The 230,686-nt window shown below is 39.6% G+C and carries 203 protein-coding genes, 1 tRNA gene and 9 pseudogenes (1 of these 213 running past the window's edge); 98 read left to right on the top strand and 115 right to left on the bottom strand.

The genetic code is table 11. The features are described 5' to 3' along the window. Positions 1-241: 241 nt before the first annotated feature. On the bottom strand, positions 242-2,065 hold the full coding sequence (locus ACQ86H_RS09815; protein ID WP_431294693.1) for a glycoside hydrolase family 2 protein: 1,824 nt from the start codon (positions 2,063-2,065) through the stop codon (positions 242-244). Between the two features lie 249 nt (positions 2,066-2,314). Beyond that, positions 2,315-3,202, bottom strand: coding sequence for a LysR family transcriptional regulator (locus tag ACQ86H_RS09810; protein WP_431294692.1), 888 nt, complete (start codon positions 3,200-3,202; stop codon positions 2,315-2,317). Positions 3,203-3,293: 91 nt separating this feature from the next. On the opposite strand from ACQ86H_RS09810, the gene ACQ86H_RS09805 reads away from it, so the two are divergent. After that, positions 3,294-3,920, top strand: coding sequence for a class I SAM-dependent methyltransferase (locus ACQ86H_RS09805; RefSeq protein ID WP_431294691.1), 627 nt, complete (start codon positions 3,294-3,296; stop codon positions 3,918-3,920). A gap of 236 nt (positions 3,921-4,156) precedes the next feature. Here the strand turns inward: ACQ86H_RS09805 and ACQ86H_RS09800 are convergent, their stop codons facing one another. Next, positions 4,157-4,393, bottom strand: coding sequence for a hypothetical protein (locus tag ACQ86H_RS09800; protein ID WP_431294690.1), 237 nt, complete (start codon positions 4,391-4,393; stop codon positions 4,157-4,159). Between the two features lie 178 nt (positions 4,394-4,571). Here ACQ86H_RS09800 and ACQ86H_RS09795 point away from each other — a divergent pair, with 178 nt between their 5' ends. The 12 genes from ACQ86H_RS09795 (at position 4,572) to ACQ86H_RS09740 (ending at position 17,354) form a co-directional block, all read left to right on the top strand. Continuing rightward, positions 4,572-5,972, top strand: coding sequence for a S41 family peptidase (locus tag ACQ86H_RS09795; protein WP_431294689.1), 1,401 nt, complete (start codon positions 4,572-4,574; stop codon positions 5,970-5,972). Between the two features lie 78 nt (positions 5,973-6,050). Beyond that, on the top strand, positions 6,051-6,260 hold the full coding sequence (locus ACQ86H_RS09790) for an RNA polymerase sigma factor (protein ID WP_431294688.1): 210 nt from the start codon (positions 6,051-6,053) through the stop codon (positions 6,258-6,260). A gap of 213 nt (positions 6,261-6,473) precedes the next feature. Next, entirely contained in the window at positions 6,474-6,641 is a 168-nt protein-coding gene (locus ACQ86H_RS09785; protein WP_431294687.1) for a sigma factor-like helix-turn-helix DNA-binding protein, read from the top strand. 567 nt (positions 6,642-7,208) lie between these two features. Beyond that, positions 7,209-8,174, top strand: a complete 966-nt coding sequence (locus tag ACQ86H_RS09780) for a FecR family protein (RefSeq protein ID WP_431294686.1) — start codon at positions 7,209-7,211, stop codon at positions 8,172-8,174. After that, on the top strand, positions 8,171-8,317 hold the full coding sequence (locus ACQ86H_RS09775; RefSeq protein WP_431294685.1) for a hypothetical protein: 147 nt from the start codon (positions 8,171-8,173) through the stop codon (positions 8,315-8,317). The genes ACQ86H_RS09780 and ACQ86H_RS09775 overlap by 4 nt, the downstream gene beginning before the upstream one ends. Before the next feature lie 82 nt (positions 8,318-8,399). Continuing rightward, positions 8,400-9,500, top strand: coding sequence for a carboxypeptidase regulatory-like domain-containing protein (locus ACQ86H_RS09770; RefSeq protein ID WP_431294684.1), 1,101 nt, complete (start codon positions 8,400-8,402; stop codon positions 9,498-9,500). An 89-nt stretch (positions 9,501-9,589) separates the two neighbouring features. Next, on the top strand, positions 9,590-10,351 hold the full coding sequence (locus ACQ86H_RS09765) for a hypothetical protein (RefSeq protein WP_431294683.1): 762 nt from the start codon (positions 9,590-9,592) through the stop codon (positions 10,349-10,351). Continuing rightward, positions 10,327-11,646: a TonB-dependent receptor domain-containing protein gene (locus ACQ86H_RS09760; protein ID WP_431294682.1), complete on the top strand. Its 1,320-nt coding sequence runs from the start codon at positions 10,327-10,329 to the stop codon at positions 11,644-11,646. The genes ACQ86H_RS09765 and ACQ86H_RS09760 overlap by 25 nt, the downstream gene beginning before the upstream one ends. A gap of 386 nt (positions 11,647-12,032) precedes the next feature. Then, on the top strand, positions 12,033-13,334 hold the full coding sequence (locus ACQ86H_RS09755) for a hypothetical protein (protein WP_138822049.1): 1,302 nt from the start codon (positions 12,033-12,035) through the stop codon (positions 13,332-13,334). Positions 13,335-13,431: 97 nt separating this feature from the next. Further along, positions 13,432-14,532: a hypothetical protein gene (locus tag ACQ86H_RS09750; protein WP_431294681.1), complete on the top strand. Its 1,101-nt coding sequence runs from the start codon at positions 13,432-13,434 to the stop codon at positions 14,530-14,532. A 533-nt stretch (positions 14,533-15,065) separates the two neighbouring features. Continuing rightward, the gene (locus ACQ86H_RS09745) at positions 15,066-16,505 is read left to right on the top strand and encodes an inorganic phosphate transporter (protein WP_431294680.1); all 1,440 of its coding nucleotides are present in this window, start codon (positions 15,066-15,068) and stop codon (positions 16,503-16,505) included. A gap of 27 nt (positions 16,506-16,532) precedes the next feature. Beyond that, complete coding sequence (locus ACQ86H_RS09740) at positions 16,533-17,354, top strand: universal stress protein (RefSeq protein ID WP_431294679.1); 822 nt, start codon at positions 16,533-16,535, stop codon at positions 17,352-17,354. A 368-nt stretch (positions 17,355-17,722) separates the two neighbouring features. On the opposite strand, the gene ACQ86H_RS09735 is transcribed toward ACQ86H_RS09740, so the two are convergent. After that, positions 17,723-18,064 (bottom strand): hypothetical protein, encoded by a 342-nt coding sequence (locus tag ACQ86H_RS09735; RefSeq protein ID WP_431294678.1) that lies wholly within the window; start codon positions 18,062-18,064, stop codon positions 17,723-17,725. Between the two features lie 80 nt (positions 18,065-18,144). Between ACQ86H_RS09735 and ACQ86H_RS09730 the strand changes: the two genes are divergently transcribed. Then, complete coding sequence (locus tag ACQ86H_RS09730) at positions 18,145-18,402, top strand: CBU_0592 family membrane protein (protein ID WP_431294677.1); 258 nt, start codon at positions 18,145-18,147, stop codon at positions 18,400-18,402. Here ACQ86H_RS09730 and ACQ86H_RS09725 read toward each other — a convergent pair. Continuing rightward, positions 18,374-18,995: pseudogene (locus ACQ86H_RS09725) on the bottom strand (TetR family transcriptional regulator). The gene ACQ86H_RS09730 and the pseudogene ACQ86H_RS09725 overlap by 29 nt on opposite strands. Positions 18,996-19,209: 214 nt before the next feature. On the opposite strand from ACQ86H_RS09725, the gene ACQ86H_RS09720 reads away from it, so the two are divergent. From ACQ86H_RS09720 to ACQ86H_RS09700, 5 genes are all read left to right on the top strand, one after another. Continuing rightward, positions 19,210-22,416 (top strand): SusC/RagA family TonB-linked outer membrane protein, encoded by a 3,207-nt coding sequence (locus ACQ86H_RS09720; protein WP_431294676.1) that lies wholly within the window; start codon positions 19,210-19,212, stop codon positions 22,414-22,416. A 182-nt stretch (positions 22,417-22,598) separates the two neighbouring features. Further along, on the top strand, positions 22,599-24,239 hold the full coding sequence (locus ACQ86H_RS09715; protein WP_431294675.1) for a RagB/SusD family nutrient uptake outer membrane protein: 1,641 nt from the start codon (positions 22,599-22,601) through the stop codon (positions 24,237-24,239). Next, complete coding sequence (locus tag ACQ86H_RS09710; protein ID WP_431294674.1) at positions 24,239-25,165, top strand: metallophosphoesterase family protein; 927 nt, start codon at positions 24,239-24,241, stop codon at positions 25,163-25,165. The genes ACQ86H_RS09715 and ACQ86H_RS09710 overlap by 1 nt, the downstream gene beginning before the upstream one ends. A gap of 36 nt (positions 25,166-25,201) precedes the next feature. Then, complete coding sequence (locus tag ACQ86H_RS09705) at positions 25,202-26,410, top strand: alkaline phosphatase family protein (protein WP_431294673.1); 1,209 nt, start codon at positions 25,202-25,204, stop codon at positions 26,408-26,410. Positions 26,411-26,689: 279 nt separating this feature from the next. Further along, a complete protein-coding gene (locus tag ACQ86H_RS09700) occupies positions 26,690-27,379 on the top strand; it encodes a hypothetical protein (protein WP_431294672.1) in 690 nt (229 codons plus the stop codon). A 43-nt stretch (positions 27,380-27,422) separates the two neighbouring features. Here the strand turns inward: ACQ86H_RS09700 and ACQ86H_RS09695 are convergent, their stop codons facing one another. The 11 genes and pseudogenes from ACQ86H_RS09695 to spt all read right to left on the bottom strand — a co-directional run bounded on the left by ACQ86H_RS09695 (position 27,423) and on the right by spt (position 38,840). Further along, positions 27,423-28,364 (bottom strand): phosphatase PAP2 family protein, encoded by a 942-nt coding sequence (locus ACQ86H_RS09695; RefSeq protein ID WP_431294671.1) that lies wholly within the window; start codon positions 28,362-28,364, stop codon positions 27,423-27,425. Position 28,365: 1 nt separating this feature from the next. Beyond that, the gene (locus tag ACQ86H_RS09690; protein ID WP_138822077.1) at positions 28,366-28,986 is read right to left on the bottom strand and encodes a sterol desaturase family protein; all 621 of its coding nucleotides are present in this window, start codon (positions 28,984-28,986) and stop codon (positions 28,366-28,368) included. Positions 28,987-29,512: 526 nt separating this feature from the next. Beyond that, positions 29,513-30,802: a DUF4833 domain-containing protein gene (locus tag ACQ86H_RS09685; protein ID WP_431294670.1), complete on the bottom strand. Its 1,290-nt coding sequence runs from the start codon at positions 30,800-30,802 to the stop codon at positions 29,513-29,515. Between the two features lie 10 nt (positions 30,803-30,812). After that, a complete protein-coding gene (locus ACQ86H_RS09680; protein ID WP_431294669.1) occupies positions 30,813-31,661 on the bottom strand; it encodes a DUF5686 family protein in 849 nt (282 codons plus the stop codon). A 5-nt stretch (positions 31,662-31,666) separates the two neighbouring features. Further along, entirely contained in the window at positions 31,667-33,307 is a 1,641-nt protein-coding gene (locus ACQ86H_RS09675) for a DUF5686 family protein (protein ID WP_431294668.1), read from the bottom strand. Between the two features lie 47 nt (positions 33,308-33,354). Beyond that, positions 33,355-33,729, bottom strand: a complete 375-nt coding sequence (locus ACQ86H_RS09670; protein ID WP_138822083.1) for a GtrA family protein — start codon at positions 33,727-33,729, stop codon at positions 33,355-33,357. Beyond that, positions 33,714-34,187, bottom strand: a complete 474-nt coding sequence (locus ACQ86H_RS09665) for a phosphatidylglycerophosphatase A family protein (protein ID WP_431294667.1) — start codon at positions 34,185-34,187, stop codon at positions 33,714-33,716. The genes ACQ86H_RS09670 and ACQ86H_RS09665 overlap by 16 nt, the downstream gene beginning before the upstream one ends. Beyond that, a pseudogene (locus ACQ86H_RS09660) lies at positions 34,187-35,435 on the bottom strand (inositol-3-phosphate synthase). Before ACQ86H_RS09660 ends, ACQ86H_RS09665 begins: the two are co-directional and overlap by 1 nt. Before the next feature lie 95 nt (positions 35,436-35,530). Next, positions 35,531-36,520 (bottom strand): NAD-dependent epimerase/dehydratase family protein, encoded by a 990-nt coding sequence (locus ACQ86H_RS09655; RefSeq protein ID WP_431294666.1) that lies wholly within the window; start codon positions 36,518-36,520, stop codon positions 35,531-35,533. Beyond that, positions 36,517-37,638 carry a hypothetical protein gene (locus tag ACQ86H_RS09650; RefSeq protein ID WP_431294665.1) on the bottom strand — a complete coding sequence of 374 codons (1,122 nt, stop codon included), beginning with the start codon at positions 37,636-37,638 and terminating at the stop codon, positions 36,517-36,519. Before ACQ86H_RS09650 ends, ACQ86H_RS09655 begins: the two co-directional genes overlap by 4 nt. Next, a complete protein-coding gene (gene spt / locus ACQ86H_RS09645) occupies positions 37,635-38,840 on the bottom strand; it encodes a serine palmitoyltransferase (RefSeq protein WP_138822091.1) in 1,206 nt (401 codons plus the stop codon). The genes ACQ86H_RS09650 and spt overlap by 4 nt, the downstream gene beginning before the upstream one ends. A 539-nt stretch (positions 38,841-39,379) precedes the next feature. Here spt and ACQ86H_RS09640 point away from each other — a divergent pair. Continuing rightward, entirely contained in the window at positions 39,380-40,276 is an 897-nt protein-coding gene (locus ACQ86H_RS09640; protein WP_431294664.1) for an AraC family transcriptional regulator, read from the top strand. Positions 40,277-40,973: 697 nt separating this feature from the next. Here ACQ86H_RS09640 and ACQ86H_RS09635 read toward each other — a convergent pair. The 6 genes from ACQ86H_RS09635 to ACQ86H_RS09610 all read right to left on the bottom strand — a co-directional run bounded on the left by ACQ86H_RS09635 (position 40,974) and on the right by ACQ86H_RS09610 (position 49,232). Then, positions 40,974-42,053 (bottom strand): phytase, encoded by a 1,080-nt coding sequence (locus ACQ86H_RS09635; protein WP_138822095.1) that lies wholly within the window; start codon positions 42,051-42,053, stop codon positions 40,974-40,976. A 1-nt stretch (position 42,054) separates the two neighbouring features. Then, complete coding sequence (locus ACQ86H_RS09630) at positions 42,055-43,107, bottom strand: right-handed parallel beta-helix repeat-containing protein (protein ID WP_431294663.1); 1,053 nt, start codon at positions 43,105-43,107, stop codon at positions 42,055-42,057. Continuing rightward, positions 43,104-43,313, bottom strand: coding sequence for a hypothetical protein (locus ACQ86H_RS09625; protein ID WP_431294662.1), 210 nt, complete (start codon positions 43,311-43,313; stop codon positions 43,104-43,106). The genes ACQ86H_RS09630 and ACQ86H_RS09625 overlap by 4 nt, the downstream gene beginning before the upstream one ends. 22 nt (positions 43,314-43,335) lie before the next feature. Next, entirely contained in the window at positions 43,336-46,113 is a 2,778-nt protein-coding gene (locus ACQ86H_RS09620) for a TonB-dependent receptor domain-containing protein (protein WP_431294661.1), read from the bottom strand. Positions 46,114-46,375: 262 nt separating this feature from the next. Further along, the gene (locus tag ACQ86H_RS09615) at positions 46,376-47,980 is read right to left on the bottom strand and encodes a tetratricopeptide repeat protein (protein WP_138822101.1); all 1,605 of its coding nucleotides are present in this window, start codon (positions 47,978-47,980) and stop codon (positions 46,376-46,378) included. A gap of 784 nt (positions 47,981-48,764) precedes the next feature. Next, entirely contained in the window at positions 48,765-49,232 is a 468-nt protein-coding gene (locus tag ACQ86H_RS09610; protein WP_121286955.1) for an Lrp/AsnC family transcriptional regulator, read from the bottom strand. A 197-nt stretch (positions 49,233-49,429) separates the two neighbouring features. Between ACQ86H_RS09610 and ACQ86H_RS09605 the strand changes: the two genes are divergently transcribed. The 5 genes from ACQ86H_RS09605 to ACQ86H_RS09585 all read left to right on the top strand — a co-directional run bounded on the left by ACQ86H_RS09605 (position 49,430) and on the right by ACQ86H_RS09585 (position 58,322). Beyond that, positions 49,430-50,476: a PLP-dependent cysteine synthase family protein gene (locus ACQ86H_RS09605; RefSeq protein WP_431294660.1), complete on the top strand. Its 1,047-nt coding sequence runs from the start codon at positions 49,430-49,432 to the stop codon at positions 50,474-50,476. Between the two features lie 151 nt (positions 50,477-50,627). Continuing rightward, complete coding sequence (locus ACQ86H_RS09600; protein WP_431295370.1) at positions 50,628-50,948, top strand: protein-disulfide reductase DsbD domain-containing protein; 321 nt, start codon at positions 50,628-50,630, stop codon at positions 50,946-50,948. Positions 50,949-50,964: 16 nt separating this feature from the next. Next, the gene (locus ACQ86H_RS09595; RefSeq protein WP_431294659.1) at positions 50,965-52,614 is read left to right on the top strand and encodes a protein-disulfide reductase DsbD family protein; all 1,650 of its coding nucleotides are present in this window, start codon (positions 50,965-50,967) and stop codon (positions 52,612-52,614) included. A 483-nt stretch (positions 52,615-53,097) separates the two neighbouring features. Further along, positions 53,098-56,304: a SusC/RagA family TonB-linked outer membrane protein gene (locus ACQ86H_RS09590; protein WP_431294658.1), complete on the top strand. Its 3,207-nt coding sequence runs from the start codon at positions 53,098-53,100 to the stop codon at positions 56,302-56,304. A gap of 116 nt (positions 56,305-56,420) precedes the next feature. Then, the gene (locus ACQ86H_RS09585; RefSeq protein ID WP_431294657.1) at positions 56,421-58,322 is read left to right on the top strand and encodes a RagB/SusD family nutrient uptake outer membrane protein; all 1,902 of its coding nucleotides are present in this window, start codon (positions 56,421-56,423) and stop codon (positions 58,320-58,322) included. Between the two features lie 66 nt (positions 58,323-58,388). Here ACQ86H_RS09585 and ACQ86H_RS09580 read toward each other — a convergent pair whose 3' ends face one another. Continuing rightward, entirely contained in the window at positions 58,389-58,664 is a 276-nt protein-coding gene (locus ACQ86H_RS09580; protein WP_431294656.1) for a Txe/YoeB family addiction module toxin, read from the bottom strand. 3 nt (positions 58,665-58,667) lie between these two features. Beyond that, the gene (locus ACQ86H_RS09575) at positions 58,668-58,943 is read right to left on the bottom strand and encodes a type II toxin-antitoxin system Phd/YefM family antitoxin (RefSeq protein WP_431294655.1); all 276 of its coding nucleotides are present in this window, start codon (positions 58,941-58,943) and stop codon (positions 58,668-58,670) included. A 388-nt stretch (positions 58,944-59,331) separates the two neighbouring features. Here ACQ86H_RS09575 and ACQ86H_RS09570 point away from each other — a divergent pair, with 388 nt between their 5' ends. Next, positions 59,332-60,999 carry a GH39 family glycosyl hydrolase gene (locus ACQ86H_RS09570; RefSeq protein ID WP_431294654.1) on the top strand — a complete coding sequence of 556 codons (1,668 nt, stop codon included), beginning with the start codon at positions 59,332-59,334 and terminating at the stop codon, positions 60,997-60,999. A gap of 239 nt (positions 61,000-61,238) precedes the next feature. On the opposite strand, the gene ACQ86H_RS09565 is transcribed toward ACQ86H_RS09570, so the two are convergent. The 11 genes and pseudogenes from ACQ86H_RS09565 to ACQ86H_RS09515 all read right to left on the bottom strand — a co-directional run bounded on the left by ACQ86H_RS09565 (position 61,239) and on the right by ACQ86H_RS09515 (position 73,600). Beyond that, positions 61,239-62,264, bottom strand: coding sequence for a glycoside hydrolase family 28 protein (locus tag ACQ86H_RS09565; protein ID WP_431294653.1), 1,026 nt, complete (start codon positions 62,262-62,264; stop codon positions 61,239-61,241). Further along, complete coding sequence (locus tag ACQ86H_RS09560) at positions 62,240-62,491, bottom strand: hypothetical protein (protein WP_431294652.1); 252 nt, start codon at positions 62,489-62,491, stop codon at positions 62,240-62,242. Before ACQ86H_RS09560 ends, ACQ86H_RS09565 begins: the two co-directional genes overlap by 25 nt. Positions 62,492-62,554: 63 nt before the next feature. Continuing rightward, a complete protein-coding gene (locus ACQ86H_RS09555; protein WP_431294651.1) occupies positions 62,555-65,326 on the bottom strand; it encodes a glycosyl hydrolase in 2,772 nt (923 codons plus the stop codon). 4 nt (positions 65,327-65,330) lie between these two features. Beyond that, positions 65,331-65,620 (bottom strand): annotated as a pseudogene (gene rhaM, locus ACQ86H_RS09550) (L-rhamnose mutarotase). Between the two features lie 166 nt (positions 65,621-65,786). Next, positions 65,787-66,914, bottom strand: a complete 1,128-nt coding sequence (locus ACQ86H_RS09545) for a glycoside hydrolase family 88/105 protein (protein ID WP_431294650.1) — start codon at positions 66,912-66,914, stop codon at positions 65,787-65,789. Between the two features lie 22 nt (positions 66,915-66,936). Next, positions 66,937-68,874 (bottom strand): glycoside hydrolase family 2 TIM barrel-domain containing protein, encoded by a 1,938-nt coding sequence (locus ACQ86H_RS09540; RefSeq protein WP_431294649.1) that lies wholly within the window; start codon positions 68,872-68,874, stop codon positions 66,937-66,939. Continuing rightward, complete coding sequence (locus ACQ86H_RS09535) at positions 68,828-69,838, bottom strand: sugar-binding domain-containing protein (RefSeq protein WP_431294648.1); 1,011 nt, start codon at positions 69,836-69,838, stop codon at positions 68,828-68,830. The genes ACQ86H_RS09540 and ACQ86H_RS09535 overlap by 47 nt, the downstream gene beginning before the upstream one ends. A gap of 95 nt (positions 69,839-69,933) precedes the next feature. Then, positions 69,934-70,464, bottom strand: coding sequence for a GDSL-type esterase/lipase family protein (locus ACQ86H_RS09530; RefSeq protein WP_431294647.1), 531 nt, complete (start codon positions 70,462-70,464; stop codon positions 69,934-69,936). After that, on the bottom strand, positions 70,422-70,727 hold the full coding sequence (locus ACQ86H_RS09525; protein WP_431294646.1) for a hypothetical protein: 306 nt from the start codon (positions 70,725-70,727) through the stop codon (positions 70,422-70,424). The genes ACQ86H_RS09530 and ACQ86H_RS09525 overlap by 43 nt, the downstream gene beginning before the upstream one ends. A gap of 226 nt (positions 70,728-70,953) precedes the next feature. Then, a complete protein-coding gene (locus ACQ86H_RS09520) occupies positions 70,954-71,718 on the bottom strand; it encodes a rhamnogalacturonan acetylesterase (RefSeq protein ID WP_138822129.1) in 765 nt (254 codons plus the stop codon). A 28-nt stretch (positions 71,719-71,746) separates the two neighbouring features. Then, complete coding sequence (locus ACQ86H_RS09515; protein ID WP_431294645.1) at positions 71,747-73,600, bottom strand: rhamnogalacturonan lyase; 1,854 nt, start codon at positions 73,598-73,600, stop codon at positions 71,747-71,749. 653 nt (positions 73,601-74,253) lie between these two features. On the opposite strand from ACQ86H_RS09515, the gene ACQ86H_RS09510 reads away from it, so the two are divergent. The 5 genes from ACQ86H_RS09510 (at position 74,254) to ACQ86H_RS09490 (ending at position 78,698) form a co-directional block, all read left to right on the top strand. Next, the gene (locus ACQ86H_RS09510) at positions 74,254-74,535 is read left to right on the top strand and encodes a hypothetical protein (protein ID WP_431294644.1); all 282 of its coding nucleotides are present in this window, start codon (positions 74,254-74,256) and stop codon (positions 74,533-74,535) included. After that, positions 74,535-75,587 (top strand): hypothetical protein, encoded by a 1,053-nt coding sequence (locus ACQ86H_RS09505; RefSeq protein ID WP_431294643.1) that lies wholly within the window; start codon positions 74,535-74,537, stop codon positions 75,585-75,587. The genes ACQ86H_RS09510 and ACQ86H_RS09505 overlap by 1 nt, the downstream gene beginning before the upstream one ends. Next, the gene (locus ACQ86H_RS09500) at positions 75,515-75,853 is read left to right on the top strand and encodes an alpha-L-arabinofuranosidase C-terminal domain-containing protein (protein WP_431294642.1); all 339 of its coding nucleotides are present in this window, start codon (positions 75,515-75,517) and stop codon (positions 75,851-75,853) included. Before ACQ86H_RS09505 ends, ACQ86H_RS09500 begins: the two co-directional genes overlap by 73 nt. A gap of 260 nt (positions 75,854-76,113) precedes the next feature. Continuing rightward, on the top strand, positions 76,114-77,655 hold the full coding sequence (locus ACQ86H_RS09495; RefSeq protein ID WP_431294641.1) for an alpha-N-arabinofuranosidase: 1,542 nt from the start codon (positions 76,114-76,116) through the stop codon (positions 77,653-77,655). A 116-nt stretch (positions 77,656-77,771) separates the two neighbouring features. Next, positions 77,772-78,698: a glycoside hydrolase family 43 protein gene (locus ACQ86H_RS09490; RefSeq protein WP_431294640.1), complete on the top strand. Its 927-nt coding sequence runs from the start codon at positions 77,772-77,774 to the stop codon at positions 78,696-78,698. A 284-nt stretch (positions 78,699-78,982) separates the two neighbouring features. Here ACQ86H_RS09490 and ACQ86H_RS09485 read toward each other — a convergent pair whose 3' ends face one another. The 6 genes and pseudogenes from ACQ86H_RS09485 to ACQ86H_RS09460 form a co-directional block, all read right to left on the bottom strand. Continuing rightward, on the bottom strand, positions 78,983-79,705 hold the full coding sequence (locus tag ACQ86H_RS09485; protein WP_431295369.1) for a DUF6805 domain-containing protein: 723 nt from the start codon (positions 79,703-79,705) through the stop codon (positions 78,983-78,985). A gap of 138 nt (positions 79,706-79,843) precedes the next feature. Further along, positions 79,844-81,183, bottom strand: a pseudogene (locus ACQ86H_RS09480) (beta-L-arabinofuranosidase domain-containing protein); the annotation flags it as partial. Between the two features lie 163 nt (positions 81,184-81,346). Then, positions 81,347-81,649, bottom strand: coding sequence for a hypothetical protein (locus ACQ86H_RS09475; RefSeq protein WP_431294639.1), 303 nt, complete (start codon positions 81,647-81,649; stop codon positions 81,347-81,349). Positions 81,650-81,659: 10 nt separating this feature from the next. Next, complete coding sequence (locus ACQ86H_RS09470) at positions 81,660-82,721, bottom strand: rhamnogalacturonan acetylesterase (protein ID WP_431294638.1); 1,062 nt, start codon at positions 82,719-82,721, stop codon at positions 81,660-81,662. Positions 82,722-83,168: 447 nt separating this feature from the next. Beyond that, a complete protein-coding gene (locus tag ACQ86H_RS09465) occupies positions 83,169-84,404 on the bottom strand; it encodes a hypothetical protein (RefSeq protein WP_431294637.1) in 1,236 nt (411 codons plus the stop codon). Then, positions 84,395-85,054, bottom strand: a complete 660-nt coding sequence (locus ACQ86H_RS09460; protein ID WP_431294636.1) for a hypothetical protein — start codon at positions 85,052-85,054, stop codon at positions 84,395-84,397. The genes ACQ86H_RS09465 and ACQ86H_RS09460 overlap by 10 nt, the downstream gene beginning before the upstream one ends. A gap of 307 nt (positions 85,055-85,361) precedes the next feature. Between ACQ86H_RS09460 and ACQ86H_RS09455 the strand changes: the two genes are divergently transcribed. The 10 genes from ACQ86H_RS09455 (at position 85,362) to ACQ86H_RS09410 (ending at position 93,359) form a co-directional block, all read left to right on the top strand. Then, complete coding sequence (locus ACQ86H_RS09455; protein ID WP_431294635.1) at positions 85,362-86,216, top strand: alpha/beta fold hydrolase; 855 nt, start codon at positions 85,362-85,364, stop codon at positions 86,214-86,216. 537 nt (positions 86,217-86,753) lie between these two features. After that, complete coding sequence (locus ACQ86H_RS09450) at positions 86,754-87,374, top strand: hypothetical protein (RefSeq protein ID WP_431294634.1); 621 nt, start codon at positions 86,754-86,756, stop codon at positions 87,372-87,374. Between the two features lie 240 nt (positions 87,375-87,614). After that, on the top strand, positions 87,615-88,142 hold the full coding sequence (locus tag ACQ86H_RS09445) for a M20/M25/M40 family metallo-hydrolase (RefSeq protein ID WP_431294633.1): 528 nt from the start codon (positions 87,615-87,617) through the stop codon (positions 88,140-88,142). 20 nt (positions 88,143-88,162) lie between these two features. Beyond that, complete coding sequence (locus ACQ86H_RS09440; protein ID WP_431294632.1) at positions 88,163-88,693, top strand: hypothetical protein; 531 nt, start codon at positions 88,163-88,165, stop codon at positions 88,691-88,693. Positions 88,694-88,710: 17 nt separating this feature from the next. Next, on the top strand, positions 88,711-88,869 hold the full coding sequence (locus ACQ86H_RS09435; protein WP_431294631.1) for a hypothetical protein: 159 nt from the start codon (positions 88,711-88,713) through the stop codon (positions 88,867-88,869). A 45-nt stretch (positions 88,870-88,914) separates the two neighbouring features. Then, the gene (locus ACQ86H_RS09430) at positions 88,915-89,388 is read left to right on the top strand and encodes a TspO/MBR family protein (protein ID WP_431294630.1); all 474 of its coding nucleotides are present in this window, start codon (positions 88,915-88,917) and stop codon (positions 89,386-89,388) included. Between the two features lie 82 nt (positions 89,389-89,470). Continuing rightward, positions 89,471-91,147: a patatin-like phospholipase family protein gene (locus ACQ86H_RS09425; protein ID WP_431294629.1), complete on the top strand. Its 1,677-nt coding sequence runs from the start codon at positions 89,471-89,473 to the stop codon at positions 91,145-91,147. Positions 91,148-91,239: 92 nt separating this feature from the next. After that, a complete protein-coding gene (locus ACQ86H_RS09420; protein ID WP_431294628.1) occupies positions 91,240-91,734 on the top strand; it encodes a hypothetical protein in 495 nt (164 codons plus the stop codon). Then, complete coding sequence (locus ACQ86H_RS09415; protein ID WP_138822147.1) at positions 91,731-92,261, top strand: hypothetical protein; 531 nt, start codon at positions 91,731-91,733, stop codon at positions 92,259-92,261. The genes ACQ86H_RS09420 and ACQ86H_RS09415 overlap by 4 nt, the downstream gene beginning before the upstream one ends. Positions 92,262-92,792: 531 nt before the next feature. Then, complete coding sequence (locus ACQ86H_RS09410; RefSeq protein ID WP_431294627.1) at positions 92,793-93,359, top strand: 2'-5' RNA ligase family protein; 567 nt, start codon at positions 92,793-92,795, stop codon at positions 93,357-93,359. On the opposite strand, the gene ACQ86H_RS09405 is transcribed toward ACQ86H_RS09410, so the two are convergent. The 3 genes from ACQ86H_RS09405 to ACQ86H_RS09395 are packed head-to-tail and all read right to left on the bottom strand — an operon-like array spanning position 93,360 to position 95,783. Further along, positions 93,360-94,040 carry a BamA/TamA family outer membrane protein gene (locus ACQ86H_RS09405; RefSeq protein ID WP_431294626.1) on the bottom strand — a complete coding sequence of 227 codons (681 nt, stop codon included), beginning with the start codon at positions 94,038-94,040 and terminating at the stop codon, positions 93,360-93,362. After that, entirely contained in the window at positions 94,019-95,062 is a 1,044-nt protein-coding gene (locus tag ACQ86H_RS09400) for a hypothetical protein (RefSeq protein WP_431294625.1), read from the bottom strand. Before ACQ86H_RS09400 ends, ACQ86H_RS09405 begins: the two co-directional genes overlap by 22 nt. After that, positions 95,004-95,783, bottom strand: a complete 780-nt coding sequence (locus ACQ86H_RS09395) for a hypothetical protein (protein WP_431294624.1) — start codon at positions 95,781-95,783, stop codon at positions 95,004-95,006. The genes ACQ86H_RS09400 and ACQ86H_RS09395 overlap by 59 nt, the downstream gene beginning before the upstream one ends. Between ACQ86H_RS09395 and ACQ86H_RS09390 the strand changes: the two genes are divergently transcribed. The 4 genes from ACQ86H_RS09390 (at position 95,774) to ACQ86H_RS09375 (ending at position 97,819) form a co-directional block, all read left to right on the top strand. Next, entirely contained in the window at positions 95,774-96,520 is a 747-nt protein-coding gene (locus ACQ86H_RS09390; RefSeq protein WP_431294623.1) for a TrmH family RNA methyltransferase, read from the top strand. The two genes, ACQ86H_RS09395 and ACQ86H_RS09390, sit on opposite strands and share 10 nt — an antisense overlap. A 59-nt stretch (positions 96,521-96,579) precedes the next feature. Then, positions 96,580-96,653: transfer RNA gene (locus ACQ86H_RS09385), tRNA-Cys, on the top strand. Between the two features lie 34 nt (positions 96,654-96,687). Next, on the top strand, positions 96,688-96,888 hold the full coding sequence (locus tag ACQ86H_RS09380) for a spore protein (protein ID WP_431294622.1): 201 nt from the start codon (positions 96,688-96,690) through the stop codon (positions 96,886-96,888). 265 nt (positions 96,889-97,153) lie between these two features. Continuing rightward, on the top strand, positions 97,154-97,819 hold the full coding sequence (locus ACQ86H_RS09375) for a DNA alkylation repair protein (RefSeq protein ID WP_431294621.1): 666 nt from the start codon (positions 97,154-97,156) through the stop codon (positions 97,817-97,819). A 297-nt stretch (positions 97,820-98,116) separates the two neighbouring features. Here ACQ86H_RS09375 and ACQ86H_RS09370 read toward each other — a convergent pair whose 3' ends face one another. From ACQ86H_RS09370 to ACQ86H_RS09360, 3 genes are all read right to left on the bottom strand, one after another. Next, on the bottom strand, positions 98,117-99,145 hold the full coding sequence (locus tag ACQ86H_RS09370) for a quinone-dependent dihydroorotate dehydrogenase (protein ID WP_431294620.1): 1,029 nt from the start codon (positions 99,143-99,145) through the stop codon (positions 98,117-98,119). Positions 99,146-99,279: 134 nt separating this feature from the next. Further along, the gene (locus ACQ86H_RS09365; protein ID WP_431294619.1) at positions 99,280-99,930 is read right to left on the bottom strand and encodes an NAD(P)-dependent oxidoreductase; all 651 of its coding nucleotides are present in this window, start codon (positions 99,928-99,930) and stop codon (positions 99,280-99,282) included. A 70-nt stretch (positions 99,931-100,000) separates the two neighbouring features. Further along, complete coding sequence (locus ACQ86H_RS09360; protein WP_431294618.1) at positions 100,001-100,411, bottom strand: Rrf2 family transcriptional regulator; 411 nt, start codon at positions 100,409-100,411, stop codon at positions 100,001-100,003. A 167-nt stretch (positions 100,412-100,578) separates the two neighbouring features. On the opposite strand from ACQ86H_RS09360, the gene ACQ86H_RS09355 reads away from it, so the two are divergent. The 8 genes and pseudogenes from ACQ86H_RS09355 (at position 100,579) to ACQ86H_RS09320 (ending at position 109,466) form a co-directional block, all read left to right on the top strand. After that, entirely contained in the window at positions 100,579-102,486 is a 1,908-nt protein-coding gene (locus ACQ86H_RS09355; protein ID WP_431294617.1) for an ABC-F family ATP-binding cassette domain-containing protein, read from the top strand. A gap of 553 nt (positions 102,487-103,039) precedes the next feature. Continuing rightward, complete coding sequence (locus tag ACQ86H_RS09350) at positions 103,040-103,972, top strand: DUF5103 domain-containing protein (protein ID WP_431294616.1); 933 nt, start codon at positions 103,040-103,042, stop codon at positions 103,970-103,972. Further along, entirely contained in the window at positions 103,969-104,316 is a 348-nt protein-coding gene (locus tag ACQ86H_RS09345) for a hypothetical protein (protein ID WP_431294615.1), read from the top strand. The genes ACQ86H_RS09350 and ACQ86H_RS09345 overlap by 4 nt, the downstream gene beginning before the upstream one ends. 880 nt (positions 104,317-105,196) lie before the next feature. Further along, positions 105,197-106,161: pseudogene (locus ACQ86H_RS09340) on the top strand (formylglycine-generating enzyme family protein). 34 nt (positions 106,162-106,195) lie between these two features. Continuing rightward, complete coding sequence (locus tag ACQ86H_RS09335; RefSeq protein ID WP_431294614.1) at positions 106,196-107,515, top strand: Gfo/Idh/MocA family oxidoreductase; 1,320 nt, start codon at positions 106,196-106,198, stop codon at positions 107,513-107,515. 10 nt (positions 107,516-107,525) lie between these two features. Beyond that, the gene (locus ACQ86H_RS09330; RefSeq protein ID WP_431294613.1) at positions 107,526-108,284 is read left to right on the top strand and encodes an FAD:protein FMN transferase; all 759 of its coding nucleotides are present in this window, start codon (positions 107,526-107,528) and stop codon (positions 108,282-108,284) included. 35 nt (positions 108,285-108,319) lie between these two features. After that, the gene (locus ACQ86H_RS09325) at positions 108,320-108,487 is read left to right on the top strand and encodes an FAD:protein FMN transferase (RefSeq protein WP_431294612.1); all 168 of its coding nucleotides are present in this window, start codon (positions 108,320-108,322) and stop codon (positions 108,485-108,487) included. A 52-nt stretch (positions 108,488-108,539) separates the two neighbouring features. Next, entirely contained in the window at positions 108,540-109,466 is a 927-nt protein-coding gene (locus ACQ86H_RS09320; protein WP_431294611.1) for a hydroxypyruvate isomerase family protein, read from the top strand. A gap of 473 nt (positions 109,467-109,939) precedes the next feature. Here ACQ86H_RS09320 and ACQ86H_RS09315 read toward each other — a convergent pair whose 3' ends face one another. Further along, the gene (locus ACQ86H_RS09315) at positions 109,940-111,427 is read right to left on the bottom strand and encodes an alpha-amylase (RefSeq protein ID WP_431294610.1); all 1,488 of its coding nucleotides are present in this window, start codon (positions 111,425-111,427) and stop codon (positions 109,940-109,942) included. A 446-nt stretch (positions 111,428-111,873) separates the two neighbouring features. Between ACQ86H_RS09315 and ACQ86H_RS09310 the strand changes: the two genes are divergently transcribed. The 3 genes from ACQ86H_RS09310 (at position 111,874) to ACQ86H_RS09300 (ending at position 113,646) form a co-directional block, all read left to right on the top strand. Then, positions 111,874-112,395: an acyl-CoA thioesterase gene (locus ACQ86H_RS09310; protein ID WP_431294609.1), complete on the top strand. Its 522-nt coding sequence runs from the start codon at positions 111,874-111,876 to the stop codon at positions 112,393-112,395. Positions 112,396-112,465: 70 nt separating this feature from the next. Next, positions 112,466-112,756: a hypothetical protein gene (locus tag ACQ86H_RS09305; RefSeq protein ID WP_431294608.1), complete on the top strand. Its 291-nt coding sequence runs from the start codon at positions 112,466-112,468 to the stop codon at positions 112,754-112,756. 161 nt (positions 112,757-112,917) lie between these two features. Further along, positions 112,918-113,646 carry a hypothetical protein gene (locus ACQ86H_RS09300; protein WP_431294607.1) on the top strand — a complete coding sequence of 243 codons (729 nt, stop codon included), beginning with the start codon at positions 112,918-112,920 and terminating at the stop codon, positions 113,644-113,646. A 293-nt stretch (positions 113,647-113,939) separates the two neighbouring features. Here ACQ86H_RS09300 and ACQ86H_RS09295 read toward each other — a convergent pair whose 3' ends face one another. Beyond that, positions 113,940-114,503, bottom strand: coding sequence for a hypothetical protein (locus ACQ86H_RS09295; RefSeq protein ID WP_431294606.1), 564 nt, complete (start codon positions 114,501-114,503; stop codon positions 113,940-113,942). A 562-nt stretch (positions 114,504-115,065) separates the two neighbouring features. After that, positions 115,066-115,470 carry an EVE domain-containing protein gene (locus ACQ86H_RS09290; protein WP_431294605.1) on the bottom strand — a complete coding sequence of 135 codons (405 nt, stop codon included), beginning with the start codon at positions 115,468-115,470 and terminating at the stop codon, positions 115,066-115,068. Positions 115,471-115,769: 299 nt separating this feature from the next. On the opposite strand from ACQ86H_RS09290, the gene ACQ86H_RS09285 reads away from it, so the two are divergent. The 4 genes from ACQ86H_RS09285 to ACQ86H_RS09270 all read left to right on the top strand — a co-directional run bounded on the left by ACQ86H_RS09285 (position 115,770) and on the right by ACQ86H_RS09270 (position 119,377). Further along, positions 115,770-116,336, top strand: coding sequence for a hypothetical protein (locus tag ACQ86H_RS09285; RefSeq protein ID WP_431294604.1), 567 nt, complete (start codon positions 115,770-115,772; stop codon positions 116,334-116,336). Continuing rightward, a complete protein-coding gene (locus ACQ86H_RS09280) occupies positions 116,333-116,752 on the top strand; it encodes a hypothetical protein (protein ID WP_431294603.1) in 420 nt (139 codons plus the stop codon). Before ACQ86H_RS09285 ends, ACQ86H_RS09280 begins: the two co-directional genes overlap by 4 nt. A gap of 472 nt (positions 116,753-117,224) precedes the next feature. Continuing rightward, a complete protein-coding gene (locus tag ACQ86H_RS09275) occupies positions 117,225-118,544 on the top strand; it encodes an AAA family ATPase (RefSeq protein ID WP_431294602.1) in 1,320 nt (439 codons plus the stop codon). Further along, positions 118,544-119,377 (top strand): hypothetical protein, encoded by an 834-nt coding sequence (locus tag ACQ86H_RS09270; RefSeq protein ID WP_431294601.1) that lies wholly within the window; start codon positions 118,544-118,546, stop codon positions 119,375-119,377. Before ACQ86H_RS09275 ends, ACQ86H_RS09270 begins: the two co-directional genes overlap by 1 nt. A gap of 123 nt (positions 119,378-119,500) precedes the next feature. On the opposite strand, the gene ACQ86H_RS09265 is transcribed toward ACQ86H_RS09270, so the two are convergent. Next, entirely contained in the window at positions 119,501-119,719 is a 219-nt protein-coding gene (locus ACQ86H_RS09265) for a hypothetical protein (RefSeq protein ID WP_431294600.1), read from the bottom strand. Next, on the bottom strand, positions 119,709-120,116 hold the full coding sequence (locus tag ACQ86H_RS09260; protein WP_431294599.1) for a helix-turn-helix domain-containing protein: 408 nt from the start codon (positions 120,114-120,116) through the stop codon (positions 119,709-119,711). The genes ACQ86H_RS09265 and ACQ86H_RS09260 overlap by 11 nt, the downstream gene beginning before the upstream one ends. A gap of 863 nt (positions 120,117-120,979) precedes the next feature. On the opposite strand from ACQ86H_RS09260, the gene ACQ86H_RS09255 reads away from it, so the two are divergent. Then, positions 120,980-121,516: a hypothetical protein gene (locus tag ACQ86H_RS09255; RefSeq protein ID WP_431294598.1), complete on the top strand. Its 537-nt coding sequence runs from the start codon at positions 120,980-120,982 to the stop codon at positions 121,514-121,516. A 1,316-nt stretch (positions 121,517-122,832) separates the two neighbouring features. Here the strand turns inward: ACQ86H_RS09255 and ACQ86H_RS09250 are convergent. Both ACQ86H_RS09250 and ACQ86H_RS09245 read right to left on the bottom strand, forming a co-directional pair. Continuing rightward, positions 122,833-123,393 carry a S41 family peptidase gene (locus tag ACQ86H_RS09250; protein ID WP_431294597.1) on the bottom strand — a complete coding sequence of 187 codons (561 nt, stop codon included), beginning with the start codon at positions 123,391-123,393 and terminating at the stop codon, positions 122,833-122,835. Positions 123,394-123,548: 155 nt separating this feature from the next. Further along, positions 123,549-125,009 (bottom strand): hypothetical protein, encoded by a 1,461-nt coding sequence (locus ACQ86H_RS09245; RefSeq protein ID WP_431294596.1) that lies wholly within the window; start codon positions 125,007-125,009, stop codon positions 123,549-123,551. Between the two features lie 861 nt (positions 125,010-125,870). Between ACQ86H_RS09245 and ACQ86H_RS09240 the strand changes: the two genes are divergently transcribed. Further along, positions 125,871-126,506 (top strand): hypothetical protein, encoded by a 636-nt coding sequence (locus ACQ86H_RS09240; RefSeq protein ID WP_431294595.1) that lies wholly within the window; start codon positions 125,871-125,873, stop codon positions 126,504-126,506. A 17-nt stretch (positions 126,507-126,523) separates the two neighbouring features. Further along, on the top strand, positions 126,524-126,991 hold the full coding sequence (locus ACQ86H_RS09235) for a DUF4262 domain-containing protein (RefSeq protein WP_431294594.1): 468 nt from the start codon (positions 126,524-126,526) through the stop codon (positions 126,989-126,991). 221 nt (positions 126,992-127,212) lie between these two features. On the opposite strand, the pseudogene ACQ86H_RS09230 reads toward ACQ86H_RS09235, so the two are convergent. The 4 genes and pseudogenes from ACQ86H_RS09230 to ACQ86H_RS09215 all read right to left on the bottom strand — a co-directional run bounded on the left by ACQ86H_RS09230 (position 127,213) and on the right by ACQ86H_RS09215 (position 130,489). Next, positions 127,213-127,901, bottom strand: a pseudogene (locus ACQ86H_RS09230) (ATP-dependent Clp protease proteolytic subunit). A 76-nt stretch (positions 127,902-127,977) separates the two neighbouring features. Further along, complete coding sequence (locus ACQ86H_RS09225; protein ID WP_431294593.1) at positions 127,978-128,247, bottom strand: hypothetical protein; 270 nt, start codon at positions 128,245-128,247, stop codon at positions 127,978-127,980. Beyond that, positions 128,228-128,788, bottom strand: coding sequence for an RNA polymerase sigma factor (locus ACQ86H_RS09220; RefSeq protein ID WP_431294592.1), 561 nt, complete (start codon positions 128,786-128,788; stop codon positions 128,228-128,230). The genes ACQ86H_RS09225 and ACQ86H_RS09220 overlap by 20 nt, the downstream gene beginning before the upstream one ends. Before the next feature lie 693 nt (positions 128,789-129,481). After that, positions 129,482-130,489: a helix-turn-helix domain-containing protein gene (locus ACQ86H_RS09215; RefSeq protein WP_431294591.1), complete on the bottom strand. Its 1,008-nt coding sequence runs from the start codon at positions 130,487-130,489 to the stop codon at positions 129,482-129,484. Between the two features lie 144 nt (positions 130,490-130,633). Here ACQ86H_RS09215 and ACQ86H_RS09210 point away from each other — a divergent pair, with 144 nt between their 5' ends. Then, positions 130,634-131,236: a class I SAM-dependent methyltransferase gene (locus ACQ86H_RS09210; protein WP_431294590.1), complete on the top strand. Its 603-nt coding sequence runs from the start codon at positions 130,634-130,636 to the stop codon at positions 131,234-131,236. 368 nt (positions 131,237-131,604) lie between these two features. Here the strand turns inward: ACQ86H_RS09210 and ACQ86H_RS09205 are convergent, their stop codons facing one another. From ACQ86H_RS09205 to holA, 3 genes and pseudogenes are all read right to left on the bottom strand, one after another. After that, positions 131,605-133,632 carry a plastocyanin/azurin family copper-binding protein gene (locus ACQ86H_RS09205; RefSeq protein WP_431294589.1) on the bottom strand — a complete coding sequence of 676 codons (2,028 nt, stop codon included), beginning with the start codon at positions 133,630-133,632 and terminating at the stop codon, positions 131,605-131,607. A 7-nt stretch (positions 133,633-133,639) separates the two neighbouring features. Then, positions 133,640-134,218, bottom strand: a complete 579-nt coding sequence (locus ACQ86H_RS09200) for a hypothetical protein (RefSeq protein WP_431294588.1) — start codon at positions 134,216-134,218, stop codon at positions 133,640-133,642. 500 nt (positions 134,219-134,718) lie between these two features. Then, positions 134,719-135,737, bottom strand: a pseudogene (holA, locus tag ACQ86H_RS09195) (DNA polymerase III subunit delta). A 220-nt stretch (positions 135,738-135,957) separates the two neighbouring features. On the opposite strand from holA, the gene ACQ86H_RS09190 reads away from it, so the two are divergent. Beyond that, positions 135,958-136,416 carry a type I restriction enzyme HsdR N-terminal domain-containing protein gene (locus ACQ86H_RS09190; RefSeq protein ID WP_431294587.1) on the top strand — a complete coding sequence of 153 codons (459 nt, stop codon included), beginning with the start codon at positions 135,958-135,960 and terminating at the stop codon, positions 136,414-136,416. A 602-nt stretch (positions 136,417-137,018) separates the two neighbouring features. Here ACQ86H_RS09190 and ACQ86H_RS09185 read toward each other — a convergent pair. The 7 genes and pseudogenes from ACQ86H_RS09185 to ACQ86H_RS09155 all read right to left on the bottom strand — a co-directional run bounded on the left by ACQ86H_RS09185 (position 137,019) and on the right by ACQ86H_RS09155 (position 148,311). Next, a complete protein-coding gene (locus ACQ86H_RS09185; RefSeq protein ID WP_431294586.1) occupies positions 137,019-138,212 on the bottom strand; it encodes a Gfo/Idh/MocA family protein in 1,194 nt (397 codons plus the stop codon). Between the two features lie 139 nt (positions 138,213-138,351). Continuing rightward, positions 138,352-139,716, bottom strand: coding sequence for a 3-keto-disaccharide hydrolase (locus ACQ86H_RS09180; RefSeq protein WP_431294585.1), 1,365 nt, complete (start codon positions 139,714-139,716; stop codon positions 138,352-138,354). A gap of 96 nt (positions 139,717-139,812) precedes the next feature. Next, positions 139,813-141,168, bottom strand: coding sequence for a Gfo/Idh/MocA family protein (locus ACQ86H_RS09175; protein ID WP_431294584.1), 1,356 nt, complete (start codon positions 141,166-141,168; stop codon positions 139,813-139,815). A gap of 773 nt (positions 141,169-141,941) precedes the next feature. Further along, positions 141,942-144,607 (bottom strand): annotated as a pseudogene (locus tag ACQ86H_RS09170) (valine--tRNA ligase). A 398-nt stretch (positions 144,608-145,005) separates the two neighbouring features. Continuing rightward, positions 145,006-145,512 carry a Uma2 family endonuclease gene (locus ACQ86H_RS09165; protein ID WP_431294583.1) on the bottom strand — a complete coding sequence of 169 codons (507 nt, stop codon included), beginning with the start codon at positions 145,510-145,512 and terminating at the stop codon, positions 145,006-145,008. A gap of 44 nt (positions 145,513-145,556) precedes the next feature. Next, positions 145,557-146,189, bottom strand: a complete 633-nt coding sequence (locus ACQ86H_RS09160; RefSeq protein ID WP_431294582.1) for a Uma2 family endonuclease — start codon at positions 146,187-146,189, stop codon at positions 145,557-145,559. Positions 146,190-146,328: 139 nt separating this feature from the next. Further along, on the bottom strand, positions 146,329-148,311 hold the full coding sequence (locus tag ACQ86H_RS09155; RefSeq protein ID WP_138822235.1) for a heavy metal translocating P-type ATPase: 1,983 nt from the start codon (positions 148,309-148,311) through the stop codon (positions 146,329-146,331). Between the two features lie 346 nt (positions 148,312-148,657). Between ACQ86H_RS09155 and ACQ86H_RS09150 the strand changes: the two genes are divergently transcribed. The 3 genes from ACQ86H_RS09150 to ACQ86H_RS09140 all read left to right on the top strand — a co-directional run bounded on the left by ACQ86H_RS09150 (position 148,658) and on the right by ACQ86H_RS09140 (position 152,494). Next, the gene (locus ACQ86H_RS09150) at positions 148,658-150,691 is read left to right on the top strand and encodes a M13 family metallopeptidase (RefSeq protein ID WP_431294581.1); all 2,034 of its coding nucleotides are present in this window, start codon (positions 148,658-148,660) and stop codon (positions 150,689-150,691) included. A gap of 514 nt (positions 150,692-151,205) precedes the next feature. Continuing rightward, positions 151,206-152,006: a DUF2625 domain-containing protein gene (locus ACQ86H_RS09145; RefSeq protein ID WP_210419374.1), complete on the top strand. Its 801-nt coding sequence runs from the start codon at positions 151,206-151,208 to the stop codon at positions 152,004-152,006. A 23-nt stretch (positions 152,007-152,029) separates the two neighbouring features. Next, complete coding sequence (locus tag ACQ86H_RS09140) at positions 152,030-152,494, top strand: DinB family protein (protein WP_431294580.1); 465 nt, start codon at positions 152,030-152,032, stop codon at positions 152,492-152,494. Between the two features lie 41 nt (positions 152,495-152,535). Here the strand turns inward: ACQ86H_RS09140 and ACQ86H_RS09135 are convergent, their stop codons facing one another. Then, positions 152,536-152,874 carry an MmcQ/YjbR family DNA-binding protein gene (locus tag ACQ86H_RS09135; RefSeq protein WP_138822241.1) on the bottom strand — a complete coding sequence of 113 codons (339 nt, stop codon included), beginning with the start codon at positions 152,872-152,874 and terminating at the stop codon, positions 152,536-152,538. A 219-nt stretch (positions 152,875-153,093) separates the two neighbouring features. On the opposite strand from ACQ86H_RS09135, the gene mnmD reads away from it, so the two are divergent. The 7 genes from mnmD to ACQ86H_RS09100 all read left to right on the top strand — a co-directional run bounded on the left by mnmD (position 153,094) and on the right by ACQ86H_RS09100 (position 158,606). After that, complete coding sequence (gene mnmD / locus ACQ86H_RS09130) at positions 153,094-153,768, top strand: tRNA (5-methylaminomethyl-2-thiouridine)(34)-methyltransferase MnmD (RefSeq protein WP_431294579.1); 675 nt, start codon at positions 153,094-153,096, stop codon at positions 153,766-153,768. Positions 153,769-154,073: 305 nt separating this feature from the next. After that, complete coding sequence (locus ACQ86H_RS09125; RefSeq protein ID WP_431295368.1) at positions 154,074-154,919, top strand: aldo/keto reductase; 846 nt, start codon at positions 154,074-154,076, stop codon at positions 154,917-154,919. A gap of 198 nt (positions 154,920-155,117) precedes the next feature. Beyond that, on the top strand, positions 155,118-156,107 hold the full coding sequence (locus ACQ86H_RS09120) for an AI-2E family transporter (RefSeq protein WP_431294578.1): 990 nt from the start codon (positions 155,118-155,120) through the stop codon (positions 156,105-156,107). Between the two features lies 1 nt (position 156,108). Then, positions 156,109-156,405: a hypothetical protein gene (locus tag ACQ86H_RS09115; protein ID WP_138822248.1), complete on the top strand. Its 297-nt coding sequence runs from the start codon at positions 156,109-156,111 to the stop codon at positions 156,403-156,405. A 169-nt stretch (positions 156,406-156,574) separates the two neighbouring features. Continuing rightward, positions 156,575-156,868 (top strand): DoxX family protein, encoded by a 294-nt coding sequence (locus tag ACQ86H_RS09110; protein WP_431294577.1) that lies wholly within the window; start codon positions 156,575-156,577, stop codon positions 156,866-156,868. A gap of 20 nt (positions 156,869-156,888) precedes the next feature. After that, the gene (gene mazG, locus ACQ86H_RS09105) at positions 156,889-157,695 is read left to right on the top strand and encodes a nucleoside triphosphate pyrophosphohydrolase (protein WP_138822252.1); all 807 of its coding nucleotides are present in this window, start codon (positions 156,889-156,891) and stop codon (positions 157,693-157,695) included. Between the two features lie 32 nt (positions 157,696-157,727). Then, positions 157,728-158,606: a restriction endonuclease gene (locus tag ACQ86H_RS09100; RefSeq protein ID WP_431294576.1), complete on the top strand. Its 879-nt coding sequence runs from the start codon at positions 157,728-157,730 to the stop codon at positions 158,604-158,606. A gap of 72 nt (positions 158,607-158,678) precedes the next feature. Here the strand turns inward: ACQ86H_RS09100 and ACQ86H_RS09095 are convergent, their stop codons facing one another. Beyond that, a complete protein-coding gene (locus tag ACQ86H_RS09095; RefSeq protein ID WP_431294575.1) occupies positions 158,679-159,062 on the bottom strand; it encodes a YchJ family protein in 384 nt (127 codons plus the stop codon). Positions 159,063-159,269: 207 nt separating this feature from the next. Between ACQ86H_RS09095 and ACQ86H_RS09090 the strand changes: the two genes are divergently transcribed. The 3 genes from ACQ86H_RS09090 to ACQ86H_RS09080 are packed head-to-tail and all read left to right on the top strand — an operon-like array spanning position 159,270 to position 160,834. After that, positions 159,270-159,935: a tRNA pseudouridine(38-40) synthase TruA gene (locus ACQ86H_RS09090; RefSeq protein ID WP_431294574.1), complete on the top strand. Its 666-nt coding sequence runs from the start codon at positions 159,270-159,272 to the stop codon at positions 159,933-159,935. A 36-nt stretch (positions 159,936-159,971) separates the two neighbouring features. Beyond that, positions 159,972-160,418, top strand: coding sequence for a hypothetical protein (locus ACQ86H_RS09085; RefSeq protein ID WP_138817899.1), 447 nt, complete (start codon positions 159,972-159,974; stop codon positions 160,416-160,418). Between the two features lie 11 nt (positions 160,419-160,429). Then, positions 160,430-160,834 carry a hypothetical protein gene (locus ACQ86H_RS09080; protein ID WP_431294573.1) on the top strand — a complete coding sequence of 135 codons (405 nt, stop codon included), beginning with the start codon at positions 160,430-160,432 and terminating at the stop codon, positions 160,832-160,834. Positions 160,835-160,890: 56 nt separating this feature from the next. On the opposite strand, the gene ACQ86H_RS09075 is transcribed toward ACQ86H_RS09080, so the two are convergent. Continuing rightward, positions 160,891-162,111 carry an ABC transporter permease gene (locus ACQ86H_RS09075; protein WP_138817901.1) on the bottom strand — a complete coding sequence of 407 codons (1,221 nt, stop codon included), beginning with the start codon at positions 162,109-162,111 and terminating at the stop codon, positions 160,891-160,893. Positions 162,112-162,289: 178 nt separating this feature from the next. Between ACQ86H_RS09075 and ACQ86H_RS09070 the strand changes: the two genes are divergently transcribed. Together ACQ86H_RS09070 and ACQ86H_RS09065 are read left to right on the top strand one after the other, a co-directional pair. Continuing rightward, positions 162,290-163,558 carry an exo-beta-N-acetylmuramidase NamZ family protein gene (locus ACQ86H_RS09070; RefSeq protein ID WP_138817902.1) on the top strand — a complete coding sequence of 423 codons (1,269 nt, stop codon included), beginning with the start codon at positions 162,290-162,292 and terminating at the stop codon, positions 163,556-163,558. A gap of 128 nt (positions 163,559-163,686) precedes the next feature. After that, positions 163,687-163,893 carry a hypothetical protein gene (locus ACQ86H_RS09065; protein ID WP_431294572.1) on the top strand — a complete coding sequence of 69 codons (207 nt, stop codon included), beginning with the start codon at positions 163,687-163,689 and terminating at the stop codon, positions 163,891-163,893. Positions 163,894-163,936: 43 nt separating this feature from the next. Here ACQ86H_RS09065 and ACQ86H_RS09060 read toward each other — a convergent pair whose 3' ends face one another. Continuing rightward, positions 163,937-165,784 carry a PAS domain-containing sensor histidine kinase gene (locus ACQ86H_RS09060; protein ID WP_431294571.1) on the bottom strand — a complete coding sequence of 616 codons (1,848 nt, stop codon included), beginning with the start codon at positions 165,782-165,784 and terminating at the stop codon, positions 163,937-163,939. Positions 165,785-165,816: 32 nt separating this feature from the next. Then, positions 165,817-166,860, bottom strand: coding sequence for a DNA topoisomerase IB (locus tag ACQ86H_RS09055; protein ID WP_138817905.1), 1,044 nt, complete (start codon positions 166,858-166,860; stop codon positions 165,817-165,819). A gap of 92 nt (positions 166,861-166,952) precedes the next feature. Here ACQ86H_RS09055 and fmt point away from each other — a divergent pair, with 92 nt between their 5' ends. After that, positions 166,953-167,861, top strand: a complete 909-nt coding sequence (gene fmt, locus ACQ86H_RS09050; RefSeq protein ID WP_138817906.1) for a methionyl-tRNA formyltransferase — start codon at positions 166,953-166,955, stop codon at positions 167,859-167,861. A gap of 826 nt (positions 167,862-168,687) precedes the next feature. Here fmt and ACQ86H_RS09045 read toward each other — a convergent pair. The 3 genes from ACQ86H_RS09045 to ACQ86H_RS09035 all read right to left on the bottom strand — a co-directional run bounded on the left by ACQ86H_RS09045 (position 168,688) and on the right by ACQ86H_RS09035 (position 171,436). Continuing rightward, entirely contained in the window at positions 168,688-169,434 is a 747-nt protein-coding gene (locus ACQ86H_RS09045; protein ID WP_431294570.1) for a hypothetical protein, read from the bottom strand. Between the two features lie 130 nt (positions 169,435-169,564). Beyond that, positions 169,565-170,404, bottom strand: a complete 840-nt coding sequence (locus tag ACQ86H_RS09040; RefSeq protein ID WP_431294569.1) for an aminotransferase class IV — start codon at positions 170,402-170,404, stop codon at positions 169,565-169,567. A gap of 3 nt (positions 170,405-170,407) precedes the next feature. Beyond that, a complete protein-coding gene (locus tag ACQ86H_RS09035; RefSeq protein ID WP_138817909.1) occupies positions 170,408-171,436 on the bottom strand; it encodes an RluA family pseudouridine synthase in 1,029 nt (342 codons plus the stop codon). Between the two features lie 102 nt (positions 171,437-171,538). On the opposite strand from ACQ86H_RS09035, the pseudogene ACQ86H_RS09030 reads away from it, so the two are divergent. Further along, positions 171,539-172,569 (top strand): annotated as a pseudogene (locus tag ACQ86H_RS09030) (DUF6588 family protein). A gap of 65 nt (positions 172,570-172,634) precedes the next feature. Further along, positions 172,635-173,501 carry a 1-aminocyclopropane-1-carboxylate deaminase/D-cysteine desulfhydrase gene (locus ACQ86H_RS09025; RefSeq protein WP_431294568.1) on the top strand — a complete coding sequence of 289 codons (867 nt, stop codon included), beginning with the start codon at positions 172,635-172,637 and terminating at the stop codon, positions 173,499-173,501. Positions 173,502-174,146: 645 nt separating this feature from the next. On the opposite strand, the gene ACQ86H_RS09020 is transcribed toward ACQ86H_RS09025, so the two are convergent. The 7 genes from ACQ86H_RS09020 to ACQ86H_RS08990 all read right to left on the bottom strand — a co-directional run bounded on the left by ACQ86H_RS09020 (position 174,147) and on the right by ACQ86H_RS08990 (position 184,355). Continuing rightward, positions 174,147-174,644: a hypothetical protein gene (locus ACQ86H_RS09020; RefSeq protein ID WP_431294567.1), complete on the bottom strand. Its 498-nt coding sequence runs from the start codon at positions 174,642-174,644 to the stop codon at positions 174,147-174,149. Between the two features lie 35 nt (positions 174,645-174,679). Beyond that, complete coding sequence (locus tag ACQ86H_RS09015; RefSeq protein ID WP_431294566.1) at positions 174,680-175,087, bottom strand: hypothetical protein; 408 nt, start codon at positions 175,085-175,087, stop codon at positions 174,680-174,682. A gap of 35 nt (positions 175,088-175,122) precedes the next feature. Beyond that, complete coding sequence (locus ACQ86H_RS09010) at positions 175,123-176,331, bottom strand: DUF4998 domain-containing protein (protein ID WP_431294565.1); 1,209 nt, start codon at positions 176,329-176,331, stop codon at positions 175,123-175,125. Between the two features lie 11 nt (positions 176,332-176,342). After that, a complete protein-coding gene (locus ACQ86H_RS09005) occupies positions 176,343-177,614 on the bottom strand; it encodes a DUF5000 domain-containing lipoprotein (protein ID WP_431294564.1) in 1,272 nt (423 codons plus the stop codon). Positions 177,615-177,624: 10 nt separating this feature from the next. Further along, positions 177,625-179,550 carry a RagB/SusD family nutrient uptake outer membrane protein gene (locus ACQ86H_RS09000; protein ID WP_431294563.1) on the bottom strand — a complete coding sequence of 642 codons (1,926 nt, stop codon included), beginning with the start codon at positions 179,548-179,550 and terminating at the stop codon, positions 177,625-177,627. 11 nt (positions 179,551-179,561) lie between these two features. Next, positions 179,562-182,804 carry a SusC/RagA family TonB-linked outer membrane protein gene (locus ACQ86H_RS08995; protein ID WP_431294562.1) on the bottom strand — a complete coding sequence of 1,081 codons (3,243 nt, stop codon included), beginning with the start codon at positions 182,802-182,804 and terminating at the stop codon, positions 179,562-179,564. Between the two features lie 141 nt (positions 182,805-182,945). Further along, entirely contained in the window at positions 182,946-184,355 is a 1,410-nt protein-coding gene (locus tag ACQ86H_RS08990) for an alpha-L-fucosidase (protein ID WP_431294561.1), read from the bottom strand. Positions 184,356-184,590: 235 nt separating this feature from the next. Between ACQ86H_RS08990 and ACQ86H_RS08985 the strand changes: the two genes are divergently transcribed. The 3 genes from ACQ86H_RS08985 to ACQ86H_RS08975 all read left to right on the top strand — a co-directional run bounded on the left by ACQ86H_RS08985 (position 184,591) and on the right by ACQ86H_RS08975 (position 186,740). Next, positions 184,591-186,024 carry a sensor histidine kinase gene (locus ACQ86H_RS08985; protein ID WP_431294560.1) on the top strand — a complete coding sequence of 478 codons (1,434 nt, stop codon included), beginning with the start codon at positions 184,591-184,593 and terminating at the stop codon, positions 186,022-186,024. A gap of 12 nt (positions 186,025-186,036) precedes the next feature. Then, positions 186,037-186,336: a response regulator gene (locus tag ACQ86H_RS08980; RefSeq protein ID WP_431294559.1), complete on the top strand. Its 300-nt coding sequence runs from the start codon at positions 186,037-186,039 to the stop codon at positions 186,334-186,336. A gap of 158 nt (positions 186,337-186,494) precedes the next feature. Then, the gene (locus tag ACQ86H_RS08975) at positions 186,495-186,740 is read left to right on the top strand and encodes a helix-turn-helix domain-containing protein (RefSeq protein WP_431294558.1); all 246 of its coding nucleotides are present in this window, start codon (positions 186,495-186,497) and stop codon (positions 186,738-186,740) included. A 241-nt stretch (positions 186,741-186,981) separates the two neighbouring features. Here ACQ86H_RS08975 and ACQ86H_RS08970 read toward each other — a convergent pair whose 3' ends face one another. From ACQ86H_RS08970 to ACQ86H_RS08910, 13 genes are all read right to left on the bottom strand, one after another. Beyond that, a complete protein-coding gene (locus tag ACQ86H_RS08970) occupies positions 186,982-189,678 on the bottom strand; it encodes a M16 family metallopeptidase (protein WP_431294557.1) in 2,697 nt (898 codons plus the stop codon). Positions 189,679-189,875: 197 nt separating this feature from the next. Beyond that, complete coding sequence (locus tag ACQ86H_RS08965; RefSeq protein WP_431294556.1) at positions 189,876-191,273, bottom strand: RagB/SusD family nutrient uptake outer membrane protein; 1,398 nt, start codon at positions 191,271-191,273, stop codon at positions 189,876-189,878. A gap of 11 nt (positions 191,274-191,284) precedes the next feature. Next, positions 191,285-192,070, bottom strand: a complete 786-nt coding sequence (locus tag ACQ86H_RS08960) for a hypothetical protein (protein WP_431294555.1) — start codon at positions 192,068-192,070, stop codon at positions 191,285-191,287. Then, the gene (locus ACQ86H_RS08955; RefSeq protein ID WP_431294554.1) at positions 192,034-193,821 is read right to left on the bottom strand and encodes a hypothetical protein; all 1,788 of its coding nucleotides are present in this window, start codon (positions 193,819-193,821) and stop codon (positions 192,034-192,036) included. Before ACQ86H_RS08955 ends, ACQ86H_RS08960 begins: the two co-directional genes overlap by 37 nt. 38 nt (positions 193,822-193,859) lie before the next feature. Continuing rightward, a complete protein-coding gene (locus tag ACQ86H_RS08950) occupies positions 193,860-194,984 on the bottom strand; it encodes a carboxypeptidase-like regulatory domain-containing protein (protein WP_431294553.1) in 1,125 nt (374 codons plus the stop codon). A gap of 114 nt (positions 194,985-195,098) precedes the next feature. Continuing rightward, positions 195,099-196,232, bottom strand: coding sequence for a FecR family protein (locus ACQ86H_RS08945; RefSeq protein ID WP_138817923.1), 1,134 nt, complete (start codon positions 196,230-196,232; stop codon positions 195,099-195,101). A 56-nt stretch (positions 196,233-196,288) separates the two neighbouring features. Next, positions 196,289-197,776: a Gldg family protein gene (locus ACQ86H_RS08940; RefSeq protein ID WP_431294552.1), complete on the bottom strand. Its 1,488-nt coding sequence runs from the start codon at positions 197,774-197,776 to the stop codon at positions 196,289-196,291. Between the two features lie 41 nt (positions 197,777-197,817). After that, a complete protein-coding gene (locus ACQ86H_RS08935; RefSeq protein WP_431294551.1) occupies positions 197,818-198,540 on the bottom strand; it encodes an ABC transporter permease subunit in 723 nt (240 codons plus the stop codon). A 1-nt stretch (position 198,541) separates the two neighbouring features. Beyond that, a complete protein-coding gene (locus tag ACQ86H_RS08930; protein WP_431294550.1) occupies positions 198,542-199,477 on the bottom strand; it encodes an ABC transporter ATP-binding protein in 936 nt (311 codons plus the stop codon). Positions 199,478-199,568: 91 nt separating this feature from the next. Beyond that, on the bottom strand, positions 199,569-200,156 hold the full coding sequence (locus tag ACQ86H_RS08925) for an RNA polymerase sigma factor (protein WP_138817926.1): 588 nt from the start codon (positions 200,154-200,156) through the stop codon (positions 199,569-199,571). 107 nt (positions 200,157-200,263) lie between these two features. Further along, a complete protein-coding gene (locus ACQ86H_RS08920; RefSeq protein ID WP_138817927.1) occupies positions 200,264-200,536 on the bottom strand; it encodes a UBP-type zinc finger domain-containing protein in 273 nt (90 codons plus the stop codon). Positions 200,537-200,538: 2 nt separating this feature from the next. Beyond that, a complete protein-coding gene (locus tag ACQ86H_RS08915; protein ID WP_138817928.1) occupies positions 200,539-201,783 on the bottom strand; it encodes an NAD(P)/FAD-dependent oxidoreductase in 1,245 nt (414 codons plus the stop codon). A gap of 10 nt (positions 201,784-201,793) precedes the next feature. Next, positions 201,794-202,126 (bottom strand): phosphoribosylpyrophosphate synthetase, encoded by a 333-nt coding sequence (locus ACQ86H_RS08910; RefSeq protein WP_246862621.1) that lies wholly within the window; start codon positions 202,124-202,126, stop codon positions 201,794-201,796. Between the two features lie 249 nt (positions 202,127-202,375). Here ACQ86H_RS08910 and ACQ86H_RS08905 point away from each other — a divergent pair, with 249 nt between their 5' ends. Next, positions 202,376-202,555: a hypothetical protein gene (locus ACQ86H_RS08905; RefSeq protein WP_138817929.1), complete on the top strand. Its 180-nt coding sequence runs from the start codon at positions 202,376-202,378 to the stop codon at positions 202,553-202,555. A 110-nt stretch (positions 202,556-202,665) separates the two neighbouring features. Here the strand turns inward: ACQ86H_RS08905 and ACQ86H_RS08900 are convergent, their stop codons facing one another. The 17 genes from ACQ86H_RS08900 to ACQ86H_RS08820 form a co-directional block, all read right to left on the bottom strand. After that, positions 202,666-204,348 carry a sigma-54-dependent Fis family transcriptional regulator gene (locus ACQ86H_RS08900; RefSeq protein ID WP_138817930.1) on the bottom strand — a complete coding sequence of 561 codons (1,683 nt, stop codon included), beginning with the start codon at positions 204,346-204,348 and terminating at the stop codon, positions 202,666-202,668. A 342-nt stretch (positions 204,349-204,690) separates the two neighbouring features. Further along, complete coding sequence (locus ACQ86H_RS08895) at positions 204,691-204,942, bottom strand: hypothetical protein (protein ID WP_431294549.1); 252 nt, start codon at positions 204,940-204,942, stop codon at positions 204,691-204,693. Then, a complete protein-coding gene (locus ACQ86H_RS08890; RefSeq protein WP_431294548.1) occupies positions 204,939-205,316 on the bottom strand; it encodes a TMEM175 family protein in 378 nt (125 codons plus the stop codon). Before ACQ86H_RS08890 ends, ACQ86H_RS08895 begins: the two co-directional genes overlap by 4 nt. Before the next feature lie 7 nt (positions 205,317-205,323). Beyond that, entirely contained in the window at positions 205,324-205,938 is a 615-nt protein-coding gene (locus tag ACQ86H_RS08885; RefSeq protein ID WP_431294547.1) for an alpha/beta hydrolase, read from the bottom strand. A gap of 2 nt (positions 205,939-205,940) precedes the next feature. Further along, positions 205,941-206,246, bottom strand: a complete 306-nt coding sequence (locus ACQ86H_RS08880; protein WP_138817933.1) for a GNAT family N-acetyltransferase — start codon at positions 206,244-206,246, stop codon at positions 205,941-205,943. Positions 206,247-206,376: 130 nt separating this feature from the next. Further along, a complete protein-coding gene (locus ACQ86H_RS08875; RefSeq protein WP_431294546.1) occupies positions 206,377-206,955 on the bottom strand; it encodes a VOC family protein in 579 nt (192 codons plus the stop codon). Positions 206,956-206,957: 2 nt separating this feature from the next. Beyond that, a complete protein-coding gene (locus ACQ86H_RS08870; RefSeq protein ID WP_431294545.1) occupies positions 206,958-207,185 on the bottom strand; it encodes a VOC family protein in 228 nt (75 codons plus the stop codon). Positions 207,186-207,190: 5 nt separating this feature from the next. Beyond that, complete coding sequence (locus ACQ86H_RS08865) at positions 207,191-208,879, bottom strand: histidine kinase dimerization/phosphoacceptor domain -containing protein (protein WP_431294544.1); 1,689 nt, start codon at positions 208,877-208,879, stop codon at positions 207,191-207,193. A 74-nt stretch (positions 208,880-208,953) separates the two neighbouring features. Then, positions 208,954-209,496: a hypothetical protein gene (locus ACQ86H_RS08860; RefSeq protein WP_431294543.1), complete on the bottom strand. Its 543-nt coding sequence runs from the start codon at positions 209,494-209,496 to the stop codon at positions 208,954-208,956. Between the two features lie 149 nt (positions 209,497-209,645). After that, complete coding sequence (locus ACQ86H_RS08855; protein WP_431295367.1) at positions 209,646-209,807, bottom strand: hypothetical protein; 162 nt, start codon at positions 209,805-209,807, stop codon at positions 209,646-209,648. Positions 209,808-209,821: 14 nt separating this feature from the next. Further along, entirely contained in the window at positions 209,822-210,187 is a 366-nt protein-coding gene (locus ACQ86H_RS08850; protein WP_431294542.1) for a DUF1275 family protein, read from the bottom strand. Positions 210,188-210,199: 12 nt separating this feature from the next. Beyond that, the gene (locus tag ACQ86H_RS08845; protein WP_431294541.1) at positions 210,200-210,601 is read right to left on the bottom strand and encodes a Dps family protein; all 402 of its coding nucleotides are present in this window, start codon (positions 210,599-210,601) and stop codon (positions 210,200-210,202) included. A gap of 97 nt (positions 210,602-210,698) precedes the next feature. Beyond that, the gene (locus ACQ86H_RS08840) at positions 210,699-211,133 is read right to left on the bottom strand and encodes a DoxX family protein (RefSeq protein WP_138817938.1); all 435 of its coding nucleotides are present in this window, start codon (positions 211,131-211,133) and stop codon (positions 210,699-210,701) included. A 3-nt stretch (positions 211,134-211,136) separates the two neighbouring features. Next, positions 211,137-213,029, bottom strand: coding sequence for an amidohydrolase (locus ACQ86H_RS08835; RefSeq protein ID WP_431294540.1), 1,893 nt, complete (start codon positions 213,027-213,029; stop codon positions 211,137-211,139). Positions 213,030-213,048: 19 nt separating this feature from the next. Further along, on the bottom strand, positions 213,049-213,798 hold the full coding sequence (locus ACQ86H_RS08830; RefSeq protein ID WP_431294539.1) for a M17 family peptidase N-terminal domain-containing protein: 750 nt from the start codon (positions 213,796-213,798) through the stop codon (positions 213,049-213,051). A gap of 10 nt (positions 213,799-213,808) precedes the next feature. Continuing rightward, positions 213,809-215,188 (bottom strand): alginate export family protein, encoded by a 1,380-nt coding sequence (locus ACQ86H_RS08825; protein ID WP_431294538.1) that lies wholly within the window; start codon positions 215,186-215,188, stop codon positions 213,809-213,811. A 17-nt stretch (positions 215,189-215,205) separates the two neighbouring features. Next, positions 215,206-215,838 (bottom strand): hydrolase, encoded by a 633-nt coding sequence (locus tag ACQ86H_RS08820; protein ID WP_138817942.1) that lies wholly within the window; start codon positions 215,836-215,838, stop codon positions 215,206-215,208. Between the two features lie 753 nt (positions 215,839-216,591). Here ACQ86H_RS08820 and ACQ86H_RS08815 point away from each other — a divergent pair. The 7 genes from ACQ86H_RS08815 to ACQ86H_RS08785 all read left to right on the top strand — a co-directional run bounded on the left by ACQ86H_RS08815 (position 216,592) and on the right by ACQ86H_RS08785 (position 224,694). Continuing rightward, positions 216,592-218,283, top strand: coding sequence for a sigma-54 interaction domain-containing protein (locus ACQ86H_RS08815; protein ID WP_431294537.1), 1,692 nt, complete (start codon positions 216,592-216,594; stop codon positions 218,281-218,283). A gap of 21 nt (positions 218,284-218,304) precedes the next feature. Then, a complete protein-coding gene (locus tag ACQ86H_RS08810) occupies positions 218,305-220,641 on the top strand; it encodes a tetratricopeptide repeat-containing sensor histidine kinase (protein ID WP_431294536.1) in 2,337 nt (778 codons plus the stop codon). Between the two features lie 9 nt (positions 220,642-220,650). Next, a complete protein-coding gene (locus tag ACQ86H_RS08805) occupies positions 220,651-222,567 on the top strand; it encodes a sigma 54-interacting transcriptional regulator (protein ID WP_431294535.1) in 1,917 nt (638 codons plus the stop codon). A 175-nt stretch (positions 222,568-222,742) separates the two neighbouring features. Continuing rightward, a complete protein-coding gene (locus ACQ86H_RS08800) occupies positions 222,743-223,798 on the top strand; it encodes a response regulator (RefSeq protein WP_431294534.1) in 1,056 nt (351 codons plus the stop codon). Positions 223,799-223,833: 35 nt separating this feature from the next. After that, on the top strand, positions 223,834-224,205 hold the full coding sequence (locus tag ACQ86H_RS08795) for a sigma-54 factor interaction domain-containing protein (protein WP_431294533.1): 372 nt from the start codon (positions 223,834-223,836) through the stop codon (positions 224,203-224,205). Further along, positions 224,153-224,425, top strand: coding sequence for a sigma 54-interacting transcriptional regulator (locus ACQ86H_RS08790; RefSeq protein WP_431294532.1), 273 nt, complete (start codon positions 224,153-224,155; stop codon positions 224,423-224,425). Before ACQ86H_RS08795 ends, ACQ86H_RS08790 begins: the two co-directional genes overlap by 53 nt. Beyond that, complete coding sequence (locus tag ACQ86H_RS08785; protein ID WP_431294531.1) at positions 224,413-224,694, top strand: hypothetical protein; 282 nt, start codon at positions 224,413-224,415, stop codon at positions 224,692-224,694. Before ACQ86H_RS08790 ends, ACQ86H_RS08785 begins: the two co-directional genes overlap by 13 nt. Positions 224,695-224,920: 226 nt before the next feature. Here ACQ86H_RS08785 and ACQ86H_RS08780 read toward each other — a convergent pair whose 3' ends face one another. Both ACQ86H_RS08780 and ACQ86H_RS08775 read right to left on the bottom strand, forming a co-directional pair. Continuing rightward, positions 224,921-225,493 carry a hypothetical protein gene (locus tag ACQ86H_RS08780; RefSeq protein WP_431294530.1) on the bottom strand — a complete coding sequence of 191 codons (573 nt, stop codon included), beginning with the start codon at positions 225,491-225,493 and terminating at the stop codon, positions 224,921-224,923. Then, positions 225,472-226,548: a cation:proton antiporter gene (locus tag ACQ86H_RS08775; RefSeq protein ID WP_431294529.1), complete on the bottom strand. Its 1,077-nt coding sequence runs from the start codon at positions 226,546-226,548 to the stop codon at positions 225,472-225,474. The genes ACQ86H_RS08780 and ACQ86H_RS08775 overlap by 22 nt, the downstream gene beginning before the upstream one ends. Before the next feature lie 482 nt (positions 226,549-227,030). On the opposite strand from ACQ86H_RS08775, the gene ACQ86H_RS08770 reads away from it, so the two are divergent. From ACQ86H_RS08770 to ACQ86H_RS08755, 4 genes are all read left to right on the top strand, one after another. Beyond that, complete coding sequence (locus ACQ86H_RS08770) at positions 227,031-227,162, top strand: alpha/beta fold hydrolase (RefSeq protein WP_431294528.1); 132 nt, start codon at positions 227,031-227,033, stop codon at positions 227,160-227,162. Then, positions 227,135-227,848 (top strand): alpha/beta fold hydrolase, encoded by a 714-nt coding sequence (locus tag ACQ86H_RS08765; RefSeq protein ID WP_431294527.1) that lies wholly within the window; start codon positions 227,135-227,137, stop codon positions 227,846-227,848. The genes ACQ86H_RS08770 and ACQ86H_RS08765 overlap by 28 nt, the downstream gene beginning before the upstream one ends. Before the next feature lie 2,041 nt (positions 227,849-229,889). Next, positions 229,890-230,591, top strand: coding sequence for a carboxylesterase family protein (locus ACQ86H_RS08760; protein ID WP_431294526.1), 702 nt, complete (start codon positions 229,890-229,892; stop codon positions 230,589-230,591). Positions 230,592-230,599: 8 nt separating this feature from the next. Further along, a protein-coding gene (locus tag ACQ86H_RS08755) for a carboxylesterase family protein (protein ID WP_431294525.1) crosses the window boundary here: on the top strand, positions 230,600-230,686 show its 5' portion. Its footprint extends 747 nt past the window's final position; only the first 87 of its 834 coding nucleotides appear in the window; the start codon lies at positions 230,600-230,602; its stop codon lies off the right edge, out of view.

Here is a 230,686-nt window from a genome sequence, read left to right as displayed (position 1 = left end):
GCGTTGTAGATTCCTACTCTGTCGCGTCAATGCAACTTACAGGATCATTAAATGCCACTTGACGTTGGCAAAATTATTAGTAAAACATTGATTATAAAAGATTTTGAAGAGAAACTTACAGAAATGATTGGTCAGCCAGCCAAAAAAGATTAAGCGTATTTTGATAACTTAACAACCTTTTCTCTTAGAAGAGTGTAAATAAACTCCGTCAAAAGTTAACATTACTAACCTTAGATACAGTTTATTTTACACTCTTTTCATTTAACTTTTTTCCCTCAGCGATCACCGCCCTGTTTATTTCATTTATCCTCTTTGTATCCATTTTTTCAACCGCACGGTCATAGGTCAGCAAGCCGTTAACCTCATGCTCCACATCGGTTGTCTGGGTATAAACTGCCACACTAAGACCTTTGTATTTCATCAGCTGTTCAACCTGGCTCATCAGCAGTACATACCTATCCGTCAACGCAGCACTTGTAGGTTCATAGGCATAAGCATTGTTTTCTACAGGCCACATGTGGTCCCTTACAAATAGTCCCACACCACCGAACTCCCCCAAAGATGCGGCTCTTTTATCGTCAGGTGCAGACGCATCATAGGGGCCAATATAGATGTGCGTATCTACAAAGTCTCCATTACCCGGATCACCAGCCGCCTTCTGGTAGCTGGGATTGTTGTTAAACCCCGAATTGCCATTTACCAGCCTTGAGGAATCGTATTTTTTTACCCAATCGGTTATTGCCGGTACATCGAAAGCACCCCAATTCTCATTGAAGGGAACCCAGGCAATAATCGAGGGCGAGTTGTAATGTTCGTCCATTACCGCCTTAAGTTCTTTGCGAAAAGCGGAGCGTACTTTTGCCGTGTCCTCATTCTGGTACCAGATTGCCGGCATGTCCTGCCAAAGCAGAATGCCCAGTTTATCTGCCCAATAGTAAAAACGCTTTGGTTCGGTTTTCATATGTTTGCGGATGAGGTTAAAGCCCGCCTTTTTTGTAAATTCTATATCAGATTTCAGCGCCTGTTCAGTAGGAGCAGTCAGAATTCCATCCGGCCAATAGCCCTGATCAAGTAGACCAACCTGCATGATAAACTTTCCGTTCAGCAAAGGACGCATAACACCTGACACCTTTCCCAGCCTAATATCCCGCATACCGAAATAGCTCTTCACTTCATCAACTGTTTCACCCTTGTGATCTTTAACCGTAATTTTGAGATCATAAAGAAAAGGCTCATCAGGCGACCATAACTTTGGATTTTCGATTGGCAGATAAAAAGCCTTTTCGTTAGTCCCCTGCGCCTCGGAGACGATCTTATTGCCATCAAGTACCACTGCAGATATGACAGAGGAACTTGCATCAACCGTTACCTTTAGTCTGCTGTTTTCCAGATCGGGCAATAGCTTGATATTTCTAATATGAACTGCGCTCACCGGTTCAAGCCATACCCCCTGCCAGATGCCAGAGCTGAAGGTATAATCTCCCCGTGGTCCGTTCTTGCCCGAAGGCATTCTACCGTCATTGGAATCATAAGCGGCAACAATCAATTCATTACTTCCTGATTTTAGCAATGGGGTAATATCCAGCGAAAAGGCATCATAGCCACCCGAGTGAAATCCGGCCTTTTTTCCGTTAACGAAAATGGTCGCATCATGATCAACGGCTTCAAAATTGACTAAAATATTTTTTCCCTTCCAGTTTTGGGGTATTTCGAAACGCCTGCGGTACCACATGTTAACCTCCTGCTTGCGCTCAATGCCCGAGATCACTGATTCGGGACAATATGGAACAAGTATTTGTTCAGATTTTCCGGCAAATGTAATCGGCATTTTTGGGTTGAATGCATTTAGCTTATCTTTTCCGCCGATATAATCCCATTTACCGTTTAATGACTTCCATTCTCCACGTACCATCTGGGGGCGCGGATAATCAGGAAAAGGATTTTGGGCCGCCATCGCCTCTTTAGTCCATTTGGTGGGTAGCTTTGCAGTCTGGGCGCAAACATTTCCACAATATGCCTGCAATATTACTGAAAGGAATAGGATAGATAAAACTGTTTTTTTCATATTATCCGGAAGATTAAGGTTCTATGGTTCTGGAATACTAATATATCATTTTTAACCTAATAAATCGATTTATCACATACCAAAACTATTTTGTAGCGCTTATAATTTCATCTGGGAAAGTTTACTCCATCTGGTCCACATCTAGCAATATGCTGAACAGTTTTTATGAACGGGCTGCATAGCGTTACTTCAGCCTCAGGGATATCAGAAAAAAAGCTTTATAATAGCATATCCTTTTGAGTGAATTTGTCAATTCATTTTTAACTGGGTATAGTGTTTAATAAACCAGGTTAACGCAGGGCTTTTATTAGATTCTTTATAAGCCAATAACACCTCTGTATGAACAGGAATGGCATCAAACTCTACAAAGGATACTTTCAAATGTGCATATTGCTTTTTTAACGATAATGGCAAAATAGATACACCCAGGCCCGCTTCTACCAATTGTAATATGGAGTGTACATTATTAGCCTCGTGGGTAATGTCCGGACTAAAACCCATCCGCTGGCAAATCTCGATGAGTTTCTGATTATACTGGGGTGCAAAATCTTTATTAAAGAATATAAACGGACTTTTTTTCAAAAAATCTGCAAGTTTTTGCTGGCGATCATTTTTTTGGTCTGTTAAAGGAATAACCACCACAAAGGGATCAAAAAACAAAGATTCTACTTTCAATTTTTCGGATAAAACCGGGGCTCTTAAAATCCCCACATCCAGGTTGCCCTGCTCCAGCGCTTTAATTTGGGTGAGTGTAGGTACTTCGAACAAACTCGTTTTCAGATAAGGAAATTCCTGATGCATTAATTTTAAAATTTCTGCAAGGTGTGATTGGTAAACCGAACTGATATAACCAATCTTTAATTCGCCGCTAACCCCTCCATTAATTTTACGAACTACTTCCTTACTTTCTTCCAGCTTATCAAACATGGCATCAACCTCACTCTTAAAATACTTTCCGGCATTTGTTAATGCAACACGCTTATTATTCCGAACAAACAGCTGTACACCAAGCTCTTCTTCCAGTTGTTTAATCTGCCTGCTTAAAGGCGGTTGCGAGATAAAAAGTTTGGTTGCTGCTTTGGTAAAATGAAGTTCTTCTGCAACAGTTTTAAAATACAACAGGTGTCTGAGTTCCATATTTATAATACTTAAAAGGTATTGATATATGCTAAAATTGATATTTTACAAATATGATTAACAGCACTAACTTTACAAAAAAATTAAAGCAATGAATAAAGATTATTCGCATAAAGCAACAAATGAAGAAATCAAAACAAGGTTTGACAATGATGTAGAACGTTTCTCGAACTTAGAAAGCGGTCAGCAAACCACCATCGATGCGCCACTTACCATGGAGCTTTGCACCGGAGCGGCCAAATATATTAATCCAAACGCGAAAGAACTGTTGGATATTGGATGTGGTGCGGGTAATTACACATTAAAAATGCTCAGCAAAATCCCAAACCTTAACTGTACCCTTAACGACTTGAGTTTACCGATGCTGGAACGCGCAAGTGGTAGGGTATCGGCACAAACTACCGGAGTAGTAACCGTTATACAGGACGATATGCGCAACCTTAATTTACCAGATAACCATTTTGATATTGTACTGGCCGCAGCAACATTTCATCATTTGCGTACTGATGCCGATTGGGAACTTGTTTTTACTAAAGTTTACCAGGCCTTAAAACCCGGCGGCAGTATCTGGATTTCAGACCTCATTGCCCACGATTCTGTATTGATCGATAATCTTTTTCAGGATCAATATGGAGCCTATCTTGAAACACTTGGTGGTGAAGCATATAAACAGAAGGTATTTGACTATATTGAATATGAAGATACCCCCGTTCTTTAAACTATCAGCTGGCATTACTGCAAAAAGTTGGGTTTAACGTTACTGAGATACTACATAAAAACTCTTATTTTGCAGCATTTGGAGCGATAAAATAAAAAATTTTGCCTGGTGGTATGGCAACTACTACCAGGCAAAATCTCCACTAAGATTAATGAATAGCAAGAATAATTCTATTTTAGCAAAAAAAGAATCCAGGGTTTATTTTTAAAAATGATTTAATTGACCCACCTACCACATTATGGGTAGCCAGGTTTAAAACCTTTACTTAATACAGTTAATTCATCTTGATTGATCAGATTAGGATCTTCGAACTGTCGCTTTAAAAAGTTAACCGGAACTTTTAAAGTACCATTTGTAGTACGCAATATGCAAACTTCTTCATTGGCGGTTGAAGATACATAATAACCGATTTCGGATTCAATTTCAGATAAACGGATCAGCAATTCGTAATAGATGTAGAGCGGGATATTCACACACAAAGTAACACAATAAAAAGCGATCCTTTAATTATTGTTACGTTAACGTTAATTCATCTGCTAACCATAAATTAACAGTAAACATTTTTTCATTTAAGCTCACTAGCCTGGCTTAAAACTTAATCCCCGCTTAACAATAGTAGTTTTAAGTTTGCTCTTAAAATCCAGAAAGGTTATGAAAAAACGCTCAACTCAGTTAAAAAGAATTGTTTATTACTGCCCTTACCTTATTATTCTGATCATTTCCCTTCATTCCTGCAAAAAAGACAAAAAACGACCCGATTATCCCGCCGGAAGTAATGAAAACATCAATACCTGGATACTCGACAGCCTGAAACGCTATTATTATTGGAATGAGCAATTACCTTCCGATCCAAATATCGGTTTATCACCCAAAGATTTTTTTAATACCGTCCGCAATGCTTCTGACCGCTTTTCCTATATCAATATCCCCAACGATGCCACAACCTTTGCACCGAACAACCGGAACTTTGGTTTTGATTATGTAACCGTTAGCGACCAGAACAGTACAAAAGTAATTGGAATTATTAAACTGGTTCTAAAAGATTCTCCTGCATCACGGGCAGGTTTAAAACGTGGAGATTATATCAGCCAGATAAACGGAAAAGCACTAACAACTGCCAATGCACATGCCCTGCAGGACGAAATTTTAAGCGGCAATCACTTTTCGTTAACGCTGGCAGAACAGAATAACAGTATATGGACGGAGACACGTACCGTAGAACTGACTAAAGGGGTAATCCTCGATCAAAAAGAAATCAGTAAAGTGATAGAAAGTGATGGAAAAAAAATCGGCTACCTCAATTTTCTTGATTTTAATGGCGGGTTGGCCAGTTCATTACTTCCGGTTTTCAATAATTTCAAAGCGGAAGGCATTACCGACCTTATCCTTGATCTACGTTATAACGCTGGTGGTCAGGTAGCAGAAGCGGCAGCAATATGTACCATGATTGCACAGAATGTAACTTTCGATAAAGCATTTATTATGTACAAGGGCAATAAAAATGGTGGAACCAGAACAGAATCCATCGGTACCGCAGCAACTTTCGATAAAACTGTAAATTTCAATGTTCTTCTTCAGCAAAACCTAGGCTTAAGCAGGGTTTATATTTTATCATCTGCCGCCACGGCATCAGCTTCGGAAGTGATGATCAACAATTTAAAACCCTTTATCCAGGTCATACAGATCGGTGAAAAAACCAGGGGGAAAGATGAAGCATCGTTCAGGATATTTGATGCACGGAGTACAAAACAGGTCAACTGGGAAATGCACCCGATTGTATACAAACTATTTAACGCACAAGGAACCGGTAATTACAGTGCAGGTATCCAGCCTGATGTAAATGTAAATGAAATCAATACCTTACCCCTGCTCCCATTTGGCGATCAGGCCGATCCGCTGGTAAAAGCAGCAATGGGCAGGATAAGTGGTAAAGTAGCCAAAATAGGTATTAGTCTTAACACCATGCTTTCAGGGGCTTTCCAACCCGGAAATATTTTAATGGATTCAAGGACACAATCTGCGAAACAGGGCATGGTTATCACCCACCGGTAGCAGAGATAGAAAAGGTTCTCATTAGCTTAACATTAACTTTAAACGCAAGCCCTAACTTGCATCCGTTAACCGCTACTCATGGAAAAGTTGGAAGATTTTAAAAATATAAAACTCCTGAATGCATTGAAAGCTGGCGATTCTGCTGCTTTTAATGAAATTTACCACAAGTACCGCCAAAAGATATTTGGTTATGCCTACCATTTTACCCGCTGCCGCGAAGAAGCCGAAGAACTTACACAAGATAGCTTTGTCAGACTTTTGGGAAAACAGGGCAAAAGTAGACCCTGAAAAAAATTTCGATGCTTTTCTTTATACCCTGATCCGCAATAATTTTTTAGGTACACTCCGTAAAAAAGCGAGGAAAAAGCCTATAGCAGCGAAAGTTTAGCACGGGAACAAGCTTTTAATACCATTGAAGATGAACTCGATGCGAAAGAATCGAAACAATTGGCACAGGAAGCGATCGAAAGCCTTTCTCCTCAGGTAAAACGGATATACCTTATGAGCCGTAACGACCACCACACACATGAAGAAATATCGCAGCTAATGGGGATTTCTAAAAACACGGTGAACAACCACCTGAAAAAATCGCTGAACATTATGCGTAAATACTTTAAGACTTATTCGCCGGAAACGATAATATCATTGGTAGTAGTACTGTTTTGCTGAGCGTTTGGCGTAGAGCGTTTGGCATTTGTTACCGCAATCGTCATCTCGACTGTAGCGCAGCGAAATGGAGAGATCTATCTCAATAGATTTCTCGGCTTCGTTACACTCCGCTCAGAAATGACGGAAACTAGAAGGGAATTTCCACGCAGAGATTAATAGGAGGAAAAGTTGATTAATAGGGATGCGCCACGCTCGCTAATTCGTCAATACAAATTGATTATTGGTGATTCGTTTCCATCTTAAATTTTTCATCGTAAAAAGATCCTTCGACTACGCTCAGGATGACAAAACGAGTAAAATCTTCCGCGTTTCTGAGTCTACGTGGCTAAAATCCGTATAAATTTTATTCCATATTCTATCATTTGACCATTAAGGAGTTAAGAACATTAAGATTTAAAGTTAACTCCCAAAACACGCGCTAATTGGTCCTTGTAAATTGATTATTGGTGATTAATTATCCATTAAATCTTTTTTTAAAAAAATCTTCTCCCCTTATAGCTGTATGCCAACTCTCGTGCATATATACAGTAACGCGCAGCATAAAAGCGTAAAGAATCAGCATAAAAAGTGAAAAAAGATTACATTAAAATATTATTTGAACAATACCTAGAGGGCAAAACCAATCAGGATGAGGAAAAAATTCTGTTGGATTACCTCGCCGATCAGGCGAATGGCGACAGCGAATTTCATGCAGTGATGGAAAAAGCATGGAAAAAGCAAAACAGTAAAGCAGACTACTCTTTTGAAGCCAGACAAGGCCTTAACCAGATCTGGAACAAAATTGAAGAGCGGAAACCAAAAAGCAAACTGCTATATCCATTATTAAAATATGCTGCCGCAGTTGTAGTGGTTATTTCTGCAGCATTTGGTTGGTACGCCTACAAAAAAACACAAGTACCTGTACAAACAGCTATTGCTTTTTTAAGTAAAACGACTCAAAAAGGCGAAAAAGTGAAGTTGATACTGCCTGATAGTTCGGTTGTATATCTTGGCGCCGGCAGTAAACTTACCTGGCCATCACATTTTGTTAAAGGCAAACTGAGAAATATCCAACTGGAAGGTGAAGCCTTTTTTGAAGTAAAACATGATACCACCAGTCCTTTTATAGTACATAGCGGACAAATGCAGACCCGGGTTTTGGGTACTTCCTTTAACATATATGCTTATCCGAAAGACGGAACCTTCAGCGTGGCAGTGCGTACAGGTAAAGTAAAAGTTTCGGAAAACAGTAAGGGAAAATTAAAACAACTTTCGCTGCTTACCCCAGGAATGAAATTATTATACCATTTAAAAGCACACGATTACATTGTCCGTAACGAGCGCATTACCGAAGTTAATGCATGGATTAAAAACAGCTTTGCTTTTAAAGATGTAGCCCTTCCCAATATGTTTAAGTCATTAGAAAGGTATTACAATGTGCATTTTGAATTGAAGACCAATAAACTCAGCCAGTGCAGGTTTAATGCAACTTTTACAAACAAAAGCATTGGTAATATAATGGAAGAAATCCGCGTGATGAGCGGTAAAAGATGAAATATAAAATAGATACTGCGAACAAAACAATTACCGTATGGGGGAGGGCTGTCAATGATGAGTTAGCGATATGCTATGGCGCTGCAAAAGGCGCAATAAACCGGATTTATACCTACGAAAAACAATTAAACCTCTTAACATGAACAAGGAGCCGGATTGCTCGAACAATCCAGCTCCTAAAACAAAAGTTTTTAACCCGTGAGAATTAAAAAACATCTTGAACCTATGAAAATAGGGTTTTACGACTATATAAAAGAATATTTTATCAATTTGGATTACCGACCTATGGTAGCCTTAATGGTACTGTTTACTTTCTTATTTAAACAGGGCATGGCAAGCAGCTTTGCACAGACACCAAAAGAAAGCAGTTTGAGCATTAAAATAGCCGAAATGAGCATTCCAGATGCACTTTCGTTGCTCGAAGAAAAAGCAGGATTTTCAATTAATTACAATAAATCGATTTTTAGTCAAAATGGAAAAGTAAGCCTTGAAGTAAAAAACACGGCCCTTGAGCTTATCCTCAAAAAAATATTGTCAGGTACCAGGGTAACGTATAGGTTTGCCGACGCCAATACGATATTGCTTTATAAATTACCCGATCCGGTGAAACCGGGCCGGATATCGGGAAAAATATTCGACGAAAAAGGTGAAACACTACCTGGTGCATCCATCAAAATTATAGAAACGGGCAAAGCCACCCAAACCGCCAGCGACGGAAGTTATAGCATCAACGTAGAACCCGGCAACTACACGGTAGAAATCAGTTATATTTCTTATGCAACACAACGCATCAGTGATGTAACGGTAAAGGCCGACAAAGCCACGCCTTTAGATATTTCTTTAAAACCCGATGCAAAGGGGCTTAAGGATGTTATAGTAACCGCAACATACAAAAAAGCATCAGTTGATGGCTTATTGGCCCGTCAGAAAAACGCCTCTGAAATCAGTAACGGGATTAGTGCCGAACAGATTTCGAGAACACCGGATAAAAACATCGGCGAAAGTTTAAAACGTATAAGCGGTGTAAGCTCGATAGACAATAAACTGGTATTGGTACGTGGCATCGGCGAACGTTATAATACCGCACAGTTAGATGGTATTACTTTGCCAAGCACCGAAGCCCAAACCCGCAATTTTTCTTTTGATCTGATTCCTTCGAGCCTTGTTGATAATGTAGTGGTAAGCAAAACCGTTACCCCCGATATGATCAGCAGTTTTGGAGGTGGTTTGATCCAGATTAACACTAAAGATATACCCAATGAAAATTTTATGAGCTTTACTGCAGGTACTGCTTACAACGACCAAAGTACAGGTAAGGATTTTTAAGCCACAAACGTGGCAAATATGATTATTTCGGTTTTGATGATGGAAGAAGAAAATTTCCAACCGATTTACAGCATACCGAACCTACTGTGATGCCAAATAATAACCTTACACCTGAACAGTATGCACAAAAATTAATGGCCCAGAGCCAGAAGTTTACGAATGATAATTTTACGATGTACAAATATAAAACCGCACCATCGCAAAACTATCAGTTTACCATGGGCAGGTTAATCGGTATTGATACCACAAATAACAAAAAACTTGGTTATACAGCATCTTTAAACTACCGCAACAACCAGAACATTAATATTGTTGAACAACAAACCAGAAGCGAATGGAATGCTAACACTCCAAATACGGGTGCCAAATACATGTTTAACACCACTTTAGCAGCCATGTTAAATGTAGGCTTACAACTGGACAAAAATAGGTTTAGTTTCCGCAACACCTACACACATATTTACAATAACGACCTGCTAAGAACGGTTGGCTACGATGCAAACGATGGTTTTACTTTTTATACCAATGGACTAAAACCGAATGCCATCATCGAAACCGACGACCCTACCTATACAGATCTTTTACAAAATAAACTCAACGGGCAGCATCAGGTTGGCAAGGTTAAATTAGAATGGAACCTATCCAGAACATCAATAGACCGTAAAGAGAAGGATATGGGTATTACTACACAGAACTTACAAAACGTAGGTAACGATTACGAGTATTTTTACCAGGCAAGTGGGCAAAGGGAGGGAAATATCAAACCCACATCGCGCCATAACTACAGCAACAATGAGCACCATTTTTCATGGGGGGAGATGCAAGCATGCCTTTTAAAACAGGGCCTTTAAATAACACCTTAAAAACCGGCTATTTTGGCATACAGAAGCAAGGATCGTTAAACTGGGAAATCGTTTCGCTGGTTCAAAACGCTACAATTCCTGATAGTTTAAGACATATCCCAATTGGACAGATGATTGATCCGGCAAAAATTGGCAACAATGGCTACAATTACTTTATAAGCCCATATTATCTAAATGGCTATAAAGGAAAAAGTATTACCAATGCAGCTTATGTGATGCTCGATAACCGCCTTGCTGAAAAGTTACGGTTAGTTTGGGGTGTTAGGGCCGAATATTATAAATATACCGAGCAACGCAATGATCTTAATATTAAGGGAACAAGCCTATTTTCGCTTCCTCCAGAAAATAAATGGCGATGGTTGCCATCGGCCAATCTTACCTACAGTCCTACCAAACAGATTAACCTGAGGGCAGCATTTTCAAATGCAGTAATCAGACCAGAGTTAATGGATAACAGTAAGTTTTTTAGATACGACCCAATGTTTGATGGATTGTTTGGCAATGAAGGTTTAGCCAGTACCCAAATTAAAAATTATGATTTTAAAGCAGAGTGGTTTCCGGGCCTTGGCGAAATTATTTCGGCAAGCGCATTCTATAAAAAATTCGATAAGCCCGTTGAAATTACTTACAGCCTATCAAACGGCATTGGTTTTTATTATATCAAAAATTCTGATGAAGCCAAAGTCTATGGCTTAGAATTCGAACTGAGGAAAAATCTCGGCTTTATTTCCAGCTATGCCCTGTTATCGCGCCTTACCCTTTACGGAAACCTTACCCTGCAAACAGCAGATGTTGTGGGCACCTACAAAACCAAAGGACCAGATGGAAATGATATAATGGTAAGCTCTAAAGCAAAAAGGAACATGTACGGACAAGCACCCTATCTTCTTAATGCCGGTTTGCAATATTTGGACGAACATTTTGGATTTAACATTGCCTACAATAAATCAGGGCGTAAAACAACACTTGTTAGTCCGGAGCTTAACAATATTGAGTACGAAAACCCACGTGCACAGATTGATGCACAGGTGAGTTATAAATTTTACAAAAACAAATTCGAAGTTAAAGTAAATGCAGGCAACCTGCTCAATAAAGCATCTGTTATTTTCAAAAACACAGCCAGCTACGAAGCTAACCCTGATCATATCGCCGGCACTTCCGATTACAGTACCAGATTCCGCCTGAAGCCCGGTTTTACAAACAATTTAGATGATGGAGACCAGATTATGTTTTCGCAAAAATTTGGCCGCACTTACAGCACTTCCATTACCTATAATTTTTAAAAGCTACCATGAAAAACAATTTAAATAAGCTTACAACATTTAATCAGAAAGGAGGAACAGTGTTTCCTGCATAGCCATAAAAAAAACGAAAGGTTGTATCAGAACCCTCCGTTTTAAACCGATCATTTCTAGTGGAACGGCCAATCCAGGATAAACCTGAAATATTTATAAAAACCTGCTGTTAAAAGCCAAGGGCAGCCAACAGATCTGCTTAGTTATCGATAAGAAATACTAAAGATATAAAAAACATCCTATTTAGTGATATGCAGGCTTTTATTTCCATAAAAAACAAGGAATTATCTGTCCCTACCTCTAAATAACAAAAAAAATCAACCTAAAAAACATGGATCGTACCTATCAGATCCTATGAAAACAAAAAAACGAAAATGAAAAATTTCAAAAACTTAATCGGTCTTTTATCAATTGTTGCTGTGTCTTTTACAGCTTGTAAGAAAAATGAAGGTGCTTCATCTGCATTTGGCAACCGCAGCACTTCAGCAGCAGATTATTCACAATCATCATTGCCAGTTGTGGCAGTTAGCGGAGACATTACCAGCTCTGTTACCTGGACAGCAGGAAACGTTTACGAATTAAGTGGCGTAGTAACCGTAAGAAGTGGCGCTACATTAACCATCCAGCCAGGTACTTACATCAAAGCATCAGTTAATACTACCGGTGTACAAAACGGTGTATTGGTTATCGCAAAAGACGGTACCATCAACGCTGTTGGTACAGCTAATGCTCCAATAGTATTTACCAGCCGTTACCTTTTAGATGGTAATGCCAGCACAACAGGTAAACCTGGTGATTTTGGTGGTGTAATTATTTTAGGTAATGCAAAAATCAACGTTACGGATAAATTAATTGAAGGTTTAGCAGATGAAGGTAAATTCCACTACGGAGGTTCTAACGATGCGGATAACCGTGGTACTTTCCAATATGTACGCATTGAGTACGCTGGTTTCCAATTGGCTCCAAATGTTGAGGTTAACGGTTTAACTTTAGGTGGTGTAGGTAGCGGTACTACTATCGATCACGTACAGGTTTCTTACGGTCTTGATGATGGATTTGAGTTCTTCGGTGGTACAGTTAGTCCGAGCAATTTAATTGCATTAGCTTCTGATGATGATCAGTTTGATTTCGATAATGGTTTCACTGGTGCCCTAACCGATTGTATCGCTATTGCCGATAAAAATTCTACACACAGTACAAGCAGCGGCGCCAGCGATTCAAACGGTATCGAATCTGATAACAATGCACCTGGAGAAGATGCTACTTTTAGCTTATTACCTAAAACTCACCCAACTTTAACTAACGTAAGTGTTTTCGGAACTGAAAATACTGCTGGTATTGCTGGTTTAGGTTACCGTAATGGTATCCGCGAGCGTAGAGGTTCGGAAGTTACTTTGATCGACGTAATTGTTTCTGGTTATCCAAGAGGTATCGTTTTTGATGCTGACGCCAATGCAAGTCTTTCAGATCTTAATTCTACATCTGTTCACGGTTTTACAAGCGCTGTTACAGCAGCAGTTGGTACTTATGTTGACGGTGGTGGTAACACTTTAGTAGTTAACGGTAGCAATGCAAGTGCATTTGGTGTAAGCCAACCTTGGTACAATACTCCAGGTTCTCCATCTACAGTTACTTTACCAAGCTGGGCAGCTACATGGTCAAAACTTGTATTTTAATTTTTTCTCTCTTATCAAAAGAGACCGTACCCTTTGGGTATGGTCTCTTGATTATAAAAACAGGATTGTTCTGTTTTAAATGATAATTACCCTTTTTATGAAACTAAAAATCTTTACCCTTTTCCTTTTTTCGGCCATTATAGCCTTAGGTTTATCCTGTCGCAAAGCAGAACTTCTCCAACCAGAACCACCAAAAGTTATCCAGTTAAGTATTAGCGGAAATACAGAGGTAGATCTAGAATACCTGTATAAAGATAGTGTAATAGCTGATACCAAAACTGGTACTACAAATAGTATCAATATTAAAACCCTGCTTACGGTAAAAGACCAGAACGCTACTCTAAAGGTAAGAAAGAAAGGTACAGCAGAAATATTACTGACCAAAAACATTACTGCAACACCATTCGATCAAAGTATCAGTATTTTTTACGATGGCACTAAAGTATACAACAATTCCATTTCATTGGCAATTAAAAGTTATGCGCTATCCGGAGAGCTCGAATTTTTATTGGATGGAAATCTGTTCACTTCAGGAACCGGCGCTATCAATAAAGTATCCTCAATACTAATTGATAAGGGCACAACAAGAGAAATTACCATCCGCAAAAAGGGGGAAACAGCCATTCTACTTAAAAAAATAATCGAATCAACAAATGCACAGCAGAACATCGGTTTCTTTTTTGATGGAAACAAGATAGTTGATAATGTAAAACTCGATCCTCCTGCTAATCCGGCCAATATGATGATCAGTGCCAAATTTGAAACCACATTTCCGATTCAATTTAAAGGTGTTGATGTAGATCTCGTATTTTATACCAGGCCTTCATCTGCTGCAAACACGGTAGTTGGTACAAAAGTTATACCCGAAATTAGGTTTACCTTACCAAAAGATGGCTCTTTAAATTCCATTGAGCTACCAGCACTGCCTGGGCCGGATTATATTTACAGTTTCGATATTGTTGAAAAAGGTACCAACAGCTATCCTTATAACTCTGGCACCCCTTTGGTTATTAATGGTTATACACTTAAACCTAACGAAGGTAGAGTTACCTCGGCTTTTGCCACAGATGGATTCAATTTTCAGGCAGGAAAATCTAAATTGTTTGTAATTACAGATGCCAGAACATCGGTAGCTGCTACGAAAACTATTTATGTGTCAGGTGGCAGATTAACAGACCTTTCACAATATTTTCAATAGAGAAATCAAAAGTGTTAAAACCATTTATCATATCAAACTAAAACTAAAGGCAGGAATTTCCTGCCTTTCTGCTATCAAAAAACTGATAACCCCGGGTTATTTTCACTTATCTACAGTTACTTTCCCTGGCTGATCAACAGGCTGGACTAAACTATTCACTAACTTTCTCTCTTGCTTAAAGATGAGGCTGCATCAAAAGTAAAATCTAGCAGTTAAAGGCCTGAATTTTATTTCGTTCTGCGTCATTCTCGCGCAGGCGGGAACGACGGAAGCGCTCAGCGAAGCTAATCTTAAAGCACTCTGCAACAGTATTAGGATTACCAATTAAATTGGGAATGACGACGTATCAAAATATAATTTGCTTAGTGAGCCAGCGTAAATCTTTTTTACACAGCCTCCTATTTTATTTTACTAGTACTGTGTTAAAAAAACAACCACCCACTTTAACTTATTGATAACAATCATTTAACATTCAAAACGATTTAAATCAGTTACTTATTCATTTATTTACATCGCAGATATTAATCTGCACCTTGAATATCCAAACTGATTTTATGCCGTCGTTCTGCACCATCTTACCCTTTATCGGAAACACCGATTTAAGTATCCCTCTTGCCATCGTATTTATCGTTTGCCTGCTTGCCGTAGTCGGATTTGAGTTTGTAAACGGTTTCCATGATACGGCCAATGCTGTAGCGACTGTAATTTATACCAAAGCATTAAAACCTGTTATTGCCATCCCCTGGTCGGGATTTTGGAATTTCATGGGCGTGTTTACCGGAGGGATAGCCGTAGCGATGGGTATTTTAAAACTCGTACCATTAGATGCTTTGATGAACCTCCCAATTGGTGTTGGCGCCGCAATGGTTTTAGCAGTTTTACTGGCCTCCATTGCCTGGAACCTCGGCACCTGGTACCTGGGCATCCCCTGCTCAAGTTCGCATACTATGATTGGCGCCATGATCGGTGCCGGTTTAGCTTTTACCTGGTACTATGGCGGCACAGGCGTAAACTGGGGCAAGGCCGAAGAAATTGGTTTATCGCTCATTTTATCACCCATTATCGGCTTTGGTTTGGCCATGTTGCTGATGTATTTTTTAAAACATGTAGTTAAATACCATGCCCTTTTCCATATCCCGCATGGCGAAAATGACAGGCCCCCGTTATTAATCAGGGGATTACTGATTACCACCTGTACTTTGGTGAGCTTTTTCCACGGCAGTAACGATGGACAGAAAGGTGTGGGCTTATTAATGCTGATCCTCATTGCTTTTCTCCCTGCAAAATTTGCCGTCAACCACCATATCCCCAATGATAAAGTATTATTCCAGCTTAACCAAACGGAACAACTGCTGCAAAAAACAGCTAAACTTAATCAGGATAAAATACTCGATATTACCGCTCTTGTAAAGAAAATAGATCAAGCAAAATTCCACCTTTCCCTTAAAAATGAAACCGACAAGAAAAACACTTATCTTTTCCGTAAGCAGATTGAAGGCGTTATTGCTTCGGTAAAAACAGTCAGGGAAGATAAAACATTGGTGATTAACGCAACCGACGATCAGTTGCTTCATGATAATGCTTCTGAGTTATCGAAACTGGTAGAATTTGCACCACTTTGGGTAATTCTTTTAATTTCGATTTCACTCGGACTGGGTACCATGATCGGTTGGAAACGCATAGCGGTTACCATTGGCGAAAAAATCGGCAACGAGCATTTAAATTATGCGCAGGGCGCTACTTCAGAAATTGTAGCGGCTTCTACCATTGGCCTGAGTACCGCTTTTGGCTTGCCGGTAAGTACTACACACGTGTTATCGAGTGGGATAGCCGGTGCAATGGTGGCTTCTGGCGGACGAAAAAACCTGAACAGTAATACGCTTAAAAACATTGGATTGGCCTGGGTGCTTACCTTGCCAGTATCGATTGTATTGGCTATTTTGTTATTCATGCTTTTTCACCTGTTTATTTAACAGTTTTAAAATATTATTCTCCAAAAAATGAAACAGATACTTGTAGCAACGGATTTTTCAAGAAGTGCCGGAAATGCCCTCTCCTACGCACTCGCCATGGCAAAAACGCTGAAAATGGAAGTTGTGGCTATTCATGCCATCCATCCTACCGAAGGTATAAATAACAGTACCTACAATGCCATTTTTATCGAATCTTATTACGGAAATAAAAGAGCTGCTTTAAAGGAATGGGCCGAAAACATCCGCGAAAGGGAAAACCTTAAAGATGTAAAGCTCGAAACAATATGTGATGTTGGTTTTTTAAAAACAGTAATTACCAAACATACTGAAAACAATCCGGTAGAGCTATTGGTAATGGGCATAACAGGTGCCACCGGGATTAGCGGAATTGTAGGCAGCAACGCCAGCATGGCCGTTACCAAAATGCGGATTCCAACATTAATTGTTCCTTTAGAGAGCAGTTTTACCAACTTCCCCATTATTACGCTGGCCACTGATTACGAAACAGTATTATCGCCAAAAGACATTACTGCCCTTAGCGAACTGTTAAAATCCTCCGGAACGAGGAAAATGCAGGTGCTTTATGTGGCTGAAAAATCGGATGAAGTACACATCCAGACGGGTGAAAAACGGATCAGGGATCTTTTACCAGATACGGAGATCGAATTTAACTACATTATGGACAGCAGTGCCCCAAATGGTATTATGGATTTCATCAAAAGTAACCATACCGATATCCTTTGCCTGGTTAAACACCATCACAATATTATTTACCGCTTATTTACCAGCAGCACGGTTAATCAGGTAATGAACAAAACGGTGAAAGCTATTTTGGTATTGCACGAATAATAGGGGTAAATGACCAAAAATCAATTTTCAATGATCAGTTAGCGAGCGCCGATAAAATATTACTATCCTTTCCTCGGCGTATCCCTATCGATCAATTTGTCATCCTGAATGCAATGAAGGATCTTTATAATGAAAATGATTAAATAGATTTCTCCATTCCGCTGCGCTACAGTCGAAATGACGATTTTTCTAATTAATATAAACGGCAAAATCTTAGTGTCCTTAATTTCTTAATGGTCAAAACGAGTAAGAACCAATAATCAAATTACAATGACTGAACGGTAACTGCCACTTCAACGATCAAATAATTTAACAATGAAATAAATAGGCAATTGCCAGTACTAATAAACCAATGACAAATGAATCAACTACTTTCTCACCTTCTTATAAAGCCTCTCGATTTTTTTAGCATCCTTTTTAAAGGTTTCAATATAATCTTCTATTTCCTTTTTAGATAAGGTTTCTACCTTGGCTTTAACATCATCCTTAAATCGGCCAACCGCAAGCAACTGGTTTTCATTATCCCGAAATTTCACATTAGGAAAAAGTTCGGTGATGTGTCGCTTATTCCTTTCCCTGATCTCGCTCAGTTTAGTAAAGGATTTTGGATGTTTGTCGGTGTTGATGTCTGTAAGTGAATCATAATAGTCGTAATCGCCGATATAATTGATAAGATTTAGGGTAACAATGTTCGGATCCATATTGTACATTTGTTTCAGTTAAATATAGGATTTTGTGTTCAGAATACAAGAAGTAACAGCATTTTTAGAAGATAATTGGAGTTAATAATATGAAATTAGCCATGTCTATTGTTGGGTGGTCTGGAGTGGTATTTTGCACGCTCGGATACCTTTTATTAAGTATGAAATTAATCCGCGCAGATTCCATCTCCTTCCAGGCACTTAATATTATGGGTGGATTATGCCTGGCAGTTACTGCCGTTGATACCCAGGACCTTCCCAATGCAGCAGCAAATGTACTCTGGATGTCTATCGGTTTATTCGCTTTAAGCCGTCAGTTTAGCAAACGGGAGCAGAAACAACCTTAATTGGAGATATGCATAGTGTATCGTAGGCTTTTTGCTTATAATAGGCTAAACGTTCCGAATAAGCTTTTTTATCACTTTCCATCGAAAGATAAAAATAAGCCCCATCAACCATTACAAAAATAAAATCTGCAGCAACCTGTGGGTTATCTACATTTGTAATGCACTGTGCATTGCACTGTTCGATCAACAGGGCAAGTCTATTGCGCAACGAATCCAGAATCATCTTATATTTAAGCTTGATTTTTTTCCCTGAATGCCAAAGCATAAAAAGTATAAAATAAACCGTCATCAAAAAGCAGGTTCCATTTTTTAGAAAACAACATTTCTATAGTTTTCTGTAAGTCATCCAGACTTGCTTGTTCTTTATGTTTGAGGGTATAAATCAATAAATACCGGTCTAGTATATGGTCAATCAATTCGTAAGTAAGTCCTTCCTTGGTTTCAAAATAATGAATAATAAGGCTTGGGTTAATATCCATCACCTTGGCAATCTTGGCAATAGATGTATTTTCATAACCTTCTTTTTTGGCTACCTGATAAAATACTTTAATAATCTCCAGTCGTCTGGTCTCTTTTAGGCTTTTGCGTCCCATTATGCGGTTAATTTAATTGAGCAAACTACTCAAAAGTAGCTGTATTCTGCAAATTTATTTTAATTAATAAATTGAATGAACGTTCAATTAATATATTAATTAAATCTTAACTTAACCTTAATATGATATACTCAATTTAGCAGCGCTGAAAAGCACCTGTCATTCCAAAAACAAACAACTAAATATTAAGTAAAATGAAAAAAAGCTACTATGGATGTTCACCCTGTTGATCCTATCCGCTAGCGGCTTTGCTCAGGGAATCGCCATTAAAGGTGTTGTTTCCGATGCAAAGACCGGGGAAACAATCCCAGCGGTTAACATCATTGTAAAGGGAACAAACCTGCACATCGCAACCAACAGCAATGGTTTTTACACGATTAATAGTGTAAAACCAGATGCAACGTTGATTTTTTCTTATATCGGCTATAAGCAACAGGAGATTGCTATAGGCGGAAGAGCGAAAATTGATGTCTCATTAGCTCCTGATTATGCCAACCTTGATGAGGTAATGGTAGTTGGATTTGGAACCAAGAAAAAAATCAATGTAGCCGGTGCAATTGACCAGATTTCGGGCAAACAGCTCGAATCAAGACCGGTAACCAACGTATTACAGGGTCTACAGGGAATTAGTCCAGGCCTGAACATTACTTATGCAGGAGGTGCGCCAGGCAGTGTACCTAATATCAACATCAGGGGTTATACTTCTATCAATGGAGGATCTCCATTAGTTGTAATTGATGGTATTCCGGCAACAAGTAATGATGATATGCTGCGATTAACACCGTCCGACATTACCTCTTTCACTGTATTGAGAGATGCAGCATCTGCAGCCATTTATGGTGCCCGTGCAGCATTTGGTGTAATCTTAATTACAACTAAACAAGGTGTTGCCGGTAATAATGTAATTAGTTACAATACCTTCCAATCATGGGCAAAACCAACTTTACTGCCTAAGCCGGTAACCGATCCATACATTTTTTCGAGGGTTCTCGAAACTTCTACTGATAATACCCCATGGGATTATGTAAATTATTCTGATGAGTATTACCGTTGGGCAAAAGAAAGGTCGGATAATCCTTCTGTACCCGATACACGGTTAAATCCAACCGATCCGACCAAGTGGGCCTATATGGGAAGTAATGATTGGTATAACTATTTTTTCAATAATTCGAGTTTATCCAAAAGCCATACCCTAACCTTTTCTGGCGGTGCTACGGTAAACGAAAAACCATTAACCTATTACCTTTCAGCAGATTACACCAGAGATAATGGATTAAACAAACTTACTGCCGATTATTGGGACCGTTATGGACTCAGATCAAAAGTGGGTTTCTCTCCACTTTCATGGCTTAAAATCGATAATAACCTGAATATTTATCAAACCAAACGTGCACTTCCAAACGGAAACATTACCGACCTGTATTATCTTATGCCTACCGATGTGGCTAAAAACCCTGATGGTACCTGGGCTAATACCGCTGCTGGTAAACTGGCTGCAAAACTGGTTGATGGTGGAAACAACCTTCAGAATATGTTCGGTTTCCAGAATATTACCAGTGCTACTGCTTTATTTTTAAAAGGCGATCTGCAGGTAAATGCGGATGCATCTTTTAAACGCGAACTCTGGAAAAACCAGAGCAACAGCAAAAAATACAAAATCGGTTATGGCCCAAATGATATCCGTGAAGAGGGAGGAAACGGTTCGGTTGCCGAAAATAATGGTTACTTATACAACAATACCTTTAACTTGTACTCGACGTACAAAAAGACTATCGGCGATCATTTTTTTAGTGCAATGGTTGGTTTTAATAGCGAAGATTACAGCTATCCTACAACATACGCAGGCAGAGATATGTTAATTTCTTCGTCTTTGCCATATATATACCTTACCAGTGGTGCAGCATCGGTTGATGCGAACTATTCAGCCTATGCTACCAATAGTGCCTTTTCACGATTAAATTACACCTACAAGAACAGGTACATCCTGGAAGCCACCGGAAGGTACGATGGCTCATCACGGTTTCCTGTAAACAGACGCTGGGGATTCTTTCCTTCTGCTTCTTTTGCCTGGATAGCAAGTGGCGAAGATTTCTTTAAAGCACTATCGCCTGTAGTATCTACCTTTAAACTTCGTACCTCATACGGAGATCTTGGAAATCAGGGCGCTCTTGGAAACGATAATATAGCCAACTTTGGTTATATTCAATCGCTTAAACCAGGTACTTCAGGTTATCTGATTGGAGGAAATGGTCAGAACCAAATCATTACCGGTGCCCCAGGATTAAACGTAGACCCACGAACCTATACGTGGGAAAGGGTATCAACCTTAAATATGGGTACCGATATTGGTCTGTTGAACGATAAACTTTCTTTCACTTTCGATTATTATATCCGTGATACCAAAGGAATGCTTACCGGCGGACAAGAATTGCCAGGTGTATTGGGTACTGCTGTACCACGCCAAAACTCGGCCGACCTGCGTACCAAAGGATGGGAACTTTCGGTAACCTACAGAGACAGGCTTGAATTGGGTTCGAAACCTTTCAGTTTTGATGCCAAAGTATTCCTGGCCGATTCTAAAGCCAAAATCACCAAATTTAAAAATGACCAGAATTTGTTTTCGAGTTTCCGCGAAGGACAGGATATCGGCGAAATATGGGGCTTGCAAAACGATGGCGTTTTCCGCAACAAGGCAGAAATTGCTGCTTTAGATGAATCTGCAATTATTCCTTGGGGCGCCCTATCAATTGTTGAAGGGTGGCCTAAATATGTGGACTTGGATGGAAATAAAAAAATTGAGAGGGGCCTAAGTTCAAGCGATCCAAAAGATTTAAAAATCATTGGCAATAGTTCCGATCGTTATACCATTGGTGCCAACCTGAATATGGATTGGAGGGGCTTTGATCTCTCTGTGTTTTTACAGGGTGTATTAAAAAGAGATTTTTACCCACATCACTATCTTTTCTGGGGGCCTTACCAGCAGCCTTATGCTAACGTTTACCCATGGAACCTCGATTTTTACCGGGGTGCAGCAGATTCTCCTGAGCAAAGGGCAAAACATTCCGCATCTTATCTAGCAGCTGGTTTAGCCGATGCCAATACAGATTCGCAATATCCAGTATTACAATCTTGGCTTGCTGATGCCAATTATGGATCTGGCCTGGATATTCCTCAAACCAAATACCTGCTAAATGGTGCTTACCTGAGGATCAAAAACGTATCATTGGGCTATACCTTACCAGGCAAGTGGACCAAAAAGTTTAATATAACCCGTTTACGTTTTTTTGTTACGGGAGAGAACCTGTATGAGTTTTCTTCAATCAAGAAATTCATCGATCCAGAAGCGGTTAACCAAGGGCCGAGTGCCTGGGCATATCCTTATCAGCGCAGATATGCTATTGGTTTAAACCTCGATTTTTAACCTTCGGATCTATCACAGTTAAATCATTTGAAAATGAAAAAGTATATATATATCTTATTTATTGCAGCTGTGGGTATACTTGCAGCCTGCAAAAAAGTGGACTGGACCGTTTCCCGCAAACATCTATCTCCCCTAACCTCTTTTTTAATACAGAAAGTGATCTTTCACTCTATGTAAACGGCTTGCTCTCTCAACCAGACCGTAATACCTATCTAAATGATCAGAGTACGGATAATGTAGCCACTACAGCGGCAGTCGAGGTAAAAAACATTATGGCCGGCAACACGAACGCCCAGAATATTAACACGGGATGGAGCTGGAGCAGGTTACGAAATATTAATTATTTTCTGGAAAACTGTGGAAAAGCACAGGTTTCTGCAGCAGTTAAAAATCATTATGCAGGCTTAGCCCGTTATTACCGTGCCGAATTTTATTTGGATAAAGTAAAACGTTTCTCTGATGTACCCTGGTATTCAGGCACACTGGAACCAGGCGATGAACAACTTTACAAACCGCGTGATCCACGGGCATTGATAGCGGACAGTATCATGGCCGATTTAGATTTTGCCTATAAAAATGTGAGGGAAAGTGTTCCGGTAGGTACTCCGGGTAAATGGGCAGTAGCAACCTTATATGCCCGGACTGCACTTTATGAGGGCACCTATCGTAAATACCATAATGAACTGAATTTAGCCGCTTCCGCAAATACTTTTTTAGAAACCGCAGCAAGAGTTTCAGGAGAGATTATAGCTGCTAAAAAATTTACTATTTACAAAACTGGAAAACCAGAGCAGGATTATGGAACACTATTCTCCAGTCAAGATTTAACAGGCAATAGTGAAGTGATTTTGGTAAACATCTTTGACATGAGCAAGAGCAAAAGTCAAAATGTTAATTCAACTGTTTTTGGAGATTATGAACAGGCACCTGCTAAAGACCTATTACAAACTTATTTGATGAGAGATGGTAGCCGCTTCACCAATGTATCAGGTTACGCACAATTGGGTTTTGTAGAAGAATTTAAAAACCGCGACCCAAGGATGTCGCAAACGATGGTTTACCCGGGTTGGATCAGAGTACCAGATCCAACACCATATATCCAGCGTTTAAACAAAAATTTCACAGGTTACCACCAGCTCAAGGGTTATGTAAACAGTACCGATAATGCGATTTTAAATGGTGTAGATTTTCCAGTTTACCGCTATGCAGAAGTACTGTTAACCTATGCTGAAGCGCTTGCCGAATTAGGCACATTAACGCAGGGTCAGCTCGACCAATCCGTAAATTTAATTCGTAAAAGAGCGGGCTTGCCTGATCTTAATCTGACAACCGCTAATACCAATCCTGACCCGGCGTTGCAATTGCAATATCCAAATGTTACCACCAATGCGGGCATTATACTCGAAATCAGAAGGGAACGTAGGATAGAATACGCTTTCGAAAACATGCGGTTTGACGATTTAATGCGCTGGAAAGCAGGAAAACTGCTTACTAAAAGTCCCGAAGGTATGTATTTTGCCGGATTGGGCAAATATGACCTCACTGGTGATGGTGTTGACGACATTATCCTGATCGACAGAACGGCAACTATCCCTGGTGAAGATCAGAAAGAAAAGAACTCGCTCGGTGTAAAACTTAATTATTACCGCGCAGGATTAATTGGTACCGATGCTACAGTTTACTTAAAGAATGGCAATTCAGGGGGCAATATTGTAACAGAAAATGTGACCAGAAATTTCGAAGAACCAAAATTCTATTATCGCCCTATTCCACAGCAAGAGGTGGTGTTAAATCCTAAGCTAAAACAAATTTTTGGTTGGTGATGAAAACAGAAATAAAAAGAAGGTATTTATTAAAGGCAATTGGACTTTCTGCCGGCGCTGCATTTTCGGGTACATTGCCAGCACTGGCATCGGAAGCTTTCATCGAAAAAGCAAAAGATAAAAAACTCGTACTCACTGTACCACATATTACCGATGTACATATACGCGCAGGAGAAAATGCCCCTGAACGTTTTAAAGCATGTTTAAAACAGATTATCAGCAAGTATAAAGTTGATTTTTTCTTAAACGGAGGTGATTCGATAAACGATGCTTCTTACGACAATGTCTTGCGTAATCAAGTAACAGAACAGTGGGCTATTTGGGATGAATGCATTCAAACAATTGATAAATACGAAATACACAGTTGTATTGGCAATCATGATACCTGGTGGAAAGCACCTACAAAAGATGATGAAATGTATGGGAAGAACTATGTGGTAAAAAGGCTGAAAATCCCTAACCGTTATTATAGTTTCTCTAAAAAGAACTGGCATTTTATTATTCTGGATGGAAATAACAGTAAAATATCGCTTGATGATGAGCAATATAATTGGCTTGACCAGGAATTAAAAAATCTAACTGCTGGTACACCTACCCTGCTCATGTCGCATTATCCAATCCTGGGCACTACCCAGGTTTTGGTTGGTGGCGGACATTCGGACTGTAAAAAACTGAAAGATCTTTTCTACAAACACCGCGATAAAGTAAAAATCTGCTTAAGCGGCCACAACCATCTTTCCGATCAAACCGTTTATAATGGTGTTCGATACTGCTGCAACGGGGCCATGAGTGGTTTTTGGTGGGGCAAGGGCGATGCCGAATCAGCTGGACCTGGCTATTACCTGGAAACGCCACCTGGCTATGCAATACTTAAAATGTACGATGACGGAACAGTTGAAAATGAATATTTCCCACACACTTTCTAATCATAAAACGATGTTACTAAGGACAATTATTTTCGCGTGCTTTTTTCTTTATCACTATCGGCACTTGCCCAAAATAAGCCACGAAAAGTGGTGTATGTTATCGCCGACGGCATTCCTGCCGATGTAATAGAACGTTTGGCGTTACCTAATTTCAAAAAGATCATCTCAGCAGGATCCTATTCGCGGATGTATGTAGGTGGCGATAAAGCAAGTTACAATGAAACACCAACTATATCTGCTGTTGGTTACAATAGCCTGCTTACCGGCACCTGGGTAAACAAGCATAACGTACCCGATAATGATATCAAGGCACCGAATTATAACTACCAGCACATTTTCAGGCTTTTTAAAAGCCAATATCCTGATAAAAAAACAGCTATTTTCTCCAGCTGGACCGACAACCGAACCAAACTACTTGGCGATGGCCTTCCCGAAACCGGAAACTTTAAACCCGATTTTGTTGCAGATGGTTTTGAGTTAGATACTGTTCGCTTTAAACATGATAAAAAGGCTGACTATATGCATCTTATTGATGAGGAAGTAGTTAAACAGGCTGCAAAGACTATTCATGACAAAGCGCCTGATCTTTCGTGGGTATACCTGGAATATACGGATGATATGGGCCACCGTTATGGTGATAGTCCGGAGTTTTACAAAGCTGTTGAGATGCTGGATAAACAAATGGGCCAGATCTGGGATGCCATTACGTATCGTCAACAGCAATTTAAAGAAGATTGGCTGATTGTTATTACAACCGATCATGGACGTGATGAAAAAACCGGCCGCGGACATGGCGGACAATCTGAGCGTCAACGTTCTACCTGGATGGTGAGTAGTTATAAAAACCCGAATACCTATGCCCAATATTTCGATCTTGGTATAGTAGATATTATGCCTTCCATTGCCCGTTACCTTAATGTGAAACTGCCAAAAAGTGTCGAACAGGAAATTGACGGCACATCATTTATTGGCCCGGTATCCATATCCGCATTAAAAGCAAATTATGTACAAAATCACCTCGACATTAGCTGGAAAGCAGTGGAAAAGAAAGGGAAAGTAAAAATTTGGCTGGCAACCACCAACGCGTTTAAAACAGGAGGAAAAGATGACTATCATTTATTGGGCGAGGTTGATGTTAATCAGCAACATTATTTGGCAGACCTTAAAAACTACCCATCCTCTTTCTATAAACTCTTAGTTGAAGCACCAGATAACATGCTCAACAAATGGATAAGCGTTAAATAATTAGCTTTATTCTTATAATTTTTACGTCCAAGCCCAATAGCTGATCATTTAGGATTGGATATTGGGCTTTTTTAATTACTGATGGCACTTATCTTAATTGAATAACATAAGCAAAAAACTATATTTTTAAATTTTGAAATATTCATACGTTTTAACCAATTTTTAGGACTTATAGACCTTTTTTAATAATGGTTCTTGAGCGAAATTTGTAGTCTAATCATCGGCAGAATCACGTTTATTGATTTTTCTAGCTGATGACAAATCCAAATTCAATAAAAAATGGTCAGTCCCACAAACTCATCAAGCCCCAGCGGTTTAAAAACTGCTATTATCCGATTCCTTATTTATGGTTCAATAATGGCTTTATTGTCTGAATTTTTAAAGTGGAATGTGCAACACGAAGCAGGAAGTAATAAATTCAATGAAGAATCAGTCGTAGAATATGTGCAGAGCTTGCTACTACTGCTAAGTGCCCTTACTTACCTTTATATTTCATTCAAACATAAATCATCATTCCCACTTGCTTTTGCGTTATTTAGCTTCACTATGGCTTCTCTTATCAGAGAGCAAGACGCTTTTCTTGATGAGCATGTTTATGATGGAGCGTGGCAAACCGGAGCTTTTGGTCTGCTTCTTCTTGCAACTATTATTGTATACAGAAATAAAAGACTCTTTTTTGCTAACCTAAACGGTTTCGTAAATAAATTTTCCTTTGGGATACTTCTATCAGGAATTTTAACTACTTATATTTTCGCGCGTTTGTATGGTAGAAAAGTGTTTTGGATGGCCGTTATGGAAAATCAATATACCCGTGATGTGAAGAATGTGTCAGAAGAATCGCTTGAACTTTTTGGTTATACACTTATTCTTATCGCTACTGTGGAATTTTACCTGCTTACGAAAGCAAAAAGCAATTACTTAGCTTTAACAATGAGCAACAGACAAACAACATTTAACCTTTCAGCATAACATCATACGTTGAAGTATTATTTAACCGATCAATGCTGCTTGTCTAATCACTAATAGCCTTGGTTAGGTTTTTCTCAAAGCGCTTCAAAGCTGTCTTACGCATTAAATAATTGAAAGAAATAATACCCAAAAATGCGCAGCTTAATCCTGCTAATACATCAAGCGTATAATGATGACTGGTATAAACGGCCGAAAACCAGATGCCAAGCATTACTGTAAAAAAGAAAATATTAATTTTCCCCAAACGGTTTTTTAAACCATAATAAACAACAATAACGGGATATGATGAGTGCAACGATGGCATGGCCGCAAACACGTTAGAACCTTTACTGTATATTCCCTTAAAGAGTGTAATATTAAAATAGTGATCGAACCGGGCTAAACCCGCAGTATTCCCAGCTGTTTTGGCGATAAAGTCAAAACCATGTTCCTGCACATACCAGGGTGGTGCAGCCGGAAAAGCGTAATAAACTACAAAGCCCAACAGGTTTACCCAAACAAAGGTGAGCGAGAACCGAACAAATTGTTCTTTGTTTTTAAAGAACAGGTAAGTAGCAAAAGCCAGTGGAACCGGTACCCACATGAGGTAGAATAGCCCGGTAAGTACATCTAAAAACGAGGTGCTGTTCAGTTTCCAATATTCGTTTGGTGTAAGTTTTAAACCGCTATGGTTAATACCAAAAATACTTTTCTCCAGATCGTATAAATCTTTAATATGGACGGTATTGAACAGGTAATTCGGAAAGGCCTTCATGTAATCAAAAAGGATCCAATAAACAATGAAGATCGAAAAACCGAGAATGAAACGCCTTGTCCCTACAGAAATATAAAACAGGCTGTTAAAAATAAAAATCAGCACCAGCTGATCGGTTTTAAAGCCGACCAGTAGTACTGATAACAATAGATATCCAACAGATACAGCAACTGTCAGATAAATATTCCGAAGATTATAAAAACTGTTTTTAAGCAAAACTTCTTGCTGCATATTATTTTTTATCAAAATTAGACCTAAAAATATGGTCCCAAAAAGTCCAGCTTACCCCGTAACCTTTTGTCGAATCGGAATAATGGTGAAGCATGTGGTGTTGCTTTAGCTGTTTCCAGAAGCCGCTTTTAAAATTGGCATGGTGAAGTGCGTAATGCACCATATCGTAAAAGAGATAACCGATCATAAACCCTGAGAAAAACGGATAAACGGTGGTTGCGGGTAATATCCAATCGAAGAGAAAGTAAAAACCTAAGGCCATCGGGATACTGGCTGAAGGTGGCATCACCAATCTTTTGGCATCATTGGGGTAATCGTGGTGTACTCCATGAAAAATAAAATGGATTTTCTTGCCCCATTCTACATCTGGTTCGAAATGAAAAACATAGCGGTGCAGAATGTATTCAGTGATGGTCCAGATGGCTAAGCCCAACAAAAACCAGCCTGCAAAATTTAAAACAGGCATCTGTATTTCTGCCAATGCTTTCCAAAAAAGAAAACCGATAACGGGTACATATACCACCAAAGGCACGTAAAATTGTACTTTTGAGAGGCTTTCTAAAAAGTCGTTTTTAAACATCCTGATGGATGATTTCGAATTTGAAACAAAATTCTTTTTCATTGTAATTATTTAATTGGCCTTAAACTCCGCTCATTTGATCGTCATCCTGAACTTGTTCCAGGATCTTCTTCCCAAATAATCTGTCATTCTGAACTTAGTAAAGAATCTTTTATATCCAATGCTTTATCCTTAAAGATTCTTCGTTTCACTCAGAATGACAATCAATATTCACCTGGTCCGTCATCTCGATCCGATAGCTATCGGATGAAGCAAAGCGGAATGGAGAGATCTTTAAACTGTGCTAAAGGGTCTTTGACTCCGCTCAGACTGACAAATCATATAATCAATCGTCATTCCCGCGCAGGCGGGAATCTTAAAGCTTAGGGCATTACGATTCCCAATCAAGTTGGGAATAACGACGCAATAAAGGTATCCGACTCCTTACTTGATCCGTAATCTCGACTGAAGCAAAGCGAAATGGAGAGACCTATTGAGTTAGATTTCTCGGCTCCGTTGCACCCGATAGCTATCGGGTCCCCTCGAAATGACGAACTTTGTGGGAACGCCACCCGCAAAACGCCCGACGCTACACCTTAATCCTTTCAACTAATACTTTTGAAGGCTCTGAAGCATCAAAACCTTTTATCTCTACATATTTCACATTTGGAAACCAGAATGTACCACCTTCAATCCGAAGGAATATCCGTTCTAACTGCATTTTTTTATTGTTAATTGTCGCAAAAACATGGTATTTTTTGTCTGCACCCGATTTATTCAGATACATTGGCATTTTTTTGTGCGAGGTAAAACGCAGTTCGAACTGTCCGTTACCCAGATTTTTGCTGATAATGCCATAGGCAAATTTCCGCTGGATATAACTCAGTTCCTTCTTCTCTCCTTTGTCTCCGTAACGCATCCAAAACACGTTTACAGGTTGATCTTTATTCACTACTCCATGTTTGTCTACATTTAACTGGCAAATAATGGTATTGGTATTCGGATCGCGCTGTAGATAAAAAAGTTGGTTACTGATGTCTTTAGGCGTTGGAAAAGTAATCGGCGAAGGGTCGCTTCCCTGTGCATTTGCATTAAAAGAAAGCATACCACCTAAACTCGTCATCAAAACCAGTCCCGCAATTAATGCCGCCTTTTTATTTCCTTTTCTTTCATTAAATTCTTGTGCCTCAAGGCCTTTTTTGGCTTCCTGCAACCGTTTAATAGCGGTGATATTGGTCAATAAAGCCATTATGGTAATTGGCATGGTAAAAATCGACATCGTTTCAAAAACATGGAAGGATATGCCCGGCACATAAATTTTATAATCGCCACCGATAAAGTGACCAGCAATACCACAGGCAATGGCAAAAACACCGATGGTGACCACGCGTTCTGGCCGCTGCATTAAACCACCTTTACATTCCACACCTAACCCCTCGGCCCTTGCACGGGTATAACTCACCATCATTGAACCGATGAGCGCAATAAAAGCAAATAGCGAACTTAAAAAATAATGATGCGCCACCAGGTAATAACAGATACCCAAAAACATGATCATTTCACTGTAGCGGTCGAGTACCGAATCGTACAAGGCGCCAAATTTGGAACTCATGTTCCCTAAACGGGCCACCTGCCCATCAAGCATATCGAATAAACCTGCAAAAAGTACCAATGCACCTCCCCAACCAATGTACGACATGTCGCCACGGTTTGATTTTTCGGCACCAAGTACAAAAATGACGGCCACACCGATATTCAGGATCAAACCAATTGTGGTGACGGCATTAGGTGTTAAGCCAATTTTAATCAAGCCCTTAACAAAAGGATTGATCACTTTATAAATGCCCTGTTGAAGGCTGTCCCTTAATTTCTTTTCCATTGCATTTTTATTAAAAATCAAATTTTACCCTTGCCCTTATTCCCCATTCCGAAACTTCCGGATTGTTGAGGTAATTGAAGCGTTTTACCAGATCGACCCTTAACAGCTTGAAGATATTGCCCACCCCAACACTACCTTCCATATAAGGATCATTACCCAATGCATAAGTCCGCTGTGCACCATTTTCGTAAACAGGAAGTTGATATAAACCAGATTGAAAATTTGGATTGTTCTCGTTCCTCAATCCGCCATATAAAGCCTTAAACGATACCACCTCCCTTAATTTCAAGCGTTTAAGCAAAGGCACTTTATTAAAAAAGAAACCGTTAAAATTATGATCGATATTGATACTTACGTAATGATCGCTCACAAACTCAAGAAAGTTCATCAGGTTGTATGAGTTGAGCTGATAGGCATAAGTTTGGTTGGCACGATGTATATCCAATAAAGGGAAAGGCACTTTTCCGGCAATGTAACTGCCCTCTACCGTTACATCACTATAACCCAGCTGTGATAAATAAAAACGTTTATCAATGCTTCCCAACAGGTTATGATAATTGTATTCGCCACCCAAAATACCTTTTAAACCAGCAGTATAACGTAAATGAAATACCGGGTAGCGGTCGGCAATGGGTACACGGTATATTTTTCCCTGGTAAAACTTCTCGTTCGGGGCGTATCTTAACTGTAGCGAGACTTCGCTTGTGGTTAACCTGTTTATCAACTGATTATTTGAATTTAAATAATTCAATCCGCCGGCTGGTGTCTGGCTCCATTTTTTAAAACCCAGGTTATAAGAAAAGTGATTTTCGAACTCTTTTACATAATCCAGGCGGTAAAAATCGTTATACAGCAACATATCATTTACCCCCTTTTAAAGGAAAGTAAAAAATTATCTTCCTGCACAAACTGAAGCTCTTGTCCGGGGATTTTAGTATCGCGCTGAAAACTGGCCCTGATGTAGTTTTGAGGAAACTCGTAGATCGATTTATTATTCAGTGAATAAGTTCCGGAAAGAAAAAACTTCCATTTCTCATCTTTAATACCATATGCTAAGTAATTTTCGAAATAATAACGTTTACTGAGCTCGGGTGTTGTTCGGCCTCCAAACCGCAGCCTTAAACCCTCTACATTGTTAAAACTGTAAAAAGTATTTACCGGACCAATTTCGTAAGGACCTAGATTCTGATAACCTGCAAATAAAAGGGTTACGATTTTCATCGTGCGTTTAAAAGATGGCAGATTCTGCAGGGTATCAATATTGCCATAAATCTTCAACTGATTTTTTGAAATGGTATCCAGTCTGTTTTTCTCCCAAAACTTATCATCTTTTTTCCCTGCATCTGCCAGCACAACCGTACTTTTTCCTTGAAGAACGGAATCAGGCAATGCGGTATCGAACTGGTAATTTTTGAAAGTAACCGTACGTTCGCCGGTAAAGCCTATTCCTTTGGTTTTGCCGATACCGAAATCGGCCAATAGATTACTTTTGCTTAAGCTGTATTTGCCTTTATTGTTGGCTTCAAAATCAAGATCGACTTTGAGTGCACGTACAAAGTTGAGGTTAATGTTTTTGTTGACGCCAAATGAAGCGCCGGTAACAGCATAATGACTATCATTGGTGACATAAATTTTCCCCTCGAATAACATATCATTTGTATTGCGGGGGGTAAAAGACAGCTCAATAACCTGTGGTTTTTGATTTTTTAACGTATCGGTGATAAAAAACTTATAAAAAGCAGGTGCACCATCTGCAATCGGGCTTAAAAACTCGTTACTGATCACTGAAATATTGTTTTTATAGATATCGATATCCTGATACATCCTGTCGAAATAAGTTTTCATTCCTTTATTATCGATGTACCTGCTATCGAAGTTTACCTGCTTTTCGGCAATAACAATAGTTTTATTCTTTTCAGGATCTTTACTGAGGTAATGATCGGCCAGTTTTTCCTGAATATATACCGGTAACAGGTTTTTTCCGCCAATTAAGGTAGAATCCTGTTCCTGAAACAGAAACTGATAATTCCTGAACATTCTTTTGCTCTTAAACTTATCCGAAACATTGCTTAAGGAAAACAGCATCTTCTCATACTCCCTGAAAGAAGCAGTATTATAACTCTTAATGCGGTTTTCTTCTTTATGGGCAATTACCTGGCGGATCAATTCTACAGCCGGATTATCTTTGTTGCGGTACCTCACCTTTTTCCCGCCCACAATAACCACTTCGTCCAAAGCCCTTGCATCGGGTACTAAGGCTACGTCAAATTCCTGCGTAGCAGAGGGCACAATATTTTTGAAAACGGTTCGGTAACCTACGTAGTTGAAACTGATTTCACCTTGTGGGTTAGGCGAAAAGAGTGTATATTTTCCATTTACATCGGTCTGTGTACCAATTTGGGTATCTTTAAAGAAAACGGAAACATTGGGCAGCGTTTCTTTGGTTACAGCATCGCGCACGGTTCCAGACACCACGGTTCTTTGGGCAAAAACATTTACCTGCAAAATAAAACCTGGGATCAGGAATAAAAAAATGAATAAATCGCTTTCATTTAACTTGTAAAAATAAACTGCCTTTGCATGATATAATTGTAACTGATGCCGGTTAAAACCGAGCTTAGCACTTTAGCGAGTACGTAATTGAGATTAAAAAAATGGGTAAAAATAAATACCCCGGCAGTAACGATGGCCAGATTGCCGGCCCACACCAAAATATACCTGAACGCCTGCCACTTCACCTCCTTCGACCGGCTTTGAAAAACCCATTTGCGGTTAACGTAAAAATTAACCACACCGCCCGAAATGGTGCCGATGATGCTTGCTGCCAGGTACCACAGTCCAAAAAGATTTACCGCAACGATAGTGATACCAAAATCGGTTGCAGAAGCCATTAAGGATGATGCCTGTGCTTTTAGGTAGGTAAGCATGTCTTAAAAAAATCGAAAACCACTACCAGTTGGAGGAGCATATTTGCGTAAATGCCTGCCAGTATATCGTCGGCCATTACGCCCCAACCGCCTGGCAGTTCTTCCAGTTTGCGGATATAAAAGGGTTTCAGAATATCAAAGAACCTAAAAAGAACAAGCCCAATAAGGGTATACTGCCATTGTAAAGGCACAAATAACAGGGTAATGCACATGCCCGCCACTTCATCAATCACTACCCTGTTATGGTCTTTACCCCAAATTTCTTCTACCCGGTCGGCACTCATGATCCCGATCATCACAATGAACATGGTAGACAGTATTGGCCATAAATATGGGTTGGTATAAGGGCTCTGGAAAAGGTGCCAGCAGATACAGGTTGCTATAGCAGCATAAGTACCGGCACCCTTGCCAATGTAGCCAATGCCCAGGGCCGTTGAAAGAAATTTGTGGATAAACACTATACGGTTTCTATCAGTTCTTCTTCGTAATCCTGACCTAAATGGGTAATCAACTCTTCGCCCATGATGTAGCGTAAGGTATTCTGAAGTTTCATTAACTGTTTGAAAATGTCGTTTTCTGCAGGTACACCTGGGATCGTTTGTGGCGATTTTAAGTAGAATGATAACCACTCCTGGATACCCGATAGATTTGAGCGTTTAGCCAGATCGATAAACAAAGCAAGATCCAATACAATCGGTGCAGCTAAAATTGAGTCGCGGCAAAGGAAATTGATTTTGATCTGCATTTTGTAACCCAACCAACCGAAAATATCGATGTTATCCCAGCTTTCTTTGTTATCACCGTGAGGCGGATAATAGTTGATCCTGATTTTGTGGTACATATCGCCATACAAATCCGGGTTAACTTCTGGTTTGAAAATATCTTCCAGTACACCCAGTTTAGATACTTCTTTGGTTTTAAAGTTATCCGGATCGTCTAATACCAAACCATCCCGGTTGCCTAAAATATTATCTGAGAACCAACCATTTACACCTAATGAACGTGCAGCTAAACCTGGTGCCAAAATGGTTTTCATTAAGGTTTGACCGGTTTTGAAATCTTTACCTGCAATTGGGGTATCGGTTTCTTTAGCCAGTTCGATCAATGCAGGAATATCAACCGTTAAGTTTGGTGCACCATTAGCGAATGGAATGCCCAATTTTAATGCAGCATAGGCGTAAATCATACTTGGCGCAATACGCAAATCGTTATCTCTTAAACCTTGCTCAAATGCAGCAAGCGATTCGTGCACTTCTGATGGTTCGAAATAAATTTCGGTAGAACCACACCAAACCAATACAATACGGTCGCAGTTGTTTTCGGCCTTGAAGTTTTTAATATCTTCCATTACGGCTAAAGCCAGTTCGTAACGGTTATCGATGTCTTTTACATATTTACCATCCAGGTTTTTTACGTAGTTTCTGTCGAAAGCAGCACGCATTGGTTTAATGGCCTGCAACTCTTCACGCACATCGCGCAAAAGGTTGGCATCCAGTACACGGGCGTTTAACGCAGCTTCGTAAACATTATCTTCGTACACATCCCAGCCACCGAAAACTAAATCTTTCAGATTGGCTAAAGGCACAAAATCTTTAATTTTTGGCTCTTTTTTCTGTTCTTTTACCCAAACGGATCGTCCCCATCTGCGTCAACGAACCGATCGGTTTTGAGATGCCTTTTTTAATTGCAGCAACTCCGGCGATCATGGTTGTAGCTACAGCGCCAAGTCCTGGCATTAATATTCCCAGCTTACCTTCAGCTGCTTTTACTTGTTGTTTCATTCTGTTTTTTATTTAAAATCTTATAACCAATTGTTTTTACGGTACCAGTTGATGGTTTCGTTTAGTCCCTGCTCCAGTCCGAACCGGGGAACAAAACCAAAATCTTTCTGAATATTATTAATATCGCAGCCCCAGTTAAGGGCCGTGAGCTCTTTTATCTTATCTACATTTAAGGCGGGTATTTTATTAAATACGCCATACAGATATTCCATCGACCAGGCCAAACCTTTAATCAACGGTACAGGTACATTTACCTTTATTGTTTTTTTGCCTAAGGCCTTACTTACATAATGAGCAAGTGATGAGCGCTTGTAAACTGCCCCATCAGAAATGTTATAACTTTTACCCACCACAGCAGAAGCAAGCGCTTTAATAATGATATCGGCCAGATCGGTAGCATATACAAAACTGAGTTCCTGTTCCTGCTTGCCGATGTAAAGCTCGAGCCCGGCTTTAATGGTTTTGATCAGTATGAAAATGTCTTTCTCCCGTGGGCCATAAACCGCAGTGGGTCTGAAAATGATCAGGGGCAGATTGGAAACCTGCGCCAGATAAGTCTCAGCAAGCGCCTTACTGATGCCATAATGGGTTACCGGATTGGATGCACTTCTTTCCGTCAGTTTATCGTTTTTCTGCTTTAAAGGACCCAAAGCCGCCAGACTACTGATAAATATAAATTTCTCTATCGCATGTGTTGATTTCGAAGCAGCTACTGCTAAATTCCTGGTATATGTTGCATTGATCTTATTGTAATCGACTAAATTCTTTGCCTTGGTTACTGCAGCGGCATGTACGATATAATCGTATTTTTTCTCTTCGATATTTTCTTTTAACAAGTAAATCGATTCAAAATCGAGATCCACATAATTGATCTCAAAATCTTTAAGATGATCTGCAGCAGCCGATCGACGTACATTTGCATATACTTCCAGCCCATTGGCCAGAGCAGATTTAATCAGGTGGTACCCTACAAATCCTGTCGCCCCGGTAATCAACACCCGCTTTTTCATATCGCTTTCTCTAAAATCCTGTATTTGCGGTATAGTTTTCCGCCAATGTCTTCAATCGGTTTATTGATCAGGTCGTTATGATCCAAAGTCCAGCTCGCCTCTGCATATTTCATTTTTTTAGCTTCGAAATGTTTGATGATCCGGCCATATAAACAGGCTTCGATTCCCATTTTGCGGTAACCATCTACAACGCCAAGCAATAAAATACGGATGCCATCAATCTTCTTTTTATTAGCTAAAAGCTTGATCAGCCCAGTTGGGAACAACCTACCACGTTTAATTTTGATCAAAATCTGGTTGATATCTGGAATGGCCAGTGCAAAACCCACAATTTTACCATGTTGTTCGGCCAGGATACAAAATTCAGGATCGAGGATCATTTTTAGGTCTTTTGCCGTATAATCGAATTCTTTGTCGGTCATCGGTACAAAGCCCAGGTTTTTGTCCCATGCTTTGTTGTATACGTCTCTTACCGCATTACATTCTTCCTTGAATTTCTTCATGTTGATTTTACGCAGAATGACATCGTTCCGTTTCAAACGGTCCTCTATCCTATCCATCAGCTTTACCGATCGGTCGCTGTAAGTACCAGCGGTATACCGGTAAGCCCTTAAATCCACATTTTTCTGAAAACCCATTTGCTCCAAAAGCGGGAGGTAATATTGGGCGTTATATGGCATCATGGCTACAGGCGGACCGTCAAAACCCTCAATCAGCAAGCCACATACTTCGTTAGTAGAAAAATTAACCGGTCCTAAAACTTTGGTCAATCCCTTTTCTTTTAACCATTCCTGCGCTGCTTCAAAAAGCTGTTTAGCTGCCGAAACATCATTGATACAATCGAAAAAGCCAAAAAATCCGTCTTTCGATTCGTAGACTTTATTGTGGTTGGTATTGTTGATTGCTGCAATCCGTCCAATTACCTTGGCTCCATCATATAGCAAAAAAAGCTGAATTTCAGAATGTTCGTAAAAAGGATGTTTACCTGGAGTTAGCAGATCGCGCTGCGCAATAAAAAGTTCAGGAACGTAGTTTACATCACCTGCATAAAGTTCGTGCGGAAAATCTACAAATGCCGCCAATGCTTTTTTACCAGAAACCTTTACCAGTTCTCTCATGATTGGCTTCCTACTAGTTCTACGTTAACGGCCTTAAAAGCGGCACTTAATTGCTCAATTGCCGACTCAATCTGTTCGAAACTATGTGTGGCCATCAAAGAAAACCTGATCAAAGACGAATCGGAAGGCACAGCTGGCGAAACCACCGGATTAACGAAAACCCCGTTCTGCTGAAGGATATTAGTGATCATAAAGGTTTTGGTATTATCGCGGATGTAGATGGGTATAATCGGACTGTTGCTGTGCCCGATATCGAAACCTGCATTGAGCAAAAGTTTCTTCGCATATTCTGTATTGGCCCAAAGTTTATCAATCCGTTCAGGTTCCGATTCGATGATATCCAATGCAGAAATCACACTTGCCACGGCTGATGGCGGCATACTGGCACTAAACATCAACGAGCGTGCACGGTGTTTGATATATTCGATAGTCTCGGTACTGCCCGCAATAAAACCACCAAGAGAGGCAAGCGATTTGCTAAAAGTGCCCATAATCAGGTCTACATCTTCCGTAAGATTGAAATGTGATGCCGTGCCCGAGCCATTAAAGCCAATTACCCCGAGGCTATGTGCATCATCCATCATGATGTTGGCACCAAATTCATTGGCAATTTCTACCATTTCAGGAAGATTAACTAAATCGCCCTCCATGCTGAAAATACCATCTGAAACAATCAGTTTAGCGGCATCTTCAGGTAATCTACTTAATTTACGGCGAAGATCCTGCATATCATTATGCGCGTACTTAATGGTACGGGCAAAAGCCAAACGGCTACCATCAATGATCGAAGCATGATCGTACTCATCAAGCAAGAGGTAGTCGTTACGATCTAGTAAACAGGATATTACCCCTAAGTTGACCTGAAAACCAGTACTAAAGAGCACCGCAGCCTCCTTGCCAACATAGTCGGCTAAACGGTTTTCCAGTTCCAGGTGAATATCGAGCGAACCATTTAAAAACCGCGAACCAGCACAACCTGTACCATATTTTTCGATGGCAGCTTTGGCGGCTTCTTTTATTTTGGGATGATTGGTGAGGCCTAAATAGGAATTTGAACCAAACATCAATACCTTTTTTCCATTGATCACCACCTCGGTATCCTGGGCAGATTCTATCGACCTGAAATAAGGATACAATCCTTTTTCCTTTATCATAGCTGCATCCTTAAAAGAGGCAATTCTATCTTGTAATTTTTTACGCATACTGAACGCTATTGTTCTTCAGTTTTTAAAACCCTGTTCTGAAAGTCTGGCCTGCGCTTCGATATTGCTATTGAAATCAGAATCGACTCCATAGATTAAAGCCGCATTAACCAAACGATTTGATAACACAATTTTAACGCGGAAATGAAGCCAAAAAAAGGTTCAAATGTGGGATATATTGGTCAAAAAGTTGGATCGGCAAATTGTGACATTCAGATGAATTGACCAATTGACATTCTGACTTTTATTATAAAATAGTAAAAAAGTTAAAAACCATCTAAAACACCCTATAAATCACATAAATAGCTGTTTTTTAGGAAAATACAAACAAAAAATTTATTAATCAAAAACATAAAAATCAATCAGAAATTAGTCATTTTAAAAAATTATACTTGCAAAAACGATCTTGAACATTACATTTGCGGGTACAAAATCCGGCAGATAAAGGGCGAAATCCATCCGAAAAAAGATGGCTGAAATTGGTGTGTAAAAGATGATCGTATCTGTTAAGAAATTATTAAAAAATACTGAACGATTTTATGCAGCAACCGTTACTCAATAAAACTTTTTCAGAAAAAAACCACGAGGAAGCGCTTTCATTAAATGATGGCCTGATGGCGAAAATCCACAATAGCAATGATCCTCACTATTGCGGTTCGGAACCTTTCCGCGTTTCGAGTTATGCCCTCATACTCATTACTAAAGGCAAGCTCAATATCAAGATCAATTTTGAAGATTACGTACTTAACCAAAGGGATATTTTACTGGTTTTGCCACATTCTGTTTATGAAATTACAGATAACAGCAGCGTTTCGTTTATCAGTATCCATTTTAATAAGAGCTACCTTAAAAATAAGGGGATATTTTTTAACAGCGGCGAAACATACCGGATGTCGAAAGATGTTCAATCACATAAATTTTCATTATCAAAAGAGGAATATACTTTTATCTATTACGATATGCTGGCACTCCACAAGAAGCTTAATGTTTCAAAAGATACGCCACAGATTAAAAACATTGTGCACAACAGCTTTTTGGAACTTCTTTACGATATTTTCCTCCTTAAAAACAAACAGAAAGATCCTAAACCTTTTGTACATAACAGCCGCACGGAATTAACCAACCGGTTTTTAGCATTGGTGTCAGAGAATTTTAAAAAGGAAAAAAGGGTGATATATTATGCCAACTGCCTGCGGATTACGCCGAGGCATTTATCGCAGGTGGTGAAACAAGTTACAGACAGGACGGCCGGAGAAATTATTGATGAAATGGTAATCAGGGAAGCCAAATTACTATTAACCAGCCACGTAATGAATATCTCGGAAGTTGCGATAGAATTGTGTTTTAGTAATTCTTCATTTTTCGGCAAATATTTTAAAAAACAGACAGGGGTTACCCCTTCTGAGTATAAAATGTCGAATAATATTGCGGTATAGATCAGTTGAACCGTCATTTCGATTGAAGCAAACCTATTTAAGGATTTGTTTTTATTTACTTTATGGTTTGCCGCTTGTTTCACAGGTTTCATCGGTAGCGAAATGGAGAAATCTTTCGATATAGCTTTCTATACTCCTCGGCGCCAATATCAATGACATTATTCTAAAAAATCGGCGTCATCTCGACCGGAGCAACGCGTAGTGGAGAGATCTTTGGCTATATTAAAAGAATTCTCCACTACGGTCGAGATGATGACTTAAATGAAATTGGACAGGAAGACGGAAGTCTTAATCTATTCCTTTTTTGGAAAGCAGGGATAGTGATGCTTCGGCTGCCCTGGTCCCGCCCTTTGCTTTATCCCGATAGAAGGAATCGGGGATAACGCTGCCGGTCGGGTTTATTTCACCCATAATAGCAGTACTATTTATGCCCCTTAAACCCGATCAAAGCGGGATGCCGAATTCCTTCAAATTGGCAGAAGCGGAAGCGGGACTGACCCCATCCAAATGCTCCTGCAATTGCTTTTCAGAAAATAAATGTTAGCTCCTGTTAAATTTTACAACAAATATTACATAGTCTTTTGCTGCCAAGTTGAGTTTAATGGATCGCTTTTACTAATGCGTTGAAATGGTCTTCGACTACGCTCAGACTGACATAGGAAATAATTTTATTTAATTTTTAAATAGTCTCTTAATCTTAAGGATTTATACTAGTCATTTTTTTACCTGCTATATCCTCCCATCTATAAAAGTGAAAGGTTTTATCATCACTCATCGCTACGAGCAAACCGTGTTTAAAATCTTTATTTAATGGGACGGAAACCACATCGATGCCATCTGTTTGATTAGCTGAATACTTTATGGTGGTTAACAGCGGGTGTGGCTGAGCAGTATTGGCTTTAGCCACCCTATCGTACACTTTTAACTGCCTGGCACCCTGATCAGATACCAGAATATACCCTCTATTTCCTGAAGTTTTATAAATAGCGATGCCTTCATTGTCAACAGCAAAATCACCCTGTCCGAATAGTGCCAATTCTTTATTTCCTTTGGCGGGGTCTGCATAATACTTGCGCACACCTACCTGCTCATCACAATAATAAACAAAACCCAGTTCGTTATCAACGGCAATGGCCTCGATTTCTTTTTTGCCACTATACAGGCCGAATTTCCGCACTAAATCTGCTTTAATATTGCCTTTTCCATCATCAGCCAATAAATATTGCCAAAGATAACCTCCGTTTTTAGGCCCTGTTTTACGACCAACGATTGCATAAATTTTTCCAGCAGGGTCGGTATACATCGAAATCCCCATCAAATCGCGGTACTCTGCCGCTGTTTCACCTACAAAAACCGGAATTCCGCCATTGTCGATTGCTTTCATATCGGGAAGAGAAAATATCCGCAGTTTATGCGTGTAACGTTCTGTTGTAACCGCAATATCTGTCTTTTTCCCAGCCAACTGTAAACCATAGGCGATATCAACGTTATTTGGTCGCTTTAAGCCTTTTATGGTTTTTGATTTGATGATTTTACCTTTCAGATCGAAAACATACAAGCCACCACTACTATCTTTATCGGTACCGATTACCAATGACTGTGCCGGATCTTTCTGGTTTACCCAGATCGCAGGATCGTCGGTATCAAAATCAACAGGATCGGATACGTATAAGGGTTTTATTACTGCACTACTTCCGTTTTGTATGCCTCCATTACAAGAAATGGTCAGGCTTAAAACCGCAAAAGCGGCAAATTTTAATATACTATTATGTTTCATTTTATATTTTAGTTCCGTATGCACCAACAAATGTTGATGGTGAAGGTGAGCTATAGGTGATACCATTTTTCATTGTAATTCCGGCCTGGTGATGGCGGATAAAATTAGTGATGCCTTTACCCAAAGCCGGTGAGTTGCCTTGCAGGTGAAAATCCCATGCCGTATTGAAATCCGCATTGGTAACTGCTGTGTTTAGAGGATAGTTCACAAATTTAGGATCATTAGCCCCTGCAACATTGCTGATCACATCGTTTTTACCACCCACAATATCGCCGGTTGGCTGAAACTGATTTACAGTCGCCTGATCGAAGCCATAATACCAGTTATTGCTATAAGCAGAACGGCTATCTTCAGGCTTTTTTGGATCTCTTTTCACACCAAAACGGGTATTGGCGAAAAGATTATTATACAGATCGGCACGTACTGTGCTCTCCAGCCAGATCGATCCGCCTTTTGCAGTTGGTCTTCTCCAGCCCGTATTCACCATGGTATTGTTATAGGCAATAATATAAGCTTGTGGTGTTTTATCACCGGTGTTAGATAATTTTAAGGCATTGGTATTGGTGCTATAAACCAAATTATAGGCTATATCCGCCAAACAGCCCGATTTAAAGTTCATAGCTTCTCCTCCTGTTACGCCTGTAGTATAAAACACATTATTGGCAAAAATAATCTTTCCACCTTCAATGTAAGTACAATCTTCCTGGAGGTTTCTGAATATACTATTTTGAACCACTAATTTGCCATTAGCATTGGCAAACCAGAGTGCAGGTAAGTTTTCTCCGGCTTTTGCTTTATAAAGTCCCATTTTAACCGATGTTGAAGCATCTGAAGTAGTTGATCCGGCATATTCAAGAATTACATGATCAAGCACCAGTTCCTCGCATGTTGGGCCAGCCAAAATACCGCCCCAAAGCTTTCCGAATTTTTTTGATGAGGTTTTATAAAATTCATTTACCGTAAACTTAATCGGATTTTCTGCAGTTCCAAGTGCATACAGATTGCCTTTTATAACAATTTCTGGTTTCGCAACCGTATCCATCAGCACCGTCACCCCTCTTCAATTGTTAGCGTTTTACCTTCGGGGATTATAATATCGCCTTTGATTACCTGCGTACTGCCTTTTGCCCAAACCCCGAAAACCTCACCAATTGCCGAGCCATCAACGGCAGTGGTATCAACATCTATATTGGCTTTTTCACATCCTGCCAAGGCCAGCACAACAAGGATTAATAATTTAAAAATCTGTTTTGATTTCATGTCTTTGTTTCTTTAAATGCTATTAATTAAATTTATACCTAAAGCCAATAAGATAATTCTGGCCATAATAATCGCTTCTGATCAAGGTGTTTCCATTTTTAACCAAATCTTCTTTGATATCGTTATTTGCCGGGTTTGTACCTTTTATAAATAGTTTTGTTGGTGTATTTAAAATGTTGTTGGCTTTTACAAAAACACTAATCCCACCTTTAAAACGCTTCTCTGCAGATGCATCCACCTGTACAAATCCTTCCTGCCACAAATCGTTATTTAAGAATTGTGAAACGGTATTGATGCGCGGTCCCGTATAGGCACCGGCAACCTGAGCATCCCAGCCTTTTTTGGTGTCTTTAAACAATATGGAAAGGTTAGCAATATGCGCAGACTGACCATAAAGCGGACGTTCCTGGTTTACATTGGCAGGCTCGGTATCTCCGGTAGCGCTATTAATAACCCTGGTGGTTTTGGTGGTGTTGATGCGAGAATGGGTATAGGTATAATTGGCCTTTACACCTATTTTACTGAAATATTTGATGTAATCTACCTCTGCTCCATAGTTATTGGCCGTACCAAAGTTTCCCGAACTATAATAAATATCCTGACCGCGAACGGCATCGGCCTGAAAGGTATATTCAATTGGATTTTTTATCCTTTTGTAGAACGCACCAACCAATAGTTGCTCGGAAGCGCCAGGAAAAAGCTCGTACCTTAAATCGAAATTATCAGCCAGTGCACGTTGAAGATTAGGATTACCACGTTCCTGGAATTCTTCATTTACAACTTTTCCGGGAACAATTTCGTAAAAACCCGGACGGTTAAGTGCTTTGTAATAAGAAGCATGTAACTGCGCTTTTTCTGTTAAAAAGTATTTTGCAGTTAAACTCGGTAATACATCGGTATAAATCTGGTTTCCTTTTGGAAAAGATTCTCCTGCCGGAAAAAGAAGATTATAACCCTGGTTGGTATGTTCTACTCTTGCACCACCAATGACTTCTAACTTAGCTGAAGTATATTTAAACATGCCATAACCAGAAGTGGTTTGCTCAGTTGCATCGTAGGTAAGGGAATTGGCTACTGCACCTGTTGGATTGCTTACTACCAGATTCAGGTCGGTATAATTTTGGAAATTTACACCATAAATATCATTTGCATGATCTGCTCCCTGAGCCATATTGTAATTATTAAAGAAGCTGCTTCTTTGTTTATCGCGGTATAAACCTCCTGCCATAATATCCAGCTTATGGTCTCCTAATAAAACATGATAAGTCAGATCAAGATAACCAGCTAAGTCTTCGTCGGTATTGCGTTCCCATCTGCGCGTAACCGGATTGGTATTGACCAAACTGGTACGTTTGCGTTGAAAATTCTGCTCCAACCCATTCAAACTGATACTGGTATTTTCGGGTACATCGTTTTTCGCCGAAGAATAAACAGCCGACCATTGCACCTTAAATTTATGATCAAAAAATTTATGGTCGCCATGCAGCGTAGAATTGTAAATCTGCTGCTTCGTTAAACGGCTACGGGTATCAAAAACCAACTGTGCATTTCCTACTACAGGATCATAATCCTTGTTATAAGTTGTGGTTACGGCATCTCTAACCTGTTGATTTTTCAAATTAACGTATACATTATAAAAACTGATCTGATGGTCTTTGTTAAAAACATAATCAATTTTCCCGTGCAAACCGGTACGCTGCTGTTGTTCAGAAAACTCACGGTAACTTTTACTGGTAATTGTAGCATAAGCATCTGTACCAACAACCGAATTATTGTAGAAAGTACTATTGCTTCCGCGGTAGGTATTCTGATAACTACCTGCCAGTACTACACCGAGTTTATTATCCAAAAAGCGTTTACTTAAAGATAAACTTCCGATTAAATTAGGTGCAGGATTTTTATATTTATAATCGAGTGTTCCCTTGCTAAAATCGTTTTGTGTAGCATTGTAATTTTTTCCGTTTACTTCATACGGTGATTTATAATTAATATCTGAAGCGTTGTAACTGGTAAACTTACGATCGAAAAACAACTGACTGTAACCAGTAGAAATGTTGGCATTCACCTGTAACTGACCAGGTGCATTTTTCATCACCATATTAATCGCGCCGCCAATCGCATCACCCTCTAAATTTGGCGTAAGGGTTTTGTACACCTCTAAACGATCGAGTAAATCAGCAGGGAAAAGATCCAGCGGAACATAACGGTATTTATTATCCGGACTCGGGATTTTAACGCCATTTACCAAAGTATAATTATAGCGTTTATCCATTCCCCTTAATATGGCGTACTGTCCATCCCCATTACTATTGCGCTCTATAGATACCCCCGAAATGCGTTGCATCACATTTGCCACCGTTAAATCTGGTGAAATTTCAATGGCCTTCCCTGATACGATATTCATTAACTGCGGGGCATTTTTTTCTAAACGTCTGGCCCCCTGATCGGTAGAACTCACGGCATTTGACTTAATGGTGATATCGTCAAGGCTTTTCGAATCGCTCTCCATGTAGAACTTTAAGTGATCGTTATCTTCTTTCAATATCACTAAAGTTTTTTCGATGGTTCTGTAGGTAATGTAGCTTACACTAATTTTGGCAGCACCCACTTTTACATCCTTAAATTCGAAGGTACCGTCCAATCCGGTATTCGTTACACGCCTTGGGTTTTCTAAAACCACTGTTGCACCTACAATGGCTTCTCCAGTTTGCTTATCGTAAACGTGGCCTTTCAGTTTTGTGGCATGAGCAGTGCCTGCACAAAAAAGAAGTAAAAACAGAATTTGTAATAATTTATTCATTGTGTTTGGTCATGTCTTTTTTATAATCGACGAAACAAAGGTGTATACACCGGATTACACAAAGAAATTATCGAGGTTACATAAAGGCAACAGCGTTACAATATGCATAGATCAAAAGGCAACATAAAAACACAAAATATTGATTATAAACAAATTAAACACATCTCAATACGCCGTTATGTTTGTATTACCGTTACATTAACAAATTGTTAAGCTGCAAAAATCGCTAAGAACAGGCCGTAGATTACAGCAGATGTAACGGTTATAATGCCTGGATAAATGCTGATAAGTTATCGCCTTGTGCCAGATTCAGCTTTTTCCTTAGCCTATATCTCGATACCCTTAAGCTATCGGTAGATATACCGAGTAAAGTTGCAATATCAGCTGAATCGAGATTCATTTTCAATAATGCAATCAGGCGCATATCGGCCGAGGTAAGCTCATGGCTATATTTTTTTAGGCTTTCGAGAAATTGATGGTGAACTTGTTCGAAAGCCAGCGTAAATTCCTTCCAGTTGCGTTCATGGTTAAAACTCTGATTAATCTCGGCCAGAATCTGGTTCATCTGCTTTTTCTGATCCCGTTTATCCTCTTTCACCATCGCTTGTAAGGTACTTCTTAGATTTTCTAAAAATTGGTTATGCTTAATCAGATTTAAAGTATGGGTAGATAGCTCCCTGCTTTTAACCTCCAGCAATTGTTTCAGATTTTGTTCTTCAAGTTGAAGATTTTTGAGCTCGAGACTGGTCATGCCGTGCTCTATGGCCTTCTGCCTCGCCAGCATCTGTTGATCTCTTAATTTTAAACGTTGCCTGCTGAAAATAACAAAACCCAAAACAACCAATAATATCACCACAATGGTGGCAGAAAAAGCAATAATCCTGTTCATCTTCCGGTCGTTTTTCAGTTTATTAATCTCCTCAGATTTTTTATTAATATCGTAAAGCACCTGTAAAAAGGCCACCTGCCGGGCCCCATCTTCCGAATACAGATCAATAGTGTACTTATACCCAAGTTTTACATAGTGGTAGGCGCTGTCCATATTGTTTAACAGTTCATAAGCTTTGCCCAAATCTCTGCAGCAGGAACTCAACTGATAAATATTACCCATCTTTTGGGCCAGTTTCAAGGCAGTTTCAGTTTGCTCAATACTTTCTTTATACCGGCCGGTTTTACGCAGGATATCACCTAGATTATTAATTACCTCAATACTTCCCAAATTATTATGATCTTCCTGATAGAGATTTAACGACTGTTTAAAATGCACATAAGCAGAATCGTAATGTTCCAGGTCTTCATATATGCTGCCCAGGTTTTCGTGTATTTTTGCAGCTTCACTTTTATCGTTAACTTTTTCACTAATTTTTAAGGCCAGTTTTTGATAGTAAAATGCACTGTCGTAAAGTTGTCTTTTCTCGTACAACTGCCCGATGTTACCCAGAACGGTTACCTGTCCGGTTAAGTTATTCGATTTTTTATAAATGCCAAGAGCATTACTATAGCTATGCATGGCCTTGTCTTTCTGCTTCATATAATAGTAGAGCACCCCGGCATCGTTAAGATTAGCGGCCAATAAAAGCGATTGACTGGCATTACCGAATATTTTATCTGCTTTTAAGAAGAATTCTAAAGATTGACTAAAATGGCCTTGTGTATAACAAATCTTGCCCATCTGCTGCAAACATTTGCCCTCTAAAAGTTCATCGTTATCGTCGATGGCTTTAGCATATATTTTTTTTAATTGAGCCAGGGCTGCAGTCGGATCTTTTTGATTTAGCGTAATAATCGATTCGAATCTGTCGCCCCGGGCGTAAGTATTCGTAATGAAGAATAGAAAAAATATAAGAACACAAATGGGTTTGGTCATGTTAAAATCAATTATATCAGACAATTCCGGACAAAGAAAGAGCACCCATGTTAACTTAAGGTTAAGTTGAAGAATTAAGTGATGAATGTTAAATCCAATTTCAAATCGGATTTTAAGCGATATTTTTGTAATTCAGAATAAAAATCAATGTTAATGAATCTCCTCAAGAAGCTGTATCATAAATGTAATTCAATCCAATTTGTCACGTTGAGCCTGTAGAAATGCCTTGTAAGACATTTAAAACAGGTCCTTCGACAAGCTCAGGATGACAATTCTATATTTTTGAGAAAGCTTCATCCGCTTAAGGGATAAGAATAAAACATGGAGGGATTCGGCGAAATAAAGTACCGGTGTTCAATAAACCCGACCGACAGCGTTATTCCGATTTTAGGATGATTTGTATTTTGAGCGTATTTTTATCGGGATTAAGCAAAGGGCGGGGCTGATGTAACCGAAGCACTACAGGTACTGCTTTTCTAAAAGATAGAATTATTGAAATTATATTCATGAAAATCCCTTTTTATAGAGTTTTACCCTCCATTAACTGTTTTCGTGTCAGATGGGAACATCAGAAACCACAGGTAACCATCGTATGGATGATACGGCCTCTTTTTAAAAACATCTCCGATTCATTTAATTCTGCCTTATCTCACTGCAAAGCTCATTAATCAGTTATGCAGCAAACAACTTCACTTGCCAATAACCAGTTAAACAATTAACCTGTTAACCCCTAACAAATGAACTAATGACTAATGACTAATGACTAATGACTAATGAACCAACACTACAGCGGATAAGCGGTTTCACTTTTTGGCTCTGAAAGTACAAAGTAGCTCTGAACGGTTGTAATATTGGGGAGTGTAGCCAGTTTATTCCGTAAAAATTCATGATAGGCATCCATATCTTTAGTTGCAATACGGAGAATAAAATCATGAGCCCCGGTCATTTGAAGGCATTCCATTACTTCCCCGAATTTAGAAACTTCGGTTTCGAATTCGATCAGGGTTTTAGCAGTATGCTCTTTCAGTAATACATGTGAAAAAGCAATCAGGTTTCTATTTATTTTTTTCCGATCAAGAATCGCCACAATTCTTTTGATATAACCTTGTTCTTTTAATCTCCTGATGCGTTCGTGTATGGTTGCTATAGACTTGTGCAGCTTTAAAGATATCTCTTTATGGGTCAATGCGGCATCATGCTGCAGCAATTTTAATATTTCGATGTCAACCTGATCTAAATCTCCGTGTATCATGTTCGCTGATGAATGAAAAAAAATATAATGGACATTAAAAAATTCAGCTTAAACTGAAATAAAAACTAATAATAGACCAAAAAAACAGAAAATTTATGTAAAAAACAACTTGTATTGACACAAATAAGAATAATACGGAGTTTTACCGAAATTTTAATAATCAAAGTTGCTTTATCTGATTGATTTAAAAAATAGCCATGAATACCTTAACAGCAAATGAAATGATTTCTACAAAACAAGGGAAATTCGAACATTTATCGCTTCTGGTTGGTAATACACCAATGCTGGAGCTTACTTATACTTACCAGGGAAGTACAGGTAAAATTTATGTTAAATGTGAGCATTATAACCTAACAGGCAGTATTAAGGACAGGATGGCGCTTTACACCTTGAAAAAAGCTTATGCTGAAGGCAAAATCAAAGCCGGAGATCGTATTGTTGAGGCTACCAGCGGTAACACCGGCATTGCATTTGCAGCAATAGGCAAAGCCTTAGGTCATCCGGTAACCATAATTATGCCCAACTGGTTGAGCAAAGAGCGCATGGATATTATTAAAAGTTTAGGTGCTGAAATTATTCTGGTGAGCAAAGAAGAAGGTGGATTTATCGGTAGCATTAAACTTGCAGAAGAGATGGCTGCAAACAATCCGGATATCTTTTTACCAAAACAGTTCGAAAATATTGCCAATCCAGAAGCACACGAACATACCACAGGTAAGGAAATCTGGGGGCAATTGCAATTGAAAAATCTATCGCCCGATGCTTTTGTTGCCGGAGTAGGCACTGGAGGAACCATCATGGGCGTAGGTAATTTTTTAAGAAAGCAAAACGCTGAGATTAAAATACACCCACTTGAACCTGCAGAATCACCTACTTTAACTACGGGTTATAAAGTAGGCAGCCACAGAATCCAGGGCATTTCTGATGAGTTCATTCCAGAAATTGTTAAACTGAGCGAACTGGATGAGGTGGTACAGGTAAATGATGGCGATGCCATACTAATGGCACAAAAACTAGCTGAGAAACTTGGTTTAGCGGTAGGCATATCATCAGGAGCCAATGTGATAGGTGCCATAAAACAACAGCAAAAAATGGGAATTGACAGCTGTGTAGTGACCATCTTTTCTGATAGCAACAAGAAATATTTAAGTACCGATCTCATGAAATTGGAACCAGTTAAAACAGGATACATTACCCCTGAAGTAGATTTTCTGGACTACCAGGCCTTTAGCAGATTACATTAATCAACATAACCAATAAACCACAACATGAAAAAAATCACCTTTTTGTTCTGTACTGTATGCCTGATTAGCCTTAGTGCATATAGCCAAATTTTAAAACCCGTAACCTGGAGTTACGCCGCAAAAAACCGGCCCAAATACAGCCACTGTTTTCATCAAAGCTTCTGTAGATCAGGGCTGGCACCTCTATTCGCAATTTGTTAAAGATGGAGGTCCTGTTAAAACAACCTTTACTTTTCCTGCATCTGGCGCTTACACCCTGGTTGGAAAAACTACAGAACCAAAAGCGATAACCAAATTCGAATCTACTTTTAAAATGGATGTAAGCTACTTCGAAAAGTCGGTAGTTTTTCAACAAAAAGTGAAGCTAAAAGGCAAAACCGCAACCGTTAAAGGCAATGTAGAGTTTATGGTATGCGACGATAAACAATGTTTACCGCCAGAGCAGGTCGAATTTAGTATTCCTGTAAAATAATAGCGTTACCAAGAATATGATATCCTTAAAAAAAATATGTCTCGGTTTGCTGTTCGTTTGTGCCATATCCTTAAATGGATATGCACAGGATAGCTCCGGAACCGACGACCTCACTTTTACAGAGATAAAGCCAGAAGCGCCTGATAGTACAATCAAAGCAACTGATACTGTTGCCAAAATAGCAGCTGCAGTACCCGCCACTGTTAAGCAAACTGTTGCACCATCAAAAGAAGAACACAAAACTTTGTGGGGGATTTTTATTGCTGGCTTTGTTGGCGGTTTAGCAGCCCTGTTGATGCCCTGCATCTTTCCCATGTTGCCCCTTACAGTAAGTTTTTTCACTAAAGGATCAGAAAAAGGGAAAGCCTTTCGGCGGGCAGCATTGTATGGTTTTTTCATTATCCTCATTTATGTGGTGCTTGGGCTTTTGGTTACCGTAATTTTTGGTGCCGATGCCTTAAACAGTCTATCAACCAACGGGATATTCAATTTCTTTTTCTTCTTATTACTTGTTGTTTTTGCAGCATCGTTTTTGGGCGCTTTTGAAATTACCCTACCCTCTTCATGGGTAAATAAAATGGATGCCAATTCAGACAAAGGCGGCATTGCAGGATTATTTTTCATGGCAGGAACACTGGCTTTAGTATCCTTCTCCTGCACCGGGCCCATTATAGGTACTTTATTGGTACAGGCAGCTACAACCGGCGCTTTGTTAGGGCCTGCAATTGGCATGTTTGGCTTTTCTTTGGCACTGGCCATTCCTTTTGCCTTATTTGCGCTATTTCCGTCTGCAATGAACAAACTACCAAAATCTGGTGGCTGGCTAAACAGTGTTAAGGTTGTACTTGGTTTTCTTGAACTTGCCTTTGCCCTAAAATTCCTAAGTAATGTAGACCTGGCCTACCATTGGGAATGGTTTGACCGCGAAATATTCTTAAGCCTTTGGATTGTTATTTTCGGGATGATGGGTATTTATCTTCTTGGTAAACTAAAGTTTTCACATGATAGTCCTTTGTCATTTATCTCAGTACCCAGGCTTTTTTTAGCTACTGTTGTATTGGCCTTTACTATTTACCTGATCCCGGGTATGTGGGGAGCGCCATTAAGGAGCATTTCAGCCTTTCTTCCACCACAGGAAACGCAGGATTTCGATCTGTACACAGCCAATTTATTAGCAGGAAAACAGACCGCAACAAATGATGGTCCGCACAAATATGCAGATAAATTTCATGCACCATTAAAGCTCAATGCCTATTTCGATTATGATGAAGGTTTAGCTGCAGCTAAGAAACTGAATAAACCGGTACTAATTGATTTTACCGGCCATGCCTGCGTAAACTGCAGGAAAATGGAAGCCAATGTTTGGCCGGATAAAGACGTATATAAAATGATCAGTAATGATTATGTATTGATCCAGTTATATGTGGATGATAAAACAGCACTTGCTCCGGCTGATGTAACGGTTACACCTGAAGGAAAAAAACTCAGCACCATTGGTAAAAAATGGAGCGACCTGCAAGCAAGGAAATTCCAGTCCAATTCGCAGCCTTTTTATGTACTGCTCGATCCAAAAACAGAAGCACTATTGGCACCACCACAAGGTGCCGATTACGAAATAGCCAATTATAAAAAATTCTTAACAAGTGGTTTAAACGCTTTCCACTAAGAGATAGGATTCAAAAAGCGTTGATTTTAATTTTAGTTAATGATGTAAGGACAGTACCGGATGGTCTGTCCTTTTTTTACCTTTTTTTAAAAGGTAAATCTACTCATTTACACCCCTCAGCTTTAATCTCTTGCAAATACATATAGCTTACAGGATGGAACAGGACGGATTACCCGAATTAAAGTTCTAATCTCGTATAACCAAGTATAATCAATACCTATATGAGCAAGAAAAACTACAACATCATGCAATCGTTTGCAATAAGTTATACCATTTTTGCCATTTTAAAACCCTGAAGCAAATAAGAAGAAACAGCCGGGTGTAGCCAAAACACTAAAACTAACTCATTTTTTATCATGCAACAGGTAATTCTTCCATGAGTATGGATTGATTGCTTAATTATATACACCTAAAACAAATAGCACACTCCATCTAATATGCTATTTGGCCAAATAACCAAATATTTACAAAACCAATAAAATTATGGCTCTTAATTTTCATCCAGAAAACCTAAATCGACGAAAAGGCTCTTCGCACAAAAAAATCCTGGTAACAGGCATATCTGTGCTATGCCTTATAGGTGCTGCAGGCAAGGCAAATGCTGATACCAGCTATCGAAAAACAGCACTTTCAACTATAGTGAAAAACACCCCGATGAGCAAACGGGACGTTACCTTGAAAGGCAAGATTGTTGATGAAAAAGGTGAAACCTTAGTTGGTGTGAGCATCAGACTGAAGGGTAGTACCGTTGTAGCCTCTACCGATGCCAAGGGTGCTTTTTCCATTACTATTCCATCAACGGTGAGCAACCCGGTTTTGGTGGTTTCGTACATTGGCTATACCACACAGGAAGTACCTGTTGATGGAAAAACTACAATCAGCATTCAATTAAAAAGTTCGACCAATGATCTGGAAGAAGTTGTAGTAGTGGGATACAATACTGTTAAAAAGAGTGATTTAACAGGAGCAGTTGTAAGTGTTGGCGCTAAAGAAATCAGATCAAGACCGGTAACCAATGCCTTACAGGCCATACAAGGCAAAGCGGCAGGTGTAGATATCACCTCAAATGAGCGTCCTGGTCAGGTTGGAGATATTAAAATCCGTGGTCTTAGATCTTTAAAAGCCAGTAACTCGCCTTTGTTCGTGGTAGATGGTATTCCACTGCAAGCTGGCGGGATCGATGCCATTAATCCCAACGACATCGAAAATATCGATGTTTTAAAGGATGCCTCTGCAACAGCCATTTATGGTTCGAGAGGTGCCAATGGAGTGGTACTCGTAACGACCAAAAAAGGTAAAACCGGAAGATTAACCATGGATTATGTAGGTACGGCAACCATCGAAACCCTAAACGACAGGATGGAAATGATGAATTCAGCACAATATATCGAGTTTCGCCGCGATGCGTTTAGGGCATTGCCAGCAACCGATACCCGGAAATATCCAACCGTAGCTACGCTGGCTAAGGACAGAGAAATTTTTGCGGGAGACCCTTATGTACTAGAAAACATAGAAAAGGGCTGGGCAAATGGTGTTTACGATGGCAGCCTGGTTCCTACTACCGATTGGGGCGATTTAGTTACCAGAACCGGAATTACCCAGGATCATGTGTTAAGTGTGAGTGGTGGTACTGAAAAGATGAAGGCGTATGGATCATTCGGCTACCTGAATCAAACCGGTACACAGCTGGGGCAGGATTTTGAAAGATACAGCGGTAAATTAAGTGTAGAGATTAATCCTGTTAAATGGTTTAAAATGGGACTTAACATCACAACAACCTATAGCCTGCAAAACTATGGTTTCGTTGCGGCCAGTGCTTCAGGCGCTGGTAATATTTATGCTGCTGCGCGAGGCATGCTTCCTATGGCTATTCCTTATGATCCGAGTGGCAATAGAATTAACCTGCCTGGTGGTGATATCAATATTCAGAATCCAATTCTCGAGGCCGATTACAACATCAATCTTCGTAAAACCCTAAGAGCCTTAGGTTCGGCTTTTGCTGAAGTTAATATTTTAAAAGGATTAAAATACCGCATTAATTTCGGCCCTGATTTCTCTAATTTCTATAATGGAAAGTACCAGGATGCAAAATCGGTAAACCGCGATGCCGGTATTCCGGGTTCGGTTAACAATTATGCACAGTTAAACCAAAGCAATAAGTTTGCCTATACCCTTGATCATTTGTTGTATTACGACAAAACCATTAACAAGCACAGTTTTGGCGTAACCTTATTGCAGAGTTCTTCGCTGTTTCAGGATGAGTCTTCATCATTAACGGGTAGTAAAATCAATTTAATTGCTCCGCTTTGGTATGGATTAAGGGCAGGAAGCATTACCGCTCTGGATGGATTTGACACCGATTTCAGAAAATCTACACTCGAATCGTACATGGCAAGGGTAAACTACAGTTTTGACAGTAAGTACCTGTTAACCGCATCGTTACGTTCGGATGGAGCATCGCAGCTGGCCGAAGGCAACAAGTGGGATTTTTTCCCATCCGCAGCCCTGGCATGGCGTATGGATCAGGAAAATTTCATGAAAAACATCAAATGGGTAAGTCAATTGAAGTTGAGGCTTGGTGTGGGTAGTACCGGTAATTCATCAGTAGATATTGGTAGTACACTGGGCCTTTTGCAACCACTTACCTATACCTTTGGCAGTGCTGCCCAGATAGGTTATGTAGCATCAGATGCTTCTCTGGCCAACCCAATTTCATTTCCCAACAAATTGTTAAGCTGGGAAAAAACCCAACAGTATAATTTAGGCCTAGATTTCGACCTGCTAAAAGGAAGAATAAACGGTTCACTAGATCTCTATAAGTCTAAAACAACAGATCTGATCTTACTTAAAAAAATCAATATCATCAACGGTTATCCCACCTCTTATGATAACATTGGTTCGACCAAAAACAAAGGACTCGATTTAACTTTAAATACGGTTAATGTAAGAACAAAAGATTTTAGCTGGGAATCTACCCTGAATTTTTCGACCAGCAGAGACGAGATTGTGAAACTGAACGGTGGCGACATGGTTGCTGATCTTTTCTTTATCGGAAACGGGATTAGTGTAGCTTACGATTATGTTAAAGATGGCATTTGGCAAGATACACCGGAAGATAAGATCGAAATGGATAAGTTCAAGGCAAACGGACAAACATTTTTACCTGGAAGCATTAGGATCAGGGATTTAAATGGAGACCATAAAATTGATGCCAATAGCGACCGTCAGATACTGGGCCGCTATACACCAAGCTGGAGCGGTGGTATCACAAATACTTTTAACTACAAAGGTTTCGATTTATCTGTTTTTATTATTGCAAGGTATAATTTTCTTATCGCAACGGGTGCCGAATCATTGCAAGGCCGTTTTGCCCAACGGGTATTAGATTACTGGACGCCAACTAACCCTACCAACGATTATCCTGCACCTAATTATGGTAGTGCAGCAGGCGATCAGTTTAAAAGTGCTATGAACTACCAGGATGGTTCTTTTATTAAGGTTAGAAACATATCGTTGGGTTACAATTTTGCTGACAACATGACTAAAAAACTAACACTATCCAGATTAAGGGTTTATGCCCAGATAATCAATCCCGGTTTAATCTATTCGAAGATAAAATGGATAGATCCGGATTTAGGTGGATCCACCTTTAACAGAGGTGTTGTATTTGGCATTAATGCAAGTTTCTAACAGAGTGAAAAAATATTGATTATGAAAAAGATTGTAAATATTATATCAGGAGTGGCTTTGTTAGGAAGCTTTATGGTGCTTCCCACTTCCTGTAAAAAAGTTTCCTGGATGAGGAAGTGATCAACTCACGCAATACATCCGATTTTCAAAAAACAGAAGGATTAGATGGCCTGGTTATTGGTATGTACCAAAGTTTAAAATTCCATTTTAATTACACCTGGGCTTACACCAGCACCAATTATGGGGTAGATGAGTTTACTGTAGGTGGTGATAGAACCGAGCAAATGTGGAACTCCTATGATGGAACCTTAAATTCGTTAAATGCGGATGTGCAAGCTGTTTTTGATAACATGTACACCAATATTAATTCGGCCAATATTGTGATTAAAAATGTACCGGTTTATTATACTGGTGTCAACAAAAATACCCGCCTGGGAGAAGGTTATTTTATGCGTGCCTTTGATTATTTTAAACTGGTTAAACAATATGGAGGAGTACCTTTGCAGCTTGAATCGTTAGAAACGATTAAAGATGAGTTTACAAGGAATTCAGCCAAAGAAGTATACGAACAGGTAATTCAGGATTTTACGCAAGCCTATAACCTGCTTCCAACAGCAGCAGCAGAAAGAGGAAGAATTACCAAATGGGCAGCAGCCCACTTTCTGGCCAAAGCCTATCTGTTCCGTGCGAGCGAAATGAATAATGAATGGAATGGCGATACCAAAACAGCCGATCTGCAAAATGCTATTAAATATGCAGATTTAGTAATTGGCAGCGGCCAGCATAGCTTAGCAACCAACTACAGCGATCTTTGGAACTTTACAGCTGTAGATGGCGCCAACGAAACCAACCGGGAAATTATCCTGGCTGCCCAATTTTCGAACAATACTGCAACCCAGGGAAGGTATGGTAACCAGGTACACCTTTATTATCCATCTGTTTATCAAACCCTTCCTGGAATAATACGCGATATAGCAGGCGGACGCGAATTTCAGCGGATGAGGTCGACAGATTATACTTTAGATGTTTTTGACCGGGTAAATGATTCAAGATTCTGGAAAAGTTTCAAAACGCGTTATATAGCCAATAATGCAGCCAGTATCCCTAAATGGGTTAAAGGCAGCGCCCCTACTCCAGCACAAGAAGGACAACCAAAATTTACCGTTGGGGAAGAGGCTGTTTTGTACATCGTAAATGATGCCGGCGATACCCGATATACCCCAATAGTTCCCAATGCCGATCCGGCTTTACCAACAGATCTTGCCCGCCGCAAACCAACTATGTTTGTAAGGTACTTTGCTGGTCAGCCCCAAAGCTACTTAAATGCCCACGGCAATTACAGTGTAAACCAATATGTGGCTTTATCTAAATTTATGGATGGTTCCAGAAATCTCGTAGCCTCACAGTTCGGACAGCGTGATGGAATTCTGGCCCGCCTTGCCGAAACCTATTTAATTGCTGCTGAAGCTTACGGACGATTAGGACAATATGCACAAGCTATCCCGTATTTAAATAGTGTTCGCGATCGCGCAGCCTATAAAGATGGAGAAGACCGTTCTTCTTATGTTGATGGCGGAATTTCTTATAAAACCAATCCTGCAGTAACTTCAGCAATTGTTTCCTATTCAGACAAAAACACGTATTTCGAATCGAACAATATCCCGGTAACTACAACCAATACATTATCTTCGATGCATTTAAATAGTGAAGCCGATATTTTTAACTCGGGCAAAGATTTTTACGATAAAGTTGGCGCAAGTTCCAATGCAGATAAATTCACTGCATTTATTTTGGATGAACGCTCCAGGGAATTAATGGGCGAACTGATGAGATGGGAAGACCTGGCCCGCACCAAAACATTAGTAGCACGTACCGCTGCATTTAACCTCGAAGCTAAACCGATTGCAAGTAAACATTATCTGCGTCCTATTCCTCAAAGTTTCCTGGATGTACTTAAAATTGGTGGCGAACCATTAACTGCTGAGCAAAAACAAGCCATGCAAAATCCAGGCTGGTAATCAGATTGATCCTTAAAAAAAGAGCAATTTACCATTGGTTAATTGCTCTTTTTGTTTGGACATCTACTATTTATTGTAGTGGAACCGGCATTGAATAATGGCGCATTGTTGATCTTTACCTTTTATACCTGATATCTGATAAACCAGACGATGCTCACCAGTAATCCGCCGTGACCAAAAGCCCTTTAAATTATGCTTTAAAGCTTCAGGTTTTCCTAAACCATGAAATGGTGTTCTTGTTATATCTTTAAGGAGTGTCCTTATTTTTCTTTCCACCTCATCATCATTATCCATCCAATATTCAAAATCCTCCCAGGCTTCTTCAGTAAATAATATATTCATTGCTTAAAGCTCAACAGACTTTTCATTTTCTAAAGAAAATTGCTTTATTCTGCCATTTTTTAAACTTTCTATAGATTTCTCTAATCTTTTACGGTTTGCTTCTGTCGACATTAAATGTGCAGTTTCGGTAAGCGCATTATATTCTTTAATAGAAATAACCACAATAGCATCATCTTCATTATTATTTCTTGGAACAATCAAAACATCCTCCGTAGCACTTATCTCATCAAAATAGTTTTTCATATTTGTTCTGAGAGAAGAAATGGTTACTGCTTTCATACTTTATTTATTTTGTACAATCAAATGTACATCATAATGTACATAAAAGCAAATAATGTAATCCCTGTTCTTTATTTTCATCATATAAATATTAATTTTATTGCATTTGTTACTAACTCTTTTTCGAAGGCAATTCTAACCAGGTTTAGGTTATTTTACAGCGAATTACAAAGTACCGAAAGGAAAACCAGTCACCACCCCATTGGTACGATAAGGAAAAGAAAATAAAACTCATATATTGGCCTGGAGGTAAATGGTAAAAAACCTGATGATGGTGTTAACCGGGCTTAAACCACATCAGAAGGTAATTTAAGCATTATTGAAGCAGAAATTTATGAGCAGCCTTATAGCAGACTTCCGAAGTCTTGATCAAAATAAAAAACACTATATGAAAACATTAAAAGCTTACCTCCTGTTATTTAGCTTAACCGCTATCATCTTTACATCAAACGCTCAATCAAAAGCTAACATTGAGGTTAATTTCGATAAGAATATAGCGCCGATGAAACCAATATGGGCCTGGTTTGGTTATGATGAACCGAATTATACCTATATGAAAGATGGCCAGAAACTGCTGACTGAAATTTCAAAATTGAGTCCGGTTCCAGTATATGTACGTGCGCATAACTTGCTAACCTCCGGAGATGGCACGCCTGCTTTAAAATGGGGATCGACGAATGCCTACACGGAAGACGCCAAAGGTAATCCGGTTTACAACTGGAAAATTGTTGATCAGATTTTTGATACTTATGTAAAAAGAGGCATGAAACCTCTGGCTCAAATAGGCTTTATGCCTGAGGCACTTTCAACCAAACCTCAACCCTATCAACACAAATGGAAACCTGGCGCCCGATATGATGAAATTTTAACCGGCTGGGCCTATCCGCCAAAAGATTACAAAAAGTGGGGGAATTTGGTTTACGAATGGGTAAAACATTGTGTAACACGGTATGGCAAGGCTGAGGTAGAAAGCTGGTACTGGGAAGTATGGAATGAGCCGGATGGCGCTTATTGGAAAGGTACACAGGCCGAATTCTTTAAACTTTACGATTACGCTGCCGATGGACTTAAAAGAGCCTTACCAACTGCTAAAATTGGTGGTGCGAATGTAACCGGTGGTGGGACCAAGTATTTAGATGCCTTTATTAAACATTGTTTAACAGATACCAATTATGTAACAGGCAAAATCGGTTCACCTTTAGATGCTGTTCTTTTTCATGCTAAAGGCTCACCAAAAGTATCAAACGCAACTGTAGTAATGAATGTAAGGACTCAGCTCCGCAATATTGATGGCAATTATAAGATCATCAGTAAATACCCTCAACTTAAAAATATCCCTGTAATTATCGGCGAATCTGATCCCGAAGGTTGTGCTGCTTGCGGTATGAGTACTAATCCCGAGAATGCTTATCGCAACGGCACCATGTATTCGAGTTATACTGCAGCATCTTTTGCCCGGCTTTACGAACTTACAGATCAATATAAAATCAACCTGTTAGGCGCTGTTACCTGGTCCTTCGAATTTGAAAACCAACCTTGGTTTGCAGGTTTTCGCGATTTAGCAACCAATGGTGTTGATAAACCTGTTTTAAATGTATTCAGGATGTTTGGCAAGATGAAAGGGAACCGTGTTGAAGCCACAAGCAACCGCATGTACAATTTAAATGCTATTTTGGATTCGAGCATCAGAAAACCGCAAACTGATCTAGGTGTTTTGGCCACTAAAGCAGAGAGAACGGCTGCTGTCATGCTGTGGAACTATCACGATGAGGATAAAACGGATTCGAAAGATCTTGTTTCCATCTTGTTAAATAAACTGCCTGCAAAAACGATAACCATCACAGCATATCGTATTGATACTGAAAACAGCAATTCTTATACTGTATGGAAAAAAATGGGCTCGCCACAAAATCCAGATACAAAACAGATTGCAACATTAGAAAAAGCAGGGCAACTTAAAATGATTGGCAAACCCAGGAAATTTGATACCACAACCGGTGCTTTTGAAATGGAATTAGCCAGACAAGGGGTAGCTTTGTTAAGGTTGGATTGGTAGCTTTTTGCTTTTTTGCCACGGAAAGCACGGAAATAAATAATCGTTTATGACGATTAATCATAATGTTCTTTACGCACTCATTTTGAAAAGAGCGCGAGCAATAAATGTGAAATTTCCTTCTCCGGTCGTCCCCCTGAATTCATTTCAGGATCTTAACATCATGATAGATACTGACCTATAGCGAAACGGAGAGCTATGCGAGTAAAACAAAGTTCAGTATGATGCAATTAATTATTTGATTAAGGCTTAACCATCAATGGCGCTCCGTTTACCATTACGTTCTCCATTTTAACATCCTGATACCTGTTTTTCAAAAAAGGTGTTTTTGTTGTTACTTCCAGATCTTTAAAAAGAAAACCAGATACCTTATCTTCAGGATTCCCATCCATTTCGCCAAATTTTGTTGCCTCAACTTTAATGTTGGCTATCTTAATGTTCCTGATCGTACCAAATGGCTTTGCGGTGCTGCCTGCCAAATCGAAAAACTGTTTCCAGGGATTTAGATCGATAATTGCGCCGCATTTTCCTGTAATGTTCTCTACCGTAATATTTTCATAGAGCTGAAATGTATCTCCACGCATTTTCATTTTTAAAATCGGGCAGTTATTCTCTACCTTACAGTTTCGCATGGTAATATTACGCGCATGAATACACTCGCTTCCCATGGTTAAAGTAGCATGCGCTTCGCCAATGGTGCAGTTTTCAATTAAAATATCTTCAACAATACCATTTTGTGGCAGTTTTTGTGCGTCGGGTCCTTTACCACCTTTAATGCAAATGGCATCATCATTTACAGAGATATAGCAATTCCTGATGGTTACTTTTTTACAAAAATCAATGTCTATACCATCAGTGCTTGGTGCTTTTACCGGCCGAAACGGCGAGCGGATATCGCAATTCTCAATTAATACATGATTGGACTGATACAAATGAGTGGTCCAGAATCCAGCATTGCGCAATTTTACCCCTTTAATATTCACGTTATTGCATCCCCAGATAAAAAGTAACCGCGGACGGCTCACCTCCAGGTTTGTAGATTCTCTTCCTAATTTCTTAAGCGAATCTCGATGTGCCCAAAATGTCTTCCAGAATTTGAGTCCGTTTCCATCAATCGTACCTGGACCGGAAATACTAAAACCATCTACTTTTGTTGCATTAATTAATGCTGCAAAGTATTTAAGGCTCCTCCCTTCCATACGGGATGGGATAAAAGGGTAATCTTTTATTTGATCAGATCCTTTTAGTACCGCACCTTCTTGTAACAACAGTTTCGTTTTAGGCTTAAAAAAAGTGCTCCGCTAAGATAAACACCTTTAGGAATTACAATCGTTCCTCCTCCTTTTTGATAAGCCTGATCGATTACACTTTGAATGGCTTTGGTATTAAGTTTGGTGCTATCGGTACCCACGCCGAACTTGGTGATGACATAATCTTGAGCCATGGCATTTAAACCAATGGCTGTAAACAAAACGATTATTAGGAGTTTTTTCATGATACAATATTGATTTGTACAAAGCTTTAAGATTCCCGCCTGCGCGGGAATGACGATATATAATTAATTAAAAGCTGTAATACTTACAGGACCGATTAATCCTGAGGGCATTACATTCCAGCCCGAAGCATCAAAATCCTTATAGTTAATATTTACGAAATTGATTTCGTGGTAATTCCGCCACTGGATTTTTTTAATATCCATATCATGGATCCGGTTCGCCATCAAATTAACCACTTCAATATTTATGGTATTATGTCCTGCTTTTAAATATTTACCCACACGTGCCTGAAAAGGAATGCTCCATAAAATGCCTACTTCTTGTCCATTGATCCATACACGCGCACTCTCATCTACCTGGTTCAGGTTTAAAACATACGCTTTAGCCGTTTTCGAACTCAGATTAAAACTCGAGGTATAAACACCCGTACCAGAAAAGGCCTGTAATTTAGGATCTTTTAAAGTAGTCCAGCTTACCAGTTTGGCTAACTGCTGATCTGCAGGAAGCTCAGGTCTACCTTCGGTAAAATGTAAATTCCATGGTTGGTTAAGATTAATCGAATGCGCAGCTTTGTTTAAATAAACCCAGGGCATTTTGGCTGTTCCATTCTGACCGACCTTTAAAAACAGACTCTCTCCCGATTTAAGCTGTACACGAACCTTTTTATCTCTTACTGCCGCCAAACCTACATTCGAACTTTGCGGATCCATGATTAAAACCTTTCCACTTTCATTTAAAGAAAGTTCGGTATCGATATCTTTAGCGGTGTGGTTAACCAGATAATAATATTTGCCAGTTGTTGTCTTTCTCCTGATAAACTTAAGGCCTGAATCGGTTAAAGTTTCTCTGTTAATCCCGATTGCACTTAATGCTTTTTGCACATCGTTAGCCAATAAAATTATTCCAGCGCCAACTTTAACCTGTTTAATACCATCTGCGACATCCGTAAAAATCAATTTAGCCAGGCTGGTCTTCAGCTGTGTGCGTTTTGCTTCCAGATTATTTAAACCCGGAATATCTTTAGGTAATGCCTGAAAAATGACTTTCGCACCATTACTGGCCAGTTTTATCATCTGATCCAGCGTTTCCGGCCTCATCATTTCGCATTGCGGAACAATTAACACCTGATATGGCGCAGCGGCCGCGTTAGTACTGATCAATGCTTTGTTAACCGTTGATTGCTTTAACAAGCGATCGGATGCAAAATCGAACGAATAGCCAGATTTATAAAGATCTTTTGATAATTTATAAAATGCCGTTGGATGTAACCACTCGTCAACATCATGTACTTTTAAAGCCATATCCAAACCTTTAGCCTTGTTCCAAACATCATAAATTGGCCAATAAATTAATAGTTCGTTATCTGGCTTTCCTGATTGAAGAATAGATTGACAACGGGTTATATAATTATTCAATCCTTGTACATGTGGCCATAAACTGTTGTTCGGGTTCATTTCTACAGAAGCGTAAAACAGCCATCCCGGCCAGGGCACATTTGTAGGTGAATTGGTGGTTCCGTGATAAAAGATATGGTTTATCCCCGCCAAAAACAATTGTTCAGCTTCTGGTTTACATTGCGAAAATGATGTTTTAAAATGCTCTGTCAACCAGGTAAACGTTTCAGAAGAGGCCAGTTTTTTACCGCCTGTATGGGCCGCAGAAGAGGCGAACTTACACATCATTGGATCAGGATCTACATTGCGGATATCTCCGGCATCGCGCCTAAGCCCCGGGATCGGGAAGTAACTAGAACCAAAGGTTTCCGTTTCTGGAATATCAACCGCTCCATAAAGATCTAGCAGATTGCCTGGCGAACCATGCGACTGGTTTTTCGTAACCGATTTAAGCTGATGTGCCCAATTGGTCCAGTTTTGTGTAAAATTATGGAGTAAAAGTTCATCCATGGTTTCCCGGTAATCAGATTTTAAACGCGCAATATCTGCACTTGCAGAATCTTTACCGGTTAATTCTTTTATATGAGCCGCAAGATCATAACCCCTGTTTTTCTTAAATTCCTGAAAGAAAGTTGACGTCCATGTTGCGCCATAAACTTCATAGCTATCGTTAAAAAACGACCGGATACCTTGTGGTTTGCCTCCAAAAGCATCCGAAAATCTTTTCAGGTAAACATCAACTGCATTTTTATCAAGGTGATCTAAAGTAAAACCTTCCCCTCCAGGTGCAGCACGTTTAACCATCTGCCTGGTTTTACCTGCAAATACAGCATAAATATCCCAGCTGCCACTCGTTGGCGACCAATTTAAAGATCCATCGGCCTGAACTTTAGCAAGCAGATTGAGCACCTCATCATTTGGCCCATAAGCGGTTAAAGCCTGCAACTGTGCGAAATCCTGTTTGGCTTCTTTAATCTTAATGGTTTCAGTTAACTTCTCTCCCGCTTTGAGTGTATATTGCTGGGTAATCAGTTTGGTGGCGGCATTTTCAGGCTTAATCTGCGGACCGCCAAATGGCCAGCCTGTACCTGTATTCATATCTACTCCTAAACCCAAAGTATTGGCTTTATTTACCGTATAGTGCAATATATCTATCCACTTTGGCGATAAAAACTGGAGGTATTGTTTTTCAAAACCTTTAGCACCATAAATTGGTGTAATTTCTACTCCACCGAGACCAGCATCTGCGTATTTCTTTAAAACCAGGTTTAAATTCTTTTCGTCTACAGCATTTCCCATCCACCACCAGCGGGTCCAGGGCTTCATCTGCTTTTCGATAACAGGCCAACTGCTTTTGTTTTTAACAGGCTTTTGTGATTTAGCCAAACTAAAAGTTAATGTGAAGAGCAGCAGAACAGAAAAGAATCTATATAATTGCATATTTTTAATCTAAATGGAAAACCATTTCTAAAGGAAATGTTTTTGGAGAATTATCAGCATTGGTTTCCATAATATCCGCCATGTAGGCCCACCATTTCTGCACAATCTGGGTACTGCCTAAATCCTGCGAGGAACTGCCATTTTGTTGTTGCACGGCAAAAAGTATATTGGTTTCTTCATCTAAAAAATAGAATAATCGCTGATCCCATTTTCCTTTAATAAAGCAGATAACTCTGGCCAGATCTCATCATGGCGCTTTTTATATTCTGCTTTAAAACCGGGCTTAAGCTTCATTTTGAATGCAATTTTCATGTTTTTAATTTTATTTTTAATGAGTTTTAGTAACCAGTCCTGTCATTCTGAACGCAGTGAAGAATCCCGAATATATAAGTATTTAAATTAAGTCCTTCACCTATATTCTTGTCCGGTGTTTTCCATAAATTTCTGAAATTCATTTTAATTACTTTTTAACCTTGTAAACCTCGGTTCCTGCCAATAAGAAACAACCCAGGCCATAATCTTCAAAATCAGGTACACTGGTATAACTTACAGGCTGTCCGTCTTTTGGTTCTTTCCCAGTTCCTTGCATATAGCCTATAAATCCATTTTTTTGAACAGCATCTTTCGTCATGGCGTTCCAGGCTTTGGTAATGATGGGCAGATATGTAGCCTTATCTAAAACACCCTGATTTACGCCCCAGGCCATACCATATACAAACAATGCCGTACCTGAAGTTTCCTTACCACCAAAATGCGTCGCATCGTGTAAACTTACATTCCAGAAGCCATCGGCACGCTGAATGGGAACCAATGCTTTGATCATTTCGTGATAGGTTTTTAAATATTCGTTGCGATGAGTTTCATTTTCAGGGATAATTTCTAAAACACGCACTAATGCAGCCACAACCCATCCATTTCCCCTGGCCCAGTAACAGTCTTCGCCATTTGGTTCTTTATAAGGAGGCACAAAATCTTTATCGCGCCACCAAAGACCATCTTTAGCATTGTACAAACCACCACCCTCAGTATTTTTGGAATGCACATACATTTTGTACATGTAATTGTAGTAGGTGGTATCGTTGTATAATTTACCAAGTTTAGCAAAAACCGGCATCCCCATTTGTATGGCATCAATCCAGGTCCAATCGTTTACCTTGCCCGATTTAATTACCAGATCGATAGAAGCTTTAATATCTTTAATGCGTTCGGGCCGTTTATCAATCAGATAAAGATCGATATAAGTTTGTCCACAGGCCTGGTCATCAGCATTTTTTGTAGTAATACCATTTCTTAAACCCCAGTTGTGTTTTTCGCCCCATTGAACGGCATAATCGTAATATGCTTTTTCAGGGTTAATTTTATAAAGATTCATCAATCCTTCGTAATACACAGCCCTCGTCCAGATATTGCTTGGCCGCTCCCTGTTGGTCATGATCGACTTCCCTGCATCTGGCCACTTATTCATGAAATAAGCATTTGTTAATTTTAACACTTTTAAAACCTCCTTTTTATTGGGGATTTTTTGTGCAAAAAGCAACTGTGTAAATATGATGAGAATTAGAGCGGAGCTGAATATAAATTTCTTCATGGTAGTATTTCGCTTATCTTGATTAATTGGATTTAGGTTTTGGTTTTAACTCGTCAGGGCTATCTTTCGTAAAGGTATCGAACTGAATTTTCGACGGACTTTCGAAGATATCTTTCACGGTATTAAAAGCCACTTCATATTTTGGGTTAAACTGATCAGACATCATATATTGTTGTAAGCTGAAATAAAGTTGTTGCGCAGCAGGTGCATCTTTTACATCAGGTGATAGATTGGCACTTGAAACCACTAATTTCCCCTTACCTACTTTTGCTTCGAAAATCAATGCCAAACGGCGGTTCAAAAACCAGGTATCTATCGGTTGAATAATTGGCTTAAATCCAGAGGGAAAATCTTCGAGGTTCATTACCTGCGATTTGTTTACAATTTCCCACCACTGCATATCGCTGTGATAATCGGTAGGAAAGTTGTTAAAGGCTCCATGTTTTGGATCGCATAAAATGCCCAAAGTATGTGGCGGACGCATTTTAAACCACGAGGTATTCCAAAAAACAGGTAAAAAAGTTTGCACCACTTCTTTCCCTTTCACCACTTTGCCAGCTGCATTAAGGAAAACATTGCCTCCCCCGGTCAAAACAGCCTTCGCTTTGTCATCTAAACTGGTACAGTAATACACATTACTTTTAACTTGTGGCAACTTCTCAGGATAAACCCAGAAATCCCAATCGTTGGCGAATTCAGTTCCATCGATGGTAACTTCCAGTTTTAGTTTTGTTGCTTTTGTAATACCACTTAATGGAAATTTAATTTCTCCGATCGCAATACAATTGGTAATATTGAGAGTTTTAGGGCTGAAATTGCCTTTGGCTACATTCGTGCCACTTTCATCCTTGAGTGTCCACAAGAGTTTTGCATTTTCAATTGGTGCTTTTCCAAAATGTGCCACTTCTACCGCAGCTTCTAAGGTTTCGTTATTGGTAAATACAAACTTTGAAACTTTTAACAAAGGCACCGTGCTATTAGAAAAGCGCTTAAATTCCTTAGCGGTAATATAACCTTTCTCATCCCAGAAGGCATCCAGAACACCAACAAGTGCTGTTCCCTGTCCCGGATAATCATTTAGCGATAATAGCTGGTAGCCATTGTAATTTGGTGTGCGTAATGCTTTTTCGATTTCGTTTTTATAACAAAGTGCTTGTAATTTACCCGAAGCCATTAAAAAATCATGCCCCTGATCGGCCATATCATGGTCTTTAAGATCTTCCTGAAACATCTCGAAGTTTTTTGCACGATAAACACCCGTGTATTTTTTTATTTCATCGAAATTAGGAAAGGCACAATATTGCCCCATTTCGTGTGCTACAAAAGGCACTGTAAACTGCTCGATCTGTTTGGCATAGGTTGAAATACTTTCTGGCTTTCTGCCCCAGTCTAAACCTCTTGCACCAGCCCGAACCATATATTCGTTGTTTGGAATAACCGGCCAGCTACCACCAACTGACGCGCCTGTGTATAATCTCCTCGAATCTTTTGCCTTCCAATAATTATTAAACTTAGTCAGGTATTCAACCTGTCTGCCGCGCGGTTCGTTACCATAGGCCATCATACAAAAGGATGCATAATTGCCATAGTTTTTAGTCATGCGGTTGGTTTCATCATAAATAAACTGGTCAATTGGTTTTCCATCTCCGATAGAAGTGCCGTGATTCGCCCAGCTTGGTCCTTCAGGTTGAAGGTAAAAGCCGACCTGATCTGCAGCGATAAAAGCAGCTTCAGGCGGACAAAACGAATGGAAACGCATGTGATTTAACCCATGAGCCTTCGAAATTTTAAAAATGCGTACCCATGCCGCAACATCCATTGATGGATAACCTGTTAACGGAAATTCGCAATTGTTGACCGTACCACGTAAAAAAACCGGACGGCCGTTAATTTCAAAAGTTCTGCCTACAGCTTTAAACTCGCGCATGCCGAATTGCACTTTTTTCGTCTCTTTTGCCATCCTTCGATAGTAAAGTAGCTGTTAAACGGTACAATGCCGGATCGAACTCATCCCAGGTGGCGATTTTATCGCCCATTGGCAAATTGATTTCTAAGCTGCCTTCGCCATTGGTGATCTGATAAACAGCTGTTACAGGTTTTACCTGCAGGATATTTTTGGTATTGAAACTGCCTGCAGAAAGTATAATTTTTCCTGCAGAAGATTGATTGGTATTGGCTTTCAACTGAATTTTAACCCTGGCTGACTTATTTTTCAAATCAGGGTAAACCTGGATATCTTCAAAATACACGGGCGAACTGGCCACCAGCTCCATTTTACCTACCACGCCATTCCAGTTTCCTTGGGTATGGTCGGTTAAACTATGTGAATCCTGCCCCACATTTATCGCTTTGATGCGGTTATCGATTAATAAAGTGATGGTATGTTTTCCCGCTTTTAAATTTGCGGGGAGTTCGAAATTTTGCGCAACCACAAAGGTATACTGTGTTCCGGTTTCGATATCATCTATCCAAACCCTCGTTTCTGAATGGGGATATTCTAAAGATAGTACCAGCCTTTTATTCTTCCAATTGGCAGGAATTTCGATATCTTTCTGGTACCATGCTGCACCTGTATAATGTTTGGCAGGGGTTAGCCAAAAAGGGATTTTCAGGTTACCGGGTTGACGATATTTTTCTAATCGGGGATGAAAAAAGTACGAGCTATCGTAAATACTTCCTGTCCATTTTGTTTTAAGGGTAATATCATCGCCCTTTAAGTTTTCGGCCATTGAGCCTGGCAAATTAACGGATTCCGGAAGAACGGTTGAATACCATTTTCCTTTTATGCCTTCATCTTTAGGATCAATTCTGAAACGCCATTTGCCGGCAAGTGAAATGCTTTGGGCATGTGTTTGCGTGATGCTTAAAAATATAAAAGCAATGCCTATCAGCACTTTGAAAACTCGGTTAACCTGTTTCTGCATAAAATTGGACGGTTTATCACCGCTCGTATTTGGTTAGGCGGTTAAAATAAGACAATATTGTCAGGAAAGCATCCTGTAGTATCCTGCCCTATGACTTATTTCAGGTAGCTGTTCAGTTTATTATTTTTTAATTTCTTTAGGCCTTTTACAACAGCAGCTGCATTTAACTTCGCTCCTGCCTCGTTGGTGTGTGTATGATCTTTCTCGGTAAAAAATGTCTTTACTTCAGTCGCGCTTAAAGCAGCATATTTATCTTTAATGATCTGGTTCAATGGAATGAAATCGACTTTTTCGGCTTTTGCCACTTCTTCGGCCCAGCTGGCATAACTATCGTTGACTAAAACAACGGCATCATCTTTAACCGGATTGCGTGGAATCGGTGAACATACAACCGCTGTTGCGCCTTTAGCTTTAATATCGCCGATGAATTTGCGCAGGTACCAGCCATAAGTATAAACCACTTCCTGCTTTTTCTTAATCGGGTTATAAATTTCTTCACTTTCCGTTCCAATGCCTTTTATGGTACCACGGGCGCGGGCAGTATCATCTAATGGGCTGCTATCGTTATGGCCGAACTGCATCATCACGAAATCGCCTTTTTTACTTTTGCCAAAACAGCATCCCACAAACCATTGGTTTGGAAAGTACGACTGCTGGTGCCGCCAAGTGCATCGTTTTCAACATTGATTTTTTCACTGTTGAATAAATCTCCGATAAAACTTCCCCAGCCCCATAAAGTGCCGTCGCCTTTTCCTTTCCCGTTTTTAACAGTCGAATCGCCAATGAGGAATAAAGTGGGCTTTGCCTGCTGTTTTAAGATAATGCAGGAAGAAAAAATAATGAATGCTACTATGAGAACAATGCTTAAATATGTTGTTATTGGTTTCATGCTTAGTTTATTAAATTTACCGTTAGCGGTTTGATTAAACAGATTATTTTGGAATCGTCATTTCGAGCGGAGTGCAACGAAGTCGAGAACCCGAAGGCTCAGCGAAGCTAAATCTATCTAGATAGATCTCTCCATTCCGCTATGCTACATCCGATAGCTATCGGATCGAGATGACGCATCTTTCGGTCATTGCCTTTGGCCTTTCAGCTTTAGCCTTTCTCCCTTATTAAAGCAGATAGTTTTTCAAATTACAGTCTTTTAATTCCCTGATTCCTTCTACAACAGAAGCCGCGTTAATTTTTGCGCCTTCTAAATTGGTGTGGGTATGATCGCCCGGGAAATAGAGTTTTACTTTATCCGGACCGAGCGCATCATATTTATCGGCCGTTATTTTATTCAGGTCAACGAAACAGGCATTTTCTTCTTTGGCTACATCAGCGGTCCATTTTCCGAAATCGTTATTGGCCCGAACCACTTTACCATCTTTAAAAATATTTCTGGGGATCATGGAAAGTACAATAGGCGTAGCACCCTTTGCTTTGGTTTCGCGTACAAATTTGCGGATATACCAGCCATAGGTATGCACGGTTTCTACTTTTCCATCTGGCCAGGTTAATACTTTGGTTTCTTCACCGGTTCCTCTTAGCACACCTCTTCTTCCGGCTTTTGTAGTATCAGGTACGCTTCCGTCGTTATGTCCAAACTGCATCGTAACAAAATCGCCTGGCTTTAATGTTTCCAAAACCTTATCCCACCTGCCTTCCGATAAAAAAGTTCGCGTACTCCTTCCGGCCATGGCGTTATTTTCTACATGAATTTTTGTGGTATCAAATAGTGAAGCAATGGGCGTTCCCCAGCCCCAGGTTTCTTTGTTCAAATTGCGAACAGTAGAATCACCAATGGTATGCAGGGCGGGTTTATGTTGAGCGATAAAGGCAGCAGAACAAATAATGATGATCATTCCTGCCAGGATAAAGCTGTATTTTTTCATTTTTATTTATGATTATTATGGTACATAATTAATATTTTTGGGGTTCTACAAGTGTGATATTGGGTTTTGGTGCTTTCTTCATTCCGAAGCCGAAATAGAAACCCGTATGTGGCGGTTGGTTGTAGCCATCGTTTTGCCAGGCTATACTTAAACGGTACTGCGGATCGTGCATTAAAGTATAATTGCGGTGTGCTGTCGGTATCGTGGTGGTATAAATGCGTAAACTTTGGTTGTCATAAGATCTTAAGATCAACTCTTCACGCCAATCGCCAAAAATATCGGCGCTTAATGCTGGTGTAGATTTGGTTCCGTTGTTAGCAACAGCTCCATCAGCCGTAAAAAGCCTGCCACCATTGTATTTATCAATGTGGTTTGCATCTAAAAGTTCTCTCGATAAATCATCGTCCCAATAAATCAGAAAATTAGTTGACCTTGGCTGATCCTCAATTCTATTGCCTTTTATATCATATAATCCATTCGATCCCGACCACCACATCTGTGCACCGAAACGGCTATTGTCAATATTATCAGCCACTCCCCGGCCTACATCCTCATCGGGTGATCCTTTCCACAATATTTCGCCAGTTTTCGCATCGTAAACGGCCACACCAGGCCCTTTTGTACCTTCTTCTATTTCATGGACACCAAAAACTTCTAAACCAGGGTGTTCCGGATCAAGATCTGAAACATGAATGGTGTCACCGTGCCTCAATCCTGTGGTATATAATCCTTTTCCATTATCATCCACACACATCGAACCGTAAATGATCTCATCCTTTCCATCGCCATCTACATCTGCAACCGTAAGATTGTGGTTCCCTTGACCTGAAAATGGATTTTTAGTATCTTTAGTATCAAATATCCATCTTGAAGTTAGTTTACCATTGCGCCAGTCCCAGGCTGCCAAAACCGTTCTGCCGTAATAACCTCTGCACATCACTACACTTGGATGCATGCCATCTAAATAGGCCACGCAGGCATTAAACCGATCTACCCGATTACCCGTATTATCGTTTTTTCCATTCCCACCTCTGCCACCCCAGGCACCGATACTGCCACGGGCCGGAATATAATCGGTAGTAGCCAAAGCTTCACCTGTTCTACCGCTAAATACAGTTAAAAATTCAGGACCATCCAATATTTTACCATTCGCGTTGCGCCAGTCTTTAGTCGCATCGCCAATTACTTTTCCTTTGCCATCTATTGTTCCGTCGGCAGTTTTACATACCATTTCGGCAATGCCATCGCCATCCAGATCATACACCATAAACTGGGTGTAATGGGCACCTTCGCGGATGTTTCTCCCTAAATTAATCTCCCACAAAAAAATTCCGTCTAATTTATAAGCCTGAAAAATTGGCGGATCGGTAATACCGTTTGATGAGTTATCCCTACTCCGGCCAGTTTGGTGCAATACAATTTCGTATTCACCATCTCCATCCAGATCGCCTGCCGAAGCATCGTTAGGCGTATAACCTGCTGGTGTTTTTAATGGAATAGTTAAATATTGCTGAATAGGTGGTTTGGCTGGCAACCTGAAAGGTTTACTCGCTTCTAATTCAGTGCCTTTTAAAATGGGTTTTACAAAATAGCTGTTCGGAAGATCGAATTTAACCCCTGCATCTACAAAATTGGTGCTATTGGTAATGGGATCGTGATTGAGTTTTATGGCTTCATTATTTCCGGATTTGCGGTATAAGTTAAAAGCAATTTCACCGGTATCAGTACCCAGCATCCGCCAACCAACATAAATAGAATCGTTATTTTGCCGCACTGCAATTACACCGCGGCCCAGTTTTTCCATTTGGCGCTGGCCGAAAAGCTTAGTCGCAAAGAACAAGCTGATTATGAAACAGGAAACGGTAATGGTTTTGGTCATCATGGCTTGTGTACAAGCTTAATTAAAAAATAGAATCGATTCATGGTTTATTAAACTTTATAGGCAGTCTTGGCCGATATAGCTACTCCTTTACCGGTAATTACAATGGGCTTGATCAATACCAGAATATCGAGGAAACGAAGGCTCATCAATGCATGATTTGGCTAGTAAATTTAACAACTGCCGGGTAACCGCTATTAAAGATTCATGTCCAATGTAAATAGTATATTTTTAAGGCGCATCCTGTAGTATCCTGCTTTTCGAAAATGACAATAAGCTATAATAAAGATTTCTGCAGCTAAATTTTAAACATTAAGCAAAATTCACTTTACTGAAGCCTTTTACACTTTCCATTTATATTTCTTTGCTTATCTCAATTTCGCTAATGCAAAGATTGTAGAATTTAAAAACAAAATAGCTGAAAAAGAAAAAAATAAATGTTTAGTTAACGTTTATTATTTTAAATATTTTACTTTTACCTTTAGGATCTTCCAAATATTAAACCGTATGAAATTAAATTACCCTGTAAAAAGTGTGTTTTCGGCATGCATAGCGTATGCAATTGGAATTGGCTATACTACAGAAGTGCATGCACAAACTGTAAAAGTGATCAAAGTTAAAACAGACCGTTCTATTGCCAAAGTGCAACCGAATATGTGGGGTGTTTTTTTGAGGATATTAACTTTGGCGCCGATGGCGGTATTTATGCCGAACTCATCAAAAACCGCTCTTTCGAATTTGCAAAACCGCTAATGGGCTGGACGATCCAGCGCAAAAAACAGCAAGAAGGCGAAATATTGGTAGTAAACCGCAAAGAGGTAAACACTGCAAATCCCAGATATTTACAGGTAAAAAAACAAACCGACGATTTTGAGCTGGTAAATGAAGGATTTAAAGGTATTGGTGTAAAAAAGGATTACGCTACGATTTTTCATTGATGTACCGTCAATCAACTCCGGGGGTTAAACTTGTACTCCAGTTAAAAGATGCGAATAATAAAATTATTGGACAGGGAAGTTTAACACCTGATCAAACAGGTAGTGACTGGAAAAAACAATCAGCAAGTTTTACCGCTACTGAAACCGATCCAAAAGCTAAGTTCTCCATTCTGTTTCAGGGAAATGGAAACATCGACCTGGACATGATCAGCCTTTTCCCTGGCGATACCTGGAAAAACCGTCCACGAGGGTTAAGGGCAGATATGGTGCAGTTATTGGCAGATATGAAACCTGGTTTTATCCGTTTCCCAGGCGGCTGTATTGTAGAAGGAACCGATCTGGCGAACCGCTACCAGTGGAAAAAAACCATTGGCCCGATTGAAAACAGACAACTGATTATCAACCGTTGGAACACCGAATTTGCAAACCGCTCTGCACCAGATTATTACCAGAGTTTTGGTTTAGGCTTCTTTGAGTATTTCCAACTGGCAGAAGATATAGGCTCAGATGCCTTGCCAATATTAAATTGTGGTATGGCCTGCCAGTTCAACTCTGCTGAAGTAGCTTCACTTGAAGAACTTGATCCTTATGTACAGGATGCACTAGACCTGATTGAATTTGCCAATGGCGATGTAACCACCAAATGGGGAAAAATGAGGGCAAATCTTGGTCATCCAAAACCTTTCAATTTAAAAATGATGGGCGTTGGCAACGAAAACTGGGGGCCACAATACCTGGAAAGGTTAGCCATTTTTACTAAAGCCATAAAAGCTAAATATCCCGATTTTAAACTGATCAACAGCTCGGGAACCGATCCTGAAGGCGATCGCTTTAACTTGCTAAACACCACCTTAAGAAGCAATAATGCCGATTTTATCGATGAACACTATTACCGCTCTGCCGATTGGTTTTTAAAAATGCCGGCCGTTACGATAACTATCCAAGAAACGGATCCAAGGTTTTTGTTGGCGAATATGCAGTGCATGCAGACAATAGTATCGTTGGAAGTAACCGCAACAACTGGCAAAGTGCATTGGCTTCGGCTTCGTTAATGACAGGTTTGGAGCGTAATGCCGATGTGGTACAAATGGCCTCTTATGCTCCGCTTTTCGCTAATATCGATGCCTGGCAATGGGCGCCCGATATGATCTGGGTAGATAACCTGAAATCGTACGGAACACCTGATTATTATGTACAAAAACAGTTTTCTACCAATAAGGGAACGGATGTAGTTTCGATTACACTTGATGAGAAGAACATTATCGGTCAGGATGGACTTTACGCGTCTGCGGTAACCGATCAGGCAAAAAAGAACTGATCATTAAAATCGCCAACAACTCCGGTCAATCGCAGAACATTGATTTTGACCTTGAAGGAAAAATAAAATTAAAAAATAAGGCCACTAATGAGGAGATAGCGAACAGCAACCTGACTCAGGTTAATTCTTTCGAAAATCCTGAAGCAGTAAGCCCGAAAAAAGCACGATTAACCTAAAAGGCAAAAAATTAAACATCGCGTTAAAGCCTTACTCTTTTAACGTGATCAAAATCCCATTTAACCAATAGATTTAACGAGATCATGATGAAAAAATTTCTCTTATCTGCAGCCCTATTCTGCAGTTCGATTTTAGTGCACGCACAAAATGAAACCCAATTAACCATCAAACCTGCGGGCGATCAAGTGGTGAGCAAGCACATTTACGGTCATTTTTCGGAACATTTGGGCCGCTGTATTTATGATGGCTTTTGGGTAGACGAACATTCGACAATCCCTAATAAAGGAAGAATAAGATTAGATATTGTTGAGGCATTAAAAAAGATAAAAGTTCCGAACCTGCGTTGGCCGGGAGGTTGTTTTGCTGATGAATACCATTGGAGAGATGGCATTGGACCAAGAAACCAACGTCCGAAAATGGTTAACACCAACTGGGGCGGCGTAACTGAAGACAATAGTTTTGGTACACACGAATTTCTAGACCTCTGCCAGATGATTGATTGCGAACCTTACATTGCAGGAAATGTAGGTAGCGGAACTGTTGAAGAAATGGCCAAATGGGTAGAATACCTGAATTTTGATGGCGTAAGCCCGATGACGGCCATCCGCAGCCAAAATGGAAGAGAAAAACCATGGAAAGTTTCTTTCTGGGGTGTAGGTAACGAAAGCTGGGGTTGCGGTGGCAACATGACACCAGCTTATTATTCTGATTTATACCGCAGGTATGCTACTTATGCACGCAACTATCCTGGTGCTCCGCTAAAAAGAATTGCCAGTGGAGCTAATTCAGGTGATTACAACTGGACTGAAACCTGTATGAAAAATATTGGCGACCAAATGTGGGGATTAACTTTACACTATTATACCATCCCAACAGGAAACTGGAGCAAAAAAGGATCGGCTACCAAATTTGATGAAGCACAATACTTTTCGACCATGAAAAACTGCTTACACATGGAAGAACTGGTAAGCAAACACTCCGCAATAATGGATAAATACGATCCTGAAAAGAAAGTTGCTTTAGTGGTTGATGAATGGGGAATCTGGACAGATGTGGAGCCTGGAACTAACCCTGGTTTCCTGTATCAGCAGAACAGTTTAAGAGATGCTTTAATTGCAGGAACGACCTTAAACATCTTCAATAACCACTCCGATCGGGTTAAAATGGCCAACCTGGCACAAACTGTAAATGTGCTGCAGGCTTTAATCCTGACTGAAAAAGACAAGATGATTCTTACCCCTACTTATCATGTTTTTGATCTCTACAAAGTGCATCAGGATGCCAAATATCTACCGATTGCCTTTACCAGTCCTGATTATGTTGTAGGTGATCAAAAAATCCCTGCTTTAAACGTTTCTGCTTCGCAGGATGCCAGCGGTGCCATCCATATTTCTTTGGTTAATTTAGATCCTAACAAAAAAATTGCACTGAGTACAGTTTTAGATGGCTTGAAATGGAGCACAGTTACAGGACAGATTTTAACCTCTGCTAAACTAACTGATGTAAACACATTTAACGATTTGAACAAAGTGCACAATGCAAAATTTACGGGTGCAAAAAAATCAGGCAGTTCATTAAAAGTAGAATTACCGGCTCAATCTGTTGTTGTACTGGAATTAAAATAATTTAATCAGGACAAAAAAGTTTCAAATTACTAATCCTGATAAGAACTGAATGTTTCCGTTTTTAATATGGAAGGTTTTGGCAGATTTGTAATCAATGTAGCTTTATATTAAAAATCATGAAAAAATTAATATGCCTTTTTGTATGGTTGTTATCAGTATTTCTTAATGCTGAAGCACAATCTACAAAAAGGCCTTATCTCTTTGCCTATTTTAAAGATAATGGCGAAGATGGTTTGCATCTTGCTTATAGTAACGATGCTTACAAATGGACAGCACTTAAGAATGATCAATCATTTCTTACGCCTACTGTAAGCAAAGATAAACTGATGAGAGATCCTTGTATTATACGCGGGGCGGATGGCATATTTCATATAGTTTGGACAGTAAGCTGGAAAGATAAAGGCATTGGTTATGCCAGCTCGAAAGATCTGATTAACTGGAGCGAACAACAGTTTTTACCTGTTATGAGTAAAGAAGATGGTGCCAGGAATACCTGGGCTCCCGAAATCACTTACGATAGCCATACCAAAACCTATATGATTTATTGGGCCACAACCATTAAAGATAAGTTTAATGAAACGGCATCAACTGAAGAAAGTGGCTACAACCACAGGATTTATTACGTTACGACAAAAGATTTTAAAACTTATTCGGAAACCAAATTGCTTTACGATCCGGGGTTTAACGTAATCGATGCCACAATTGTAAAAGAAGGTAAACAGTTTATCATGTTTTTAAAAGATGAGACCCGTCAGCCGGCTCAAAAGAGCATCAAAATAGCTTATGCCGATCAGTTAATTGGTCCTTACAGCAAAGCTGGAAACCCGATTACCGGCAACTATTGGGCTGAAGGACCAACAACCTTCAAAACTGGAAATAACTGGATGGTGTATTTCGATAAGTACCGTGATCATAAGTATGGGGCAATTCAATCTGAAGATTTAAAAAACTGGACTGATGTTTCCGATAAAATTTCCCTGCCAAAAGGCTTAAGACACGGCACCATACTAACAATTAAGAAAAAGAATTGGAAATCCTATTAAAGCAATAAAAAATGCTAAAGAAGAATAAAACTTTCTAATCCCCCAAATCCCCGTGGTCTGTGTCCCACAGACCACTAAGATAAATTTCCATCACAGGTCATACTGACCTTATTTTACTGCGTAACTTTCCGCTTCGCTGCAGGTCAGCATCTTTATAGTCTGTACATATCCACTTCAAAACTTTCCTCATGGATCCTGAAACAAGTTCAGGATGACGATCGATTTGTAATGCTAGTGGTCTGTGAGGACACAGACCAAGGAATAAGATCACGAAAATCAGTCCTCTATCTAACCAGCCTCACCTCATATATATTGGCAATAGCTGATCCCTGATCGGCAATAAATTTTACTTCTACATCTGCTTTTAACAGCGCTTTTGGAATCTGATATTCCTGAGTATAAAAAACATCACCCTTGCTACCATCTAGCTTTACATTTTCAATGGTAACACCATTGACCAGAATAGAAAAACTTTTGTTCTTTTCTTTCCCAAAATATGTTAAACTGAGCTTATTTGCGGACAGGTCTTTATTTTTAAGCACATAACTAAACCATGCTTTCCCATTTCTAAAATGCCTTTCCTGGTAGGTTCCGTTATCGGTTTGTTCACCTTTAAAATTGTGATCAGATTCTGGCTGCTGCTCTCCGGTATTAATCAGATCAACCGTTTTCTGTTCAATCTTCATCTTTTCTTCTTCAGCCAACTTAATCGCATTTGCACGTTCTGGCAATGTCGCAGCGCTACTGTAAGGAAAATAAACAACATACCGTTTTATGGCCAGGGTGTAAAAAGGAACTAATTTTAAGGATTTGTATTTTGGTTGATAGATTGCATTCCGGGCATTGAAAGTTAAACTGCTTTTATCTGTCAGCGTAATTTCATTTGCCAGCATATTTTTAGCTCCGGTAACCAATGGTGCATCGCTGATCGGAAATAAAGCACCCGAAGCGATATGCCCCATCCTGCTGCCATCAGCGGTTAAATTCGGCTGTTTTAAAGTATCCATTGCCGCAGCAAGTACAATCGGTCCGTGGAGAAAGGCTACCCAATCAGAACCATCGGGCATAAACTCTGTAGTAGTATGCATCGGCAGAGCAATATGAACAACGTCACCTGTACTCCAGATACGATCGATACTGGCATAACCATTTGCTTCGCTTTTAGCAGTTACTTTTTTTCCGTTTACCAGCACAGTCATTTTCTCATGTTCTACCCAGGCAGGCTGACGGAAATGTAAGGCAAAACGTTGTTTGTTTTTTAACTGAAGTTTAATTGTCGTGTTCTCAGCATCTGGAAAAAGTGTTTGCTGTACAAGTTGAATACCTTTTTCTTTCCAATTTAAGGTTGAAGGAATAAAAAGATTCACATATATATCATTCGCATGGTGTGCATAAATCAGTTCTCCATATTTACAATGGTTCTCCAATCCTGAACCTACACAGCACCAGAAACTTTCCTGCGGATTAGAATAGGTACGGTAATGCCCTGGCCGCATTGGAGTAAAATATACAAAACCACCTTCCGGCCTTTGCGAAGAAAGGATATGATTGTAAAGTGTACGTTCGTAATAATCAAGATAAGTGTTTGAAGGAGCGGCTAAAAACAACTGTTTAGTAAGCTTCAGCATGTTGTAAGAATTGCAGGTTTCGGGTCCTTCTCGCGATTCTGTCATTGAAGAAAAGTCATTGGCGGGATGAAAATGTTCTCTTACGCTATTTCCGCCGATGACTACTGTTCTATGTTCTACTACCGTTTTCCAAAAAAAGCAGCTGCATTTGCCCAGGCAGCATCTTTATCCAATAAAGCAATCTGCTCAAAACCAATCACTTTCGGAATCTGCGTATTTGCATGTAAACCGTTCAGGGCATCCGTATTTTTTAATAGTGGATTTAGGATTGATTGATCTGAAAACCGTTTTGCCAGTTGAAGATACTTCTGCTTGCCAGTTATCGCGTAAACATGAGCAAAAGTTTCATTTAATCCACCATGTTCACTTTTTAATAATTCCTGTATTTGCTGATCGGATAAATTGGAGACCATGTCTACACACCAATCAGTTAGTTTGATCAGCATCTGCTTTGCTTTCGCATTACCCGCAACTGCATAAGCATCGTACAGCCCCGCATAAATTTTATGGATATTATACAGCGGTACCCATTTTCCATTTAACGAAAAACTGGATGATTTAATGTTTCCGGCTTTAATCTCTTTCCAGATTTCCTTGCCGCCCGGGATTCCTGCCAGGTATCCATCTCCATTTTGGCGCTGACATTTATCCAATTCGGCGATCATATATTCCATCCGCTCCTTCACCTTGGCATCGCCGGTGGAAGCATACATCAAAGCCAGGGCCGACAAATAATGTCCGCCGATATGCCCGTCTAAACCGGTGTTTTCCCAGTTACCATAAGATGCTGCTTTGGGTTTTAGTCCTGCCTCCCTTAAATATGGCGCCAGAAGCCTGTTTGCATCCAGCGATAACATGTATTTTTTATCGGTTTCCTGGGCCTGTTTAAAAGGTCCCCCAAGCAAACGGACTTCTGCTAAACTAAATGGCTGTAATGCAGTTTGCCCGAAAACAGTTCCGCACAGGGCGGTAATCAAAACGGCAGTTATTATTTTTTTCATCTTTTATTAATATTTTGTTCTAATTTCCATCTGGCTTAACCACACTACTTTTAGGGCTCTCCGGCCAGTGCCAGTCTGCAGGATCGTCTGGTTTTGCAGGATCGAATTTTGGTAAATCATCTACCAGATATTTTGCAATACCCAATTGCTGTTCTTTAATGCCTAAGATCACACACTGTGCAATTTCATAAGCACCATAAGGATTAAAATGCGTGTTATCAGCCAATGCTTTATCCTGGCCAGGATAACTGTTGGCCGGATAATGGACAAACGCCTTTTTTGAGGGCCCTTCCCCTAATGCATTAAACAAAGCTGATGTCATAGCATTCAGGTCAATTAAAGCCACTTTCTCTTCGGAAGCGACCTTCCGTGCGGCGTCGAGGAAAATCGCCAAGAGAATTTACAATTTTTCCGGCTGCCCCAAAAGATCTTCTGCTCGTTGAGGTAACCACAACCAGAATTCCACCTTTTTTCTTTACTTCCGAAATAAATGTTTTTAATCTTTCAGTATACGATTGATACGCACCATCGCCTGGTCCTTTATCTTTTTGATCATTATGTCCAAATTCAATAAAAAGGTAATCGCCAGGTTTCATTATACTTAAAATCTTCGCTAAACGCTTGCTCCCCAAAAACGAACCTAATGTTAAGCCCGATTCAGCATGATTGGCAATGGCAACCCCTGGTTTAAAAAACCGCGGGATCATTTGCCCCCACGATGCCCAAGGTTCATCATCCTGGTCCACAACTGTTGAATTCCCTGCCAGGAAAACCGTAATCTGATCCTCAACTCTCTTAATTTCGAGTGCCTGTAAGGCGGTTTGATGGTCAAATTCCAAAGTCAGTTTATCATCCCAATCAAGCTTGGTAAGTTCGCGTGGTTTTAGTGAGACCGCTTGCTCTCCAGCAATATGTCTATCTTTAACATTTACAATAAATGTTTTGGTTAGCGATTGTCCTGCCGTGGTTTTTACATTTTCGAGCATCAACCTTCTCGATTCTGCTTTTACCGTAGTTAACATTTCCGCGTTTGGATCGCCAAGTGTCACCTTGATTTTGTAATTCCCTTCAGGCACCGAAACCGAAAAATAAAATGGTTTACTGCTCTTAACCAGATCTGAAGTTAAAAGATTCTTCCCGTCATAATTTATACCTTCAACTTTCGAATCAAAATCAAAACCAAAGCCTTTTTCTTTACTGTAAGCATCATTAGGTAAAACTTGTGTATAACCTTTAACAACCTTTCCAGGTCCGAAATCTAATTTGTAACTGTTTTTTTCCTGCGCCTGTGATAGATTGACCATTAAACCAAGGAAAATAAATGGTTTAATAAACTTTTGAATGCTCATATCGTTTGGTTTTGCTGCACGATCAGGCGCAATGGTTTTATACATTCAGACCGTTTTCTCATAAAATTGAAATCTGGCTAATTAAACGTCGTAAAGACGATTATCTTACGAAGATATAAAAACAATTTCCATTTCAAACGATAATGAACAGATGATTTTAGAATCCGGGTACTCTTTATTTAAAAAATATCTTCTCGCTAAGGTCAAAAAACAAGTCTATCGGTTGATCTGGTGGCTAACTATAAAAGCTTGATCAATTAGTTTTCCGTATAAAGGATGCCATTTATGGTCATTAAAAACTTTATTCCAACCAAATCATTTGTGTAAAAGCACCATTTGTTGCTATGTCCCAGGCCTCTACCCTTACCCACTTACGGTCTTTTAAATTAGTTGCCCAATTGTAATCTTTTTTCCCAAAAGCCTAGGTAGTGTTTAAATTAATACGGTTACGATAGACCTTTGACCCGTCACCCGATACAATTTCAACAAAACTTAAGGGAATGTCCAGTTGAGTTGCATATTTATCTTTGCTTTACCATTATTATCAATTTTTAGTGTTTCCCCTGCACCTTTTCCATTAATGTTAAATTTCGGAATCAATACCTCTCCCGTAGAAACAAAAAATTTGCCTTCGCGGATTACATCTAAAACAGGCTTCCAGCCATCTGCATAGTTTGGTAACTTATCCATCTGTAAATAATTCACGTTTAAATGTGCATACATTTCATTTTGCCTGGTTATGGTAAAGATGTCTGCCTCAGAAATGATATGTTTTTTCAGCCCCCAATTGGCCATATCGTCCATTAAGTTCAATACTCTTTTACTTAAAGTTGGCAAAGAAAGATCGCCGGGAATCGCTTTCCAGGCGGCCCCCATAAAAGTCTCTGATTTAAAAAAGTCTTCTTCTTTATATTTATCAGGATAACCGGTTGAGGCCTTTGTTCGGGCATGGGCTGTCCACGCCAGGCCTTGCTCCTTTTCCAATAATTTTAACATTTCAGCCTTGTCGTTAACGCGATAAACCTTCCCGTATTTTGGATCGTCGGTTTCGAAAGGCAGATCGCTTTTTCTCGACATCATCCAATAAACTGGTTTAGGAAAAAATGCCAGCCAATGCCCGCCATAAAAATTATTGGCTTCTTCTCCCGGTAACAGTAAAAAATTAGAATCAGATAACCTTTTGGTTTGTTTAAATAAGGCATCTAATTCTTTTAAACGAATAGAATCCGGTCCTTTTGGATGTCCTGGCCCATGAAATTCAGCAAGCTTAACAATATTTAAACCTGCTTTTTTTAATACGTCAACAAATTCCGGTTTTTCAGGAATGGCTTTTCCGCTCAGCACCACATCCGAAATAAACTCGTTGTGGAAGTGGCTGGCCATTGTTTTATAGCCCGCCAAGGGCACATAAGTATCGTTATGCGTAAACTTTTTAACTTCTGCCAAAGCTGCGTCTGCTTTCCCTGTGCTTAACAAACAGAAAAAGTTAAGGCGCTGCCGGGTATTGGGAGGTGCATTAAACCATGGTACATAACGTTTATCTCCTAAAGGATCCTGACGGATGCCAATACCAAAATCGGGAATCAGATTTAGGTAGTTGCTCCCTTTCCAGGTAAATTTAAGGTTAAAAGCTTCATCCAGGGGATAAAAGTATTGATGTGGGGCAGGAAAAACAGCCAAACTTCCACTTTTACTTTCGCCGATAACGGTACGGTATTTTACTTCCAAATTTTTACCTGGATCTGCTTTAGCTGCCTTTTCCCGCTGAAGATTTCCTTTACATCAGACCAGGCTACACTAGACCAGTTATCTTTTTTGCTTATCAATCCAGCATCGTACAAAATAGCTGTTGAATCTTTTGGAGTAGATACTACAGCTGCTACATTAAACAAAGGGCTTCCATTATAGCACGTTATTTCCAAAGCGCCGCTAAATGTTTCGCATTGCACTCCATTTATTCGCACTACAGTTTGTGCACCCTTTGTAAAAACACTCGTAGCTCCCTTAGCAAACTTTACTACATTTGTGGTATATGGCCTGGTTGGAACACGATCGAAAAAAACATCCCAGCCTCCACTGTTTGGACTTAAGGTACGTTTACCTATTCTCAACACAAACGCAGGATCGAGATGAGCAGCTACTTCTTTTAAGTCGCCTGGTTTACCCATCTGCAAACTGCTGAACAGTGGTCTCCCATTTTCCAGATCAAGAACCATTTTACCAATGGCGCTATTGCCAACAGGCCAGCTAACAACCAGTTCCTTTTGCCTGGCGGAAACAGTTGCTCCATTAGGTTTAACACCCTTTAAATTAACCTGAGCAGATGCATTCAGAAAGAACACACAGATAATAAAAAAAACTGGAACTGACTTTTTCATCGGGGATATTGGCTTTTTCGGTTAGCAGATAACATGCAAGATAATGATTATGAGTAAAGTATATAATTTTACAGTGCAGTTTCATTATCATAAACATTTTAATTTTCCATTTCCAAAACCTTAGCCCCCTAAACTTCGTAATAATAAAAATCCAACAAACATTTGACCATTAAGAAATTAAGAACATTAAAATGGAAGTCGAATGTCTGTTCACGGGTTACAATGGAGCGTTTTGTTCATTTTTTATTTTTTTATAAAAAAACCGTTACATTGTTTAACTTAATTATAAATTTTAAAACCAAACATTTTGCATCCTATACTGCTCAGAAATAATGTAAATATCCTTGGCGAAGGTAGCCAGGTTATTGTATTTGCACATGGCTTTGGCTGTGCGCAAAGTTCCTGGAAATTTATTACAGATGCTTTTCTGAAAGACTATAAAGTAATCTTATTTGATTATGTAGGATCGGGCGATTCAGACCTAAGCCAATACGAGCAACGGAAATATGCCACTCTTGAAGGATATGCCTGCGATGTAATTGAAATTATAGAAGCGCTTGATCTGAAGAACATTATATTTGTTGGACACTCGGTTAGCAGTATGATTGGCATGATTGCCGCATTACAGATGCCGGAAGTATTTAAAAAACTTGTTTTTATTGGTCCTTCGCCAAGGTATTTAAACGATCATCACTATATCGGAGGATTTAATACAGGAGATATTGAAACCATTTTTGAACATATCGCCAGTGATTATGTAGCCTGGAGCAAACAATTGGTACCAGTGGTGATAGACAGCCCTTCTAAACCCGAACTGTCTGATTTTTTACAGGAATGTTTTGAGGCGACAGAGCCAAGTGTGGCCCTTGCCTTTGCAATGGCCACCTTTAAAGCCGATTACAGAGACAAATTAAAAAACCTCGAAGTACCAAGTCTTACCTTGCAATGTACTAACGATGCCATGGTTCCATTATCGGTTGGAGAATTTATTCATGATAATACGCCAGACAATTTTCTGGTTGTGATGAAAGCCACCGGTCACTTTCCGCACATTAGCGAACCAGAAGAAACAATAAGGGAAATAAAAAACTTTATAGAAGACGTGAGTTCAAAATCAGCATCAGATCATCTGTATGCGCCAGAAAATTTCACCCATCATTAGTTAAAACATAGTAACAAAGAAAAATACAGGTTATTGATCAAAAACGCCTGTGCTTCTTTTCTAACTTTTCGCAGGATCATCGCAATCAATTCTTTCAGATACCTGGTATTGATCTGGGGTCAGCCAATCATCCTCAATCGATTGCAGACGTACATTTGGTCATTCAATCATTAAATGGTAGCGGCATTTTTCACCTAAACCTTCGCTGGAATCCAATATCAACATTAATCTGGATCAATCTACAAAAATGTGCCGGACAATATCTTTTTCAAAGATTAAATCATTCTTATTATCAGATTAACGTCACAAATAAAATTTTGCATAGCCATCAGGAATATCCAAGCTGGACAAATAATGAACAAAATGAATAAAATATATATTTGCCGAAATCCGATCCCGTTTTCGTCACGTATAAGCCCGTTCATATCTGATCTTCTGTTCTTTAGTACCTATGCATCAGGCCAAAAAACAATTCAGACTTATATTTATTCAACATTATTCAATAGAATTTAATCCTTATTATCCATAAAAAATAAAATGAACAAATTTAAAACAATTGCATTATCAGCCATTGCCATCCTATTGGTTTACACCGCTAAAGCACAAACCTTGAAGGAGCCGGTTGGCTACAAACTTAAAAATGGTATGAACATTATCATTTCTGAAAACGACAGGTCGCCGAAGGCTTATTCCAGCTTTACCTTGGATGCTAAAGCATTTAATACTAAAAAAGATGGTGTAGTTGAGCTTTTAAATGCTGTATTAAATGAAAATGTGAGCAAAAACGCGAACATCAGCTTTAAAGATAACAGTGGTAAATTAGCTACAGCCAGCACCAATCTCGAAAAAGATTTAACTGAAATGGCTTCTTTGATCCGGAACGCCACAATCGATCAAAAAATTTTTGATACCGCAAAAGCTAAATTAATCGCCAGCATAAGACTACAGGATTACGATTATGACCAAACGGTGAATGAAAATTCGATTAATGCATTAAGCCTGGATGATGTTAAAAACTTTTACAGCCAGATTTCTCCGGAAAAAACGTTTTTAACCATTGCAGGTGATGTTGAATTAAATACAGCCAAAGCTTCAGCAAAAAAAGCTTTTGGCAACTGGAACCGAACACAAGAACATGCACCAACTGTGGCAAGGTAATATTAAAATTAAATCTAAGCCCTTTGATCTGTTCGGAGGGCTTTTTTATGCCCAAAATGTTACATGCAATTGGGTTTTGGCTATGCGTATTCCAATAATCATTAATATATTCGTTTAAATAAAATCATCATTTTCGCAAAACCGACAGATGAAAAAAATCTACCCACTCCTACTTTTTTTACAATAAGTTTATCTATTCAGGCTCAGATTGTAGTTAACCGAAATCAGGATATTGATAAAATGGTTAGGAATGTAAACCAGGATTCGCTAAAATCATATATCAGTAAAATGGTCTCTTTCGGAACCAGAAATACGCTTAGCGATATTAAAAGCAAAACAAAAGGAATTGGCGCCGCCAGAAATTGGGTAGTAAAAAAATTTAATCAATTTGCAAAGCAAAGTGATGGCAGGCTTACCGCATATCTGGATACCATTACATTTAAACCTGACGGCAAAAGAGTAGACCAGCCTACACTTTTAGGCAATGCCGTAGCCATACTAAAAGGGACTGATGCAAACGACAAACGTGTGTATATGGTGAGCGGGCACCTCGATAGCCGCGTTACCGATGTCATGAACAGAACCAGTGATGCACCTGGCGCCAACGATGATGGTAGTGGTGTTGCAGGCGTAATTGAGGCTGCAAGGATTATGAGTCAATATAAATTTCCTGCAACCATCATTTTTGTAGCCGTAAGTGGTGAAGAACAATCTTTACTGGGTTCTGGGTTTATGGCCGCAAAAGCAAAAAAGAAAACTGGAATGTAGATGCCATGTTAAACAATGATATGATTGGCAGCAACAACAGTAGCGAAACACAAATCATAGACAATACCAGGCTCCGTGTATTTAGCGAGGGTTTACCAGGTTTCGAGCTGGATAAAAATGCAAAATCTATCCGCCAGTTTGGTTTAGAGAACGATGGTAAAAGCCGTCAGTTAGCACGATATGTTAAAGAAACAGGCGAGCGTTATGTAGATCAGTTGGAAGTTAAATTAATTTACAGAAATGACAGGTTTCTGCGCGGCGGAGATCATACTCCGTTTGTAGAAAATGGATATACAGCGGTACGCATCACCGAAATGAACGAAAATTTCGATCATCAGCACCAGAACCTTAGAACAGAGAAAGGCATTAGGTATGGCGACCTTCAGGAATTTATGGATTTCGAATATTTACGTAAAAATACAGGCGTAAATATTGCAGTTTTGGCCAATCTGGCTAAAGCACCTTCCAGCCCAACTGAAGTAAAGGTTGATGTTAAAAACCTGAGCAACTCTACTTTTTATATTGGAAAGCACCCCTTAATGGCACAGTAAAAGGTTATTATATATTGATGCGTGAAACCAGTAGCCCGGTTTGGGAAAAGAAATTTTTCACTTCAGCTACTGAATTGAGATTGCCTTATAGCAAAGACAATTATTTATTTGCAGTTCAAAGTATCGGGAATGACGACACTGAAAGCCTGCCGGTAGTACCGGGCATTGGCAGGTAATAAAACATTTGGGATTTACCATTGTTTAACCTCAAATTTGGCGCAATGAAATTTAGACCACTAGCTTTTATTATTAATATAGCCATTACACTGGGTGTTGGTGCTTTAGGAGGATGGGCTACCGCTCAATCAGTTAAAACCTGGTATCCGACATTAAATAAACCATCCTTTAATCCACCAAACTGGCTTTTTGCACCTGTTTGGACAACACTTTATATACTTATTGGTATTGCAGCCTACCTGGTATGGATAAAGCGTGATAAAATCGTCCATTTCCCCAGAACAGTTGCCATTTACCTTATCCAGTTAATTTTAAATTTAGGCTGGTCATTTATTTTCTTTTATCTGCACGAGATCGGTTTTGCCCTGGCTGAAATTATTTTACTGTTAATTATCATTATCATCAATGCAGCTATCTTCTATAAAATAAACAAATGGGCGGGTTTAATATTCATCCCCTACATTTTTTGGGTAACTTTTGCATCATTTTTAACGTACAATATTTTCATGTTGAACTAATTTTAAAAGAAAACCCTATTTTTAGAAAGTGGTAACTTTTAAAAGATTTTTGCTGATCCTCTTCGTTCTGTGCTGTAACCAATTGCAGGCGCAAAAGGTAGGTCTTGTATTTAGCGGAGGTGGTGCAAAAGGATTGTCGCACATTGGCACGTTAAAAGCTTTAGAAGAAAACCACATCCCTATTGATTACATTACAGGCACATCAATGGGCGGTATTGTCGGCGCCATGTATGCCGCAGGTTATAGCCCCGCACAGATAGAAAAAATTGCATTAAGCAACGACTTCCAGAATTGGGTAAATGGACGATACACCAGCGATTACACCTATTATTTCCAGAAAAATGCGCCAAACGCCTCCATGCTTACTGCAAAAGTGGCTATTGATACCGGTTTTCATTTTAGTTTCCGCTCTAACCTGATTAATGATATTCCATTAAATTTTGCTTTTCTTGAGCTTTTTTCGCAGGCTTCTGCCGTTTCTAAAGATAATTTCGACAATCTTTTTGTTCCCTATCGCTGTATGGTGGCCGATGTGCTTTCGCAAAAAAGCATAACAGTAAGCAAAGGAAGTTTAGCAGAAGCGGTAAGGGCAACCATGACCGTGCCTATTATCTACCGGCCTATTAAACTGGATGGAAAATATGTTTTTGACGGTGGACTCTATAATAATTTCCCTGCCGATGTAATGGAAAGAGATTTTAAGCCCGATTATGTAATTGGTGCCAATGTTTCTTCTAAAACTTATAATGAATACCCTAAAAACATCGACGATCGTTTAATGAACCGCTTTCTGGTATACATGTTTCTATCCAAATCAGACTCTACCATGATCGGTAAAAATGGTGTATACATTCAACCCGATTTAGCTACTTATAGCGTTACCAATTTTGCCCCTGTAGAAGAGCTGATTAAAAAAGGATATGATGCAACCATGGCCGATATGCCAAGAATTAAAGCGTTAATCAGCAAAAGAGTAAGCGATGAAGAACTGGCACAAAGAAGGAAAAAATTTAATGCGAAAAAGCCAGATCTTAAGTTCAGCAATATCATCGTAACAGGTGTAAACAGCCAGCAGAAAAAATATGTAGAAAGGCTTTTTAAGAGTGATAAGGTAACTTTTAACCTGCAAGATATTAAACGTGGGTACTATAAGCTGGTTGCCGACCAGACTTTTGAAACGGTATATCCTAAAATTTCTTATCAGGCTGCTACAGACAGTTATACTTTTGAGGTGGTTGCACAACCCAAAAAAAGCTTCAAACTCGATTTGGGCGGGAATATCTCCACCAGGCCAATCAGCAATGTTTTCCTCGGGGCACAATACAATTACCTCAACAGGAAATCGTACACCTTTGGAACCAGCTTTTATTCAGGCCGTTTTTACGAATCAGTTCAGGTAAACGGACGTGTAGATTATCCAACTAAGCTGCCCTTATTTCTCGCTGCCGAACTAACCTATAACCACTGGAATTATTATAATACCAGTCAGATTTTTATCGAAAATCCACGCCCTATCTACATCGAGCAATCCGACCGGAAAATTGATCTGATGATGGGCATGCCTTTAAATTACAATACGAAAATTGTCCTTCACTCTACCTTTATCAATAATAGTGATCATTACAGCCCCAACAATACCTTTGGTGTTGGAGATGTGTTGGATGAAACCGTTTTTAATGGATTTAGAGGTTCGTTAAACCTCGAAAAAATTCGCTTAACAGAAAACAATATGCCACAAACGGACAGAGTTTTTCTTTAAGTTTTAATTATACCACTGGTCGCGAAAATTATGATCCCGGTAATATTTTCCGCAATACCCCGGGTTTTATCAAAACCCCGGAGCTTAGCCGTTTGCACCATTGGGGCAGCATTAAACTCACCCAGGAAAACTATTTTTTACACCTTAAAAAATATACTTTGGGTTATATTATTGAAGGCGTTATTTCGAACCAGCCCTTATTTAGCAACTACTACGCAACACTTTTAACCGCTCCGGCCTTCTACCCCCTGCAAGATAGCCGCTCGCTATTTCTGGATAAGTTTAGGGCAACCACCTACGCAGCCGGCGGAATAAAAAATATTTATAATGTTAAAAAAAATCTAGACTTTAGATTGGAAGGTTATTTATTTTTGCCTCACAAAGAGTTTGAGCTGAACAGTTTCCAGGATGTAGATTACGCAAAGGCGATTACAAAAATACGCTATGCGGCTACTGCAGGTTTAGTTTATCACTCGCCTTTAGGTCCGGTTAGTCTAAGTTATAATTTATATAATGATGCTATTAAAAGAAATGGTGTATTATTGCATATCGGTTATTTAATTTACAATAAACGTTCTATCGAATGAAACGAATCTTATTCTTGTTATCACTGTGTTTAATCGGCTTTTGCGGCTTTGCCCAAAATGCAGCAATCAACAATTTTCTGGTAAAAGAAAACCTGCTTAAAAACAATAAACTAGCCATTATTGCAGCCGATTCGTTAAATAACCCCAACGAGAATATAAACGGAACTTACACCTTCAGCGTAAGCGGTTTCACCCAGATTTTAAAATTTAATGATGGTATTGCCGTGCTGCCACTGCCAATCGATAAATCTACATTCGTTTACATCAAACACCAGAACGATACCGGTACGCACAGCAAACTCGTGTATGTGTATAAAAAAGATACCGATTTAAGTCCTTACGCCATCAATAGTTTGTGGCTGTTTATCATTCCCATAGTACTCATTATCATTGCCTTCGCCTTCCGCAAACTCATCATATTTGTGGTGATTGTGTTTCTGGTATTTGTATATTTTAACCACAGTAACGGACTAAACCTATCTACCTTTTTCGAAAGTATTTTTGATGGGTTGAAGAACCTCGTCTGACCGCTAAAGTGATCTGTGAGGACACAGACCACGGCAGTAAGAGAGAACAATTGCATAAACGATCGTCATCCTGAATTTATTTCAGGATCTTTCTGGTTCGATTGGAATTCATGCTCACGCTCGTTTCTAACGAGTGTGAAATAACAAATCGTTTTTAACGATTAACTTCATTGTTTATCACAGAAGATGTAATGCAATTTCTATTTTTTAGAAAAGCAAGGCCTATGGTTCTTCGGTTCCGCCAATCCCGCCCTTTGCTTAACCCCGATAAATCTTCACAAAATTAAATGGCACTAAAATCGGGGTAATGCTGTCGGTCGGGTTTATTTTATCCCTATAGTAGCACATTTTACCCCTCCCAAAAAAAACCGATCGAAGCGGGATGCCGATTTTTATCGGCAGAAGCGGGAGCGCGACTGCTGTAAGCTAAAAGCTTCTGAAATTGCTTTACAAAAAAACATGCGCTCGGCAGACAGCAATAATCAGTATAATCATTTTCAGTTATACTAAAATTTTTAGTAAATTTGTTTTATGGAAAATCTTTATTTAGTATGTATCGTCCCTCCAATTGCTATTGTGGAAGACATCAACGAGATCAGAACCTACATTTCAGATAAATTTAACGTGCACGAATCATTAAAACGTCCGGCACACATCACCTTATACCCTCCGGTAAAACTTTCGGGATATGATGCAGAAGAGCGTTTTTTCAGAGCTTTAACAGATGCCTCCTTTAATCAACCCTTTACACAGGTGCTCCAAAATTTCAATTCATTTCCAGAACATACCTTTTATCTCGATGTTGAACAAAATGAAGGATTAATGCTGCTGGAAAAACAGATAACCAAAGCCCTGCAACCTTTGAAATTGATCGGGAAAAAAGAAAAATTCAATCCACATTTAACTTTAGCTTTTAGGGATATAAAACCCGTTTTCAAACAAATTATAGCTGATTTTAAAGACCGAAAATTTAAGCGAGCGTTTCAGGTTTCATCCTTTTCTGTTTACAAACACACGGATAAAAGATGGCAACCCTTCAAAGAATTCTCTTTTAAAAACCCCGATTCAAAACCCAAAGTTTTAAGCCTTTTTGGTTAATTAAAACGGCATGCCAATACCAAAATTGTATTGTATAAAACGATAGGTATCAGGCCCATGTGTAGCATTATAACTATCTTTAAAATCTCTCGGTCCAGATAAAAACTTACTGATAACCCATTGATCCGACCCTGTGAACTGGGGATCTTTAAGCTTTAAACCCACATCAAACCTAAACACAAAATATTGCACATCGTATCTAAGTCCTAAACCCGTTCCAACAGCCAGCTGTTGCGCAAATTTACTTAATTTAAATACGGTTTGTTCATCAAGTGCCGGAGTTGCAACGAGAATTGATTCTCCTTTACGTAGATTCCATACGTTACCAATATCAACAAAGGCTGCGCCTTTTAATGTGGCACCAAAAAACTTTTTGGCCACAGTAAAACGGTATTCAAAATTGGTCTCGATCCGCATGGTTCCAAGCTGATCAAGCCCAAAAAATGCCTTTCTCAGTGTATCACTCCTTAAAATGCCTCTATCGTAGTTGCCAGGCCCGATGGTTCTCGCCTGCCAGGCCCTTATTCCGCTCGATCCACCGGCAAAAAACTGCTTTTCAAACGGAATACCTGTTAACACCGAATTTCCGTAGGCATAAGCTACCCCTGCGTTTAAACGGGCAACAAACTGCCGCTCCCCACCCAAGTGTTTGTACCACCTCAGGTCAACCTCAGGGCGCATATACTGGTTAAATGGCAAACCCAATATTCTTGCAGGATTATTGTTTGCCGCATCACCTTTTTGCCGATTAAGCTAGATATGCCCTGCAACATATTACCCGCAATATCCATTCCAGCCCTTAAATAAACAAAAGACCGGTATTCATTTAACTTATTTGCATTCAAGGTATAGGTATACTTCATCCCCAGTGTTAAATCCTTACGACCTAATAAGGTGGAGTAATAAAGGTTGTTCAATACGGTTTGGGCATCAACGTTAGGGTCTAAATAGCCAAAACGGTATTCGAAATTCAATGGGGTAAATGAGTGTAACTTAGATTTGGTTTCAAACCAATCGTAAGTAATCGAATTGATAAAGATTCTTCTTACTGATACATCTTTCTGCAAAGCATAAATATAACTGCTTGAAAAAGTGGTGTGTGGCATTCCATTACCACCCAAAACCGGGTTGTAGAAAGGAATCATTAATCTGGGCACCGTAATACTCGAACTGATTGAAAAATCGCGCTGATAAATATCACTAAAGGGTTTAGCGCCGTTGCCAATTCTTGATTGTAAACCACCTTTTACCTGAAGTTCAAATCGTTCTGCTCCTCTGAAGATATTGTTATTGGTATAGGTATTTCCGATCGTAAACCCTACTGTACCTCCATTAAACGGCACCTCACCTTCCACACGGTTAGTCATCACCTTTTGCGGAATAAGCTGGATTACGGCATTTACTTTATTTGAAGTACTGTCTCTTCTGAAATAATCGATCTTTACATTTTTGAAGATATTGAGCTCATATAATCGATCGTAAGTGAGGTTTTCATTCCGGATATCGTAAAGTTCCCCCTGCTTCAGAAAATCATACCTCACAATCGGGTTTCTGCGGTAGCGTTTGGAAAAATCCGTAAATATAATGCCGTTAACCGTGTCTTTACTCAGCTTATAACGCACCGAATCAGGAAAACCATCAGGGTTAGGTGCAATAATCATAGTGGGTATATCCAATATTGAACTGCTTATGTTCGCCATCATTAGGGTTGGCTACATTCAGGTTCAGATCAATTTTATTGGTTTTAGAAGTAGGCTCTGCACCATAAACGTCGAAATTAACATAAGGCCTTAAGAAATAAAAATATCCGTTTTCTTTCATAATGCGGTAAATCTGTTCCCTTTCATACGTTAAAGAGTCTTCATCGTATTGCATTCCCTTATGTAAATGGGTTATTTTAGCCTTATTTGATTCATAAAGGTTTTTAATATTTCGATTTGGTATCGAATCAGAAAGTTTCTCGATAAAATAAGCAGGTCCCGGTTTTGCACTGAATACAATTTCGGCCTTTTTATCCGCAATCTTTATGGCAGAAGTTACTTCCGCCTGGCGGTAACCCTTACTTTTTAAAAATTTCTGTATCTGGGTTCTCGAAATTTCGACCAATGTGCTATCTAAAATGGCTGGAGGTGTACCAAAAGGCTTAATATCACTGGTTTTATACCGACCATCTTTTGTATTAAAAAGGTTATATAACGGCACCTGAATACTCAGCTTGGAAGCTGGCCTGATATCTTTCTGAACATAATTATAAGCCTGTTCTTCAAACTTAGCATCAACGCTATCAATAGTTACCTTTTTCACTATCGATTGATAGTCGGCAATATACTTAGTTGACGAGCAGGCCTGAATTAAAACAATAATAAATAGTAATATTGCAGTGCTTTTCAGTTTAATATTTATTGAGTTTTGGTATGCTTTCAAAATCACAGATTAGTTTTATAAAATCGTTACATCAAAAAAAATATCGTAAAGAACATGGTTTATTTATTGTTGAAGGTATAAAATCCATACAAGAATTTTTCCAATCAAGCTACCAGATCCACACTATATTTTACAACAGCGAACAATACAATTTGTTACCCAAATTACCCGCAAATATAAACTTATTTGAAGTAAAGAACGCTGAATTAGACAAGATTAGTACGCTGCAAACACCACAAGGCTTTTTAGCGTTGGTCCACATCCCCAAAAACAAGGAATTGGATCTAAAAGAGTTGAAAAATGAGTTTACTTTAGTGTTAGATGGTGTTCAGGATCCGGGCAATATGGGCACCATTATCCGTACGGCAGATTGGTTTGGCTTTAAAAACATCATCTGCTCTGCCGACTCTGTAGAAGTATTTAATCCAAAAACGGTACAGGCCACCATGGGCTCTTTGTCACGGATAAATATTTATGAAGCAGATTTACCAGTATTATTAGAGAAGAATACCATCCCTGTATTTGGGGCATTGTTAGATGGTGAATCGATTTACAAAACGCAATGGGGAACTGAAGGATTGGTAATTTTAGGTAATGAAGGAAAGGGAATATCGGCAGAAGTCATCAAAAAAATAAATACACCGGTCACCATTCCGAAAATCGGGGAAGCCGAATCGCTAAACGTAGCCGTAAGCGCCGCAATCTTTTGCGCTGAGTTAGTGCGAGTTCGAAATTAAATTGAGATATTATTTGCAGGCTAACTAATAATTGCTATTTTTGCAGCCTTGAATTTAAGGGTCGAGTGGCCGAGTGGCTAGGCAGAGGTCTGCAAAACCTTCTACAGCGGTTCGAATCCGCTCTCGACCTCCATTTGTACAAATAAAATAATTAAAAGGTTATTACCATGGCAGTTACCAGATTAAAAAGAAAAGACAGAAGAAATAAAAATACAGCTCACCAAGAGGTAGCATTTTTAAAGAGAGCAACTAACATCGAGTTAGGAAGCCGCTCTGCACAACCTAAAAACGATCAATTAGCTAAAAACAATGCTGTTTTAGCTACTTTGGCAAAAATAGTTTTTAGAAATTTCTTCTTAAAGATTTAAAGCATCCTTCTGATCAAAGGATGCTTTTTTATGCTTTAGTATTTTTGATACTCACAATATAATTGTAATTCTAAGTCTCTTTTCTAATTCAATCGTCATGCTGAACTTGTTTTACAAGTAGTGGTCGTATTTTCAATTGTCTTGTAGCTACTACTACGTGGTCAGTATCTTTCGCGCAAGATAAACCCCTAAAATAAATTCAGGGTGACGACGTATGCTAACAAACTAAAATCTTAACTTTATGCTATTAGATTTACGAATACACATGAATCTTACAGAAACTCTTTCAAAATTAGAATCGCTCGGCGAAGAGAAAGTCCGTGCCATGCATATTAAGAACGGCGCCAGAGAAAACATTTTTGGTGTTAAAATGGGCGACATCAGGGCGATAGCCAAAAAAATCAAAACCGACCATGTGCTTGCACTTCAACTTTGGGAAACTGAAAATATCGATGCCCGGCTGCTTGCCATTTTAATCCTGAAACCAAAAGCACTATCGGCAGCACAAATTGAGCAAATGGTCTCTTCAGAAAATTTTACCTGGGCGGCAGACTGGTTTTACAACTACATCGTTAAAGAATACCCCGATAAGGAACAATTCAGGGAAAAGTGGATGAATTCGGAAAATATTATGCTGGCCCGCGCAGGCTGGAGCTTAACCAGCGGACGTATAACCAGGGCACCTGAAGGAATAGATATCCCAGCAATTCTTGATCGGATTGAAAAAGAAATGCCAAAAGTAGCACCCGAAATCCAATGGACCATGAATACTGCATTGGCCCAGATTGGCATTAACCACCCAATTTATAGAGAAAGAGCCTTAGCCATTGGCGAAAAACATGGCATTTACCGCAATTACCCTGTTTCTAAGGGCTGTACTTCTCCCTTTGCACCAATCTGGATTAATGAAATGGTAAGCCGCCAAAAGTAGTTGTTTTGCAGCGCAAGGTAATTTGTTAAGTTAAGGAGAAATATCACCGGCACAAGCCTTTCATGATAAACCCGATAGTAGTGGAGGCCGATTCTTCATCGGCTGGAACGAATAGCGGGACTGTCTAACCCAATGGAATACCGACATTCATTTCCAAAACCTGAAAGCAGATGGTTTTATTAAATAAACTAAATCGTCACGTCAAGAAAACGAATAGTAAGATTGGTTTTTTACCCGAAAATAAAAAAGAAGCATTCAGACATTAAATATACCTCCAGATTAAACTGTAAGGCGCGCTTAAACCAACGCTTTACAGATGCTTTTAATCAATCCTGGCCCCTCATATATAAAACCAGTATACAATTGAACTAAAGATGCACCAGCATCCAGTTTCTCTTTTGCATCCTTTGCTGAGTGTATCCCACCTACCCCAATAATCGGGAAAGCTTTGTTTGATTTTTCTGAAAGATAACGAATGACTTCAGTAGAACGTTCTTTAACTGGTTTACCGCTCAAACCACCTGTTTCGACAGTTAAATCTTTCTCCGTAGCCAGATTTTCTCTACTAATGGTAGTATTAGTGGCAATAATACCAGCAATTTTGGTTTCAGCAACAATTTCGATGATATTATCCAATTGTGCATCGGTTAAGTCAGGCGCAATTTTTAACAGAATCGGACGTGAAACATCGTTTTTACGGTTGCGCTGCTGTAAGGTATTCAGAATTCTCTTCAGGGGTTCTTTTTCCTGCAGTTCGCGTAAACCTGGTGTATTTGGCGAACTTACATTCACTACAAAATAATCTACTACATCAAAAAGACGGTCGAAACATTTAATATAGTCGCTTACTGCATCTTCATTTGGCGTAGCCTTGTTTTTACCGATATTCCCACCTACCACAATGTCAGGATGTTTATCTTTTAACAAGCGCAAACGTTCCGCCATTACATCTACTCCTTTATTGTTAAAGCCCATCCGGTTAATTAAAGCTTCATCATTAGGTAAACGGAACATTCGGGGTTTATCATTTCCAGGCTGAGGCATTGGTGTTACCGTACCCACTTCAATAAATCCGAACCCTAAATTACTAAGTGGCTCCACATATTCACCGTTTTTATCAAATCCGGCAGCCAGGCCAACGGGATTTCTGAATTTTATCCCAAAAACCTCGCGTTCTAAGCCTTTAATGTGCACATCAAAGCTGCTACGGATAATGGTTTTACCCAATGGAAATTTATCATTAAACCATTTTAACCGCTTAACTACAAAATAATGTACATTTTCAGGGTCAAATTTGAAGAATATTGGTTTAATAAGGCGATACATAGCACGAAGATAAGAACTTAATGGGAAAAAGGAAAATGGGACAATTTTCAGTTCTCAATTCTCAGTTACCAGTGAACTAATGACTAATGAACCAATGAACAATTAAACCCTCATCCATTTTCCTTTCCATCATGCTAATATCCTGCGGTAAACTGCTCCTGGTGATGTGCTTTATTTTCCAGCTCATCAGCAATAACAATCGCCAAATCTTCTACCGATAAAATAGAACGCCCTTCCTCATTAAAAACCGGACTGGTTTTACCCAAGCAGTATTTTCCGGTACGGCCGGTGGTGATCCCTTGATGCATCTCAATAGCAGGACTAAAAAACAACCAATCTAATTCCTTTTCTTGTTTTAGCGTATTAAAATAATCTCTTACTGCTGTTGCACCTGGCTTGTATTCGGCAGGGAAGTTCGGCCCATCTACAATTTGGTGACCATCAATCTGCAGGGTACCTGCTCCACCGATAAAAATGTAACGTTTAACGCCCGATGCTTTTACAGCAGTCTGAATGGCATTTGCGCCCTCTACTGTATCGTTATATAAATTTGGGTTGGTCCACCCCGCATTAAAAGCACTTACTACGGCATCAGCACCTTTTAAAGCTGCTGCTAATTTTTCAGTATCCAAAACATCGACCGCCACCTTACTTACCTTTTCATCGTTACTTTCAATTTTGTCGGTATCGCGTGCAATGGCAATCACTTCATTTCCACGACTTACTAATTCGTTCAAGATGGCTTTGCCTACAAATCCGGAGGCCCCAATTAATGCTACTTTCATATTATTTAATTTTAATTAACTTATTATTATAAAATTGTAATGTTTTTTATTACAGTTATATCCAAAAAAATTATTCAAACGCCGAGGCAAAATCTGCCAATGTCTGTTTTGATAAATTGGCGATCAGCGCATGCTCTGCATTGCTGTACAGGGAATCTAAATGTTGATTGATCTGTCTACCGATCGGACATTTAGGATTCGGTTCATTTTTATGTTGCCCTAACACATTGCTGCTTCTAACCGATTGGTACACTTCCCCCAGATTAATATCTTTGGCATTTTTAGCCAGAAACGAGCCTCCACCCTTACCTTCCTTGCTTTCAACAAAACCATGTTTCCGTAAATTCATAATTTCCTTGCGGACCAAAGCAGGATTGATATTGATACTTCCGGCCAGGTACTCTGAACTCACAACAGCACCTTTCGCCTCATTTAATAAGGTTAAGATGTGTAGGGAGATTGGAAACCGGCTATTGCTCATTCTGTAATTATTTTTATTACAGTACAAAAGTAAGAAGGTTTTACCAAAATCAAAACTTATTTTACAATTTCTAATACAACGATTCATCGCCGCGTTAAGAAGGCAGTTTTTCCTATTTGACTTTCCACCTGAAAAAAGCCTTTAAATTTCGTACTTTTGCAGCCGAAATGATTTCAATAAATAATTTAACTTTCCTGATTGGCTCAAGGGCCTTATACGATGACGCAAACTGGCACATAAAACCTGGCGATAGAGCTGGTTTAATTGGTGCCAATGGAACAGGAAAATCAACACTTTTAAAAATAATTGTAGGCGAATATGCACCGAGTTCCGGTACTGTTTCCATGTCGAAAGACCTGAAAATTGGTTATTTAAACCAGGATTTACTTTCTTATGATTCGCACCATAGCATTCTGCACGTGGCCATGGAAGCTTTTGAGCGCCAAAATCAGTTGCATGATGAAATTGAAGAGCTACTTAAAAAAATCGAAACGGATTATAGCGAAGAGGTTTTATTTAAATTAAGCGATAAACAGCAAGAATTTGAAGCTTTAGATGGCTATAACATCGAATATAGAGCTAACGAAATTCTGGCCGGTCTGGGTTTTAGCACGGCAGATCAGTTACGTCCGTTAAATACCTTCTCGGGAGGGTGGCGAATGCGGGTAATGCTGGCCAAAATATTATTACAAACTCCTGATATCTTATTACTGGATGAGCCTACCAACCACATGGATTTACCTTCTATTAAGTGGTTAGAAAATTATTTAATGAGTTTTGAAGGCGCCATTGTAATTGTATCTCACGATAGGTATTTCTTAGATAAAATTGTAAACCGTACGGTCGAATCTCGTAAGGGCAAGTTAACCGTATATGCAGGTAACTATAGCTTCTATGTGGAAGAAAAAGCCTTACGTGGAGAAATCCAAAAGGGTGAATTTAAAAATCAACAGGCCAAAATTAAACAGGAAGAACGCTTAATTGAGCGTTTTAAAGCGAAGGCGAGCAAGGCTAAAATGGCCCAATCGCGCATGAAAGCTTTAGACAAGATGGAGCGTATTGACGATGTTGATGATGATAACCCAACCGTAAATTTTGCTTTCAAATTTTCTAAACCATCAGGCAGGCACGTGGTACGGATAGAACATGCCAATAAGAGTTATCCAAATGTGCATATTTTAGATGATGCTGAGGGTGTGATCGAAAAAGGCGATAAAATTGCCTTGATCGGTGCCAACGGTAAGGGTAAATCTACTTTATTGAGAATGATTGCCGGAACTGAAAAATTTGAAGGTTTCTGCGAAACGGGTCATAATGTTACCACCACTTTCTTTGCGCAGCACCAGTTAGAGTCGCTGCATTTAGAAAATTCAATTTTAGAAGAATTACAGGCATTTGCCCCAAAACATAGCGATACTGAATTACGGAGTATTTTAGGTTGTTTCCTTTTTACCGGTGATGATGTTTTCAAAAAGATCAAAGTGCTTTCCGGAGGAGAAAAATCGCGTGTGGCCCTTGCTAAATCTTTAACAACAGATTCTAACTTCCTGATTCTGGATGAGCCTACCAACCACCTGGATATCCAATCGGTAAACATTTTGATCCAGGCACTGGACCAATTTGAAGGTACTTTTATTGCCGTATCTCACGATAGGTATTTCTTAGATAATGTGGCCAACAAAATCTGGTTTATAGAAGGAGGAAAAATTAAACAATACCCTGGTACTTATGCCGAATATGAAGAATGGAATAGCAAAAGGGTAATACCTGCAGCTAAACCTATTCCGGTTAAGATGCCGGAGAAGCCAAAAGCAGAACCAAAACCGGTTACCGCCAATACTGCCAACCAGTTGAAAAAACTGAATGACGAGCTGCAAAAAACAGAAAAACTGATCGCAGAGCTGGAACAAAATGTGAAAAACATTGAAGCAGAACTGGCAGACGAGAATGTTTACGCTAAAGCCGATAAATTAGCAGAAGCCAACAAACGTTATTTATCTGCCAAACAAGATTTAGACAACAGCCAAAGTAAATGGGAAACACTGGCTGCTGAAATTATGGAGCTGGAAGGTTAGTTTTAAACAACAAATACATAGCCGTTTCGATGTAAAATTGAAACGGCTTTTTTTGCCACGGAAACTCAGAAACACAGAGGGAGTTTTTTCTGTCATGCTGAGGCACGAAGCATCTGCAGCCTATAAAAAACATGCTTCGTGCCTACAATTACTTTATTTTATAATTATTTATTGACTGACTTATGAAACTATGGCATTTCCATCCAGCTAAGCCTTAGCACAGCATCACCGTTCAACTTAAATCCGGCCTAACAAATTTTTCGGCATCCACTAACCCAGCCCTACCAATGGCTTTGAAAGAAAAATTTTCAGCCGGCGTTTTTTGGTTCTTTTTGACGCCAAAAAGAAGGAGCCAATCGGCGGCGGCGAGCCGAGGCAAGACTGCGCCGTATGGCACAAGAATCATTTAAGTTACTCATATTGATTTTTTTTTAAAAAATCAATTATTCATTAAATGATAGCATATCGAAAAACTTCCGTATTAATCCTTATTTCCCTGACAACCATCCGCAGCTCCATTTTGTCCCTTCCCAATAAAACTTTACTTTTAGCCATGCAGAAAATATTAATCCCGGTTTTATTTTTCATCTCTACTTTAGCTTTTGCACAAAACGATACAAAGTTTACCAACGAGAATAAAATTTATCTTCCAAATATCAAAACTGTGCTTTGCTATAACACTAATAAAGAGCAAAGTTTACCCGTTATTATGCTCAATTCATCAGAAACGATCACTTTTTCTTTCGATGATCTACTTGCAGGCACCCAAAATTACTGGTATACCATTGAACATTGCACTGCAGAATGGGAGACTTCCAAAATTTCGAGCATCGATTACTTAGGCAGTTTTAACGACGACCGCATCATCAATTACCGCTATTCATCCAACACGGCAAGAAAATATACGCACTACGAGATCAGCTTACCTAATAATCAAATCCAACCTAAAATTGGCGGCAATTATGTATTAAAAGTCTATTTAGATGGCGACAAAAACAAGCCGGTTATTTCGCAGCGCTTCTATATGCTCGATAATCAGGTTGCTGTAGCGGCAGAAGTAAACAATTCCATGCAGGTAGAAGACAGGAATTATAAACAAAAAATCAACTTTACCATTAACCATGCTTTCCACATCCCTAACCCCTATCAGGATATAAAAGCTGTGGTGATGCAGAATTTTAATGCGAATACCATTCAGGTTAATACCAAACCAGCCTTTGTACGGCCAAACCAATTGGTTTATAACGACCTCAATACGAATGATTTCTGGGGAGACAATGAATTTAGAAAATTTGATACGAGAAGTTTGCGTTATAAGGCAGATAATGTGAAGGACATTTATCGCGATAATCAATCCGTAAACGTCATGCTTTTTCAGGATGCAGCCAGAACGATCGGTGCATTTGCCAACCAATACGATGAAAACGGAAACTTTTTATCCGCAATACCGACGGAAGAGATGATAAAACCGAAGCAGAGTACATGAGTGTTTTGTTTACGTTAAATGCGCCTGCACCCAGCCAGAATGGCGACGCCTATGTGGTTGGCCGGTTTAACAATTACACCATGAGCAATGAAAATAAACTACTCTACGATGCCAACAGGAAACAGTTTTACGGTAACGTGATCCTTAAACAAGGCCTCTATGATTATGAGTATGCCTGGTATAATAAAGAGACCAAAGTAATGGAAACCAAACCTTTCGAGGGTGCATTCTTCCAGACCGAAAACAGTTACCAGATTTTTGTTTATTACCGCCGGCCGGGCGCACGTTGGGACACGCTCGTTGGTTTTACCAATTTAAGCAATAAAGTTTCAGACGGAAGGTAAGCAGCACCATTGCAAATCAGATTTACAATAATGATGCGCCAAATTGCATAAATAGACATCATAAGTTTAAATGACCTTATATTTCTTAGGCGGCAAAAGACCTCTCACCTATAATACAATCAAACCCGATTTCGATTGATAATGTGCTTTAATTTAGGTTATTTGGCGCCTTACATGAACGGTCGTCACCCTGAACTTGTTTCAGGGTCTTTATAGCAAGGCGGTTTAACAGGAAAGATGCTGAAATGAATTCAGCATGACGAAACGGCTAGCCAATTCGTCTTAATAAAATACATTAATTTTTAAACATTAATCAAACTCAGGTTATTAGTTAAATAATTATAAGTAAGATCTACTTAAAAAATTTTCGCCAATTAGATCCTGAAACAAGTTACCATTGATGTTATTTTGTAATATTGAGAAGTTTAGCCGATTTGTATTTCCGCCCAACTAGGCCTTAGCACCGTATCCCCCGTTCTAATAAATCCGGCCTAACAAATTTTTCGGGTCGCACTCCCCAAGCCAACCCACTAGCTTTGAAAGAAAAATTTTCAGCCGGTGTTTTTGTTTCTTTTTGACATCAAAAAGAAAGAAGCCTGTCCGGCTAGGACTAATAAAACACCCCATCCTGCGGACACCCCTCTAAAATAGGGGAGTTACATGCCTCCTGAAATTTAAACGTCATTTATATTGATTTTTATCCAATAAAATACCCTTCAGGATGACGATCGCTTTAATTGTCAACTTGACTTTTAATATTCCAATACTTACCTTTATTGTTACATAAATTTTCTTTGTTTTAAATGTGGTTTTTTACTTTAGTGTTTCAGAAAGCAACCAGATAAACACCTAGAGAATTAAGTGTATCTAACCAAAAATTATGTTTAAAAAGTTAATTGCCGCAGCATTAATATTCTATCCCTGCGCAAAAATTTCGGCACAAACGCCGGGTGATTCGTACACGCAATCCATCAATGGAACCAAATTAAAATTCGATATGCAGGCTATACCGGCAGGCAAATTTAAAATGGGAAGCAAAACAGGAAAACCAGATGAGCAACCTGTTCATGAGGTTAAACTTGATGCTTTCTGGATTGGAAAACATGAAGTAACCTGGGATATTTTTGAGCCTTTTCTTTACCGTGATTACGAAAAACAAGCCAGTACAAGCGCTATTCCGGCTGAAGTAGACGCCGTTACCAGGCCCACAAAACCCTACCTTGATATGACTTTTGGTATGGGTAAAGCGAACCAGCCGGCGGTAGCCATGACCCAATATAATGCCATCCAGTTTTGTAAATGGCTTTATATGCGTACAGGTATTTTTTATCGTTTACCAACAGAGGCAGAATGGGAATACGCCTGTAAAGCCGGAACCGAAAGCAATTATTCTTTTGGTGAAGATGCTACCAAACTAGGCGATTATGCCTGGTATAAAGATAACAGCGACAACAAAACACACCAGGTAGGGCAAAAAAACCAAATCCATGGGGATTATTTGATATGTATGGAAACGTGAGCGAATGGACATACGATCAATATCTTGCCGATTTTTACAGTCAAAGCAAAGATAAAACTGCAGAAAACCCGGTGGCAGTACCCGAAAAACTCTACCCCAATGTAGTTCGCGGCGGCTCTTATGATGAAACACCAAATCATTTAACCTCAACAACCAGATTGGCTTCTGATCCATCATGGAAACAATTAGATCCGCAGATTCCTAAAAGTAATTGGTGGTTCCCTGAAGCTCCTTTTGTAGGCATGCGCCTGGTACGCCCTGTAAAAACGCCTTCAAAAGCAGATATAGATGCGTATTACAATAAGCAACCGATAAAAGACTTTTAAAAACACATCCCTAACCAAAATAAAAATTAAACACATGAAAAAACCAGTTAACCAACAAGATCGTCGCGATTTTCTAAAAGCAACAGCCATGCTGGCCGGCGGGGCCATGTTAAGCAGCATTCCACTGGCTGGCGCTTATGCATCAGGATCTGATACCATTAAAATTGCCTTAATAGGCTGTGGCGATCGTGGTACCGGAGCAGCTTTCCAGGCGTTAAGCACTAAATTTAATCTAAAACTGGTGGCCATGGCCGATGCTTTTCAAGATCGGTTAGACAGCAGTTACCAGTCTTTAAGTTCGAAATTTGCAGCAAAGATGGATGTTCCGAAAGAACGCCAGTTTGTTGGCTTCGATGCCTATTTAAAAGCCATTCCATTAGCTGATGTAGTGTTGTTAACCACTCCTCCGGGCTTCCGTCCTATCCATTTCGAAGAAGCGGTTAAACAGAATAAACAAATTTTCATGGAAAAACCTGTTGCTGTAGATGCACCGGGCATCAGAAAAGTATTGGCCGCAGCCGAAGAAGCGAAAAAGAAAAAACTGAACGTTGTGGTAGGTTTACAGCGCCGCTACCAGACCAACTATCGCGAATCGATGAAACGCATTAACGATGGTGCCATTGGCGATATCATGTCGGGCCAGGTATATTGGAACAGCGGCGGCGTTTGGGTACGCCCACGTACAGCAAACCAGACCGAAATGGAGTACCAAATGAGAAACTGGTATTATTTCAACTGGTTATGCGGCGATCATATTGTGGAGCAACATGTGCATAATATCGATATTGCCAACTGGATCAAAAACGGACATCCGGTTTCGGTACAGGGAACGGGCAGCCGGGCCTGGAGAACAGGAAAAGACTATGGAGAGATTTATGATAACCACTCTATCGAATTAACTTATGCCGATGGTGCGGTAATCAACAGCCAATGCAGGCATTTTGAAGGCATCAGTAACCGCGTAGATGAAACTTTTCAGGGTACAAAAGGCAAAATTTACCTTTCAGGCAGCAACCAGGCCATTATGAAAGATTATAGTGGTAAAGAACTCTATAACCACAATACCAAAGGAAATGCAAATCCATACCAAACAGAGCACGACGAATTGTTCGATGCGGTTGCTAAGGGAGAATATAAATTCAGTAACGTAGATTATGCTGCAACAAGTACATTCTCGTCGATTATCGGCCGTTATGCTACTTACTCTGGTCAAACCATTAAATGGGATGAGGCTTTAGCTTCGAACATCAGTTTAATGCCTGAGCGTTTTGCATGGGATGCTAATCCGAAGTTAATGCCTGATGAAAAAGGACTATATCCTATCGCCATGCCCGGCCAAACCAAGGTGATCTAAAATTAAATGGATGCGTTATAGGTTTCTGCTTCTCATTCTACCAGTAATATTTGCTTTCTCCCTGAAAAAAGAGCTGAAGCAATATAAAATTAATGGTTTTGCGCAGGGAACCGATTATGCCATTATGTACTATGCCACTGATAGTTTAGCCACTAAAGCTGGCATAGATAGTTTATTGAACGAAATTGATTTATCGATGTCGCTTTACAAAAAGGGATCATTGATAAATCAATTTAATGATGCAGAAAAAGAAATTAAAACCGATCGTTTTATAAATGACGTGCTGAAAAGGAGTTTTGAGATCAACCACGATACAAAAGGCATTTTCGATATTACGGTTGCCCCATTGGTACAAGCCTGGGGTTTTGGGCCGAAAGAGACCAAAAACGAGCCCGATCCTGCAGTTATTAAATCTATATTGGCCTGCGTAGGCATGAAAAGCCTAAAACTAAAGAACGGCTTATTAAGCAAACTAAAGCCCTGTATACAAATTGATTTAAATGGAATTGCACAAGGTTATAGTGTCGATTTAATTGCCGTTTATCTTGAACAAAAAGGAATTAAACAATACGTAGCCGAGCTGGGAGGTGAAATTCGGATTTCAGGACCTAAACCCAATGGCGAAACCATGAAAATTGGCATTGAAGGTCCGGATAAGGATGGAACGCCGGTAATCAGGCATATCGCTGCGATCAATTCTGGTGCCATTACCACATCGGGCAACTACCGGAAATTCCACCAGAGCGGCAAGAAAAAATTTCTCACCTGATCGATCCTAAAACCGGCTATCCTTTAGATAATGAGATGATCAGCGTAACAGTATATGCCAAAGATGCCATTACAGCCGATGGATATGATAATGCCCTAATGGCGATGCACCTCAAAGATGCCATTGCCTTTGTTGAAAGTAGAAAAACCTGGAAGCTTATTTTGTATACCACCAGAAAGATGGCAAAGTGGCTGATACCTTAACCACGGGATTCAAAAAATTAATTACACACTAATATCTGTTAAAATTAAACCGATGAAAAGAAGTGAGTTTATAAGAAACAGCCTGCTTACAGCCGGTGCCATTACTACAGGAGCAGGATTTACCAATACTTTTGCTGCCGAAAAAACAAATGATACATTAAGCGATAAAACTTTTAACCTCGATTATGCACCGCACCAGGGCATGTTTCAAAACCATGCGGGCAAGAGTTTTCTAGATCAGATCCAGTTTATGTACGATAAAGGTTTCCGTTCCATCGAAGATAACGGTTATCTCGGTCGTTCTGTTGAAGAACAGGAGAAAATCGGTAATTTACTTGCGAAACTGGGCATGCGCATGGGCGTTTTTGTGGTAGATGGTGGCGATAACTGGAAAACCTCGTTAACTACGGGCAAAAAAGAATTTAAAGATAAGTTTGTGGAAACCTGCAAAAAGTCTGTAGAAGCCGCAAAACGCTGTAATGCCAAATGGCTTACCGTAGTGCCTGGTTTTTATGAGCGCAACCTGCCTTACGGCAATCAGTTTGCCAATGTAATTGATGCCATGCGCGCAGGCGCCGAAATTTTTGAATCTCATGGTTTGATTATGGTTTTGGAAACCCTGAGCGATACGCCAGAGCTTTTCCTGCAAAAAACAAATGAAACCTATGCAGTTTGCAAAGCGGTTAAAAGTCCTTCGTGTAAAATTCTTTATGATATTTACCACATGCAACGTACAGAAGGCGACTTAATTAAAACCATCGATCGTTGTTGGGATGAAATTGCCTACATCCAGATTGGAGATAATCCGGGCCGAAAAGAACCTACAACCGGGGAAATCAATTATAAAAACCTATTCAAACACTTGCACAGCAAAGGCTACAAAGGCGTAATGGGCATGGAGCACGGCAATTCTAAAGGAGGAAAAGAGGGTGAGTTGGCTGTTATTTCTGCTTATAGGGAAGAAGATAGCTTTTTGTAAGTTGTTCAAATAAAGTGTCGTCATCTCGACTGAAGCGCAGCGAAATGGAGAGATCTTTTAATTTGCTAAAACTATGTTCAAAGATTTCTCCACTACGGTCGAAATGACGATTCCACGCCGTGGATTGCAACCCCCTATCCAATAGTTGGTGACACACCAACCATCTTCATCATAAAATTAACCACAGATAAAAAGGATGAACACAGATATAAAAATCAGTGTTGGAATTATATGTAATGGTCTGTGCGCCACAGACCTTTGAATTGGTTCAGAGGACAACTTTTTGTAAATAATGTTCAAATAAAGCTTCGTCATCTCGACTGAAGTGCAGCGAAATGGAGAGATCTACCAAAACAGATTTCTCGACTGCGTTGCACTCCGCTCGAAATGACGATCCTTCGGAGAGAGATATTTGCATTAAATTCTCCACGCCGTGGTCTGCGTCCCCACAGACCACAATATTATCTCTTCTCCTACCCCACCTTCAACACCCACACCGAAACACTGCCGGCATTGCAATGAAACTCTGCCCAGCCATTTTCATCAATAACTACTTCCTGCTGGCGATAACCTAAGGCATCAACAAAGGTTTTTCCGGCAAAGTGTTTACCTATTTCCATTTCTTTGAATCCTTCCTCTCCTGTACTCAACAATACGGCTAAACCACTGTTTTCATGTTCTTCATCACCAGCACGGGTCCATCCTACACAAATACCATGGTCAAAATAATCGCGTTGCTCACCGTAGGCTAAGGCTGCACGGATTTTACTCATGGTTTCGACAGCAGGGATTGCGGCCAGGTCAACATGTACCTCATCGCCTTCCTTGTCTTTATCATCATAAATTCCTCCATACAGATCAGGAAAGAATAAACATGGGATGCCTTGCATGCGCAAAAGGATCATGGCATACGCTAAAGGCCTGAACCAAAAATCGACATAAGATTCCAGTGCCTGTAAAGGTTGCGAATCATGATTATCAACAAATGTTACCGCCAGATCAGGCTTCACCTGTACCAGCGTTCCATCAAAAATCGTCCGCATATCAAAATCTTCGTTTTTACTGGCCAGGAAAAAATTATGGTGCAACAACGAATCGAATATTTGTGTCCTTCCGCCGGTAATTTCAATATAGTTCAATTGCCCCGCTATATCCACCACGTTCCAATCCTCGGCCACAATAAAAAACTCGCGGTTATATTTTTGATTCAGGTGATCGATCCACTCTACAATAAAATCAGGATTGATGTGTTTAACCGCATCTAACCTGAAACCGTCTACCTTAGTGGTTTCCACTACCCATTCGCCCCAGTATTTTAACTCTTCAACTACAGCCCTGTTGCGGTAATCGATATCATTGTACATCAGGTAGTCGTAATTACCGAATTCGGTAGATGGAACCTCTTCAAAACCTTCACCTAAGTGGTTTTGGATCGAATAAATAGCAGTCTCTTTGATATCTTCTGCCCAGTCTACCCCACTAAAACACTCATGGTTCCATATAAATTCAGAATATTTACCCTTTCGGCCGGGGAAAGTAAACTTTGTCCAGGCCTCAATTTCGAAAACATCGCTGGTAAATTCATTTCTATTATCAGGATTTACCGTTCTAACGGCTACTTTCTCCAGTTCATCGCCACCCGCTTTGTGGTTAAACACAGCATCGGCTAAGGCGCCAATTCCATTTTCGTGTAATGCTTCAATAGCCTTAATATACTCATCTTTGGAGCCATATTTGGTATGCACACTTCCTTTCTGATCGAACTCGCCCAAATCAAAAAGGTCGTAAACGGCATAACCAACATCATAAGTCGCATTGTTCGATTTATAAGCCGGTGGCAACCATACAGCGGTTATTCCAATTTCTTTTAAATGACTCGCTTCTGCAGCTACTTTAGTCCACAAATTTTGTTCTTCGTTATAATACCAATGGAAAAATTGGATAAGGGTCTGATTTTGCATTAATTTGATTTTTTTAAAAGGATAACATGATAGCTGATGAATTTGTTTTTGGATTGAAGATCTTCACAAGTTCTTTCCTGCTGATCTCGATGATGCCCGCAGAAAACAACTTAAATCTGCGAAAATCTCTTGAATCTTCGGGAACAACCTTACTGATGCTTTTCCCGCTGATACTCGCCAATCCTCGCAGAAAAACAAAATAATAACTCTGCGAAAATCTCTTGAATCTGCGGGAACAATCTGACTCATACTTTCCCGCTGATTTCGCCGATCACCGTAGTAAAACATAATAATACATCTGCGAAAATCTCTTGAATCTGCGGGAACAATCTTAGGCATGCTTTTCCCGCTGATTTCGCAGATCACCGCTGAAAAACATCTGCTAAATCAACCAGAATCTATTTGAAATACAATCTTAACCACATTTTACTTACTTTTGCCCTTAAATGAGTTTAAAAAAGAAATTTGCCAGAGAAAGTTTTACCATTATGAACGAATTGGTATTACCAAATGATACCAATACCTTAAACAACCTGATGGGTGGGCGTTTGCTTCACTGGATGGATATTGCAGCGGCAATTTCGGCTCAAAAACACTGCAATCGTATCGTGGTTACCGCTTCGGTTGATAATGTTTCTTTTAAACAGCCCATTAAACTAGGTGATGTGATTACCATCGAAGCCAAGGTAACCAGGGCTTTTAATACTTCGGTAGAAGTTCGTTTAGATGTATGGGCAGAAAATATTCCGAGTGGTGCACGCCAAAAAAGTAATGAGGCTTATTATACCTTCGTAGCATTAGATCAAAGCGCCAGAACCATACCTGTACCAGAACTGATTCCGGAAACGCCCGAAGAAATTGATTTGTTTGATGGTGCACTGCGCCGCCGGCAGTTACGTTTGGTTTTGGGTGGCAAAATGCATCCTGATGATGCCAGCGAACTCAAGGCTCTTTTCTTTAAAACGTAATTTTTTTCAACAAATTCCTTTCTGCTTGGTTTGATTGTTTTACTTTAGTGTTTACCTTACGCTGAAAAATATGACAACTTATACCATACTTATTATTTTAAGCGGATTAGTCATTTTCTCTTATCTGTTTGATTTAGTGGCCAGTAAAACCAAAGTACCATCGGTTTTATTGCTGTTGTTACTGGGCATTGGCCTGCGTTTCCTGGTCGATTACCTCAAAATACAAACCTTTAATTTCCTCTCCATTTTACCCACGCTCGGCACCGTAGGTTTAATCCTCATTGTTTTTGAGGGCTCGCTCGAACTTAAATATGATCAGCATAAAAACAAGATCATTAAAAGCGCTTTTTTTCGGCCTTAAGTATTTTACTCGGTACCACCAGCGTCATTACCACCATCATTTACCAGATTTCGCACCACGATTTATATACCTGTATTGCCAATGCCATCCCTTTTAGTGTCATCAGTTCGGCCATTGCTATTCCATCGGCCGCAGCCTTAAACAATAAAGATAAAGAGTTTGTGATCTACGAATCGTCTTTCTCTGATATCCTGGGGATCATCATTTTCAATTTTGCCATTACCAATCATTCGATCACCACCTCCGCCTTTATCGGCCTGGGCTTAAGTACCTTTCTCATCCTTTTACTATCGGCCATTGCCTGTGTGGTTTTGCTGTACGTAATGGGACGTCTGGTACACCACATCAAATTTTTCCTGATTATAGCCATACTCATCCTGGTTTATGCCATTGGCCAGTCTTACCACCTCTCTTCGCTGGTGCTGATCCTGAGTACAGGTTTATTCCTGAACAATGCCGATACCATCCAGAACGTTTGGTTCAGGAGTATTTTTTTATACAAGAATTTAACGGCCGATTTATCGCAGCTTTACCAGTTATCGGCAGAAAGTGCCTTTATTTTGCGGACTTTTTTCTTCGTTATTTTCGGTTTTACCATGAACATCGGCGAACTGAACAACAAGATCGTACTCGCCAATGGCTTTTTCATCCTGGTCACGATATACCTCATCAGGATGCTCTTCCTTAAAATATTTAAAAAGGATAATTTAGGCCCGATTTTATACATCGCCCCCCGCGGACTGATTAGTATTTTACTTTATTTCAACCTGCCCGCTTCTTTAAAAATACCAGAAGTGGGTACGCCGTTCCTGTTCCTGGTGGTATTGGGTTCGAGTATTGTAATGACGCTGGGGATTACGCTGAGTAAGAGAAATAGTGTGATTGAGTAAGGTATTGGTTAACTGGCCATTAGTCATTAGTTGATTGGGTTAATCGTATAAGCTGGTTAATGGTTTATTGGTTGATAGTTCATGGTTAATTGCCTCTTGGCCCACAACTTCAACTTGCTTTTCATTCTGGACGCAGTGAAGACCTGCGAAGTATGCATGAATACTTACCATTGACAGACTCCAATAGAATGATCGTCATCTCGACTGTAGCGCAGTCCCGACATTAAGTCGGGAGAGAGATCTATCTAGACAGATTTAGCTTCATTGGACGCCCAACGCCACACGCCAGACTCCTAACGCTTAAATGAAGTCGAAATACTTTTCAGCTGCTTCAATTCTGCCAAAACATTTGGATTAGCCTGGTAGTAAATAGAATAATAACTGAGTTCGTTTAACTTATTTTGATCTGTTTTATTAAAGTTAAAACGTGCCAGATTCGGATTAATGGCATGGATGGGCAAGGCAAAGGCATTGGCAAGGGCGGTAAAAATTACAGAATAAAACGCAGTTCCGGCTTCCTCTTCCAAACTGGGTGCTTCCTTACCCCATTTATCTACCAATTTGCCACGGGCGTCTATTTTGTATTGTTCAGGATGCGCTGTACCTATCTTAACCAGGTCTATCCCTTTATAACCTTTTTTAATTGTACGGATCTGTACGGTTTTAATTTCATTAATCGGAACCTTAATAAATTCGCCGTCATGATTCAGGATCGCATTTACCGAATCTACTTTGTATAAAATCCCTTTGTATTTACCATTTGCGGTTTTAAGAACGGCCATGTAAGGTTTTATACCCTGAGCATTTGCCAAAGTAAAGGAAAGAAAAAAGAGGAGCGTAAAACAGATGGTTTTCATGTTGAGGTATTAAGAGACAGTTAAATTTACTACAATATTTTAATATTTAACATTTCCATCACACCGAGCAGAGTCGAAATGCTTTTAATACATTTCAAATGGAGGCTTGTGCTATGAATCAGCTTTGTGTGTACCGTTTGAACTTTCACCCAGCTAGGCCAAAGCACTGTATCTACGTTCTACTTAAATCCGGCCTAACATCCCGATAGCAATCGGGATCGGGCTGCACTGTTCTGGCCTAACAACTGGCTTCAAAAAAACGGCGAAGCCCTCATGAATGCAGCTGAAAGTTATAAATAACAAATGAATAAATTTTCAGCCGGTGTTTTATTAATGGTTTTCTATTATTTTCATTTGTATTAATGAGCTCGGCAATGCCTCGGTTTTGTTTCTTTTTGACACCAAAAAGAAAGAGCCCTTCGGCGGCGGTGAGCCGAGGCAAGATCGTGGCGTATGGCAAAAGACATTAATTGTACGTTACTAATGTTAATTTTAAACAATTAATTAATTGTTTAAATCGGTTAACTGAATTCAAATTCGTAAATCGACTAAAGACTTCGGACTAAGCCCCCATTTCCAAAATCTTATCGAACTCAGCAGCTTTAAGCGGCATTACCGATAAACGGCCTTGTCTAACCAATGAAATATCAACCAAACTTGGCTCCGCTTTGATCTGTTCTAAAGAAACCGGATTTTTCAGGCTTTCTACAGGCGATAAATCAACCACTACCCAGTTAGCATCATCAGTAGTAGGATCCTGGTAAAATTCTTTTACTACTTTGGCAATACCCACTACGTTTTTACCTTCATTACTATGGTAAAAAAGCACCAAATCGCCCTCTTTCATGGCTTTCAGGTTGTTCCGTGCCTGGTAATTACGCACCCCATCCCAAAAGGTACGGCCATCTTCATTAAATTTTTCCCAACTGTATTTAAAAGGTTCTGATTTTACTAACCAATGATTCATGCTGCTTTGTATTTATTTCGATTATTTAAGCTCAAAACTAAGAAAAGGGAATGGATTAGGAAATAGATTGGAAGATTTGGGAAATACAGAGCTGATTATTAATGAGCTAAGAAACTAATGATAGGAAAGTGTTCATTACAAATCTACAAGCAGAAAATCAAGTAGCAATTTCGAGGCTAACACTAAAATATTTGTCGCATTGATATTTGTATTCTTTACAATCAATATATTCCACGATTTTAGTTATTAATACCTTTGAATATCAATGATTATTCTTAGTTTTGATTAAACGCTCGACAGTGAATAATAGAAATAAAATCTGGATTATATCGCTAGTAGTTACCACAATTGTATTAGTAAGTAGTGTTTATTTTCTTCCTTCCAAGGAGAGAACCTATATTAATTACCTAAGTATTGTTGGCCTTATACTTGGTATTTTAGGACTTGCAATTTCTTATTTACAAATCTTATCCGTAAAGCAAATAACCTTAGCTATCAAAAATGAAGTTACAGAAAGTTTAAATCGCAACAAATCGGTTTTACTTATTTCTGACATCAGCAAGAAAGTCTCTATGATTGCTGAAATACAAAGTTTTATTCGAAATAATAAGATCGAAATGTGTGTTCTGAGAATGAAAGATTTAAAGTTACTTCTGAGTGATTTAAATACTTATAAGCAATTTAGTAGCTTAGTAAACAAAAAGGAATTTAATAGTTCTTATGCTGATTTTCATATCGACTTAGAAAATTTCCATAAGTCCTTACTAAATGAAAAAAATAAAATAGACAAAGAGAAGATTAATTCAAATCTTGAAAAGCTATCTACACTATTATTAGATGTTGAATTTAAATTAAAACGGCAATGATTCCAGAAAGGTTAAAGAAAATAGTTACACTCTTGAGAGATAAGACTTCAGAGAAAAAAGCAATTTGGAATAAGACTAGTGGTCAAGATGAATATAAACTTCAGATTGGTGAAGGAAGTTCCATTGTAGTTTCTTTTGACTATGGCAACTACAATAGCGAATATATCACAATCAGTATTTTCAATAAGAATGGAGATATGGTCGAAAGATACGATAATGAGAATGAACAAGACGAAGATAGTTCCAAATTATTGTGGTCATTTCATAAAGCTGCACGTGATTCTTATTATAAAGTAGAAGAAACAATGGAGCATCTTCTCAATGAAATATCAAAACAGGATGTGGTCGGCATTAAGGAAGAAAAGAAAATTATTCCTCCTGCAATGCTTGGCGACGATGATGATTTGCCATTCTAATCATAATACCATTCCTATCTCCAAATATTGGTTTACGCAGAGAGAATGTTGTGATCTTTATCTAAGTGCTGGTGCAATTACAGCTATCCAAGATGTAGGTCTATGTTAGCGCAGCAATCTCGTTACTAGCTCAAGTTTTAGTATTAAGGCTAACTGACTAAATGACTTGAGCTTTTATTATTAATCTTGATAAAACTAACCAAAGCAGAAGTCAGGCCAAGGCTTAACGTATTGGGCGCTGAGGCTGGTGATTTAATTTAGAATTAATACATATATAAAGTGCCAGTTGCAGCCTTATAGCGACTTTTAATCAACAGTTTGAATTTATTTGTTAAAAACTGATACTTCTTACAATGTCGGTATAGAATGAAAGATTGACTTCTCCGAAGCTTAATACAGGAACCAAATAGATTGAATATATTAGATAACAATAACGAAAACAATTAACTTTGTACCAACCGAAAAGAATAAAATGTACATCGAATCAATAAAAATAGACAATATTCGTTCCATCCGTCATTTTGAGATGAAATTTAAAAATCCTCCAGGTTGGCACGTGGTGATAGGCGATAATGGTGCTGGTAAATCAACTTTTGTAAAAGCAGTATCCTTAGCTTTGGTTGGTGCGGTAAAGGCAATATACCTTCGACAGGATTTTAAAAAATGGATTAGGATTGGCGCTGGAGTTGAGGAAAAAAAGAAAATTGAATTGGGTATTCTCAGAGACAATAGGGATGTAAAATATTCTGGCACTAAACCACCTTCTAATTATAATATTGGCGTCGAAATAATAGAAAAGGAATCACGCAAAACTGATAATGTTGCAACTAATACTACACTTACTACAGTTCTAGCTTTGGAAAGTGCATTTCCTAAGCATTATGAATTAGCAGGACTCTTGGTAAGCGGATATTTTTCAGCTGCGTTTGGCCCATACAGACGGTTTACTGGGGGTAATACAGAATGGAGCGCAGTATCTCCTTATCCAACAGCTGAGGCGCATATTTCAGCTTTCGGAGAAGACGTAATGTTGGGTGAATGTATTAATTGGTTGAAAAATCTACGCACCCTCGCCAATGAACCTGCAAACAAGGACAGAGAAAGATATAAAACACTTTTAGATGATTTTGTGAACTTCTTCAACCATGGAGAGATATTACCGCATAATTCCAAACTTAAGCTAATTACTTCTCAAGATATACTATTTTTAGATGGAAATTCCAACGAAGTCTCGGTTATGGAATTAAGTGACGGCTACCGATCTGTCCTTAGTATGACTTTTGACCTTATCAGACAGCTCACCATTTTCTATCCTAATGAAGATGTATTTCTTAACGTGAGAAAGGGTGGTCCAGGGAATTACTTTATTGACCTCCCTGGTGTTGTTATTATTGATGAAATAGACGCGCACCTCCATCCAACTTGGCAGCAAGAAATTGGAAATACACTTACAAGATTATTTCCAAAGATTCAGTTTATTGTAACAACTCATAGCCCTTTGGTATGTAGAGCTGCACAAAAAGGTAGTATTTGGAGATTGGCAGCCCCTGGCAATGATAATGAATCAGGTGAAATTACAGGAATAGAAAGGGAGCGCCTTATCAACGGAAACATATTAGATGCATATGGAACTGAAGTTTTTGGTGAAAATGTTTCCATATCTGAAGAAGCAAATGAAAAAATTAATCGTTTGGCAGAATTAAATATTAAATCAATAACAGGAGAAATTGAAGATTCTGAAAAAGTAGAGTTACAAAAACTTAAAACTATTTTTCCCTCCGAGAAGCAGTAATGATTCAGTTAGAACAAAATATAAACCCTGAACAAGAAATCATAGATAAACTTAAAGTTTACCAGGACGAAATAGACGGCTTAGAGACATTTGAGTTAAGAAGTGAAAAAGCAAAAAATATTTTTTCAACACGAAATAGGATTGGCAATACGGTTTTTGATGCTATAAAAGTTAAACTCACAGAAATGTGTTCTGGTGCAAGACGATGTGTGTATTGTGAAGATTCAGTTGCTGACGAAGTTGAACACATTCATCCAAAGGATTTATACCCAAATTTCTGCTTTTATTGGGACAATTACGTTTATGCATGTGGTAACTGCAATGGACCTAAAAATAATAAGTTCGCAATTTTCAGAAAAGATGATGGAAGCTTTCATATCGTAAATCCAGAAAGAGGAATGAAAGCAACTGAGCCGGCAGAAGGTAATGGTGCACTTATTAATCCGAGGATAGAAGACCCTTTAGATTTTTGTATGCTAGATTTATCTTCAACCTTTAAATTTGTTGTAATCGCAAAGGCAGGAACGGATGATGCCCTTAAAGCGAATTATACTTATAATGAAGTGCTGCGTCTAAACGAAAGAGAGTTTCTGCGAAAAGCGAGAAAGAATGCCTACACAAATTACAAATCAAGATTGGGATATTACACTACTCAAAAATTTGCAGGTGATACACAAGATAAACTTGATAAGTTAATTGAAAATTTAAAACAAGAAGCTCATCCGACAGTTTGGAAAGAAATGCAAAGATATCATTCAAAAGGAATTTTAGAGAATATTGATAAAGACCTTAATAACCTTTTTATAAAATCACCTGAAGCACTTAAATGGTAATGCAGATACCCCTAAGTCTTAGCCTAGACTAGATGACCTGAGCTTTCATTATTGACCTTCATAATACTGGATAACCTGTTAGTAACTGATATTACTTATTGCGATATTTGTATTGCCCTCTGCTTAGTTTGAATTCTGTACCGCAAAGTCTGAACTGTCTGTTGCACCCCCTTCTTCAACGCCATGCCTGAGCATCACTTCTTTCCACTCACAGAAAATATTAGCACCCCACTTGGGTGTATAAAGATCATAATGGGCAAACCAGAAAAGCAGGTCCCTGATCACAACCGGATAGATTACATTGGTATCCAGTACTGCCTTAAACCTTACACTATGAATCATACAATCCGAGTTCCTCATCAGCACCCATGATGTCGATAATATGGTTCTTCTGCTGCACTTTCATTTTTTCTCTGTAAGCCACAACATCCTCGAATTTTATCCTGCGGTGTTTGCCCACCTTGATAAACTCAATAGCCCCCTCTTCCAGTAATTTTACTAAATACGGTCTTGAACATCCCAATATCTCGGCTGCCTTCTGGGTAGTTACCTCTGTTGCCATTGGAACTATAGAAACAGGCTTACCTTCACCCATAGCCTTTAAAATATCGCCAAGAAATACCAAAGCTCTGGCAGGTATCTTAATGCGTTCACCCGTTTCCTCAATCTCAATCTCCGTCTGTTCAGAATGGATGTTGGAGAGTATCGATGATAAAGCTGGTAAAGATTCTATGGCCATCTTCTGCTCTGTTTTGGAAGGACGGCGTGTTTGATCAGTTGAAATCATGCTGCAATTTTCTACGAAGTTAAACAAAAAATACAAACGAAATAAACGAAATAAATAAAATAAACAAAAAACCAACAAACCAAATAGACCAATAGTTTGAAAAAGGAAATACATCATAACAGTACGAATAAAAAACCGTAAAAGTTAAGGATACATAAACAGAGAAAAATGAAATTAAATAATAGTAAGGAACAAGCTCATGGTGGTACAATGAGTAACTGACGATCGACTGCAACCTCTGAACTATCGACTGCAACCTCTGAACTACCGACCGCAACGTCTGAACTAGCAACTGCAACCTCTGAACTATCGACCGCAACGGCTGAACTATCGACCGCAACGTCTGAACTATCGACTGCAACGTCTGAACTATCAACCGCAACGTCTGAACTACCGACCGCAACTGCTGAACTACCGACCGCAACTGCTGAACTATCGACTGCAGCGTCTGAACTGTCGACTGCAGCGTCTGAACTGTCGACTGCAACGTCTGAACTATCGACTGCAACGTCTGAACTATCGACCGCATCGTCTGAACTATCGACTGCAACGTCTGAACTGCCGACTGGCAAGTCGAAACCGCCCTAATTTATGCATTATTTGAGCAAAAAGATTTTGTAGATTGATATATTGTATCTATCTTGCCTATGCAGATTAATAAATAACATATTTTTTCACCTAACAGAGAGAAAGCAATTTCAAAAATTAAATTTTAAAAATATTCCTGGACGAGCGTTTTAGAAACGCATTTTCTAATTTCTCTGAAAAGAGTTATTTGTTAGTCTGCAGCGTCCAGGAACTCTAATTTCAATGTTATGCAGACTAACAATTGTAAAAACCCAAACACACAGCTCCCAAATCAGGTAGCAGCTGTAACCGAATTCCGGAAACTGATTGAAGCCTATTTCGATATGATTAGTTTATCGGATGTGAATCAATTCCTTACTGAAATGCTTAGCGCAGCTATCGGGCCCGATCCGCGCTCTGGCAAACACAAACCCATTACCATTGCCAACGCCCTTTATGATGTAAACAATATCATCAGCCTGCTTACCAAAACAAAACTTTTGGCCAATGAAGAAACCTTTCAATGTTATACCATAAACCTGGGTTATCACCTACAAGCTGTTGGCCAATTTGATATCGAACACCTGTCAGAACTGTTATATTATGGATTAAATGCCTACATCTTTCAGGAGGATGATTTTGAAGGCGCAACCTTAAAATTTTCTGCCGAAATTACTGCCGCCTATAAAATGATTTATGATTGGCTGTCAGACTGCGATGCCTGGTGTAAGTCTGTTGAGTGTTATGAATGTAATGAAACTGCCGGTTTAGCAGCTACACCATAACCGTTCAAATTTTAATTGGCAATTTATCCTATACAGCTATGAGGGGCAACTCCCCTCCTAATTTAGGAGGGGTGCCCAAAGGGCGGGGTGGTTAAGATTTTTAACCACAGATGCACACAGATAAACACGGATTTTTATATCTGTGTGCATCTTTTTTATCTGTGGTTAAATTATTTTCATGACTAGCGCGATCTTATAAGACTCCTTAAGCGTAATAAATCGAAATAAATACCATTCGACTATGCTATCAATGACAGATTTAAAAAATCGCCGTCATTTCGACTGAAGCGTAGCGAAATGGAGAAATCTTTGAACCATGCTAAGATTCTCCACTACGGTCGAAATGACGTCGTATCTGTTCGTAGAGCACTTCCGAACGCTACGGATTAGTAATAGAAAAGAGTCTGTGACTCGTTTAGTTGAGTTTAAAGCTCAACTTTATTCCTGTATCCATATAGACGCTATGCTTAACGCTACGGATACTGCGGGCGAATTGTATACACTAAATATTATATATTTGCCTTACATCTAAATCATCAGTATGTTGAAGCTGAAATACCTCATTCTCACAATAGCAGGATTGTTCTTTTTCAATAGTGTTAAAGCACAAACCTCTGACTGTCTAAAATTCAAACAGGGAAAGTTTAAGATGATATATAACGGGAAGTTATTAATAATAAAACGCGACGCAAACCATCAATATGAATATTACGATAATGCAACCGTTCCGACTTCCTACAATATTAAATGGATTAGCAATTGCTCTTATACCTTAAAGCCTGAAACGAATACCTTTAAAAAGTTTCCTAATACGCCTCGAAACGCCCTAATCACAGTTAATATAATTAGTTACAGTGGAAATACTTATAAGATAAAGGCGACATCAAATTTTAGCCCTCTGATACTAAAAAGTGAGATTACTAAAATCAATTAAGGAGCATTTTATAAATCTTACATCTAGAACATTACGTTTCTGCCCGTAGAGTTCTAAGGATTAATAATCGAAAAGAGTCTGTGACTCGTTTTAGATGAGTTTATAAACTCAATTTTATTATTGTATCCGTAGAGATGTTATGCTTAACGCTACGGACAGCACAGTTATATCACTTAATTTCGGTAGGTGAGACACCAACCGATAGATAAAATAAAGGAATCTTTAACCTTCTAAATTAGATTGATCAATAAAACCTGATTTAAAAGATCTCTCCGTTTCGCTGCTGCCTGAAAAAGGCACGCGCTCCAGTCGGGAAGACGATTTAACCCGTAGGTTAATCAAAAGATGAGTGATTCTATCAAAAGACACCTGTTATAGAAGATCATTTCAGACTACCCCATCTTTTTCTAATCACCTGAAGACCCTTTTTCAACACCAAATCTTCTCGCTTTTCAACTGAATTTCTGGATTGGCTAATATAAATATCCGGCAGAACCCCTTTCAAGTGATGCTTGCTCCCATCAGAATTTTTAACCAACATCCCGGAGAAGTACACAATTAAATTACCCGGGAGATAAGCTATATTTACATCTCCATTGGTACCTGCAGTCGCATCTCCTACAATTACTCCCAGTTTAAAGTCTTTTATCAGTCCCAATAAAGATTCTGAAGCACTCATAGCAGATGCGTTGGTCAAAAATATTACCTGCTGTGTTAATCTATTTTTAATATCAGGAAAATATATCTCGGGACCCGGCTGAAAACTCAGATGCTCAAGATCAGGGTAAAGAATTTTTGGGTTAAAGAAGCGTACAGTCCTGATGGTGTCCCTTGCCAAAGCAGGAATCAGATCTGTACTGATTGTCTGATCGAAAACATATCCCCGAAGATCAAACACTATCGACCTGGCAGTCTTTAAAAGTTCAAAATTCTGATCTGTCAAAGAATTTCGCGTGAGATCAAAATAATAGATATCCGGTGCAACCCAGCCATTTCCCTTTTGTAAATAACCTGCATTTCCCGGCGTGTAATCTTCTGATACTTTTGTTCGCTCAATTCCAACCTTACGGGTATCTCCGTGTCGAAGTACGGTAACTTCTATTTTTTCATTTTTTTTCCCATTGAACAGCCGGTTAAGTACAAGCAGATCTTTTTTTGCTTTGATCCTGACGCATATTGAATTAATGTATCAACCCGCTTACCAACAGGAATTCCATTAACCTTGACAATAATGTCACCTGGAAAAATACTATCCATGAGTCGTTTATCGGAAACTTCCTTAACTACAATTTTATGATCTGCCCGAATAAGAGAAATTGGGAGCGTGTAGTAAGGCTCCATTCCCATAATCGAAATAAACGTATGTGCATCATTATAAAATGAACACATTCTTTCAATCACCTTGATGTAGGTGGTGTGGGTTTTGGCTAAACTGGCTTCCTGAAGTATTTCAGCTAAAAGACGTTCCTGATCAATTTTTACATCGTCCATATATGGAAAGGAATGTCTAAGTATATTCCAGAGCATAATTACATCTGCAATCCTTAATTCCTCCTGTTCAAATGCCGAAATCTTGTTATAGTTTAGGTCGGTATGATCGTTTACTTTATTTGTTGCAATGGGGAAAGTGGAAGATTTGTTGCCTAATAAAACAAGCGGCATTACAAAACTGATTCCCTTAACAATTTCTTTATCGAGGTACTCGCCAAATTTAAGCTTTTGACTATAAAGCGCATAGTTTGGATCTATTATTTCGAAAGTAATCTTTGTTAGTTTGGCAGTTGTTTTTTGGGTTGTATTTAAAATTTCATGAGGGCTAAATGATCTGTCGCCATCAATAATCTTAAAAACAGGTTTATCAATCGAAACTGGGATGTTTGGGTCTGTTGCAAGTTCAAATGCGATCAGTTCAGCTGAACTGTTTATAGTGCCCGTGAAGTGATGGATCTCAGGCAAGTTGGTTTTAAGTTCTATTGAATCCTTTCCATTCACTATTTTTAATTCAGCAGGTTCACCATCTTTTTTGTTTACACGCGTGGTGAGGCTAAAATCATACTTTAATCCCCGGTAACCTGACACATCATATGTTCCGGTCAATGGCATTTGTATATTACGATCATTTCCTACAAGCGGAGTACGATTTAATCTGATACTCTTATAAGGCCTTTCTAAGATACCGCTATAAAGATTAAATCCGAGGTGCTGCCATGATATCTCTTTATAACTACCAGGGATATTCGGCTTCAGTTTATTTATATCAAAACTTTCTTTTTGATCAGTTAAGGTAATTTTGATACTGGGCGCAATTGGAAGAAATATTTTTCTCAGTTCACCAATAAGTTCATCATCATTACTCACCTTTAACATAGCTTTACTTCCGTTTATCGCCACCCCTTCCCATATTTCCAGTTTGTTTTCGTCTGAAGGATGAAAATATTGGACGTAGCCATAGATTTTCGAAAATGCTGTTAGATTCCTGATTTGGCGGTTACTCAACTGTCCTAGCACCAAGACTGGAGATAGTAGAAGGAATAGGGTTAGTGATTTCTTTATCGGCATATAAGTTTTGAATAACGTTTCTTAATTCTTTTTACCTTCTTCAATATTCTTGTTTTCTGAAGGTGTAGAAGCTGTATATCCTTCATTTGTAATAACAATATCGCTGTGCTGTCGAAATTATTTATTCGAAAATTAGCTGAACTCCTATACCTATAAACTCGCCCTAACTCTTTTCCAATGCCTCTGAGCTTAGATTGAGATAAAGATACCTCCTTTCTTAATTAAACAAGCAATTTGATCGTTTTTCAACCGTATTTGATCATTTTAATTGATTATTCCTATACTGCCCTTAAAAGCGATTTTACATCATTCAAGGCTACACCACCACTTACCTTTCCACAGCGGAGGGTTTGTTCTTATTACACCTTTTTCCTAAAGATTTACGATAAGAAGCCTCGTTAACACCGACCTCATGAAAAGCTAAAATGCTTAAATATAGGTACTGGAATTTTAAATAATAAGGCTTATACTTGTACAAAAAGACGCAAGGAACAATATATTGCACACGCCAGTAAGGATAATTAAAGATGCTGTCAATTCGTAGTTTCGCATATTTGTGAATTGATCTTAATTTTACCAAGACATCAGGTGACAAAATCATAATATTAAATGCATGCAAGCAGAATGCGATTATAAACTGGAGGATTTAGAATGATACAAATCCCATTACCAGCGCAAGTTTTAGTTCTACGCTACTAAGCTGGATAAGTTGTGCTTTCATTATTAATCTTGAAATAATACCAAACCAAAAGCCTGGACAATGCTTGGGGCAATGGGCGCTAAGACTTGAGCCAAAATGAGACTAAGAGCAAATATATCATGTTTCAGCTAGCAAAATACTAAAACCAACAAACAGCACTAATGATTTCAACAAAAAATCTCAGTTTACTTCCAGATAGAAAATCACTGGAGACTATTTGTAAAGCGATTTCAGTTTTAGACGCAATAATTTGCCAGGAATGGCAGTACCGTTATTACTCATTTAATTCGGAGTGGGGTATCAATGAACAGTGTTTGCAAATGCGAAATGGCTCGGGTGATGAAATGCATATATTATTTCTTGATAACGGCTGTGCAATAAATGGTTTTGCACATGAATACAAACAACAGGATAAGACAAAATTAACCGCAAATTTGCCTTCAATTTTTAATGAATTTATTTTTGGGGAGCCTGTCGCATCAATCGGTACCACATTTTGCATATGGACCACTGAACCGAAAAACTGGCAAGTTGGACAACTTGAAAATATTGAAGATAATTCTGAAGAAATGTTAAGTATTTTAGATGGAAATCCTCAGACTTATGTAGATTGGGCAACAGATTATTTTGAAGGAAGTTACAAAACAAGCGAAATCTCTACAGAAACCATATCAAAAATTTATAGTGGGCATACACTCACAAAAGAAATGGTTTTATCAATTGTTGAGGAACTGGAAGATTGGGAACTACTGGAAACTGATCTAAAAGAAATCAACTATCCTTATAACTTTGAATAGCAGGAAATTCCTTATAAATGAGAGAAGAGCAAAAAAGATTGTACTTTGAAACGGTCGACAACAATATTGAAAAACATGGCTACCATGTAACCTATGTTCTCGAAGAACACGACTTTACGCCATTTGGTTATTCAAGCGGACTGTATAAAAATTTTGGGATACCAGAAGCTTTCATTTCTGGCTTACCAAATGGGCTAACCAATACGCTAATAACCAATTATGCCGAGGCATTCAGGAACCATAAAGTACCTTTGAATCAAAAATTAGATAATCTAATTGATCGTTTCCCTGTATATATTATTCCGGTAAAAAATGAGGCCTTAAATGAGAAAATATTAAATACGTTAAGGTTCTATGAAAACGATTACTTCGAATCAGTTCAAATCATTTTTCCTGATTTAAAGGGGAAATTTTATGGAGAGAATGGTTATGATTATGACCAGGAAATTTTTTGGGAAATACCAACTAAAATAAAAGCATTTTAACAAATTAACGTGTCCTCATCAAATAGAATCAAACATATCTGCAATAACCATTACTAGCGCAAGTTTCAGTTATACTCTACGCTACTAAGCTGGATGACTTGCGCTTAGCAGAGATTTAATTGACGGATTTATTAAGCACAAGTCGCGCCTTCGCTTTTGGCCCAGGCACTAAGACTTGCGCCAGATATGTTTAATAACTCATTTTTAAATCAAACAAAACCCTATTCCCCACGCGTCAATACCTCATCTATCATTCCAAATTCCTTTGCTTCGATAGCGCTCATCCAATAATCGCGACTGGCAATTTCATTTATCCGCTCATAACTTTGTCCACTATGTTTCGCCAGAATATGGTACAGATCTGATTGTACTTTTAACACTTCTCTGATCCGGATATCCATATCAATGGCGGTTCCTTCTGCCCCACCCGAGGTTTGATGGATCATAACCCTTGAGTGCTGCAAAGCCGAACGTTTACCGGCAGCACCGGCACACAACAATACCGAGCCCATAGAAAGCGCAATGCCCGTACATATAGTGGCTACATCAGGCGCGATAAACTGCATGGTATCATAAATGCCAAAACCTGCATAAACCGATCCACCAGGCGAGTTGATATACAACTGGATGTCGCTTTTGGTATCAACCGACTGCAAAAAAGCAATTGGGCCTGTATTACATTTGCATTCCGCTCATCAACGGCTTCCCCTAAAAAAATAATCCTGTCCATCATCAGCCGCGAGAAAACATCCATTTGTGCCACATTCAGCTGGCGTTCTTCCGTAATGTAAGGCGTCATGGCAACAGGCAGGGTATAAGCGGCGTTTCTGCCCATATACTGATCTACATAAAGGCTGTTTAAGCCCTGGTGTTTTACCGCATAAAGGCGGAATTCTTTGTTAATATCCATCGTATTGATTTTAAATTTCAGGCATAGCGATGCCCTGCTCCATAATGGCGCATGATGTATAAATTAAATTGATTGTTTATTTGCGGAACAAACGCATTACCTTTTGCCTGAAAGTTTGATGCTCAGCGGTATTAAACAGCGTTTCGTGTATGTTATTGATTTCATTTTTCAGCTGCTTCCGGCCATAATCATGCACCATCTGGTAGGATTTGTTCTGCCAGTAAACTTGTTGTTTTAGTTCAGGCTGCAGGATCATTTTAGCTTCGAACAGGAAACTTTCTCCATCCTTACCGTCCGACAGCAGATAATGCTCTATTAAACGGAGCTCATTCAACGATGTCTTCATATTTTAAGGATTTTGCTTTAACGGTTTCTTTCACTTTTTCGAGGCATTTAAATTTCTGGGCGGTTGCAGAGCGTGCACCCGAGAAGCCAAAGCGCTGTGCCAGTGTTTCCATATCGAGTTTTTCATAATAAAAAGCACTAAGCAACTGCATACATTTCTGCCCGGCCTGCTCCAGTAAATGCATCAGTTTTCCTGAAGAAACTTCCTCATATCCGGTATCTGCCAAATCGATCTCTTTATTAAAAACAAGAGCAAGCGAGTCAAGGGTAACATGTTTGTCGTTTTCCTGATAACGTTTGATCCATAAGTATTTGGCAATTCCAAATAAATAGGCTTTTTCCTGGTACTTCAGCTTCAGTTCCGAAACCTGCACTTTCTCATAATACACCATCAGCGCATCCTGAAAAATGTCTTTCGCTTCCTCAAATGATCCGCCCATCTTGCTTACATGTCTTGCTACCAAAGGAAAAGCTTCTTTGTAGAGTTTCATAAAAAGGGCTTCGCGTGGGCTGGGCTTCTCTTTGATGGATGTTGCTGTCATGATTACTATGTTTTATATAGTATGTGTGTTTTTTTGATCAGATATCACCTAAAATTAATAATTATTTTTTTGGGGCGTTAGTTAATCTATTGTTCGGAAACATATCGTAAAAATTGTTTGGAGCGTTAAGCCAGCTTGCTTTGAAATAACACAGCCCTTACCGAAGCAGGCCCGTCAATCCCAATCCTTATATTAAATCCTAGCTTATGGACAATTCTCTTTTAAGAAAAGTTTAGGCGTTATGCCAGCTTGCTTTGAAATAACACAGCCATTACCGAAGCACGCCCGTCAATCCCAATCCTTATATTAAATCCTAGCTTGTGGACAATCCTCTTTTAAGGAAAGTTTAGGCATTACGCTAGCTTGCTTTGAAATAACACAGCCCTTACCGAAGCACGCCCGTCAATCCCAAGGGCCAGGAAAATCAAAAAAACAGTAGCACAATAGTGCAAATGGCACTATCAAACCTCAAACGCAGTGGTTTTGTGTTTCATGTTTGCAAAAACTTTCACCCACCCTTAACGAACAAAACAAAGTGCCGCTGTTTTTTTGATGTGTATGGGGTTTGTATAAAAGGCCCCTTGCCGGATTGACAAAGCATTTTTGCATACTTTTGATGCCTCAAAAGTTTGATGCCCCCGCGGCATAGAGCGGAAGAAGAATCCACCCTGTAGTGTATTAATGAATCCCATCTTAACCCTTCAACTTACCCGGCGTTACCGCAAATTTCTTTCTAAAAGCATTGCTGAAGTGTTGCACAGAGGAATAACCGAGCATAAAGGCCACCGATTTGATGGATAAACCATCAAGTAGTAACTCTTTTGCATGGTTAAGCCTGTAATCGCTCAGGTAACCGAATATGCTATTATCAAATAACCCTTTAAAGCCCTGTTTAAGTTTAAATTCGTTAATACCGCATAATTTAGCCAGTTCTGCAACCGATGGTGGCTGGTGGATATTCTCGATGAGGTAATCCCTAGCATGATAAATACATTCCCTATCGTAAGCAGAATGTAAAGCCGCAGGTTCTTTTTGGCTAATGGCCCGTTCAAAAGCTTCGGCTTGAAGCACAAGCAGCTCAATACATTTCGATTCGATAAACATACGCTTCAAGCCTTCCGGATAATCACAATCGAGAATATCCCTGATGCAGTGCTGCATGGCCCATGAAATAGGGAGGTTGTGCTCCGAAAGTTGTGTATAACGCCCGGTATCAGCATCATCTGCCAAAACCTGTAATGCTTTGGTGGAGTGCTCTGCCAATTGCAAAAACTTTTCTTTAGCAAAATGTACCTCAAAAAAGCGGTAGCTCTGGCCGGTATCATATTGGCCTGTACCATCAAGGTCAGGCATGTAAATAATATTCTGCTGGTTAGCATTAAAGGTGTACTGTTGCTTATTTACGTCGTTAAAGATGGTCCCATTGCCAGAGAGTGTAAAACGCAGTTTAATCATATCCGGCACATCATAAGTAGGCCTGAAATACATCTGGTGTTGTTTAAACAGGATGTCGCCGTACACGATATAAATACCAGGAATATTGATCTGTACCAATTCCGCATCGCTAAAAGAAAAACTGTGTTTCTCCTTTCTTTTTGTAACCAATCCCCCACGTACGGGAAGATCATCAAAGCTGCCCCCTACCTTTTTCCAGGCCCCGTAATTCTTACCAACATTGATTCCCATAATGGCAATGATCACAAAAAAAGCCGGAATAACGCTATTGGGTTATCCACAATTCGATTTTATGTAAAAGAAAATCCCTTTGATGTAAAAGCGTACAGCAGCTATTTTTCAATTTTGCCCCAATTGCGAAATGTACCGCAAGATGTTAATCACTTTATCATGGAAGAGCAAGAAGACCAAAATACATTAACGCTAGATAAAAAAATTGACACTCTCCCACCTAAAAACAGTCTAATTTTTAAACTTTTACAAGATTTACCATTAAAAAATGAAGCAAAAGTATTGGAAATTGGACTTTCTAATTTTCTTCAAAAAGCAGAAAATATCAGCTATTCCGGCACCTACATTAACGAAGCTGCTATAAAAGAGGCCTTTTCTACTGATGAAGCTGATGGCAATGCCATAGAATTGATTAAAAAAACGGATCATCAACTCGATTTCGAGGATAATTACTTCGATTATTGTTTTACGGCGAATACCATTTATTTCTGGCCTGATCCGCTAAAATACTTAGCGGAGAGCTACCGGGTGTTAAAATCAAATGGAAAAATGAACCTTGCCTTTGTTGAAAAAAACTTTGGCGGCGATCTGCCCTGGACACAATTGGATTTTACATTTTATGAGATTGATGAAGTAAAATCGTTTTTCAAACAATCGGGATTTGCAAAAATTGAAGTAAATAAGTTAACGGAGACGGTAACCGATCAAAGCGGAAAGGAAGTCACCAAACCGTTTATTATGGTATCAGGTCAGAAAAAATAGTTGATCTAACTAATTACAAAGCATGACATCATAGTAGGTAAAATCTGATGTTATTGAGTTGGCTGTTACATTTGTCAGTCTGAGCGTAGTCGAATTAAGTTTAATAAATCGAAAATAAAAGCCTTTCGACTACACGACCATTGACAGAATCTATTAGTAGGGTCGTCATTCTCGCGCATGCGGGAATCTTAAAGCGCGCTGCAATAGCATTAGGATTCCCAATTAAATTGGGAATGACGACGTCTCAAAATATAATTTGTCATTGCAAGGAGCAACGACATTGAAAATTAGGGCATAAAAAAAGCAGATTAAATGTTTAAATGAACATTCAATCTGCTTTTTGACATTGTTGCTGTTAAGCGATAATGTTATTTAATCACTTTAATCTGGCCTTTCATCACCATATAATGACCCGGATAGGTACAAATAAAAGGATAGGTACCAGGTGTTTTAGGTACTGTAAAATAAATCATATCCGATTTTCCAGGCTGTAGCAATACCGTATAAGCCAGCACCTTAGGTGTTGCCGGAACAAAATAGTACTTTTCGCCATCAAGGCCCATTTTCAAGGCCATTTCTCCTACCGCATTGCCCGATCCAGGTGTGGTCAGCACAAAATTATGCAACATATCATCTACATTCTTAAAGGTTAGTTTTACTTTGGTACCTGCTTTTAAGGTAATATTGGTGATGTCGAATTTCAAACCTGGCCTGGTGCCCAGTACAATAGTTTTATCAGGTCCTTTAGTCCAGGTTTCTGGTTGTTCGGTAACATGTTTCCCAACATCGGTATTACCTTTAACTGCGCCACCGGCTGCTGGCATATTGCCCATTTGGTGGTGTTCCATGCCCTCCATATGGTGTGCGGCCGGCGCGGTACCTGTGGGTTTATTTTCGGCAGTTAGCAATATCTTTTCTCCATCAGGAATCTTGTTCATGGTATAATATCCATAATCGTGCAATAATGGGATATTGCCATTTTCAGCACGTAATCCTTCCATTTTGATTTCGTGAATGTAGCCTTCTTTTAAGCTATCCAACACCAACCGCACCCGTTTATGATCAGGAGAAACTACAATAGCTTTAATGCTACGTGGCGATTGATTGATTACCGGACTACCATAAATGTGGTGGTATTTATAGGTAAAAGTGGAGAGTTTATAGGCGCCGGCATCGCGGGCAGTTTTTTCATCAACCGGCATGGTAAACTCGAGTTCGAAACCATCGGGCTGGGCCTTTACCGTTTGTACCTCAAATGGCATAATACCCGACCAGGTTAAACGTTGCAGCCCGTATTCGGCCTTACCCGTCGATGACCATCCTCTTGAAGTCATCCCCACCAGCATACTGCCATCCGAGCCCCAGTTCATCCTGAGTATTCCCGAAGAAAATCCCCGGCGAAAGGGAAATACCACACCCTGGTATACACCTTTAACTTTTTCTAAAAATACCCTATTGATATTACTCTGCGATTGGTCGCCTACAAAAAGTTGTCCTTTAAAAGGGCCCATATTACCATTATCTGAATAATTCAGAATGCCTGATGTGGAGTTACCCATAATTGAATGCGGAATCCACACAGAAGGGGTTTTTAATCCCGGTACCCTTTTGGCAACTTCGAATTCGGGTTCGCCGGTATCAGGAATATCTTTTTTGCGCAGCTTTACTGGCGAACCAGGTTCACCTGCCCACGCCAGGCCTGCAGGATTGCCTACAAAATCGCCTTCCTCTACATGCATAATGCTGCCCGAACCTACCCAGTCGCCCTGGTTCTCGGCATAAAATATTTCACCGTCGCTATTTAGTGCCATTGCTGCAGGCGAGCGGAAACCGGTTGCAAAAGGTTTTAACTTAAAATCAGGAGTGAATTTGAGCATCCAGCCATGCCATTTAGATAAACTGGCACCATAACCAATCCAGCCCAGGTTAAGTGTAACCACCATGTTGCCATCTTTATCCAGCATAGGGCCATACGCATATTCATGGTAATTGCCCGATAATGGCCACGAATACATGGTGCTATATTCATCGGCTTCTCCATCGCCATCCAGATCGCGCAGGCGCGTAATCTCAGCGCGCTGAGTGAGGTAGATATCTCCCTTGATATAATTTAAACCTAATACTTCGTGCATGCCGTGTGCAAACAAGCGGTATTTGGGTTGCTGCCCGTTTTTCATGTATGGGTTAGTAATAATCCAGACTTCACCTTTGCGGGTAGCTACAGCCAGCTCATCATTAGGTAAAAAGGTCATTCCACCAACTTCAAGCGCTATTTCTTTTGGGATAGGAACGGTTACGATGGGATAAATCTGTTTCTCTGTTTGTGTTTGTGCTTTTACCGTTGCCAGACCAGTGCCCAGTAACAAAAGAGACAATAAGTATGTTGATTTTTTCATGTCTTGATTACCAGGTTAGTGAATAGGTTAACGAATCGGTAGCATTGGCCAGTAATACCAGTAGCTCTTTGCCATTTTGGGTTTTCCTGATAAAAGCTTTTGTACCATCAGCCAATTTTAGCGTATATGCTTTATCGCCAACAGTGTAGGTATTATTTTTATGTGCTTCAATGCTTGTCCCTACTGCAATACGACAATAAAGTGGCTGCTTGCTGTTGCTAATACTAATGGTACGGCTGAGTCCTGCACCGCCATCTAAAACGACTATTTTATCGCTTACATCGCTACCGTTAGCAGTGTATAAAAATGCAGGCATTTTGCTTTTGTCTAAAACATAACCTTTATTTTGCAGGTCGTCAAAAGCGATAGAATCTGGCCACGCAGCATCCTTATCAGCCAGTGCTGCAAGGGCAGGTGCTGCAGAAAGTGGTAAAACCGTACCTAAAGGTTTGGCGAGCTGAGGTTCCCCCCTGTCTTTCCACATTTCGGTCACATCCATAAAATCTCCGCGCCATACCTCCAGCAAGGCACCCTGTTTTAAATCGTAGGCATAGTTTACCTTTTCGGGTGTACCTACAGAAATCACATGGGTACGTTTTTTTCTTCGAACATCAGGAAGCTTCGCAATAAATAGGGTTTGTTCGCTGCGTTGATGACATAGGGGTTAATATTTTGGGCCATAGAATAGGCCGCACAGCAGGTGAGAAGTGCGAGGCAGCACATCATTCGTTTATAGATCATAATTTTCATCTGGTTAAGAAGCAACTAAACAATCGGTTGCATAACAAATATATCATTAGCATATCAGTTTACAAAAACAATCACCCGAAAACCATACAACAAGTTAATTTACAACTAATTAAAGTTAAATTTTAAGTAAGACAAACGATAGCACAATCAGGCCGTAAACTAGTAAAACCTTTTACTAAAAACGTATAAATCTAGCTTAATGATCCATTAGTTTTTACTTTTAAGGTCAAACTCATCATTTCGCAGTGAGCAGAAAAGGCAAGTTCAATTACCAAGATCTAGCAGATAGATTCTCCACTATGCTTGTATAATGATTAAAGAATTGGTTCGTGATGCTTAATGAACAATCTTAAATACCAGTTCTTTTAAGAGTTCGCCATCATCAACATTGCCGGTACTATCTAATCCTTTGCTTTTCAAATCATATTCACGGAGTAAACCGATCACCTGGAAAACTTTCCCCGTGTTGTAATTTCTTGCCGCTACCTCATAATCTTTAATAAAGAATGGAGGCACCCCCAAAGCTGATGCGGCATCGGCCTTATTAGGGATATAATGGTATTTAAGAAGTTTGGTAAAATAACCACCTAGATTGGCCAAAACCATTACGGTTGGATTAGCCTTAGGGTTGCTGGCAAAGTAATTGATAATTTTATTACATTTTAGTACATCGCGGATGGCCATTGCTTTCTGCAATTCGAAAACGTTATATTCTTTACTAATGCCTATATTTCTCTGAACCAGGTCGGTATTAATGGTTACTTCTTTAGAAACGTTCAGCATCAACTTTTCGATCTCGTTGGCAATTTTAGAAAGATCGGTACCAAGATATTCGGCCATTAAAGCCGATGCCTGCTGATCGATCTTGTAACCTTTTTCTTTGATAAATTCTTCGATCCAGGGCACCAGTTTATAATCGCGTACAGGATCTGACTGAAAAATCAATCCGCTTTTATTGATGGCCTTATAGATTTTTTTCGTTTATCGAAATTGGCATATTTATAAGCCAGCACCAAAATGGTACTTGGCAGCGGTTTTTCGAAATAATTGAGTACGAATTCGCCTTCTTTTGAACTGTCTTCCTTGCCCCACTTTAAATCCTGCGCTTCTTTAACAATTACTACCTGATAATCAGACATCATGGGGTAACGCTTTGCAGCACCCAAAACCGTGGCCATATCGGTATCTTTTCCATATAAAACCGTTTGATTGAAGCCTTTTTCGGCATCGTTCAACAGCTTATCTTCAATATAATCAGTCACCTGATCGATGTAATAAGATTCTTCACCATGCAATAAGTATACAGGTTTGAACTTCCGGGCTTTGATATCTTTAATAATTTCGGCAGCAGTCATTGCCTGTAAAATTACAATTTAGGTTTAAGGATTTGGGTAAATGTTTATAATTTATAGATGTGAGATTTGAGAAGTGAGATATGAGACATTAGACTGGAGAATTCATCGCATAGCCTAAAATTAACTAACTTTGAAGCTGCAATAATTGATAAATTGTTTTATTGTTGCATTGTTAAAAGACATATAACTGTTAACTGCAAACTGAAAACTCCCAACTGAAATGTTCACTCCTACCCCGCTTAACCTTCCGCCATACCCATTTAAAATTACCCAAAAGGATGACGTGGTATTTATTTTTGATGAACTGAGGAAGAAACACCTGGTGCTTACCCCCGAAGAATGGGTGCGTCAGCATTTTATACAAAACCTGATTTTAGATAAGAAATTTCCACGTACGTTAATCCAGATTGAAGGTGGTTTGGTGTTAAACCAATTACAAAAACGAAGCGATATTTTGGTTTACAATACCGCTGGCGAAAAACTGATGTTGATTGAATGTAAGGCACCAAAAGTAAAAATTACACCATCGGTTTTTGATCAGGCCTCGCGGTATAATTCGATACACCAGGCCAGGTGGATTGTGCTAACCAACGGTTTGCAGCATGTTTATGCCAGGATGGATATGGAAAAGGGCAGCTTTAATTTCGTAGAAGAAATGCCAGAATATTTGGGGCTTTAGCATTGAATAGCCGAAGAGATGCGAAACAACAAGAACTTACTCTATTCTGTCATCCTGAATGCGATGAAGGATCTTTCTTGACCCCCTTACTCCAAAGCGCGAGGTAATATGATGTAAATCTTGTTGGGCACCCCCACCTAGTTACAGTAAAATAATAGTCCGTCTTGGTCGGTGGGACACCAACCAATAGAATGAAAAAGTATCAATGTATTGTAATGCTCTTTTTTGGAAAACAGGAACACCACACTTAGGTTTATTCAGTCCTGCTCCCGCTTCTGCCAATTGAAAAAATTGGCATCCCGCTTTGATCGGGTTTAGGTGGCACAGCCAGCAAGGAGATTAGGGGTTGCAATACGCAGGAATAGTGTCTTTCTGAATCATGCTATCCAACCTTCAATAGCAGCAAAAGCCTTGGGGGTTTAAACCTGATTGAAATGTAAAGCCCACAGCGTTGGACTTGTAATGAAAAGCAGGACTTACTTTAAAACAAGCCACAATAATTGCTTTCCAAAAAATAAGAGCATTAAAATTCTCTCACTGAAGCACCAACCAATAGAAAAAAGATTCTTCACTTCGTTCAGAATGACAAAAGAGAATATGATCTAAACACTATACTCCGGCTTCCAAACCTGTTTATTACCACTATAAATCGCCTCGTTACACATGGCCACGCATATAGCCGCCTGGGTTCCAGTATTGATATTTGATGCGGGTTCTTTCCTGGTGATTATCGATTTATAAAATTCATCGAGCGCATAATTTGTACCATCAATGGTGGCTTTATCTAAAATCGGGATTCCGCCATCTTTATTCACCACGATTTTTGTCGCCCCGGTTACCCCATCAACGATACCCAGCTCTTTTTTTGTACTTTCTTCAGGATAAAATAAACCGGTATTGGTAAGCAAAGAAACCGAACCTTTGGTACCCTTTATTTTAAACAGGTAACCATCGTGCGCATTGCCACAAGTGGCCCCGAAGTTGCCAATCATGCCTTTTTCATTATACCGCAGAATGGCTTGTATGTTATCATAAGTTTCGCGGCCATCTTTAAAAACATCTATGCCTCCCGAGCCCATAATTTCATCAGGTTGGGTTTCGAAAGCCCAGTTGATAAAATCAATCTGGTGCGACAGGAGTTCGGCCGCTAATCCGCCAGAATATTCCTTGTACATCCGCCAGTTAATTTTGCGCTCTAAAGCAGGATCAGGAACAGCCCTGCGCCAATTTCCATTACGGTCCCAACGACAATCGATTTGGCTAACCTTACCTAAATAACCACTTTGGATCATGTCTTTCACCTTAAAATATAGGGGCGAATAACGGTATTGATACCCCACCTGAAAAACATGATTGGGATATTTTTTTACCAGTTTTTTAAGTTCGAGCGCCTGGGCAATATTATATGTCATGGTTTTTTCTACATACACATGTTTGCCAGCCAGCACCGCGTCTTTGGCAATTTTGAAATGCTCGCTTAAAGGTGTAGCAATAAAAACCGCGTCGATTGTTTTATCGTCTAAAACTTTGTGGTAATCTTTAATGGCCTTTGCATCGGCTGGAACATACTTTTCGGCCTCTTTAAGCCTAAAATCGAGCAGGTCGCAATAAGCTTTGATATTATATTTTGCAGGCATAGATTTAATTACCGACAAAACGCCTTTGCCACGGTCACCACAACCGATCATGGCCACATTAATGATTTCGTCAGCTACTAAATTTGCAAACCCCTGATTGCCCAAAAATAAACCGGAACCTATTAAGGCTGATGTTTTAACAAAAGATCGACGATGCATGATATAATGGTATTATAATATTTTATTCTTTACAGGTAAAACATTAACCACAGATAAAAAGGATGCACACAGATAAAATCCGTGTACATCAGTGGTTAAACTGTCAAGGCTATTTTACACTTATTTTCAAATCAAAAACTTATAAATTCTTGATTTTAATGGTCCTGAAATCTACTTTATTGCCATGATCCTGCAGCAGGATATGTCCTTTTGGTGCTTCGCCAAAGTTTTTCCAATCTTTATATTTACTAATGGCAACCAATTTTTTAAACTCTTCTGATCCACGCGTATATTCTAACACTTTAACCCCGTTTAAATAATGTTCTACTTTGTTATCTGGATAAACCACCAAACGTCCATTGTTCCAGCTACCGATTGGGCGCAGGTAACGGGCTTCTTTTTTAGCAGTCATTAAATCGTATAAAGATGCCAAAGTGCGGTTTCCATCTCTGCCCAATTTTGCGTCAGGGTGCAATTCATCATCTAAAACCTGGTATTCCAGGCCAATGGCCGAACCTTTGTTATTTTCGCTCAGTGTAACAAAATATTTCAACCCGCTATTTGCTCCCGGTGTCAATTTAAACTCGAACGACAAGTCAAAAGCAGCATATTCATCCCTGGTCACAATATCGCCGCCATTGGTCGATTCTGCACCACCCGAAGGTTCCACACTGATTACGCCACCGGCAATTTTCCATCCTTTGGCAGGAAAAACAGTTTTATGAGCACCAACCCAACCTGCACTGCTTTTACCATCGAATAATAGTTTATAACCTTCCGATTTTTCGTAAGCAGATAAAGTATTTGGGGTTAAATTAACCGTATAAATTCCTTTAGGAAAAGCTTTAGCCTTTAAACCTTCGGTTTGAATGTTAATGTTTTTAAAATACACTTTCTTGCCATCATTATCGAGGTTATTGCCAATGCCATGAACCTGCAAACCGATAAATCCAGATTTATCCAAGGTATCGATCACGTAGGCCACAGGCGTTCCATTTACCCAGGTTTTGGTTTCGTTACCAATACATTCGATTTTGTAATGGTTAAACGCATTCCTTTTGTACAAAGGTTTTGCCGCTGGATTAAGTTCCAGAGGATATAGCCACAATCTTCTGGCTTCGTCGTAAATTCCACCTGTCCATGCTCTTGGTGTAGGGTCTAGTTCTACCTGCCTGCCAAAAACCAATCCTTTACCATTATTTCCTTCTGGTTTAATATGACTACGGGTCTGGATGCCAGAATTGGTGGTTTCGCCTTCCAGTTTCACATCCAGTTCTAAAATGAAATCGCCATATTCTTTTTCGGTGATTAAGAACGAATTTGGTGTGCCTTTGGTCATGGTCCCCACAATCATCCCATCTTCAACTTTATAAGGTGCTGCACCTGCAACGGCTTTCCAACCCGTTAGTGTTTTACCGTCAAACAATGGTCTTGCTTTTTGGGCAGCGGCCGATAGGCTGATCAGGGAAAGGGCTAGAATACTATATTTTTTGATATTTAACATGATAGGTTTTCTATTATTTTAACCACCTAAGCCACTTGAGAACATCTTAAGCAAGTGTTCTACTGGGCATAAAGCGTATTGTACAATTTGAATAGGTTAATATTTAAATACTTTTCCGTTTGCGATTACTTCTTGTCTGCTTTCATCGAAAACTGCTTTTGCACCCGTGCGTACCGCAGCATTGGTCATGATATTGGCAATAGAATGCGAATAACCCGCTTCCACAGGTGCGTTTGGTGTTTTACGGCTACGCACACATTCCATCCAGTTACGCATGTGGCCAGAGGTTAATCCATCACCGCCCATATTGGCACCTGTTGCGGCTTTAATTTCGGTTTTACTTAAATCAAATTCAGGCAAAAGATTAGCCTTCAATCCCATGGCTGCGGCTTCTTTTTCCCTTAAACCTCCTTTTGGCGAAACTTTATTGGTAATCAGGTTGAGCTCGCCACCATTCGAGTAATAAACCTCGCCTACATCGCCCACACTGTTCTGCATCCTCGAAGTAAAAGTAACCTGGAAACCATCGGTAGTATCTGGCTGGCCATAATCGAATACAGCAACCATCGAATCCCAGTTTCTACGGCCATCTTTCCAGGTGTAAATACCACCATTTGCCACTACACTTCGCGGATGTTTTAAATTGGTAAACCAATGCACGGTATCAATCTGATGACTCATCCATTGCCCGGGCATCCCTGACGAATAGGGCCAGAATAATCTATATTCTAAATATTTTCTCGGATCAAACGCTTCATTTGGACGGTTTAACAAAAACCTTTTCCAATCAATATCTTCTTCTTTCAATTTAGCCACCAAATCTGGCCTGCGCCATCTGCCTGGCTGGTTTACATTCCACACTAAATCTACAGCAGTTATCGGCCCGAATTTTCCATCCTGTATAAATTTTGCTGCATTGATATAATTTTCGCCACTTCTTCTTTGCGAGCCAATTTGCACAATCTGCTTGCTGGCCTTAACGGCTTTAAATGCAGCTTTGGCATCGTCCATGGTTTCGGCAAAAGGCTTTTCTACATACGCATCGCAATTGGCCTTTACAGCCTCGACGGTATGAAGTGCATGCTGAAAATCGGCGGTACTGATAATTACGGCATCAAGATCTTTTGTAGCATAAAGCTCATCGTTGTTACGGCAGGCTTTAATATCATGACCAAATTTTTCTTTTAAATGGGCAATTCCTAAATCTCTACGGTAGTTCCACAAATCAGAAAGGCCTACAATATCGAAGTTCAGCTCCTTGTTGTGATTCAGGAAGCAAGGCAAAAGGGTGTCTTTAAAGCGATCAGAAAATCCAACAACCCCCACGCGTACCCTATCGTTAGCGCCGATAATACGGCCATAACTTTTAGCGCTCATGCCCATGGTACCCACATAGGTTGCTGCAGCAAATACTGCTGATTGTTTAATAAATTTTCTTCTGGAATTTTCCATAGAATAACACGGTTTAAATAAGGTTAGAAGCTTATGAATTAAACGATTTATAAGGCGTTTAACAGCACCCAAATTAGGATTTTTAGTTTAATAAAAAAGTGAGCTTTGGTAACAATTTAGAAAGGAAACAGAAGATATGGAATGAAGATGGAAAATGTGAGAATTAAGAGGGGAATGGATGAAAAAGAATCTGTATCATAAATATGGAATTGTCCTCCTGAGGGATAATTTATTTAATAAAAATCAATATTAGAGACGTATAATTGATTTCTTTTGCCATACACCACGGTCTTGCCTCGGCTCGCCGCCGCCGAGGGGCTCTTTCTTTTTGGCATTAAAAAGAAACAAAACCGAGGCATTGCCGAGCTCATTAATACAGATAAAAACAATAGACAACCATTAATAAAATGCCGGCTGAAAATTTATTCATTTGTTGTTTATAACTTTTAGCTGCATTCATGAGGGCTTCGCCGTTTTCTTTTGAAGCCAGTTGTTCAGACAGAACAGTGCAGCCCGAAAAATTTGTTAGGCCGGATTTAAGTAGAACGGGGATACTGTGCTATGGCCTAGCTGGATGGAAATGCGAAATCGGTTAAAATGCTGATTCGAAGATTGTGAAATAATGTCAATGATAACTTGTCGGTTTTTAAGTATCTTAAAAGGCGTTTCGACAGGCTCAACGTGACAAATTCGATTGAATTACAATTTATGAGACAGTCTCTTATTTAAGACCTATAAGGTTTTAAAAACCTTATAGGTCTGTGAGATTATTATTAGCCTAAAACCGCTAAACTTTCTTCAATAATTTTGATTTTTGCTTCAGCGTCGGCTTTTTTATTGCGTTCATTGGCAATAATTTCGGGTTTTGCATTCTGGACAAACCGTTCGTTACCCAGTTTAGCATCAACCGACTTTAAAAAGCCCTGTAAATATACTAAATCGGCATTTAAACGCTCACGTTCAGCCTCTACATCAACGTTTTCGGTTAATGGAATAAAGAATTCATCTTTACCTGCCATAAAAGCTGTTGCACCAACAATTTTATCGTTTACAATCTCCGCTTCTGATACATTGGCCAGTTTAAAAACGATATTTAGCCATTTTTCGTAATCAAGATCAGAATTTACCTTAATGCTTAACGGCAACGCTTCTTTAGGCGAAATCTGCTTCTGGTTTCTTACATTTCTAATTTCGGCCACCACAGTTTTAATTACCTCGGCATCTTTCAATAATTGCTCATCAAAAGTTCCGCCTTTCGGAAATTCGGCTACAATACAGCAATCCAGTTCACCACGATCGGCAAACAAATCATCATGCCATAACTCTTCAGTAATAAAAGGCATATTAGGATGCAATAACTTGATGATATTTTCGAAGAACGCAATAGTTGCTTTGTAACTCTCCGCATCAATCGGCTGTTGATAAGCAGGTTTAACCATTTCTAAATACCAGGCACAGAAATCATCCCAAACCAGTTTGTAAGTGATCATTAATGCTTCTGATAGGCGGTATTGCTTAAAGTTAGCCTCAATCTCTACCAAAGCTTCGTTAAAGCGGTTTTCGAACCAGGATATGGCCCGAGCATTAGGGTTAACCAGGTTTTCATCAACTTCCCATCCTTTTACCAAACGGAAAGCATTCCAGATTTTGCTGGCAAAATTACGTCCCTGTTCGCAATAGCTTTCATCGAACATTAAATCGTTACCAGCAGGTGAAGACATTAACATCCCCACACGAACCGCATCAGCACCGTATTTTTCAATCAATCCAATCGGGTCTGGTGAGTTACCCAGCGATTTAGACATTTTACGGCCTAATTTATCACGCACAATACCCGTTAAATACACATTGGTAAATGGTTTTTTGCCCATAAACTCATGTCCGGCCATAATCATACGTGCCACCCAAAAGAATAAAATTTCCGGCGCGGTAACCAGATCATTGGTTGGGTAATAATAATTGATATCTTTATTTTCAGGGTTTTTAAAGCCATCGAAAACCGAAATTGGCCATAACCATGATGAAAACCAGGTATCCATTACATCATCATCCTGTCTTAAAAACGGCTCTAACTGATGTTTGAACCCTGCTTTTTCAGCATCCGAACAACTTTCGTCCAAATGTTTTTTCTTCCAGAATTCTTCTAAGGCCTCATCTTTAGTTTTGGCTACTACCCAGTTTCCTTTATCGTCGTACCAGGCCGGGATTCTCTGTCCCCACCATAACTGGCGACTAATGTTCCAGTCGCGCACATTTTCCATCCAATGACGGTATGTATTTTCAAATTTATTCGGGATCAGGTTTACTTCGCCTTTCAAAACATCATCCAAAGCAGGTTGCGCCATTTCTTTCATCTTTACAAACCATTGCATCGAAAGTTTTGGTTCGATAGCGGCATCGGTACGTTCAGAGAAACCAACCTGCGATTTATAATCCTCCACTTTCTCTAAATGGCCAGCTTCTTCCAGCATTTTGGCAATTTTCTTACGGGCAACAAATCTGTCTTCACCCACCAAAATAACGGCCAGTTCGTTTAAAGTTCCATCGTCGTTTAAGATATCGGTAACCGGTAAATTATGCTTAACACCCAGTTCATAATCGTTTAAATCGTGTGCTGGTGTAACTTTTAAACAGCCTGTTCCAAATTCAATATCTACATATTCATCTTCAATAACCGGAATTTCGTGATTAACCAGAGGCACAAAAACTTTTTTGCCTTTTAAGTGTACAAAACGCTCGTCGTTCGGGTTGATACAGATGGCAGCGTCGGCCATAATCGTCTCCGGACGCGTAGTCGCTATTGTTAAAAACTGATCGTCCGTTCCCGAAATCAGGTATTTAATGTAATATAATTTCTGGTTTACTTCCTTACGGATCACTTCTTCATCAGAAACAGCTGTTTTACCAGCAGGATCCCAGTTAACCATACGGATACCACGGTAAATCCAGCCTTTTTTGTATAAATGGATAAATGAATCAATAACCGCTTCAGAAAGATCTTCTTCCATGGTGAAACGGGTACGGTCCCAATCGCAGCTAGCGCCCAATTTCTTTAACTGCTCTAAAATAATACCGCCGTATTTCTCTTTCCATTCCCAGGCATATTTCAGAAATTCCTCACGCGAGAGATCTTTTTATTGATGCCCTGTTCTTTTAACATCGCCACAACCTTTGCTTCGGTTGCAATAGAGGCATGATCAGTTCCGGGTACCCAACATGCATTTTTGCCTTGCATACGGGCTTTACGGATCAATACATCCTGAATAGTATTGTTGAGCATGTGCCCCATGTGCAGTACACCCGTGACGTTTGGTGGCGGAATTACAATGGTGTAAGGTTCGCGCTCATCAGGTTCTGAATGAAAAAACTTTTTAGATAGCCAATAGCTATACCATTTATCTTCTGTTTCTGCAGGATTGTACTTGGTGGAAATGCTCATGAAAAATTGTTATAAAAGCCCAAAAATAGCTAATTAAGCTGAAAGCCCAAAGCCCAGGCAAATGGAAAACTGAAAGACTAATGCAGGTGAACTTCAGATGAGTGTATGTAAAAGATATGCGTGTTAGTTTTTGGAAAGCAGGTGCGTATTTTGATTTGGCCCTGCTTTTTGTTTGTAGTCCCGATGTGGAGTCGTGAGCTACCACGTCAATCAGATTTAGAAAAATTGGTTCTTGCAAAACAAGAACTATGATGAAGTTTTATTAAACGATTACTCTACGTCATCAAAAACATCATCTAATGCCAATTCAAAACCTGGCAATACATTTGACGTAATTTTTTCGCTTAAGGTGAATATTTTAGAGGGTTGGAATTTACCCATCTCATTTAGGGTATATATCAAAATGCTTGATCACTTTGGCTCACCACCCAATATTCTTTAACGCCGAATTCTTCATAAACACGGTATTTATGAAGCAATTCCATTTTGGTATTGCCCGGTGATAAAATTTCAACTACCAGATCAGGCGCACCGATACAGCCACGGGCATCGAGTTTGCTTCTATCACAAATCACACAGATATCTGGTTGGAGAACAGTAAATACATCTTTATCAGCTTTACTTTCTTCTGGAAAACGGACATCAAAGGGTACTGCATAAACCTTACAGGGTTTACCTTTTAAAAAATTAATTATTGGATTTAACAAGTTAATAGAAACACCCTGGTGCACCCTTGATGGCGCAGGACTCATTTTAAATATTTTACCCTCAATCAGATCTACCCTTTCAGGGAAAAGCCAGTTTAAATAGTTAGAATAGCTATAAGTTAACGATGCATCAAGTTCATTGAACTGCCTTACAGGTTCATCATCGTTTAAAACAGGATATGGAACAGGTTCAGACATAAACGAATATTCTAAAAATTAGTAATCAAAACATATTTAAGGATTTATAAATCCTCAAAAACATCATCCAAGGCCAATTCAAAACCTGGCAATACAGTTGACGTAATTTTTTCGCTTAGGGTAAATATTTTAGAGGGTTGGAATTTACCCATCTCATTTAAGGTGTAGATCAAAATGCTTTGATCACTTTGGCTCACCACCCAATATTCTTTAACGCCGAATTCTTCATAAACACGGTACTTATTAAGCAGTTCCATTCGGGTATTTCCCGGAGACAAAACCTCGACAACCAGATCGGGCGCACCGATACAACCACGGGCATCAATTTTGCTTCTGTCACAAATCACACAGATATCTGGTTGTAAAACCGTAAAAATAGCTTTATCATGGCGACTTTCCTTTGTAAAACGAACATCAAATGGCGATATGTAAACTTTACAAGGTTGCTTTTTTAGAAAATTTCCTAGCTTAAGAAATATGTTTCCAATAACTTCCTGATGAACGCTTGAAGGTGCAGGACTCATCTTAAAGATTTTACCTTTAATCAGTTCTACTCTTTCAGGAAAAAGCCAGTTTAAATAGTTAGAATAACTATAAGTTAAAGACGCATCAAGCTCATTGAACTGCATGACAGGCTCATCATCGCTTAAAACAGGATATGGAACAGGTTCAGACATAATCAAATATACTAATTTTTATAGTAATCCGACTTTCAATTTTTCAACATATCATACTTACCATCAAGAAATTAAGGACATTAAGTTTTAGGCCATTCCCCAAGTATCTCAATTTTTTAATGGTAAAAGTATAAATGTACTAAAACTTCATCTTCTGAATTCTCACCGCATTTAAAATAGCCAGAAGTGCCACACCAACGTCGGCAAAAACCGCCTCCCACATGGTTGCTATACCTCCTGCCCCTAAAATTAAGACAATTGCTTTTACAGCAAATGCCAATACAATATTCTGGATCACAACATTTTTGGTTGCCTTACCTATTTTAACCGCGGTTGCAATTTTAGAAGGTTGATCGGTTTGAATCACTACGTCTGCTGTTTCGATCGCAGCATCGCTACCCATTGCGCCCATGGCAATACCAATATCGCTGATTGCTAATACCGGTGTATCGTTAATTCCATCTCCCACAAAGGCCACCACCTTACTTTTGTCGCTTTTAATGGCTTCCAGTCTGGCAACTTTATCTTCAGGCAATAAATCCCCAAAATAAGTATCAATTCCTAAACCCGAGGCTACATTTTTAACAATTGAGATTTTATCACCACTTAACATCACAACCTGTTTTATTCCGTTTTCGTGAAGCTGTTTGATAGCTTCGGCAGCATCTTCTTTTATTTCATCTGCAATCAGAACATAACCAACATATTTCTGGTCGACAGCAACAACCACGATACTTTCTTCTATCGTCGCAATCTCAGGCTCAAAATCAATATTAAATTTCTCCAAAAGTTTAACATTACCTGCTAAAACCTCTTTACCATTAACCTGGCCCTTTAAACCCATTCCAGCAATTTCCTCGATGTTTTCTGCAGGATGAATTTCTTTCTGACCTCCATATTTTACGATAGCCTTCGCAATTGGGTGGGTAGATTTGGCTTCTACAGCCGTTAAGAAGTTTAAAAAATCTGTTTCATCAATATTGCTTTCTACTTTCTGAACATTGAAAACACCTTTTGTTAAGGTTCCAGTTTTGTCCATTACAACAACATTCAGTTTGGTAATTAAATCAAGGAAATTAGAGCCTTTAAAAAGAATGCCATTTGCCGATGCCGCACCGATTCCGCCAAAATAACCCAATGGAATAGAAATGACCAGTGCACATGGACAAGATATAACCAGAAAAACCAGCGAACGATACAACCAGGTTTGGAAATGATATTCGTTTCCTAAAACTAAAATTGGGATAGTAACCAGCGCGAGGGCTAAAAAGAAAACAATTGGGGTATATATTTTCGCAAACTTGCGAATAAAAAGTTCGGTTTTGGCTTTGCGCGTAGTGGCATTTTGAACCATTTCCAAAATGCGGGATAATGCACTGTCGGCAAAAGCTTTGGTCACTTTGACTTCGACTACTTTATCCAGATTAAGCATCCCTGCCAAAATCGATTCGCCCTTATTAATTGTACGCGGTTTGCTCTCGCCCGTTAAAGCAGCAGTGTTAAAACTGCTTTTATCGCTGATCAGTTCTCCATCTAAGGGGATTTTCTCACCAGCCTTTACCTGTATTGTTTCGCCAATTTCTACCTTTTCGGGATTAATATCTTCGTATTTTCCATTACGGAATACATGCGCTACATCTGCACGAACATCAAGTAATGCTTTAATATTCCTTTTGGCACGGTTTACCGCAGCCATTTGAAACAACTCGCCAATAGTGTAGAAAAGCATCACCGTTACGCCTTCAGGATATTCACCAATAGCAAAAGCACCAATGGTAGCAATAGACATTAAAGAAAACTCGGTAAAGAAATCTTTGGCTTTAAAAGTTTCCCAAACTTCGCGTAAAACCGGGATGCCCACAGGTAAATAAGCCACGATATACCAATAAGGGCGAATGATCTGAAATACAGGAACCGTAAACAGGTTATCAAACGCGATTCCAATCAGCAACATAACCAATGTTACGATAGCTGGCAAATACGTTTTAAAAGCTGATGGATCTCCACCATGGTCGTGGTCATGTTCGTCACCTTCTTCATGTTCGTGATCATGGTTATGTTTTGGTTCGGAATGTACTTTACTGCTGCAACAGCTATCTTCTTTATCGTGTGAGTGGCTCATTATATTTATAGTATGCTAAAAATCATTTTTATTATTAACGATAAAACCTCGCAGGTTAGATAACCGTTTTCAAATTTATGGAAAATAAAATGTTTTATCCCGAATCATTCTTAATAGCAATAATTTTTACAAGCGCACAATAAATTTTGTTAAAAAATGTTAATAGTGGTATAAAAGATTTAAAATCATGAAATCTATTAAAATTTCTTTTTCAGCATCTGAACTTATCAGGCGGCTTGGTTTAGCAAAAATATACTACTGGTTTAACAAGTAATATTCTTAATATATAACACCAGTATTAAGTAGTATTTCATAAATTTCGCATCATTATTAACTTATTAAGCGAATGAAATACCAAAATTTGAAAAGATGTTTTGCAGCGCTGGGTATAGTCGCTGCCGGCTTTTCTGCAAGTGCACAAACTAAAAAATTTATCGACCCTGCCAACATGGATCTTTCCGTTAAGCCAGGCGACGATTTCTACACCTATGCAAGCGGCACGTGGATAAAAAACAATCCTGTTCCTGCTAAAGAAACTCGCTGGGGTTCATTTAACGAACTTCGCGATTTCAATATCAATGCTGTTAAATCTTTAGTAGAAGATGCAGCAGCTGACAAATCTGCACCTGCAGGTTCGGTTAAGCGTAGGGTTGGCGATTTTTACACGGCCGCTATGGATAGTGCGACCATTGAAAAATTTGGTTATACGCCAATAAAAGCCGATTTAACAAAAATTAAGCAAATTAAAAACATTCAAGGTGTGCTGGATCAGGTGGCTTACATGCGAACCAATGGTTTGGGTGGCGGAATGTTTGGCTTGGGCGTTGGCCAGGACCGCAAGAATGTAAACAAATATATGGTGAATATTAGTCAGGGAGGCACAACACTTCCCGATCGCGATTATTACCTGAAAGATGATACACGCAGTGTTAAGATCCGCGAGGCTTACAATACTTATATGGTTACTTTATTTACCTTAACGGGAAGTACACCGGAAGAAGCAAAACAAAAAGCAGCAACCGTTTATAAAATTGAAAAGCAATTCGCTGAAGCGCAGATGAGCCGTTTAGAAATGCGCGATCCTTACGCAACCTATAACAAGCTTACCGTTGCCGAGCTGAACCAGAAAACACCAGATATTAACTGGACAACTTATTTGCCTAAGTTCAAAATCAAAAATCAAGATACTGTTCTGGTTTCTTCGCCTAAATTTATGGCAAGCCTGGATGGCATGTTGAAATCAGTTCCGGTTAGCGATTGGCAAACTTATCTGGAGTGGAATATTTTAAAAGGTTCGGCTTCTAGTTTAAGTTCTCCGTTTGTTAAGGCGAGTTTCGCTTTTACACAGGCTCAAACAGGTCAGAAAGTACAAACACCACGCTGGCAACGCATGTCATCTTTAACAGATGGTACTATTGGCGAATTATTAGGTCAGCTCTACGTGGCCAAATATTTTAAGCCTGAAGCTAAAGAACGTATGAACCAGATGATTGTGAACTTGCGTAAAGCATTCGAAATCAGAATTAATGGTTTAGAATGGATGAGCCCTGAGACCAAACAAAAGGCACTAGCTAAATTACATGCATTTACACCAAAAGTGGGTTATCCGGAAAAATGGAAAAACTACGATGGTTTAGTTATTAATAAGGATACTTATTTCCAAAACTTACGCAATGCAAGTGTTTGGGGCTATAATGAAATGATTGATCAGTTAGGTAAGCCTGTTGACCGCAAACGTTTTGGTATGACACCTCCAACGGTTAATGCTTACTATAGCCCTACACTGAACGAAATTGTTTTCCCTGCTGGTATTTTACAGTTTCCTTTCTTCGACCCTAATGCTGATGATGCTGTTAATTATGGTGGTATAGGCGCTGTAATTGGTCACGAAATGAGCCATGGTTTTGATGACAGCGGAAGCCAATATGATGCTGCCGGCAACTTAAAAAACTGGTGGACAGCTGAAGACAAAGTTAAATTTGACGCTAAAACAAAAGCTTTAGGCGAGCAATTTGATGCTTATACCGTATTAGATACGGTCCATGTAATTGGTAAATTAACCATGGGTGAAAACATTGGCGATTTAGGAGGTTTAAATGCCGCTTATACTGCTTTCAAAATGACCAAACAAGGTCAAAGCAATGAGAAAATTGATGGTTTTACACCAGATCAGCGTTTCTTCCTGGCCTGGGCACAAGTATGGAGGGGTAATATTTTACCCGAAAGTGCTGCTCAGCTCATTAAAACAGATCCGCATTCTCCAGGCCCATACCGTACCATTGGTGCACCTGTAAATATGGATGCATGGTACAATGCTTTTGATGTTAAACCTGGCGATAAACTATATAAAAAACCAGAAGACAGGATTAGAATGTGGTAGATTTGAGATTGAAGGCTGGAAGGTTGAGGGTGTAAGGCTTTTCCACCCCGATAGTTTTAATTGAGATGGAAGGCTTAAGGTTTTAAGTTTTTCTGCCCTCAACTTTAAAATTTAATTATTTATATCATCCCTATATTACGAACGTCCCGATCATTTTCGGGACGTTTTGTTTTATAAGTAGGGTCTCGGGGGTGGTGTAAGGTGTTACCATCTGACATCTGCCAAAATTATCAATTCAACTCCACGATTAATCAATTTTTATTAACTGTGGTGTTGGATGTTACCATCCGGCACTTGTAGAATTATCAATTCAATTCTACCATTAATCAGTTTTAAGTTATTAAACGAATCTAGGGAATGGTAACATCTGACTGCACGATTACCCACCGCCTTGGTTCGTATCTTCACGAATCAACAATTAAGCTCAATTTTCTTCCAAATCAAAATTAATGTAACTCCTTTCGGCAATTCCTAATTATCATTCTATCTTTGAAAAAACATAAGTATCCTTTCCATGAAAAGCCCAATTAACTTCCTTTTAATCCTTGGTTTAACTTTATTTTCTTTAGCAGGTTTTGCTCAGGAAAATAAATTGATCAGCATTGATAAATTAATCAATAAAACAGATCCTGCCTGGCCATTGGTAAAGAAATGGATCGATTCTGCTAAAAATAAGGTCGAAGTATTGCCTGTAGATTCGGCTAAGGCAAAAGAGGTTTTATATCACTCGCAAATGACGACCTATGCCACACTTGGTTCGGTAATCTACAATACCGGCGGCATTATAGTTGATAACGGCTGGATTAGAATTTTAGGTTCGGGCAGCGAAAGATTGAGCAGAAATGTTGCTGATTGGAACAAAGGAAAAACCTTAAAAGAATATGGCGATAACATTCCCTACCTTTTAATTGCCGATGATGCGGTAGGTGGTTTCTTTGCTATTAATTACGGCGGTCTGGGCAAAGACATCAAAAATGTATATTACCTTGAACCAAACAGTCTAACCTGGCAACCGCTTGGAGCTGGTTATGGCGAATTCCTTGTTTTTTGTTTCGACAGTGATCTTTCTAAATTTTATAAAGGATTACGCTGGAGCAGCTGGAATCAATTTATTGCCAATTTGGATGGTACCAAAACCTATAGTTTCCGTCCTTATTTATGGGAGGAAGGTACTGATATTGAAAAATGTACACGAAAACTTGTTGGGATTGAAGAAATGTACCGTTTTAATATTATGAAGTCGAAAGAACTGAATGCAGACAAAGGCATAAAAAAAGACGAAACCAAAAAGGAAGAAACTAAAAACGAGCAGTAAGTTGCTGTCTATAAAATAATTACATGACTAACACACCTGCAACCATTATCCAGATCAAAAATACCAGGGCTTTTATTCTGGAATTGGTAAAAGACTTAACCACAGAGCAGTTAAACAAAATCCCCGCAGGTTTTAACAATAACATCATCTGGAATATTGCCCATTTAACCGCTGCACAGCAAAACCTGTGTTATGTTAGATCGGGATTAACGGTAACCGTTGAAGAAAAATATTTCACTCCATTTTTAAGTGGAACAAAACCAGTTAAATTTATAGAAAAGGGAGAAATCGCCTCCATTTTCAACGTACTTTTAAATAGTATGGACCGTTTGGCGACAGATTATAGTAGTAGGATCTTTCTAAAGTTCGATCCCTGGGACAAACGTTATGGCATGAAATTAAACTCCATAGAAGATGCGATAAATTTTATCCCTTTCCATGAGGGGATGCACATCGGCTACATCATGGCCTTAAAGAAATTAGTATAGAAAGTTGCATTGAAGATAATCCACCTCTCAATTGGAAAAATTTAAGCATACTTTGCCTGCGTTTTCTTCGGTAATTTAGCTAAAACCATTGCCCTCGAATCGGCCACCCTGCTTTTCAACTCTTTATCATTTAAAACCTCTAAGTTTTCGATCTGGATCCATTGTCTTTTGGCCATGTGGTAAGCCTGGGCAATGCCATCTCGGGCAGCGAGTTCCTCAAATTCATCCGGATTGCATTTGATAGAAAAACGATTACCCTCATCAATAGCAATAATCACATAGATTTTCTCTTCTATCATAAAACACAGATGTTCCCATTTCATACCTTCTGTAGTGCCGGGTAAACTCAAACAATATTCTCTGAACGATTCGATATCCATATTTAGGGTTTAGGGTAAGACCAAAGCTAATAACAAAAGATTAAAGCCGGAAGAGAAAAAGTCAGAGGTCGGGAGTCCGAAGTCCGAAGATTAAAGCTGATTAACTTACCTACCCTATCTGTCGCTAATTTATCCCCAAATCCAAAAATCATATTAATACTATATCTTCTATATTTGCGTCATAATCTTGAAATCCAAGAATCCTTAAAATCCTAGCTCATGAATATTATAATGCCTACTGCCGATGGATCTAATACACTTTATAATGAAACCATAGGCGAACATTACCATAGTAAACATGGTGCTCTGCAAGAAAGCAAACACGTGTTTATTGATGCAGGTTTGAAATTCGCTTCCACTAACCAAGCTGAAATTTCCATTTTGGAAGTTGGTTTCGGCACCGGATTGAACTTTATTTTAAGTTTCGAATATTGTGCGGAAAATAACATTAACCTTAACTATACCAGCATTGAAGCCTTTCCGCTTACTACAGCTATAATTGAGCAGACTGGTTATGCAGCGTATGTTCCTGAAAAAATATGGGCTGATTTTATTTCAAATTACCCGGAAGCATTAAAAGCACCCAAGAAATTAACTTCGCTTTGCTCGTTAGAAATTCCACATACTACATTGGCCGAATACAGCGGTGACCAAAAATTTGACCTGATTTATTATGATGCATTTTCTGTACAGCACCAGCCCGAAATGTGGAGCGATGAAATTATTGCACATGCCTGCAGTTTCTTAAAACCTGGCGGAACTTTTGTTACCTACGCCATTACCGGGAAACTAAAAAGGGCCATTAAAGCCTGCGGATTTACCATCGAAAAATTACCCGGCGCCCCCGGAAAAAGAGAAATGCTTAGGGCGATTAAAGGGATGGAAAATGGATGATGGAAGATGGATGATGGAGAAAGTCTGAGGTCAGAAAGTCCGAAGATTGCATTGCATAAGAATAGTTCCCCAACTTTATGCCCTCTGCCCCTTCCTCTTTGCGCACTTTGCGGTTAACCAACGATATCATTTTGACATAATTTAGACCGCCTGTTAAAACCAGTATAATCTAAAATTGTTAGAATAACATTAACATTTCGTATCATGGAAAAAAGAACCTTAGGAAAAACCGATTTAAATATTTCGCCCATAGTATTTGGAGGAAATGTTTTTGGCTGGACGATCGATGAAAAAAGTCGTTTGAAATATTAGACCAATTTATAGAAAGTGGTTTCAATTTTATAGATACGGCCGATGTGTACTCGCGTTGGGTACCTGGAAATAATGGTGGCGAATCAGAAACGATTATTGGTAACTGGCTTAAAAAACAAAACAAACGCCACGATATAATTATTGCGACAAAAGTTGGCTCAGATATGGGGCAGGGTAAATCGCTAAAAAAAGATTACATCATCAATGAAGTTGAACATTCTTTATCGCGCCTGCAAACCGATTATATCGATCTTTATTTCTCTCATTTTGATGACGAAAGCACGCCTGTTGAAGAAACATTAAGTGCCTACGAAACTTTAATTAAAGCTGGCAAAGTCCGCTGGATCGGGGCATCAAATTTTTCTGCCGATCGCTTAAAAGAGTCATTACTTTATTCAACCGAACACAGTTTACCGCGTTATGAAGTTTACCAACCAGGATACAACCTTTATGATAGAGAAAACTTTGAGCAGGAACACGAAAAAATCTGCCTGGATTATGGTTTGGGCGTTGTGTCTTATTATTCGCTAGCCAGTGGTTTCTTAACCGGAAAATACCGTAGTGAAAACGATCTGAATAAAAGCCAGCGTGGTGGAGGCATTAAAAAATTCCTTAACGAACGGGGCTTTAAAATTTTAGCGGCATTGGATGAGGTTGCTAAAAAACACCATGTTGAGCCAGCTTCGGTAGCCCTGGCCTGGTTAATTTATCGCCCATCAATTACGGCGCCAATTGCCAGTGTTACCGATTTAAGCCAGTTAAAATCTTTTACTGAAGCCGCAAATTTAAAATTATTGCCAGAAGATATTTCTCTTTTAGATAAAGCGAGTATCTATTAAAAATAATCTCTTATATTTAAATGCCCGATTAATAAAACAATTAATCGGGCATTTTGTATTAAACAGGATTTTAAAATATATGAAAGACAAACTATCTTTTCTACCCAAACTGGCATTGGTCCTTTTCTGTTTAATCAGTTTAACATACATCGCCATTTTAGGTCAATCTTTGCTGGCTCCCCTGCTTTTCTCTTTTTAATGGCGATCTTATTATTACCTGTTGGCAATTTTCTAGAACACAAGCTAAAATTTAAAAGAAGTTTATCAACCCTTGTGTCGGTGATCCTGATGATTGCTGTAATTGGTGGCATTATTTATTTCTTCGGCAATCAATTAAGCGATTTATGGGCAGATTGGCCTTTGCTTAAGGAGAAAGCGAATGCTTCTTATCACGAACTTCAAAAATGGATTTCACACACTTTCGGCATAAATTCTCAGAAACAACTGGATTATTTAAATGACAGCACAGAAAAAGCTTTGGCTACTAGTGCCGCAATTGTAGCTACTACCTTATCTACACTATCTTCTACCCTATTATTTTTAGGTTTCACATTACTATTCACTTTCTTTATTTTAAACTACCGTAGGGTTTTATTTACTTTTTTAACTTCGGTTTTTAGTGAAGAACATAAAGAAAAAGTTTCAGAAATTGTAAGTCAGATTCAGTACATCATTAAAAAATATATCATAGGTTTATTCTTGCAGATGCTTATTGTTACGGTATTAATGATTACCGTTCTGAGTTTACTAGGTGTTAAATATGCCGTTCTTTTGGGTCTTGTTGCAGGTATTTTTAATGTAGTTCCTTATTTGGGAATATTCTTTGCCCTGTTAATAAGCTGCCTGATTACTTTTGCGACTGCAGGTGCAGGTAAAGTGCTTCTGGTTTTAATAGCCTATGTTGGTGTACATGCTATAGATGGAAATATACTGATGCCGTTAGTGGTGGGCTCGAAAGTAAAAATAAATGCATTATTTGCCTTTATTGGAATTGTTGTGGGTGAGATGATTTGGGGCATCTCGGGCATGTTTTTATGTATTCCTTATCTGGCTATGTTAAAAATAATCTTCGATAGAGTAGATAACTTAAAACCATGGGGTATTTTAATGGGCGAAGAACATAAGCCTGATAAAAAGAAGCGTGTTTACCGGATCACAAAAAAAATTAAATTAGAAGAAAAAGATTAAAATGGCCGAAAACAGATCGCCTCATATTTTAAGCACCTCTGCCAATCTTTTGGGTATTTGCTTTATTGTACTTACTTCTTTAAAAAAACTCGCACTTACCGATGGCTCTTTAATTGACGAATTTGCTGTAGCTGCTGTAATGTTTTTTATGACGAGCTGCATCTTATCTTTCATCTCGATGAGGAGACAACAAACGGCAAGTCAGCGACTGGAAAAAGCTGCTGATCTCATCTTCTTATCTGGTTTATTGGTATTGTTTGTTGCTACAATTTTAATTGCCTTTAATTTAATAAAATAGATTAATACCTTTAAATGAAACCCCTATTTGTACTGATCATTGTTTATGTTTGCTTATTAGCCTTTGGCGGTCATACCACGTTTGATAAAGGAAATATTTTTGCAGGCAACATCGCCATGGGCGTGATGTTACTTTTACCGCTATCGGGCATTTTAAATTTAAAACGAGCATGGCTGCCATGGTCCCCCTGTTTATCCCTAAAAAAGTAGAAATTGTAATTTTAACAGGTGTGCTGGAAATCTTATTTGCCACTGGCCTGGCGATTGAAAGCACCAGATATTTTACCGGAATAGCCCTGATTATTTTTTACATTGCCATTTTACCAGCCAATATTTACGCGGCCAAACACCGCATTAATTACGAAGATCTGCATAAACCAGGTCCGGGGCCAAAATATTTATGGTTCAGAATACCTTTTCAGCTTTTCTTAATCGCCTGGGTTTGGTACTTTAGCGTTCGATAAATATAGTTTAACCATAAAACATGCCTAACAATCCAATTCCTGCAAGCGCCAATAATCCAGCTGATGCCTTTACACGTTTACTCACCGTTTTAGATACATTGCGTACACAATGCCCCTGGGATAAAAAACAGACCATGGAAACACTGCGCCATTTAACTATAGAGGAAACCTATGAATTGAGCGACGCCATTTTAGAAGGCGATTTAGACGAAATTAAAAAGGAACTTGGTGATGTGATGATGCACCTGGTTTTCTATTCTAGAATCGCTTCCGAAACCAATGATTTTAACATTACAGATGTTTTAAACGGAGTTTGCGATAAACTGATAAACCGGCACCCACATATTTATGGCGATGTTGAAGTACAGAACGAAGAAGATGTAAAACGAAATTGGGAGCAGATTAAACTGAAAGAAGGCAATAAATCGGTGTTGGCTGGTGTCCCATCTTCACTACCCGCGTTGGTTAAGGCTGCCCGTATTCAGGAAAAAGCACGTGGCGTAGGCTTTGATTGGGAAGATAAAAACCAGGTTTGGGAAAAAGTAGAGGAAGAAATGCAGGAGTTTAAAACTGAATTTAATGTTGCTGATAATACGGCTATTGATATCGAAAAAGCTGAATCCGAATTTGGCGATGTACTTTTCTCTTTGATCAATTATGCCCGTTTCATCAATATTAATCCAGAAAATGCCTTAGAAAAAACCAATAAAAAATTTATCAAACGTTTTCAATACCTCGAAACCAAAGCAAAAGAAAACGGAAAAGCCCTGGCCGATATGACGCTTACCGAAATGGATGTATATTGGAATGAAGCAAAGAAATTGTAAAATTCTAAGTTAAATCTCCTTCAAAAAAATAAATGGCAAGAAGAAAATCAGACAATAAACTGCCTTCATTTGATGAATTAATAATTCCGACTGTTAAAGCGTTAATAAAATTAGGAGGTTCAGGAACTGTTGATGAAATAAATACCAATGTTTACGAAATTGCTAAACTTTCTGAAGAAATTCTACAAATTCCTCATGGAGAAAATGGGTCACGCAGCGAGGTTGATTATAGATTAGCATGGAGCAGAACATATTTAAAAAAGTTTGGTCTTTTAGAAAACTCTTCAAGGCGAGTATGGGCATTACTGAAACCTATTATTAATGCTGATGAACTTAATTATACTAAAATAGTAAAACAAGTTAGAGATCAGGATAAAGTAATCGAATCAAAAGCAGAAAGTTATAAGTTTGAAAAAATCGAGGAAGTTAATGAAGAAGTCGATAATACAGAAGAGTGGAAGGAAAAATTACTAAATATACTTTATAAGATTACTCCGGCGGCATTTGAGAGGCTAGCTCAAAGATTATTAAGAGAAAGCGGCTTCTCTCAAGTAGAAGTGACCGGCAAAGTTGGAGATGGAGGAATAGATGGTAAAGGAATTGTTCGCGTAAGTGGACTTTTAAGTTTTCATGTTATTTTTCAATGCAAGCGCTACAAAGGCTCCGTATCCCCTAGCCAAATTCGAGATTTTAGAGGAGCAATGCAAGGTCGTGCAGATAAGGGATTGGTTATTACTACTGGAAAGTTCACAAGGGAGGCAATTAAAGAAGCTACAAGAGATGGAGCTCCTCCTATCGACTTAATTGATGGAGAACTACTTTGTGATAAACTTAAAGAATTAAAACTAGGAATTGAAATTGAATTGGTCGAAGAGGTGAAAATTCGCACCGATTATTTTGACACTTTATAACTAGAATCGTAAAATTCATATTAATTCTGCGAATGGAATCGCAAATTTTATATAAATTTTGCGATTTCAACCTTATTCATAAAATTCCCCGTCCACATAGTACCATTGCCCATCTTCTAACCTGAAATTAGATTTTTCATGCAATACTTCAGTTTGAAATTTCTTATTCAGATAATAGGCCTTGAACTCGACAACGTCAAAACCTGAAAAAACAATCTCAAGCTTTAGCCATTTGGTATTTTTCGCACTGCTTAAATAACCGCTTTTGGAATGGTTATTTCTTTTACTACTATGCGTAGTTTCATAAAGATAATCCGCATCAGCTACTACAAAAGCAGAATATCTGGAACGCATTAAGGCCCCTGCAGTTGGCGCTGTTTTCATTTTTAAATGATAAGGCTGGCAACAATGGCTAAAGGCAGTTCCACTTCCGCAAGGACAGTTTATAATATCCATGATTAAAATTTTCAGTGCAAAAGTATGATTTAATATTCCTGCTGCTAAAATTTCCGTAAAATTGCAGCAGAATAATGAGGTATTTCTTTCACATTGCATATCAAGGCCAGTATTTTAGTGGGTGGCAAAAGCAACCTGGGGTTAAAAGTGTTCAGGAGGTTATTGAACAAACCTTATCGAAGATTTTAAAATCACCGACTGCTATTAATGGTTGTGGGCGGACCGATGCGCATGTACATGCGAGTCAGTTTTTTTCATGCCGATATTGAAAAAGAGATTGATTTCGATCTGCTTTACATTTTGAATAAAGCTTTACCCTATAATATCGCCGTATTCGACATTATTAAAATGGAAGGTAAACCCCACGCCCGGTTTGATGCTGTACAACGGAAATATGATTATTTTATCCATACCTATAAAGATCCTTTTTTAAGCACCCAAAGTTCCTTTTATCAATTAAACAATCTAGATTTTGATAAAATGAAAGCTGTGGTAAAATTACTACCGCTATACAAAAATTACAGGGCTTTCTGTACGCATCCGGATAAATACGAACATACCTTATGCAATGTAATGGAAGCCGATTTATTTGTAAACCCAAAGGGCGACAGGTTGAGGTTCCACATTGCCAGTAACCGTTTTTTAGGCAAAATGATCCGCATTATTATGGGTAAAATATTAATGGTTGGAAAAGGAGAACTTAGCTTTGATGAATTTGAAAGCGAACTGATTACCCTTCAAGCCTCAAAACTATCATTGCCTGCACATCCTACTGGCTTATACCTTTCAAAAGTCACTTACCCCTATTTAAACCTCGAACCACGGACCGAATTTATCCATAGTACACAAGGTATAGACTGGATTTCAATTTAAGTGTAGCGTTTTGATTTTAAACTCCGTTTAAGGGGTATGAAAGTCCAAATCTGCATTTTCCTTTTTGCCCTGATCTTATCTCTGGGCTGTAAAAAATCTACAAACGTAAATGTTTTACTGGATGGAAACTATACAGGTGTATTGGTCATTACGAATAGTATTAAGTCTGTGCCGGTAACCCGCCCAATTTCAATCTCGTTAAAGGATGGGAAATTCAACATTACACCTGGTGCTGATGCTAACCTAAAACCATCAGGTGGCAAGGGAACCTATACTTTTAAAAATGGGATCGGATATTTTACCGATGAGGGCGTTTGGACAGCAGATTTTGATTGGAATATGATTTTAACCGGCGAATACAATATTAGAAGCAGTGGTGTGGATTTAACCCTTCGAAAAAGATTCAATGCAAAAACAGATCTTTCTCCGGCTACCTCTTATGCTACTATAGATTATGAATATATTTTAAAAAGAAGCAATTAATCCTCGTACAAATGAAAAATTTAATGTTCTTATTTATCGCCCTGTCTATTTTTGTTTTTGGATGTAAGAAGAAATCTGAAACAAAAATAACGAATTACGATTTTGAAATCAATACGTCAAAATCAATTGGTGCATCTACATTAGTATTAAAATCGATTAGCGATAGCCGCTGCCCGATAAATGTTGATTGTATTAGTGCTGGAAGTGCAACAGTACATTTCAAATTAACAGGAAATAATGTTGATCAGGAAATTATTTTATGCAAAGGAGGAGAATGTGGCCCCCTAGAAAGTGTAACAAACATCAAAATAAACGGCATAAATTATTCACTCAAATTAATCGACATCACACCCTATCCTGAGTTCCAGAAAACAAATATTACAAAAACTGTAAAAGTTGAGTTAACAAGAGCTTAAGTTTAGGTTTGCTTGGGCATCGGTAAATGATCTGTCCGGTGACCCAAGTTTTTTCCTTATTTAAACCTGATTGCTTTAAGCGGAGAAACCTTGCTAATCAATAGTGAAGGAATAATCAAAACTGTTAAGCACACCGCTACAGTGACAACATTAAGCAGCAGCACATCTATAAAATGGAATTCTATGGGTGCATAAGCTAAAAAGTAAGACGCTTGGTTCAGTTTAAAAATGTGAGTGGACTGCTGTAAGAAACCAAGTCCTAAGCCCAGAATATTACCAAGTAACAAGCCAATCCCAATTAAATAAGCCGCATTGTAAAGGAAAATTTTCATAATGCTCCAGTTGCTTGCTCCAAAAGATTTTAGCATCCCAATCATATTGGTTTTCTCTAAAATCATAATCAACAGTGCAGTAACCATGTTAATTACGCCTACGATGAGCATCAGGATTAAAAGTACTCTGGTGTTTACATCAAGAAGGCCTAACCAGGTAAAAATATTAGGGAAATTTTCTTCAATAGAGTAAGAGCGCAAATGGCGGGGAAGCCCCTCGTAAATATTATTGGCAATGGGCTTAAGCCTGTTAAAATCCTTAATTCTGATTTCTATGCCACCAATTTCGTTGGCTTTCCAGTTATTCAGCCGTTTAATAATATTCAGATTGCCCAGTACAAATCCCTTATCAATATCTTCTACACCGATATCATAAATGCCTACAATTTTAAATTTACGCGGCCGCAACTGGTTTTGAACAAAGTACATGATAAAATCATCGCCTGTTTTGAGTTTTAAGCGATTGGCAGTATAATTCGAAATAAGCAGTTCTTGCATGGCAGCCGTACTGTCAGAAAAATCGATGATGGTTCCGCTGATAATATGCTGTTTAATGTAATCCCAATTATAGCTTTTGTCTATCCCTTTAAAATTAATGCCTTCAATTTCATTATTGGCAGAAAGGATGCCCGGTTTTGTAGCAAAAGGATAATAATATTCAACATCTGGATTATTTTTGAGCATCTTTTTCGTTTCTCCATCAAGTGTGAAGGGTGAATGCTCAAATGAATTGTTCAGATCGTAACGGGTAATTTGTACATCGCCTAAATAGCCCCTCACTTTATCCTGGATTTCAGTTTTAAAGCCTTTAATAATCGCTATAGAAAGAATCATAACAGCTAAACTCAACATCACGCCTGCTATGGCAATGCGAACAATAAGCTTTGAAAAAGTGCGCTCAGATTTAACGGCTATCCGCCCTGCTATGAAATATTCGAAATTCAATTTAATCAATTTGTGTTAACAAAAATGCTCAATTCCTTTTTAAAAATGGCATTTTTGGAAATAAATAACCAACTTTAACCATCAGTCATTAACTTATAAGAATAAAACACCAATAGCATAAATAAAATATGTTATAAATTGTTTTGTGATAATACCGGAAGATTAGAATAATTAAAAAATGAAAAATTACATCAGCTTTGCTTTAACCAGTTTAATTGCATTATCGGCCTGCGGGCAACCCAAATCACTTGAGCAGGAAGCTTTGGGGAAGAAGAGCCCTGAAAACAGAAAACTGATGATTAAGGCTGTAAAGCTCCCTTCTGAAATTAAAACGGGTGCAGAGCAAACCGAAAAATATCTCCCGCTGTTAAAAGGTAAGCGTGTTGGCATGGTAGTTAATCCTACATCAATTATTGGTACGCAGACTTCGGTTGATAGCCTGCTGAAAAGAGGTGTTAAAATCCAGAAGATATTTGGGCCTGAACATGGTTTTAGGGGCAATGCAAGTGCCGGCGTTACCGTTAACGATGATGTTGATTCCAAAACAGGCATAAAAGCCATCTCACTTTATGGCAAACACAGCACCCCTACAGCTGAAGATTTAGCAGATATTGACATTATGGTATTCGATATCCAGGATGTTGGGGTTCGTTTTTACACCTATATCAATACCTTACAGCATGTTATGGAAGCCTGTGCCACAAACAATAAAACATTATTGATTTTAGACCGTCCAAATCCAAATGGCTATTTAATCGATGGGCCGATTTTAGATCCAAAATTTAAATCAGGTATTGGCGTGCAACCTATTCCTATTGCGCACGGCTTAACAGTTGGCGAATATGCACAGATGTTAAATGGCGAAGGCTGGCTGAAAAATAAGGTGAAATGCAAAATAAGCATTATCAAAAACGCCAATTATAATCATGATATGGAGTATACTTTACCGGTTAAACCTTCTCCTAACCTGAATACGCAGCAAGCTATTTTACTTTATCCGTCTACCTGTTTATTTGAAGGCACTTATTTAAATCATGGCCGCGGAACAATGTTTCCTTTTACCGTTGTTGGAGCACCATACCTTAAAGGTAAATTCGATTTCAGTTTTACCCCAAAAAGCATAAAAGGAATGTCTGAAACACCATTGTTTCAAGATCAGGTTTGTTATGGCTTAGATTTAAGAACTTACGATACCTCAAAACTGGTAAAATCGAAACAGGTAAATATCAGTTGGTTAATCGAACTATATCAGGCATCGCCAAGAAAAGAAGATTTTTTTAATACCAGGTTAAGTAAAGAAATGGGGATTATCGAAAGATTAGTTGGTGTGGCAGATTTCAGGCAACAGGTAATTGATGGAAAAAGTGAAGCAGAAATCAGGGCAAGCTGGGAACCCGGCCTAAGTGCATATAAAACCATGCGCAAGAAATATTTGTTATATAATTAATTATTGAATGAGAGAATGATTGAATTACTCTTGCAATTATTTTCAAACTTAACAGATAGAGGTTTGTTATTATTTGTAATTGATAAGCGTTGTGCTATTCAATCATTCAAAATTCAATCATTATAGCTATGAGCGGTCCAAAAGTGAAAAGTGATAAACTAGGAAGTAATTACCAGGAAGAGGTACCAAAAGGCAGGGAGCCTGTTGACCACAAAACCGTAAGAAAAGAAAACGACAGTACGCCGAATAAAGCGCCTAAAACCAATAATCCGGCGAAACAGCGAGAAAACGAAGAACAACCTGTTCATCCGATAAAAAAGGCACCAAAAGAATAATGCAGGATAAAGAATTACACCAGTTAATTATGAATTGGTGTAATTAAATTTTTAAGGCAAAGCAAAATGAGGCACCCTGTCCCTCTTCACTTTCCACCCAAATTCTGCCCCTTTCGTTTTTTATAATTTCTGCTGAAATATAAAGCCCAAGACCTAAACCTGGATAGGTATGTTGCAAACTTCCACTCACCCGATAAAACTGATCGAAAACCAGATGTTGCAGTTCTTTCGAGATCCCGATTCCATAATCCCGTACACACAAAATTACTTCTGCATTTAACACATAAGTACTTACATCAATCTGATTGGCATCAGTAGAATATTTAATCGCGTTTGATAAAAAATTAGTGATCACCTGGCCAATACGTTCCCGATCCACATAAACCATGGCATTGCTGTTTAAATCGGTTTTGATGTAATGTTTAGAGGTTATATGCTGCATTTCGTCTACGATTTCTCTTACGACCTCATCAAAATCAAATTTTGTCGGATTAAAAGTCATTTTTCCTGACTGTATTTTGGTTACATCAAGCAAATCACCAATTAAACCGGTTAAACGGTTCAATTGTAAATCCATTTTGCGTACCATGTCAGCCTTTTTCTCATCGCCATCATTTCTGATCATCCGCTCCATTACCTGGGCATAAGCTTTAATACTGGTTACCGGTGTTTTAAGTTCGTGACTGGCTATTCCCAAAAACTCATCTTTTTGCTGCTGAAGCTGTACTTGCTTGGTTACATCCATTGCAGCATGTAAAATAGCATAAACCTCGCCCTCTGCATTTCTTAAAGGTTTGTAGGTAAAATTAAACCATACTTTCTCCAACTTACCGTTAACAGGCAATAAGGCTTCTTGTTGATCGGCGTGGTAAGGAATACCTGTACGATAAACCTCTTTTAAAATATCGATAAAGGGTTGTCCTTTAAGTTCAGGTATAGCCTCTTCCATCGGCTTTCCGATGACACTTTTATCTTTACCCCAGAACCGCAGCATTTCATCGTTAGCCAGAGAGATTATAATATCTTCCGTTTCGTAATAGCCCGTGGCCATTGGAGTATCCAATAACAAATTTCTGAAACGTTCTTCGCTTTTAGCCATTTCCATCCGCGAATGTACCAACGAGGTGATTTCGTTAGCCACAATCATGATCCCAGTCACCACATTGTGCTGATCGCGGATTGGGTCATATACAAAATTGAAATAATAATCCTGAAGTACCCCATCTCTTTCTATCCTCGCCATGGTTTCATAGCCATAATGTGGCACCCCTGTCTGGTAAACCTGAGTTAACAAATCGGGAAAGGGCTGTCCCTTTAGTTCGGGCAAACCATCAATTAAACGAAGACCAATTACCTCTTCTGTTTTACCCCATAATTTTAAAAGATCTGCATTTGCCTGTTCAATTATAAAATTCTCGCCCCTCAAAATACCTATGGCCACAGGTGCATCCTGAATCATCTTCCGAAAAAGTTCTTCACTGGCTTTAATTTTTAATCGCGCAATTACCAGTTCGGTAACATTAGTGGCATTATTAACTATGCCCCAAACCTGCCCGTTATCATCTTTTAAAGGTTTATAGATAAAATCAAAATAAAAGGTCTGCAGTACACCATTATTGATCAGCAATACGCGGTCTTCTTTGGTTTCATAGGCAATACCTGTTTGGCGAACCTCTTCCAGAATTCCTAAAAAAGGTTGGTCTTTTAATTCTGGCAGTGCAATGGCAAGTTCCTGCCCTATAACGCTATTATCCCTACCCCAAGCTTTAAGTATTGCCTTATTGGCTACTTTGATCACCATTTTTTCTCCAACGTACAATGCAATAGGCATCGGAGATTCTTCAATCAATGTATAAAAAATGGCAGCGTTATCGTCAAGATTAATATGCATATTGGGATGAAAGGACAAATATAATAGGTTTTCTATTTACTATTGGCTTTTAGAAATGATAATAATACTTTCTCATCATGCGCCAGGCCCAGTTTTCCGGTTATTTTATTGTTATTCATTTTTTTCATGTATTTGCCCAGTTCATCGTTCTCATAAGCGGTAAGCAACAGCGGATACACATAAGAACTTTTACATACGGCTCTCGTATTGCCTAACTTTTTCGCTACGCAATCTAAAACACTAACAATAGCCTTTTTAGAGTTGAGGTTAAAGTTTTCGTCGGCACTGCACTTCGAAAACTGGCGCAATGCTTCTAACGTTCCGCCCCAGGTTCTAAAATCTTTGGCAGTAAAGTCATCACCTGTAATTTCTCTAATATATGAATTTATTTTACCCGAATCGATACTTTTGTGTTCTTTGCCATTAGTGTAAAACTGAAATAATTCCTGCCCGGGAATGTCCCTGCATTTTTTGACCAGTCTGGCTAAGGATCTGTCGTTCAGTTCTACTTTCTGTTGAACACCCTTTTTACCTATAAAATCCATCGTAATTTTGCTACCGTTGATTTTAACGTGTTTATCGCGCAGGGTAGTAAGGCCGAAAGAACCATAGAGCTGTTTATAACTTTCGTTACCCACACGGATCAATGTTTTTTGAAGCACATCAACCGAAATGGCTAATACCTTCCGTTCATCTAATTCTTTCCTCCGGAGGTCTTTTTCGAGATTTTTCCTGGCATTTGGCAATGCTTTTCCAAATTCCAGTAAACGAAAATATTTATCTTCCGATCGGCGGCTGGTCCATTTGTTGTGGTATTTATATTGTTTTCTGCCGGCAGCATCAATTCCGGTTACCTGCAGGTACGCGTTGGGCTTGTTGGCAATCCATACGTTTTGCCATGCAGGTGGAATCACCAGCGCTTTTATCCTATCAAGGTGTTTTTCTTCGGTTATTTTATGTCCATCTTTATCTTCATAGTGGAATTTACCCGGTTTGCCTTTTCGGTAAATCCCAGGCATACCGTCGGTTACGTACACCAATCCACTTGCTTTAACAACATCTTTGCCTTGTACCATTTTTGCCTGTAAGTATGGGTTTATTTTTAGTTATTTTGCAAAACTTTAGCGTGGGTATCCACGTTATTTTTTAGAAACACAACACTTTCTTTATGAAAATAGTTTTTATGGGTACGCCTGATTTTGCCGTAGCCTCTTTAGATGCCTTGGTACAAGCCAATTTCGATGTGGTTGCGGTGGTTACTGCGCCTGATAAACCGGCAGGTCGTGGCCAGAAGCTGAACGAAAGTGCGGTAAAAAAATATGCTATAGAAAAAGGAATTCCTGTTTTGCAGCCTGAAAAATTAAAAAACCCCGAATTTATTGAGGAATTAAAATCATATCAGGCCGATCTGCAGGTTGTGGTGGCATTCAGGATGTTACCGGTGGTAGTTTGGAACATGCCAGCCAAAGGAACCATCAACCTGCATGGCTCGTTATTACCACAATACCGTGGTGCAGCTCCCATCAACCATGCCATCATCAACGGAGAAAAAGAAAGTGGTGTAACAACTTTTTTCCTGAAGGAGGAAATTGATACCGGGGATATTATTATGAGCGATAGTGTAGCGATTGCAGATGATGAAACCGCAGGTGATTTGCACGATAAACTGATGTACATTGGTGCCAACCTGCTGGTAAAAACGCTTAAAGCAATTGAGGCTGGCGAGGTTAATGAACAACCGCAGCCACAAAGCGGTGAATTAAAGCATGCACCTAAAATTTTCAAAGACGATTGCAAAATCGACTGGAATAACCAAGTACAGACGATTTATAATTTAATTCGCGGCCTGAGCCCTTATCCTACTGCTTTTACTTTTTTAAACGATAAAACCCTGAAGGTATTTAAGGCCGAAATAGAAGATAAAGAACCGGGTATAGTTGCCGGTGGTTTTTTAACGGACGGCAAAAGCTATTTAAAATTTGCCGCTAAAGATGGTTTTATCAAACTTTTAGATATTCAGTACGAAGGCAAAAAACGAATGCTGATCGAAGATTTTTTAAGAGGAATGCGGTTGTAATTGAAATTTGAGTTGTCAACTTTAATAGCCATTATGCAAGAAAGTTGACAACTCTTCTGGTCGATTGCATGAAATCATTACGTGCAGATCTTAAAATTGGGATGAAGACCGACTGGAATTGCCAATAGATCCGAAATACAGTTATTCTTTTTTTGGAAAGCAGTAGCAGAAGCTTTTAGGTTAATACAGCACCGCTCCCGCTTCTGCCAATTTGAAGGAAATTGGCATCCCGCTTTGATCGGGTTTAAGTGGCCAAAAAGTGCAATTATTTGGGTTTAAATTGCACAGTAAAACTATCCCTTGTTAAATAAACCCGACCGAAAGCGTTATCCCGATTAGGAATTGTTTCTCTTGTGAAGTAAATTTTATCGGGATTAAGCAAAGGGCGGGACTAGCGGAGCCGAAGCACTACAAGCTTTGCTTTCCAAAAAATTGGGCTGCTTTTAAACCATCATGGATGCTGAACTAAATCCGATAGCTACCGGATCAGCATGACGCGTTACTGAATAGAAAGCAATAACGGATACGCCATGATAAATGGTCAGATATAATCGTTCAAGCTATCAGTTGCAAGGCAAAAAACTATAACAATTCGATTAATTGAAAATTAGTATCACTGAACAAGGCTGTATCATTAATATAGAAGTCATCCTGAGGGATAATTTTTTCGTAAACAATATGAATTAATCTGCTTAAAAACACCTCGATTTGCCATCATTTCGAGCGGAGTACGACGAAGTCGGGAACCCGAAGGCTCTGCGAAGCAAAATCTGTTTTGATAGATTTCTCCACTTCGCGCTGCTCCGGTCGAGATGACGATTTTTTACTACCGGTTATAATTATCGATAGCCCTTTCTATATTCTTTTTACCAGATTCGCCTACCAGAAATCCTCCCAGACTTAAGCCGGCACCCAAACCTAACAAAACAAAACTGCCCGTATAACTACGGTCTGCGTATTTTGGCATACCACCGAATGTGGTACCTACTTGTTTACCTTCTGACATCAGTGTAACCCCACTGGCAATAATTGCAGCTCCTGCTGCCACATACATGGCAATGCCTGTAATTTTAGTATTCTTATATCGCCTTAGCAGCGCTAAACTTTTCGGATTATCAGCCATGGCTTCGTTTAAATTACGATAATTTACCCTTTTTATATCGGAATAGCCCTTGTTAATAAACATCCGGTTGTTTACTGCCTGCCGCCTGTAATCTCTAAATCCATAGTATTCACCTTCCATAAGAACGTCATCGTAAATGACTTCCTGATAAAGATTGAGCTTACCTTCAATAATCCGCTCAGCAAAAGAGGCCTCTCCCAAAAGGCTGAGTTTGCGGGTGTTGGCAAAGAAGCCATCCTGATTGTTAAAAAATTTGACCTGTGACACCGGTATCCGCCTTGAATCGGCCCGAAGTGACCATCCACCGGTTAAATCGGGTCGTAACCTGATCTTTTGTGCATAAACTGTAGAATCTGAATAGAAGTACAGAAAGTTTCTGGATTCGTTCAACTGCTGTGAACGGGCGTTCAGGCCATAGCAAGCCATTACGAGAATGAGTAATTTTTTCATTTCGGTTAAATTTGTGTGTGTGACCAATAATACTAAAAATACAGTTCAGGTGAACACAAACCGATAGAAATAAAATGTAACATCGCCGAAGCAAAAGAAATTTGCCTCCTGAGTAAATTTAGGATAGTGATTACAAAGCGTTTAATTTCTCAATCAAAAACTTCGATACCTCATTAAAATAACGTTTCCTGCCATAGCCCATTACCCATTGTATGCCTTGTGTAGCATTAGTGATAAAAACTTCTTCGGCTTCTTTTAATATTTCGGGGTTGATTTGTGCCTCAATTAAAGGCATATCGTTCATTTTGCACAACTGCATGATAGCTGTACGCATTACACCGCTTATGCAACCTTCAGCAAGTGAGGGCGTATAAATCTGTTTGCGGTATACGACAAAAACATTGGCACTGATGCTTTCGCAAAGAAAGCCATATTGGTTCAGGATCATGGCCTCATCCAGGCGGTTTTGACTTTTAAAAAGTCCGGCCATAACATAAAGCAGGGCATTGGCAGTTTTAAAATTCGAGAGTTTATTAACTGGTTTAGTCATTTCATCAAAAACATCTATGATCAAACCTTTACTGTTTAACTCATATATAGATGTTTTTAAAGGAATACCCTCCAAAATATAACCTGCTTTATTTATTTCGGGCGTATAAACCCCAGCTCCTCCTCTGTAAACAGAAAGGCGGAAACGGACGTTACCGTTCCATTTGTTGCGCTTTGTCAGATCGGCGGTTTTTTGACGCAGAAAATAATCATCCATTAAAGCATGACCATCAATTTTAAGCGCTTTCATGCCAGCTGTTAATCTATCGGCATGTAAATCGGCAAATTGCAACTTATTATTAATCATTCGCATGCTTTCGAACAATCCATCGCCAAATTTGAAACTTCTGTTCGAAGCTGTTAAAATCGGGTCATCTACCGCCTGAAATTCATCATTAAATAAGAGGTACTCCTGAAGCATATTTTATGATGTAGCAATATAATTTTCCCATTTGTTTAAGCCAGCTTTAAAATCGGGTGGCAATGGCGATTCGAAGTACATATATTCTTTTGTGGTGGGATGAATGAAACCTAAACTCTGCGCATGTAAAGCCTGACGTGGCAACAATTCGAAACAGTTATCCACAAACTGTTTGTACTTATTAAACGTTGTGCCTTTTAAAATCTTATCGCCACCATACATTGCATCGTTAAAAAGCGGATGACCAATGTGCTGCATGTGTGCCCTGATCTGGTGTGTGCGGCCGGTTTCGAGCTCACAACTGATTAAAGTAACATACCCTAAACGCTTTAGCACTTTATAATGCGTTACAGACCATTTTCCTTTTTCTTCATCATCGTAAATATCCATCACCCGACGATCTTTCACACTTCTGCCAATGTAACCGGTTACCGTTCCATCGTTTTCGATATCGCCCCAAACCAATGCAATATATTTACGGGTAATACTGTGATCAAAAAACTGACGCGCAAGGTGTGTAATCGACTTTTCATTTTTACTGATCAGCAATAAACCCGAGGTATCCTTATCAATCCGGTGTACCAGGCCCGGACGGCCATCATTGCCTGGCAGTTGAGGCAGTTGCTCAAAATGGAATGCCAAAGCATTAACCAAAGTTCCGGTATAGTTATTAAAACCCGGGTGTACAACCATACCGGCAGCTTTATTTACAACCAAAAGATCGCTATCCTCGTAAATGATATCCAATGGTAAATCTTCGGGATAAACTTCGGTATCACGCGGTGGATGCGGTAAAACAATAGATATTTCATCATAAGGTTTAACCTTATAACTCGCTTTTATCTGTTTCTGGTTAACCAGTACGTTGCCTGCATCAATTGCATTCTGAATGCGGTTTCGGGAAGCATTTTCTACGCGCACCATCAAAAATTTATCGATACGTAGCAAAGACTGCCCCTTATCGACAATAATTTTTAAATGTTCATATAATTCCTGCTCTTCTGACTCCTGCAATTCGACCACATTTTCCATGGGGCAAAAATAAACTTTTAACTTCAAGAATTTTTTAATGATTGTAGTTTTAGGAAAAACAATCTTATCTTTAATATAATTAAATCATCCTAAATCATTTATATGAAAAAATGTTGCGCTTTAAAGATGTTATGTGCCATATTTTTATTGGGAATGGCTCAAAAAGCAAGTGCTCAACAAGATGTTGGAGGCTTGTTTGTAGGCGGACCGGCCGATGCAACCAAATTGGTTAATGCCTATTTCGATCCTTTATACAAAGGTTTAGGCCTGGGCTTAACGGATGGATGGTCGAACACTGCCCAATCAAAAGGTTTTTTAAAATTCGATGTGAGGCTTTCGGCCTCCGGGGCTTTTGTTCCTCAATCGGCCAGAAGTTACGATGTAAATACATTGGGTTTAAGCAATATTAAACCTGCTCCTGGTGCTTCCTCAACAGGCCCTACTGCTTTTGGAGATGATCGCGAAGGGGGTAAAATGGAAGTGTACACCAGCAACGGTATCCCTACAGGCAAATTTTTCAACCTGCCACAGGGCGTGGGTTTCCATATAGTACCTTCGGCACAGATACAGGCTATGCTGGGTTTGCCAAAAAATATCGATGTTACTTTAAGGGCCATGCCTAAAATAAAATTAGGTAGCGACTTAGGAAGTTTATCAATGATCGGTTTTGGTGCAAAAGTTGAACTTTTACCTTTGTTTATGGGATCAACAACGGAGAAACTGGTTCCGGTAGATATTGCGATAGCAGGTGGTTTTACCCAATATAAATATAATCTAGATCTGGATATCGATAATACTGGAAATTCAGATCAACGTATCGACGCCAAATTTAACGGTGTAAATTTTGATGCTATTGTTTCTAAAAAATATTGTTTTTTACTCCATTTGCCAGTGTAGGCTACCAAACTTCTAATACTAATTTGAAAGCATTGGGCACTTATCGTTTTGCTACCAGTGCAACTACTTCAGCAACTTATGTTGACCCAATTTCGGTTAAACAGACCGATATTGATGGTGTGAGGGCAAGTTTAGGCTTTCAGCTGAAATTTGGTTTCTTTAAGTTTTATGGTTCGTATACACAGGCGAAATACAGCATGGTTAATGCAGGTTTTGGTTTCGGTATTGGTAAATAATGAACGATCAGCTATAATTTTGTTTAAAAACACCTGAAATATTCAGGTGTTTTTTATTTTTACGCGTGTTCGAAGAAATATATAGCCCGGTACAAAAAATAACATTTACTCCTTTTAACCATCTTTCTGTAAAGCGTGATGATCTGATTGACCCCTATATTTCGGGTAATAAATGGCGCAAACTTAAATACATTTTAGCAAAGGCTGCGGAGGAAAAAAGAACACATTTGGTTACCTTTGGAGGGGCTTATTCCAATCACCTGGTAGCTACAGCCGCTGCTGCATCGCGTTCGGCACTTAAATCAACCGCTTTTGTACGTGGAGAAAAAGTAAAAAACGAGATGTTATTATTGTGCGGTTTATTTGGCATGGAACTCATTTTTGTTGATCGCGAAAGTTATCGCGACAAACAAAAATTGTTTAAACAGCATTTTGCTGACGATGAACAAAGCTATTTTATTGATGAAGGTGGTGCTTCGCCTGAAGCTACCATAGGCTGTGCAGAAATCATCGGTGAGTTAACCGAAACTTACGATCATATTTTCTGTGCTGCCGGAACGGGAACCACAGCTGCAGGTTTATTGAAAGGAATTCAGCAACATCAATTAAACACGAAACTCCACGTTATCCCCGTGCTAAAAGGCGGTTTTATTGAGGATGAAATTGTGCAACATACGCCTCTTTCTGATCATTTAAATCTCCACCTGGATTATCACTTTGGCGGCTATGCTAAAACTAACCCCGAATTGATCAATTTTATTAAAACTTTTACTGCCCAAACCGGACTACTCTTAGATCCTGTTTACACGGCAAAGATGTTTTATGCCATTGTCGATTTACAGAAACGAGGAATTATCGGTAAGGATGAAAAAATCCTTGCCATCCATACCGGGGGATTGATGGGCCTTTTTGGCATGAAGGATAAGTTTTAAACAAGTAAATGTTAATCTGTAAACATAAAGAGGTTGTCTCATCAATGTAGAATTGTCATCCTGAGGGATAATTTATTGTATAAAAATCAATATGAATGACAGATCTTTTTGGCAAATGGTAGGCTGCGCGAGATCGTCATTCCCAACTCGATTGGGAATCGTAACGCAAGAGCTTTAAGATTCCCGCCTGCGCGGGAATGACGCCGTGCTAATAAATCCTGTCAACGGAAGCTTGTCGAAGGACCTGCTTTAAATGCCATACAAGGCGTTTCGATACTTCGTCAAGCTCAGTACAGGCTGAGCTCAACGTGACAAATTCGATTGAATTACAATTATGAGACAGCCTCTTATAAGATCTCTAAATTTTCCGTTGATTTAGTGTTAGTTGTAAAGTATAGCTCTTTTACCCATACAGCTATCCGGATATATCAGTCAATAAGGCTATTAGATATAGAAATAAACATAGGTTGGGAATCCACCACAACCTATGTTTCACCAAACTAAAATCAGCGTGTAAAAAGAATCAAATCTTGTTACGGCTGAATTATGACCGGTCCTCACCGGATATTTTATCCTTCCCGGACTTGTTTAAAGCCCTGACTTCACAAAGCCATCTGATGGAATATTTTAAATGGTAGTGCGCAATTATCTACTGCTACTTTCAGTTTTATAGTTCAGCTTTGGAAAATCTTTCTGTGCTTTTTTAAACTGAAGATCGTACTCAATTGGCCAGCCGAAAGCCTTTTGTGCAACATCTTCCAGATTTATCCCTGTTGCGCCGCTCCAGAAATGAATAAACTCTCCAAAATTCAGATCTCTTTTGAAGCGTCCTTTTTTGTCTTTTGGAAAGTTTAATGCGAGAAGTTCAAAATATCTGTTGAGTACCTTTCCTTCACCATATTTACTATAAATAGGGAAAAACCAGTTTTTGAACCACTGCGTTCCCGGTCTCGGAAAGTCATCGTACTGGGTCTGCATTTGTGTAAATACTTTATGGGCTTCGTTGGCCATTCCTATGTTTTTGAGTACATCATAATTGAAAATCTCCATAAACTTATTGTCGCCCCAAAGTACATCGGAGGGCGAGCCTTTTGTGCCATGACTGGCACTGGTTACGATATGTCCCATCTCATGTACAGGCATGCCAATCTGTTCTCCGACAGGATTGTCCCATTGCGCTAAACCACAATCGATAACGTTCCGGTAATCATGGCTCGCATCAAAAAAGGTGACGGATGCCCGCCTCCATAATCCTTACCCATCGCGCGGTGCAGGATGACATACAGTTTTGGATCCGGTCCGAAATCACCATAGTTACGTTTAACATAGGCCCAGCAATCTGCCATTACGGCGATAGGCCATTTAATATTGGACGACATATTTTTATCATAAAAAACAGCCACGTTTGAATTGCTTTCTATCAGTTTCAGTTCTTCCTGATGTTCAAACCAGTGCTCTTTCCATATAGAATCAGGGGTGATTATCGTTTTATCAGACTGACCCTTAGCCTGGGCTTTGGATTTTAAAACCAGTCCCAATAAAAAAATTGGGACTAGTAAATAAATGATTGCTTTAGTATTATTCATAATTGTATTAATCCTCCGTTATACAGAAGAGATCCCTATTTATTCCAGAAGGATATTTCACTAATATTGCTGTAATAGGCATCGCCACTGGCCACTTCAATTACCCGAATCCGGATATACCGCATTGCTGGCAGGCCATCAGGTAGGGCAACTTTAAATGGTGCCGATCCATCATCCGAACGCTCCACCGTTTTAATCAGCGTCCATCCTCTTCCTTTCGATTCTGCTGTCCACCCCGCTGAATTGCCTGGCGACTGCGTTTCTGCACCGGTAAGGTCGGCTATTCCCCAGATTTCAAATTTGGTAGGATTATTACAACAGTCGCGCCCGATGATTTCGAATTGGGCAAGATTGGCTATCGCTTTCCCCATATCAAAAGTGAAGTGATGTGGAAGTGGTGACTCATCATCGCTATGGAAAATGTCCGGATATCCGGTTGGGGCCTTGTTGCCATTCCAGAGTTTAGACAAAGAAGTTTCACCCGAATAAGTACCTACATCATTGGCCAGTTTAAGCGGGCGGAATAACGATTTATCAACGGGTACCATAATATTGCTCAAAGAGTCGTAATCTGCCGTATAAAAGGTATCAATCGCCGATTTTACGGGCACGTATGCCGACCTGAAATATATCTTCGTTCCGGTTTTATAGTCGGCAAGCCTGATCGAATTTTGATCAGGACTTAGCGAGCTTTTATGAATGGTACCATCTTTATAAGTATAGCGTATTTCGGTCGCAATGTTAATGGTATCAGGTTTTTCAAAGTTGAGCGTGATGCCGCTGTCGTCCAGCTGATAAGGATCAGCAGAAACCAGGAATCTGTTGGTGAGACTCGATTTGTAGCTATCACCATAAACCTTTACGTTGCTGATCTGAACCGGGACGGATTTATTTCCAGCCTTATCGTAAGAATAAATAGTAAAGGAATAATTATACTCTACAAGTTTAGAAATGATTACCGATACATCAGTAATGGCCCGGTCGGGCGCCACCATTTCCAGTGAATCTGCTGAATTATTCCAGAATATCTTGTAACGGGTTACACTCGGATCGGGACTGGCCTTCCAGTTCAGTTTTACCCTATAGTTGCCTGGTGCTGCCGCAACCTTACCCGGGAAGCCGGGATATATCCGTTCTTTTCCATCGAGATATTTTCTGTAATCAAGGGCATCCTTACTACAGCCACAAAACACTGCAATGATCATAAAAACCATTAAAATGCTATTGATATGTTTAGTTGTCATCTGTATAAATTTTAATTGGTGTTACCCCAAAATGATAATTCCGTCACGTGGGCAAAATCTCCATTTCCCCAGGTAGCGCTTACGGCCAGCCTGATAAACCTCACCTTCGGAATATCAAGGCCAATGTTAAATTCAAATCCGGCTTTAACCGCGGCGAGATCCAATGGAGTAGTCTGCCCCGGAGCATTGCCCGATGGCGGTGGCGGACAGATGAAATTGCCCAGGTTAATCCAGTCGCCAACCACGGTACCTTTTGCCGATGTTACAGGCAATTCGACATCTGCCGGTGCAGTTTTGGCTGATCCCCAGAGTGTCCAGGCTTTAGGATTACCGTGGTTATAAGAATAATCGTTTCCATAGGCTTCTCCCCTTTCCCAGATCTTATAACGGCTGAGCTTGGTGAGCACACCCATATCGAAGGTGCAGATCTGCAGTGGCTTACCATAACCGGGTTCCGTATGCCATCCCGGATCTGAGGTATTATTGTCCCAAAGCCTTGTGGTGTTCCATCCCAGCGAAACTGCGCCGAGCGGAGAATCGGAAGCTAACCTATACTCACTAAACTGCGCTTTGGGCACCATAATCTCAAAAATGGGACTGATTGATTTATATAAGGTGTCGGATATATTCCCCCACCTATCGGTAACATATACCCCGAAATCTCTTTTTAAGGTATCGAATCCCCGTACACTGAAATTAATGTTTTCGGCTTCGGTATAAAACTGTTCAACCGGCAGCATTTTCCCTGTGGTTTTATCATTCGAAATCACAATTACTCCGATCGGTTTTTTAGAAGGATTGCTGGCTGTTACATTCACTCCACCAAAATCGGCCTGCATCTGAACCGTAGTATTTACGGCCAGGTAAGAAGGCGTTGCCGGGTGTACACGCACCTGTACAGGATCACTTTTGACGTTTGCACGCGAAACGGCATACAGGGTAACATCGTAATCCATGCTTTTTTCAAAGCCATCTACCCTGATCGTATCGCTATAATAAGAAGATTTACTCTGCCTTACTGTGCGCGAATTGATCCGGTATTCTGCCTGAACATAGAGCAGGTTTTCGGAATTGGGCAACACATAAGAAATTACCGCGGCACCAGCCGTGTTTTCTACCTTTATCCCGGTAAGTGCACCGGGTTTGGTCATATCTTTCGATACCACCTCATTAAATCCTTCACTTTCTTTACAGGAATAAAACGAGCAGGCCAGGAGTAACAGCACAAGAAACTGCAAACTGCAGAACCTGTTATATATTTTTGATCTAATTTTCATCATCATCTATTTAATTTTACCAATAAGGATTTTGAACCAGGTTTGGATTCACGATCAGGTCGTTGTATTTAAGTGGCCATAAATAATCTTTCAGGCCAAATACCGGAATCACCAGGTTGCGCTGGCGGTAATAACCTTCGGGTGTAGTATCCTGAATGTTCCAACCCTGGATTGGTTTGCTCAGCACATCCTGCATTACTTTCCAGCGCCTTAAATCCCATCCTATCCTTCCTTCGAAGCAAAGTTCAATGCGGCGTTCCTGCTGGATGATTGCTCTTAAGCCATCTTTACTGGTGGCTTTACCAGGATTGGTTGAATATGACGCCCAGGATTCTTTAACACCTTTTAATCCTGCGCGTGCGCGTACTTTATCGATATAGGTATAAACATCTGGCGTAGGACCATTTACTTCATTCAGTGTTTCGGCATAAAGCAAATAAAGTCCTGCCAGCCTGATCAGCGGTATTCTGAAACCTGCCTGGGCAACCTCTGTACCAAAAACCGATTGATAGTTTACCAGTTTGCTTGGCCAATAGCCTGATACGTTAACCCTGATATTATCTTTCGGACCGGCAATTGAATTTGCGCCACGGGCCTGCACATATAACATATTTTCAGGATCGGTTTGGCCGTTGCCAAAAAAGCAGCTTCCATCAAATGATAAATCAGCATAAAAGCGGGGTTCCCGGTCCATGTGCATTTTTATGGTCTGGTAACCACTTTTTAAATAGTATTTACTGTCGGTTCCTGCCGCAGCAACGGCATAACGTCCTCTATAATCGTATCCTGCATCTTCAGCCATGGGAACGCCATTTTTAGAATAAAACAGCTCGGCCATTCCGATGGGTACGGCAAAGTTGCCCCTTGCACCATCCATATTCTGCACCATGGCATTGGTAAGCCTCGGCATAGCCATTGATTGGAAATCAAATTGGGTGTTGAGTGCCCAGATCACTTCAGGATTTTTTTCCCAGTTCTCGGTAATGCTCTGTCTGATGTCCATCACGGTTTTTAAAGTCGCAGGTATGGTTGGAAGATTGCCAGGAGAAGTAAAATGATAAAGCGAAAGGTTGCTTTCTTCACAAGATTTTACAGCTGCCTGGCAAGCCAGCATTGCTTTGTTCCATTTTTCTGCACTAAAAGCGGTGGGGAACAGATTAACACCGTCTTTATCCTTAAAACCAGTATAATCAGGATTTCCGTTAAAAAACGGACTAGCCTGCGTGGTCAGCACTTCTGCCTTAACCGATAAGGCAATATTCTGCGTAATTCGGCCCAGGCTACGTGCAGGATCCTGGATGGTAAGTGGAAGATCAGGGGTAGCCTCATCCAATAAGGATACAATATAGGCAAATGCAACATCTACAGGTTCGCGTTTTGTCCTTACCTCATCTGTGCCGGCATCGATTGGCAGATTCTGTTTAATCAGGGGAATTGGGCCGTACATTCTTAACAGGTAAAAATGGTAATAAGCCTTAAGGAACTTCACCTCTGCAATCCAGCGGTTGCGTTCGAATTGAGCCAGATCTTTTGGCCGATCGATATTTTCGAGGAAAATATTACACCTTCTGATGGCCTTAAAAATAGGCTGACCAAGCTGTTCGCCATCCCAATAATTTAGTGAGGGATTATCAGTGCTCTGTACCCCCCTGATGAGATGGAAGCCCTGCTCAGCGTCCCTGCTGCCAAGCGTTGCTTCTGTTAAAGTATTGGGAAAATAAATTTCCCCTGAAGTGGTAAAAGCACCATCTTTATTGGATGGCCCCATATTCTGTATTGTAGAATAACAGGCAAAAAGATAGTTTTCGGCCTCGTTTCTGTTTCTGAAAGCATAATCGATTGTGGCCACATTGTCTGGCGTTACATCCAGGTATTTCTTGCAGGAAAGGGTCATCCCCGAAATCACCGCAAGAAGTATGAGGAGTTTAAAGTTGGGTTTCATTATTAGCTGCTTTATAGATTTACGTTTATTCCGATGTTATACACTTTCTGGATCGGGTAGCTGAAGCCATTTGAGGCCAACTCCGGATCCCAGTCCTTGAACCTGCTCCAGGTAAGCGGATTTAAAGCATTGAAATAGATCCTGCAGTTAGACAGAAATGCCTTTTTCGATAACTTATCAGGAAAAGTATAACCGATTTCTATCGACTTCAACCTGATGAAAGCACCATCCCGCATCCACCAGGAACTGGTTTGGAGATTGTTGCTGATCTCAGAAGAAGTGGTTCCCAAACGTGGATATTTGGCATATAAATCCTGATTTTCTTCTGTCCAATGGCTATCGGCGAAAGGCTGAAGCACTTGCCTGTTGGATAGGAACGGACTAACCTGCGACGGATCGATAAAGAAACTCGTGCGGCCTACCCCCTGAAAGAAAAGAGAAAGATCGATTTTTTTGAATCCCATTGACAAACCTGCACCATAAACAATTTCAGGCGTGGAAGGCAAGCCGATAAAAACCTGATCGGCTTCGGTAATTTTTCCATCATTGTTTACATCGGCATATTTAATATCTCCGCCTTTAGGCGCAGAAGCTCCGGCGCCAAAAAGTTGTGTTGGCGAAGCTGCTGCTTCCTGGTCATCAACAAAAAGACGCTCGGCAATGTAGCCCCATCTTACACCAATTTTCTGTCCGGAGAGTATCCGCCATGGTTCTTTATAGGCGGGCTGTTCGTATTGTCCGTATTTATTTTGCGAAAAGGTAAAGTTCATCCTTCCCGACATCCAAAATCCGCCCCTGAAGGTTTTACTATAATCGGCAGAAAAATCTATCCCTCTCGAATCAGCAGTTCCAAGGTTTGCGCTCACACTCGATTCTAACCCCATACTGGAAGGGATAGAGGCACGCTCCATCAAAATATTGTAACGGTGCTGTTTGTATACTTCGGCAATAATATTCAGGCTTTTAAAAAGACTGATCTCGAGCCCAATATTGGTTTGCCTGGAAGTTTCCCAGGTAACGGCATCATTGGCATAATTGGTAATGCTTACCCCCGGCCTGGAAACACCGTTGGTCTGCCCAAAATAGGCCGGGTTACCGCCATTCAGGTTTACGTTCGACAGATAGAAGAAACGCTGCGCACCAATGGCATCGTTACCAACAAGGCCGTAGCTTGCGCGCAGTTTAAGCTTATTAACAGCGCCTTTTAAGCTGCCGTTCCAAAATGATTCATTGGAAATTACCCAAGATCCACCTATGGTTGGAAAGAAACCAAACCTGTTCTTTTCAGCAAAACGCTCCGATCCGTTATAACCAAAGTTAAACTCAGCAAAATAACGGTTATCATAACCATAACCCAACCTTCCCGACAAGCCAACATTCCGGTAGGGAAGCGAATACTGAAGACTCGACTGTCCGGTAGCTGGATCGATTGCATTGGCATATAAACGCTGTTGCCTTGTGGCGATCAATGTACTGCTGATGTTGTGTTTACTGCCAAACTGCCTAGAATAATCTACAACGGCCTGCATGTACACGAATGTATTAATGTCTTTAAACCCTGGTTCGAAGCTCAGATACTCTGAGGCCTGTCCGGGCTGGTTATTGATCCAGTTGAGGGTATATTGATTGCTGATCCTATCATAGGACGCTACATTGTAAAAAAATGGAGAATATTGCCTGGTGAGGTCGAAATAGGAATACCTGTTGGTATTAAACATGCCTTTAAAAGTCAGCCCCTTAGTCAGGAAATTAAGGTCCTGGTTTAGCTCAAGTTGTGCCGACATTCTTGATCTCGAGAAAGATTTATATCCCTTCATCATATCTGCATAAGGATTGGAAAAACCAATTGTATTTCCTGTTCCTTCAGTTGAACTGTTGCCAAATAGAATGTGGGTATCGATCCCTAGTGAAGGATCGGACGGGTAAAATGCAGGAAATAGTACAGGGCTGGTATGAAGTGCCTTTTTATACAAATCGGCAGAGAAAGAGCCGTCATCGGTAATCGGCCCGTTGTATTCATCAAAAGTTCCCGACAGTCTAAGCACCACTTCTGTGGTAGGCGTAACATTAATGTTGACATTGGAACGGAGCTGGTAGTTTTCGAGTTTAACGTTATTGTTAAAGTTGTTTACCGGACTTACTTTCAGTATCCCATTGTCGCGGTTATAAGAGGTACCGATGTAGTACCGTGCAATCTTCCCGCCTCCGCTCACGCTTCCGTTGAGGCGTTGGTTGTTGGTGCTGGTTTTAAATAGTTCATCAATCCAGTTTACCGCCGGATACACATATTTGTTGCTTCCCGGAGCACCGCTTAGTGTTTGCTCGCGGTTATAAATATCGTTCTGGCTAAACCTGGGCACCGCTAAAGGATTCCTTGTGGTCAGGGCCTCATTGTACATCTTCATAAAGGTAATGGGATCGGCAATTTCAAGGTTTTGTGTGGCCTGAGAAATGGAATTTTCAAAACGAACATTTACCTTCGCATTACCTTCCACGCCTTCTTTGGTGGTTACCAAAATTACTCCATTGGCACCCCTGGCCCCATACAAAGCCGTTGCACTGGCATCCTTTAAGATGGAGAAGCTGGCGATATCATCTACCTGCAGCCTGGCCAGATCAGTTGGCGTGAGTTCTACGTTATCTACCAGGATTAATGGGTCTTGTTTGTACCCGAATGTGGTTACTCCACGAATAAAAAATGTAGAGTTATCAAGTCCTGGCTGTCCACTCCGCTGGTAGGCCACCACGCCGGCAATCTGCCCGGCCATTGCATTGGTTAGGTTGCTGGAGGGAATTTTTAGCCTGGAAGGTGTAATGCTGGTAACAGATCCCACCATGGCCTCTCTCCGCTCTTTCTTTCCGAAAGCAGTAACCACTACATCCTTGAGATTGTTATCATCCGAATGCAGTACCAGATCTACCTTTAGCCTTAATGGATCGGCAATAAACGTAACCTGTTTAAATCCCACAGATGATACCACCACTATAGATTTAGCTGTTACATTCAGCGAAAACTTGCCATCGCCATCGGTAATGGTTCCCATAGCACTCTGGCCTTTAACCTGAAGACTTACCCCCGGAATTCCCAGTCCGAGCGAATCTTTAACAGTTCCGGTAATTTTAATTGTTGCACCCTGTTGTGCAAAAGTGGGGCCGCCCAGGAGCAACAAACAGGCACCGAATACTGCGAACAGTACCCAGAGGTTTCCCAAATAAGGCAGATGCCTTACCTTAGCAGTAAAATTTTGGTTCATAAAGTTTGGTTGGTTTTTATGTTTAGATTATTTCAAAAAATGTTTGCAGGTATCACCTGGAGTAGTCAATTTCCATCTGTATCTGTCAAACAAGGGCAGTTAATAAATTAGCCAAGCCAAAAATGATCCGGCTAACACATTTTATTTTCTTTCGTTAAACACCCCCAGTTCAGCAATAGCAGGTGAGCTGTCGAAGTCGGTAATGGTTACCTTTATTTTTTCGCACCAGATACGCCCGAACCTAAAAATATTTACCTTTTTCTCTCCCTCATTTTTTGCAGCTAAAGCATTCCATTTACCATTTGCATAGTACTGTAAACTGTAGGTAGCTTTTCTGTTATTGCCCGCTGTAAGCACCACCATATTACAGGGAACAGCCTTTTCAAAATTCAGTTCATACCATGGCGATTTTACGGTGTGATTGGATGACCAGCTTGAACCAAAATCATCATCATTGGCAAAATCCATGATATTCATATCATCACTCCAGCTGCTGTTACTTTTTACATGCTTGGCAATGTTACTCGAAATGATCGGTGCAGCGTAGGCCGGAATACGTGGAAGATCTATAGGTTTTTTATAAATCTGGCCCATTTCTTTAAGTGCGGCTAAAGCGTTATCATCTATTAAACCGTTTTTACCTGGCGCTACATTGAGAATAAAATTGCAATATGCAGCGTTGTATGGAATAATAAATTTATTCACAAGCTCTGGTACATTTTTTACGGGAGTAGTAGGGAATGATGTTTTCCAGAACCAGTTGGCCTGAAGCGGTAGGCAGGCAAGCGCCGGAAGTTTGTTGTTTTCTTTAGAAATAAACTGGCCGGCACCTTGCTCGTAAGATTTGATATCGGTATAAAATAATGCCTGAGTAGGATATTTCGCGGCATTTAAATCCATTACCAGGCAGTTTGGCTGTAATGATTTAATCAGGTAATAAATATCCTCAAAAGGTACCTGGTCATAAGAAATCCTCGACCATGGCGCATCCCATCCATCAATAATAAGGGCAGTAATCTCACCATAATTCGTAAGCAGTTCGGTAATCTGATCTTTGATCATTTTAACATTCACTGGTGTAATCTGGTTCGGGCGGATGCCGTGATGGGTATCTAATATAGAATAATATAGCATTACCTTTAATCCGTTTTTGCGGAAAGCATCAGCATATTCTTTTACCACATCGCGTTTTAGCGGCGTATTCATTACATTATATGCTGTCGTTTTAGTATCCCAGATCGGGAACCCACTATGGTGTTTGGTGGTCAGACAGCCATAGGTCATGTTAGCAGATTTAGCGGCTTTTGCCCATTGATCAGCGTCGAGTTTTGGCGATTGAAACAAAGAAAGATCGGCGTCTGGATCAGACCAGTCCTGATACATAAAAGTAGGCATACCGTAATGGATAAACATACCCAGACCCAGATCAACAAAATCCTGCTGAAGCTCTGGTAAGGGTTTATTGGTTGATTTTTGCTGGGCCATTGCCGGGTAAACAGATGTCGTTCCCGAAACGATAAGTAGTAATGATAAAATCCTTTTAAAGGTCATTTCTGTTTTTTTGGTTTACGTATTTGTGTTAGTTAATTGAAAGATGGGACCGGCTTGTTTTATGTATCAATTTCAATCGGTCAATAGAAATCTGATTTACAGGCAGCATCTAAATTATTATCCAAAGCTACACCCGATATCGAAAGAATTTGTCGAACGAAAACGTAACAGAAGCCTAACAAAAGCTTAACGTTATGGCATTTATGAAATAATACGCCTATTTTTAAGGGATAAAATGAAAGATCGTATATATAAATCAGTAGTGCTGGCCAGTTTTCTGATTTTGCTTCTGGTACAGCTCAGGTTAACCTATAATTCTTATGTACTGAGAGACAGGGATTACAGTTTAAAGGAAAAAACGCTGATTAACGATGAATATGGACGCAGTATAGCTGAAGATAAAGTTTACAAAGGCGGTGGAAAGATCATCGATTCGATTCTCTCCAGGAATATGCCTAAGCTCAAACAAGCTTATTTAAACAACAGGAAAGAATTTGTTAAATTGTCGCAAAGCGTTAGCAATACCCTGTTAAAAGACCTGCAAAAGCAAAGCACCATGGACAGTGTTTTCCGGTCGATTGTAAAAAGGAACGGTTTAGACAGCAACTTGCAATACCTGCTTACATTCCAGTCGATAGAGATTAACTTCGATAACAAAATCGGGAATATCACCATATTCGACAACCAAACCAATACCGATTTTAAAGCTGACCAAAAAACACGGTTCGGCATTATCATTGATGGTACATTAACTGATCCAAACACCCAGAACAGGGTAACCAACCTCTCTGTTAGTGGTAAACTGGTTTACGATTATAGGGTTACCTTTAACCTTTTTGTCGATCCTCCGGGTCGTACTTTAAAAGTAGCGTATCAGATGTTACCTACGTTTTCACTGGTAGCCTTGTGTATCGTCATCATTGTTGGCATTAATTATTATACTTATATCAGCTGGATGCGGCAGAAAAAAGAAACCGATGTTAAATCCGATTTCCTGAACAGCATAAAGCACGAATTTAACACACCGATTACCACCATATTGGTGGCCAGTAAAAGCCTCCATGAAGATGAAGTACTTAATGACAGGACGCGCGTAAAAACACTGGTGCAGATTGTAGAAAGGCAGGCCAGAAGACTTCACTCCCACATTAACCAGATGCTGGAGATCTCCGAAATCAATAATAACATCAATTTAGAGGAAACGGATCTTAATTATGAAGTGCTTACCCTGGTTAACGATTATAAAATAAAACTTCAGGCACCCGATAGCCTTACCTTCGATCCTCATGGTTCGGAAATATTAATCATGATCGATCCTTTTGTGTTTACCACGATGCTTCAGAATATTCTGGATAATGCCTTTAAATACAACAACAGCGACGTAAAAATGACCGTAATCTTTATCACTTCTCAAAATGATGGTTATATTCTCCATATTAAAGATAATGGAAAGGGAATTGAAGATGCCATGAAGGAAAAAATATTCGATAAGTTTTTCCGTGCAGGCAAAGAGAATACCGTTTCGGGCCTGGGCCTCGGACTATATTACGTTAAACAATGTCTGGATATTCATGGCTGGCAAATCAGCGTAAAAACAGCTCTGGGCAAAGGAACAGAATTTCTGGTGCATATCCCTGCCAGGAAAACAGCAAACAGAGTAAATCATTAATCCCAAAGAATTATGCTTTATGATATCGTAATAATTGAAGATGAAACAGACCTGGGCAATGTAATTTCAGAATACCTGAAATTAAGGGGCTTTAGTGTATTATGGTTTAAAACCGCTATAGAAGCATTGGATTATTATGGTAAAAACCAGCTTGAAAATAAACTCGTGATTGTAGATGTACAGCTGCCTGACATGAATGGTTTTGATTTGGCTTCAGAAATGATAAAGATCAATCCCGATCAGCCTTTTTCTTTCTTACGGCACATAACGAAAAACAAGACCGGCTTCGCGGCCTCAAAATCGGTGCGATAGATTATATCTCAAAGCCATTCGAAATTGAAGAACTTGTACTGAGAATAGGAAATGTCATTAACAGGTTTTCCAATAGTGCTAAAGCACAATCAGTACCAAATCCCGGATTTATTACCATAGGCGATGTCAGATACCATAAAGACCAATTATTTGTGAGGATGCCTGATAGCAGAGAAATTTCCCTCACCGTACGTGAATCGGAAGTATTGGATCGTTTGGCCGGCAATATTAATCGGGTGGTTAAAAAGAAAGATATTCTTTTAGCCTTATGGGGAAATGACGATTATTTTAACGGAAAAAGCCTTGAAGTTTTTATTTCAAGGCTTCGCAGGCTTTTTAAAGTCTCTGAGCAGGTAAGCATAGAAAATGTTTATGGCTTAGGCTATATTTTAAAGGTAAAGTAACCAGCAATATCTTTTAAACAAGTGCTGTTATCTAATTCCCCATTGTAATTCCTGCACAATTGCGAGACCAGAATTATTCGTATTTGTAGATTAATTTATTTTAATAAATTCTTTTCAAATTTGATTTGGGAGACTCAATAATATCTATAATATGCAACTGTAACTTATCACCGGCAACCCAAAGTTTACCGGCAATAAAGACGATCAAATTAATGCGAAAATAGCACTGCCGAAAAGTATGCTAATTTCTTTCTTCAGGTAATAAAACTGCCTCAATTAGCCTTTTTTCATTAAGATAGTTCGCTGCTGTCTCCCGGATCGACTTTAACGTTAGCTTTTTGAGATCATTCATATATGATGAATACTGATTTAAAGGCTCAGCGTCTTCCAGCTGCCCGGCAATGTAGCCAAGCCACCACTGATTTGAGCTTACAGAAGTTTCACGCGCCCGGATGCTTTCAGCTATGTATTTTTGCACATTTACCTCTTTTGGCCCCAGATCTCTAAGTTTTCTTACCTCATCAAGTGCCGAAGCAATCAGTCTTGCATACCTGCCTGGATCGCAATCAAACACAATGGATAGTTTAAAGGTAGACCTCGGTTTTTTGTCAAGGCCCAGATATACCGAAGGACTATATACCCCACTCTCTTCTTCCCTCAGCCTTTCGATCATCCTGATCTGAAGTATTTCCCTGATTGCATCCATTCTGATCCTGTTCTCAGCACTATATTCGAAATCGCTTGAAAATACCAGCTCAACTCTGGCCCGTTGCGCTATTCCTTTTTTTATAAAAAGGCGAACTGCTTTTTCCGGCAACCTGATGCCATTATCGACGAAATAATTTTTATTGCCCGTAGTTGGTAGTGAGCCAATGTATTTTTCTATTAAAGGTTTAATACTGTCTATTTCAAAGCTTCCAACGAAAGTAAAGACCATGTCTGTATTGTTAGAAAACCTTTCCCTAAAGATTTCAAGGCAACGTGCCATATTGATCTGATCAAGCTTGGCCAGACTTGGTGCTGTTCTTCTAAAATTGTATCCGCCAAATATTGCTTTTATTGAATCCTGAAGAATTGCCTGAGGATTTTTATCCCTTCCCAATAGTGCTAACCTACTTTTACCCATCAAATTTTTGAATATAGTGCTATCAATCCTCGGCTCCATCAGATAGGTATAAGCCAGCTGTAGTGCCCCACCAATATTACTATTTGTACTACCCCCAGAAATACCCTGGCTCAGCTCGCTGATAAAGGGTTGCACCCCCATCTGCTTATTGGCCAGAAAATCATCCATATCTCGCGGGCCAAAATTGCCAGCGCCTGATGAAGATACAATGGCTGCAGCATTTTTTGCAGACTGATAGTCTGTTTCTCCATAAACAGATGTACCCCCTGGCGAAAAGCCCGAAAAAAGAATCTCATCCTTTTTAAAGCCGGTCGGTTTAAGAACAACCTTGATTCCGTTGCTTAATAACATTGTTGTTATTCCGTCTGCCTGATCTACTGTTGTGGAAACAAATCTGCCAGCAACAGGCTCTTTACGCAAGAGGCTTTTCGGTGCTAACGGAGCAGTACTGTTGGATATGGCTGTCTTTTGAGAACCTGAATCCATCCATGACCTGAATGTTCCCTCATTGGGAATTATTGTGTTATCGGGAGCAAGAATGATGATATCGGTATTATCTTTCCTGATATATTCGGTAGTTAGCTTGTCCAGTTCTTCAAGATTTATCTCCGCCAAAAACTTTTTTACAAGCGCATATTCCATGTCAATACCCGGAGCCAGATCGTGGTTTAAGAAATAGGCTATATACTCTTTGGCATAGCTTTCTGAGCTGATGTTATTTTTTTCTGCTATGGCATTTTCCATGGCACTGGCATAGATATTTTTTTCTATATCTAACTCCTTTTGCATAAAGCCAGATTGTTTTAATGAAGCAATTTCTCTCCAGGCGGCAGACACCCCCTGCTTAAGTTGACCGGGTTTTACCACAACACGGAAACTAAAATTATCCACATTGGCCAGTAGCTTTCCGATACGTGCATCTGCCTGGAGAAAATCCTGGTTATCATTTCTGGAAAGTGCGCGGAAGCGTTTAGCCAATATCCCGTTAAAAAGTCTGGTTACAATTGCCTTTCTAAACTCAGCGGCCGTACTCAGCGCCGCAGCCTTATGTTTGATGATAATCTGCGCCACAGTAGATGACATTTCAGGATCGCTCAAAGTCAAAAACTGGTTCTTGCCTGTGAGATCGATCGTATAAACAGGCCGCTTTTTCTCATTTAAAGGGTTTTTCAGTTCAGAAAAGCTTTTGCGGATCTGTTTTTCCACTTCGTTCACATCAATATCGCCAACAATAACAACTGCCTGTAAATTTGGTCTATACCAATCTTTATAAAAACGCTCTAAGGCGCTCTTTGGGAATGACTTTAGCATCTCATCCGTTCCGATAGGTTCACGTATTGCATATCGGGAATGGTTAAAAAGTACCGGGGAATAATGGGCCTGCATTCTGTTTTCTACGCCAGCCTGGAGGCGTTTTTCTTCTAGAATAACACCACGTTCTTTATCTATCGCACCAGGGTCCAGCGTAGCAGCGTTTGCCCAGTCCCGCAGAATCCTTATTCCATTGTTCAGTATTTCCTTGTCTGCCGGGATCGGCAGCTGATAAACTGTCTCATCGAACCCGGTATATGCATTTATATCTGCACCAAACCGTACTCCGTTTTTCTGCAGATAATCTATCAACTGATTTTTAGGAAAGTTTTTGGTACCGTTGAAACTCATGTGCTCCATAAAGTGGGCAAGCCCCCTTTGGTCATCATCCTCAAGTATGGAACCAGCTTTCACCACAAGGTTTAATACCACACGGTTTTTTGGCGTTTCATTATACCTGATGAAATAGGTAAACCCATTTGACAGTTTACCTGTACGCACGCTTGGATCTAACGGTAAGGGCTCTTCTACACCTTTCTCTTTTGCCGGGCGTTTAAGGATTGTCCCAAAAAGATAGAAATGAGGATTAATAAGAGTGGTGTTCGGGTATTGATTACTGAAATTCTGGACATAACAATAGCTTAAGCATTGCCAGATGGATAAGCTGGCAATGCTGTTGTGGGTTTAGAAAAAAATGTTTATCGCCGGTTCTGTGGCAGGCTTGAATTGGTGATGGCTTCCTGCGGAATGAGTATGGTATACCGCAAATCATTGGCAGTAAGCGTATAGACCTTACCATTAACGGTCCTGGAAAGGGTTTTGGCAAATCTGGCATCCAGGTTGAGCCTGCGCAGATCCGACCATCTGGTTCCCCTCATCACCATCCCCTTGCGCCTTTCGGCAAGTACTGTTGCCAGCGCATCTGCTGCCGTTGCCGCAGTTTTGTTAACATAGGTTCCACTTCTCCAGCGGGAAACCAAAAGGGCATTAAGATCGGCCATGGCACTGCTCGCATTCCCTGCCCTGGCATAACATTCTGCCCTGGTCAGATAAAGTTCATCTACTGCCAGACCATTGAAGAGCTTTGAAGACCCAACCGCTGATTCATGGTTACCGGTAAAGCGAAAGGTCCCGCTTGGCACTGGCACATCGGTATTTTCCTTAAAAAGAATGGTTTTTCTCAAATCATCGCTGTCGAAGGAGGCTATTACCGATGGGTCTATTATCGCCAGGTCTTCATCCCCATAACCAGGCTCCAGCACAGCATTCTGGTTAAATATGGTGCTGTGAAAAATGACCTCTGTATTGAACTGGACAAACGGGGCAAAGCTTGCCGGGTTTAGCGTATTAAAATCGATCAGATTGCTTTTTAGCGCCAGAGCAGAGGATGAGCTTGCCAATGCATTTGGGTAATCGCCCATTGAGAGGTAAACACGGGATAGCATAGCATAAGCGGCGGCCTTGTTAGGTCTGGAGGAAATAGTTGAGGTCACGTTCAGCAATGCTGCAGCCTCTTTGAGGTCCTGAACAATCCGGGCATAGGTATCCCCTACAGTTGCCCTCGCCTGGACATCATTGATATCTGACATGAGCCTGATGGGCAGTCCCTGGTCCTGCCCTGTTTGGGATCCAAATGGCGAGGCATAAAGCTGGGCAAGGTTCCATAGCGAGTAGGCCCTGAAAAAGAGCGCACTTCCGCGTAAGTTCGAAAGCACAGCAACCGGTTCCTTACCTACAAGTTTGTCCAGGGTTTCCATAATCAGATTGGCATGGTAGATCTTATTATAGGGACCTTTCCAAAGATCGGCCGCATTTCTGATGGCCTGAGGCTGCCAGCTGTAAATAGAGCGGTCCTCAAGGGTAACCGGATCCGAATTGTACCGGGAATCTTTGAGGTAATAATCATCTGCCGAGATCTCTCCATCGATGGGATATCCGGTATTGAAAAGCTCATAGTTGTCAAGCAGTAGCTGGCAGTCTTTTGCGGTTTCCAAAAACGATTGATCGCTGTTTTTTTTGATATCTATAAACTTTTTGCATGATAGGCTCAACATGCTCAATAAAAGTATAGGTAGTATATTCCTGATAAATTTCATGGTCGTCCGGATTAAAAGTTAGCTGAAAAACCAAGGCTATAAGTCCTGGGAATTGGATAATCAAACACGTCTGGATCAATACCCAGTTTATTTGCACGCCAGATTACCCCAAGGTTGCTGACGTTGGCATAGATCCTAGGATTTTTGATGAACATTTTAGGTTTTACTTTGAACGAATAAGATAAATTAACCTCCTGCAGGCGGATATGGTCTCCCTTAAGTACATTGATGCTGGAGTAATAGTAAAAATTGTCGCGGTTCAGGTTCGTGGAGCTGATCACAGCTGAAGGCACATTGGTGATGAGCTCATCACCCGGTTTTTGCCATCTGTTTTCATATTCTATACCCTGGATAACCGAGGTATTACTGAAAAGGTCCGAATAGTTGACCACATTGTTTTTGGGCCTGCGGAAATAATATCCAAGTTTGTAGAGGATATTTGCTGATAGGGAAAAACTTCCATAGCTGAATGTATTCCTCAGCGAGCCAAAAAATACCGGGACCCCTGAACCAAAATATTTAAGGGACCCGATGGGTTGGTTTTGGATCGCGTTATAATTTAAAGTACCATCTGTAGTATTGGAAATAGCGACAGGTTGCCCGTTTACAAAACCTCTGGGATCTCCGGTAGCTGGATCAAGCCCTGCCCATTCATAGCCAAAAACACGTGACAGATCGTACCCCTCATTAAAAATCCCCGAACTATTGGAAACCACCTGACCAGCCGTGCCAGCCTCTCCGGCATAGAGTTTAGTTACTTTTACTTTATTATAGCTAAAAGAAAATTGGTGTTCCACCTGAATTTATCCGAGCTGACATTGATCGAATTAAGCGTGAGGTCCCAGCCCTGGCCGCGAAGGTTTCCGGTATTGTAAATGATATGGGTATATCCCGTGCTCGGGTCTAGCGGACCATCGGTAAGCAGATCGGTTGTTTTCTTGTTGTAATACTGAATGCTTCCAGACAGGCGGTTTCCCCTTAGCACGAAGTCCAGTCCGATATTAAAAATCCCGGTTTTTTCTGGTCTGAGCTGATTATTGGATATGCCGGTAGAAAGGCCAGTGTAAGCGTAGGGAAGATTATTATCCCCATTAAAATCAGAATAGGTGATCAATGGCCTGGCCAGAACCGATGGGTTTACGTTTCCGTTATATCCAAATGTTGCCCTGAGCGTAAGGGTTGGAAACAGTGAGGAATGGTAAAAAGCTTCCTTGTTTATATTCCAGGCTCCCCCTACAGAATAATATGGAGCACCGGACTGATTGGTTCCCTGCCCAAATTCGCTGGAAATATCTTTCCTAAAACTACCTGAAAGCGTATATCTACCGTTGTAGGTATAGGCTGCATTGCTATAATAGCTAAAAGTCCTTACTCTGTTATCTACAAATCCGGTGGAAAGATTACGGATATAATTTCCATTATAACCACTAAAATCTTCCGAAAAAGCAATCGGGATCATTGTTTTATAATCCAGCTGGTTTACCGATCTAAGGGTATTTTCATTGTAGCCATAATAACCATCATTTTTTACAATGCTGTACACCTGAGCAACATCAATGCCTGCAATGGCTGCAATCTGGTGCTTGCTACCAAAGGTTTTGTCGTAATTCAACTGGCCGCGCATGGTCTGATTGCTTGATTTGGTCAGTGCGGTAGTATATTGTCCGCCAGGGGGCAGCTGATTTACAAAGGGAGTTACCGGATCACCTGTCATCGGATTTACTGAAGAATTAGAGGTTGTAAAGTAATTCAGCAGATTCCGCATGTAAAATGAATTTTCACGGTAGAGGCTATTTTCTTCGTTTCTTCCAGAATTGTAGTTATATATTAATTGCGCAGATAATCCTTTAAAAATGGTGTAACGAATGTTAAAGTTCAGATTAAGATTCTGCGATTTTGTATCATTATATCCTTCAGAAATGTCATTCAAAGGAAAATACCTGTAAGATAAAAACTGGGTTGGATAGGTGCTTTCGAACAGGTCCACGAAACCTGGGCGGTAAGTTTTTGTGACCTGTAGTGGTGTTCCGTTATCATCAGCCAATCGGGTATAAGGCTGAAAACTTGCATCTGTTACACCGCTTATCCTGTTTTCCTGTGCCTGTTCATTATTTTGTTGAACATTATAACTGATGTTACCCTGTATCTCCAGGTTTTTTATCGGTCTGAATGATCCATTGTAACCAATCACCATCCTGTTCAGACCAGAATTTTTGGTATTGTTGATGGAACGATCGTAGCCCCCGGATAATCTATAATTAAATTTTTCGCTGCCGCCATCCACAGCAAGTGAATAACTCTGGGTAACGCTGTTCCTTAAAAAGTATTTGGTGTAATCCCTTCGGATATCGTTTCCGCGCAGTGCATCAATCTGGGCATCTGCCTCGGCCTTGGTCAATGTACCCTGATTAAGGTAGGCATCCATAATCTCAGCTACCGGAGATACGGGTTCCTGACCGTAAAGGCTGGTAATGCTAACTGGTGGCAACGGGCGGTTATTGGTGATGAACTGTAGTTTTTGTGCATCGATCAGATCAGATACACTCATGGTTTTATTATAGAAAAGATCCACCTTTTCCGAGATATTCAGGTTGCTGTTGAAAGAAATCCTGGCAGGTCTGTTGTATGCTCCTTTTTTGTAGTAACTACAATAACCCCATTGGCAGCCCTTGAACCCCAGATAGAGGCTGAAGCAGCATCCTTTAAAACAGTAATGCTTTCTACGTCGTTCGGATTGACCTTATCGATAGAATAGGGGCTGGCAATCCCATCAATAACCACCAGTACCTGTCCGCTGAAATTCCCATTGGCATCTGCATTGGTGGATTCATTTAACGTATTTTTTCCCCTGATGGTTAAGTTGGCCAAAGGAGACCGTTGTGCGTTGATGTTACTGGATATCGTTGGTCTGAGGTCATTTCGGAAATCTATCGAAGTGGTTATTCCTTCGAGTCTTCTGATCAGGTTAGGATCGGTACTGTGCTGAAGCTGTTCCTTCGTGATCACCTCGAAAGACCCGGTTGCACGTTCTCTGGGAAGCTGCTGATAACCTGTAGAAACAATCTGAACATCGTCCATTGCAAGCGCCTGTGGGTCAAGCTTAATCAGATAGCTGGATTGACCATTTAGGGTTACCGTATCTGTTTTATATCCTACATAAGATACGATCAGGCGGCCCTTTTCGCCCACATCTTTAAAAATGAACATCCCATCAATATCAGAAAGTGTCTTTTTTGCGGTGCCTTCCAGCCTTACATAGGCGCCCAAAAGTGGCAGCCCCTTTTCGTTAAGTACCTGTCCCCTGACATCAATCAGATTAAAATAATCGACCAGCTTATTGAGCAAAGACTTTTCCTGTTTTTTTATGATTATCGTTTTTTCATCGATCGTGTAGCTTAAAGGCTGGTTTTTAAAAATCAGATCAAGCACCTCTCTGATTTCAGCACCCTTGACCCTAATATTTACGGGTTTAGCTGAGTTTAAAAGGCCATCGGTATATACAAAATTGTACCCTGCCTGCTTGCGCAATTGCTGAAGTACATTGACCAGGCTTGCATTGCTTTCAGAGATAGTTACGCTCTGAGCATAGCTGGCAGCGCTTACCTGCATGATGGTTGCTATTAGGATAACGGTGGTGAATCGCATAATGAGCAGAAGTTTACTGATATACCCACCGGGCATAGCATTTTCCTTAGTATAAATTTTATACATTTGTTTGGTTGGTTTAGGTGTTGATAGAATCGTAAGTTTTGTCTCTTGAACCAGTTATTGGCCAGTTGTGTTGCAAGCACTTCTGGCTTTTTTGGCCTATTTTTTTTCAGGTAGTTATTGTGTTACGATAATCCTCCTTCCCTCAATTTTAAAATGAACCTTATCGGTCAGCTCAAGTTTCTTTAATACCTGGCTTACGTTAGAAAACCGGCTCACTACTCCGCCAAATTTATCCTCTGGCAGATCGCCTTCATATACAATTTCTACATTGTACCATCTGGAAACCTTTTTCATAACCGATTGAATATTTTCACTCTTAAACATAAAATAGCCGTTTTTCCATGCCACCGTCGCTTCCAGATCGGCCTGGACAACAGAAATCTGATTGCCCAATAAAACCGTCTGTTCTCCCGGTCTGAGTATAATATTCCCTTTATCTATCCTGCTTAAAGCAGGGGTGCTCACACGAACTTTGCCACTCAGGAGCGTGGTTTTGGCTGTTGGCTCGTCACGGTAGGCATTAATATTGAAATGTGTGCCCAAAACCTCTACCTGCTGGTTGGCGGTTAATACCCTAAAAGGCTTTACCGCATTGTGGGCAACTTCAAAATAAGCTTCGCCCGAAAGCTCTACAAGCCTGTCCTTGGCTGAAAACTTTAAAGGATACTTCAGGCTGGATGCCGCATTCAGCCATACATGGGTCCCGTCTGGCAGAATTACCTGGTACTGTTCCCCATTAAAAGTTTCCAACTTGTTCTGCCGGTTCGTTGCATTTCCATCATCGGATTGGCTAAGGCTATAAATCAATTGTCCATCTGCTGTCTTGCTAACCGAAACGCCTGGCTCATTCACCAGCTGGCCATTTACGGCATCGCTCAGCATTATTTTTTTTCCATTGGATAAGGTTAATGTAGCCGAATTTTTCCCTGGTTTTATAGCCGCAGCGGCAAGGTGAAGATCGGTACCGCTGTTCATCTTATACAGATAAAAACCGATGGATAAAGTAATCAATATTACCGCAGCAGCTGCGATTCTAGGCCAGATATTAATCTTTTTTGTTTTCAAGACTTTCTCTTCCAGACTATCCCAGATATCATCTACCGCATCTGATCTTTCCTGCATAGTAAGAACCTCTTTATCCCCTTCGCGATAGGATAACGACCAGCTTAGCAACAGCGCTTCTTCCTGAGCTGTTGCTAAGCCATTTTTATATCGTTCAAGCATTTCTGCTATTTCTTTCTCGTTCATTGCTGTTCTTGTTTTAGTAAGACAAGATAAGGGCTATATAGGAGGTATATGAAATTTTAATTTCTTTTTCTTCTGAGCAGGACTATGGAACCGGCGATGAGGATCAGGGCTGGCACTACCCCCAGAAGGATTGTCCTCAGCACAGATATATCTTTCTTTCCCAGAAGAATACTGTCATCGATTGCCCTTGGTCTTGAAATATCGACAGGAAAACTTCCATCAGAAAAATAGTTAAAAAGATTCTTGATAAAACGCTCATTATCTCCTTTAGGATGTGAAAGTTCAGCATTGCTCAAAAAGTCGGCATCACCGGAAACGATAATATGCTGCTGTCTTTTGCCTATTTGTCTATTGAGCGAAATAATTACAGGGAATGGCCCGCTTACATCATTTTTCAATGGATCCAAGGTAATTTCACCCACATTGAGGTCAACCGGAAAAGTTCTGTTCCATCCATTTTTTGTACTGATGGCCAGCGCTTCAGCCTGGAATGGCAAGGTTGGCGTGTACTGCAGTGCCGATGCTCCTGAGAGTGGAAGGCGGCCTTTTCCATTCCATATCTGGGAGAGGATCAGATCAGGCGAATCATTTTTGCTGGAATGGACCAGCATCCCATCCATTACCGACAGACCTATTGGTTTGAGTATGGGATTGACTATATTCTGACGCCCGGGTTCTGTACTCACCAGCATATTTCCACCCCTGGCCAAATAACGGTCTATCTTCACCTTTTCATCGCTTCCTATTGGTACGGAGGGATCGCCGATTACCAAAACGGATAGATCAGAAGGGATATTTTGCTTTTTGAGGTCGAGCTGGATGACATCAAATCCTTGATTGATCAGCGATTTTCGGTTTCTCCTCATTGTACTCATCATCTGATAGTTCCGCTCTCCGGTCCGGTCTATGCTTCTTTCATGATGTCCGGTGATGAATGCTACTTTGGGCACCCTCACAATCAGCCTTTTAATTGCAGCTGAAATTTCAGCCTCGGAAGGAAACTGGTCTACGCCATCATAGAACCTGAGGTAGCTCATACGTCCTTTATACCTGAGCACACGCACAACACTGTTATTTTCCGGCTTTAGATTTATGATTTTTCTGATTTCTGCGGGTGGCATAAACATATCCAGATCAAGTCCCATATTATCTGCAACCTTTTCAGCAAGTTGCCTGGTCGATAATCCTGTAATGTCTCCCTGATAGGACATATTGTTATTGTTCTTTAAATCCGCAGCATCGTAATAGTAAACGTATTTCATCTGCAGATCGGGCAGGAAGCGCTGAAATTTTTCGAATTGGGCCAGATCTGTGTTACGTGATTGGGGAAGACCAAAATAGACATTCTGATCTAAAAGGTTTACGTAAGTAGTGATTTCCAGCGGCCCCTTAATTTGCTTTACTATATCCTGACTATTTTTGGTAAGCGTACGGCTCTTCGCCCTGGTCATATCCAGGTAACCGATCAGTCCTGGCCTGGAGCTAAAGAAGCCAAGGACAAGGGCCAGCGCAAAAATACCTGCATATCTGGAATAGCTGATCAATGGGGATAAAGATTCGCGCTGGTTTTTGAGCCTGATGATGCTCAGCGATAAAAAAGGGCAATGATAATCAGGAAGTATAAAACATCTTTAGTGGTAATAAGTCCCTTTAGCATATCATCAGCCCTGCCTGAAATAGATAAAAAATAGGTCAGGTCCCTAACAAAGTCAATTCCCTGTCCAACAGAGCCGATAAACTTCAATGCAGCGAAAACTGCCAATGTACTTATCGCTGCCACTACTTGATAAGCAGTTAAGCTGGACATAAATAATCCGATAGCAGAATAGGTGCAGGTTAAAAGAAATATCCCTACAAGGCCGGACAAAATTAATTTTATGTCAGGATTTTTGATGATTAGCGCCCCTGCAGAAGCATAAATAACCAATATCAGTACCAGTATAACAGCATAGCCAACCATAGAGAGATATTTTCCGAGAATAATTTCACGGATCTTTACCGGAGCGCTCAACAGGAGCTTAATCGATCCACTCTGCAGCTCCCTGCTCATAAGCCCCATTGTGATCAGGGGAATATATAAATAAAGGTTTTGTAGAACCGTATCAAAAAGACCGTTTAAATCTATAAATAATGAGAAGGTGAGATTGTCGACATTTATACCCATAGATATCGCTTCCTGGTAGCTGCCCAATAGCCCAAAAAATCCGATTCCGTTCTGGATCATGAATATAACAATGGCTATCCAGGCCACGGGCGAGTAGAAAAGTATGCTCAGTTCGAGCTTTGAGATTTTAAATATTTTGGTCATGTTAAGATCGGGGTTTTGATTTATTGGAAAGCTGAGCAAAGATTTCATCCAGAGAACTTCTTTCGAGCATGATTTCCTGAAGCTGCCAGCCTTTGGCTACACTAATTTCAATGATCCTTTGCGAAATTGTTCCGGAAGCACTGAAGCGCAGCCTAAAAGTGTTTTCATTAATTTCCTGAGCATCGGTAATACCTTCAATCTCCAGAAATGAAAACAGTTCAGGGGGATTGTTTACTGTTAATATCACAGAATCGGGAAGAATATAATTGTTGAAGGCATCCATGGTATCGGCAAAGACCAATCGTCCGTTTTCAATCATTTTTATATCCTTACAGGTTGCCTGAACCTCGGAGAGCATGTGCGTAGAAAAGATAACAGATCTTTCAACCGCAATTTCTTTGATCAGTTTCCTTACCTCCAGTATCTGATTGGGATCGAGCCCATTGGTAGGCTCATCGAGAACAACAAGTTTTGGGTTGTGGATAATGGCCTGGGCAATACCTACGCGCTGGCGATAGCCTCCGGAGAGATTGTTGATCAGTCTTTTTCCAAAATGGCTGATACCACATTTATCCTTTGCCTGATCTACTGCATATTTTATACTTTTTTTAGGAATATCCCTGAGATAAGCACAATAAATCAAGTATTCATCCACGGTAAGGTCCAAATGTAAAGGCGCATTTTGTGGCAAAAAACCTAATTTCGCTTTCGCCTTTTCCGGTTCGAGGCGTAAGTCTGCGCCATCAATAATTACGCTGCCGGCAGTTTGACTCAACACGCCACAGAGAATATTCATAGTGGTTGATTTACCTGCACCGTTGGAACCTAAAAGCCCCAGAACACCAACTTCCTGAATCTCAAAACTGATGTCTTTGATCGCCCAGTCCTTACTGTAACGATGAGAAAGATTTTCTATACTAACTATACTTTTTTTCAATTGAAAGGGATTTTCGTCTTTTAAATATCCCCGGGTACGGAGATGTAAGTAAGACAAGAAACCCTGACGCAGGAGGTATAAAAAAATATTTTTATAGATTGGGATAAAAAAGATACATCACCAGATATAATACCAGGCCCAATTTCTTTCTAAGGATTTTCAGGGCATAAACCATTTGCTTTTTCACCGTCTGCTCGCTGGTACCCATTAGCTGTGCTATTTCTTTATGGCTAAGGTGCTGTTTTCTACTGAGCAAGAATACCTCCTTCATCCTCGGAGGCAGTTCATCAATCTCCCGGTCGATGATGTCTTTAAGCATCCGTTCGCGGACTAAATGATCCGTTTGTACTGTTCCACTCGTGGCAAACTCAGCAATGGAGGATATATACCTGTCTTTTACTTTTTTATGAACAACCATATTGAGGAACTGATTGTGCACGCAGCTATAGAGATAACCTGAAAGATTTCTATTTACCGGCAGTTGCTCTCTTTTATCCCAAAGCATCGAAAATACCTCATGGATAAGATCCTGGGCCTCCTCTTTACTTCGAAGTTTGTTCCAGGCATGGTTATGGAGAATAAATTTGTAGCGGTTGTAAATTTCGGCAAATGCATTCCTATCTCCTGATCTTAATAGTTCTACTAAATCAACATCGCTACTGCTGCCATAATCATTCATAAAATACTTATTGCCAAAGATTAAGAGTACAATAATAATAAATTATGGGCATACAAAGGCCAAACTTCTTTAACCCAAGCTGATTTAAGCCTCTCCACCAAAATGCGTTAATATTCCGCTATTTCATCATCAACAAAACAATACATCCATCTCTCACCTGGTTCGGATGAAATGACAACCGGATGTTTTTCTGTCCGGCAGTGGTGCGACATGTGTTGCATTGGCGACGAATCACAGCACAAAGTAACTCCACAGGTTTGGCAGGTACGGAGATGTACCCAATCTGTACCTTGTTTTATGCATAGTTCGCATACCCTTTCTTTTGCCAGTTTTAGTTCTTTTATGGCTCCGATATGACTACAAATTTGATTACTGTCCATAATTATAGTTTTGATAAGTATTGATGAACCTGAGTAACGGCCATGGCTCCTTCGCCCACAGCCGAGGCTACTCTCTTTACTGAATTGAACCGCACGTCGCCGGCGGCAAATGAGCCTGGAACACTGGTTTCTAAATGATAAGGTGGTCTGTCTGCTGTCCAGCACATTTTATATTGATCAAGACTAAGCAAATCATTGCCCGTATAAAGGTAGCCGTTCGAGTCTCTGCAGATGGCGGTTTCGGCAGCCCATTCCGTATTTGGCTTTCCGCCGATACAGATAAATAATTTTGAAGTATCGTGCCATTGCGCTGTTCCCTCCTCGCTATTTACAATCTTGATCCGCTGTAAGTAATCATCACCTTCAAGGGCTGTTACCTGCGAATGATACAACACAAAAATATTCTTGATGTTGGCTATTCTCTGAATCAAATATTCGGATAGGGTTTCGGCAAGATTGCCCTTCCTGATCACCATGAAAACGCGTTTGGCAAAGCCAGAAAAATAGGTAGCGGCCTGGCCGGCTGAGTTTCCTCCGCCAACAATATAAAGGTCTTTATCCTGACAGAAAAATGCCTCGCTTGCCCCGGCCCCATAATAAACACCCTTATGAAAAAACCGGCTTTCGTCTGGAAGATCCAATCTTGCGTACTCCACTCCGGTTGCACATATATTTGTTTTAGCGACTAACTTTTCGCCAGTGGCAAAGTCAACGTGGATTTTATTGTCATAAAATGTGCCTTTAATTCCCTCTTTCAAAAGCAAGATTTCGACACCAAATTTTAAAGCCTGTTGCCTTGCTCTTTCAGCAAGGCTTGCCCCCGAAATCCCCTCGGGAAAACCAAGATAATTTTCAATCAGCGAACTCGTACCTGCCTGACCACCTATTGCCTCACGCTCAATTAAAATAGTTTTTAAACCCTCTGATGCGGCATAAACGGCAGCACTTAAACCTGCAGGGCCAGCACCATAAATAGAAAGATCGTATTCTTTATATTTTGGCTGCGTAATCCATCCCAGGTTACAGGCAATCTGTTCTAAACTGGGGTTAACAATTATTTTGCCATCGGGAAACTCGATCACCGGATGTTTATCAGGATTATTGAACGAGGTAATGCCCTGGCCCCAGCCTAAATCATCATGCGTAATATCAAACCAATCAAAATCGACAACACTTCTTTTCAAAAAATCCCTTATCGGGTAAATCTCGGGCGAATCTGGTTTACCGTATAGTTTCAGCTTATTCATCGTTAGTTCCTTAGTAGGCTCTGGTTTTTAATTTTTTAATGATTTCATCCCCACAATTTTCAGAAGAAGTTCCGTAACCATTTACCAGTAAGCCTTTAATCTCGCCATCAACAGATGATATGGCATAAACGATGGCTTCATCATCAGGGTCGGATTCGCCTTCAAAACGATAATATTTATCAATTAAAAACTGATCGGGAAATTCTTGTAACGGATTTTTTCCACCATCAATCTGATTACTTTTAAGATTAAAATCGACAGTATAACCCTGCTGAGTAAGCGCATTAATCACTTCAGAAAGAGAAGTCATTTCTCCAATGTGTTTTAAGTTCTCGTGATCCATAATCTTTTAATCTTTTAAGAAGATGTGTTAATTTAACAAAAAACAAACCAACTCGCAAAACATTGTAAAACAAAACCTTAAAAAGAAATAAACAATAAAAAACTGACGATATAAAGTGAATTTATGACAAAATTCAAGTAGAATTATTGGTAAAAATAGCTGAGCAGGAAATGAATTTTTCAATGCATTTAAAAAGCAAAAAAGAGCGGTTAAAATTCATTTAAATGGTTATCTTTAAATAAAAAAGCCATGATTACAGACCCAGATAAAGAAGAACTTTCTGATGATAAGGAAGATGCGTTAACCAGCGAAGAAGATGCACTTAATCAAAGCACAATCATCAGTGATGAAAGCGCTGCAGAACACGACGCCGATTTGTTAGACCAGGCAGATAAAGCCTCCCGGTCTTCTTACGAATTGGATATTTAGGCCAATCATTATCCCCATGAAAATGGCGATATTTTTTTTGAAATTTCAGAAGATATCGCCATTTCAATAAGCTCTTCAAAAGGTTAAGCATAAGTATGGCCTTAAGCGCATTAATAACTGTGCTTCTTGGCCAGGCCTAGTTTTTTAATTTTCGAATTTAATGTGGTTGCGGGAACACCCAATAACTTGGCCGCGCCATACTGACCGGAAATCCGCCCGTTACATAATTCTAAAACAGCAAAAATATGATCACGTTCGTTTTCAAATATGGTTTTAACGGGCGCGACTGAAGATAAGGATTGTTTATTATTGCCCGGAATTTCAATATCCTTAATTACATTTCCCTCTGCCATCACCACCTGCCTTTCTATGAGGTGCTCCAATTCTCTTACATTCCCGGGCCAGCTGTAAGCCATCATGGTAGAAATTGCTTTTTTTGAAAATCCATCGAGATTTCTATTCGACTTTTTGGCAAATTTCGCTAGGAAAAAATTGGCAAGGCTGGCAATATCTGATTTACGGTTTCGAAGCGGTGGTAATAAAACCGGAAAAACATTTAACCTGTAATATAAATCTCTTCTGAACCGTCCTGCCTCCACTTCGGTCAAAAGATTTCTGTTTGTGGCCGAGATAATGCGGACATCAGTTGCGATGGTTGTTTTGCCGCCCACACGTTCTATTTCTTTTTCCTGTAAAACACGCAGTAATTTGACTTGCAGATTGAGCGGTAACTCGCCTATTTCATCCAGGAAGATGGTACCTTTATGGGCCTGTTCGAATTTGCCTATCCGTCTTTCGGTGGCACCTGTAAAGCTCCCCTTCTCGTGGCCAAAAAGTTCTGATTCGATTAAATTGGGTGGAATGGCGGCACAATTCACCTTAATCATAGTTTTCTGACTTCTTACAGATTCATCATGAATGGCTTTGGCAATTAATTCTTTCCCCGTTCCTGTTTCTCCTAAAATTAATACCGTAGTTTCTGTGGAGGAAATCCGGTTGAGCAGTCTGTAAACTTCCTGCATTTCCGGACTACTGCCAATAATTTTGGGGTGTGTAAAAATTCCGAATGATTCTTCTGGCTTAAAAGTGAGGTATTCAGCAAGCTGCGTACGCAGTTTTTCAATTTCTTTTTCTAGCTGCTTAATTCTCTCATCAGCAAACGTCAATATTTTGGGCTCGTTTATCAATTCAGACTTAACCGTCGATTTAATATTGGACTCAGCTACAGGTCCTGCCCCGATTGCAGCTAGCAGTCCGGCAATAAAATCAGCAATGTTACAGCAAAAAGTCAATCCTTCTGCACTTAATTCCCGGTTATGATTGTGAAGCTCAAAAGTACCCAATATGCGACCGTTATGCGCTAAAGGTATATAACAATGAAAATAATATTCGCTGGGATGATTGTTTAAGCAATGGTTCTCACCAAATTCAGCTATCCAGTCTTGCCGCGATTTGAGCACAGGAAAATCAAAACCTGAAATTTCTTTTGTAATCAGCGAAAGGCTAACCGGATCGGAAATGATTTCGGTGCAGGAGATTTCTCCTGAAATGGCCTCTGTGAGATACGCTCTTGTAATATGGTCTGTTTCATCGTTATAAAGAATTAATGCACCACAATCAATCGAGAATAGAGGATGTAATTTAGAAAACACACCTCGAAACAGTTCTCTTAGCGTAAAATTCTTTTCTTGTTCCGCTACTGTTCTGGCCCGTGTTTCGAAATAAGAATTGGGTTTAACATCATTGCCATCAACATTCGTATGGGCGCTAAAATCTGATTCCTGCGTTCTCATTTTTTATAATTGATCTTCCCCGGAATATTTATCCGGGAAGTGAATGAATAAATTGTAATGCAATTACCAAAACGAACAACATCCGGATGATTATTCATCATCACTGAACGATTGAGGGTTGATTCGAAAGGGATTGGTCTTTGCTTATTGTTCAAACCCGCGAATTCAAAGAACATGCCAAATGCAGGAATATGGCGTTAATGTACTACGACGAATACCAAGCCAATAAATAGCTCACGATATTTCGCTAAAAGGCGATTTCGGATACGAAATATAGTAGAAGAGATTAGTCATGATCAAATGCTATAATTTTGACATCTTTCATCAATCAAATCCTTTTAATTACAAAGTAGGTGTTTCGGTAAAGTTGATTTTCTTTGATGATGCTGCCCAGAAAACCCAGAGTAAAACACAAATGCTCAGGGCTAAATCCGGATAGAAAAATGAAACAACAAAAGCGGCTAAATAGGTTGGAAAGCCATACAGATAGTTGTTCCGGAGTTGCCTGATGGCGGCATCACTGATTCCGGGGCGCAATAATTTTTTATCCGAAGTAGCTTGTTGCCACAACAGGTTAAAGGCCAGGTTAATCAAAACAAACAATCCGGTATAAATGGTAACGGAAAGCTGTTTCGAATCCGAAAGAAAAACCTGGCCAATAAGGCACTAGGAAAAGAAACAAGCGAAACCAGGAAGAGGATGAGTCCGTTGGCAAACATCAGTCCTGTGTTTCGTCTGTATATCTGTTTAAAAACTTTGTGGTGATTTACCCAGATGATGAATATGCTGAAAAATGAAATGATAAAGGCAATATAACCCGGCCATTGTATTTTAAGTGCTTCCAATAAATGTACCGGGGTATCACCATCCTTCAGTTCAGGAACATGGAGCTCGAGCACGAGAAGTGTAACAGCGATAGCAAAAACGCCATCGCTAAAAGCCTCTATTCTACCCGTTTCTTTTTCCATTTCGGCATTAATCCTTAAAGATTAACTTATTCACCTGTGCAATTTCTGCCTGACTGATGGTATGTCCCATGTTTTCGTAAATAATTTCGGTAACCTGAGCCCCCATTTCTTCGAGTAAAACTGTTGATTCTTTTACTCTCGATACAGGTACATGCATATCGGGATCGCTACTTCCAATAAAGATTGGTGTTCCATCAAAATCGCCGTGATAATTGCGGTGATCTAGCTCTTCGCCGATAAGACCACCTGTAAAAGCCACCACTCCACCATAACGTGCCGCATTTGCGGCCACGAAATCGAGCGTTAAGCAGGCACCCTGCGAAAAACCCAGAAAGTAGATCTGTTCTTTTGAAAAACCTTCTTTTTCCAGATCTAGCACAGTTTCTTTTATGGTGTTTAAAGCATTAGATAAGGAAGGTTCGTTATATTCCCGCGGCGCTAAAAATGATTGCGGATACCAGGTGTTACCTGCAACTTGCGGCGCTACCAATGCAAACTCAGAAACATTTAGATATCTTGCCATTGATAAAATATCCTGTGCCGTTCCGCCACGACCATGGATTATGATCAGCACTTTTTCAGCCTGATCAAAGCTTTTTCCTGCTTTTATAAGTTCTATCATCGCTATTCTTCTTCTTTTACTTTGTTCCAGATATCCTGGTATAAATCTTCGTGCCGTCTGAACTGGATGTGCACATAAGGACACATCGGGATGACCATCAATTTGTTTTCACGGACATAGGCCACCATCGCATCAAGCAGCATTTTGGCATAACCTTTTCCTTCTTTTGAAGGATCTACTTCGGTATGGTAAACGGTTAAATCCTTATCCTTGATGTCGAAAATCATTTCGCCGACTTTTCCGTCTTCATCATAAATATCGAACGAACTTGGTTCGCCTTCCTGAATGTTTAATTTTACTTGTGCCATATTTTCTAAGTTAGTTTTGGTAGTAATTTTTCTAAATCGCCACGTAAATGCTCGTGTTGGTGTGGCAACATTAAATGAGTACCCAATTCATTTAAAGGCTCATCAACGGTAAAGCCCGGGTTTTCGGTTGCTATCTCGAAAAGTACGCCCCTGGTTCACGGAAATATAAGGAATAAAAATAGTCTCGGTCAATTTTTGGGGTGATCTGTAAATTTTTACTCAAAATCTGTTCCCTTAATTCCATTTGAATCTCTTCATTTTTAACACGGAATGCAACATGATGGTTTGTACCTGCAGCATTTCTTCCCCTGTGACCAACCGGAACTTCCAGCAGATCGACAATGGCTGCATTTTCTACGGTATCGGTAATGAAACGGTAACGGTTTCCTTCCTGCGCCAATAAACGGTAACCAAACAGATCGGTAAGTACTTTTGCTGTTTCATCTATACTTTGCAAGGTTAAAGTGGTGCTATGAAAACCTTTGGTTGCTGCATCTTTTTTAACATCAGCGGTTTCCCATGGCGTTCTTGTATCTGCTATATTAGGCACAATTAAACTCAGCGACAGGCCGTCCGGATCTTTAAAAGCCAATACCTGCTCTCCAAAACGTTCGGTAATTTCTTTTGTTTTAATGTTAGCTGTGCCAAATCGCTCTAACCAGAATGCATGACTATCTGCAGGTACCGAGTAGCCAATTTCTGTTGCCATACCTACTCCTTCGATCCCCTGGCCAATACCATCCCAGGGAAAAAAGTAAGAATCGTTCCTGCTGATCCGGTTTCATCGCCATAATAAAGATGATAGGTACCCGGATCATCAAAGTTTACCGTCTTTTTCACCAATCTTAAACCCAATATTTTGGTGTAAAAATCGAAGTTTTGCTGTGCATTGCCTGCAATCGCCGTGATGTGGTGCAAGCCTAAAATATTGTTATTCATATCGTTTAATTTTTATTGATTAATAATGCTGAGGTCTCTGTAATTAATTCGTTGTGACGTTTAAAGATGACATCAAGCACGAGGCCATCATCATTCCACATTTTAATCTCACCGTTAAGCTGTTCGGTAAGGCCGGTCATTAAACTCATCCCTAGTGATTCGGTATTTTCAGGATCGAAACCTTCTGGTAAACCGATCCCGGTATCCGCGATTTTCAGTTCGCAGATCTCCTCGCCTATAAACAGGAAAGAAATATGCACTTTACCTTTTTTATCAGCCGGGAACGCATATTTAATCACATTGCTAATGGCCTCATTCAGGATTAAGCCAAGCGGAACGGCCTGTGCAACATCTAATTTAATGGCCTCTGTTTCTAATGTGAACTGGATTTTATTATCAGTACCAAAACACTCGATCATATAATCGACCAGTTCTTTGATGTACCACTTCATATCAATTTCAGCCAGATTATCAGATTGATAAAGCTTCTGGTGGATGAGCGACATGGCATGCATGCGGTTCTGGCTATTTCTGATGGCCACCAAGGCATCTTCATTATCCAGGTAAGCCGACTGGGTATTGAGTAGGCTAATGACAATCTGCAGGTTATTTTTAACCCGGTGATGGATTTCACGCAGCAACCATTCTTTCTCGTTGAGTATTTTCCTGAGCAGTTCGTTCTGCGCGTTGATTTCGCCCTGCTTTTGTTCTAAAACGAGGTTGCTGCGCCTTTTTAGCCGATAACGGTTATAAATCAATCCCACAAACATGGCGGCAATCAAAAGACCGGCGATAAATATATACCTCAGCCTGCCTTCATTTTCGATCGCAGCTTTCTGCAATTGGTTTTTCTGGCTAAGCAACGCGATGTCTTTATCCTTTTTCTCGGTTTGGTATTCAATTTCTAAACCCGAAATTTGCTTGTTCTTATCGTTATTCCAGATAGAATCGGTTAATCTTTTATAGGTTTTATAATGTGCTACTGCCGACCAAGGCCTATTTAGTGCCGAATCTACATCAAACCAAAGCCTGTGCAACTGCGAAAGCGCCAGTAAGTTTTTCTGCTGTAAACTTTGCTTTTCATGTTCTTTTAAATAACCATCTGCAGCTACAAACTGTTTATCATGGATCAGTTTCCGGATGATACTGCGGTATAAATAGATCTGATTCGGATCATCCTTAGGCAGATCGTGGTGAAACTTTTGCAATTCCTTAAAATAGGGCTCGGCCTTGCCATACTGCTCAATATCGTAATAGGTGTTAAACAAAATGTATGGGATCCGCAGCTTCATTTGGGTATCAGTAGGCGGATATTTTTTAATCAGTTCCTTCAGCGCCGCTATCCCCTCTTCAAACTTTTTCATCCTAACATAAATGGTGGCCACATTGGCCATAATGGTTTGCATGTAACCGGCATCTTTATACCGTTCTGCAATTCTTTTGGCCTCCAACCAGTAAGCCAAGGCTTTCTGATCATTCCTCAGGTAATAATACGTTAACCCCAAATGGTTGTTTATCGAACTTCGCTGTAAACTTGTATCCGCCAGTTGGTCTGCCGTTTTCTCAGCCAGCAAACCGTATTTGAGTGCATTTGAAAAATTACCAAGGCTAATATTGGTGATACACATATTGTTATAAACACCCTGTAATTCCTTAAATCCAATGGCTCTGTAAACCGCGAGTGATGAATCCATCAGTTTAATGGCATAAGCCGGTTGGCCTTTTATATTGTAATAATCGCCCAGGTTTTTAAGCGAGTTACCCTCTTCTAACTTATTGCCAGTCTGACGGTATAAAGCCAGCGATTTTTCATTGTAGCCAATCTTTTTTCAAGATCCGTTCCTTCATTGCTAAAAAGTGCCCCTATTGCCGCATAAGCTTCTGCCAACTGATCTTTCAGGTCGAATTTGCTCGTATAAGCGATTGCCTGATTATAGGTTTTAGTACTTCCAGCCTTATCTCCTGATTCGCGGAGAATATTGCCTTTGAGCACTATACTTCTTGCTATCCCTCTAGGATATTCGATTTTTTGAGCCAGGCCAAAAGCTTGCCCCTGGAGATTCATCGCAGTAGCTAAATCTGCTTTTACTTCGCCAGGTAAATTGAGGTAATATGTCCCTGCATCCACTAACAAATCGACCTTATTTTCAGTTTGTCCAAGCCTGCGCAGTTTTATTTCAGCAACTTCTACCTCTGCTTTTGTCCTGATGCCCTGCCCTTTTACAAAGACAGGGTTTATCAGAACAAAAGCGATCAACAAAAATTTGATGTTCTTGCTTAATAAAATGATTGCGCTATTTCTGGTCCACATTTTTTAAAGTTTAACATCGTTTATACCTGGTTTTGTACTGTAATAGCAAATAACCATGGCAACGCCGGGTAACACAATACCAACCAGACCAAAGAGCTGCCCGATCCACGCCCCTAGCAGACATCCGGTTAAAAAACCGCCGAGCGTGATCAGTCCTTTTTTACGCCCGAAAGGAAATCGGCATTTTTAAAACCAGAATTGCAAAAAGACCTGATATCAAGTGCGAACTGGGTTACATTCCCCGTCATCATAGTTGTTGGCCCATAGGTTTCTTTTGCAAAAAGTTTCCCGAAGGCGTTTTGTAAACCCATGGCAAAAACAACAATCATGGTAACCAGGTACATCGGCCAGGTAATTTCTCCATTATCGATATAGCCGAGCGAATAGGCGATTGTCCCCCCAGCAAAAGAATAATCCCTTCGCATAAAAGCAGAAAATGCCTGTTCGAAAATCTCGCCGATATCCAGCCACCAGCCATAACCGAGAGCATAAATATTGGGAAAGTTAGCAGCTTGATCCATGCATCGCCATCAGAGCCTTTGATCATTTGATAAGCGAATACAATAAAGTTACCGGTAACATGTGCAGAGAAAATTTTGTCGGCGGCTACAAAGGTAATTGTATCACAATAACCAGCTATAATGGTTAAGATGAGGGTTACAAACCAGATATTATTCTGTTTTTCTTCCATTCTGTCTTTTATTTATGATAAATGAGCCCTTAACATCCAGGCCATGGTTTCATGTGTTTCCATCAAGCCTGTGATGTAATCACTTGTTCCGGCATCTTTCAATGCACCCGCATAATTGTTGATGTTTTCTCTTAAATGAATTAAAATACTTTCGTGATCGGCAAGCAACATTTTGATAAAAGTTGGCGCATCGTTTTTGCCACGGTCGTCTTCAGTCAAATGTGTTAATTCCAGAAACTGTTTAAGTGACGCGGGGGCATAGTGACCCAGTTTGCGGATGCGTTCTGCAACTTCATCAACAATATCTTCCAATTGTGTGTATTGTTCTTCGAAAAATTTGTGTTTGTTGTAAAAGTCTGGTCCTTCTACGTTCCAGTGTGCTTTTGCGTGTTTTAGTGTATAAAACGTATTCATCCGCAAGAATTTTGCTTAATGAATGTGCAACCTCTGCAAGATTCTCTGCGCTGATTCCAATTTTAGCTTCCATGATTTTGTGATTTTGATGTTTATATTAATTAAAAAGTGTATTGAATAAATAATGATCTATTGAAATAGTACCAGGTCCGATTACCCATAAAAAAAGCATCGCCAGCGTATACATGTAGGGTACATCGCGCACTTCTATTGAATCTTTTCTATGCACTACAAAGTAACCAATTGCCGTTACGCCTATAGACGGGAGTAGGAAAAGCCTTGTTCCTAAACCTATGGCCACGAGAAATGGTACAAGCGTATCAGAAAAGGTAGCTACTAAACCATTCAGTTTATCGGGCAATCCCAGGGGATTGGGTACATGCTCCTTTTCTCCATTTTGAACCCGGAACTTTTTCATTCCATGAACCCTGAAGAGCTCGAGCATGAGCAGTACCCTGAAAATAAGTACCGCCCAGTTATTAAGGTCTGATCCCAAATCAGAATATAAAAGGTATTTAATGATATTTTCCATATTTTAAAAAGCAAAACATGAACAACCCAATGCGCCCCAAAATGCAGTGTAATTGTTTACAGGCAGGTTACTGGTTCTAGCCGCATCGTGATTGTGGTTGTGCACATTACAACTGCCCACGCAGGAATGCACCATCGCTAAAACAGAATCGGCACCACTAGCGCCTTTTGTTTTTCCCTGTTGATTTTTTTGATGAGTGGCCGGAGAATAATATCCGTTATAACTTTTCGTCGGCGACCAGTCTGGTAGAATCGGGATTTTTGGTGGTGAAAAGGAAGAGAAATCGCCTTTGGCATAAACAATCTTACCATCAACAATGGTTAAATCAGATTCGATACTTTTGATCTGCTCATCGGCCACCTGGAAGTAATCGTGATTCAATACGGCCAAATCGGCCAGCATACCCACTTTAATATCCCCTTTCTTTTGCTGTTCGTTCGAAAACCATGCGCTGCCTCTGGTATACAGCTCTAAAGCAGTTTCCCTTGATAAAACAGTATCTTCATTGTAGATTTTTAAACCGCCCACAGTTTTACCTGCCGTTAGCCAAAACATAGAAACCCACGGATTATAACTGCTTACGCGTGTAGCATCAGAACCGCCACCCACAGGAACTTCCATTTCGAGCATTTTCTTTACTGGTGGCGTTTGTAGCGTGGCTTTTGCTCCATAACGTTCGGTGAAATATTCGCCCTGATAAGCCATTCTGCTTTGGATTGCAATACCACCACCCAATGCTTTTACACGTTCGATATTCCGCTCATCAATGGTTTCGGCATGGTCGAAAATCCAGGGCAAACCTGCAAAAGGAATGTCTTTATTTACCTTTTCAAAAACATTCAAAAAGCGGCTAATGCTTTCGTTATATGTGGCATGAAGCCTGAAAGGCCATCTTTTTTCGACCAGCAAACGTACTACACGCTCCAATTCGGGTTCCATATTATCCGACAGGTCTGGCCTGGGTTGAAGAAAATCTTCGAAATCGGCTGCTGAGAAAACCAGCATCTCACCTGCCCCATTGTGGCGGTACATATCATCACCCTGATAAAGTTTTACGGTATTGGTCCAGTTATCGAAATCTTCAAATTCCTGCTTTGGGCGCTGGGAGAACAAATTGTAGGCAATGCGAACAGTAAGTTGCTTTTGCGCGTTCAGTTCATTTACTACTTTATAATCGTCAGGAAAATTCTGAAAACCTCCACCTGCATCAATTACACTGGTAATACCAAAACGGTTTAATTCTGTCATAAAATGACGGGTAGAATTTACCTGATGTTCGTAAGACAGTTTTGGCCCTTTGGCTAAAGTGGAATATAAAATCATGGCATTCGGGCTTGCGATGATCAATCCGGTAAGTTCTCCCTTTGCATCTCTCTGGATTTCTCCGCCCGGCGGAGATAGCGTATCTTTTGTATATCCAACTGCTTTAAGCGCAGCACGGTTCATAAATGCACGGTCATATAAATGCAGAATAAAAACTGGCGTTTCGGGCGCAATGGCATTTATTTCTTCGAGTGTTGGCATTCTTCTCTCGGCAAACTGAAATTCAGACCAGCCTCCAACTACACGTACCCATTGTGGCGACGGGGTAATATCTACTTGTTCTTTGAGCATCCGCAAGGCATCGGCCAATGATGGAACGCCATCCCAGCGCAGTTCCAGATTGAAATTTAATCCACCCCGGATTAAGTGAATGTGCGAATCGTTAATGCCAGGAACTACCCGTTTTTTGCTAAGGTCGATCAGCCTTGTTGCAGAACCCGAAAAATTCATAATATCGCTATCATTACCAATGGCGATAAACTTCCCGTCCTTAATGGCAACCGCTGTTATTTCTTCCTTTTGTTTGGCAATGGTATGTACCTTGCCATTGAATAAGATTATATCTGCATCCATGGTATTTTCTTTTTAGGAATTAACTGTTTGAGATCTTAATTTTTAATGGCAGCAATTGCTTCCTGAATGCCTTCTCCAGCGGTTGTAAAAAAGCCGGTCCCGCTAAAAGAATCACTTTAACAACCGGTTTAAAGGTTGCCATATTCTTTTCTTTTAACCAGGTTTGGGTTCTGTAGGCTTCGAAAATACCTTTCACCACGTTGCCGGCAACCAATGCAGTTGGTGAGTCGATCCCCGCATCTTTTAAATCGCTTGCAAAAGAAAAGTTGTTTACACCCAGTTTAAGTGCTTCCCGCATGGCGATACTGCCAACTCCGATCATCAGTTCCGGTGTAAATTTATTCCGATCGCCAAGACCGATTAAAAGCAGGCGTTTACCCCCTATGGTTCCCTTTGGCGGAGAAATTAAAATGGTTTCGTTGGCATGCCCCAGAAACTTGCCGCTTTTGCGGATTTCAGTGATCAAACCTTTCAGATCCTGATCCAGGTGTACCAAACCATTTAGAGCTGGCGGAAGTGCTGGTGGAGAATTAAAAATATCGCCTTCAGTGTATTCGAAAACACAGGCAATCTGCAAATCGCTAACCTGTGCCGATGGCCCCTGAACTACGCCTTCGATGGCGATTCCATCTACCGTACCCCAAACTTTGGCTGTTCCCAGTGCGGTAGTAGTTTGTGCAAATGCTGTTCCTGTAATAAATACTGAAAATATAATTACCGCTACCCTGATGTTTTGTAGCGCAGATTTTGATTGTTTAGTGAAGTTCATTTTCTTATGTTTAAAATTTGTATGATACCTGAGCATTAAAAAACTTTGAATTGTCCCAGAGCGGTACGATATCTTTGATGAAATCACCAACCCTGAAATATTGTCCCCCACAACTCAATGAAAGGTTATTATTAATTTTATAATCCGCGCTGAGCAGATAGGTTGTACCGATAAACCGGTGACCGGACAGGGAACCTGCAGTGTTAAAATTTCCACCCGGACGATAAATCCCATCGTTTAATGAATATCTCCAGTTGAAAACCACATCAGCCTGGACACTTAATTTATCGGTTAAGCTTAGTGTTAAATAGGGATGTAAATCAATTAAATTTGATGGCCCAATGAGTGGATTAAAACCAAAATAGCCCCCTTTCGGATATAAAGGATTAAAGGTTTGCAGTTTCCTATCCCCTGCTTTTTGATCACCTGAGATGTAGTCGTTTCGCAAGTTAAAAGAAGGTTTAAATTTGGTTTTTTCGAAAGTATAACCAAATTCAAGGGCCATTGTCCAGGCATTGATATGGCCGTTTCCAAATTTCCCGAACTGATAGGCGGCTTCTATATTGTAAATAAAACCACCGCCACTTTTCCAATATCGGGTAGCTAAAGTATGCCGCGCTTCCTGCGCTATACCTTCTTCAAATTCTGCATTGTCACGCCTAATGCCTAAATAGTAGAAATCGAAGTTTCCACCTTTCTGGATATTGAGGTTGGAATAAGCGCCCCAAAGATTAGCCTGATGGCTTAGACGATTGTCAAATACCCCAAAATTAACTTCATCGGCTTCTAAAACAAATGCATCGAGCGAAAACCGGGGTGTTGCATACATCAGTTTGGCGCCTGTAAAATACTGCCTAACGGTTGTACCCTCCCGCACAGAAATCAACCTGCCCGAACCATAATTAATTTCCTGTCTGCCCACCCGTATGGCCAATTTATTCGATGAGTCTTTAAGTATCCTGTATTCTGCGAAAAGATTTTGCACTGCAAGCTGATCTTCATCAACCGGAGATGGCCCGTACTTACTCCCATTTTCGAGCGCACTGTTCACCTGAGCAAAAAACCGCAATCTTTCTCCAATATTTAAATCGGCATATAGCGAATAACGTTGTAAAAAAGAATAATTGAAACCTTGATCTTTGATCCAATCCTCATTGATTTTACCTCCATATTCCTCCCTGATCTCGCCACCAAAACTGAGGTATACTTTTTTATTTTTTGAAAGCGGCAGGAATTTTAAGGTATTGTATAAATTCCTGTCCGAATCTTTCAGATTGCTATAATCCTCATCGTAGCGCATAAGCCTGATGCTTTGACCGGATGCACCTGCTATCGAAAAGCAAGTACAAACTACCGCTATAATCGTCCAACGGGGATAATTAATGTTCATTTTATCTTAAATGACAATTAGTGTTTTATCATTTTGTGTGCGTACTGGATACCAATACCATAACCTGCACCATATTTTTTCATCAAGGTGGTTACAGGCTCATAAGTTTCGGTTCTGGCCCAGTCTCTTTGTAGCTCAAGGATGTATTGTACAGCAGTTACCGGTTTTACACCTGCATGCACCATTCTTTGAATGGCACGCTCATGCGCTTCATTGCTTACATCGCCACAGGCATCGGTGATCACAAAAACGTCAAAACCTTCTGATAAGGCTGATAAAGCCGGGCCAACAATGCATACGCCTGTCCAAAGGCCAGCCAATACAATTTTCTTTTTCCCTGTTCCAGTAATAGCTTTGTAAGCGGGTTCATCTTCCCAGGTATTCATTGAAGTTCTGTCGATATAATTTGAAGTAGCCTGAGGATAAAATTCTTCAACTTCAGGAAAAACAGGACCAGAAAACGATTCTTCAGCAACTGTGGTTACAATGGTCGGAACGTTAAAGATTTTAGATGCGCCGCAAATAATAGCCACATTGGTACGAAGTTCGGTAATGGAGATGCTTTTTGTAGCAAAAGCCATTTGTCCTTCATAATCGATTAATACTAATGCATGGTTTTCAGGAGATAATAAGTCTGGTGATGGTTTCATAATTAAATATTTTATGTTTCCCTCATTGTTCCAAGAAATATACCACCAAATAAAGCACTACATATCAACAACTTACATAAAAATACATTATTTAGGATTAACCATATATCGTTGATTTACGAATTTTACTTTTGCTTTTACCGCAAAGAACGATAAGGGGAAGGCGCAGAGCACGCAATTTAGTTTATGCGTTTTTTAACCACAGAGAAAAGGAGAAAAACAGAGTTGGGTGGATAGCTTATTATTTTTTACCGCAAAGAAAAAGGCATGTTCTTTTAACCACAAAGAACACAAAGGAAGGCACAAAGTGCACAGAGTTGGGTGTACTATTCCATTATCCATGTTACACCTTCCATCTTTTAACCACAAAGGGCACAAAGGAAGGCACAAAGCACACAGAGTTAAGTGTTTACCTAATTCCCTTAAACATTGTAATGGAGATGACTGCTATCGGCGAATCGTCATTGCTGAGGCACGAAGCAATTAATGCTTTCGCTATTTAGTAGCCCCCTCTATAGTAGTAAGATTGCTTCGTCGTTCCTCCTAGCAATGACGAAACTTCTGCGGAAATCTCCTAAATCTGCGGGATAAATGATTTAGAATACAATAACGAAATATTATAAAAAAAGTATACACAACAAAACATTATAAAATTTTAATAATCAAACAATTAAAATGCATACTAACGAAATATCGTTACACGTTTAATCTATCTGAAATCATTTTTTAATTTATAAATCCTACCTTAGCTTCATGGAAAGCAAGAGTAATCTATCTGGACTTCGCAACATTAAGCATACTCACCTCGACCCAAACGAGGCCTCCGCTCTCGAAAAAGAGAACACTTTACTGCTTAAAAAGCTTAAACAAAAGGAAATAGAATCCGCGGCACTGTTATCTTTAAGTAATTCAATCGCTTCTATACGCAACAAAATTGATTTGTTCGATGTCATCGATCAAAAACTAAAAAAACTGTTTGATTTTGATGATTTTGTTATCTGTTTGATCAACGATGATGAGGAAACGCACAGTGCTTTTATCTACAACCAGAAAGAAGATTTTCTTAAAACAGCTGGCATAGCGCCTAAAGCTTCAGAAAAATACACGCTGGATGATGGCATGTGCAGGGCGATGATTTCATCTGAAAAACCAATCGTTTTCAATGTTGAAGAGGTTTTAGCATGGGCTGATGCGCCGGCATGGCTGGGATTTTGGCATAACAAAGGTATCAAAGAAATGATCGGCCTCAAAATGGTAGATCGATCAGGCTGTATCGGTTTCTTTTACCTCTACACTAAAAACGCAAACTCGTTATCGAATATTTATTTTGATCTGCTTCATGGCATTTCGCTGCAAATTTCGATAGCCATATCAAACATCCTGGCAAACGAAAAAATTGAACAGCAGCTTATAGAAATTAATGAATACAAACAAAAATTAGAAGAAGAAAAAAGTTACCTGCAGGAAGAGATCCAGCATAAATACAATCATACAGAAATCATCGGACAGAGCGAGTCGTTGAAAAGTGTTTTCCAACTGATTGATGCTGTGGCAGCCACCGACAGTACTGTGCTGATTATTGGGGAAACAGGAACCGGAAAAGAACTCATTGCAAGGGCGATACACAATTCTTCACTTCGATACAATGAATTGATGGTTAAAATCAATTGTGCAGCAATACCTCCTAATTTGGCTGAGAGTGAACTCTTCGGCCATGAAAAAGGCAGTTTTACGGGCGCAACAGAACGAAGGATCGGAAAATTCGAACTGGCCCATAACGGCACGCTGTTTTTGGATGAAATTGGCGAGCTCCCGCTTGACCTTCAGGTAAAATTACTAAGAGCGCTACAGGAAAAAGAAATTGAGCGCATTGGCGGTAAAGGTGTAATTAAAACAAATGTCAGAATTATAGCCGCAACCAACAGGAATCTGTTAAAAGAGGTAGAAAAAGGGAATTTTAGAAGCGACTTGTATTACAGGTTGAACGTATTTCCAATCTCTATTCCACCATTAAGGGATAGATTAGATGACATCCCACACCTGGCAGCATTTTTCATAGAACGCATTTCGAAGAAAACCGGGCGGCAGGTAAACACCATATCCAAAAGCGCATTGAATAAATTGATGCTTTACCCCTGGCCAGGAAATGTAAGGGAGCTGGAACACCTTATTGAGCGGAGCTTACTGTTAACATCAGGCAACATCCTAAAAGAGATCCACCTACCTAAAATAGATAGAAATGAGGCCATTAACAATATAGATGAGGAAAAAATAAAAAGCATCCACGAAAACGAGCGCGACCACATTCTATCAATACTAAAACGTTGCAATGGCAAAATATCCGGCATTGGCGGGGCTGCAGAAATCTTAAATATTCCGGCAACGACCCTCAATTCTAAAATCAAAAAATTCAAAATTAAACGGGAACATATCCTAAACAAATAATTACGGATGAGATTAAACAGAATGATTCGAAACATTGTACTTCACAAATACACCAATAAATTAGTGATTTGCATGGTTATGATCGGAATTTTCAGTTTAGTGATATTCAAAGGCCATAGTAGTTCAACTATTATCCAGGAAAACAACTTAAATCAAAAAGACTCACTTCAAAAACTGAACAAACTGCTTGCCGGATCCGTCCCCGATACAAACCGGGTAAAATACCTGATTAAGATTGCAAATCATTTCATCAATCAACAAGAAAACAAACGAGAAAATTTAGCAAAGGCACTACCTTATCTGCAAAAAGCGCACTTTTTAAGTAATCAACTCAAATCTTCAAACTGGGAATTCCATACGCTGATGGTTTACGCCGTGTTCTTGAATAAGCAGCGCTTAAGAGAGCAGCAGGCACTCACCTATGAAAAGGCAATTGCTATTGCAAAAAAAATTGGTAACAAACATTTTGAAGCCAGCGCCTGGTATTCTTATTACATTAATGTTCCTGATACCGTTTCGGATTATAAAAACAGAACATTCTACAATCGGGCAGCCAATGCACATGCCTTATATAAAGAAATCGGCACCTCTTTCGATGACAAATACAAAGAGGCAACGCTCCTCAAAACAATGGCCGACTTCCATCTGGAGGAAGAAAAATTTGATTTATCGATAAAAGAACTTTTCGAGGTGATTGCTTTAGATAAGAAATTCAAACTTCCCGATCTGCCAATGGCTTACGATTTACTTTCGGCAGTCTACGAAAGAAAAGGAGAACTCAGTAAAGCACTGAACTATGCATTGCTCAGCGTAAAAACAGCTCAAAGCAATCATGAGGAAGTGCTTGGCACTTATTTAAACAGAGTGGGTTCTGCTTACGAGGCTATGGGTAAAGCTAAAGAAAGCATTTCATGGTACAGCAAAACCCTTAACGGTCCAGACAAAAAAGACCCTTTCCGCTTTATTACAGCGTATGCCATCACCAGCCAAATGATAAAATTAGGTGAGGCTAAAAAAGCACTGTTTATACTGCAAAAAACATGGAGCGAGGTTGGCAATCCATCAAGTGGGCATCAATATTTTATATTTCTGGCATTTGGCGAGTGTTACGCCGCACTAAAAAAATACGATCTGGCTAAAGTGTATTTTGATAAACTGCTGGAAGATGCTACCTTAAAAACATATTCTAACCCTTTCCAAACTTCAGTTTTCTTCTCAGCCAGCGAATTTTATTTTGCCCAGAACAAATATCAGCTTGCATTAGAATTTGCAGAAAAGGCAAGAGAAAATCAGATCAGCATGACCTTGCCAAGACAGATCCGGTTAAATGAGATCCTTTACAAAATAGATTTATCTACCGATCGTCCGGCTGAGGCAATTATTCACCTGCAAGCCTTTCATAAGCTTAGAGATTCTATGCTTAGCCAGGAGAATTTAAATACTATTGAACGATTGAAAATTGAATTTCAGGCTGCGCAAAAGGAGAATGATAACGAAATCCTCAGAAAGAAATCGCAATTGCAAAGTCAGGAGCTCAACCGCATTCAATGGATCAAAAATGCCACCTTCACTGGTCTGGCCTTTTTAACCATTGTACTCATTTTAATTTATAGCAGGTTTCGGTTGAAAAAGAAACTTCATGACACACTGGTAAAGAAAAAGGCCGATATAGATCTCGCTTATGCTAAGCTGGAAGTTAATGTTCAGCAAAAAAACAAACTGATCGAAGAAAAAGAAAGCTTAATTAAGGAAGTACACCATCGGGTTAAGAATAACCTGCAGCTTACCATGAGCCTGTTAAATAGTCAAAGCTATTACCTCGAAGATTTATCGGCAATTGAGGCCATAAAAGAAAGTCAGCACCGCCTAAAAAGTATTGCATTGATCCATCAAAAGCTTTATCAAACTGAAAATGTTACCACCATAAACATTCAGCCTTATATTGTAGAGTTGATTGAATACTTAAAGGAAAGTATAAACGACGATAAAAAGATCAGTTTTGAACTGGATATTTTAAATCTCGAACTGGACATTTCGAAAGCTGTTCCACTCGGTCTAATTATTAACGAAGCAATTACCAATATTTTCAAGTATGCTTTCCAGGGTATGCCTGGAGGAAAAATTGTAATCAAGCTAAAAGAACAGCAGGAGGACCGTTACGAATTGTTTATTAAAGACAACGGCATTGGGTTAGCACCTGATTTTGATTACGAACAAAGCAATACATTGGGCATCATTTTGATGAAGGGGCTGAGTGCACAAATCGACGGGACTTTTATTATGGAAAGTTACAACGGTGTTTCGGTGAGCCTGATCTTTACCAATTCTAATGAAGATTTATTTTTACCAAATGATTAAACGAGCGTGATGACTGAAAAAATCCTAATCGTTGAAGATGAGTTTATTGTTGCCCACGATCTGCAGATGATTTTGCAGCGTGCCGGCTATCAGGTTATTGGCATTGCCGACTCGGTAAAAAATGCGCAGGCCCTATTAGAAAAACACCAGGTTGATCTGGTTCTCCTGGATATTTACCTTAAAGGCAGGCTAACCGGAATTGATCTGGCGCATGATTTGATGAAAAGCGAAATTCCTTTTATTTATATCTCTGCAAATTCTAATGAAAAGGTTTTGGAGGCTGCAAAGTCTACCTGTCCTTACGGGTTTATTGTTAAGCCTTACCGCGACCGTGATGTTTTGATGAGCATCGATATTGCCAGGTACCGCAAGGAAAACAGCAATAACATGAAAATGAGCAGCGAGCGCTTTATGCAGGATTTTATTGTAGATATCTCAATGAAATCGTTAACCTGGCAAAAGAAAATTCTATCTATTGCTAGTGCTTTTCAACCTTATGTCCCTTTTGATTTTATTGCACTTTCGGGCATCGCAAAAGATGGAAAACGATACAGTGAAATCGGGATTACCAGAAAAAACTTTGATCAGTACGACTTATTTACAGCCAATGAGTTTTTGAAATATACTGGTTTAAGCAGGGCAGAATACGATGCCATCAATCAATTGGTGCCAGAAACCACTGCGGATGCCATTTACATTGGTGATGATTTTGAAGGGGTTAAAAAGGCTGCGCCAATGAAAAACTTAATGGCCAATACCTATCATTTATCTTCCAATCTGGTCAAAACATTCTACCTCGAAAATGGCGATCAAATTAGCTTTTCATTTTACAGCAGAACTGAAAATATTTACCAACCTGCCCATATAGAGCTGCTCAATTTTTTATCGGGCACCCTGGAGAAAAAACTGGTCCATATTGTAGAACTTGAAAAAGTGGAAACACAATCAATTTTACACAAAGAAAGCAACCACTATCTTTTAACTAAAAAAGATTTTGAAAATGTTATCGGCAAAAGTAGCGCCCTATTATCTGTTTTAGATAAGATCAAAATTGTGGCGCCTACGGATACATCAGTTTTAATTACCGGAGAAAGCGGAACAGGAAAAGAAGAAATTGCTAAAAGCCTGCACCGCTTATCACATCGAAATACAAAACCCCTTGTAGCCGTAAACTGTGCTGCATTACCTGCAGATTTAATCGAATCCATTTTATTTGGTCACGAAAAAGGCTCATTTACAGGCGCTATCAATACCAGAATTGGTAAATTTGAAGAGGCCAATGGCGGTACCATCTTTCTTGACGAGATCGGCGAAATGCCTTTCGATCTTCAGGCAAAGCTCCTCAGGGTATTACAGGAAAAGGAAATTGAACGGATCGGCGGCAAAGCACCTATTTCTGTTGACTTGAGAATAATTGCCGCTACTAACCTCAATTTAGAAAAAGAGATCGCCAAGGGCAGATTCAGGCTCGACCTCTTTTACCGCCTTAACGTTTTTCCGATACACATCCCTCCGCTTTGCCGACGAAAAACGGACATCCCATTATTAACGAAACATTTTGTTCAGAAACATGCAATGGCCGTAGGTAAAAACATTCCGGAAATTCCCACTGATTTTATGGACCGGCTGATGCAGTATGACTGGCCGGGCAATATCAGGGAATTGGAGCATATAATTTTAAGAAGTATACTGCTGTCTTCAAATGGGAAATTTAATGCAGATCATCTCGAACTTGGAGCCAAAAACGAGGAACCCCTTTCTCAAAATGGAATCAAAACGATTAATGACAACGAAAGAGATCATATCATCAGGGTTCTGGAGCTATGCAAAGGCAAGGTCGCGGGCATTGGCGGTGCAGCCGAACTCTTGGGCATCCCGGCGACAACATTAAATTCTAAAATTAAAAAACTGGATATCAGACGGTAGTGATATTTAGTAAATCAACGATATATCATCAATTTAAAAAACAATAAATAAAATAAAACACTGATAAACAAAAGCTTAAGGATTGGTATTTTTCTTGACTTAAAGTAACTGTATTAATCTGTTCAAAATATTTTGTTGATGTTGGTTTTTACATTATGCTCGCCTGAAATAGAAAATGAAACAGAAAATCTTAATTGTAGAAGATGAATTTATTGTAGCCAACGATTTGAGAATCATGCTCGAAAAAGCTGGTTACAAAGTGTGTGGGATAGCGCCATCTGTGGTAAAAGCGCTTGAATTAATCGCGACTAAAGGACCCGATTGGATACTGCTGGATATTTTTTTACAGGGCGATAAAACAGGTATTGATTTGGCTGGTCAACTTACCGAAATGGGGATTCCGTTTATTTACATTTCTGCAAATACCAATCAGGGAATTTTGGAGGCTGCCAAAGCTACCCTTCCCTACGGTTTTTTGGTAAAGCCTTTTCGTGAAAAAGACCTCATGGTGATGCTGGATATTGCCCGGTACAGACATGAGCAGGATTTAAAGTACAACCAGCATGCAGAGCCATCATTACACAAACAGATTGAACATATTGTAGAAAAGCAAGCCTCCATTTCGGAACGGCTGAAACAAATAAGTGCAATATTATACCCTGTTGTCCCATTCGATTTCGTTTGGATTACCAAATCGAATCCACGAGCAACTACCAAAGACATTAATATTGTCCGTTCTTCTGACGGAAAATTTAACACACTCAATAACGAAATTTTACTGAAGGAAGTAAATGTTTCCATTCGTGATTTTAAAGCATGGAACAACACAGCGCTTATTCATAACGGGAAATCGATATTTAACGGCTATGATTTTAGGAAGCTGAGGATGGAAAATCCGTGGGTACAAACACTTTCAGATCATTATCAATTAGAATCCGTTTTGGTTACCGAAATTGAAAGAGCAGGCGAACAATTCCAGTTTGTTTTCTTTAACCACCTTTCAGATTTATACACAAAAGTTCATACAGGAATTATTAATCAGTTTAAGAAAAGCCTGGAAATGATTTTAGATCAGGTGATATATGGGAAAGACATTGCCATGGAAATTTCTCCCCAAAATTTATCTGTCATTGAAAAGCCAATCGTTAAAAGGGAAAATGCCGAAATTCCGAAAGATTTTAATGGTATTATTGGCAATAGTATCTTGCTGCATGCTGCTTTCAAAAATTAGAACTGGTTGCACCAGATGATACTTCGGTACTTATTTTGGGCGAAAGTGGTACCGGTAAAGAAAAAATCGCTCAGACCGTCCATAAATTGTCTCCGCGAAAAAACAAACCATTGGTTACGGTAAACTGTGCTGCTTTACCTTTAACCTTAATCGAGTCAGAGCTTTTTGGACATGAAAAAGGTTCGTTCACAGGTGCAAATGAAAAACGGATAGGCAAGTTTGAACAGGCGGATGGCGGTTCGATCTTTTTAGATGAGATTGGTGAACTTACTTTAGAGGCACAAGTTAAACTATTAAGGGTACTGCAGGAAAAAGAAATTGAACGTTTGGGTGGCAATTATACCAAAAAGATAAATGTCAGGATTATTACGGCTCACCAACCGAAACCTGGAAAAAGAAGTATCTGAGGGCCGGTTCCGACTGGATTTATATTATCGGTTAAATGTTTTCCCTATTGAACTGCCTGCATTAAGGCAACGTAAGGAAGATATCCCTGCTTTGGTAAGCTATTTCATTTATAAATTCGGCAAAAAAATTCTTCTGGTGCAACCGGAATTTCAGCTGAAGCACTTCATCAATTACAGGAATACGATTGGCCCGGAAATATCAGGGAATTGGAACACCTGATTGAAAGAACGATGTTATTAACAGAGGGAGAAACAATCACACAGGTAGATCTTCCAGGCTCGTTAACTGCAAAAGATTATACTGGAAGCGACCATTTCAAGATTAAAACCATGGAAGAAATGGAAAGGGAGCATATCCTGAGCATTTTGAAAATGTGCAAAGGCAAGATATATGGACCAGGTGGGGCGGCTGAAATCCTGAATATTCCATCAACAACCTTAAATTCAAAAATTAAAAAACTGGGGATAAAGTTCGAATTTGTTAAATAAGCAGTTAGTTGAGGTTTTAGTCCAAAGTCGGTAGTCTCGAATCCATAGTCGATTGAGTTCCCTGATTAACATCCTGAGCGATCAGTTTTTCAGAAAAACATTGGCGTGGCAATAATAGCTATGAAGTATCGTCATCTCGACCGTAGTGGAGAGATCTTTGAACTATCCTGAAGACCTCTCTCAACTTAAGCCTTAATCTGTCTAACTCTACATATACACAACCTAATTAACCGGTACTTTTCATTGCCTTTTTGGTATGTGGAATTTTGGTATCCGATAAATCAATCTGCATTTCCTCTTGTCTGATCACTTCATCGCTAAACTCTTTTTCCCTTCTTATTTTGTGTAGCTCTTTCCTTTGTACGCGATAAATGTCTTTTAAAATATGGTTGTAAATATCCATTTCGGCGTTTTCAATTTCTTCGCATTCCAGCGATTCTAATCTTTTGGATGCATGGTTTAAGCGATTTTCCAGTTCTTCCTTTAATCCGCGCACTAAAACTATGCCCTCCACCTCCTGAGGATATATTTCCGACAACCGGTTGAGTGCAACCCTTAAAAGCCTGCGCTTAATGGTAGCTTCCTGTTGTTCATCAGAAACCGATGGATCAATCTCCTCAATATGAACCATTTTGATCATAAACGGCAGGGTAAGCCCCTGAAATACAAGTGTTACCAAAATCACCACAAAGGTGATAAAAATGATTAAGTTTCTGTGTGGAAAATTTACATGTGCCGCCGTAGTAATAGGCAATGAAAGTGCTGCTGCCAACGAAACTACCCCCTCATGCCTGCCCATCCTATAATTAAAGGCCCCTTCCAACCCGGATGCGCCTCGCTATTTCTCACTTTTTTAGATAACCAGCGGGGAATAAAAGCAACTGGATAAATCCAGGCAATGCGCAGCACAATTATTAAGGCACTAATTATTAAGCCGTAACTGATGGCCTCCCATAGCGAATAACCTTCTAAACCCGCTATAATTACAGGCAGTTCTAAGCCAATTAAAATAAAAACAAAGGCATTTAGTATAATAGCCAGTGTTGCCCAAACATTTACAGCCTGTAAACGACTTTGTCCATCAACAAAAATTTCATGCGATCGGTACGACAAAAACAGACCACCGCTAACTACTGCCATTACTCCCGAATAATGAAATTGTTCTGCTGCCAGATACATAAAATACGGTGAAATTAACGTTAATGCAGCATCTATACTTGGTGTGGTAGGCAAAAAACGGTGGATAAGATAAAGTAAATGGGCCACCGCCAGGCCAATTACAATTCCCATTGCTGTACTTAGAAAGAAATCGCCGGTGGCTTCTGAAAGTGAAAAATGTCCTGTAATTACCGCAGCCAGGGCAAAACGAAGTACAATTAAACTGGAAGCATCGTTAACCAAACTTTCGCCCTCGAGAATAGTGGTTATCCGTTTAGGAATTTTTATGTTTTTGAGTACCGATGTCGCCGCAATGGCATCTGGTGGTGAAACGATTCCGCCTAATAAAAATCCCATAGCAAGCGTAAAACCCGGAATGATTGATGAAGTTAAAAAAGCCACGGCTAAAGAAGTGATGATAACCAGACCAAAAGCCAGTAAACTGATGGGCCTGCGCCAACGCCAGAAATCGTTCCAGGAAGTATACCAGGCAGCCTCATAAAGTAAAGGAGGAAGAAAAATAAGGAATATCACCTCAGGATCGATAGACATTGCAGGAATTCCAGGAATATAACTAATGCCCAAACCGGCAATAACCAAAAATATAGGATATGAAATTTTAACTTTTTGAGCCAGCATAATAAGCATGAAAGCAACAAAAAGCAAAATCAGGAACTGGAGAAGGGTATAATGCATAGCTTTTCTAAACAAAGAACAAACCATAAATATAATAAACAAATAACCAGCTTGTTGCAAATAAAAAACCACAAAACAAAGAATTAAACTGACGATATATCGTGATTTTACGTTAAAAAACCATCACAATTGGCTAATTAATCATTAAGCTGATAAAATTTCAATGCTATTGAAACCGCTACCTGAAGTTGGTGTTTAATTTAATACCATTATCTTAATGATGTAACCTTAATTAAAATAGTTAATCCAAAACAGACGCTACCATACCATCGACGTAAATTAACGAAATAGCGCAAATAAATTATCAAAACACAAACACTAAACAACTAAAAAACAACAACTTAACGAAATGGATCACAAATTGTAATACAGAAAGCACGAGATATAACATTCAGGTTTAGTGATCAATCAACATCTTTTTTGGTTTTGGCTGATTCCTGGAAACTGCAGCAAACAATTAAAATTAATCTAATAAAAAAGCTATGAGTACAATTAAAGTAAAAGACGGAACTGAAATTTATTACAAAGATTGGGGAACAGGACAGCCAATCGTTTTTCATCATGGATGGCCATTATCTGGCGATGATTGGGATATCCAAATGATGTTTTTTTAAAACAGGGATATCGTGTAATTGCACACGACCGCCGCGGGCATGGTCGCTCCGGCCAAAGCGCAAACGGTAATAATATGGACACGTACGTAGCTGATATTGCGGAACTAACCGCAGCACTTGATCTAAAAGATGCCATTCATATTGGCCATTCAACAGGTGGTGGCGAAGCGATCCGTTATGTTGCTAAATATGGCAAAGAAAGGGTTGCCAAAGCGGTATTAATCAGTGCAGTTACGCCAATCATGATCCAAAACGAAAGCAATCCGGAAGGTGTGCCATTGTCTGTTTTTGACGAAATACGCCAGGGTACTGGTTTTAACAGAGCCCAATATTTTTACGATTTTCCTGTAGCATTTTATGGCTGGAACCGCGAGGGGAAAACCGTTCATGAAGGCATAAAACATAACTGGTGGCGCCAGGGTATGATGGGTTCTGTATTGGCGCATCATGATGGAATTAAAGCATTTTCGGAATCAGACTTTACTGAAGATTTAAAAAGCGTAGAAATTCCCGTATTGGTATTACATGGCGAAGATGACCAGATTGTTCCTTTTAACCAGGCACCAAGAGCAGCTAAACTTTTGCAAAACGGAAAATTAATTTCTTATCCGGGTTTCCCTCACGGTATGCCAACTACAGAGGCAGAAACGATTAATAAGGATATTTTGGCATTTATTAAAGGTTAAGTATTTTAATTCTTCTGTCAAATTGAGCTTGTCGAAATGCCTGCAATTGTATTTAAATAGGTCTTTCGACAGGCTATCAATGACAGACACCAAAAAAAGGTCATCATCTCGACCGAAGCAATGCGAAGTGGAGAAATCTATCAAAAAAGATTTTGCTTCGCAGAGCCTTCAGGTTCTCGACTGCACTCCGCTCGAAATGACGGTAAAGCGAGAGAATTTTTACATGTAGATTAATTACTGTCATTTATATTGATTTTTATAAAATAAATTATCCCTCAGGATGACAAATCATTAAAAAACAGGCGTTATTTTCACCAGACCGGAATCTTAATGCAACTCCAATGCACTAAAAAATCAAGATACTCAAATAAATGAGATGTCACCATCCGATGAAATATCTTACAACATCGGTCTAAATCCCACATTATGATTTCATACAAGGCACAGAGCCTGCACAGACCAATAAAAATGAGCGGGCTAAAAGCTTTAGATTAGCGTTTTTAGCAAAAAAGTTTTCCACACCTGTAAAGTCCAAAACCCGATTTTGTCTATAATCATACTTTAAACAGTTTCGCTAAAAAACAAACAAAAACCTCCTTTAAAAGCACTTAAAAGGGGTTTTACCCCTAAAGAAGAAAATAAAAAAAGTGCCTTTAAAGCCCTTTAAAGGCATGTCATTTCCCCTAATTTTTCCCCTTTTTATTTTTCTCAAAAATGGACAAAAACCTCGAAATCAGTGGAAAACTACTGTTTTTAAATGTCAAAAAAATTTTTAAGACCCCTCAAAAAAATTGATGATTTCAGCTTGAAGTATTTACACAGTTAAATTACAAAATATTAAATTATACTTTAAGGATTTAAAGTATAAAATCGACTTTTCAGAGCATTCAAAGAAAACTATGTTAATAAAATAAATAGCTATATAACAATAATTTATATTCATAAGCCATTAAAACCACAGCATATTTTTCTTAAAAAGCACAGGATGGGGATTATTCCAAAAGTGGCCACTTGTTTTTCTGCAAAGTGGCCACTTTTTTCGGTTTAAAATGACCACTGTTTTCGCTTAAAAGTGATCACTTGGCTCATTTTAAGCGGTTTTAAGGCTTATTTAAAGCCAACTTGGTTCAATGGTTGTTTTTGTGCTCAAGGCAGCTTCAGCGGAGCGCTAAAGTGCTTAAAAATGGTTTTTTTAGAAAGGGTGTTGCTGGAGTTTTTTGTCTGTCGGTTTTTGGATGTAATCGCGCCCCAGAACAGCTTTATTGACTGGATAATCACATCCGGGATGCCGTGGAGCGGAGTTTTGTGCGGATGGGAGGCAAAGCATTGACAAAATTTCTTTTGCGGTGGTTCTGATAGGAATGGATATATTTGGGACTCTTCTCAAGATGTCCTGCTCAAAGTCGGGCTAATCTACGGGTGTACAGTTTGGAACGGAATCCGCTGTCTACTATTACCGAAATCCCCACTCGGAATGTCACTTCTGGATTTTCGCGTATTTATTTTTAGAAAAAATCTATTTAGCAAATACGATCCCCACATTTCACCTTCGGTCATTTTGAGTTGTTCGAGATGATTTTCACTCATATAATCTTCCATGTTCGGGAGCTTTAATAAATTCCCCTTAAAATAACTAATAAAAACCGGGCGGGAAATTTTAAATGCAAATTGTTAGAGTATGAATTCTAGAACTAGCTATCTAACGAGATAAAAATAGCATAGCCGTACTAAAACTGGGGATTTCAGCAAAATTGCTTCTTTTCCACTTCTGGCATTAAATTGATCTCAACAGACACTGTTCGTTCATCAATGCTTTTTAAACGAGAGATAGAGCATGCTTGCTAAATATTGAATATAAAAAATCCGGGGCAACACCAAAAGTGAGGAAGAGCTATCATTAGTAAAATATAATAACCCTGGATAACATCCAGCATTACATGTTCATCATTGAAAAAGTTTAGCTCCCTCTCGTTAAATCACTGAAAATGACATCGTCTAGATTAATTTTTACATATCGGATGTTTATATTTGGCTCTACGATATGAAGATCCTCAAAGAAATTAAGCACAGAACAATGGCAGTTTTAGCTACTGCAATTCTTTTAATTACTACTATTCAAGCTAGCAATGCCCGTCTGCAGATCCAAACAGAAACCGATATTAAGGTCACCACTATCTGTGGGCAATTGGAAGGACAGACACTAAAAAGTGGAATCCATGTTTTCATGGGTATTCCGTATGCGGCAGCGCCGATAGGCGAACTTCGATGGAAAGCTCCACAACCCTTTCCTAAATGGAACGGAATTAGAAAAGCAACGAACTTTGGTTCCCGACCTATTCAAAAGTCCGGAATACTCTACGAGTTCAGATCCGAGGGGATGAGCGAAGATTGCCTTTATCTGAACATTTGGACACCTTCAAAGTCGTTTCATGAGCAAATGCCGGTATATGTTTTTATCCATGGAGGATCTTTTATCCATGGGGATGGCTCTCAAGTGGCTTATGATGGTGAGAGTATGGCAAAACAGGGGATTGTATATGTAAGTATCAACTATCGGCTAGGGGTATTCGGATTTTTGGCTCATCCAGAGCTTAGCCAAGAAAATGCTCAGGGCTCATCGGGTAACTATGGTCTTCTCGATCAGCTTGCTGCTCTGAAATGGGTTCAGGAAAACATTTCCGCCTTTGGTGGAGATCCTAAGCAGGTGACGCTAGGGGAGAATCTGTTGGCGCGCAATCGGTAAGTGCACATATGGCCTCTCCTCTTTCTCAAGGATTGTTTTCTAGGGCTATTGCACAGAGTAGTTCACTACTTGACTCCAGAAAGCTGATTAAAACA

It is taken from the genome of Pedobacter sp. P26 (assembly GCF_050632135.1).
Taxonomy (GTDB): Bacteria; Bacteroidota; Bacteroidia; order Sphingobacteriales; family Sphingobacteriaceae; genus Pedobacter.
Note: the sequence above shows the minus strand (reverse complement) of the source record. Positions and strands in the feature narration are given on the sequence as shown.

Excerpts from the sequence above, each read along its gene's own strand:
- ACQ86H_RS08775 (WP_431294529.1), bottom strand. The coding sequence starts at position 226,548 with ATGCATTATACCCTTCTCCAGTTCCTGATTTTGCTTTTTGTTGCTTTC.
- ACQ86H_RS08835 (WP_431294540.1), bottom strand. The coding sequence starts at position 213,029 with ATGGATGCAGATATAATCTTATTCAATGGCAAGGTACATACCATTGCC.
- ACQ86H_RS09140 (WP_431294580.1), top strand. The coding sequence starts at position 152,030 with ATGACTAACACACCTGCAACCATTATCCAGATCAAAAATACCAGGGCT.
- ACQ86H_RS08790 (WP_431294532.1), top strand. The coding sequence starts at position 224,153 with ATGTCAGGATTATTACGGCTCACCAACCGAAACCTGGAAAAAGAAGTA.
- ACQ86H_RS09290 (WP_431294605.1), bottom strand. The coding sequence starts at position 115,470 with ATGAATCATTGGTTAGTAAAATCAGAACCTTTTAAATACAGTTGGGAA.
- ACQ86H_RS08975 (WP_431294558.1), top strand. The coding sequence starts at position 186,495 with ATGCCTGATAGCAGAGAAATTTCCCTCACCGTACGTGAATCGGAAGTA.
- ACQ86H_RS08945 (WP_138817923.1), bottom strand. The coding sequence starts at position 196,232 with ATGAACGAGAAAGAAATAGCAGAAATGCTTGAACGATATAAAAATGGC.
- ACQ86H_RS09040 (WP_431294569.1), bottom strand. The coding sequence starts at position 170,404 with ATGCTTCAGGAGTACCTCTTATTTAATGATGAATTTCAGGCGGTAGAT.
- ACQ86H_RS09135 (WP_138822241.1), bottom strand. The coding sequence starts at position 152,874 with ATGGATATCGAATCGTTCAGAGAATATTGTTTGAGTTTACCCGGCACT.
- ACQ86H_RS09540 (WP_431294649.1), bottom strand. The coding sequence starts at position 68,874 with ATGGCAAAAGAGACGAAAAAAGTGCAATTCGGCATGCGCGAGTTTAAA.
- ACQ86H_RS09730 (WP_431294677.1), top strand. The coding sequence starts at position 18,145 with ATGAAATTAGCCATGTCTATTGTTGGGTGGTCTGGAGTGGTATTTTGC.
- ACQ86H_RS09240 (WP_431294595.1), top strand. The coding sequence starts at position 125,871 with ATGATTTCAACAAAAAATCTCAGTTTACTTCCAGATAGAAAATCACTG.
- ACQ86H_RS09485 (WP_431295369.1), bottom strand. The coding sequence starts at position 79,705 with ATGGATACTTTAAAACAGCCGAATTTAACCGCTGATGGCAGCAGGATG.
- ACQ86H_RS08920 (WP_138817927.1), bottom strand. The coding sequence starts at position 200,536 with ATGGACAGTAATCAAATTTGTAGTCATATCGGAGCCATAAAAGAACTA.
- ACQ86H_RS08845 (WP_431294541.1), bottom strand. The coding sequence starts at position 210,601 with ATGAATACGTTTTATACACTAAAACACGCAAAAGCACACTGGAACGTA.
- ACQ86H_RS09635 (WP_138822095.1), bottom strand. The coding sequence starts at position 42,053 with ATGAAACATAATAGTATATTAAAATTTGCCGCTTTTGCGGTTTTAAGC.
- ACQ86H_RS09790 (WP_431294688.1), top strand. The coding sequence starts at position 6,051 with ATGGAAAAGTTGGAAGATTTTAAAAATATAAAACTCCTGAATGCATTG.
- ACQ86H_RS09205 (WP_431294589.1), bottom strand. The coding sequence starts at position 133,632 with ATGAAAAAATCAACATACTTATTGTCTCTTTTGTTACTGGGCACTGGT.
- ACQ86H_RS09360 (WP_431294618.1), bottom strand. The coding sequence starts at position 100,411 with ATGAGCAATAGCCGGTTTCCAATCTCCCTACACATCTTAACCTTATTA.
- ACQ86H_RS08890 (WP_431294548.1), bottom strand. The coding sequence starts at position 205,316 with ATGGAAAAAGAAACGGGTAGAATAGAGGCTTTTAGCGATGGCGTTTTT.
- ACQ86H_RS09145 (WP_210419374.1), top strand. The coding sequence starts at position 151,206 with ATGAAAAGCCCAATTAACTTCCTTTTAATCCTTGGTTTAACTTTATTT.
- ACQ86H_RS09460 (WP_431294636.1), bottom strand. The coding sequence starts at position 85,054 with ATGAAAAAGTCAGTTCCAGTTTTTTTTATTATCTGTGTGTTCTTTCTG.
- ACQ86H_RS09150 (WP_431294581.1), top strand. The coding sequence starts at position 148,658 with ATGAAATACCAAAATTTGAAAAGATGTTTTGCAGCGCTGGGTATAGTC.
- ACQ86H_RS09100 (WP_431294576.1), top strand. The coding sequence starts at position 157,728 with ATGGCAAGAAGAAAATCAGACAATAAACTGCCTTCATTTGATGAATTA.
- ACQ86H_RS09640 (WP_431294664.1), top strand. The coding sequence starts at position 39,380 with ATGCAGCAACCGTTACTCAATAAAACTTTTTCAGAAAAAAACCACGAG.
- ACQ86H_RS09475 (WP_431294639.1), bottom strand. The coding sequence starts at position 81,649 with ATGACATCAGCTTTGTTTAATGCATTAGGGGAAGGGCCCTCAAAAAAG.
- ACQ86H_RS09355 (WP_431294617.1), top strand. The coding sequence starts at position 100,579 with ATGATTTCAATAAATAATTTAACTTTCCTGATTGGCTCAAGGGCCTTA.
- ACQ86H_RS09710 (WP_431294674.1), top strand. The coding sequence starts at position 24,239 with ATGAAAACAGAAATAAAAAGAAGGTATTTATTAAAGGCAATTGGACTT.
- ACQ86H_RS09690 (WP_138822077.1), bottom strand. The coding sequence starts at position 28,986 with ATGAAAAAGAATTTTGTTTCAAATTCGAAATCATCCATCAGGATGTTT.
- ACQ86H_RS09785 (WP_431294687.1), top strand. The coding sequence starts at position 6,474 with ATGAGCCGTAACGACCACCACACACATGAAGAAATATCGCAGCTAATG.
- ACQ86H_RS08965 (WP_431294556.1), bottom strand. The coding sequence starts at position 191,273 with ATGAAATTTATCAGGAATATACTACCTATACTTTTATTGAGCATGTTG.
- ACQ86H_RS09505 (WP_431294643.1), top strand. The coding sequence starts at position 74,535 with ATGTACCGTCAATCAACTCCGGGGGTTAAACTTGTACTCCAGTTAAAA.
- ACQ86H_RS09325 (WP_431294612.1), top strand. The coding sequence starts at position 108,320 with ATGATCAGCGTAACAGTATATGCCAAAGATGCCATTACAGCCGATGGA.
- ACQ86H_RS08815 (WP_431294537.1), top strand. The coding sequence starts at position 216,592 with ATGGAAAGCAAGAGTAATCTATCTGGACTTCGCAACATTAAGCATACT.
- ACQ86H_RS09435 (WP_431294631.1), top strand. The coding sequence starts at position 88,711 with ATGCGTGAAACCAGTAGCCCGGTTTGGGAAAAGAAATTTTTCACTTCA.
- ACQ86H_RS09450 (WP_431294634.1), top strand. The coding sequence starts at position 86,754 with ATGAACAAATTTAAAACAATTGCATTATCAGCCATTGCCATCCTATTG.
- ACQ86H_RS09625 (WP_431294662.1), bottom strand. The coding sequence starts at position 43,313 with ATGAAATCAAAACAGATTTTTAAATTATTAATCCTTGTTGTGCTGGCC.
- ACQ86H_RS08800 (WP_431294534.1), top strand. The coding sequence starts at position 222,743 with ATGAAACAGAAAATCTTAATTGTAGAAGATGAATTTATTGTAGCCAAC.
- ACQ86H_RS08780 (WP_431294530.1), bottom strand. The coding sequence starts at position 225,493 with ATGGGCAGGCATGAGGGGGTAGTTTCGTTGGCAGCAGCACTTTCATTG.
- ACQ86H_RS08805 (WP_431294535.1), top strand. The coding sequence starts at position 220,651 with ATGACTGAAAAAATCCTAATCGTTGAAGATGAGTTTATTGTTGCCCAC.
- ACQ86H_RS09750 (WP_431294681.1), top strand. The coding sequence starts at position 13,432 with ATGAAACTAAAAATCTTTACCCTTTTCCTTTTTTCGGCCATTATAGCC.
- ACQ86H_RS08810 (WP_431294536.1), top strand. The coding sequence starts at position 218,305 with ATGATTCGAAACATTGTACTTCACAAATACACCAATAAATTAGTGATT.
- ACQ86H_RS09185 (WP_431294586.1), bottom strand. The coding sequence starts at position 138,212 with ATGCATCGTCGATCTTTTGTTAAAACATCAGCCTTAATAGGTTCCGGT.
- ACQ86H_RS08980 (WP_431294559.1), top strand. The coding sequence starts at position 186,037 with ATGCTTTATGATATCGTAATAATTGAAGATGAAACAGACCTGGGCAAT.
- ACQ86H_RS09085 (WP_138817899.1), top strand. The coding sequence starts at position 159,972 with ATGAAAGTCCAAATCTGCATTTTCCTTTTTGCCCTGATCTTATCTCTG.
- ACQ86H_RS09700 (WP_431294672.1), top strand. The coding sequence starts at position 26,690 with ATGGTCAGTCCCACAAACTCATCAAGCCCCAGCGGTTTAAAAACTGCT.
- ACQ86H_RS09415 (WP_138822147.1), top strand. The coding sequence starts at position 91,731 with ATGAAACGAATCTTATTCTTGTTATCACTGTGTTTAATCGGCTTTTGC.
- ACQ86H_RS09610 (WP_121286955.1), bottom strand. The coding sequence starts at position 49,232 with ATGATACACGGAGATTTAGATCAGGTTGACATCGAAATATTAAAATTG.
- spt (WP_138822091.1), bottom strand. The coding sequence starts at position 38,840 with ATGCGTAAAAAATTACAAGATAGAATTGCCTCTTTTAAGGATGCAGCT.
- ACQ86H_RS08840 (WP_138817938.1), bottom strand. The coding sequence starts at position 211,133 with ATGGAAAATATCATTAAATACCTTTTATATTCTGATTTGGGATCAGAC.
- ACQ86H_RS09020 (WP_431294567.1), bottom strand. The coding sequence starts at position 174,644 with ATGCCTGTACATGAGATGGGACATATCGTAACCAGTGCCAGTCATGGC.
- ACQ86H_RS08875 (WP_431294546.1), bottom strand. The coding sequence starts at position 206,955 with ATGGCAACAGAAATTGGCTACTCGGTACCTGCAGATAGTCATGCATTC.
- ACQ86H_RS09410 (WP_431294627.1), top strand. The coding sequence starts at position 92,793 with ATGGAAAATCTTTATTTAGTATGTATCGTCCCTCCAATTGCTATTGTG.
- ACQ86H_RS09055 (WP_138817905.1), bottom strand. The coding sequence starts at position 166,860 with ATGGTACAAGGCAAAGATGTTGTTAAAGCAAGTGGATTGGTGTACGTA.
- ACQ86H_RS09310 (WP_431294609.1), top strand. The coding sequence starts at position 111,874 with ATGAGTTTAAAAAAGAAATTTGCCAGAGAAAGTTTTACCATTATGAAC.
- ACQ86H_RS09035 (WP_138817909.1), bottom strand. The coding sequence starts at position 171,436 with ATGGAAAATGTGGTCGAATTGCAGGAGTCAGAAGAGCAGGAATTATAT.
- ACQ86H_RS08915 (WP_138817928.1), bottom strand. The coding sequence starts at position 201,783 with ATGAATAAGCTGAAACTATACGGTAAACCAGATTCGCCCGAGATTTAC.
- ACQ86H_RS09740 (WP_431294679.1), top strand. The coding sequence starts at position 16,533 with ATGAAACAGATACTTGTAGCAACGGATTTTTCAAGAAGTGCCGGAAAT.
- ACQ86H_RS08950 (WP_431294553.1), bottom strand. The coding sequence starts at position 194,984 with ATGTATAAAATTTATACTAAGGAAAATGCTATGCCCGGTGGGTATATC.
- ACQ86H_RS09315 (WP_431294610.1), bottom strand. The coding sequence starts at position 111,427 with ATGCAAAATCAGACCCTTATCCAATTTTTCCATTGGTATTATAACGAA.
- ACQ86H_RS09175 (WP_431294584.1), bottom strand. The coding sequence starts at position 141,168 with ATGGAAAATTCCAGAAGAAAATTTATTAAACAATCAGCAGTATTTGCT.
- ACQ86H_RS09320 (WP_431294611.1), top strand. The coding sequence starts at position 108,540 with ATGAAAAGAAGTGAGTTTATAAGAAACAGCCTGCTTACAGCCGGTGCC.
- ACQ86H_RS09595 (WP_431294659.1), top strand. The coding sequence starts at position 50,965 with ATGATATCCTTAAAAAAAATATGTCTCGGTTTGCTGTTCGTTTGTGCC.
- ACQ86H_RS09180 (WP_431294585.1), bottom strand. The coding sequence starts at position 139,716 with ATGTTAAATATCAAAAAATATAGTATTCTAGCCCTTTCCCTGATCAGC.
- ACQ86H_RS09670 (WP_138822083.1), bottom strand. The coding sequence starts at position 33,729 with ATGCTTACCTACCTAAAAGCACAGGCATCATCCTTAATGGCTTCTGCA.
- ACQ86H_RS09815 (WP_431294693.1), bottom strand. The coding sequence starts at position 2,065 with ATGAAAAAAACAGTTTTATCTATCCTATTCCTTTCAGTAATATTGCAG.
- ACQ86H_RS09495 (WP_431294641.1), top strand. The coding sequence starts at position 76,114 with ATGATGAAAAAATTTCTCTTATCTGCAGCCCTATTCTGCAGTTCGATT.
- mnmD (WP_431294579.1), top strand. The coding sequence starts at position 153,094 with ATGAATATTATAATGCCTACTGCCGATGGATCTAATACACTTTATAAT.
- ACQ86H_RS08770 (WP_431294528.1), top strand. The coding sequence starts at position 227,031 with ATGAGTACAATTAAAGTAAAAGACGGAACTGAAATTTATTACAAAGAT.
- ACQ86H_RS09755 (WP_138822049.1), top strand. The coding sequence starts at position 12,033 with ATGAAAAATTTCAAAAACTTAATCGGTCTTTTATCAATTGTTGCTGTG.
- ACQ86H_RS09330 (WP_431294613.1), top strand. The coding sequence starts at position 107,526 with ATGCGTTATAGGTTTCTGCTTCTCATTCTACCAGTAATATTTGCTTTC.
- ACQ86H_RS09655 (WP_431294666.1), bottom strand. The coding sequence starts at position 36,520 with ATGAAAAAGCGGGTGTTGATTACCGGGGCGACAGGATTTGTAGGGTAC.
- ACQ86H_RS09345 (WP_431294615.1), top strand. The coding sequence starts at position 103,969 with ATGAGTGTTTTGTTTACGTTAAATGCGCCTGCACCCAGCCAGAATGGC.
- ACQ86H_RS09535 (WP_431294648.1), bottom strand. The coding sequence starts at position 69,838 with ATGCAGAAACAGGTTAACCGAGTTTTCAAAGTGCTGATAGGCATTGCT.
- ACQ86H_RS09005 (WP_431294564.1), bottom strand. The coding sequence starts at position 177,614 with ATGATGATGAAAATTAGATCAAAAATATATAACAGGTTCTGCAGTTTG.
- ACQ86H_RS09555 (WP_431294651.1), bottom strand. The coding sequence starts at position 65,326 with ATGCAATTATATAGATTCTTTTCTGTTCTGCTGCTCTTCACATTAACT.
- ACQ86H_RS09065 (WP_431294572.1), top strand. The coding sequence starts at position 163,687 with ATGAGCGGTCCAAAAGTGAAAAGTGATAAACTAGGAAGTAATTACCAG.
- ACQ86H_RS09560 (WP_431294652.1), bottom strand. The coding sequence starts at position 62,491 with ATGAAAAAACTCCTAATAATCGTTTTGTTTACAGCCATTGGTTTAAAT.
- ACQ86H_RS09760 (WP_431294682.1), top strand. The coding sequence starts at position 10,327 with ATGCCTTTTAAAACAGGGCCTTTAAATAACACCTTAAAAACCGGCTAT.
- ACQ86H_RS09570 (WP_431294654.1), top strand. The coding sequence starts at position 59,332 with ATGAAAACATTAAAAGCTTACCTCCTGTTATTTAGCTTAACCGCTATC.
- ACQ86H_RS08850 (WP_431294542.1), bottom strand. The coding sequence starts at position 210,187 with ATGGAAGAAAAACAGAATAATATCTGGTTTGTAACCCTCATCTTAACC.
- ACQ86H_RS09110 (WP_431294577.1), top strand. The coding sequence starts at position 156,575 with ATGGCTGCCATGGTCCCCCTGTTTATCCCTAAAAAAGTAGAAATTGTA.
- ACQ86H_RS08885 (WP_431294547.1), bottom strand. The coding sequence starts at position 205,938 with ATGATAGAACTTATAAAAGCAGGAAAAAGCTTTGATCAGGCTGAAAAA.
- ACQ86H_RS09520 (WP_138822129.1), bottom strand. The coding sequence starts at position 71,718 with ATGAAAAAATACAGCTTTATCCTGGCAGGAATGATCATCATTATTTGT.
- ACQ86H_RS09805 (WP_431294691.1), top strand. The coding sequence starts at position 3,294 with ATGAATAAAGATTATTCGCATAAAGCAACAAATGAAGAAATCAAAACA.
- ACQ86H_RS09620 (WP_431294661.1), bottom strand. The coding sequence starts at position 46,113 with ATGAATAAATTATTACAAATTCTGTTTTTACTTCTTTTTTGTGCAGGC.
- ACQ86H_RS09515 (WP_431294645.1), bottom strand. The coding sequence starts at position 73,600 with ATGATGACCAAAACCATTACCGTTTCCTGTTTCATAATCAGCTTGTTC.
- ACQ86H_RS08825 (WP_431294538.1), bottom strand. The coding sequence starts at position 215,188 with ATGAACATTAATTATCCCCGTTGGACGATTATAGCGGTAGTTTGTACT.
- ACQ86H_RS09220 (WP_431294592.1), bottom strand. The coding sequence starts at position 128,788 with ATGACAGCAACATCCATCAAAGAGAAGCCCAGCCCACGCGAAGCCCTT.
- ACQ86H_RS09695 (WP_431294671.1), bottom strand. The coding sequence starts at position 28,364 with ATGCAGCAAGAAGTTTTGCTTAAAAACAGTTTTTATAATCTTCGGAAT.
- ACQ86H_RS09650 (WP_431294665.1), bottom strand. The coding sequence starts at position 37,638 with ATGAGAGAACTGGTAAAGGTTTCTGGTAAAAAAGCATTGGCGGCATTT.
- ACQ86H_RS09365 (WP_431294619.1), bottom strand. The coding sequence starts at position 99,930 with ATGAAAGTAGCATTAATTGGGGCCTCCGGATTTGTAGGCAAAGCCATC.
- ACQ86H_RS09370 (WP_431294620.1), bottom strand. The coding sequence starts at position 99,145 with ATGTATCGCCTTATTAAACCAATATTCTTCAAATTTGACCCTGAAAAT.
- ACQ86H_RS09445 (WP_431294633.1), top strand. The coding sequence starts at position 87,615 with ATGGTTAGGAATGTAAACCAGGATTCGCTAAAATCATATATCAGTAAA.
- ACQ86H_RS08860 (WP_431294543.1), bottom strand. The coding sequence starts at position 209,496 with ATGTGGACCAGAAATAGCGCAATCATTTTATTAAGCAAGAACATCAAA.
- ACQ86H_RS09245 (WP_431294596.1), bottom strand. The coding sequence starts at position 125,009 with ATGCCGATAAAGAAATCACTAACCCTATTCCTTCTACTATCTCCAGTC.
- ACQ86H_RS09605 (WP_431294660.1), top strand. The coding sequence starts at position 49,430 with ATGAATACCTTAACAGCAAATGAAATGATTTCTACAAAACAAGGGAAA.
- ACQ86H_RS09160 (WP_431294582.1), bottom strand. The coding sequence starts at position 146,189 with ATGTCTGAACCTGTTCCATATCCTGTTTTAAGCGATGATGAGCCTGTC.
- ACQ86H_RS09390 (WP_431294623.1), top strand. The coding sequence starts at position 95,774 with ATGCTTTCAAAATCACAGATTAGTTTTATAAAATCGTTACATCAAAAA.
- ACQ86H_RS09775 (WP_431294685.1), top strand. The coding sequence starts at position 8,171 with ATGAAATATAAAATAGATACTGCGAACAAAACAATTACCGTATGGGGG.
- ACQ86H_RS09045 (WP_431294570.1), bottom strand. The coding sequence starts at position 169,434 with ATGAAAAAATTACTCATTCTCGTAATGGCTTGCTATGGCCTGAACGCC.
- ACQ86H_RS09155 (WP_138822235.1), bottom strand. The coding sequence starts at position 148,311 with ATGAGCCACTCACACGATAAAGAAGATAGCTGTTGCAGCAGTAAAGTA.
- ACQ86H_RS09440 (WP_431294632.1), top strand. The coding sequence starts at position 88,163 with ATGATTGGCAGCAACAACAGTAGCGAAACACAAATCATAGACAATACC.
- ACQ86H_RS08900 (WP_138817930.1), bottom strand. The coding sequence starts at position 204,348 with ATGAGAACGCAGGAATCAGATTTTAGCGCCCATACGAATGTTGATGGC.
- ACQ86H_RS09280 (WP_431294603.1), top strand. The coding sequence starts at position 116,333 with ATGATTCCAGAAAGGTTAAAGAAAATAGTTACACTCTTGAGAGATAAG.
- ACQ86H_RS08935 (WP_431294551.1), bottom strand. The coding sequence starts at position 198,540 with ATGACCAAAATATTTAAAATCTCAAAGCTCGAACTGAGCATACTTTTC.
- ACQ86H_RS09260 (WP_431294599.1), bottom strand. The coding sequence starts at position 120,116 with ATGGCCATAGAATCTTTACCAGCTTTATCATCGATACTCTCCAACATC.
- ACQ86H_RS08880 (WP_138817933.1), bottom strand. The coding sequence starts at position 206,246 with ATGGCACAAGTAAAATTAAACATTCAGGAAGGCGAACCAAGTTCGTTC.
- ACQ86H_RS09525 (WP_431294646.1), bottom strand. The coding sequence starts at position 70,727 with ATGAAACCAATAACAACATATTTAAGCATTGTTCTCATAGTAGCATTC.
- ACQ86H_RS09190 (WP_431294587.1), top strand. The coding sequence starts at position 135,958 with ATGTTCACTCCTACCCCGCTTAACCTTCCGCCATACCCATTTAAAATT.
- ACQ86H_RS09265 (WP_431294600.1), bottom strand. The coding sequence starts at position 119,719 with ATGATTCATAGTGTAAGGTTTAAGGCAGTACTGGATACCAATGTAATC.
- ACQ86H_RS08990 (WP_431294561.1), bottom strand. The coding sequence starts at position 184,355 with ATGACCTTTAAAAGGATTTTATCATTACTACTTATCGTTTCGGGAACG.
- ACQ86H_RS09000 (WP_431294563.1), bottom strand. The coding sequence starts at position 179,550 with ATGAAACCCAACTTTAAACTCCTCATACTTCTTGCGGTGATTTCGGGG.
- ACQ86H_RS08995 (WP_431294562.1), bottom strand. The coding sequence starts at position 182,804 with ATGAACCAAAATTTTACTGCTAAGGTAAGGCATCTGCCTTATTTGGGA.
- ACQ86H_RS09400 (WP_431294625.1), bottom strand. The coding sequence starts at position 95,062 with ATGATGGCGAACATAAGCAGTTCAATATTGGATATACCCACTATGATT.
- ACQ86H_RS09090 (WP_431294574.1), top strand. The coding sequence starts at position 159,270 with ATGGTTGTGGGCGGACCGATGCGCATGTACATGCGAGTCAGTTTTTTT.
- ACQ86H_RS08855 (WP_431295367.1), bottom strand. The coding sequence starts at position 209,807 with ATGGGTTTACAAAACGCCTTCGGGAAACTTTTTGCAAAAGAAACCTAT.
- ACQ86H_RS09080 (WP_431294573.1), top strand. The coding sequence starts at position 160,430 with ATGAAAAATTTAATGTTCTTATTTATCGCCCTGTCTATTTTTGTTTTT.
- ACQ86H_RS09350 (WP_431294616.1), top strand. The coding sequence starts at position 103,040 with ATGCAGAAAATATTAATCCCGGTTTTATTTTTCATCTCTACTTTAGCT.
- ACQ86H_RS09115 (WP_138822248.1), top strand. The coding sequence starts at position 156,109 with ATGGCCGAAAACAGATCGCCTCATATTTTAAGCACCTCTGCCAATCTT.
- ACQ86H_RS08925 (WP_138817926.1), bottom strand. The coding sequence starts at position 200,156 with ATGAATGATTATGGCAGCAGTAGCGATGTTGATTTAGTAGAACTATTA.
- ACQ86H_RS09010 (WP_431294565.1), bottom strand. The coding sequence starts at position 176,331 with ATGACAACTAAACATATCAATAGCATTTTAATGGTTTTTATGATCATT.
- ACQ86H_RS09165 (WP_431294583.1), bottom strand. The coding sequence starts at position 145,512 with ATGTCTGAACCTGTTCCATATCCTGTTTTAAACGATGATGAACCTGTA.
- mazG (WP_138822252.1), top strand. The coding sequence starts at position 156,889 with ATGCCTAACAATCCAATTCCTGCAAGCGCCAATAATCCAGCTGATGCC.
- ACQ86H_RS09070 (WP_138817902.1), top strand. The coding sequence starts at position 162,290 with ATGAAAAATTACATCAGCTTTGCTTTAACCAGTTTAATTGCATTATCG.
- ACQ86H_RS09225 (WP_431294593.1), bottom strand. The coding sequence starts at position 128,247 with ATGAAGACATCGTTGAATGAGCTCCGTTTAATAGAGCATTATCTGCTG.
- ACQ86H_RS09685 (WP_431294670.1), bottom strand. The coding sequence starts at position 30,802 with ATGGAAAAGAAATTAAGGGACAGCCTTCAACAGGGCATTTATAAAGTG.
- ACQ86H_RS08820 (WP_138817942.1), bottom strand. The coding sequence starts at position 215,838 with ATGAAACCATCACCAGACTTATTATCTCCTGAAAACCATGCATTAGTA.
- ACQ86H_RS09015 (WP_431294566.1), bottom strand. The coding sequence starts at position 175,087 with ATGAATAATACTAAAGCAATCATTTATTTACTAGTCCCAATTTTTTTA.
- ACQ86H_RS09210 (WP_431294590.1), top strand. The coding sequence starts at position 130,634 with ATGGAAGAGCAAGAAGACCAAAATACATTAACGCTAGATAAAAAAATT.
- ACQ86H_RS09810 (WP_431294692.1), bottom strand. The coding sequence starts at position 3,202 with ATGGAACTCAGACACCTGTTGTATTTTAAAACTGTTGCAGAAGAACTT.
- ACQ86H_RS09680 (WP_431294669.1), bottom strand. The coding sequence starts at position 31,661 with ATGTTGCTGTATAACGATTTTTACCGCCTGGATTATGTAAAAGAGTTC.
- ACQ86H_RS09295 (WP_431294606.1), bottom strand. The coding sequence starts at position 114,503 with ATGAAAACCATCTGTTTTACGCTCCTCTTTTTTCTTTCCTTTACTTTG.
- fmt (WP_138817906.1), top strand. The coding sequence starts at position 166,953 with ATGAAAATAGTTTTTATGGGTACGCCTGATTTTGCCGTAGCCTCTTTA.
- ACQ86H_RS09270 (WP_431294601.1), top strand. The coding sequence starts at position 118,544 with ATGATTCAGTTAGAACAAAATATAAACCCTGAACAAGAAATCATAGAT.
- ACQ86H_RS09120 (WP_431294578.1), top strand. The coding sequence starts at position 155,118 with ATGGCGATCTTATTATTACCTGTTGGCAATTTTCTAGAACACAAGCTA.
- ACQ86H_RS09590 (WP_431294658.1), top strand. The coding sequence starts at position 53,098 with ATGGCTCTTAATTTTCATCCAGAAAACCTAAATCGACGAAAAGGCTCT.
- ACQ86H_RS08870 (WP_431294545.1), bottom strand. The coding sequence starts at position 207,185 with ATGAATAACAATATTTTAGGCTTGCACCACATCACGGCGATTGCAGGC.
- ACQ86H_RS08905 (WP_138817929.1), top strand. The coding sequence starts at position 202,376 with ATGATTACAGACCCAGATAAAGAAGAACTTTCTGATGATAAGGAAGAT.
- ACQ86H_RS09735 (WP_431294678.1), bottom strand. The coding sequence starts at position 18,064 with ATGTACAATATGGATCCGAACATTGTTACCCTAAATCTTATCAATTAT.
- ACQ86H_RS09380 (WP_431294622.1), top strand. The coding sequence starts at position 96,688 with ATGGCAGTTACCAGATTAAAAAGAAAAGACAGAAGAAATAAAAATACA.
- ACQ86H_RS09335 (WP_431294614.1), top strand. The coding sequence starts at position 106,196 with ATGAAAAAACCAGTTAACCAACAAGATCGTCGCGATTTTCTAAAAGCA.
- ACQ86H_RS09770 (WP_431294684.1), top strand. The coding sequence starts at position 8,400 with ATGAAAATAGGGTTTTACGACTATATAAAAGAATATTTTATCAATTTG.
- ACQ86H_RS08760 (WP_431294526.1), top strand. The coding sequence starts at position 229,890 with ATGAAGATCCTCAAAGAAATTAAGCACAGAACAATGGCAGTTTTAGCT.
- ACQ86H_RS09720 (WP_431294676.1), top strand. The coding sequence starts at position 19,210 with ATGTTCACCCTGTTGATCCTATCCGCTAGCGGCTTTGCTCAGGGAATC.
- ACQ86H_RS09430 (WP_431294630.1), top strand. The coding sequence starts at position 88,915 with ATGAAATTTAGACCACTAGCTTTTATTATTAATATAGCCATTACACTG.
- ACQ86H_RS09615 (WP_138822101.1), bottom strand. The coding sequence starts at position 47,980 with ATGACCAAACCCATTTGTGTTCTTATATTTTTTCTATTCTTCATTACG.
- ACQ86H_RS08865 (WP_431294544.1), bottom strand. The coding sequence starts at position 208,879 with ATGGATTCATCACTCGCGGTTTACAGAGCCATTGGATTTAAGGAATTA.
- ACQ86H_RS09405 (WP_431294626.1), bottom strand. The coding sequence starts at position 94,040 with ATGCGCCCTGAGGTTGACCTGAGGTGGTACAAACACTTGGGTGGGGAG.
- ACQ86H_RS09060 (WP_431294571.1), bottom strand. The coding sequence starts at position 165,784 with ATGCATATTAATCTTGACGATAACGCTGCCATTTTTTATACATTGATT.
- ACQ86H_RS09095 (WP_431294575.1), bottom strand. The coding sequence starts at position 159,062 with ATGGATATTATAAACTGTCCTTGCGGAAGTGGAACTGCCTTTAGCCAT.
- ACQ86H_RS09765 (WP_431294683.1), top strand. The coding sequence starts at position 9,590 with ATGCCAAATAATAACCTTACACCTGAACAGTATGCACAAAAATTAATG.
- ACQ86H_RS08910 (WP_246862621.1), bottom strand. The coding sequence starts at position 202,126 with ATGGATCACGAGAACTTAAAACACATTGGAGAAATGACTTCTCTTTCT.
- ACQ86H_RS09490 (WP_431294640.1), top strand. The coding sequence starts at position 77,772 with ATGAAAAAATTAATATGCCTTTTTGTATGGTTGTTATCAGTATTTCTT.
- ACQ86H_RS09545 (WP_431294650.1), bottom strand. The coding sequence starts at position 66,914 with ATGAAGAAATTTATATTCAGCTCCGCTCTAATTCTCATCATATTTACA.
- ACQ86H_RS09255 (WP_431294598.1), top strand. The coding sequence starts at position 120,980 with ATGCAGACTAACAATTGTAAAAACCCAAACACACAGCTCCCAAATCAG.
- ACQ86H_RS09275 (WP_431294602.1), top strand. The coding sequence starts at position 117,225 with ATGTACATCGAATCAATAAAAATAGACAATATTCGTTCCATCCGTCAT.
- ACQ86H_RS09470 (WP_431294638.1), bottom strand. The coding sequence starts at position 82,721 with ATGTATAAAACCATTGCGCCTGATCGTGCAGCAAAACCAAACGATATG.
- ACQ86H_RS09305 (WP_431294608.1), top strand. The coding sequence starts at position 112,466 with ATGACAACTTATACCATACTTATTATTTTAAGCGGATTAGTCATTTTC.
- ACQ86H_RS09795 (WP_431294689.1), top strand. The coding sequence starts at position 4,572 with ATGAAAAAACGCTCAACTCAGTTAAAAAGAATTGTTTATTACTGCCCT.
- ACQ86H_RS09235 (WP_431294594.1), top strand. The coding sequence starts at position 126,524 with ATGAGAGAAGAGCAAAAAAGATTGTACTTTGAAACGGTCGACAACAAT.
- ACQ86H_RS08955 (WP_431294554.1), bottom strand. The coding sequence starts at position 193,821 with ATGAGTGTATCTGATCTGATCGATGCACAAAAACTACAGTTCATCACC.
- ACQ86H_RS08830 (WP_431294539.1), bottom strand. The coding sequence starts at position 213,798 with ATGAACTTCACTAAACAATCAAAATCTGCGCTACAAAACATCAGGGTA.
- ACQ86H_RS08985 (WP_431294560.1), top strand. The coding sequence starts at position 184,591 with ATGAAAGATCGTATATATAAATCAGTAGTGCTGGCCAGTTTTCTGATT.
- ACQ86H_RS09575 (WP_431294655.1), bottom strand. The coding sequence starts at position 58,943 with ATGAAAGCAGTAACCATTTCTTCTCTCAGAACAAATATGAAAAACTAT.
- ACQ86H_RS09375 (WP_431294621.1), top strand. The coding sequence starts at position 97,154 with ATGAATCTTACAGAAACTCTTTCAAAATTAGAATCGCTCGGCGAAGAG.
- ACQ86H_RS09580 (WP_431294656.1), bottom strand. The coding sequence starts at position 58,664 with ATGAATATATTATTTACTGAAGAAGCCTGGGAGGATTTTGAATATTGG.